Source organism: Oceaniglobus indicus (assembly GCF_002751875.1).
Lineage (GTDB): Bacteria > Pseudomonadota > Alphaproteobacteria > Rhodobacterales > Rhodobacteraceae > Oceaniglobus > Oceaniglobus indicus.
The window spans coordinates 1-223,868 of sequence record NZ_NMZM01000005.1 but is presented as its reverse complement, the minus strand read 5'-3'; the positions used below and the strand labels follow the sequence as shown (position 1 = coordinate 223,868).

Sequence of the window (223,868 nt, the reverse complement as noted above, 5' to 3'; positions counted from 1 at the left end):
AAAGGGTCGAACAAATCGGTTTCCTTCGTGTAACCCTCACGCAACGTCGCGGGGCGCCGCCGGTTCCGTTCAGTCGGGGGCCGGCGCGGCGCCGACGGGTTTGCGCACGCGGCGCTCCTTTTGCGATTCTGACTTCAGCTGGCCGCAGGCGGCCATGATGTCTTCGCCGCGCGGGGTGCGGATCGGCGAGGCATATCCGGCCTTGTAGATGATATCGGCAAAGGCACGGATCCGGTTGTTGCTGGACCGCTCATAGGGGGCACCGGGCCATTCGTTGAACGGGATCAGGTTGATCTTGGCCGGAATGCCGCGGATCAGCTCGATCAGGCGATGGGCGTCGGCATCGCTGTCGTTGACGTCCTTCAGCATGACGTATTCGAACGTGATACGCTCGGAATTGGACGCCTTGGGATAGCTGCGCAGCGCCTCCAGCAGCGCGGCGATGTTCCAGCGCTTGTTGATCGGCACCAGCTTGTCGCGCACCTCGTCGGTGGTGGCATGGAACGACACCGCCAGAAGGCATCCGATCTCTTCTGCGGTGCGGGCGATTTCCGGCACCACGCCCGATGTCGACAACGTGATCCGGCGGCGCGACAGGGAAATCCCTTCGGGGTCCATGGCGATCTTCATGCCATCCCGCACCGATTCGAAGTTGTAGAGCGGTTCGCCCATGCCCATCAGCACGACGTTCGACAGCAGCCGCTGTTCGTCCTTGGGGTTGCGCCCCGGTTCGGGCCATTCGCCCAGATCATCGCGCGCCAGCATGATCTGGCCGACGATTTCACCCGCCGTCAGGTTGCGCACCAGGCGCTGGGTGCCGGTGTGGCAGAACGAACAGGTCAGCGTGCAGCCCACCTGGGACGAAATGCACAGCGTGCCGCGGCTCTCCTCGGGGATATAGACGGTTTCGACCTCGTGACCGCCGGCGATACGCACCAGGTATTTCCGCGTGCCATCGGTGGAAACATGGCGCGACACCACCTCGGGCAGGTCGATCGCGAAATTCTCGGCCAGAAGCGCGCGATAGGGTTTCGCCAGATTGGTCATTGCGTCGAAATCGCGCACGCCCTTCTGATAGATCCATTGCCACACCTGACCCGTGCGCATCTTGGCCTGGCGTTCCGGCGTGCCTGCCTCGATCAGGGCCGTGCGCATGGCCTCGCGCGTCAGTCCGACCAGGTTGGTCGGACCGTCGGGCAGTTTGCGGGGCAGGGTCAGCACGTCCTGCGTGATCGGTGTGGTGGCGGTCATGGCGGTTCTCCGGATCTGGATACTGCGCCTATATGGGATTGCCGCGCATAATACAAAGACGACCGTCGCGTCCGATCCCGCAACGGGCGGGCCGCCGGCCCCCCGCGCGCATCACACGTCAGCGATCATTCGTTGCAGCGTTTGGCCGCTTCGTCCATCGCCGCCGTGAACCCGAACAGCGAGAACGTGTCCTGGGTCTGGGTGCCGCGCGACGAACGTGCGGTCAGCACGGCCTCGGATCCGCGCTTGAGCGCCGCGACGATCTTCGCGTCATCCTCGTCCGAGGCGGGCCAGGCCCAGTCGCCATCGGTGAACAGATCGAACTTGGTGCCGCCGATATCCATGCTGACGGTCGAGCCGTCGGCGAAGGGATAGCCGCCGGTGAACGATACCTCGCCGGTGGTGCCGCTGCCGGGCCGGAAGCTGACGAACAGAAGGATGTCACCACGCCGCACGGCCACGACGCGGCCGTCACGGGTGTTAACCGTCTGCTTGGGGCTGGATACGCCCCAGCATTCGGTCGGATCCTTCTCGACGAAAACCGCCCATGCTGTCTCAACCGCGACGCGGTTGGTGGATTCCGACTGTGCCGATGCGCCACCGGCCGCCAGTGCCAAAGCACATGCGGCGAAGATACCCTTGATGTTAGGTGTCATGTCTATCCCAGTCTCCAGCTGCCACTGCCCCGTGAAACCCTGCGCATGTCCCGTCTGGTGCGGGTCTTGCAACGATCAGGTTTCCTTTTCCTCGCTACGGTGCAACTTTAACTGCAAACGGGACGATAACGAAAGCCCCCCGTGGCGGAAAATCGCCGAACCGTGAAAGGAACGTTACCGATGATTGCACCCGTCCCGATGGTCGATGTCTGGCGCGCCGACCTTGTGGAATCCACCCATGCCGGGCACGCGGTGGTCTGCGATCGCCAAGGCGCGGTCGTGGCAGCCTGGGGCGATCCAGACGCGGTGATCTTTCCGCGCTCGTCGTGCAAGATGATGCAGGCGCTGCCGCTGGTCGAAAGCGGCGCCGCCGCGGCCGCGGGTCTAGGCGCGCGCCACCTGGCATTGGCCTGTGCATCGCATGAGGGCGCGCCGGTCCATGTGCGTGAGGTCGCGGCCTGGCTGGAGCGGCTGGGTCTCGGCGACGGCGATCTGCTGTGCGGCACCGAAACCTCGCGCGATCGCGACCTGCGCGAGGCCATGATCCGCGCAGATGAAACGCCGTGCCAGGTCCATAACCAGTGTTCGGGCAAGCACGCGGGGTTCCTGACCCTGGCGCGGCACCTGAGGGCGGGGCCCGACTATGTCGATCCGTCCCATCCGGTTCAGATCGCCGCCCGCGCCGCTCACGAAGAGGTGACCGGGCTGGATTCCCCCACCTTCGGGATCGACGGCTGTTCGGCACCCAATTTCGCGACCACCGTCACCGGGCTGGCCCGCGCCATGGCCGCCTTTGCCGCGGCCCGCGACGGGCAGGGGGTGCGCCCCTCGGCCATGGCGGCCTTGCGCCACGCGATGGTCGCGCATCCCGATCTGGTGGCGGGCGAGGGGCGGGCCTGTACCCGCCTGATGCGCGCGATGGACGGTGTTGCGGTGAAGGCCGGCGCCGAAGCCGTCTTTGTCGCGATGCTGCCCGAACAGGGGTTGGGCGTCGCGGTCAAGATCGTGGACGGTGCGACGCGGGCATCGGAATGCGCCATCACCGCGCTGCTCTGTGCGCTGGGCGTGCTGGATCGCAACGACCCGGCCGCGCGCCGCTATCTCGGTGCGCCCCTGACCAACCGCGCGGGGCGCGAGGTGGGAATGATCCGCGCCGCCCCCGGTTTCGCCGACGCGCCCATCGCCGTCAGGTGACGCGGCGTCTTGACAGAACGACCGACCCGGACCACTCCGGACACATGAAAACGAAGGAGCGGAAGATGTCGCGCACGGTCTATGTCAACGGAGAGTATCTGCCCGAGGAAGACGCGAAAGTGTCGGTGTTCGACCGCGGCTTCCTGTTTGCCGATGGCGTCTATGAGGTGACGTCGGTGCTGGGCGGCAAGCTGCTCGACTTCGATGGCCACGCGACACGCCTGGCCCGGTCGCTGGGCGAGCTGGAGATGAGCAACCCGATCACGAAGGAGGATCTGCTCGAGGTGCACCGTGAACTTCTGCGCCGCAACGCCATCGACGATGGTCTGGTTTATCTGCAGATCACGCGCGGTGCCGCCGATCGCGACTTTGCCTATCCGGTCGATGCAACGCCGACCATCGTGTTGTTCACCCAGGCCAAGCCGGGACTGGCCGACAACCCGATGGCGAAAACCGGCATGAAGGTCATCACCATCGAGGATCGCCGCTGGGGGCGCCGCGACATCAAGACGGTGCAGCTTCTGTATCCGTCCATGGGCAAGATGATGGCCAAGGCCGCCGGCGCCGATGACGCCTGGATGACCGAGGACGGCCACGTGACCGAAGGCACGTCGAACAACGCCTATATCGTGAAGGACGGCAAGATCATCACCCGCCACCTCGGCGAGGAGATCCTGCACGGCATCACCCGCAAGGCCGTGTTGCGGTTTGCCCGCGAAGCCCAGATGCAGGTCGAGGAGCGCCCCTTCACCGTCGAGGAAGCCCGCGCCGCGGACGAAGCCTTCGTCACCTCGGCCTCGTCCTTCGTCATGCCCGTGGTGGAAATCGACGGTGCCGCAATCGGCAACGCCACACCCGGTCCCGTCGCAAAGCGGCTGCGCGAAATCTATATCGAAGAAAGCCGGAAGACCGCCATCTGAACATCGAGGCGGTGGCGTGAGACGCGCTGTGGGATTGAGTATTTAAGGCAAGAAAAAGCTGGGCGTTCGTTGATCCGACAGAAGGCGCCAACGGGTTCACCGCTTTTTCTTGCTGAAAATACTCTCGCCGAAGGCGCGCCGCGCAGCGGCGAACGATCAGCCGTGCGAGATGTCGAACGCTGCCTTCTGTTCTTTCGTGGCTTCCGTCTGGTGACGTGATTTCCAGTCGTCGTAGGGCATGCCGTAAAAGATCTCGCGCGCCTCGTCCTTGGACATCTCGATGCCGCGGTCGTTGGCGGCCTCCTGGTACCAGCGGCTGAGGCAGTTGCGGCAGAAGCCACCGAGGTTCATCAGGTCGATGTTCTGGACGTCGGTCCGCGTCGCCAGGTGGTCACGCAGGCGGCGGAATGCGGCGGCTTCCAGTTCGGTCTGTGTCATGTTGTCCATTGGGATCCTCCTGGATCAGGATTTGGGCGTCGGCCCCACGCGGGTCAAGGGCGACGTCGTGACCCGGACACCGTTTGCCCGGTAATTGGGCATTCGGACGCGCCGGCACCCGGATGTTACCGCAAACGTCGTCGATTCCGGTCCGGTTTTAACGCGGTATTGCTCCGATATGGGAATACCGGCATAACGCCGCTGACTTGTACAAGCGCCAGACCAAGACAGGATACTTCGCATGAGACGTCTCAGAAACGTTAAGATCGTGGCCACGCTCGGGCCGGCGTCGAGTGATTATGACACCATTCGTGCCCTGTTCGAGGCCGGAGCCGACGTGTTCCGACTGAACATGAGCCATGGTGAACACGGCGATATCGCCAAGCGCCACGAGATCATTCGCCGGATCGAAGACGATCTGGGACGACCCATCGGCATCCTGGCCGACCTTCAGGGCCCGAAGCTGCGGGTCGGAACCTTTGCCAATGGTGAGGAGGAGTTGACCGAGGGCCAATCCTTCAGGCTGGACCTGGACAAGGCCGAGGGTGATTCGAACCGGGTTATGCTGCCGCACCGCGAGATTTTCGAGGCATTGGAACCGGGCGCCAGCCTGCTGGTCAATGATGGCAAGATCCGTCTGAAGGTGGATGAGTGCGGCAAGGATTTCGCCAATTGCACCGTGGTTGTCGGCGGCGTCATTTCCAACCGCAAGGGTGTGAACGTGCCCGACGTGGTGCTGCCCCTGGCGGCGCTGTCCGAAAAGGACCGGCGCGATCTGGAGTTCGTCTGCGAGTTGGGCGTCGACTGGCTTGCCCTGTCATTCGTCCAGCGCCCCGAGGACGTGAGCGAGGCGCGCGATCTTGCCAAGGGACGCGCCGCGATCCTGAGCAAGATCGAGAAGCCGGCGGCGGTAAAGAACTTCGACGCGATTCTCGAAGTTTCCGACGGCATCATGGTGGCGCGCGGCGATCTGGGGGTCGAACTGCCGGTTCAGAACGTTCCGCCGATCCAGAAACGCCTGGTGAAGAAATGCCGCAACGCGGCCAAGCCGGTGATCGTCGCCACGCAGATGCTGGAATCGATGATCGATTCGCCGGTGCCGACCCGGGCCGAGGTGTCAGATGTCGCCACGGCGATCTATGAAGGCGCCGACGCGGTCATGCTGTCGGCGGAATCAGCGGCCGGCAGTTATCCGATCGAGGCGGTCCAGACCATGGACAACGTGGCCCGCGAGGTCGAAAGCGATCCGACCTATCGCGAGGTGATCGAGTCCAACCGGGGTGGGTTGAGGGAAACCGTGGCCGATGCCATCGTGTCGGCAGCCCGCGAAATCGCCGAGACGACGGACATCAAGGCGATCTGCTGTTTCTCGCAGTCCGGCACGACCGCGCTTCTGGTGGGGCGGGAACGTCCGCGCGTGCCGATCCTCGTGCTGACGCCGCTGGTGGGCACCGCGCGGCGGCTGTCGCTGAGTTGGGGATTGCATTGCGTCATCTCGCGCGGGGTCGATCGGTTCAAGCAGGCCGTGATCAATGCCGTCCGTGCGGCCCGGGCCGAGGAATTCGCGCTGGAAACCGATCAGATCGTGGTGACGGCCGGCGTGCCGTTCAACATGCCCGGCACCACCAACATCCTGCGCGTCGCGCCCTGTGAAGAAAGATTGATCTACAGCAGCGATCCCGAATAGGCTGATCCAGGGGCCGGAAAAGGGAGACGCCATGCAGCCGGATATTGCGCTCGTTCTCGGAGTGATTTTCGCGGCGCTGGCGTTTCCCGCACTTCTGTCGTCCTTTTCCGAAGGCCGTGCGCCAAGGTCGGCCGCGGTGTTGATCGTTCTGGCCGCCGGCCTGATCTATTGGGCGACGACGTCGCATCCGGGGGGCTATGCGCTTGACGATATTCCGGGGGCGTTCGTGCGGGTCATCGGCCGCATCGTGAACTGACCGATACACCTTATTGCCCCTTGCCAGTCTGAACGCCCGCTCTTATAGAGCGACTTTCCGATGGTGCGTCCGGCCGAAGTGGCATGCCGAGTCGCGCCTTAACCGTATCAAAGACGAGGAGACGGAAATGCCCAAGATGAAGACGAAATCCAGCGCGAAGAAGCGCTTCAAGGTGACGGCGACCGGATTGGTCGTTGGCGGAATGGCCGGCAAGCGGCACGGCATGATCAAGCGAAGCAAGAAGTTCATCCGCGACGCGCGCGGAACCCGGGTTCTGTCCGAGCCCGATCAGAAGCTGATCAAGTCCTACATGCCCTACGCCCGCTAAGGAGGCCCAGAAATGTCCCGAGTCAAAGGTGGAACCGTCGCCCACGCCCGTCACAAGAAGGTTCTGAAGGCTGCGAAAGGCTATTACGGCGCGCGCTCGACGAACTTCCGCACCGCAACCCAGGCCGTCGACAAGGCCAACCAGTACGCCACGCGCGACCGCAAGAACCGCAAGCGCAACTTCCGCGCGCTGTGGATCCAGCGGATCAACGCCGCCGTCCGCGCCCATGACGAAGCACTGACCTATTCGCGCTTCATCAACGGTCTTTCGCTGGCCGGGATCGAGGTTGACCGCAAGGTTCTGGCCGATCTCGCCGTGAACGAACCCGACGCGTTCGCGACCATCGTGAACCAGGCCAAGGGCGCACTGCCTGCCTGATTTGACGGTGTTGAACCGAATGGCTGGTTGAACAGCCGGTCATCTGCATTCTGCGACACAGCCACCGGATTTCCGGTGGCTGTTTTCGTTGGCGCCCCGCTCCCCGATCCAGGATCGGCGGTGGCGCGTGGTCTTGCGACTGTGTTGCCACATGGCCTCGCACTGGCCTATGCACGAAGGATGAATGTTCTTCAGACGGCATCGCGAAGGAACGGCCGATCCCTGCCGGCCGCCCGGCCGAGCGTGGATTGATGGCGATGGCGTTGCCGCTCCAGGCCGCCCTGTGGGGGCTGGTGGCCGGGGGCGCCCTGCTGGTCGGGGCGGCGGTCGGATATTTCGCGCCGCTGTCCAGGACAATCAGCGCCTCGGTCATGGCCTTTGGCATCGGGGTGCTGATTTCGGCGCTGTCGTTCAACCTGATGGAGGAGGCGACAGCCACCGGGGGTGTCCTTGCCGCCCTTGTCGGCTTTGCGCTGGGTGGCGGCATTTATGCCGTGGCCAATGCGGCATTGGCACGGGCCGGCGCGCGCGAGCGCAAGGTGTCGACCCGGGCGGTCGGCGCGTCCCTTGCCATCGCCGTCGGCTCGTTGCTGGACGGCATTCCGGAATCCGCGGCCATCGGGATCTCGCTGCTGGATGGGGAAGGGGTTGCCGTGGTGACCGTCCTCGCCATCGTGCTGTCGAATATCCCCGAGGGATTGTCGAGCGCGATCAGCATGAAGACCGCGGGCAAATCCGCCGCCTACGTGTTCGGCCTGTGGTCTGCCATCGCGTTGGCCTGTTCCCTTTCCGCCTTGCTTGGCTATGTCGTCATTGGCGGGTTGCCGCGCATCTATATCGCGGCCGCGATCGCCTGTGCCGCCGGAGCCATTTTCGTGATGCTGATCGATACGATGATCCCCGAGGCTTTCGACGAGATGCAGGCCATGTCGGGCCCGATTGCCGCGCTCGGCTTTCTGTTCGCTTTCGGTATGGGGCATCTTCTGACCCCTTGAGACACCCAAGACCCCAGCAAAGGATGCGCCATGACCGACCAGACCCCTTCCGACGATACGCCGCGCAATCCGGCCAGGGCCATCGCGCTGGTCGTCGTCGCTGTCCTGCTGGTGCTGACGGTGCTTTACGCCCTCAGCGATCGGATCGCGCCTTCGTCTTCGCGCGGGATCGTGTCGGCCCATGTGGTCCAGATCGCGCCGCGCGTGTCGGGCGAGGTGACGCAGGTCATGGTCAAGGATGACGCCGTCGTGCAGGCGGGCGATCCGCTGTTCTCGATCGATACGCGCCCCTTCGATCTGGCGGTGGCGCAGGCCGAGGCCAACCTGACGTCGACGGTGCAGGGGATCGATGCCTCGGCCGCCTCGCTGGTTGCGGCCCAGGCGGCGGTCACGCAGGCGCGCACCGCCCTTGACACGACCCGCAACGAAACCGACCGCATCCTGCGTCTCGAAGAACGCGGCGTGGCGTCCGCGGCCCAGGGTGACGCGGCGCGAGGCCAGTTGGCGGATGCCGAGGCGCGGCTGGCAACGGCCAAGGCCCAGTTGGAAAGCGCGCGCAGACAGCTTGGGCCGCAAAATGCCGAGAATCCGGCAATCCTGGCGGCGCAGGCGGGGCTTGAGCGGGCGCAATACGACCTGGCCTCGACCATGGTGCGCGCACCACATTACGGGGTGGTCACCAACGTGAGCCTGTCCAGCGGGCAATTCGTGGGCGCCGGCAACCCCGCGCTGACGTTCATCGATGCGGATACGGCATGGGTCACGGTCGATCTGCGGGAAAACCAGCTGCAGGCGGTCAAGGCCGGCGATCCCGCCAACCTGTTGTTTGACGCCGTGCCTGGCAAGATCTTCAAGGGCCGCGTGCAGAGCATCGCGTGGGGCATCAATCCGGGCCGCAACGTCCAGGGCGGTCTGGTCGTGAACCAGCCGACCAATCGCTGGTTCGAGCCGGCGCGCCGCATTCCCGTGCGCATAGAGGTCGAGGGCGGCATGGACGCCTGGCCGCGCCCCGCGCGCGTCGGCGGCAAGGTCCACGCGGTCGTGTTTGCCGGGGGCGAGGGCCATCCGCTGGCCTGGATCGCCGCGACGCTACAGCGGATCCGTTCCGTCACCAGTTATCTGCACTGAGGGCGGCCGGATGTATGTCACACCGCGCCCGACCGTCGCCGATGATCCGCTTTACGCGGTGCGCCTTGGGCTGACGGGGGCCTTGGCCTATGCGGCGATCCCGATCATCGATCCGGCCCTGCCCCCGATCATCGCGGCGCTTCCCGTGGGCCTGATCGCGGCACAGCGCAAGGCGTTCAATCCCGTCAGGATGCTTGCCGCGCCCGTCGTCATGATCGTGCTCGTCTATGCGATGACGTGGCTGGTCGAGGCATTGCGCCCCATGCCGCTGGTCTATGTCGGTGCGATGTGGCTGACCTATTTCCTCGCGTTCCGGATGATCCTTCAATCCGGGGCGCAGGCGGGGATGTTGATCATCATCGTGGCCGTGCTGATGTCGGTGATGGGCATGAATGGCAGCGCCACGGTGGAAACGATGCGCGACGGCTTCATCCAGGCCGCGCTTGTTGCCGCCATTGTCGGACCCGTCGTCTATCTGGTGCTGCCCGCGCGCACGCGCGAGGTTCACGTGGACGACCCCGTGCCGAGCCCCGGAAACATCGAAACCGGCGCGATCATCCGCGCGACCGTGCTGCTGGGATTGTCGTTCTGGCTCTACGCGGTCATGCAACCGTCCGACATGATGATGGCCATGGTCGCCGCGATGGTCATCGTGTTCCCGACGCGCAGCGCCGTCTGGTCCGAGGCCGGCCAGCGGGTGCGCGCCACGGTTTACGGCGGCGGCATGGCGATCGTCGTTCTCGGGCTGTTCGTGCTGTCACAGCATCTGACGATCCTGCTGGGCCTGATCTTCCTGTCGGGCCTCTTTCTGGGCAGCCGGATGTTGACCGGTCCCCAGCCCAGCATGGTCTATCAATACGCGTTCTCGGTCATGCTGTCGCTGGTCGCGGGGGCGCTGTCGACCCAGGATCCGGCCTATGCCACCTTCACCCGAATCGTGCTGACCATGGCAGGCGCGTTCACGGCGGCCTATCTTGTCGCGCTGCTGGATCTGATGACCGGCTGGCACGGCAGCGATGCACCGCATCCGGCAACACCTGAAAGGGGTGCGTTGTGAAAACCGTCGTCAAGACGCTGGTCGCGCTGGTCGCGATTGTGGCCGTTGCCATCGTGGTCGCGCGGATCGTCTTTGCCTTGCCCGAGGTCACCGACCGCACCGATAGCACGGCCCTTCCCCCGGTCGGGACATCGCCCCTGGCCGCGTTGGTGCAACAGCGGTGGGCCGATCATCCCGGCAAGACGGGGGTTGCGCCGCTGGGTGAAGGGGCGGCCGCCTTTGCCGCGCGCATGCTGCTGGTCAACGCGGCGACATCCTCGATCGATGCGCAATATTATATCTGGCACGGTGATCTGACCGGAACGCTTCTGCTGGATGCGCTGATGCGCGCGGCCGAACGCGGCGTGCGGGTGCGTCTGCTTGTCGATGACAACGGCACCGCGGGGCTGGACCCCGAACTGGCCGCACTCAACGCCCACGAGAACGCCGAGGTGCGGATCTACAACCCGTTCAATTTGCGCCGGTTCAAGGTGCTGTCCTATGGCTTTGACTTCTTTCGCCTGAACCGGCGGATGCACAACAAGTCGCTGACCGTGGACGGGGCCGCGACGATCCTTGGCGGACGCAACATCGGGGACGAGTATTTCGATACCGGGCCGACCGCGCTCTATGTCGATCTCGACGTGCTGGCGGTGGGCGACATTGTCGGCGAGGTTGCCGATGATTTCGATCGCTACTGGGCTGCCCGGGCCGTGCATCCTGCGGGGCCGATCGTGGGGCGCGCACCGGACGACAATCCGATCACGGCGCGGGTCGAACGATTGGCGGATGATCCGCAACTCGCCGACTATCGCCGGATCGTCGCCGAGTCGGACCTGATCCGCGATCTCGGCACCGGCCGGCTTGGTCTGGAATGGACCGATGTCGTGCTGGTCAGCGATGATCCCGTCAAGGGGCAGGGCGCGGTCGCGCGCGAGGATCTGCTGGCGTCGCGACTGGCCCATGCGGTGGGTCGGATCGAAACGCGGTTCGACGGGATAACGCCTTATTTCGTGCCGGGCGTGGCCGGGGTCAGGGCGTTCGAGACGCTTGAAGACCGCGGTGTGCAGGTGCGGATGCTGACCAATTCGCTGGTCGCGACCGATGTGCTGCCGGTCCACGCCGGGTATGCCAAGCGCCGGCGCGACCTGCTGGCCGCCGGAGTCGAGCTGTTCGAGCTGAAGCGGCAGGCATCGGTTTCGACCCCGCGCGACAAGATCGGCCCCTTCGGATCATCGGGGGCAAGCCTGCACGCCAAGACGTTCGCGGTGGATGGCGAACGGATCTTCATCGGCTCGTTCAACTTCGATCCGCGCTCGACCACCCTGAACACCGAAATGGGCCTGTTGATCGATAGCGCCGACATGGCGACCCGCATGCATGCAGCGTTCGACCGCAAGTTCGAAGGTGTGGCATGGGAGGTGGCATTGACCGAGGGCGATCTGTCGTGGCGAAGCCGCGACGCCGTGCAGGCCGCAGAACCGGGCGCCACCCTGCTCAAGACCGTGGCGCTGACCGTCATCGGTTGGCTGCCCGTTGAATGGCTGCTGTGACGGAGCATTGGTGTTCTGGCGGTGTCCACCCGCCACGCGACCCATGAAATTGCATTTTTCGACCGGTTCGTGTTCAAGGGGCAGATCCGCCCCTCCTTCTTGTCGGCGCGGCGCGCGTCGGCGATGGCGTTCCGCCCAGCCGTTTCACCTGTCCTGACGGACGCCGCCAATCCCGAAAGCACCCGATGGACCTCGTTCTTATCTTCCACGTGGCCGTTGTCACCGCCTTCACCTTCCGCATCCTGCTGCGTACCGACATGTCGCCGCCGGCGCGGCTGGCGTGGTTCGTGGTGCTGATGGCGTTGCCGGTCGGCGGAACGGTGGTGTATTTCCTGTTCGGGGAAAGCAACATCGGCAAGACGGGCCGGGCGGCACGGACGGTCATTTTCGATCGCATCCGGGCCGATGCGGCCCCGTTGATGGGCAATGCGCGGGATGTCGATACGCTGATCTCTCCGGCGCATCGCCCCACGGCGCATTTTTGCGCCTCGATCAACGGGTTCTATCCCGTGCCCGGCAACACGGCCGAGCTGATGGCGGATGCAGCCGAGACAAGCCGGCGGATGATCGAAGACATCGACGCGGCCAAGGACCAGGTTCACGTGCTTTACTATATCTGGCTCGAGGACGAGACGGGGACCGCTCTGGCCCGGGCGCTGATGCGGGCGGCCGAACGGGGTGTGACATGCCGGGCAATGGCTGACGGCATGGGATCGCGCTCCTTGATCCGGTCAGACCTGTGGCGGCAGATGAAGCGTGCCGGTGTCCAGATGGCCGTGGCCCTGCCGCTCAACCGGCCGGTGCGCACCATGTTGTTCAGCCGCATCGACCTGCGCAACCACCGCAAGATCACGGTGATCGACGGCAGGATCACCTATTGCGGCAGCCGCAACTCGGCCGACCCCGAGTTTCGGGTCAAGGCACGATATGCGCCCTGGGTCGATATCATGGTGCGGTTCCAGGGGCCCGTCGTGGCGCAGAACCAGCTGCTTTTCGTCAGCGACTGGGTGCGTGCGACGGGCGACAACCTCGATCCGCTTGCCCTTCCGGTGCCACCGATCGACGGCGGGTTCCCGGCGCAGGTCATGGGGGACGGCCCGACCGAGCGCAAGGGCGCCATGCCACAGCTTTTCGCCACGGCCCTGGCCTCGGCGCGCGAGCGGGTGACGATCTCGACCCCGTATTTCGTGCCGGATGCAACCGTGATGGACACGCTGTGTGCGACCGCCTATCGCGGGGTCAGGGTGACGCTGATCTTCCCGCGCAAGAATGACAGCTGGATCGTCGCCGCCGCCAGCCACGGATATTACCGCCGATTGCTCGACGCGGGCTGCATCATCCACGAGTTCAACGAGGGTCTGCTGCATGCCAAGACCTTGACGATCGACGATGAGATGAGCCTGATCGGATCGTCGAACCTTGATCTTCGCAGCTTCGATCTGAATTACGAGAACAACATCCTGATCCATGACACGGCGCTGACCCGGGCCATCGGCGCGCGTCAGGCCGCGTATATCGAACGCTCGGTTCCCGTCGATCTTGACGATGTCGCGGCCTGGCCGGTGTATCGGACGATCTGGAACAACGTCGTCGCGACGGTGGGGCCCGTCCTCTAGCCCACCCACGCCGCATTGCCGGGCCGGCGGCCGTTATCTTCTGCGCGCGATGATCGTCGTCCCGGTTTCGGTGTCCAGGACAAGCGCGCCGGTGTCATCGATGGCAAAGCCCGAAACCCGCGACAGGGTGTCAAGCAGACGCGCTTCCTGCTCCATCAACGCGGGCGGGCACATCATCGCGGTCGTGCCGGCGTCGCCGATGCTCAGACCGGCGCCATCCTGGCTGAACGACGCCAGCAGGCGATTGCAGGACGCGTTGCCGGCCAGACGCCCGCCGGGCATGAACAACAGGCTGGCGGGGCTGTTGTCGATCACGCCCCTGCCTTCGATGTATTCGATGATCCATTCGCGGCCCACCAGTTGCGGATCGCTGTCCTGCATCATCAGGTAATCGGCCACGGCACGATAGGCAGGCAGCGACGTGGGATCGCTGGCGGCGTTCGCGGCCACGGGGGTGGAGGCGAACCGCACGATGACCATCTCGGCGGTCGGGTCGATCCAGACGGTCTGGCCGTGGACGCCGCGCGCGGCGAAGGCACCGTGATCGTCATGGCTGACCCACCACATGCCGCGATAGCTCCAGCCCGCCAGCAGGTCATAGCCCGCCTTGGCGAAGGCTTCCTTGCTGCCGCCTTGGCGGATCCGGGCGATGGCGGCGGCCGGGATGACCTGTTCGCCGTTCCATTCGCCGTCCTGCAAGATCAGCTGACCCAGCCGCGCCATGTCACGCAAGGTCGCGTTGAACCCGCCCCCGGCAAAGGGCGTGCCGATCGAATCGACGGTAAGGAACGCCTCGCGCTCGGCGCCGATGCGCGACCATATGCGGTCTGACAGGTAATCGGCGACCGAAGCACCGGCGGTGCGTGCAACAAGCCAGCCGGCGGCATCCGCGTTGATAGTCTTGTAGCCGAAGGCATCGCCGTGCTGGGCATCGTTCTTCTGCACGGTTTGCAGGTATTCGAAATAGCTGCGCGGACCGTCATGGCCTTCGGGCTTGGGCAAGGGGCTGCCCGCTTCGGCATAGGTCCAGACTTCGGCATCGGGGTCGGAATAATCTTCCGAGTACGCCAGCGCCGTGGTCATCTCCAGCACCTCGGCCACGGTGGCATCGCCAAAGGCGCTGTCTGCCAGTTCGGGGATGATGGCGGCCACGGGGGCGGTTTCGTCCAACCGACCCTCGGCCACCAGAACCTCGGCCAACAGCCCGGTCAGGCTCTTGGTGACGGACATCGCCCCGTGCAGCGTGTCTGCATCAAGACAGCCGTCGTAACGTTCGTAAACGATCCGGCCCCGGTGCATCACCAGGATGCCGTCGGTATAATTCGCATCGAACGCGGCCTCCCACGTCATCGGATCGCCGCCACCGATCGGCGTGAATTCGACCGCATCGAGGCCCGCGTCATGGTCGCTGGCCAGGATGCTGGCGCGGTCGCTGCCATTGCGCACGGCAACGGTCGGCATCAACTCGCGGAAGTGGCAGACGGTCCAGCGCAGCTTGGGGAAGGTGAAGTAATCGGGATCGGTGAAGCGGATCGTCTTGTCCGCGGCGGGCGGAAACCCCTGCATCCATCCCATGGTCGCCGGGTTCGAGGCCGCGGCATCCAACGGTGCCGCGTCCTGTGCCGTCGCGGCCCCGGCCAAGGCCAGGGATGCGACCATGGCCGCGCGTGTCGTGTTTTTCATGTCGGGGTCCTGTCCTTTTCGGCCGCTGCCTGCATCGTATGCCACATCGTCGCGGCACCATGCGACCCTGTGACGTGAGCCACGGCAATTCCGGCATGCCGCCGCCTGAGGGCGTCAGGATCGGACCGCCCGCCAAGGCCGGGCCGGGGCAGGGGGCGCGAAGGCCGCGCCCCTTACAGGTCTGTCCGTTGTGCGATGATCGAACGCCAAACTGAAGGGCGGCGCCCCCCAAGGCATCCGGCGCGGCCCCATATCCTCGCCACCCTGCAAAAGAGGTGGCGAAAATTGCCTCGCACAGGTTTTCGAGGTCTCAGGAGACTTTGCAGTAGGGCTGGGCGCGGGTCCACGCCTGCATTTCGGCCCGCTTGCCGGCGGAATGGAACGGACCCCAATCCAGCATGCCACGGCTGACCGTGCCCCGCTTGGTGACCTGTGCCGTGGCGATTCGCACCGCGCAGGACAGGTTTGCCGCGCCGTCCTTCAAGGCCGATCCGGTGCGCGCGGCGCAGCCGTATCCCTTGGCCGTGCGCGGATCGATCTGGACCAGGCCATACCACAATCCGCCACCGCCCACGGCAGCCGGATTCCAGGTGCTTTCGTGTTTCGCCAGCGCGCTGAGAAGGCCCGCCCAGAACGCCGCCCGTTCTTCTTCGGTGGCCCCGGCATAATCGGGGCAATAGGCGGCGATGTCGGAGGGCACGAACGACGGCAGACCCGCGTCGCTGCTTTGCAGCGCGTTCAGGGTCGCTTCGGTCCAGATCGGGGCTTCGGGGCGATGATCCCAGCGCATGACGGGCAGGACATCGGAAGGTTCTTCGCTGACGGGGGTGAGTGTGGCGCAAGCGCTCAGCGAAAATGACAGCGCAAGTGCGGCGGCAATGGAACGTTTCATCATATCTCGTGTTGGCAGCACCGGACCCTTGTCCCGGCCCGGGCGTTATACGCCGAGTCGTTGTGCTGACAACCGGACGGATTCCGCATCGGCGGGAATCCACCCGCTCTTGCCCCGATGCGACGCGTGAAATAGAACGCAGGCGTCAGCCGAAGGGACGTTTCACGATGCTCGATCTTACCTACACCACGCCCGCGCCCAAGGTCATCCAGGGGGCAAAGCACGACTGGGAACTGGTCATCGGGCTTGAGGTGCATGCGCAGGTGGCCAGCAAGGCCAAGCTGTTTTCGGGCGCATCGACCCAGTTCGGCGCCGAACCGAATTCGAACGTCGCCTTCGTGGATGCGGGCATGCCGGGGATGTTGCCGGTCATCAACGAGGGTTGCGTCGCGCTGGCGGTCAAGACGGGGCTGGGCCTGAAGGCGCAGATCAACCTTGTCTCGGCGTTCGATCGCAAGAATTATTTCTATCCCGACCTGCCGCAGGGCTATCAGATCTCGCAGCTTTACCATCCCATCGTCGGCGAAGGCGAAGTGCTGGTGGACATGGGTCCCGGCGTTGCGCGGCTGGTGCGGATCGAACGGATCCACCTGGAACAGGACGCGGGCAAGTCGATTCACGACATGGATCCGAACATGTCGTTCGTCGATCTGAACCGCACCGGCGTGGCCCTGATGGAGATCGTGTCGCGTCCCGACATCCGCGGCCCCGAAGAGGCGGCGGCCTACGTCGGCAAGTTGCGCCAGATCCTGCGCTATCTTGGCACCTGCGACGGCAACATGCAGAACGGCAATCTGCGCGCCGATGTCAACGTATCGGTCTGCCGTCCGGGTCAATACGAGAAGTATCAGGAAACCCAGGATTTCTCGCACCTCGGCACGCGCTGCGAGATCAAGAACATGAACTCGATGCGGTTCATCCAGCAGGCGATCGAGGTCGAGGCCCGCCGCCAGATCGCGATCATCGAGGACGGCGGCGCCGTGGTGCAGGAAACGCGCCTGTATGATCCCGACAAGGGCGAAACCCGGTCGATGCGCAGCAAGGAAGAAGCCCACGACTATCGCTACTTCCCCTGTCCCGATCTTCTGCCGCTGGAAATCGAACAGGCGTTCGTCGACGACATCGCCGCGACCCTGCCCGAATTGCCCGACGCCAAGAAGGCGCGGTTCGTCACCGAGTATGGCATGACGGAATACGATGCCGGCGTTCTGACGGCCGATGTCGAGAACGCGGTTTATTTCGAAGAGGTCGCCCGCGGCGGCGACGGCAAGCTGGCCGCCAACTGGGTCATCAACGAATTGTTCGGCCGCCTGAAGAAGGACGAGAAGGGAATCGCGGAATCGCCGGTGTCGCCCGCGCAACTGGGCGGGATCGTCGCGCTGATCGCCAAGGGCGACATTTCGGGCAAGATCGCCAAGGACCTGTTCGAGATCGTCTATACCGAAGGCGGCGATCCCGCCGAAATCGTCGAGTCGCGCGGCATGAAACAGGTCACCGACACCGGCGCCATCGAGGCCGAAGTCGACCGGATCATCGCCGAAAACCCGGCGCAGGTCGAAAAGGCCAAGGTGAACCCCAAGCTGGCCGGCTGGTTCGTCGGGCAGGTGATGAAGGCCACCGGCGGCAAGGCGAACCCGGCCGCCGTGAACGAGATCGTCGCGCGCAAGCTGGGGGGGTGAAGCGCCGTCGTCTTGCCGCGCGTTCACGCGATGTTCATCCCCGCCCGGTATCGGCGGGCGGCCGATGAAACCCGTGCGGGACGACGTCACCATCCTGAATGAACGGATCAAGCTGTTCGCGGGGTTCCTGAATGCCCTCGGGCTGGGCCTGATCGGTTTCGCGGTTCTGCGACGGGTTGTCGAGGATGTGAACACCCTGGATCTGCGGGCGGCGCTGTGGTGCGGTGTGGGATTTGCATTGCACGGCCTGGCGCACTATATTCTAGGCAGGCTGAGGAAAGGAACGGACTAATGACCGCTTTTGACATCGCCGTCCCGCTGGTTGCGCTTGGCTTTGCCGGCATCGGAATCCTGCTTTTGCGCCGCGAGGAACACAAGCTGGACCGCGCGCACAAGAACCGGCACCCTGCCGAATAACCAAAGATGCGCTGCTGAACCACCCGTGCCCGCGGCCATGTCGCGGGTTCTGCGCCGGCTTGATTCGTTCGGGAAAAACCGGGCGTCGCGTCCGCGCCGCGCGCGCATGTTGTTGCCGATCCGCCGTCGTATCGCTTGGACAATGGTGTGGCGCTTTGCTAGTGTCACGCGGCACAAATCGGGGAGACAGCGATGAATTACGAATATGTGGTCGTGCCGGCCCCGAGGAAGGCGCCCAAGGTCAAGGGCGCCAAGACAGCCGATGCGCGATTTGCCCATGCGCTGACGGAAGTAATGAACAGCTATGGTGCCGAGGGGTGGGAGTATCTGCGGTCAGACACCCTGCCTTGCGAAGAGCGGGCCGGTCTGACCGGAACAAAGACATCATTCCAGAACGTGATGGTGTTTCGTCGCGAGATCGAAGCCGATCCATACGATTATCCCCAGCCTGACAACGTGGAAACGCCCGAACAGCTGGCCATCGGCCTGCAATCGGACGCCGACCGTCGGACGGCCGACCCCGTCACCCGGCCCGAGCCTGAAGCCGAGCCCGATCGCCCGGTTCCGACCCCTCAGTTCGGCGCCCACCGCGAGGAGGGGCGCGCACCGCGTCTTGGCCCCGCTGCGGGCGACGATCGTGTCGCGCGCTTTCCAGTCCCCGGCGCCGAGCGGCGCGACTGACGCTCAGGTCTTGACGTCGATGGCCAGGGCATGGATCCGTTCCATGATATCCGGGCCGATGGCGGCATGTATGGCGCGGTGGCGTTGCAGGCGTGACATGGTGGCAAAGGCAGGCGCGGCGATGGCGACGATGAAATGGCTTTCGCCGCCTTCCTGGAAACCGGCATGTCCCCGATGGGATTCACTGTCGTCCACCACGTTCAGGACGGTTGGCGCAAACGCGGCCTGAAGGCGGGCGTGTATTTCTTCCGCAACGGGCATTTTTATCCAATCTCCTCTTCACTCCACAACCTACATCTCTAAACTCCGAGGCCCGAGTCGGAAAGGCGTTTCAATGGCTAAGAACGATCCCTTCGGTTTTGACATCCGTGTCAGCGCCGCAAAGAAAAAGAACCCTCGGGGACGGCGCGGCATGTCCGGCGCTTTCGAGACGTCCAAGCGCGTCTGCGAACACCCCGGTTGTGAAGAGGCCGGCCAGTATCGCGCGCCAAAGTCCCCCGATCACCTGGACGAATACCTCTGGTTTTGCCGCGACCATGTGCGCGAGTACAACCTGAAGTGGAATTTCTTCAATGGAACCACGGAAGAGGAATTCGAGGCGCAGATCGACAAGGATCGCGTCTGGGGCCGCGAGACGAAACCGTTCAAGAAGTCCGAGGAACAGCGCGCGTGGTCGCGCCTGGGCGTTGACGACCCGCACCAGGTGCTGGGTGTGAACGCGACGCGAAATCCCGGCAAGTCGATCACCGGCACCCGCCGGCTGCCGCCGACCGAGCGGCGGGCGATCGACATCCTGGACGCCAAGGATCACTGGACCAAACCCGAGATCCGCAAGGCGTACAAATCGTTGATCAAGGTCCTGCATCCCGACATGAACGGCGGCGACCGCGGCCACGAGGAACAGCTGCAGGAGGTCGTCTGGGCCTGGGATCAGATCAAGGACAGCCGCAACTTCACCGGCTGATTGCGGGCATCGGCAGGTGGCATAGGACGGATCCGGCCCTGCGCGAAATCAGCATTTTCGCCCAGGCGCGCCCAGGACGGCATCGCGAGGGCCGTGCGGGCATCATCTCGCATGGCCCGAGGGGCGGATCGCCCCCCGCCAACCGTGCGTGGCGGCTCGCCTGCCGAACACCCGACGCATCCGTGTCCTGATCCCGGGTGCAATCTCCATCCGCCTCGATCGGGTTGTCCGCGCAAGCCTCGCCGCGCACCAAGGCTTCGGACGCCAACGACCCGGCCGCAAATCCGGCAAAATCCGCGTCCGGGCTTTTTCTTGCCCTCAATACTCCGGGGTGTGGGGCTGGCCCCACTTCCTTCATTTCAACCGGCGCAGCGGCCGCGGCTCACGCGGCGCTGCCGCCCACGGTCAGCCCGCCGATCAGCACCGTCGGCTGTCCGACACCGACCGGCACCCACTGGCCCGCCTTGCCGCAGTTTCCGATTCCGGGGTCCATCGCGAAATCGTTGCCGATGGCGCGGATCTTCTGCAACGCCGTCGCGCCGTCGCCGATCAGGGTCGCGCCCTTGATCGCGGCGCCGATCTTGCCATTGCGGACGCGATAGGCCTCGGTGCAGGAAAACACGAACTTGCCGTTGGTGATGTCGACCTGGCCGCCGCCGAAGCCGACGGCATAGATGCCGTCCTTCACGTCGGCCACGATGTCACCGGGGCTGACCGATCCGCCGGTCATGTAAGTGTTGGTCATCCGCGGCATCGGGGTGTGGCCGTAACTTTCGCGCCGGCCGTTGCCGGTGGGCGCCACCCCCATCAGACGGGCGTTCTGGCGGTCCTGCATGTATCCAACCAGGATCCCGTCCTCGATCAGCATGTTCTTCGCGCCGGGGGTGCCTTCGTCATCCACGGTGATCGATCCCCGCCGGTCGGGGATCGTGCCATCATCCAGCACGTTGACCCCAGGCGCGGCCACGCGCTGGCCCATCAGGCCGGCGAAGGCCGACGTCTTCTTGCGGTTGAAATCCCCTTCCAGCCCGTGACCCACCGCTTCATGCAGCAGGATACCGGGCCATCCGGCGCCCAGGGCCACATCCATCACCCCGGCGGGCGCGGCTTCGGCCGACAGGTTGACCAGCGCGATGCGCAGCGCTTCGCGGGTGACGCCTTCCCAGTGGTCGCGGGCGATCAGGCCGGTCAATCCGAACCGCCCGCCGCCGCCCATGCCGCCCGATTCGCGGCGTCCGCCCTCCTCGACGATCACCGACACGTTGAGCCGGGCCATGGGGCGCACGTCGCGCACCGAATGACCCTCGGGGCGCAGGATTTCGACCTCCTGGATCGACGCGGCCAGCGTTGCTGTCACCTGGACCACGCGGGGATCCAGCGCCCGGGCGAAGGCGTCGATTTCGCGCAGGGTGTCCAGCTTGACGGCGAAAACCGCGTCCGCCATCGGGTCGGCGTCGGTATAGAGGCGCAGGTTGGTGGCCCGTGGCGCATCGGCCAGCGTGCCGCCACCGTCACCGACGGCCAGGCGCGCCGTTTCGCAGGCGCGCTTCAGCGCCGCCTCGGAAATCTCTGTCGAATGGCCATATCCCGTTGTTTCGCCACAGACGGCACGCAGGCCAAAGCCTTCCGCGGCGTCATAGCTGGCCTGTCGCACGCGCCCGTCGTCGAACGACATCACTTCCGAGCGGCGGCGTTCCAGAAACAGCTCGCCATCGTCGGCGCCGGTGACCGCCTCGCGCAACATCCCCAGGGCAGAGTCACGGTCGATCAGGGTCTCGAACGGGCGAAATGAGGTGTCGGGCATGGGGGTTCCTTCGGGCTGATGGCGCACGATACGGTGTCTGGCGGCTGATTGCCGCAATGGTTTGGCTTGTCCAATCGTGTCTGATATGGTTTCAGAACGCCAGAACACAACGGATGCCGGTGCAAGTCGGTGATCCGTCAGCGGGTGGCCGGACCGCCCACAGCCGAACGGGAACGATACATGCGCTTACAGACCAGACTTGCGGGCCTTTTGGCCGGTTCTTACGCCCTTGCCGGTGGCACCGCCGCCCTGGCACAGGAGAACATCGAGGCTTTCGGTGATCTTGAAATCGTCGGAACGCCCAAGCCGGGGGGGCTGAACCTTCAGACGGCGGCCACCGAACTGGCCCGCGACCTGCACTGGCTGGACGGAATGGTCCTGATCATCATCTCGGCCATCACCCTGTTCGTCGTCCTGCTGCTGGCGGTCGTGGCAATACGCCACAATCGCCGCTCGAACCCGACACCGGCCAAGTTCACCCACAACACGCCGATCGAAATCGCCTGGACGATGATCCCGATCGTGATTCTGGTGTTCATCGGTGCCTTCTCGCTTCCCGTGCTGTTCAAGCAGCAGGAAATTCCCGAAGCCGACGTCACCATCAAGGTGACCGGATACCAGTGGTACTGGGGATACGAATATGTCGACGAGGGTTTCGGTTTCGACAGCTACATGATCGGCGCGCCGGCCACCGGCGGCGACAACCGGATGAGCCCCGAGGTTCTGGCGCAGTTGCAGGAGGCGGGATATTCCGAGGATGAATTCCTGCTGGCCACGGACACTTCGGTGGTCGTGCCTGTCGGCAAGACCATCGTGATGCAGGTGACCGGCGGCGACGTGATCCATTCCTGGACGATCCCGGCCTTCGGCGTGAAGCAGGACGGTGTGCCGGGTCGCCTGGCCGAACTGTGGTTCGCCGCCGAAAAGGAGGGCATCTATTTCGGCCAGTGTTCCGAACTCTGCGGCATCAACCACGCCTACATGCCGATCACCGTCAAGGTCGTCAGCGAAGAGGCCTATGCCGCGTGGCTGGACCGTGCGAAGAACGAATATGCCTCGGGTGCGCCCGTGAGCACCGACATCAAGGTCGCATCGGCGAACTGATGTCACGACAGGGCAGGGTCGCCGGCCGACCTTGCCCCGTTTTCAAGCAGAACTGATCGGACGAAACCATGAGCGACGCCACCGCATCTTCCATCGACTATTCCGATGAAGCCAGCTTCAGCGATTACTTTGCATTGCTGAAACCGCGGGTGATGTCGCTGGTCGTGTTCACTGCGCTTGCAGGTCTGGTCGTGGCCCCCGTCGGTGTGCATCCGATGGTGGGATTCTGCGCCATCCTGTTCATCGCGGTCGGTGGCGGCGCGTCCGGCGCGCTGAACATGTGGTGGGATTCGGATATCGACGCCGTGATGCGCCGCACGGCAAAACGCCCCATTCCGGCCGGCCGCATCGACCGTGACGAGGCGCTGGCCATAGGCCTGGGCCTGTCGGGCTTCGCGGTCGTGATGCTGGGGCTGGCGACCAATGTCCTGGCCGCCGCGCTTCTGGCCTTTACCATCTTCTTTTACGCCGTGGTCTATTCCATCTGGCTGAAACGCTCGACTCCGCAGAACATCGTCATCGGTGGCGCGGCGGGCGCGTTTCCGCCCCTGATCGGCTGGGTCGCCGCCACCGGGTCGGTATCGCTGGAAGCGGTGCTGATGTTCGGGCTGATCTTCATGTGGACGCCGCCCCACTTCTGGGCATTGGCGCTGTTCCTGAAGAAGGATTACGACACTGCCGGTGTGCCGATGCTGACCGTGACCCATGGCCGCCGCGTGACGCGGGCGCATATCATCGTCTACACGCTGTTGCTGGCGCCCGTTGCGCTGTGGCTGGGGTTCACCCAGATCGGCGGGCCGATCTATCTGACGGTCGCGGTCCTGGCGAACGCCTGGTTCGTCAAGGGGGCCATCGATATCTATCAGCGCGACGAAACCATGGCCGAGGCCGACAGCTATGCAACCGAAAAGAGCTTTTTCAAGTTTTCGCTGCTCTACCTGTTTGTCCATTTCCTGGCGTTGATGGGGGATGCGGGCCTGCGTGGGTTGGGAGTTTACTGAGATGGCGCTGAACGCGGAACATGAAATCCACAAGCGGCGCTTTTCGCGCAATCTGGGGGTCGGCCTGACGCTGGCCGCGCTCATTCTCATTGTGTTCGGCCTGACGGTGGTCAAGGTCCGTCAGATCGGTGCGGTTCAGGGGTTCGACCATGTCGTGCGCCCCGAACTGCTCCCCGGTGAGGAGCTTGAAAAATGACACTGGATGCAAACGGACGCACGGCCATGAAGATGCTGGGCGTGGTGGTGGTGATGGGATCGCTCGCCTGGGCGGCGATTCCGGCCTATAACCTGTTTTGCAAGGTCACGGGGTTCGGTGGTGTCACAGCCGTCGGCGCCGGCTCGGACGTGGTTCTGGATCGCACGATCGGCATCCGGTTCGATGCCTCGACCGAACGCGGCATGGCCTGGGAATTCAAGCCCGTCGAACGCACGACGGAACTGCGGATCGGCGAAACCGGCCTTGCGTTCTATGAAGCGTATAACCCGACCGACCGGCCGATCGCCGGGCAGGCATCCTATAATGTCTATCCCTACGAGGCAGGCGGGTTCTTTACCAAGATCGACTGTTTCTGTTTCACCGAACAGGTCTTGCAGCCTGGTGAACGGGTGATGATGCCCGTGACCTATTACGTCGATCCCGAGATCGTCGATGACCGCGACGCGAAGTTTGTCAAACACATCACGTTGTCCTACACCTTCTACGAGATCCCACTGCCCGAACAGCAGGCCGCCCTGAGCGTTCAGCCCTGAGCATCCAAATCATAAGCCCGACCCACGGGCCAGACGCGAGAGACACTGAAATGGCGCACGAAAAGAACCACGATTATCACATTCTCCAGCCCTCCATCTGGCCGCTTCTTGGGTCCGTCGGCGGATTCATCATGCTGTTCGGCGCCGTGTTGTGGATGAAGGGCATCACGCCCTACATGTTCTTCATCGGCCTCGCGCTGGTGCTTTACGTGATGTATGCGTGGTGGTCCGAGGTCGTGACCGAAAGCAACCAGGGCGACCATACGCCAGTGGTGATGATCGGTCTGCGTTACGGTTTCATCCTGTTCATCACGTCCGAGGTGATGTTCTTCGCCGCCTGGTTCTGGAGCTTCTTCAAGCACGCCATGTATCCCGGTGGCCCGGAACAGCCCGCCGCGTTCCAGGAATATCCGCCCGTCGGTCTCGAAGTGTTCGATCCTTGGCATCTGCCGCTGATCAACACGCTGATCCTGCTGTGTTCCGGATGTGCCGTGACCTGGGCGCACCATGCGCTGGTGCATGAAAACAACCGCAAGGACCTGAAGAACGGTCTCCTGCTGGCGGTCATTCTGGGTGTTCTGTTCACCATCTTCCAGGCTTACGAATACAGCCACGCCGCCTTCGGCTTTGCCGGCAACATCTATGCCGCGAACTTCTACATGGCGACGGGCTTCCACGGGTTCCACGTCATCATCGGCACGATCTTCCTGTTCGTGTGCTACATGCGCGCAAGGGCCGGGCATTTCACCCCGCAACAACACGTCGGCTTCGAAGCGGCCGCCTGGTATTGGCACTTCGTCGATGTCGTCTGGCTGTTCCTGTTCGCCGCAATCTATGTCTGGGGCAGCTGAGCAGGGGTCGCCGACCGCCGTTCATATCGTTGGGGGGAGCGCCGGGGTAAATTCCGGCGTTCCCTGCGTTTGAGGATCCGATCATGCGTTTCGTCATTCCCTTGATATTCGGGATCGTGGGATGTGCCGTGCTGATCGCCTTGGGCGTCTGGCAGGTGCAGCGGCTGACCTGGAAACAGGAGGTGCTGTCGCAGATCGAATCGCGCATCGCCGCCGACCCCGTGCCGCTGCCCGCGGCACCGCAGGCGGGCGATGATCGGTATCTTCCGGTGCAGATCGCGGGCCAGACGACCGGCGACGAACTTCATGTCTTGGCGTCGGTCAAGGAGATGGGCGCCGTTTACCGTGTGATCTCCGCCGTCGACACGGTCGAAGGGCGGCGGGTTCTGGTCGATCTCGGCGTCATCGCCACCCCGGCAAAGGATGCCCCTCGACCACCCCAAGAGGTTGCCATCATCGGCAACCTGCACTGGCCGGAAGAAACCGATGGCTTCACCCCCGATCCCGACCGGGATGCCAACATCTGGTTCGCCCGCGACGTCGCGGCAATGTCGGCTGCGCTGAGGGCCGAGCCTTTCATGATCGTCGCCCGCGCCATCACGCCGGACGTGCCCGGCATCACACCGCTGCCGGTGGGGACCGAAGGCATTCCGAACGATCATCTGCAATACGCGATGACCTGGTTTTCCCTGGCTCTGATCTGGGCGGGGATGACAGCGTTCCTGCTGTCGCGTATGAGGCGGGTCGGACCCCACGCCCGAACTTCCGAGGAACACCGATGAATTACATCTCGACACGCGGCAAGGCCCCGGTTCTGGGGTTCGAGGACACGATGCTGGCCGGTCTGGCCCGGGACGGCGGGCTGTATGTGCCGGAATCGGTGCCGCAAATGACGCACGACGAGATCGCAGCCCTGGCCGGTCTGCCCTATGAAGAGGTGGCCTATCGCATCGTTGCGCAATTCACCGACCTGCCCGAGGATGTGCTGCGCGGTCTGATCGCGAACGCCTATGCCGGGTTCGGCCACGACGCCCGTGCACCGCTGAAACAGCTCGATTCGGGACTGTTCCTGCTGGAATTGTTCCACGGCCCCACGCTGGCGTTCAAGGATTTCGCCATGCAACTGATCGGCCAGATGTTCACCGAGGCGATGGGCCGGCGCGGCGACCGCATCACCATCGTCGGCGCGACATCCGGCGACACCGGCAGCGCGGCGATCGAGGCGTTTCGCGGATTGGACAACGTCGACGTGTTCATCCTCTATCCTCACGGTCGCGTATCCGAGGTGCAGCGCCGCCAGATGACCACCCCGGCCGAAGCCAACGTCCATGCCATCGCCATCGACGGCGATTTCGACGACTGTCAGGCGGCCGTGAAGGCAATGTTCAACGATTTCGATTTCCGCGATTCGGTCGGTCTGACGGCGGTCAATTCGATCAACTGGGCGCGGGTGCTGGCGCAGGTGGTGTATTTCTTCACCTCGGCCGTCGCGGTGGGCGCGCCCCATCGCGAGGTCAGCTTTACCGTGCCCACCGGCAATTTCGGTGACATCTTCGCAGGCTACATCGCCAAATGCATGGGACTGCCCATCGACCGGCTGGTGGTGGCGACCAACCGCAACGACATCCTGCACCGCACGCTGGCCGACGGCGCGCATCGCAAGGACGGGGTCGAGCCCACGATCAGCCCGTCGATGGACATCCAGGTGTCGTCGAATTTCGAGCGCGCGTTGTTCGATGCCTACGGGCGCGACGGCGGCGCGGTGCGCCAGTTGATGGCGGAACTGTCCGATAACGGCGGGTTCACGGTGTCGCAGGGCGCGTTGGAAACCCTGCGCGAGCATTTCGATTCGGGCCGCGCGTCCGAGGAAGAAACCACCGCGACGATCCGCGACACCCATGCGCGCACCGGCGAAATACTGTGTCCGCATTCGGCCGTCGGCGTGAAGGTGGCGCGCGAACATCTGGATCCGGCCGTGCCGATGATCGCACTGGCCACGGCCCATCCGGCCAAGTTTCCCGATGCGGTCGAGGCCGCCATGGGCGACCGTCCGGCCCTTCCGAACCGCATGGCCGATCTGTATGACCGGCCCGAACGCGTCAACCGGATCGCCAACGATCTGTCCGACATTCAATCCTTCATCCGAAAGAACATCGCGTCTTGACCGTCCAGACACATACATTGGCCAACGGCCTTCGCATCGTCACCGAAAACATGCCGGGGCTGAAATCCGCATCCGTGGGGATCTGGGTGAACGCCGGGGGGCGGCACGAACGCCCCGAACAGAACGGCATCGCCCATTTTCTCGAACACATGGCGTTCAAGGGCACCAAGCGGCGCACGTCGTTGCAGATCGCCGAGGCGATCGAGGACGTGGGCGGCTATATCAACGCCTATACCTCGCGCGAGACCACGGCCTATTACGCGCGCGTTCTCGAAGCCGACGTGCCGCTGGCGCTCGACGTGATTTCCGACATCGTGCTGAACCCGATCTTCGATCCGTCCGAGATCGAGGTCGAGCGTGGCGTGATCCTGTCGGAGATCGGCCAGGTTCTGGACACACCGGACGATATCGTCTTCGACTGGCTGCAAGAGGTCGCCTATCCCGATCAGCCCATGGGCCGCTCGATCCTCGGGCCGTCCGAACGGGTGTCGGCGTTTTCCAAGGACGATCTGGCGACCTTCGTGCGCGAACGCTATGCGCCGGGCCAGATGATCGTCGCGGCCGCGGGCGCGGTCGATCACGACACGATTTGCATGGCGGCCGAGAAGATTTTCGCCGATCTGCCTGCCCGCCCGTTCGAGGTGGCATCGCCCGCCCGCTTCATCGGTGGCCAGCGCCGGGAAATGCGGCCGCTGGAACAGGTGCATTTCACCCTCGGGATGGAAGCGCCCGGATACCGCGATCCGGCGATGTACACCGCCCAGATCTATGCCAGCGCGCTGGGGGGCGGCATGTCATCGCGGCTGTTCCAGGAAATGCGCGAAAAGCGCGGCCTGTGCTATACCATCTTTGCCCAAGCCGGATCCTATGCCGACACCGGGATGCTGACGCTTTACGCAGGCACCAGCGCGGCGCAGATCGCTGATCTGGCAGAACTGACGATGGACGAGATGAAGCGCGCCGCCAGCGACATCGCCCCCGAAGAGGTCGCGCGCGCCCGCGCCCAGATGAAGGCCGGATTGCTGATGGGGCTGGAAAGCCCGTCGTCGCGGGCCGAGCGTCTGGCCCGCCTGCTGGCAATCTGGGACCGGATCCCGGATCTGGACGAAACCATCGCCCGGATCGATTCGGTCACCACCGGCGACGTGCGTGACTTTGCCGGCAAGGTGATCGGCGGCGGTCCGGCGGCCATGGCCCTCTACGGCCCTGCCGACAATGCCCCGGATCTGGAGGCCCTCACCGCAAGGCTGTCGGCCTGATGCTATTGAAACGGCGTCGGGTCAGGATCGAAACCGAGCGCCTGACCCTGCGCGCGCCCCACCATGGCGATTTCCGCGCCTGGACCTCCCTGCGCGAGGACAGCGCCGATTTCCTCACCCCGTGGGAGCCGACATGGTCGCCCGACCACCTGTCGCGCAAGAGCTTTACCAACCGGGTATACTGGGCGCAGCGCACCATCGACAACGCCACCGCCCTTCCGCTGTTCCTGATCCGGCGCAGCGATCAGATGCTGCTGGGGGCGGTGACGCTGGACAATATCCGGCGCGGCCCGGCCCAGGCAGGCACCGTCGGATACTGGATCGGCGAACCCTTCGGGCGCCAGGGATACATGCGCGAGGCGGTGACCGCGCTGATCCATCATGCCTTCACGACGCTGGACCTGTCGCGGATCGAGAGCGCCTGCCTGCCCGAAAACACCGCGTCACGCGGATTGCTGGAAAATTGCGGCTATAAATACGAAGGCGTCGCGCAGAGCTATCTCCAGATCGCCGGGCGCTGGCGCAACCACGTGCTTTATGCCAACCTGCGCGGTGATCGGCGCGGCAAGACGACCGTCGGCTAAGCATCGTCAACTTGCGGCTTGCCGCGTATCGCTCGGCGGGGGGCGAGCCCACTGTCACGCACGGATACAGCGGCCGGGCCAGGCTCTGGGCGGCATCGTCGCCGGGGCCACATCGGCGACCTTGCGGGCGCCGCGCGCTTGGGGTTTCATGCCCTCATGCTGAATCCCATGACCGACGCCCTGATCACCGACCTGACCGAAAGCATCGGCGCCGACCCCCTGCGCCCGCTGACCGAGGAATACCTGCGCGAGCCGCGCGGACGCTGGCAAGGGCAGGCCGCCTGCCTCGTCGCACCGCGTGACGCGGAAACCGTTGCGCGAACGGTGCGGTTCGCCGCCCGCCATCGGATCGGCATCGTGCCGTGGAGCGGGGGCACCGGCCTTGTGGGTGGGCAGATCCAGCCGGACGGCCCCCTGCCGATCCTGCTGAGCCTGGAGCGGATGAACGCCATCCGCGCGGTCTATCCGGAAGAAAACGTGATGATCGCGGAAGCGGGGGCGATCCTTGCCGATGTGCAGGATGCCGCGCAAGAGGCCGATCGGCTTTTTCCGCTGTCCCTGGCGTCCGAGGGATCATGCCGCATCGGCGGCAACCTCGCGACGAACGCGGGCGGGGTGAACGTGCTGCGCTATGGCAACGCCCGCGAATTGTGCCTGGGCTTGGAAGCGGTGATGCCCGACGGCACCATCTGGCACGGGGCGCGCCGGTTGCGAAAGGACAATACCGGATACGATCTGCGTCACCTGCTGATCGGCGCCGAAGGCACCCTTGGGATCATCACGGCGGCCAGCCTGCGGTTGTTCCCACGCCCTGCACGCCAAGGGGCCGCGTTGATCGTGGTGCAAAGCCCCGCCGCCGCCTTGTCGCTGTTGTCCATCGCCCACAGCTGCGCGCCCGGCGCCGTCTCGGCGTTCGAGCTGATCTCGGGCGTCGGTTTGCGTTTCCTGCGCGATACCGGTTTGCCGCCGCGACAGCCGTTCGCGGACATCCCCGCGTGGATGGTGCTGATCGATGTCGGCCTGGGTGCGGATCAGGATCCGACCGACATCCTGTCGTCGATCTTCGAAGCGGGGATGGACGCCGGGCTGGCCAGCGATGGGGTCATCGCCAGTTCGCTGTCCCAGCGCGCGGAGTTCTGGGCGATCCGCGAAACGATCCCCGAGGCCAACAGGCGGACGGGCGCCATCCTGTCCAACGACATCTCGCTGCCGCTCGGCGCCGTGGCCGGTTTCATCGAAGAAGCCCCGGGCCACGTCGCCGCGCACGGCGATTTCCGCATCAACTGCTTTGGTCATCTTGGCGACGGCAACCTGCACTACAACATCTTCGCGCCAGAGGGCGAACGCGTCGCCGATCACAAACACAAGGAAGACGGGTTGCGCCGGGTGATCGATGACCTGGTCGCCGCGCACGGTGGATCCTTCAGTGCGGAACATGGAATTGGCCGACTGAAGGTCGGCGCGTTGGACCGCTATGGCGATCCCGCGAAACTCGCGGCGATGCGGGCGATCAAGACCGCGTTGGACCCGCTTGGCATCATGAACCCGGGCGCCGTGCTGTAGGCACCGGATGCCTGCGGCGCGAGTATTTGGATCAATGAGAAGCCGGGCGACCCGCCGTGGCCAACCCGGTTTTTTCTTGCCTTAAATACTCAAGATCCGATGGCCCGCGCCATTGCGGAACGGCAGCGGTCGGGTCAACGACCTGCCGGCTCAGGCCCCCTCGAAAGCGCAGAGCGCGTGCACGTCCATGTTCAGGTCTTCCAGCAACTTGCGCCCGCCAAGTTCCGGCAGGTCGACAATGAAGGCGCAGCCGACGATTTCGGCGCCCAACCGCTGGATCAGTGAAATACCGGCGGCCGCGGTGCCGCCCGTCGCCAGAAGATCGTCGACCAACAGGACCTTTTCGCCCTGTCGCAGGGCATCGTCATGAATTTCGACGATCGCCTCGCCGTATTCCAGCTTGTAGTCCTGGCTGATGGTCGTGCCGGGCAGCTTGCCCTTCTTGCGGACGGGAACGAAGCCGGTGCCAAGCTGATGCGCGATGGCACCGCCGAGGATGAAGCCGCGGGCCTCAAGCCCCACGACCTTGTCGATGTCGAGCCCCGCATAGGGATGCAGCATCTGGTCGACACACATCCGGAAGCCGCGCGGATCGGCGAACAGCGTTGTGACGTCGCGAAACAGGATTCCCTCGTGGGGGAAATCGACAATGGTGCGGATATAGTCGCGAACGGCTTTCGACATGGTGTTTTCCTGGATAGTCGGGGCGGCGTGCCCCAAGGGCGGGTGCGGCAGATCAGGTCAGAACCCGGCCGGCCACGGCGTCGAGTCTGGCGACAAGGTCGGGATCGCGGTGATCCGGGCCCGTAAGGATCGCGTATTCAAGCGCCCGGTCACAGCCGTGGTCGCAGGGCGCGCGGCCCCCGCTCAGCAGGGCGGGCAGGCGGGCGATCATGTTGCGGGCCTTGGTGGCATTGCCGGTCAGGGTCCTGATGATGTCGGTGACGTCGACTTCGCCGTGCGCGGGGTGCCAACTGTCGTAGTCGGTGATCATGGCCACAGAGGCATAGCAAAGTTCGGCCTCGCGGGCCAGTTTCGCCTCGGGCATGTTGGTCATGCCGATCACGTCGCAGCCCCAGACCTCGCGGTACATCCGGCTTTCGGCCAGGGACGAGAACTGCGGCCCTTCCATGGCCAGATAGGTGCCACCGTCATGGACGGTGATTCCCTCGGCCCGGGCCGCCGTCAGCGCGGCCTCGCCCAGGCGCGGGCAGGTGGGGTGCGCGACCGACACATGGGCAACGCACCCCTGGCCGAAGAACGATTTCTCGCGGGCGAAGGTGCGGTCGATGAACTGATCCACGATCACGAAATCGCCCGGCGCCATGTCTTCGCGGAATGACCCGCAGGCCGAGACCGAGACGACATCGGTGACACCCAGACGCTTCAACGCGTCGATGTTGGCGCGATAGGGCACGGTGGATGGCGTGTGGATGTGGCCCCGGCCGTGGCGTGGCAGAAACGCCATCCGTGTGCCGTTCAGCGTTCCGGTCAGAATGGCGTCCGACGGCGCGCCCCATGGCGTTTCCACCGTCTGCCACGTGGCGTCCTTCAGCCCGTCGATCTCGTAAAGTCCCGAGCCGCCGATGACGCCGATAAAGGGTTCCATGTCCCGCCTCCTGCATTCGTCTGAGCGTCGTTCTAGGGGGTGGGCCAAGCCAAGAAAACCCCGCAGCGACGGATAAAGGGGTCGTTCAGCCGCCCGATAGGGCCGCGACCGCGGATCGGCGGGTCAATCGTCCGGCCGGGCCAGGCTGAACACCGTCTCGACCCTTGCGTAATCGCGATACCCCAGCCGGGTGAGCGGCTGAAATGTCGTCACGTCGAACTGTCCGTCGATCAGGCAATCGTCGCGCAGGTGGATGCCCGTCACCTCACCGAACACCGCGAAATTTGCGGCGCCGGGAAGCTGGACGATCTGCGTGAGGCGACATTCAAGGTTGGCGGGCGCGCGGGCCACGCGGGCGCAGGCAATGGTGTCGCAGTCCGATTTCTCGATGCCGGCATGGATGAATTCGTCGACATCCCGATCATGGGCCGCCGACGTCGCGTTCATCGCATCACGCATGGCATATTCCACGATGTTCACGCAGAAGACGCCGGTTTCGCGGATGTGGGCCACGCTGTCCTTGGTGTCGCCGCGGTCGCTTTTTGCGCTGGTCGAGGCGAACATGACTTGGGGCGGGACATAGGCGACGGCGTTGAAGAACGAATAGGGGGCCAGGTTGTCGTGGCCGTCTCTGCCCCGGGTCGAGATCCAGCCGATGGGCCGGGGGGTGACGATGGCGTTGAACGGATTGTGGGGCAGGCCATGGCCGTTTTCGGGACGATAGAACATGCGCTGTCCTTTGTGCGGGGCTGTTTGATCGTCACCTAGCGTCGTGATAGACGCCCGGCCAGCGGTTTCGTGCGCGCAGTGCAGGGGAAGTTCACGGATGATCCGGCTTCGGGAAGAGATCCCCGACGACAGTTGGGAGGTCGAGGCGCTTTACGACCTGTGTTTCGCGCCGGGGCGCGAGGCGCTGTCGTCCTATCGGTTGCGTGACGGCGTCGCGCCGGTGCGCGATCTGTGCCTTGCGGCGCGGGACGGCGATGGAACGCTGGCGGCCGCGATCCGGTATTGGCCGGTGCGGGTGGCCGACGCGCCGGTGCTGTTACTGGGGCCGATCGCGGTGCACCCGACCCGGCAGGGCGAGGGGTTGGGCGCGCTGGTGATGCTGGAAAGCCTTGCGCTGGCGCCCGGGTTGGGGTGGAAGCGTGTTCTTCTGGTGGGGGATGAGCCCTATTACGGGCGGTTCGGGTTTCGCAGGCTGGACCATGTGGTGATGCCGCCGCCGACGAACCCGGCGCGCGTTCTCGGGCTGAACCTGGTGCCGGGAGGGTGGACCGGGATTGCCGGCCCGGTCGAGCGTTGGCATGATTCGAACGCCTGAACGGGTCTTGTTCTGCCCGCGGACTGCGCCCATCTTACGACCATGACAATCGATGACCCCTTGGATCACCCCCGCCAGGCCGGCCCGGACATGACCGTGCTTGACGATGAAACGCGCCGCGCGCTCGAGGTGCTGGCAAAGCGGTTTCGTGCCGCCGACGGCCTGGGCATGCGGGCGCTGGCGATCGTCGGCGGCCAAGCCGAAAACCTGCTTGAGCGGTTGCCGGTATCGGTGCGCACCCATCTGGACGGCGCGACCCGTTCGGCGCTGGAACTGGCCTTCGATGCCGCCCATCGGTCGCGCAAATCCGTCAAGGACCGGCCCGACTGGATGAATACCGCCGTGACCAGCGTCATGGGCGCGGCGGGGGGCGCCGGTGGATTGCCCACGGCGCTGGCCGAATTGCCGGTGACCACCACCATGCTGCTGCGGGCAATCCAGGGAATTGCCGCCGCCGAAGGGTTCGATCCCGATGATCCGAAGGTTCGGCTTCAGTGTTTGCAGGTGTTCTCGGCCGCCGGCCCGTTGTCGCGTGACGACGGAACCGACGTGGCGTTCCTGACGACGCGCATCACCTTGACGGGCGCGACGGTGCACAGCCTGATCGGGCGGATCGCGCCACGACTGGCCACGGTTCTGGGTCAGAAGCTGGCGGCACAGACGATTCCGGTGCTGGGCGCTGCCGCGGGTGCGGCCACGAATTACGCCTTCACCACTTATTATCAGGAAATGGCCCGGGTATATTTCGGCCTGCGCGCCATATCGCGTGACGGGCCGATGGACACCGAAACCCTGCTGCGCGAGTTCCGCCTGATGATCGCACCGCCCAAGTCGCTGAAATGAAACGTGCCGGTGCGCACACGGCTTGACTTTCCGCACCGGGGCGACGATACGTGCCCCGAACGTCCGCCCCTGCCGCGTGAGCAGACGGCCCCGAACATGGGCCACTCCGGCGACGATCCTATCCCGTTTCCCACATCACGCAGGGGGGCAGCGTCATGACGGCTTCGTGGGCAATACGGCCCGCCGGTCAGATCGCGGCGCAACCCTGACGTAACGCACCCCGCCCTCGTGCCGTGGTGCCCGCTTATTCGCGGTCGTTGTTGCGACCGCTTCCAAAGGATATCCCATGGATTTCGACATGCTGGGCCTTTCGCCCAAACTCACCGCCTCGCTTGCTGCGCAGGGCATCACCGAACCGACCCCGATCCAGAAACAGGCCATTCCCCACGCCATGAACGGGCGCGACGTCATGGGGTTGGCCCAGACCGGCACCGGCAAGACCGCCGCGTTCGGTCTGCCGTTGATCCACGCGCTGACCAAGATCGGCGTGAAGCCGAAGCCGAAATCGGTGAACGGCCTGATTCTGGCGCCGACCCGCGAGCTGGCCAACCAGATCGCCGAAAACCTGCGCGCCTATACCGGCGGGTCGCACCTGTCGGTGGCGATCGTCGTGGGCGGGGTTTCGATCAACCGCCAGATCAACCGGCTTGAGCGCGGTGTCGACCTGTTGGTCGCCACGCCCGGCCGCCTGATGGACCTGTTGGATCGGCGCGCCGTGTCCCTGTCGGATGCGAAATTCCTGGTGCTGGACGAGGCCGACCAGATGCTGGACCTCGGCTTCATCCATGCGCTGCGCAAGATCGCGCCGCTGCTGGCGAAGGACCGCCAGACCATGCTGTTTTCGGCGACCATGCCCAAGCAGATGAACGAGATCGCGTCGGCCTACCTGGTCGATCCGGTCCGTGTCGAGGTTTCGCGCCCCGGCCAGACCGCCGACAACATCACGCAATCGGTGCATTTCATCGCCCAGTCCGAAAAGCAGGGGCTTCTGATGGAGCTGCTGAAAAAGCACCCGGACGAACGTGCCCTTGTCTTCGGGCGCACCAAGCATGGGTCGGAAAAGCTGATGAAGAACCTGGATCGTGCGGGATTTTCGACCGCGTCGATTCACGGTAACAAGAGCCAGGGACAGCGCGACCGCGCCATCGCCGCCTTCAAGGCCGGCACGGTCAAGGTGCTGGTCGCGACCGACGTCGCCGCGCGGGGGATCGACATCCCCGAGGTCATGTTCGTCTACAACTATGACCTGCCCAATGTCGCCGAAAACTATATTCACCGGATCGGACGCACCGCCCGTGCCGGTGCCTCGGGCGCTGCGATCGCCTTTTGCGCACCGGACGAGATGCCATATCTCAAGGATATCGAGAAGGTTGCGAAGCAGTCGATCACGGTCGCCTCGGGACGTCCGTGGGAAGTGACAGGTGCCACCAAACCCGCAGGCAGCCGGCGGCGTGGCGGCGGCGGCGGTGGTCCGCGTCAGAACTTCGGCGGCGGAAAACCCGCCCAGGGCAAGCCGGCCAGCGCGGCACCCAAGCGCCGCCGTCGCCGCGTGGCCTGATCTGGCCGCCATGTGAACAATTCAACGGGCGCCCCGCAATGGGGCGCCCGTTTTCGTGACGGCGCGCTCGATCGCGCCCGGTTCGCGTCGCCAGCTCGACCTGTCGGTTCTGGTTCGCGCCGATGAAAGACGGCTCGCACGGCCCCCGCAGACCGAGACGCCGCGGTGCCTTTCCTGCCTCCAGCGCGCCGCCCTTCCGCCCGGCCCACTTGTGAAACGCACGGCTGTGCCTGGCCCCTGTCGTCAGGGCGCCGTCGGCGCGTCCTGTTCAAAGTCGGCCGGCGGTGCCGTCATCAAGGGTGACTTGCGCTTGTATTCGAACACGGCCTCACCATGCTGGATGCCGCAGGCCACCACGAGGCAGTTGAACATATGGCGCTGCCCGTCATAGAGATCGACGAAACCGCGCAGGCCGGGGGCGTCTTCGGCCGCCAGCACAAAGCCGCGCCCGGTCAGGCGCAGGATCGGGAAGCTGGCCTTGCCCATCTGCACCCGCCACTGGCCATGGCGCGCTTTTGACAGTGCCTGGTGAATCTCGTCCGACAGTTCTTCCAACATCGTCATCCCCCCGGGATCATCACACGCGATGGCGGCGGCACCGGTCAAGCGATGAATGGCCGCATATCCTGACAGACCATGGAAACATGAAACTATTGTGAAGGGGCGCTGGCCGCGCGCCGCGCCTTCGGACGCAGGACATGGGGTATCGCCGGATCATAGAGCGCCGATTCGCGGAAATCCTGCACCTCGCCCAGGACCGGTCCGACCAGGATCAACGCGGTGCGGGTGATCTTTTCGGCCCGCACCTTCGCATGGACGTCGGCCAACGTGGCGCGCAGGAACATCTGGTCGGGCCAGCCGACACGATAGGCCACGATCACCGGGCAATCGGCCCCGTAATGCGGGGTCAGCACCCGTTCGATCTCGCGCAGCGCACGAATCCCCAGGTGGATCGCCAGCGTCGCCCCCGTGCGGGCGAAATTCTCAAGCGTTTCGTTCGGGGGCATCGACGTGGATTTCATCGACACCCGCGTCAGCACGATGGACTGTGCGATTTCCGGCACGGTCAGCTCCTGCCCCAACGCGGCGGCCGCAGCGGCATAGGCCGGCACGCCCGGGATGATCTCATAGGGGATATCATCGGCGCGCAGTCGGCGGATCTGTTCGGCGATCGCACCATAAAGCGACGGATCGCCGGAATGGACACGGGCCACGTCATGCCCCGCGGCATGGGCTTCGAAAATGGCGGCGTGGGTGTCGTCCAGTGTCATGGACGCGGTGTCGCGCACGATGGCACCCACGGGCGCGCCCGCCACCACCTCGGGCGGGACAAGCGATCCGGCATAAAGGCACACGGGACATGCGGCGATCACGCGCTGGGCCTTCAGGGTCAGCAGTTCCGGATCGCCGGGTCCGGCGCCGATGAAAAAGACGGTCATGGAACTGTAAATCCCTGTAATCTGGTAATGCGGCGCGCGGGCCGGGCGGGCGCCTCAGACCTCTTCGATGGTCACCTTGCCCGCGGCGTGGAATGCCAGGTGACCGGCAATCGCCTCCGCTTCGGGTTTCGGCGTCTCATAGCTCCAGGCGGCGTCGCGGATCAGTTCGGACTTGGTCTGAACCGAATAATAGGTGGCATCGCCCTTCAGCGGACAATGGGTGGACGACGATGACGGTTCCAGGAACGCCATGGCGATATCGGCACGCGGAAAATAGACGACGGGCGCGCGGTCCCCCTCGGTCAGTTCCAAAGCGCGCTTGCTTTCGCCGATGACCGCGCCACCGGCCCGCACGACCCATGTTCCGTTCATTGCACGTATCGTGATCGTCGCCATCCGCTTCTCCCGTCATGTTGGTTGATCCCCGACACTAACAGCCCGGGCGCGCCAGAACCATCTTAGATCGCAGCGGTCGCATGCAAGACCCAATCGCGGACGGCACCGTCCAGATGCGGGGTCAGCTTTGCTGCCACCTCGGCGTGATAGGCGTTGAGCCACGCGCGCTCATCCCGCGAAAGCATGGCGGTGTCGACCAGCCGCCGGTCGATGGGCACCCATGTCAGCGTCTCGAACGACAGCATGTCGCGCGCGTCGGCGCCGGGCAGGGGCGGCGCCTGCTGAACGACGATCAGGTTCTCGATCCGGATGCCAAAGGCGCCTTCGCGGTAGTATCCCGGTTCGTTCGACAGGATCATGCCGGGTGCCAGGGCGGTGTCCGAGGCCCGGCTGATCCGCTGTGGCCCCTCGTGCACCGACAGGAAGACACCGACGCCATGGCCCGTGCCGTGATCGTAATCCAGCCCTGCGGTCCACAGCGGAAACCGCGCCAGCGCATCCAGATCCCGCCCCGCCAATCCGCGGGGCCAGCGCGCGCGGCTGATCGCGATCATGCCCTGAAGCACACGGGTGAAACAGGCGCGCTGTTCGTCGTCGGGGGTGCCGATGGCAATGGTGCGGGTGATGTCGGTCGTGCCGTCCAGATACTGGCCGCCCGAATCGACCAGCATCAATTCGCCCGGTGCCAGCGCGCGGTCGCTGTCCTCGGTGACCCGGTAATGCACGATGGCGCCGTTCGGCCCGGACCCCGCGATGGTGTCAAAGCTGATGTCGCGCAAAGCGCCGGTGGCGCGACGAAACCCTTCCAGGGCGCGCACCACGTCGATCTCGGTCACCCGCTTGCCCCGGGTGACGGCCTCGGCCTCGACGTCCAGCCAATGCAGGAAGCCGCACATGGCGATGGCATCGCGCACGTGCGCGGCGCGACTGGCCGTGATTTCGGCGTCGGTCTTGCGCGCCTTGGGCAGAATGCAGGGGTCGTTACCCCATGCGATGTCGACGCCCGCGTCCTCGAGGATCCGCGAGACGGCGCGCGGTGCCGTCGCGCGATCCACCCGGACCGGCCCGCCAAGGGCCGCCAGCGCCGCCTCGAACGAGGCCGGCGGAAAACAGCGCACGGATCCGTCCAGATGCTCGGCGAGCCCGGCGCATTTGGCGGCGTCGGCGAACAGCGACACCGTGGCGTCGTCGTGCAGGATTGCAAACGCCTGCATGATCGGCACCCGCGGCAGATCGGTGCCGCGGATGTTCAGCAACCAACAGATCGAATCGGGCAGCGTCAGGATCGCGGCGGCCTGGCCCGCCTCGCGCAAGGTTGCCGCGATGGCGGAACGCTTGTCGTGGTGGGATCGCCCGGCCAACCGTTCGGGATAGACCTCTGCAACACCCTGCGGCGGGGCAGGGCGGTCTGCCCAGATGCGATCGACCAGGTTGCGAGTGGCGACCATCTCGATGCCGCTCTGCTCCAGGTCGCGGCGCAGGGTGTCGATCTCGTCTGCGGTGTGCAACCACGGATCAAAACCGACCCGCCCGCCCATCGGAAGGTTCTGCACCAACCACGGCGCCGGCTTGGTCTCGGGCCAATGCACCACGCTGAACGCGTCGGCCACCTGGTTGCGCACCTGCACGCGATAGCGGCCATCGACGAATACCCCGGCCACGGCGGGCAGAACGATGCAAAACCCCGCCGAGCCGGTGAATCCGGTTAGCCAGGCCAGTCGATCGTCACAGGGCGCGACGTATTCTCCCTGATGGGCGTCGGCGCGCGGCACCAAGAATCCCTCGAGCCCCGCGTCGGCGATGGCGTGACGCAGATCGGCCAGACGCGGCGGACCCTGCTCGGGACGGCTGGGGGTGTCGAAACTCTGGAACATGCCGCTCCCCTGACTTCTTACCGATCCAAATACTCAGGCAACGCCGGCCAAGACCGCTCAGCTTGCGCGTTTCATGCCGATGACCCGTGCCCGCTTGCGCGGATCCGTGTCGAATAGCGACGCAAGTTGTTCGGTCATGGCACCGGCCAGTTGTTCGACATCGGTAATCGTGACCGCACGGTCGTAATAGCGGGTGACGTCGTGACCGATGCCGATGGCCAACAGTTCCACCTGCTTCTTGCGTTCCACCATGGCGATGACGTCGCGCAGGTGCTTTTCCAGATAGTTGGCGGGGTTCACCGACAGGGTGGAATCGTCCACCGGCGCGCCGTCGGAAATCACCATCAGGATGCGGCGCGATTCCACCCGGTTCGACAGCCGGCGATGGGCCCATTCCAGGGCCTCGCCGTCGATGTTCTCCTTCAACAGGCCCTCTTTCATCATCAGCCCCAGGTTGGGCCGCGCGCGGCGCCAGGGGGCGTCGGCGGATTTGTAGATGATATGGCGCAGATCGTTCAGCCGGCCCGGCGATTGCGGCCGTCCGGCGTTCAGCCAGGCTTCGCGCGCCTGGCCGCCTTTCCAGGCGCGGGTGGTAAAGCCCAGGATCTCGACCTTGACGTGGCACCGCTCCAGCGTGCGGGCCAGGACGTCGGCGCAGATCGCGGCGATGGAAATGGGACGCCCGCGCATCGACCCCGAGTTGTCCAGCAGCAGCGTCACCACGGTATCGCGGAATTCGGTGTCGCGCTCCATCTTGAACGACAGCGGTGTCGTGGGGTTGGCGACGACGCGCGCCAGCCGGCCGGCGTCCAGCGTGCCTTCCTCAAGGTCGAACTCCCAGCTGCGCGACTGCTGGGCCTGAAGCCGGCGCTGAAGCTTGTTGGCCAGCCGCGACACCGCGCCTTTCAGCGGTTCCAGTTGTTGGTCGAGATAGGCGCGCAGGCGTTCCAGTTCGACCGGTTCGGCCAGATCCTCGGCGCGGATCTCCTCGTCATGGGTGTTGTCATACACCTGGTAATTCGGATCGGCCGCCGAGGCGGGCGGCGGTGGCGGCTCCATCGGCGCGTCGCCCTCGGGCATCTCGGCTTCGTCGCCCATCTCGGCGTCGGCCATGTCGTCCATGGTGACGCTGGCCTGCGACGGATCCTGCGTCTGTTCCTGCGAGCTGTCGGGCGCGGCTTCGCTGTCGTCGCTGTCTTCGTCATCGCCGTCGCTGTCGGCGCTGTCGGTATCGTCCGATTCCTCTTCGGCCCCCTGATCGTCGTCGGGGTCTTCCATATCGGGATCGTCGCCCAGTTGATCGCCATATCCCAGGTCTTCGATCACCTTGCGCGCGAAACGGGCGAAATCCGCCTGATCGCCCAGCTTGTCGGACAGGTCTTCCAGGGTGGTGCCGGCCTTGTCCTCGAAATACCCGCGCCACAGGTCCATCACGTTCGCGGCGCCTTCGGGCAGGGCGCGCCCGGTGGCCAGGTGGCGGATCATGTAGCCGGCGGCGACGGACAACGGCACCTCGGACGGCTTGGTGATCTGGGCATATCCCTTGCGCATCGCCTCGTGCGCGATCTTGGCGTCGATGTTGCCCGCAGTGCCGGGCATGGCGCGCGCGCCGACGGCTTCGCAGCGCGCTTCCTCCATCGCCTCATACAGATCGCGGGCCATCTGCCCCTGGGGGGCGTACTTGTTGAACGTGCCGGCATCGTGATGACGGCGGCGCAGGGCATAGGCGTCGGCGGTGCCGCGCGCCAGCATCACCTCGTCGCGGGTCAGGCGGCGTGACACCTGCGGCAGGCGCACCGAATCGTTGGTCATCCCGGGCGGATCGACGGAATAGGTGATCATCATGTCCGGATCGTCAGCCAGCACCTTGGTCGCCTCGGCGAGGGCTTTCTTGAAAGGATCGGCGGGATTTTCAGTGGGCTTGCTCATGCCCGAGATAAAGCACCGCACGGTCGCGGGGGCAAGGGGGCCGCAATATGCGACAAGGGGCGCGGCCCATCGGACCGCGCCCCCCGTACCGTCAGATCGGGCGTGTCGCGCCCGGCTGTCGTCAGTTCGCCGTGGCCGGTGCCGCGGGATCGGCCGCCGGTGCGACCGTGCCGTTCGCGGGCGCGACGGCGCCGGGTGCGGTGGGATCGGCCGGTGTCTGCATCACGTCGCGCGCGGCATCCTGTTCGGCCTTCGAGACGAAGCTCTCGGCTGCTTCCAGATCCTCGCGCGTGGCCGAGGTGATCAGGCGCACATCGCCGTCATCGTCGGTAGTGACCGAAAGCGTCGCCATCTCGACCGCGACATCCTTTTCACCGATGCCGAGGAAGCCGCCGACACCGATCACCGCACCTTCGACGGTTCCGTCGAGCATCACGATCAGGTCGTTGATCTCGCCGATATCGTCGTCGGCGGTCGAATAGACCCGGCTGCCGATCAGGTCGCTGGCCAGAATGGTGTTTTCATCCTGCATCACGATCTGGCCTTCCACGGGCTTGGCCGCCGGCTCGGTGGTGGCGGTCATTGCCGGATCGTTTGCCGCCGCGGTGCCGTCCACGACGGTCTTGCCGTCGGCCGGGTCCATCGGCGCGTTGGTGTCCGCGTCGGGGGTGACGGCCGGCGCGCTGTCCGTCTCTTCGACGGTGGCCGCGGGTGCATCGCTGGCGGTCTGTGCAAAAGCGGCCATCGGCGTCGCCGCAAGGGCTGCGGCCAAGGTAAGGCTGCTGGCGGATTTCATGAACGAAGACATAATGTTACTCCTCATACAGAGCGATCGACGGATGTTCTCGACAATCCATCTGTTCGCGGTTGGAGGAGTAACCGGGCATCTGGCATTTTGGTTGCACGCCACGGCGGAAATCGGCGGAAACGCGCCAACGGCATCGGGCCGATGCCGCCGGCGGGGGGCGCGCCGGGGCGCGGCGCCTCAACCCAGGCTGAGGCTGACCGCGCTTTCGGGCAGTTCTTCGTCGAAACACCGCTGATAGAACTCTGCGACCGTCTCGCGCTCAAGCTCGTCGCACTTGTTCAGGAAGGTCAGGCGGAAGGCATAGCCGACGTCGCGGAAGATGTTGGTGTTCTGCGCCCATGCGATCACGGTGCGCGGCGACATGACGGTCGACAGGTCACCGTTCATGAAGGCGGTGCGGGTCAGGTCGGCAACCGTCACCATCTGGCTGACCGTCTTGCGCCCGGCGGCGGTGTTGAACGATGGCACCTTGCTGATCACGATGGCGGCTTCGGCGTCGTGCGACAGATAGTTCAGCGTCGCCACCAGCGACCAGCGGTCCATCTGGCCCTGGTTGATCTGCTGGGTGCCGTGATACAGGCCGGTCGTGTCGCCCAGGCCCACGGTGTTGGCGGTGGCAAACAGGCGGAAATAGGGGTGCGGCGTGATCACCTTGTTCTGGTCCAGCAGGGTCAGCTTGCCGTCGACTTCCAGCACGCGCTGAATGACGAACATCACATCTGCGCGACCGGCGTCGTATTCGTCGAATACGATGGCGGTCGGGTTGCGCAGGGCCCAGGGCAGGATGCCTTCCTGGAATTCGGTCACCTGCTTGCCGTCGCGCAGCTTGATCGCATCCTTGCCGATCAGGTCGATCCGGCTGATGTGCGAATCCAGGTTCACCCGCACGCAGGGCCAGTTCAGGCGCGCGGCAACCTGTTCGATATGCGTCGATTTGCCCGTGCCGTGATAGCCCTGGATCATGACGCGACGGTTGTGGGCAAAGCCTGCAAGGATCGCCAGCGTGGTATCGGGATCGAACTTGTAGGTCGGATCGAACTCCGGCACGCGGTCGGTCCGTTCGGCAAATCCCCGGACGTGCATGTCGCTGTCCAGCCCGAAAACCTCGCGCAGGTCGATGTCTTCGGTGGGTTTCGCGTGAATGTCGATCGTTCCGTCGGCCATGTGTGTCATCCCTTTCCGGCGCCGTATGACAAGACGCCATCCATCGGCGATTGTGGTGCAACATATCGTGCTGAACCGCAAGGGCGGCGCGGCGGTTTGACGGCGGAAACCCCGCTGTCGAACTCTGTTCTGGCCACAGGCGGGGCGATTTGCTTTACTCCCCCAATTCGGGGAGGCGAAATGAATACACCGCAAGAGATCGAACGCCTGATACTGCGCGCCGCCGATGGCGACCGGCAGGCGTTCATGTCGCTCTACGATCTGACCAGTGCGAAACTCTTCGGCGTCTGCCTGCGTGTGTTGCGGGACAGGGCCGAGGCCGAAGACGTCCTGCAGGATGTCTTCGTCAAGGTCTGGCGCAACGCCGGACGCTATACCGCGAACGGCTTCAGCCCGATGACCTGGCTGATAACCATTGCCCGCAATGGCGCCATCGACCGGCTGCGCGCGAGAAAGGCCAAGGCCGAAAACCTCGACGCGGTCGCGGAACTGCCGGATCACGGCCCCACCCCCGAAGCGGCGGCGGTCGCGGCGTCGGATGCCGCACAGGTGCACAGGTGCCTCGACGAACTGGCCGCCGACAGGGCCGGGGCGGTCAAGGGCGCCTATCTGGACGGCATGACCTATCAGGAGTTGGCGGACACCTATGCCGTGCCGCTGAATACCATGCGAACATGGCTGCGTCGCAGCCTACAGAAACTGAAAGATTGCCTGAGCCAATGATGGACGACGTGGAACCGGAACGTGACGACGCAGTGCTTGCGGGCGAATACGTCCTGCACCTGCTTGATCCGGCCGAGCGCGCGACATTCGAGGCGCGCCTGGACGTCGACGGTGCGTTGCGCGCCGAGGTGGCGCTGTGGGCCGATGCTCTGGCCGACCTCGCCGCTGACGTGCGCCCCGTCGATCCGCCCGCCCGCGTGCGCGCCGCGCTTGAGCGCATGGCCGCGCCGGCCACCGACACCGTGGCGCCGACACGGCGGGGCCGGTCGATCTGGGCGCGCCTCGGGATGCTCGGCGCCGCGGCGGCCATTGCCCTTGCCGTCTTCGTCGGGGTCAACCGCGATGACATCTTCGGTCTGTCGCCGGCCATCTACATCGCCCAGATGCAATCGGAAGACACCGCGTTCCAGGTTCTGGCCGGATACCACCCGGACGAGGCCGCGCTGGTGGTCAACCGTTCGGCCGGCGATATCCCGCCGGGTCGCGTCCTCGAACTCTGGCTGATCGCGCCGGGCGCCGATGCGCCGGTATCGCTGGGCGTGCTGCCCGACGATCCCAAGGTCACCGTCACCATCCCCGAAGACCTGCGCGACGTGCTGCGCGGATCGACCCTCGCGCTCAGCGACGAACCGCCCGGAGGTTCGCCCACCGGTGCGCCCACGGGCAGCGTACTGGCGGCCGGAGCCCTGGCCGACGTCTGATTGTCTTGCGACGGCCGGCTGAAACAATCCGAAAGAAAATCGCGCGGCGCCGAAACTTCCGTGCCGCGCGCTTCGTGGTTCAGGGCAATCCGGTGAACATGCCGGGACACCCAGATGAGGAACTTCAAATGCTTCGCAAGACAATGATCGCCACCACCCTTTCCCTGCTGGCCACCGGTGCCATGGCTGAAAATCCCATGGTGGGCGGCGCCGAAATGCTCGAGTCCAAGACCATCGTCGACAACGCGATGAACTCGCCCATCCACACGACGCTGGTTGCCGCGGTGGTGCAGGCCGGGCTGGTCGACACGCTGAAATCAGAAGGGCCGTTCACCGTGTTCGCACCGACCGACGACGCCTTCGCCATGATCAAGAAGGATTCGCTCAATTCGTTGATGATGGATGAAAACAAGGATCAGCTTGCCAAGATCCTGACGTGCCACGTGGTGTCGGCCAACGCGATGTCCGACGCGATCGCGGGAATGATCGCCGATGACGATGGCAACCACCCGGTGCCGACCGTGGGCGGCTGCACGCTGGCCGCCAAGATGGACGGCGACAAGATCACCCTGACCGACGAAAACGGACGCACCGCCACCGTGACCACGGCGGACGTCAAGCAGTCGAACGGCGTGATCCACGTGATCGACCGGGTCATGCTGCCCAAGCAATAAGCGAAGAACGCCCGCCTGCGTATCGGTGCAGGCGGGCGGCTCAGGCGTCCGGCAGGGCCGTCGGCGCCAGCCGGCCATCCCTTGCCACCGGATACACCCGCTGGCGTTCACCGCTGCCACAGCGGACCACCAGCCAGACGCGGCCCTGGCCCGGCACGGCGATGCAATCGGTCAGCGGTCGCCCGGTTTCGGCGGCATAGCGCTTCGCGTAAACCGAAATCACCTGCGTCTCGGTCATCTCCGCCGCGTCGCGCCCCAGTGAAAACCCCAGCACCGCCGCGCCCAGCGTCAGCATCGCGATGCCCCACAGCAAGGCCCGCGGCAGCACGACGCGGCGCCTCACCGCGACGCCTCGCGCCGCTGCCCTTCGGCAACCCTATGATGTTTTCCCGACACCTTCTGATCGCACCCTTTCGTGACCGGCCGACAGCCGGTGCGCCGCCCCGATGCTGACACAGCGTCCGATCCCCTGTCGAGATCCACCAAAGTGGCGGCTGGCCGGGCCCCAGGTTTTTTCTTGCCATAAATACTCATCAGCCGTCGCACCATACACCGGCCCTCGATCGCTGTGCACTGGTGTTTGCCCTTTTCGGATGGCGGTCCTAGGCTGCGCCGGACCGCAGCGCAAAACACGAGGCCGGACATGCTCAGAAACGACGCACTTGATCAATGGGACCGCGCGTCCCTCCTTCACCCCGCGACCCACTGGGCGCAGCACAGTCGCGGCGAAAGCCCGACGCGGATCATGACCGGCGCCAAGGATTCCCACGTCACCGATCGCGACGGCAACCGGATGCTCGACGGGTTCGCCGGTCTTTACTGCGTCAACATCGGCTATGGTCGCCCCGAGGTGGCCGAGGCGATCGCCAAGCAGGCGCACGAGCTGGCCTATTACCACTCCTACGTGGGTCACAGCACCGAGGCAGCAATCACCTTGGCCCACATGGTGGCCGAACGTACGCCGGCCCACCTGAACAAGGTCTATTTCGGGCTCGGCGGCTCGGACGCGAACGAAACCAACGTGAAACTGGTCTGGGCGATGAACAACATCCTCGGGCGGCCCGAAAAGCGAAAGATCATCTCGCGCTGGCGCGGCTATCACGGATCGGGCCTGGTCACCGGATCGCTGACGGGGCTTCATCTGTTTCACAAGACGTTCAATCTGCCGTTGCCAGGCTTCCTGCATGCCGACGCGCCGTATTTCTATCGCCGCGAGGACCGGTCGATGGACGAGGCGGCGTTCACCGCCCACCTGGTCGCCAACCTGGAATCGATCATCGAAGCCGAGGGCGCCGATACGATCGCGGCCTTCTGGGCCGAACCTTTGCTGGGCACCGGCGGCATCGTCGCACCGCCCGAGGGGTATTGGGACGCGGTGCAGGCCGTGTTGAAAAAGCACGACATCCTGCTGGTCGCGGACGAGGTGGTGACAGGTTTCGGGCGGATGGGCACGATGTTCGGCTCCGAATACTACGGCATGAAGCCCGACATCATGACCATCGCCAAGGGGCTGACCTCGGCCTATGCACCGCTGTCGGGTTCGGTGATCTCCGACGAGGTGGCGGCGGTTCTGGAACGCGGAACCGACGAGAACGGCACCATGGGCCATGGCTGGACCTATTCGGCCCATCCCATCGGTGCCGCGGCCGGAATCGCCAACCTCAAGGTGCTGGACGACCTGAAGCTGATCGACAACGTCAACGACGTCGGCCCCTACCTGATCCGCCAGATGCAGGCGGCCGTGGGGGATCATCCGAACGTCGGCGAAGTGCGTGGCGACGGCATGTTGTGCGCCGTCGAACTGGTCGAGGATCGTGATGACCGGGTGTTCTTCGATCCCAACCGCAAGATCAGCGCCCAGGTGGTCGCCGCCATGGCCGAACGCAACGTCATCGCGCGGGCCATGCCCCAAGGCGACATCCTGGGATATTCGCCGCCGCTGTGCCTGACCCGGGACGAGGCCGACACGTTGGTCACCGTGACGAAGGACGCCATCGACCAGGTGTTCGCCACGATCTGACCCACGGTCGTGCACCGGCCCGGCTTTGATTGCGACCGCGCAGCGGGGCGGCCTGATGGCCCGCCTCACCCCTGTCGTGTCGCGGGAGCGAGGGGCGGTTCAGACGATCCGCCCCGCGCCCACCGGTGGCCGGAAAATTGCCGTGCATCCGAAAACCACGCTCTCGGGCTGCACGGTGGTCTTGACCTCGGGGTGCGATTCCTCTAGCGACGAGATGTCCGAGCGGGCGTTGTGTAATGGTAAGACCTCAGCCTTCCAAGCTGATGACGCGGGTTCGATTCCCGCCGCCCGCTCCAGACATTCCCCCTGACGTGACAATCGAACGGTGAGGGCCGCCCGCCCTTTTTTCGTGCGAGGGTGTCGAAAAACACCTGATCCTTCGGCTTGCCCTGTGCGCCGTGCACCGTATAGCCTGCGTCGAAACGATAAAGACCGATCAGGGAGACGGGAATGATGTTACGGACAGGTGCGCTTTGCGCGACTTTGGCTGCCGGACTGGTTGGCGGCGCGCTGGCCGAACCGGTCAAGGTGGGGATGATCACCACCCTGTCAGGCGGCGGCGCCGGCCTTGGCATCGACGTGCGTGACGGTTTCATGCTGGCCGTGAAACAGGCCGACAACCCGGACCTGAGCGTCGTGATCGAGGATGATCAGCGCAAGCCCGACGTCGCCGTGCAACTGGCCGACCGGATGATCCAGTCGGAAAAGGTCGACGTGCTGACCGGTATCGTCTGGTCCAACCTGGCGATGGCCGTGGTGCCGTCGGCAGTGGCGCAGGGCAAATTCTATCTTTCGCCCAATGCGGGGCCGTCGCAACTGGCCGGGCGGGGCTGCAACAAGAACTATTTCAACGTCGCATGGCAGAACGACAACCTGCACGAGGCGGCGGGCGCCTATGCCAATGACGCGGGCCTTGCCAACAGCTTCCTGCTGGCGCCGAACTATCCGGCCGGCAAGGACGCGCTGACCGGCTATCGGCGGGAATACGAGGGCGCGGTCGCGGGCGAAATCTATACCCAGCTGGGACAGACCGATTACGCCGCGGAAATCGCCCAGATCCGGGCCAGCGGCGCCGATTCCGTGTTCTTCTTCCTGCCCGGCGGCATGGGCATCTCGTTCCTCAAGCAATACGCCGACAGCGGCGTCGATCTGCCCGTGGTCGGCCCGGCGTTCAGCTTCGATCAGGGGATCCTGCAGGCGGTCGGCGATGCGGCGCTGGGCGTGAAGAACACCTCGCAATGGTCCAGGGATCTGGACAACGCGGCGAACGTCGCCTTCGTCGACGCCTTCGTCGCGGAATATGACCGTTTGCCATCGCTCTATGCATCGCAGGGTTTCGACACCGCCAACCTTCTGCTCAGCGCCATGGACAAGGCCGACGTCAGCGACGCCGATGCCTTCCGCGCGGCCCTGAAAGAGGCGGATTTCGACAGCACCCGCGGCGCATTCCGGTTCAACACCAACCACCACCCGATTCAGGACATCTATGTGCGCGAGGTGATCCGGGACGGCGATGTGTTCACCAACAAGATCGTCGGAACGGCCCTGACCGATCACGGCGACGCCTATGCCGCCGATTGCAAGATGTGATCAGGGGATAAGCCGTTTGACGATCCGATCCACGCGCGTGCCGTCGGCCAGCGGCACGCCGATGAACCTGTCATGATCCACGAACCCCATCTTGCCGTAATAGGCCAGCCCGCCGGTGTTGTCCGCCCGGATCCTTGCCATGATGGCGGCCAGGCCCGCGTCGCGGGCGGCCTGCCGCGTCGCGGCGAACAGGGCGCGTCCGACGCCCGGCACCTTGGGCTCTGCGCGCGCGAAGGTGGCGATGTCGCCGTGATCGTTTGGAAATCCGTCGATATGCGACAGCCATTGAACGCCGGCGACGATACCGCTGTCGTCCAGCGCGACGTGGCACGCGATCAGGCGGGCGGGATCGAACACCATGTCGGCCACGCCGGCCGCGTCCAGTTCACGCTCCAGCGCGGTGGTCCCGCCGGCGCGGATCAGCGGATTGAGAATGTCGGCGATGGCGGCGGCGTCATCAGGGGTGGCAGGACGGATCGTCGGAGTCATCTGGCGGCTTCCTTTCGCATGGGCCGCAGCCATACATCGACGCGGCGAAAACGGCCATGAGCGCGGTCCTGCTGGCCGAACAGATCCTGAACGGTTTGCAGTTCGGGGTGATGCTGTTCCTCATGTCCGCCGGGCTGACCCTGGTGTTCGGGGTCATGGGGCTGATCAACCTTGCCCACGGATCGCTCTACATGATCGGGGCCTTCGCGGCGGCGGCCGTCGCCGGGGCAACCGGATCGTTCCTGCTGGCCCTGGTCGCCGCGCTGGCGGCGGCGGCGGCGGCGGGGGCGCTGGTGGAGATGCTGGTGATCCGGCGTCTGTATGATCGCGACCACCTGGACCAGGTGCTGGCGACCTTTGCGCTGATCCTGATCTTTTCCGAAGGCACGCGCTGGGTGTTCGGATCGTTTCCGCTGTTCCTCGACATTCCGCCATGGTTGTCGGGGCCGGTGACATTGCCCGGCGGCATCCAGTATCCGACCTATCGGCTGGTGCTGATCGGTGTCGGGCTGGCGGTGGCCGGTGCGCTGGGCCTGCTGATCACGCGCACCCGTCTTGGCATCCGTATTCGCGCCGGTGAGTCCGACCGCGAGATGATCGCCGCCCTCGGCGTGGACATTCGCCGCCTCTATACCATCGTGTTCGCGCTGGGTGCCGCGCTGGCCGGCCTGGCCGGGGCGCTGGTCGGCGCGATCCAGTCAGTGCAGGTCGGCATGGGCGAGCCGGTGCTGATCCTGGCCTTCGTGGTGATCGTGATCGGCGGTATCGGGTCGATCCGGGGCGCGCTGGTCGGCGCGCTGTTGGTGGGGCTGACGGATACGCTGGGCGGTCTGTTCCTGCCGCGACTGTTCGCCCTGGTGATGGAGCCGTCCGCCGCCGCCTCGGTCGGCTCGGCGCTGGCGTCGATGGCGATCTATATCCTGATGGCGGGTGTCCTGATCTGGCGACCCACGGGTCTTTACGGGGCGCGGGCATGAGGCGTGAAACCCTGTTCAACACCGCGCTTTGCCTCGGGCTGGTGGCGTTTCCGCTGTGGGCGCAGGCCACCGATCAGCCGTTTCTGATCACGCTGGCGACGCGCGCCGTGATCCTTGCATTGGCCGGTGTCGGGCTGAACATCGCGCTGGGCCTTGGCGGTCTGGTCAGCCTGGGGCACGCGGCGTTCTTCGGGATCGGCGGCTATGCCATGGGCATCCTGGCCAGCCACGCGCAGAATTACGATCCGCTGATCGAATGGCCGCTGTCGATCGAAGGCACCACGTCGATGCCGGTGATCTGGCTGATCGCGCTGGCGGCCTCGGCCCTTGCGGCGCTGGCGATCGGCGCGCTCAGCCTGCGGACCTCGGGCGTGTATTTCATCATGATCACGCTCGCCTTCGGGCAGATGTTCTATTACTTCGCGATCTCCTGGCCGGCCTATGGCGGGGAGGACGGCCTGTCGATCTATGTCCGAAACGGATTTCCGGGCCTGAATACGCTGGACCCCCTGACATTCTATGGCCTGTCCCTGGCGATGCTGGCGCTGGGCCTGGTGGTGGCGTGGCAACTGGCGCGCAGCCCGTTCGGCCTGGCCCTGAACGCGGCGCGGCAATCGGCGATGCGGGCACGGACGGTCGGCCTGTCCCCCTATGGCTTGCGGCTGACCGCCTTTGTCATCTCGGGCACGCTGACCGGATTGGCGGGCGCGCTGTTCGCCGATCTTAACCGTTTCGTAAGTCCGACCATGTTCAGTTGGCAAACCAGTGGCGAAATCGTGGTGTTCGTCATCCTCGGCGGTGTGGCACGGCTGTTCGGCCCGGTGGCGGGGGCGGTTCTGTTCGTGACGCTGGAACATGTGTTGGGCGGTGTGTCCGACTATTGGCACATCTATCTGGGCGCGCTGCTTCTGGGTGTCGTGCTGTTCGCGCGCGGCGGGCTGATCGGGTCGATCTGCGGGCCGGCGGTGCGCCATGACTGATCCGGTGCTGGCGGTGCGCGGCCTGTGCAAGCGCTTTGGCGCGCTCGCGGCAAGCCGGGACATATCGTTCGACCTGCGGCAGGGTGAAATCCACGCGCTGATCGGGCCGAACGGGGCGGGCAAGTCGACGCTGATCGCGCAACTGGCGGGGGGGCTGAAGCCCGACGCCGGACAGGTGATACTGAACGGCGATGACGTCACCGCGCTGGACACGGCGGCACGGGCACGGCGCGGATTGGCGCGGACCTTCCAGGTGTCGGACCTGGCGGGCGAGGATACCGTGCTGCAAAACGCCGTGCTGGGCGCGTTGGGCGCCACCGGTCGTCGCCCCCGGCTGTTCGGCAATGCCCTGGGGCCAGGCGCGCTGCGTGGGCGGGCGCACGCGGCGCTGGAGCGGACCGGGCTGGGCGATGTCGCCGCGCAGCGCGTCGCGGACCTGTCGCACGGGCAGCGGCGGTTGTTGGAAATCGCCGTCGCGCTGACCCTGTCACCCCGGGTCTTCGTGATGGACGAACCCATGGCCGGGCTGGACGGCGCGGGCGCATTGCGGTTGCGCGCGATGCTGGCGGGACTGAAGGCCGAGGCGCCGATCCTTCTGGTCGAACACGACATGGACGCGGTGTTCGCGCTGGCCGACCGGATCAGCGTTCTGGTCGAGGGGCGGATCATCGCCACCGGCACGGTGGACGAGGTGCGCGTCGATGTCGATGTGCGCCGTGCCTATCTGGGGGATGCGCCATGACCCTTTTGCGCATGGAGGGCATCGCCGCGTCCTATGGTGCGGCCCGCGCCCTGTTCGACGTGCGGCTTGATCTGGACACGGGTCAGGTCGTCGCACTGATGGGACGCAACGGCATGGGCAAGACCACGACGATCCGCGCGCTGTTCGGCCTGATCCCGATCACAGGCGGTCAGATCCTGTTCGACGGCCGCAACCTGCGCGGAATGCCCGCCCATGCCCGCGCGCAGGCCGGTCTGGGCTTGGTCCCCGAGGGGCGGCGCTGTTTCGCGCCGCTGACGGTGCGCGAGAACCTGATCGCCGCGGCCCGCCCCGGACCATGGGACATGGCGCGCGTGACCGGCCTTTTTCCGCGCCTCGGCGAACGCTCCGGACAGCGGGCGGCATCGCTGTCGGGGGGCGAGCAGCAGATGCTGGCCATCGGTCGCGCCTTGATGACCAACCCCCGTATCCTGGTGCTGGACGAGGCGACCGAGGGGCTGGCCCCGCTTGTCCGCCAGGAAATCTGGGACGCGATAACGACGTTGAAGGCGGCGGGCCTGTCGATCCTGGTGGTGGACAAATCGCTCGCCGATCTGCACCGGGTTGCGGATGCGGGGGTGATCCTTGAACGCGGTGCCACGGTCTGGGCCGGGGCGATGGAGGCTTTGCCGCCGGATGTCGCGACGCGGTATCTCGGGGTTTGATCCGCCCCGGCCGTCGACGTCGGTGCGCTGCGGTGTCACGAACAGATGCCGCCCACCCGGGCCGTCGGGTCGGGCAGGGTGACATGGGTGGCAGGCACGGCGCTGTGGCGCTGAATGTCGGGGAAATACGGCGCCAGCAGGTCATACAGCCGCTTCGTCCGCGCGCCCTCGGGGTCCAGCGTGCGGCAACAGACGAATTCCTCGACGATGCCGCCCTGTTGTTCATAGCCGAAGTCCAGAAAACCGACGCTGTCCGACAGATCGAACAGATACGGATCGGCGTCGGAATGTTCCGCGGCGGCCTTCAGCGGATGATAGCCGGTGATCGCGCGGTTCTGCCATTGCCAGACATGGGTCAGTTCGTGCGCGACGAGCATCGCGGCGGCCAATGACATCTGTTCGGGGTACCGGGGCAGGTAATCGTCACGATACAGCCGTTCGGCCACGAACAGGCGATTGAACAGCACGAACGCCGCCGTCGATGTGCGGATTTCGCCGGTCTCGGGGCGGCGAATCCTTTCGCGACAGGTGACGGCCGGGCGCGGCGGACGGGTGTGCACCACGTTGCCGATCAGCGCGCCCCGGGTGACCTGAACGCGCGTCGTGTCCAGCGTATCACCCTGAATTGTCCGTGCGAAATCCCGCTCGGCGTCCGTCAGGGGACGGGCGCAGGCCGACAGCAACAACAGCACAAGGATCAGACGCATGGCCAGACGTTAGCGCCCGGTGGCGCGCTTGGCGAGAGATGTCGCACCGGGCGTCGCCCATGCGTTCGCAGGCCTCGTGGCGCGGACCCGAGCGCACCCGATTGGAGCGAGACCGCCGATACATGATCTGCATCATTGCACCCGGGCGCGGGACGTGGTGGGTTCACGGGGATGTTAACCCGACGAACAGGACACGCCATGCGCCGCTATGCCCTTCTTCTTCCCTTCGTGGCCGCCGCGGTCGTCGCCGCCTGCACCCCGCCGCCAGTCGAGGTGGGGCGCGGCCTTTACAACGATGTCTGCGCGGCCTGCCACGGCGCCACCGGCAAGGGAGACGGTCGCCTTGCGGGCGACCTCGGCCAGCGCCCGCCCGATTTGACCATGCTGACCGCCCGCAATGGCGGCGTATTCCCGCAAGCCGCGGTCATGGGCGTGATCGACGGCTATCACCGCCGCGACGATCCGCACGGCGAAATGCCGGTGTTCGGCGACCTGTTGGCCGAGGGCAACCTGGTGGGCGTCGACACCGGCGACGGCCGCCTGACCCCGACCCCCGAACGCCTGGTGGCGCTGGCCGCCTATGTCGAGCGGTTGCAGAAGTAACGCGGCCAAGGTGCGCGGCCAGCGCCCCGTCGTAGGCCGTGCGGCGTTGGCTGCCGCGAAGGGTACGCCGGGCGGCAACGCTTGATCGGATCCCGGATCGGCCGCATCCTGAAGCCGGAACGCGCCCGCTCCGGGGGCGTCGGCAACAGGAGAACGATGCGATGACCCGATATGTATTGGCCATGTTTCTCGTCCTTTGCACGGGCGCGGCCAGCGCCCAGACCTGCACGACGATCCGCTTCGCGCCGGGCACCTCATCGGGTGAGGTTTCCGGTCAGGTGATCGAAAACAAGCCCATGTGCTTCACCTTCGAATCCGGCGCCGGACAAACCGCCCGCCTGCAACTCTCCGGCAGCGACAACGCCTGTTTCACGATCCGCGACGTCGTGGATTGTCAGGACGACTACAGCTTCCGGACGCAAAGCCGCGCCTACGAAGTCGGCGTGTTCCAGTTGTTTGCGGCGGCGGCCTACGAACAGTTTACGTTGAGGTTATCGATTCGGTAGAGGTGGATTTGATTTCGGCTAGAGACTTGCCAAAGGAGAAGGGAAGGGACAACATAGGGTTTAGCGTTGTTATTGTTTCGCGTTAGGCCTTTGAATAGTTTGAATCGCGACGCTATGGTTGCTTCGGGAATACTCCATGAGGCGTTGCCGGGAGATTTTCGGGCATCTGGCGCAATTGCATGAAGCCTTTTAGAAAATGTTCTACATCCCGTTCTTTCGTATCGCTGTTGTCAATGATCCATTCCAACGCATCGAGAAAGTTCCTGTCGTTAACGTTTGAAAAAAGGAATGCTGAATGTGTCCAGCCAGTCACCTGCAAGGAGTAATCTGTAGGTGGATCACTTCTTATTTCATAGTTTGCTTCGAAAAGTGGATTAAATAAAAGTGGCAGCTGCCGCGCATGTTGTTCATAAAAAGAAAACCTAGACTGAATCTTTGAGTTATCAGATAGATGCTGGCGCCAAGTCTTTCCATCGGATATTTCCTCAAGAGGAACGCAGAGACGCCGGAGAATAAAACACAAAGCATCGAACTTTTGAAGGTCGTATGGTGTTTTGAACCCTCCGCGCTCACGGTACCTCTCCTGAGGAGCCCCCAACTTTTCAAATCTGGAAATAACGCTTAAAGCCGTTTCAGGGTAATAGTTCTCTGGATGCGCCGATTGATCCAAGCCTTCGGGTTGAGTAATTCTCTCGGGGATCAGATCGCTTGCATAGCCTCGCATTGTTTTAAATCCGTTTTCAAGCTTATGACCAAATTGGGCAGATCTTCGATTGAGTAGATTCGCGCATTTAATGTATTTTTCAATTGCCTGACCCGCATGCCATCCAAACTGACTATGAAATCCAAAGAACCACATAATTCGTGCGGTTATGTAATCCTCTTCGGCAGGGCGGAAATAAAGCCGTTCGCAAATTTTTGCCCGAAAATTGAAGTGTCGTTCAGCATCGGGAAAACCTGTTGCGACTATTGACTCAAACGTCCAACTCCTCCACGAACTGCGCGTTCTCCGAGATATACTGGAACCGCAACTCCGGCTTTTTGCCCATCAACCGCTCCACCAGGTCGCCGGTTTCGCCCGTCACGTCCTCGTCTATCGTGACGCGGATCAGCTTGCGGGTGTCCGGGTCCATGGTGGTTTCCTTCAGGTCCTTGGCATCCATTTCGCCGAGGCCCTTGAAGCGTGAGACGTCGATCTTGCCCTTGCCGCCAAGGCCCTTGGCCAGCCACATGTCCTTTTCCGTCTCGTCGATGCAATAGACCCGTTTCGCCCCCTGGGTCAGGCGGAACAGCGGCGGGCAGGCCAGGTACAGGTGGCCGTTGTCGATCAGCGGGCGCATCTGGGCGAAGAAGAACGTCATCAGCAGCGACGCGATATGGGCGCCGTCGACGTCGGCATCGGTCATGATGATGATCTTGTCATAGCGCAGGTCGGACAGGTTGAACTTGGTCCCCATGCCGACGCCCAGCGCCTCGCAGAGGTCGGAAATCTCAGCGTTGCTGCCCAGTTTCGACGATGCGGCGCCCAGCACGTTCAGGATCTTGCCCTTCAGCGGCAACAGGGCCTGGGTTTCGCGGCGCCGTGCGCCCTTGGCCGATCCGCCGGCCGAATCGCCCTCGACGATGAACAATTCGGTGCCCGTGCGGTCCTTGGAGGTGCAGTCGGTCAGCTTGCCGGGCAGGCGCAGTTTCTTGGTCGCGGTTTTCCTCTGCGTCTCTTTCTCCTGGCGGCGGCGCATCCGCTCCTCGGCGCGCAGCACGAGGAAGTCGAGGATCGCGCCTGCCGCCTTGGTGTCGGCCGCCAGCCAGTTGTCGAAGTGGTCGCGCACCGCGCCTTCCACCAGACGGCCCGCCTCGGTGGTGGCCAGCCGGTCCTTGGTCTGGCCGACGAATTCGGGTTCCGCGATGAAACACGACACCAGGGCGCAGCCGCCGCCGGTCAGGTCGTCGCGGGTGATGTCCTTGGCCTTCTTGTTGTTGATCAGATCGCCATAGGCCCGGATGCCTTTCAGGATCGCGGCCCAGAAGCCGGCTTCGTGGGTGCCGCCCTCGGGTGTGGGCACCGTGTTGCAATAGGATTGCGTGAAGCCGTCGCGCACCGGGGTCCAGTTGATCGCCCATTCGACCGAACCGGGCTGGTTGAACTTCTCGGCAAAGCTGACCTTGCCCGCGAACGGCTTGTCGGAATAGGTGACCGCCCCGTTCAGCGTTTCGTTCAGGTAATCGGCCAGCCCGCCGGGGAAGTGGAAGGTGGCTTCCACAGGGGTTTCGCCGTCGTCGATGGCGGATTTCCAGCGGATCTCGACACCCGAGAACAGGTAGGCCTTGGAGCGGATGGATTTGAACAGGCGCGCGGGCTTGAAGCGATGGTTGCCGAAGATCTGTTCGTCGGCGTGGAAGGTCACGGTCGTGCCGCGCCGGTTGGGGGCGGCGCCTATCTTCTGCACAGGGCCCTGGGGGATGCCGCGCGAAAAGCTCTGCTCGTAGAGTTCGCGGTTGCGCGCGACCTGCACGACCATGGAATCGGACAGCGCATTGACGACCGAGGCGCCGACGCCGTGCAGACCGCCCGACGTCTGATAGGCCTTGCCGGAAAACTTGCCGCCCGCGTGCAGGGTGCACAGGATGACTTCGAGCGCGGACTTGTCGGGAAACTTCGGGTGCGGGTCGATGGGGATGCCGCGCCCGTTGTCCTTGATGGTGACCGAGTAATCGGCGTGGAGTTCAACCTCGATCCGGTTGGCGTGGCCCGCCACCGCCTCGTCCATCGAATTGTCCAGCACTTCGGCCACAAGGTGGTGCAGCGCGCGCTCGTCCGTGCCGCCGATATACATGCCCGGCCGCTTGCGCACCGGCTCGAGCCCTTCCAGCACCTCGATCGACGAGGCGTCATAGACGGGTTCGGGGGTGCCGGAAAGAAGATCGTCGGCCATGGGCTGGCTCCTGTTCTTGACTGCTTTGGCGCAGTCTAGGGCAGGGCGCAGTGGGGGGAAAGGTGCAGTGGTGCGCGCAATGCCACGCTGACGCTGCGGCGACGCCATGATTTCGCCGCCGGCGTCGGCCAATCTGGGCGCGCAATCGTGAAAGGGGCAACGGCCCGATGACCCACGGAGTGTTCTATGAACTCGCGCGGCGGCGCCGCCAGCTGGCGCTGGCCCGGCTTCGCCGCGGCGCGACCGTCTGGCAGGCGATCCCGGCCCGTGCGCGGGCGCCAAGGGTGACGCGGGCGGCGATGCTGCGGCTGATGGCGCGCTGATCCGCCCATGACGCCGTCACGTTCTTGCCCCGCGGCGCAGTCTGCGGCAAGACAAGCGCATGATGCGCACCGGTATTGCCCTGGCCCTGCTTGTTGCCCTGTCGCTGCCCCACAGCGCACAGGCGCACCCCCATCTGTTCGTCGATACCGGCCTGTCGCCCGTCTATGATGGCGAGGGACGGCTGGCGGGGGTCCGGGTCGTCTGGATCTATGATGAGTTCTATTCCCTGCTGATGGTCGAGGATCGCGGCATGGACCCCGATGGCGACGGCCGCCTGACCCCGGCCGAGGCGACCGCGCTGGCGGGGTTCGACCAACGGCCCGAGGACGGGTTCACCGGCACCACGCGCGCCTATCAGGACGGTCGCGCCCTGGCGTTGGGCCCGCCGCTGGATCCGGTGGTGGTGATGGCGGAGGGGCGCCTTGCGTCAAGCCATCTGCGCCTGTTGCACGAGCCTCCGGGCCCGGGGCCGGTCGATCTGCGCACCTTCGATCCGACCTATTACGCGGCGTTCGATCTGACGCTGAGCGTGCGCCCGGAAGGACAGTCGCCCTGTCGCGCCGAAAAGGTCGAGGCCGATACCGATGCCGCGAACAAGGTGCTGCAAGCGATCCGGTCGAAGCTGCCGGATCGCGAGTCCAGCGACGATGATTTCCCCGAAGTCGGGGAAGATTATGCCGATACCTTGCGGGTGACATGCGCCGCACCGTCCTGATTCCGGCGTTCGGCGCCATCGTCCTGGCCATCGCGGCGTTTTGGGCGGCGGGCGGGATCGACACGCTTGCCGCCATGGCCGAATCGGGTCAGCGGCATTTTCAGAACGCCATGGCCGGCGCGCTGCGCGCGTTGCGGGCCGGCGATCCCGGTGCGTTCATGGCGCTGCTCGGCGTCTGCTTTGGCTATGGCGTGCTGCATGCCGCGGGGCCGGGCCACGGCAAGGCGGTGATCGGCGGCTATGGCGTGGCGCGCCGGGTCGCGGCCCGCCGTCTGGCGATCATCGCCGTCGCCGCGAGCCTTGCGCAATCGCTGACGGCGGTTGTGCTGGTCGGCACCGGTGTGCTGGTCCTCGGATGGTCGCGCGAACGGATGGTCGATGTCGCGGAAACCCTGTTCGCCCCGCTCAGTTACGGGGCCATCGGCCTTCTGGGGCTCTGGCTGATGTGGCGGGGCGGGCGGCGGCTGTGGGCCTTGCAACAGGCCGCGGGTCATCACCACGCCGGTGATGGCGGCCCGTGCCCCTCGTGCGGCCATCGCCATGGCCCCGATCCGGGTCAGGTCGGCGAGATCCGGTCGCTGCGGGACGCCGCGCTTCTGATTGCCGGGATCGCCATGCGCCCCTGCACCGGTGCGCTGTTCCTGTTGATCGTGACCTGGCGGATGGACGTGTTCGCCGCCGGCATCGCCGGAACGTTTGCCATGGGTCTGGGCACCGCATCGGTGACTGTCGCTGTGGCCCTGTCCGCGGTCGGGTTCCGGGCCGGCGCGCTGGCGTCCCTAGGCGGCGGACGGGCCGCGCGCGTCGCCATGCCGTTGCTTGAATGTCTGGCCGGAAGCGCCGTGGCCCTTGCGGCTTTCGTCTTGGTCTCGCGCAGCCTGGCCGGCTGACACGGGGTCCGACCCGGCCGATCCCGCGCGCCGCCCCTTGCCGGGTTGCGGCGGCTCGGCTAACGCAGGTCCATGACGACGATTGTTCCCTCCGACACCGCCACGCCCCGCCCGATGACCCGGCCCGCGCATGTGCGCGCGATCCTTGTTCTGGGCCTGCCGCTGGTGGGCAGCCACCTGGCACAGGTGTCGATCGGGCTGGTCGATGCCATCATGCTGGGCTGGTACGGGATCGAGGAACTGGCGGCCGAGGTTCTGGGCCACACCATGTTCTTCGTGCTGCTGATCTTCGGATCGGGGTTCGCCTTTGCCGTGATGCCCATGGTCGCCCAGGCCGCCGCGCGCGACGACGTGGTGCAGGTGCGGCGCGTCACGCGCATGGGCCTGTGGGTGTCGGCGATGTTCGCCGCACTGGCCATTCCGGTGCTGTTGTCGGCCGAACCCATCCTGAACGCGCTGGGCCAGGCGCCGAACATCGCCGCGCTGACCGGCGAATACCTTGGCATCTATGGTTGGGGGCTGGCGCCCGCGTTGGGGGTGATGGTGCTGAAAAGCTTCCTGTCGGCGCTGGAGTGGACGCGCATCGTGCTCTGGGCGACGCTGGCGGGGCTGGGGCTGAACGTCGTGCTGAACTGGCTGCTGATCTTCGGCAACTGGGGGTTTCCCGAAATGGGCATTGCCGGGTCGGCGGTGGCCTCGCTGATCGTGACGCTTTTGTCGTTCGCCATCATGGTGGTCTACGTGGTCGCGAAGCTGCCCGATTACACGCTGTTCGCCCGGCTTTGGCGTCCGGACTGGGAGGCGTTCGGTCAGGTGTTTCGCCTGGGCTGGCCCATCGGGTTCACCAACCTGGCCGAGGTCGGATTGTTCGCCGCGTCGTCGTTCATGATGGGCTGGCTGGGGCCGGTCCCGCTGGCGGCCCATGGCATCGCGCTGCAGATTTCATCGGTGACGTTCATGATCCACCTGGGGCTGTCCAACGCCGCCACCGTGCGGGCCGGCAATGCGGTGGGCCGCGACGATGCCGCGCATCTGAAACGCGGTGCGGCGATGGTGGCGATCCTGTCGCTGTCGGCGGCACTGTTGACCGTGGCCGTTTTCCTTGGCGTGCCCGAGCTTTTGCTGGGCGCGTTCCTGTCGCCCGACGATCCCGCCCGGGCCGAGGTTCTGGCCATCGGCGTGCTGCTTCTGGCAGCGGCGGGGCTGTTCCAGCTTGTCGATGCTGCGCAGGTGATCGCGCTGGGCGTGCTGCGCGGGATGCAGGACACGCAGGTGCCCATGGTGATCGCGCTGATCAGTTACTGGGGCATCGGCATTCCGGTGTCCTATGTCCTTGGGTTTCCCATGGGGTTCGGCGGCGTCGGCGTCTGGCTGGGGCTGGCCGTGGGGCTGGGTGTTGCCGGTGTCTGTCTCAGCCTGCGGTTCGTAATGAAGGCGCGCGCGCTGGCCTAGGTTTTCGGGCCACACCGCGGGGGAATTTGCCCGCGCGGGCCGTTCGCGCCCAGAAATCGCCCCGATCGCGGTCTAGGAAGCGGCGATACCGGGATCAGGGAGTGGCGATGTGCCGGAAAATGGGGCGCCCGTGGTGCTTGCGGTCGATCTGGATGGCACGTTGTTGCGCTCGGACATGCTGTTCGAGAGTTTCTGCGCGGCCTTCGCCGCCGATTGGCGCACACCTTTCCATGCCGCCGGCGCCCTGCGTGGCGGGCGAGCCGCGCTGAAACGGCGGCTGGCCGATGCCGCCGAGATCGACGTGACCCTGTTGCCCTATGATCCGAAGATCATCGCCTATGTCGAACGCTGGCGCGCGGCGGGCGGGCGCACCGCGCTGGTCACCGCGTCGGACGGGGCGTTGGCGCGGCGGATCGCCGATCACCTGGGCATCTTCGACGAGGCGCACGGTTCCGACGGCACCCGCAACCTGAAGGGCCGCGAGAAGGCGGCGTTCATGGATGAAACCTTCGGTGCGGGCGGCTATGCCTACATGGGCGACGCGGCGGCCGACCTGCCGATCTGGCGCGGCGCGGCGCGGGCGATCACGGTGAACGCGGGCGCGGGCCTGCGCGCGCGCGCCGATGCGCTGGGCGGGGCGGCCGAACACCTGACGACCGTCATGCCGTCGCCGCGCCCCTATCTGCGCGCGTTGCGTCCCCATCAATGGCTGAAGAACGCGCTGGTCTTCGTGCCGATGTTGGCGGCACACCGGCTGGACGGGGCGACATTCGCGCAAAGCCTGCTGGCCTTTGTCGCCTTCTCGATGATCGCGTCGGCCGTGTATCTGCTGAACGATCTGCTGGACCTGTCCGCCGACCGCGCCCATCCGCGCAAGCGGTTCCGCCCGCTGGCCGCGGGCACCCTGCAGATCATGCACGGCTGTGCCATGGCGGGGGCGCTGTTCGCCGGCGGCGCGCTGCTGAGCGTGCTGGCCGGTTGGGTCTTTGCCGGGGTCATGGCAATCTATGTGGTGCTGACGACGGCCTATTCGCTGGCCTTGAAACGTCGGGCGATCATCGACGTCGCGGTGCTGGCGGGGCTTTACACGCTGCGCATCGTCGCCGGCGGGGCGGCGACCGGCATTCCGCTGTCGATCTGGCTGCTGGCCTTCTCGATCTTCTTCTTTTTCGCGCTGGCGGCGGTCAAGCGGCAGGCCGAACTTGTGGACAGTGCCGCGCGCGGCAAGCTGGGCGCGGGTGGCCGCGGCTATGTGGTCGAGGATCTGCCGGTGATCTCGATGATGGCGATCTCGGCGGGCTATGTCTCGGTCCTGGTCATGGCGCTTTATGTCAGCTCGCCCGATGTCGCCGCGCTGTATTCTCAGCCCATGGCGCTGGGCGGGATCTGCTGCGTGCTGCTGTACTGGATCAGCCGGGTGGTGATGCTGACCCACCGGGGGCGGATGCACGACGATCCGGTGGTGTTCGCGGCGCGCGACCGGGTCAGCCAGGTGTCGCTGGGCCTGATCGTCATCTTCGCGGTGATCGGATCTGTGGCATGAGGCCGGTCGATCCCCTGGCCGTGCCGGAGCGCGGGGCCTGGGCGGCAGCGATCCGCCGGGGCGCCATGGGGTTGGCGGCCCTGTGCGGCGCGCTGGTGGCGTGGTCGCTGTGGCGCGATCTGGCGCGCGGCGGCGATCCGTGGCGGCAGGGCGATTGGCTGATCAACGGCGGGGCGGGGGCGATCCGGCGGGGGCCCTTCGGCTCGGCGATGATCGCGCTGTCGGATCTGGTCGGGGCGTCGCCGGTCGGCGTTGTCGTGGCGGTGCAATTCGTGCTGTTTGCCGCTGCGCTGGCGATCTTGCTGGCGGTGTTCGCCCGTTTGCTGGCGCGGCCGGTCTGGGCGCTGTTGCTGACCTCGCCCGCATTCTTCGTGCTGTTCTGGGCCGCCCGGCCCGAGGCGGGGATGCGCAAGGAACTGCTGGCCTTCGCGGCCATGGCGCTGATGTTCGCGGTACCTGCGCGGCCGGGTGGCGGGCGGTTATTGCTGTGCCTGACCTCGGCCGTGCTGTTCGTGGTGGCCTGTGTGGCGCACGAGGCCATGGCGTTCCTCGCGCCGGCCTACGGTGTGCTGTTCATCGTTCTGGTGCGTCCGGACCGTCGCGCGGCCGCGTTCCGTGTCGGCGCGCTGGTGTTCGTCGGGGCAATCGCCGCGGCGTTCTGGTTCGCGTGGACCCATTCGGGCACCGCCGATGCCGGTGCCATCTGTGCGCCGTTGCTGGCGCGCGGCGCCGATGGCGGGCTGTGCATCGGTGCCATCGAATGGATGGCCTATGACCTGGGGTTCGGGCGCGACCTTCTGGGCGATCTGCTGAACAAACGGTCGGGCGCGGCGTTCCTGCTGGCCTATGGGCTGGCCGGGGTGCCCTTGCTGTACCTGATCGCGCTGCATGACCGTTGGGCGGTGATGCTGGGGCTGACGGTTGTGCTTCTGGTGCCGCTGCTGCCGCTTTACGCGGTGGCGGTGGACTGGGGGCGATGGATGTCGCTGCATGTCACGGCGGTGGGGATGATCCTGATGGCGCTGGCCTTGCGCGGCGACGTGGTGCAGGTGCGCGCGCCCCGGATGTGGCTGGTGGCGGCGATCTGCCTCGCCAACCTGTTCTGGGTGCCCGACCATGTGATCGGGCTGGTCCCCGGCGGCCTGATGCGCGAACTGGCGATTCAGGTGGGCGTGGTCGCACCGCCCGCGCCGGTCGTTCCCGGCGCGGCGGCCTGAAGCGCACCGCCGTCGCGCACCATCGTCACCTCGAGCGCGCGACCGGTGGCATCGTCGGTGCGCACGAACAGGCCCGACAGGGTGGCGGGACCGTTGGCGGGGGTGAAGCGGGCCTTGGGCATGCCGGTGATGAAGCGGTTCATCGGTTCCGCCTTGTCCATGCCGATGACCGAGTTGTAATCGCCGCACATGCCTGCATCGGTCAGATAGGCGGTGCCGCGGGGCAGGATCATCGCGTCCGCCGTGGGCACATGGGTGTGGGTGCCGACGACAACGCTGGCGCGCCCGTCGCACCAGTGGCCCATGGCCATCTTTTCGCTTGTCGCCTCGCAATGCATGTCGACCAGCGCGGCGTTGACCTGAACGCCCAGGGGCGCGGCCTTCAGCACCGGCTCGATCGCCGAGAAGGGGTCGTCGAAGGGACGTTTCATGAAGACCTGGCCCAGCACCTGGGCCACCAGCACCTTGCGTCCGCCCGGCGCGTTGAACACCCGCGCGCCGCGCCCCGGTGCGGTTTTCGAGAAGTTCAGCGGCCGGATGATGCGCGGTTCGGCTTCGGCGAATTGCAGCATGTCCTTCTGATCGAAGGCATGATCGCCCAGAGTCAGCACGTCCGCCCCCGCATCGAGAAGGGTTTTCGCGTGATCCGCCGAAAGGCCCGCGCCGTTGGTGGCGTTTTCGCCGTTGACCACGACGAAATCCAGCCGCCAGTCGGTGCGGAGTTTCGCCAGCCGTTCGGTGATCGCGGCGCGTCCCGCGCGGCCCATCACATCGCCCAGAAAGAGGAGTCTCATGGGGTCGTGGTTAGGGCCGGGAGGCGGCGAGGGCAAGTGGTGTCGCGCGTTCCCCCGGCGCCGGCGTGATCCGGCGGCGCGCCTGCGGCGCATTCGATTGTTCGGGCTGCGGGTGGCGCGGCGTCGGCGTGCCGGTTCGGATGACGGGAGTGGACGCGGCGGCGAAAGCGCTCCGCGCGGGAGTATTTCGGGCAAGAAAAAGCCTAGGGACGGATCAGGCCCTGTTCCGTCACGATGGCGTCGAGCGGTTGGTCGGTGGGTTCGAGGGGCAGGCCGTCGTCCTGTTGCGCGGCGAAGGCGAATCCGATGGCGATTGTCGGGCGGGCGGCGCGCAGGGCCTGAAGGGTGCGGTCGTAGAAGCCGCCGCCGTATCCGAGGCGCCCGCCATGCGCCGTGAAGGCGATCAGCGGGACGATGAGGACTTCGGGATCGATAAACACGGGATCCTTCGGGACCATGGCGCCGAAGGTGCCGGGCCTCATCGCGGTGGCGGGGGTCCAGAGCGCAAAGCGCAGCGGCTGGCCCTTGGCCACGATCATGGGCACGCAGACGGGGCCGTGGCGGGCGGCCTGTGTCATGGCGGGGCGCGGATCGATTTCAGTGCGGATCGGCATGTAGCCCGACACCGGTCTGCCCTGGTGAGGGGCGAGGGCGGCCAGCAGATGACGGCTGGCCGCCGCCTGCGCGTCGGCAGTGCGGGCGGCGGCGCGGCGGGCGTAGCCGGCGGTGCGGGCCGCCTTCTTGGCGTCCGCGACGCTCACAGCAGCATGACCGCGGCGAGGCCGAGAAAGGCGAAGAAGCCGACCACGTCGGTGACCGTGGTGACGAAGGCGCCCGAGGCCAGGGCCGGATCGACGCCGACCTTTTCCAGCGTCAGCGGCACCAGCACCCCGGCCAGACCCGCGACGATCAGGTTGATGATCATCGCCGCGCCCAGCACCACGCCGAGCATCGGCGCGCCGAACCAGGCCATGCCGATCACCCCCATCAGCACCGCGAAGACGCAGCCGTTCAGGAAGCCCGCCGTCAGCTCGCGCCGGATCACCCGCAGCGCGTTCGAGCGGGTGAGGTCGCGCGTTGCCAGCGCGCGCACCGCCACCGTCATCGTCTGGGTGGCCGCGTTGCCGCCCATGGAGGCGACGATGGGCATCAGGACCGCCAGCGCCACCACCGCCGCCAGCGTCGATTCGAACTGGGCGATGACGATGGAGGCGAGGATCGCGGTGGCGAGGTTGACGGCCAGCCACGGAAACCGCTGCCGCACGATGGTCAGGGTGCTGTCGGACAGGCTTTCGTCGCCGACCCCGGCGAGGCGCAGGATGTCTTCCTCGTGTTCCTCGTCCAGCACGATCATCGCGTCGTCGATGGTGATCACGCCGACCAGCCGGCCGTCGTCGTCGACCACGGGGGCGGAGATCAGGTGATACTGGTTGAAGGCATAGGCGACGTCGCCTTCTTCCTCGTCCACGTCGAAGGTGCGGAAACTGGGTTCGAGCAGGGTGTCCAGCCGGACGGTGCGCCGGGCCGCCATCAGTTTGCCCAGCGCGACATAGCCGGTGGGGCGCAGGCGCGGGTCGACCAGGATCAGGTGATAGAACTGGTCGGGCAGGTCGTCCTTGTCGCGCATGTAATCGATGGCCTCGCCCACCGTCCAGTGTTCGGGAGCCATTACCACCTCGCGCTGCATCAGGCGCCCGGCCGAGTATTCCGGGAACGACAGCGCGCGTTCGACGGCCAGGCGGTCGGCCGCCTCCAGCACTTCGAGGATCGCGTCCTGCTGTGGTTTTTCCAGGTCTTCGAGCAGGTCCACGACATCGTCGCTTTCCATCTCGCGCACGGCATCGGACAGGACCTGGGGCGACAGGGCCGCGATCACGTCCTCGCGGATCGATTCGTCGAGTTCGGACAGGATCTCGCCGTCGAATTCCTTGCCGTAGAGAACGATCAGATCGCGCCGGTCGGTGCCGTCGATCTGTTCCAGAAGGTCGGCGATGTCGGCGGGGTGCAGCGGCTCCATCAGGGCCGTCAGGCTGGCGGCGTCGCCGGCTTCGACCGCGTCGAGGATGGCCGTCACGGTGCGTGGATCCAACCCGTAGCTGGCCTCTTCCTCGTCCTCGGGGGTGTGGGGGGCGAGGTCAGGGTGGCTCATGCGGGTCTCCGAAGGTGATGTCATGCGGACCATAGGGCAATGGTGGTTGCGTCACCAGTGTTCATGGCGGATTTACCTTGCCGACGGCGCGGCCTAGGAAGACACATGTCCAGTGTTTCCCAGTGTTTGATTCTCGGCCAGCTTCTGACCTTCCGGGCCGATCCCTTCACCGCCACCGCGCCCGAAAGCGCGGTGCACGAGCGGCGCGGCGCGGTGTTGATCGAGGGCGGGCTGATCCGCGATGTCGGCCCGGCCGACCGGTTGCGCGCCGACCACCCCCGCGTCGCGGTGCGCGACATGGGGGATGCGTTGCTGTTGCCGGGGTTCGTCGATGCCCATGTGCATTTTCCCCAGACGGCGATGATCGCGAGCTGGGGCAAGCGGCTGATCGACTGGCTGAACACCTATACATTCCCCGAGGAAATGCGGCTGTCGGATCCGGCCTATGCCGCGCTGATCGCCGGGCGGTTCTTCGATCTGACGCTGGCCCATGGCACGACGACGGTCTGTTCCTTCGCCACCTCGGATCCGGTCAGTGTCGAGGCGTTCTTTGGCGAGGCGCGGGCGCGGGGGGTGCGGGCCGTGGCCGGCAAGACCTGCATGGACCGCAACGCGCCCGATGGGCTGCGGGACAGCGCGCAATCGGCCTATGACGACAGCAAGGCGTTGCTGGAGAAGTGGCACGGGGTCGACCGGCTGGAATATGCGATCACGCCCCGGTTCACCCCGACATCGAGCCGCGCGCAGTTGCATGCGCTGGGGGCGCTGTGGTCGGAGCATCCCGAATGTCTGATGCAGACCCACCTGTCCGAGCAGGTCGAGGAGATCGCCTGGGTGCACGACCTGCATCCGCAAGCGCGCGATTACCTGGACACCTACGAGGCGGCGGATCTGCTGGGCGCCCGGGGGCTTTACGGTCACTCGATCCACCTGGAGGAACGCGAGATCGCACGGCTGGCCGAGGTCGGTGCGGCCGTGGTGCATTGCCCGACATCGAACCAGTTCATCGGCTCGGGCCTGTTTCGCGCGGCGGCGTTGCGGGCGCGGGGGGTGTCGGTCGGTCTGGCCTCGGACATCGGCGGCGGGTCGTCGTTTTCGATGCTGCGCACGATGGCCGCGGCCTATGAGATCGGCCAGTTGGGCGGCACGGCGTTGCATCCGGCCCAGCTTTTGTGGCTGGCGACCGAGGGATCGGCGCGGGCGATGCACATGGCCGACCGGATCGGCACCGTGGCACCGGGAAGCGAGGCGGATATCGTCGCGCTGGACCTGGCATCGACCCCCGCCATCGCCCAGCGCGCCGCCACAGCCGATGACATCTGGGAGGCGGTGTTCCCGACGATCATGATGGGCGATGACCGGGCCATCGCCCAGGTCTGGGTTGGGGGCGCGCCCGTGACATGCTGAGTTTCGCGGCGGCCGTGTTTTTCCTGATCGCGACGCCGGGGCCCGGGGTCTTGTCGACCGCGGGAGTCGGATCAGCCTTTGGCGCGCGGGCCGGGATGCGGTATCTGCTGGGCCTGTTCATCGGTCATTACGCGGTGGCGCTGGCGGTGATCAGTGGTCTGGCGGCGCTGGTGCTGGCCGATCCGGCAATCCGGACCGTGCTGTTCGTCGCCTCCACGGCATATCTGCTGTATCTGGCGCTGAAGATCGCGCTGGCCGGATCCACCGTGGCCATTGTTGCGGCACGCCGGGCGCCTGGGATTGGCGGCGGGCTGATCCTGCAGGCGCTGAATCCCAAGGCTTACGCGGTAAACACGGCATTGTTCTCGGGATTCGCGTTCATGCCCGACCGGCCGGGGGTGGAAATCGCGGTGAAGCTGGCGATTGTCGCCGCGATCTGGGTGCCGCTGCACCTGGCGTGGCTGTGGGCCGGGATAGCGCTGCATCGGCTGGACCTGTCCGCGCGCACCCAGCGGATCGTCAACCTGGCGATGGCCGGATCGATGCTGGCGGTTGTCGGGCTGGCCGTGATCGCGCAACTTCGCGTGCCGGACGGCGGCTGATCCGAAGGCGCGCCGTTCCGGCGCATTCCATTGTTTGCGGGCGCCCGTTTCCGGCCGTGGACCGGGGGTCCGGCAGGCGTTGGTCGGCGATGAAGCCCTTGTGCCGCCCGCCATGGCCGATATTCTGCGCGTCGGCCGTGACGGTCGCTGAGAGTGATTGCCGATGGTGATGTTGCAGTTCGATCCGATGACGCAGGCGATCCTGTGCTTTATCGTGGTTGCCGTGATGTTCGTGATGTTCGCGATGGAGGTGTATCCGACCGAGGTCGTGGCGATTGCCGGCGCTTCGGCAATGTTCGTGCTGGGACTGCTGCCCTATGAACGGCTGGACGAGGTGTTCTCGAACTCGGCGCCCTGGACCATCGCGGCAATGTTCCTTGTCATGGGGGGGCTGGTCAGGACCGGGGCCTTGCAATGGCTGACGGAACAGGCCGACCGGCGCGCGGCGCGCCATCCGATCCTGATCGTGGTGCTGAGCCTGGTGATCGTGGCGTTCGGGTCGGCCTTCATGAACAACACGCCGGTCGTGGTCGTGATGATTCCGGTGTTCGTGCAACTGGCCAAGCGGCTGGGGGTTTCGCCCTCGAAGCTGTTGATCCCGCTGAGTTATGCCGCGATCCTGGGCGGCACGATCACGCTGATCGGCACCTCGACCAACCTGTTGGTGGACGGGGTGGCGCGGCAGGCCGGGATGGACGGCTTCTCGATCTTCGAGATCGCGCCGCTGGGGATTTTGCAGGTTGTCCTGGGGGGCGCCTACATGGCGCTGATCGGGCGGTTCCTGCTGCCCGACCGGCCGTCGCTGAGCGGGATGCTGAGCGACAAGCGCAAGATGAAGTATTTCACCGAGGTTGCATTGCCCGAAGGGTCGTCGTTGATCGGGCAGCCGGTGACCGAGGTGGACCTGTTCAAGCGCGAGGGCGTGCGCGTGGTCGACGTGCTGCGGGGCGATGCGTCGCTGCGCCGTGACATGGGGGCGGTCGTGCTGGAGGCCGGCGACCGGGTGGTTCTGCGCACCGAGATGTCCGAGCTTCTGGGATTGCAGAGCAATTCGGACGTGCGGGCGGTGGACCGGCTGTCGTCGGTGGCGACCGAAACAGTCGAGGTGCTGATCACGCCGGGGGCGCGGATGGTCGGCCGGTCGCTGGGCTCCATGCGGTTGCGGCGGCGCTATGGCGTTTATCCGCTGGCGGTGCATCGACGTAACCAGAACACCGGCCGTCAGCTGGACGACGTGGTGGTTCGGATCGGCGACACGCTGTTGCTGGAAGGGGCGCCGGCGGACATCCAGCGGCTGGCGGTGGACATGGACCTGGTGGATATCGCCAAGCCGTCGGACCTGGCCTATCGGCGGGGCAAGGCGCCCATCGCCATTGGCGCGCTGACGGCGGTCGTGATCCTTGCGGCGCTGGGTGTCGCGCCGATCTTCGCGCTGGCGATGCTGGCGGTGACGGTGATCCTGCTGGCGCGTTGCATCGACGCCGACGAGGCGTTCACCTTTGTCGAGGGCCGGCTTCTGGCGTTGATCTTCTCCATGCTGGCCGTCGGTGTGGCGATGCAGGAATCCGGCGCGGTGGCGTTGCTGGTCACGACGCTGGAGCCGCTTCTGGTGCAGCTTCCGCCGGTGGCGGTGATCCTGTGCATCTACCTGATCGCCTCGACCCTGACCGAGATGGTCAGCAACAACGCCATCGGCGTGATCCTGACGCCCATCGCCATCGAGTTGGGCCATGCGCTGGGCCTGGATCCGCGGGGGTTGGTGGTGGCGGTGATGTTCGCGGCCTCGGCGGCGTTTTCCACACCCATCGGGTATCAGACGAACACGCTGGTCTACGGTCCGGGGGGGTACAAGTTCACCGATTACCTGCGGGTGGGGATCCCGCTGAACCTGATGCTGGGGGTGTCCGCATGTCTTGTCATTCCGTTGATCTGGCCGCTGTGAAGCGGGCGTTGGCGATCCTGGCCTGCGGGGCCGTCCTGTCCGGCTGCGTGTCCGCGACCCGGCCGGGTGCGCCGGCGTTGCGGGAGGCCGAGCCGCGCACGGCGATCCTGTATCGCGATACGGTGACGGTGGGCTTCAGCGACGGCGCGCTGTGCGTGGCGTTGCGCCCCGGTCGTGCGCGCGCCTGGAGTGGCGTGTTGCAGGGCTGTCCGCACGGGCGCGATTACCGGGTCGAGATGCCGGCGGGCGGCGATGCGCCGCGCCGGGTGCTGGTGCGCACCGAAAGCGGTGCAACGGCGGTAATCGCCATCGGCGAGACTGCGTTCGGCCTGCGTCCGGGCGTCTGACGCCGGCGTGATCCAGCGGCGGCGCGTGCCGCGCCACACCTTGTCCCCCATTCCCGCGTGCGCGGGAACGGGGCCCCGCCGCACCTGCGCTGGGCGGCGGGATGCCCCGGCGCCGTCAGCCGAGGCTGGCCAGCAGGGCAGGAGATGGAACGCCGGTCGCGGCCTGCCCGATCGAGGCCTGGTAGGCGGCGATGGCGGATGTGCTCTTCGGCCCGATGACGCCGTCATCGCCGCCGGTGTCGAAGCCGCGCGCTGTCAGCCGGCGTTGCAGTCGCTGGCGGTCGTCCTTGGTCAGACCGTTGGCGTCCGGCCCGAAGGATGCGCGCAGCGGTCCGCCCCCGGCGATCCGATCGGCCAGGTGGCCCACGCCGATGGCATAGGCGTCGGAGTTGTTGTAGCGCTTGATGACGTTGAAGTTGTGCCCGACTCGGAACACCGGCCCCCCGGGATCGGGTTGCAGGCTGCGGGTTCCGGCGTTGGCGCCCGCGCTGCCGATTTCGCCGCCCCAGGGCTGACCGCGCCGCCAGCCGGATTTCGCGAGATAGTTGGCGGTCGAGGCGAGGCCGTCGGTGGGATCGTCGCTCCAGATGTCGCGCCGCCCGTCGCCGCGGAAGTCGACGGCATACCCCTGATAGGACGTCGGGATGAACTGGGTGTGACCCATCGCCCCGGCCCAGGATCCGGTCATGTTCGCGGCCGAGACATCGCCGTTCTGCAGGATCTTCAGCGCCGCGATCAGCTGTTTTTCAAAGAACGCGCCGCGCCGGCCATCATAGGCCAGCGTCGAGACCGCCGACACCACCGGGATGTCGCCGCGCCGTTCGCCGTAGAAGCTTTCGAGCCCCCAGACGGCCGTGACCACGTTGGCGTCGACGCCATAGCGGTTTTCCACCTCGGCCAGAACGCTGCGGTAGCGGGCGAAGTTGGCGCGGCCCTTGGCCACCCGTTCATCGCTGGCGGCGATCGACAGGTAATCTTCGAGCGAGCGTTTGAATTCGGTCTGGTTGCGGTCCCGGTCGATCACGCCGGGCAGGAAGCCGGCGCCGCGGAACGCCCGATCCAGCGTCGCGGGCGAAATGCCCTGGGCGGTGGCGCGGCCCCGGAACCCGGTGACCCAGGCGTCCCAACCGGGATTCGGCTGGGGCAGGAATGCCGGATCGCGGGTGGCCTGGCCGGCAGGCAGGGTGGCGGCGCCACCACAGCCCGAAAGCGTGACGGCGGCAAGGCCGAAGGTAAAGATGCGTCGGGTGGTGAACATTGTGCCTGTCCTCGGGGTCTGACTGCTGCGATGCGTTTGTGCGACGGTATTTTTGCCCGAGGATAGGCGGTTCGCCCCGGCCGCGCAAAGGCAAAGGCGGGCAACCGGCGGTGCCCCGCCCGGGCGGGGGCTGCGTGCCGCTGCGCCGGATGCGACTGCCGCCCTTGATGCGCCCCCCATCCGCGCTGTAAAGACTCGCGCAGCATCGCACACATCGAAATACGGGAGAGCACGATCCATGGCAGGTCATTCCAAATGGGCCAACATCCAGCACCGCAAGGGGCGCCAGGATGCGGCCCGCGCCAAGGTGTTTTCCAAGCTGTCCAAGGAAATCACCGTCGCCGCCAAGATGGGCGACCCCGATCCCGACAAGAACCCCCGCCTGCGCCTTGCGGTGAAGGAGGCCAAGTCGAACTCGGTCCCCAAGGACGTGATCGACCGGGCGATCAAGAAGGCCGTGGGCGGTGACGCCGAAAGCTATGACGAGATCCGGTATGAGGGGTACGGTCCCAACGGTGTCGCGCTGATCGTCGAGGCGATGACCGATAACCGCAACCGCACCGCGTCGAACGTGCGGTCGACATTTACCAAGAACGGCGGCAACCTGGGCGAAACCGGCAGCGTTTCGTTCATGTTCGACCGCAAGGGCGAGGTGATGTATCCGGCCGCGGTGGGATCCGCCGACGAGGTGATGATGGCCGCCATCGAAGCGGGCGCCGAAGACGTGGAAAGCGACGACGAGGGCCACTGGATCTATTGCGCCGATACCGATCTGAACGAGGTGTCGAACGCGCTTGAAGAGCAGTTGGGCGAATCCGAGACCACCAAGCTGGTGTGGAAGCCGCAGACCCGCACCGAGCTTGACCTGGAGGACGCGCAAAAGCTGATGAAGCTGATCGAGGCGCTGGAGGATGACGACGACGTGCAGACCGTCACCGCCAATTTCGACATCTCCGACGAGGTGGCGGCAGCATTGTGAGCGAGGGTCCGCGCACCTTCCAGAGCGGCGGTTTGCTGCGGTTCTGCGCCCTGGCCGGTTGGCTTGGGGCGCTTGCGCTGGTCCTGTCGGTGATCGTCGCGCCCTGGTTCGTTCCCGACTATGACTGGATATCGGACACGATTTCCGACCTCGGCGCGGGCCGGAACGAGTGGATCGTCGACGTCGGGCTCTATGCCTATGCGGGTGGGCTGATGGTGCTGGCCGTGGGGGCGGCGCACATGCACCCTGGTGGCGATGTGGGCTGGACCGCGGGTTTGCTGGCGCTGCTGGTGCTGGGCCTGCTGGTCACGGTGATCGGGGCGCGCAACGAATACGGTGACGGCGACAGCGACGGCGTCGTGGTTCACACCAAGTTGGTCTATGGCCTGGGCCTCGGATACACCGTCGCCACCTTCGGCATGGCGTCGCAGGCGGGCGGCCGGATGACCACCGTGTTCCGTGTGTTCGGGGCGTTGTGGGTGCTCTGCGCGCCGGTGTTCTTCTTCCTGCCCACGGGCATCGACGGGTTGTTCGAACGGTGGCTGGGCGTCATCGCGCTGGGCTGGTCGTCGTGCGTGGCGATCGTCCTGTGGCGGCAGGCACAGCGCTGTGACTGATCCGGTGTCGACAACGCCCGAGGGGGTCGCGGCCCTGTTCACCCGCGCCGACGGCACCTTCGCCTTTGCGCGCTGGGGCAGGCCGCTGGTGCCGGTGGTGTTCGGGGTCGAGGATGAAACCCTGTCTGTGGTCAAGGGCGCGATCGAGGCCGTGGTGACGCTGGCCAACCACAAGATGGCGGAAACCGACCCCGAACTGGGCGCCAACCTGATGGTGTTCTTCCTGCGCGACTGGGACGAATTGTCGGGCGTGCCCGACCTTGACCGCCTGATTCCGGACCTTGCGCCCCTGCTCGGGCGGCTGAAGGCGGCGGACGCCAACCAATACCGTATCTTCCGGTTTGACGAGACGGGCGCGATCAAGGCGGCGTTTGTCTTCCTGCGGATGGATGCCCATCTGTCGGCGGTTTCCGCCGATACCCTGGCGCTGAGCCAGGCCGTGCAGACCATCCTGCTGTGGTCCGACCGCGCGTTCACCGACCGCTCGCCGCTAGCAGTGGCGGACGGACACACCATCCTGCGCCCCGAAATCGGCGCCCTGATCCGCGCCGCCTATGACCCCCTGCTGCCCGTGGCGGCCGCCGACCCCAGCCACGCCCTGCGCCTGTTCGCGCGGATGAGCGTGCAGTGAAACGCACGCTGGTGGCGAACGCCGGCAGAAGAACGGTTGCGCGACGCGGTGGGGACGGGGGCATGGATCGCCTTCGACGAAAACGGGCCGGTGCCGGATGCGAAAGCGCCGATCGTTACGGCTGGATTCTTGCGTCATCTGCCGCCGGGCGGTCGTAAGGCCTGGCCGTGTCCTGTGCCGGAAAACGGCACGTTCTGCTGACGATTGCCGGGTTCGGGGCTTGGTTCGGATCGACAACATCTGCGCCGCCCTTGCACCCGCGCGGCACCTGTTCCAGACCGGGAGCGGTCGCAACGAAGGACATGCCATGACTGCCACGCACCGTTTTGCCCTGCGGGTCTATTACGAAGACACCGATCTGGCCGGGCTGGTCTATCATGCGAATTATCTGAAATTCATCGAACGCGCACGCAGCGAATGGGTGCGTGGCCTCGGTGTCGATCAGCGGGCGATGAAGGATCGCGACGGCCATGTGTTCGTCGTGCGGCGCCTCGACGCCGAATATCTCAAGCCCGCCCGTTATGACGACGAACTGACCGTGGACACCACCATCGCCGAGGTCGGCGGCGCACGGATCGTGCTGGATCAGGTCGTGCGGCGCGACGGCGAGGATCTGTTCACCGCCCGCGTCACCCTTGTCGTGGTCAACGATGACGGGCGCGCGACGCGGTTGCCGGCGGAACTCCGCCGGGAGTTGCACTGAAAACCACCGAACCGGCGAAAATCACGCCACGCTCGCGGAAACGTTGGATTTCGCCGCGCGTTCGCCTATTGTGCGGTGCAGACAAGGCTGACACAGATCGGCCCGCATAACATGAGCAGGTAAGATGGAAACGCAAACGCTTGCGCTGGCGCAAGAGCTGGACTTCTCCATGTGGGGGTTGTTCGCGCAATCGACGCTGACGGTCAAGTTCGTGATGCTGGTGTTGCTGCTGGCGTCGTTCTGGTCGTGGGCGATCATCATCCAGAAGCACATCGTCTTCGCCCGCGCGCGGCGCGAGGCGGCGAAATTCGACGCGGCGTTCTGGTCGGGCGAGCCGCTGGACGAATTGTTCGACAAGATCGGCCCCGAGGCGGATGGACGCGCCCAGGCGGTCTTTGTATCCGGAATGACCGAATGGCGCCGCTCGCATCGCACCGATGGCGGCCTGATTCCCGGCGCGCAATCGCGCATCGACCGGTCAATGGATGTCGCCATCGCGAAAGAGGGCGAATCGCTGGAAAAGGGTCTGCCGTTCCTGGCAACCGTCGGGTCGACCGCGCCCTTTGTCGGGCTGTTCGGCACGGTCTGGGGCATCATGCACGCCTTCATCGGCATCGCGCAATCGCAGAACACCAACCTGGCGGTCGTGGCGCCGGGCATCGCCGAGGCGTTGCTGGCCACCGGTCTGGGCCTGCTGGCCGCGATCCCGGCGGTCGTGTTCTATAACAAGCTGAGCGCGGATTCCGACCGCATCCTGCGCGGCTACGAATCCTTTGCCGACGAATTCGCCACCATCCTGTCGCGCCAGCTGGATTCCTGACATGGCCGCAGGAACGATCGCACGCGATGGGGGCGGGCGCCGGCGGCGCCGGTCCAGCCGCAAGCAGATGTCGGAAATCAACGTCACGCCCTTTGTCGACGTGATGCTGGTGCTGCTGATCGTGTTCATGGTCGCGGCACCGCTGCTGACGGTGGGCGTGCCCATCGAATTGCCGCGCACCGCCGCCGAACCCTTGCCGGTCGAGCGTGAGGAACCGCTGACCATCACGCTGACGGCCGAGGGCACGATCCTGCTGATGAACAACGAAACCGAAAGCGGCGACCTGATTGCGCAGTTGCGCGCCATCGCCGCCGAACGGGCGTCGGACAAGGTGTTTTTGCGGGCCGACGGCTCGATCGCCTATGAACGGGTGGTGCAGCTGATGGGATCGCTGAACGCGGCGGGCTTTTCCAACATCGGTCTCGTGACCGATTCGGGCGGTCCGCGGCTTGACGATACGACGGGTCAGGAAAACTAGCGCATGGCGCGTCCTGTCGCAGTCTTGCGATGCGCCGGGTGCAAATGCGGCCGGCCGTCGGCACGGACACACGGTCGAATGTTCGATTTTGAATGGGCAGATCCTGCTCCGGGGGGCAACTCTTGAAGACCGGCAGTTACATCTCGGGCGCGGCGCATGTGGCGCTGGTGGGGTTTGCCCTGTTCGGTGGGCTGTTCAAGGACACGCCGCTGCCGCCGCCCGATGTGGCCAACGTCAGCGTCATCAGCGAAGAGGATTTCGCGGCCCTGACCCGGCCCGTCGAAGCCCCCGAAGTGACGCAACCGACAGCCGTGAGCCCCGGCACGGTCGAGCCGACGCCAGAACCAACACCCGAGCCGGAACCCGAGGTCGCGCCCGATCCGCCGGCGCCGGTCGTCGAACCCACACCGGATCCCGTGCCCGAACCGCCGGCCCCCGAACCCGAGCCGGTCGCACCCACGCCGGAACCCGCACCGGAGCCTGAACCGGAACCGGAACCGGCCACGCCCGCGCCGGCGCCCGAGCCCGAACCGACACCCCAGCCCGAACCCGAGCCTGCACCGCAGGCGCCGGCGGCTGCCGCGCCCGTGGAAACCGACGTGACCGATGTGGCGCCCGATCCGGCGCCGCCAGCGGTCGAACCGCGGCCCGTCGCGCCCACATCGACGCCGCGCCCCGCGCGCCGGGTGGCCAGCGAAACCGCACCGCCCCCGCCGCCCGAAGCGGTGGAGGCGCCGGTCGTGACCGAAACCGTGACGCCCGATCCCACACCCGAGCCCCCCGAGGAGGAAGTGGTCGAGCAGACGCCGACGGCCCCGGCCGAGGCGGCGCCCGAAATCGTGACCGAGGCGGAAACGCCCGACGATACGCCGACGCCGCCCCCCGCCGCGCCAACACCGCCCGTGACCGAACCGGACGCCGAAGCCGAACCGGCAACCGAAACGGCCCAGGCCCCCGGCACCGCGCCGGCATCATCGAACCGGCCCCGCCGCGCGCCCGACCGGCCGACCCGCACCGCCGCCGCAACACCGGCCGCGCCCGCCGCGCCTGCAACGCCCGCGCCGACGACGCCGGGCAGCAACAGCGAAGCGCGCTCGGACAGTGTGGACGCCGCGCTGGCCGAAGCCATGGGCGATCCGGCCCCGGCCAACACGCCCGCCGCCGCCCCCGCCCAGGGCGAACCGTCGGGCCCTCCGCTGACCCTGGGGGAAAAGGACGCACTGCGCGTCGCGGTCCAGAAATGCTGGAACGTCGGCGCGTTGTCGTCCGACGCCTTGCGCACCACGGTTGTTGTCGGCGTGGCAATGACCCGCGATGGCAAGCCCGATGCCGGATCGATCCGCATCATCTCGTCGTCGGGCGGCACCGACGACGGCGCGCGCCAGGCGTTCGAGGCGGCCCGCCGCGCGATCATCCGGTGCGGCGCTTCGGGTTTTCCGCTGCCGGCCGAGAAATACGGCCAATGGCAGAACATCGAGATGACGTTCAACCCCGACGGGATGAGGTTGCGCTGATGCGACACACGGCTGCCATCGGGGTTCGGTCGCACAATCGTGTGATCTTTTCGGCGCGCAACGCGTTACATGCGGACACACACCACTGGCCGTTCGGCTGAATGAGGAATGTTATGACACCGATCCGTGCCCTTCTTGCTGCTCTGACGCTGCTCGGCCTGCCGTTCACCGTCGCGCCTTCGTTGGCGCAGGACGGACCGCTGAGGATCGACATCACCGAAGGCGTGATCGAGCCGCTGCCCTTTGCAGTCCCCGATTTCGTGGCCGAGGATCCGGCAGGGGGCGAATACGCCGCGCGCCTGTCCCAGGTGATCGCCGACGACCTGGCGGGCACCGGGCTGTTCCGCCAGATCGGATCGGACGCCTTCATCACGCAGATCACCAGCTTTTCACCCTCGGTGGACTATGCAAGCTGGAAGGCCATCAACGCGCAGGCCCTGATCACGGGTGCCGTCAGCGCGACGGCCGATGGACGCCTGACCGTCAAGTTCCGCGTCTTCGACGTGTTTTCCGAAGCGCAACTGGGCGAGGGGCTGCAATTCGGCGGCACCACCACCGCGTGGCGCCGGATGGCGCACAAGGTTGCCGATGCCGTCTATTCGCGAATCACCGGCGAGGGTGCCTATTTCGACAGTCGCGTGGTGTTCGTGTCGGAAACCGGCCCCAAGGACGACCGCCGCAAGCGTCTGGCGATCATGGATTACGATGGCGCGAACGTGCAGTTCCTGACCGGTGACGGTTCCATCGTGCTGGCGCCGCGGTTTTCGCCGACCGGCGATCGGATTCTTTATACCAGCTATGAAACCGGGTTTCCCCAGATCTATCAGCTGGATGTCGGATCGGTGCAGCGTGTGCCGCTGCCGGTGCCGGGCGATTCGATGACCTTCGCGCCGCGCTATGCCCCCGATGGACAGACGGTGGTGTTTTCGGCGGCGTCCGGTGGCAACACCGACATCTATCGCCTGCGGCCCGGTGGCACGCCCGAACGGCTGACGACCTCGCCCAGCATTGAAACCGCGCCCAGCTATTCGCCCGATGGCGCACAGCTGGTGTTTGAAAGCGACCGCTCGGGCACGCCGCAACTGTATATCATGCCCGCCAACGGCGGCGAGCCGCGCCGGATCTCGTTTGGCGACGGGCGCTATGGCACGCCGGTCTGGTCGCCGCGCGGTGATCTGATCGCGTTCACCAAGCAGAACGCGGGCCGCTTTCACATCGGCGTGATGCGCACCGACGGATCCGAAGAACGGCTGTTGACGGCGTCGTTCCTGGACGAGGGTCCGACATGGGCGCCGAACGGCCGCGTGCTGATGTTCATGCGCGAAAGTTCCGGCGCAGGGGGGCAATCGTCGCTCTATACGGTGGATATTTCGGGGCGCAACCTCAAGAAGGTGCCGCTGGACGGGGCGGCATCGGATCCGGCGTGGTCACCGCTTCTGAAATGACATACCGTCGGCGGCACCTTGCCGAATCAAGGTGCGGCTGGCGTTTCCAAAATCGAAACCGGCTGCTAGTATCGTGCGAACGGGCAGTGCTCTGAACAGGAATATCACATGAAATATACCGGCAAGGTCATTGTGCTGGGTCTGGTTCTGGCCCTTGGTGCCTGCACCAACGCAAACCGCTTCGGCGGACCGGGGGCCGGTGGAACCGACCCGAACGCCGGCTTCGGCGCCGGCGATCCGCTGAACAGCACGGGTATCGATCAATCGTCGCTGGGTGCGGGATCGCCCGAGTACTTCCGCCAGACCATCGGCGACCGGGTGTTGTTCGCCGTCGATCAATCGACGCTCAGCGACAGCGCGCGCACCACCATCGCGGCCCAGGCGCAGTGGCTGATCCAGAACCCGTCCTATACCGCGATCATCGAAGGCCATGCCGACGAACAGGGCACGCGCGAATACAACCTCGCGCTGGGTGAACGGCGCGCGTCGTCGGCCCGTCAGTACATGGTGGCACAAGGCGTCGACGCCGGGCGCCTGCGCACCGTGACCTATGGCAAGGAACGCCCGATCGAGGTGTGTTCGACCGAGGCGTGCTATGCCAAGAACCGCCGTGCGGTCACCGTGATCGCCGCCGGGCTGGGCAGCTGACCATGTGGCGCGCTGCCCTGCTGAGTGCGACATTGATCCTGCCGGGCGCCGCCTGGGCGCAGGACAGCACGCTGGCCGATATCCGGCAGGAACTGGCCGTGCTGCTGACCGAGGTGCAGGCGCTGAAGCGCGAGTTGTCGACCACCGGATCACCCGAGCTGAACCTGGCGGGCACCGGTGCGCTGGCGCGGATCGACGCGATGGAGGCCGAGTTGCGTCGCCTGACCGGCGACACCGAAGAGGTGACGAACCGGGTCAACCGGATCGTCGCGGACGGCACCAACCGCATCGGTGATCTGCAATTCCGTGTGTGCGAACTGGAACCCGGCTGCGATATCGGCGCGCTGGGCGAGACGACGCCGATCGGCGGCGAGGCGGGGTTGGCCCCCGCCGCGGCACCGGCCCCCCCCGCCAATACCGGCGGACCCGAATTGGCCATCGGCGAACAGGCTGGATTTGATCGGGCGAAGGAGGCCCTCGACTCCGGTAGCTTTCGCAGTGCCGCTGACCTCTTTGCGGCCTTTGCCGAGACCTACACCGCCGGCCCGCTGACCGGCCGCGCGCATTTCTACCGGGGCGAGGCGCTGGCGCAGCTGGGCGAGAACGAAAGCGCAGCGCGCGCCTATCTCGAATCGTTCTCGGGGTCGCCCGAGGGCGACATGGCGCCCCGGGCCCTTCTGAAACTGGGCCTGATGCTGAACACCCTGGGCCAGACCGCAGACGCCTGCGCGATCCTCGACGAAGTGCCGGTGCGCTTTCCCCAAAGCGACGCCAGCCTCGAGGCGCAGACCGCCCGGGCCGGTCTGACCTGTCAATGATCCCAGGCGCCGTGACTGCGGCGCTGGACGACATCTTTCAACACGAACCGCCGCGCCGGATGGGGCTTGCCGTGTCCGGCGGCGGCGACAGCATCGCATTGATGCATGCGGCGGTGCCATGGGCCACGGCCGCCGGCGTGAGCCTGCATGTCGTGACGGTCGATCACGGATTGCGCCCCGAATCGGCCCATGAGGCCGTCATGGTCGCGGCGCAGGCCCGGGCGCTGCACCTTTCCCATGACACCCTGCGCTGGCACGATTGGGACGGCAGCGGAAATCTTCAGGCCGCCGCACGCGATGCGCGCCGCCGCCTGATCGCCGAATGGGCCGTGCCCCGCCGCATTCACCATGTCGCCACCGGCCACACGCTGGATGATCAGGCGGAAACCGTGCTTTTGCGGCTGGCGCGCGGCTCGGGGGTCGACGGTCTGGCCGGGATCGCCGCCACGACCGCCGGTGCGCCCAACTGGTTGCGCCCGCTGCTGGGTTTGCGGCGTGACGCGCTGCGCGATTGGCTGCACGGACAGGGGATCGGCTGGGCCGATGACCCGTCGAACGACGATCCGCGTTTTGACCGGGTGCGCGCCCGCGCGATGCTGGGCGGGCTTTCCGATCTTGGCCTGACGCCCGAACGGCTGGCGCGGCTGGCGGCGCACATGGGGGATGCGCGCGCCGTCCTGCGGGCGCAGGCGCAGATGCTGGCAACCCGTATCGTAACGCGGGACGGTCCCGATCTGGTGATCGACGACGATGGTTTCGACGCCGCCCCGCCGGACACGAGGAACCGGCTTCTGGCGGCGGCGGTGATGTGGATCTCGTCGGCCGACTATCGCCCCCGTTACGACGCACTCAGCCGCTATATGCGGCGATCCGTCGCCGATACCCTGTCGGGGTGTCTCATGCGGCAGGAACGCGGGTGTTTTCGCCTGACCCGTGAATATAATGCGGTTAAGGATCTGCGCGGCGCGACCGATGCGCCTTGGGATCGGCGCTGGCACCTCGACGGCCCCCACGATCCGGCGCTGCATGTTGCCGCGCTGGGGCCCCATGGCCTGCAGCAATGCGGCGATTGGCGCGATACGGGTTTGCCCCGGGCGTCCCTGCTGGCCACCCCCGCCATCTGGCGGGGTGAGGCGCTGATCGCCGCGCCACTTGCCGGGATGACCAACGGTTGGGCCGCAAAACTGGCAAAAGGGCGCGACGATTTCGCCGCATTCCTGTTATCGCATTGAACACGGCGCTCGTATCTCTATCTTAGAGACAACGGTCATAGGACCATTCCGCCGACGAAATTGGAGATTTCCTTGGGCAACGCGCGCAACCTCGCCTTCTGGGCCGTCCTGATCCTTCTGGTGGTCGCCCTGTTCAACCTGTTCTCGGGTGGGCAATCATCGATGAATTCCCGTTCGATCAGCTATTCGGAATTCGTCACCGCCATCGAGGACGGCAACGTCAACTCGGTGACCCTGGATGGGGAAAAGGTGCTGTTCCGCAGCACCGACGGCAATGATTACTCGACGATCCGGCCCGATCAGGGGGATGCCCTGACGCAGCGGCTGATCGACAACAACGTGACGGTAAACGCCAAGCCGCAGGAACAGTCGGGCTTCACGGCCATACTTATGACGTTCCTGCCGTTCCTGCTGTTGATCGGGGTCTGGATCTATTTCATGAACCGGATGCAGGGGGGCGGCAAAGGTGGCGCCATGGGCTTTGGCAAATCCAAGGCCAAGCTGCTGACGGAAAAGCACGGGCGCGTCACCTTCGACGACGTGGCCGGTATCGACGAGGCCAAGGACGAGCTGGAAGAGATCGTCGAATTCCTGCGCAACCCGCAGAAATTCTCGCGTCTTGGCGGCAAGATCCCCAAAGGTGCGCTGCTGGTCGGCCCTCCGGGCACCGGTAAGACCCTGCTGGCCCGTGCCGTGGCCGGCGAGGCGGGTGTGCCGTTCTTCACCATCTCGGGCTCCGATTTCGTTGAAATGTTCGTTGGTGTCGGTGCATCCCGGGTGCGCGACATGTTCGAGCAGGCCAAGAAGAACGCGCCCTGCATCGTGTTCATCGACGAGATCGACGCCGTGGGCCGGTCGCGTGGCGTCGGTTACGGCGGCGGCAATGACGAGCGCGAGCAGACCTTGAACCAGCTTCTGGTCGAAATGGACGGGTTCGAGGCGAACGAGGGCATCATCATCGTCGCGGCGACAAACCGCCCCGATGTTCTGGACCCGGCGCTGCTGCGTCCCGGCCGGTTCGACCGGCAGGTGCAGGTGCCCAACCCCGATATCAAGGGCCGCGAGAAGATCCTCGGCGTCCATGCCCGCAAGGTGCCGCTTGGACCCGATGTCGACCTGCGCATCATCGCGCGCGGCTGTCCCGGTTTCTCGGGTGCCGATCTGGCGAACCTCGTCAACGAGGCGGCGTTGATGGCGGCCCGCGTCGGTCGGCGCTTTGTCGTGATGGAGGATTTCGAGAACGCCAAGGACAAGGTCATGATGGGCGCCGAGCGCCGGTCGATGGTCATGAGCGAGGACGAGAAGAAGCTGACGGCCTACCACGAGGCGGGCCACGCCATCGTCGGTCTGAACGTGCCGCAGCACGATCCGATCCACAAGGCGACGATCATCCCGCGCGGTCGCGCGCTGGGCCTGGTGCTGTCGTTGCCCGAGCGTGACCAACTTTCGGTCAGCTGGACCAAGTACACCTCGAAGATCGCCATGGCGATGGGCGGCCGCGTCGCCGAGGAACTGATCTTCGGCAAGGAAAACGTGACCTCTGGGGCGGCCTCTGACATCCAGCAGGTATCGAAGATCGCCCGCGCCATGGTCACGCAGTTCGGCTATTCCGAAGAACTGGGTTTTGTCGATTACGCCAACGAACAGCAAAGCCACCTTGGCGCCTATGGCGGCGGCACCACCCACTCGGCCGACACCCAGAAGATCATCGACGACAAGGTGAAAGAGATCATCGACACCGGTTACCAGACCGCCAAGCGGATCCTGACCGAGAAGGCCGACGATCTTGAACGCCTTGCGCAGGGTCTGCTGGAATACGAAACGCTGACCGGGCCCGAGATCATGAAGGTCGTGCGCGGCGAACCTTTGAACCGGGGTGACGACAACGACGACCGCCCCGACCAAGGCAACACACCCTCGGTCACGGCGATCCCGAAGACGAAGAAGCCGAAGTCCGACGAAGCCGGGCTGGAGCCGGAACCGTCTTCGTGATGAAGCGCTGAAACCCACAAACCGTGATCCCGGAACCTCACTCAGGTTCCGGGATTTTTTGTTTGCGGCATCTGGCGTCCTTGGGCGTTGCCGCCCTCCGCCGGATCTGCCTTGCGGCAAACCCTGTTCCGAAGATACCTTTCGCCCCTGACAAGGCGCTGTGCGGCCTGTCCTCGATTCAACGCCCGCCCGCGACGCGGCCCAGACCAAAGGATGCCCATGCCCGCCCTGATCAAGACCCGGCACAGTGCCACCATCACCTGGCTTGGATACGTTCCGCATCGCGATGATCCCGAATTGGTGACCCGTCCGCTGGAGCGTATGCCGCTGACCTGGGGCGGGTACGAGGGCGATTGCCACGCCGGGGTGACACGGCCGTCCTGTTCGCGGGTCACCTCGCAACATCCCCGCAACACCGAGATCCGCAACGCCCGCCAGCTTTCGATCGTCAGTGCCGAGGATCTGCGCGCGATTGCGGCCGAATTGGGGTTGGAGGCGATCGATCCGGCATGGCTGGGCGCGTCGATCGTGCTGGAGGGGATCGCCGACCTGACGTATCTGCCGCCGTCATCGCGGCTTCAGGCACCCGACGGCGCGACCTTGACGGTCGATATGGAAAACCTGCCTTGCCAGTTTCCTGCCCTGACCATCGAAAAAGCCCGGCCGGGGCGGGGGAAGGCGTTCAGGTCCGCGGCGAAGGGGCGGCGGGGCATCACGGCGTGGGTCGAGCGATGCGGTGCCTTGCACCTTGGTGAGACGATGACCCTGCATGTGCCTGCGCAACGGGCATGGCGCGGGGCGGCGGCGTGAGAGAAACAAACGAAAATGGCCGGGCGGGTGCCCGGCCATGAGTACTCGTTAACCAACTGGTTCAGATGAGCGTGGCCGTTGCAAGGACCAGACCCAACAGCATTCCGCCATGAATGAAGAGTGTCGCTTTCAGCATCGGGATAACTCCTGTGTTGCAGTTAGAATGCCCCGGCGCGACTTTGGTTCCATGTGGTTGTGGGCAAAGATGATTTTTGCGTTTATCGCTGTCGAAGCGGCCGGTTGGCGATTTCGATGGTGATCGTGTCGCAATCTCCGCACGCGGGGGAATGTGCCTGCGCTAAACCGGGCAAGCGACAGCCGCGCAGACGGCGGGCCAGACCAGCAGAGGGATCAGACCATGACCGTGAAGTCCGACATCGAAATCGCCCGCGAGGCCAGGAAACGCCCGATCCAGGAGATCGGCGCCAAGCTGGGCATCGGTGCCGAGGATCTTCTGCCCTATGGCCACGACAAGGCGAAGGTGTCGCAACAGTTCATCGACAGCCTGAAGGACCGCGCGGACGGCAAGCTGATCCTCGTTACCGCAATCAATCCGACCCCGGCCGGCGAAGGCAAGACCACGACCACGGTGGGGCTGGGTGACGGGCTCAACGCCATCGGCAAGAATGCGGCCGTCTGCATCCGCGAGGCATCGCTTGGTCCGAACTTCGGGATGAAGGGCGGCGCGGCGGGCGGCGGATACGCGCAGATCGTCCCGATGGAGGAAATGAACCTGCATTTCACCGGCGATTTCCACGCCATCACTTCGGCGCACAACCTGCTGGCCGCGATGATCGACAATTCGATCTATTGGGGCAATCCGCTGGACATCGACACGCGCCGGGTAATGTGGCGACGCGCGCTGGACATGAACGACCGCGCGCTGCGCCAGATCACCACGTCGCTGGGCGGTGTCGCCAACGGTTTCCCGCGCGAGGCCGGGTTCGACATCACCGTCGCGTCCGAGGTCATGGCGATCCTCTGCCTGGCCAACGACCTCAAGGATCTGGAAAAGCGGCTGGGTGACATGATCGTCGCCTATACCCGCGACAAGACCCCGATCTATTGCCGTGACATCAAGGCCGACGGCGCCATGACGGTGCTGTTGAAGGACGCGATGCAGCCGAACCTTGTGCAGACGCTGGAAAACAATCCGGCCTTCGTGCATGGCGGACCGTTCGCCAACATCGCCCATGGGTGCAATTCGGTGATCGCGACGAAGACCGCGCTGAAACTGGCGGATTACGTCGTGACCGAGGCCGGGTTCGGTGCCGATCTGGGCGCGGAAAAGTTCATGGACATCAAATGCCGCAAGGCGGGCCTGGCACCGGCTGCGGTTGTTCTGGTCGCGACGATCCGCGCGATGAAGATGAACGGCGGCGTCGCCAAGGCCGATCTTGCGCCCGAAAACGTCGCGGCGGTGCGGGATGGCTGTGCCAACCTCGGTCGTCATGTCGAGAACGTGAAATCCTTCGGCGTGCCCGTGGTTGTGGCCATCAACCACTTCGTGTCCGACACCGACGCCGAAGTGCAGGCGGTCAAGGATTTTGTCGCCGAGCTGGGTATCGATGCCGTTCTCTGCAAGCACTGGGCGCACGGATCGGACGGCACGCGCGACCTGGCGGCCAAAGTGGTGGAACTGGCCGACACCGAATCGGATTTCGCCCCGATCTATCCCGACGACATGGGGCTGGCCGACAAGATCGAAGCGGTCGCCACGAAAATCTATCGCGCCGACGGCGTGGTGATCGACGGCAAGACCCGCAAGCAACTGGCCGAGTGGGAAGAGCAGGGGTATGGCCACCTGCCGGTCTGCATGGCCAAGACGCAATACAGCTTTACCACCGACCCCGAAGCCCGGGGCGCCCCCACCGGGTTCACCATCCCGGTGCGCGAGGTTCGCCTGTCGGCCGGGGCCGGTTTCGTCGTCGTCATATGCGGCGAGATCATGACGATGCCGGGCTTGCCGCGGGTGCCTTCGGCCGAGAATATCCACCTGAACGACGCAGGCCAGATCGAAGGGCTGTTCTGACGTTCAGAGCCCGGTCCGCGGCGTCGAAATGGGCCGCCGCCGATACGAACGTGAACCATGAAGAAAGAAGATGACGATGACCGCAACGATCCTCGACGGCAAGGCCTTCGCCGCCACCATCCGCGCCAAGGTTGCCGACGGCGTCGCCACCCTGAAGTCCGAGCATGGCATCACCCCCGGCCTGGCCGTGGTGCTGGTTGGCGACGACCCTGCGTCACAGGTTTATGTCCGCTCGAAGAACAAGATGACGGCCGAGGCGGGAATGGCATCATTCGAACATCGGCTGGATGCGGATACTTCCGAAGATGCGCTGTTGGCGATCATCAGGAAACTGAACGACGATCCGCAGGTGCATGGAATCCTTGTGCAACTGCCGCTGCCCGACCACCTGGATTCCGATTTGGTGATCAACGCGATCGATCCGGCCAAGGATGTGGACGGCTTTCACATTTCCAATGTCGGGCGGTTGGGGACGGGCCAGAAAAGCATGGTGCCCTGCACCCCGCTGGGATGCCTGATGATGCTGCGTGACCACCACGGCAGCCTCTCCGGGATGGAGGTCGCGGTGATCGGTCGCTCGAATATCGTCGGCAAGCCGATGGCGCAACTGCTGCTGAACGACAGCTGCACCGTCACGATCTGTCACAGCAAGACGCGCTATCTGCCCGGTGTCGTGCGCCGCGCTGATATCGTGGTTGCCGCCGTGGGGCGGGCCGAAATGGTGACGGGCGACTGGCTGAAGCCCGGAGCGACGCTGATCGACGTGGGGATCAACCGCATCCCCGATGGCGACAAGACCCGGCTGGTGGGGGACGCCGATTTCGCAAGTTGTGTCGAGGTGGCGGGCGCCATCACGCCGGTGCCCGGCGGCGTCGGTCCCATGACCATCGCCTGTCTGTTGGCCAACACGCTGACCGCCTGTTGCCGCGCCAACAATCTACCCGAACCCGAGGGCCTGACACCCTGACACCGGATCTCAGGCTGACCGCGTCCGGGGCACCGGAATGGCGTGCGCCATGGGGCCGGTCAGCACCGCCGTCGCCTCGGCGCGCATGAGGGTGCGGAACACCGGGTCGGCCCAGCTCAGCCCGCCGGTAAAGGTGCCGAACGCGGGCAGGATCACGCGGTTGGAATCGTGCAGGAAACACGGCCGCGAGACGTGTTTGCCCCGCAGCGACAGCACCGCCTTGGGGTGGTAGTGTCCCGAAACCTCGCCCGCCTCGCCGGGCACCGCGATGTGGCGAAAGGTCAGGGGCGGCAAGGGCAGGCTGTGCAGGTGGACGCCCCCGATCCCGGTGAGGTCGGGATCGTGGTTGCCTTCGATCCAAACCCATCGGCGCCCCCGCTGAAGCCGCGCGATCCACGCCCGGTCGTCGGCACCCAACCCATGGGCGGCGGCGCCATCGTCGAAACTGTCGCCCAGGCTGACGACGCAGGCCGGATCCAGTGTCGCGATCTCGGCCTCAAGCCGGGTCAGGGTGTCGCGGGTTTCATAGGGGGGCAACATGGTGCCGCCGCGCCGCGCGATCCGCTCGCTCTTGCCCAGGTGCAGGTCGGACACGCACAGCAGCCGTTTCGCAGGCCACCAAAGAGCGCCGGTGGCACGGGCGAACAATGTCTCGCCGGACAGGGAAATCGTGCAGTGCTGCATCCGCGCTAGGTGTCGGTTTCCCCTGCGAACTTCAAGCCTTGGCGCGGCCTGTCGCCGTGGCACGGCGCGATCACGCCGTGTCTTCCATCATCTGCGACAATCCCGCGTCCTGCATCAGGCGCTGTGCCTCCTCGGCCAGCATCCGTTCGGTCGCCATCCCCTTGATCGGCACGCGCCCCGCTTCCAGAAACAATGGCGCGGACAGGGGCGAGACACCGTTCAGCGTGACATGGTCGATGCGCCCGGCGGTGCGCGCCAACATCTCTTCGATCCGGCCGAAATCCACCAGGCCCTTCAGCGCCTCTTCGCGGGTGATCTGCATCAGAACGTGGTCGGGGTCGTATTTGTGCAAGGTGTCATACAGGATATCCGAGGAAAAAGTCGCCTGACGTCCGGTTTTGCGCTGGCCCGGGCTGACCCGGTCGATCAGGCCGGCGATTACGGCGCTGGCGCGGAAGGTGCGTTTCATCACCGCGTTGCCGGCCAGCCACGTCTCGAACCCGTCGCGCAGGTCGTCACCCTGAAACAGGGGGGCGGGATCGGTGACGGGGGTCAGGCCCCAGATCAGCACGGCGTAATCGGTGGCAACGAAGCCCATGGGGTTCAGGCCCGCAGCCTCCATCCGTTGGGTGACCAACAGGCCCAGCGTCTGCATCGCGTTGCGCCCGGCAAAGCCGTAGACGCACAGGTGATGGCGGCCGCGCCATGGAAACGTTTCGACCAGCAACCGATCCGGTTCCGGCAGTCTTGATCGTTCGCGTTGCAGGTGCAGCCAGGCGCGCGTGTGGTCGGGCAGTTCGGGCCAATCGTCCTGGCCGAACATCCGCAGGATGCGTTGCGACAACTGCGTCGAGGTGGCGAACTTGGTGCCGCCGAAGGTCGCGATCTTGGGGCGCTTGTCGGCGCGGCGGGTGACCTCGACCGTCATCTCGCGCAGGTTTTCATAGCGCACGATTTCGCCGCCGATCAGGAAGGTGTCGCCGGGCGTCAGGGTGGCGGCAAAGCCTTCCTCGACCTCGCCCAAGGGGGCGCCGCCACGCCGGTTCTTCAGCCGCACCTTCAGCTTGTCGGTGTCCTGGATCGTGCCGATGTTCATGCGGATCTGGCGCGCGGCGCGCGGGTCGCGCAGGTGCCACAGCCCGTCGGTCTGCTTCAGCCTTTGCCAGCGGTCATATCCCGTCAGGGCATAGCCGCCGGTCGCCACGAAATCGAGGCAGGCGTCGAAATCGGGGCGTGACAGCGCGGCATAGGCGCCCGCGGTCGTGACCTCGGCGAACAGGGCGTCGGCCTCGAACGGCCCGGCGCAGGCCGTGATCAGGATCTGTTGGCACAGCACGTCGCGCGGGCCGGGGCCGCGCGGATCGCCGTCCAGATCCCGGGCGCGCACGGCATCAAGGGCGGCGACGCATTCGACGATCTCGAAACGGTTCGCCGGCACCAACAGCGCCTTGGACGGCGCGTTATAGCGGTGATTGGCCCGCCCGATCCGCTGAACCAGCCGTTTGACGTTCTTCGGCGCGCCCACCTGGATCACCAGATCGACATTGCCCCAGTCGATCCCCAGGTCCAGCGATCCGGTGCAGACGATGGCCTTCAGATCGCCCGCGACCATGGCCGCCTCGACCCGGGTGCGTTGTTCGCGCGACAGGGATCCGTGGTGGATGCCGATGGGCAGGGCGTCATCATTGGCCAGCCACAGGTTGTGAAAGAAGATCTCGGCCTGGGCGCGCGTGTTGTGAAAGATCAGCGTGGTATCGTGGCGCCTGACCTGTTCCAGAACCGCCGGAATCGCATAGGCCGCGCCGCCGCCCGACCATGGCGGCGGCGCGTCCGTGCGCAGCATGGCGATGTCGGGGTCCGGGCCGGGATCGGCGTGGATGATGGCGCAGGGGTCGGGGTGGCGCGCGAGGAACCGCGCGATGGCGGCGGGGTCTTCGACGGTCGCCGACAGACCGACCCGGCGCAACCCGGGCACCAGCGTCTGCAACCGCGCCAACGCCAGCATCAATTGATCGCCGCGCTTGGATTCGGCCAGCGCGTGGATCTCATCGACCACCACCCGTTGCAGCCCGGCAAAGATCCGCGGCGCGTCTTCATAGCTGAGCAGCAGGGCAAGACTTTCGGGTGTCGTCAGCAGGATATGCGGCGGATCGGCGCGTTGGCGTTTGCGTTGCGTGGCGGTGGTGTCGCCGGTGCGGTCCTCGATCCGGATCGGCAGGTTCATCTCGGCCACCGGTGTCGACAGGTTGCGCCGGATGTCGGCGGCAAGCGCCTTGAGCGGCGAGATATAGAGCGTGTGCAATCCCTTGTGCGCCCCGTCAGCCAGTTCCGCCAGCGTCGGCAGGAACCCGGCCAGCGTCTTGCCGCCCCCCGTCGGCGCGATCAGCAACAGTGCGGGGGCGTCGGCCTGTTCGACCATCTGCCGCTGATGCGGATGCACCGACCAGCCGCGCGCGGCGAACCAGTCGGTAAAAAGGGGGGGAAGCGTGGCCATGCCGAGGATCTAGGGCCGCGGGGTGGCCCGGGAAAGACCCCGCGCCATGAAACGGCGCGTCCGATCATCGCTCAGCGGACGATGTCTTCCTCCTTGACAAACATGTTGGCCCAGGCGCGGTCCAGCAATTCGGGGCTCATCTGATAGGGGATGCCTTCGAAGTCGCAGATCGAGATCATCTGATCGATCAGGAACACCGGCTGATAGTTGGCATAGATGTTGTCGATGGTCGGATACTTGTTCTTCAGCAGGTGGATCAGCGTCGGTTCGTTCAGCGGCATCTTCTTTTTCTTCGCCACCATGGCAAAGATCTTGAGGAAATCCGACTGGTTCGGGCCGTCGATCTTGATCTTGTAGAAGATCCGCCGCAACGCCGCCTGATCGAAGATCTTGTTGGGGTGGAAGTTGGTGGAAAAGATCACCAGCGTATCAAACGGCACGGTGAACTTCTCGCCCGATTGCAGGGCCAGGATGTCCTTGGATTCCTCCAGCGGCACGATCCAGCGGTTGATCAGCGCCTGGGGCGGATCGGCCTGACGGCCCAGGTCGTCGACGATGAAGATGCCGCCGGTGGATTTCAGTTGCAGCGGCGCCTGATAGGTCCGCGAGGTCGCGTTATAGACCAGATCCAGCATCCCGAGGTTCAATTCGCCCCCCGTGACCACCGTCGGCCGCTGGCAATGGACATAGCGGGTGTCGAACCGGGTGATGCGGCGCAGGGCGGTGGGATCTTCGGCCTCGGCCTCGACCGCCGTGTGCACGATGGGGTCATAGACCGTGATCACCTGGCCCGAATACTCGATGGCGCGCGGCACATAGATCGTGTCGCCGATGGCGTCGCGCACCCCGTTCGAGATCGAGGATTTACCGTTGCCCGGCGGGCCATACATCAGGATCGACCGGCCCGACCCCACGGCGGGGCCGAGATTGTCCAGCAGGTCATCGGGCAGGATCAGATGGCCCATGGCGCGGATCAGCTGGCTGCGCGTGATGCGGATGTTGCGGATCGACTGGCGTTTCACCTGATCCGCATAGACGGCCAGGGGCACCGGCATGGCGCCGTAATACTCCGACTGGCTCAGCGCATCCAGCGCCCGCGCCTTGCCCGCATCCGAAAGCTGATAGCCCATTTCGGAGGATGAGGTGGCGTGCAGCGTGCCTGTCGCCTCGATCAGTTTCTGCATCCGCGCCGCATCGACTAATTCCTGGGTCACGTTCACCGGCAGGCAGATCACCTTGGCAATCTCGCTGACGTGTTCCAGGTTCATGCGGAAGATCGTTTTCAACAGGATGTCGCGCATCATCACCGGCGGCAGGCACATCGCTTCCAGCGTGCGGGGGGGCGGGGGCGCCATGACGGAACTGATCGGTGCATTCATCGTGGGGGCCTCTGGTCTGTTGTTCGTTTTTCCAACCATTCCATCGGGACGCCTGAATTTGGCCACCCTTCGGAGACAATGATCGTCACGATCCGATATGACAGGCCAATATGGCCAAATGATGGACGAGGTGAGTGATGAAGCGGACACGACCGATCGGCCTTGCCGTGACGATCCTTGTGGCGATTGCCGTGCTGGGAGGGCTGAGCGCGGCGCGCGGCGGGCTTTATGCCGACCGCTATGAAGGCGACATGATGCACCTTGTCGAAATGGTGCTGCGCATGGCCGACGGGCAATGGCCGCACCTTGATTTCATGACGCCGATCGGGTTGTTCGGCACCTGGCCGATCGCGATCTTCGTCAAGGCCGGATACGGGTTCGGCATGGCGGTGCATCTGGCGCAGATCGCGGTCGCGCTGGTGCTGGCGCCCTGCGTCTTCTGGGCCGCGTTCAGCCGGTTTCAGGGCGTGTTCGCCCATGCCTTCGCGGTTGTCGTGATGATCCTGACGCTGGCGCTGGTCCATGGCGAGGCGGACCCGAACATTTCGCTTTCCATGCATTACAACCGCTGGGCCTGGGCGTTCACCTTCGTGGCGCTGACGCTGGCGTTTTTGCCGAACCGGGGCGTGGCGCGTCCGACGCTGGACGGCATCCTGATCGGTCTGGCGCTGGCGGTGGTGGTGCTGATCAAGGTGACGTATCTTGTGGCGCTGGCGCCTGGCATTGTCGTGGCCCTGGCCGCGCGGGGCGCGTGGCGGCCCCTGGTGACGGCGCTGGTGGCCGGAATCGTCGCGCTGGGGGCTGTGACGGTGTGGCAGGGCGTGGCGTTCTGGCCGGCGTATATCGATGATCTGCTGACGGTCGCGACCTCTGACGCGCGCTCGAATCCAGGTCGGCCGCTGAACAAGGTGCTGACGGCGCCGATGTTCCTGGGCGCGCATATCCTGACCCTTCTGGCGGTGGTCCTGCTGCGCCAGGGCGGGCGCGGGCCTTCGGGACTGGCGCTTCTGGTGCTGTTTCCGGGGCTGGTCTATGTGACGTTCCAGAACTTCGGCAACGATCCGCAATGGCTGCTCTGGGCCGGTCTGTTCGTGTTGGCGGTGCGCCCCGCGACGGGTGTGAAAAACACCTGGGGCTGGGAGGTGCGCCCGGCGCTTGGCCTGGTCGCGGCGGCGATGCTGGCGCTGATCTCGCCGTCGTTGCTGAACATGGCATACAGCCCTTTCCGCCACTACGCGACCGATGTGACGAAATTCGTGCCGGTGTTTCGCGACGAGGACCAGCACGGCGATTTCTTTACCTTTTCTGAACGGGCCTATCAGGTGAACATGCTGATCGCCGGGGAACGGCCGGGCGGCGGGCTCGAGACCTATCGCGCCCTGGCCGAGCGGGAAAAGCGCGGCGGATCCGAAGCGGTGCTGAACGGCGAGACGTTCGAAGTCTGCACGATCCAGAACGGCCTTGTGGCGTGGTTCCAGACGGTCGCCGACAACCTGGAAAAGGCGGGCTTCGCCGATGGCACGCAGATCATGACGGCGGACCTGCTGTCGGCGTTGCCGCTGTTCAAGGACGGTATTGATTTCGTCGAAGGTGGCGCGCCGTGGCGCTATGTCGGCGTGCCCGGGATCCAGAATGCCGATTATGTCATGGTGCCGCTGTGTGCCGTGAATGGGCGCAGCCGGCGCTGGATCCTCGAAGAGATCGAAGCGCGCGGCATCGCGCTGACCGAAGTCTATCGCGATGCGCTGATCATCCTGCTGAAGACCGACAACGCGGATCAGACCCCGGCGGCGGCCAGCACGAGATAGAACAGAAGCATCGCCCCCAAAGGCAGGCCCATGGGAAATTTCGCGTGGGTCCAGCTGACCCAATCGGGAAAGCGGCGCCGGATCGCGGGGACCGCACGGGCGGCGCGGTGTGTCACGAACGCGGCCAAGGTGATGGCGGCGAACAGCAACAGCAGGTTGGGCAGATCGTCCAGCATGACGAAGGGCGCGGCGGCGGCGGCGAATTTCGCATCGCCCGCCCCAAGACCCCCGGCCATGTTCAGAAAGAACCCGACAGCCAGAACGACGATCAGATGCAGCCAGTTCCACAGCCACAGATCGAAGGGCAGGGCAAAGGGGCCGACCACCAGATAGACCAGGAACAGCGCCATCACGGCCTTGTTCGGAATCTTCATGTGCGCCATGTCGTTCCACGCGACCCAGATGCAGATCGGCGTGACGAAGGGCAGAAACGCCAGCGCGGCGCCGGCAGGCAGGGTCAGCACGGTCAGTTCTGCACGTTGGCGTCAAGCGCTTCCAGCGACCGGGCCGCGGCATCGAAATACTGCGGGTGCGTCTCGACGGCCTGTTTCAACAACCCCTTGCCGATGGCCACATCGCCCTGCTTGATCGCGGTCAGCGCCATGGTGTGCATCAGCTGCGCCTGTTCCACCTGGGTCATCTCCACAACCGGCAGGTCGTATTTGCGTTGCGCACCGCGGGCCAGCACCAGGTTGTTCTTGGCGGTGAACATGGCGGGATCGTGGGTGATCGCCTGGCCGAACAGGCGTTCGGCATCGGCGTATTCGCCGCGTGTCAGCTTGGAATATCCCCAGTTGTTCATCACGGACGCGGGTTTCGTCGTCAGGCCCGCCGCGATTTCATAGAAACTGTCGGCCTTCTTCCACTGCTTGTTGCCATCGGCGATCATCGCTTCCAGCTGATACCGCTTGTAGCTTTCATAGGTCGGCGGCACCCGGTGCAATTCGGTTTCGGCGCGTTTCCAGTCGTCGGACCGGATCAGGGCGTCGGCCAGATTCACGCGGTCCTCGGGGGTTGCGTCCTTGTGGGCGACCGCCTCGTTCCAGACGGTGACGGCTTCGGCGTTGCGCTTGGCGCGCACCAGCGATGTGCCAAGACCACGCTTCAGATCGACCCGGTCGGGGTTGTCCTTGACCGCGCGTTGAAAGTAGGTGACCGCCTCGTTCGGGTCGGCCACGGTCAGCATGATGTCGTTCAGATTGCTTTCGTCGATCACGTTGACGTTTTTCAGCGCGCGTTCGACTTCTGCATCCCCTGACCTGTCGCAACCCGCAAGAGCGATCGCACTGCCAATGCAGAGCGTCAGAATCAATTGGTGGCGCATATGCCTGCGTCCTTATCCTGCTCGATGACGTCTTCGCTTCAGGATTTCGACAGGATCAGGTATTCCCCGGTTCCGCGCCGCACCAGTGCGAAGTTGCTGTTATCGTCGGGAGTGTAGGTCGGATTTCCGATTTTGGCGAGGGCCAGCGCAAGATTTGCCCGAATGTCGTCACTTTCGCCACTATCCAGCGCAAAGGCGGTGCGAAAGACACGCTCGGCCTCGGGGAACTTGCGCCGCTCCATCAGGACGACGCCAAGGTTGTTCCAGGCCGGCACGAAGGTTTCATCGACCTCGACCGCCCGGCGCAGAATGCGTTCGGCCTGGCCCAGGCGCCCCAGTTTCAGGTTGGCCGACCCGATGGCCGACAGCACATCGACGGTGGTGCCCTGTTGCGCGGCGGCGCGGTAATACGCTTTCAACGCCAGTTCGTATTCCCTGGCCGCCATCAGGCGGTGACCCACCAACAGGCCATCGACGCTTTCCGCCCCGCGCGGCACATCGTCGGGCGCGAACGGGCTTGGATCCCTTTCGGCCAGAAGGCCGCCAATGTTTCCACAGGCGGCCAGCAGCAGGACCATCGACAGGATGGCAAAGGCGGTTCGGGCCATGGCCTCACATTTTGAATTTGCCGAGCGTTTCGACGATATTGTAGATTGATGGCCCCAGCAGGATGATCAGCAGCGGCGGCACCGTCAGCATCATTGTGGCAAGGGTCATCTTGGTGGGCAAGGTGTTTGCCTTTTCTTCGGCCCGCATCACGCGTTTGTCACGCATTTCGGCGGAAAAGACGCGCAATGCTTCGGCCACCGAGGTGCCGAAGGTCGCCGACTGAATCAGCACGGTGACGAAGCTGGCCACATCGGTCACGCCGGCCCGTTCGGCCATGTCGCGCAGGACCGACACCTTGTCCTTGCCGGCCTTGATCTCGTGGCTGACGATTTCGAATTCGTCGGCCAGGGCGGGGTATCCCGACCGGATCTCCTTGGACACACGCACGATGGCCTGGTCCAGCGATTGCCCGGCTTCGACGCAGACCAGCATCATGTCCAGGCTGTCGGGGAAACCGTTGGTGATTTCTTCGCGGCGCTGTTGCTGGCGCTTCGTGACCCAGTATTTCGGCGCCATGTATCCGATCGCGCCGGGAATCAGGATCGACAGGATCAGGGATTGCGTCGTCGGCTCGCCCGTCGCGCTGGACAGGATGGCATAGAGCACGCCGATCACCAGAAGCAGGATTCCCAGCGCGAACTGGGCGAAATGGAACGTGCGCACCGCGGTTTTCGAGCGGTATCCGGCCTGCATGAGTTTCAGGCGAACCGACGAATATTCCTCGTCGTTCTGCGGTTCGAGGAAGTTGGAGTATTTCTCGAGCTTGTCGGTCTTGCTGCTGTTGCGCAGCGACACGCCCTTGCCCTGTTTTTCGCTTTCGGCGCGGCGGGCCTTGGCCAGCTTGTCCAGCGGATCGGCACGGCGTTTCATCAGCACCGGCAGGGTCAGCGCCACCAGCAGCAGACCCAGACCGCCCACCGCGTAAAGCGGGCCGGCCGGGCCCAGCTTGTCGGTCAGCATGTCGAATATCATTTCCATGGCGGACCCTCAGACCTTGATGTTCACAAGGGCCTTCATCACGATGATGTTGACCACGAGAAAGGCGGCGACGACCAGGCACGCCGGGATGAAATACGCGGTTTCCTTGACCGCGTCGTAATAATCGGGCGACAGCAGGTTGATCATTACCAGCGCGCCCAGCGGGAACACCGACAGGAACATGCCCGACCATTTCGCCTCGGCCGTGATCGCCTTGACCCGGCGGAACAGCTTGAACCGCGAGCGGATGACCTTGGCCAGACCGTCGAGGATTTCGGCAAGGTTGCCGCCCGATGTCTGCTGGATCGTGACCGCGACGGCCAGGAATCGCAGATCCTGCATGTCCATCCGTTCGGCCATGGATTTCAGCGCATCGCCCACGTTGCGCCCATAGGCGGCTTCGTCCGCGATCACGCCCATTTCGGTGCCCAGCGGATCGGGCACCTCTTTCGCCACGATGTTCACGGCCGCGCCGAACGGGTGGCCGACCCGCAGCGAGCGGACCATCAGTTCGACCGCATCGGGCAGTTGTTCTTCCATCAGGGCCAGGCGCTTCTTGGCCTTGCCGTTGACCCAGACATAGACGCCGCCGATGCCCATCGCCACGGCCACCGCGATGCGGATCGGCGTGCTGGCCGAGGTCTGAAGGGTCAGGCCGACATAGGCGATGCCGCCCAGCACGACCATCACCACCATCATCTGAACCGGGGTAAACGCGATGTTGGCCAGTTGCGCCTTTTTCGCCAGCAGCGAATACAGCGGGATTTTCTGGCTTTTCATGTGCTGGCCCATCTCCTTGCGGAGCTGTTCCAGAACCTGTTCGCGTCCCTTGCCCTTTTCCAGCATGTCCAGCCGGCGGTTGACGCGGCTGTTCAGGCTGATGCTCTTGCCGAAGACGGTCAGGTAGATGCCTTCGACCAGCACCAGGACGGCGACGAAGATCAGCCCGTAGATAAGCGGTTCTGCACTGATGACCATGGTTCAGCGTCCCGGATTGAAGGGTTCGAACATTTCCGCAGGCAGATCCATGCCCCACATCTTGAAACGCTCTGAAAAATGCGACCGCACGCCCGTCGCGGTGAAGTGGCCCAGGATCTTGTTTTCCGGCGTCAGGCCCACCCGTTGAAAGCGGAACACCTCCTGCATCGAGATCACGTCGCCCTCCATGCCGGTGATTTCGGTGATGGATGTCATGCGGCGGCTGCCGTCCTGCAGGCGCGAAGCCTGAACGATCAGGTTCACGGCCGACGCAATCTGCGACCGGACGGCCTTCAGCGGCATTTCGATCCCGGCCATGGCGATCATGTTTTCCAGACGCGAAACCCCGTCACGGGCGCTGTTGGCGTGGATCGTCGTCATCGACCCGTCGTGGCCGGTGTTCATCGCCTGCAGCATGTCGATGACTTCCTCGCCCCGGGTTTCGCCGACGATGATCCGGTCCGGGCGCATCCGCAGGGCGTTCTTCAGGCAATCGCGCTGGGATACGGCGCCCTTGCCCTCGACGTTGGCGGGGCGGCTTTCCATCCGGCCCACGTGGGTCTGTTGCAGTTGCAGTTCGGCCGTATCCTCGATCGTCAGGATGCGTTCGTCGTTGTCGATGAACGATGACAGCGCGTTCAGCGTCGTCGTCTTGCCCGAGCCGGTGCCGCCCGACACGATGATGTTCAGGCGGGTCGAAACGGCGGCTTCCAGATACAGCGCCATTTCGTCCGAGAAAGCGCCGAACCTGACCAGATCGTCGATGCCCAGCTTTTCCTTCTTGAATTTCCGGATCGACACCAGCGATCCGTCGACCGCGATGGGCGGAACCATGGCGTTGAAGCGTGAGCCGTCGGCCAGGCGGGCGTCGACATAGGGGTTCGATTCGTCCACCCGCCGGCCGACCGCCGACACAATCTTGTCGATGATCCGCAGCAGGTGCCGTTCGTCCTTGAACGTGATGTCGGTCAGCGTCAGCTTGCCGTCGCGTTCCACGAAGATCTGTTGCGGGCCGTTCACCAGGATATCGTTGACGCCGTCGTCCTTCAGCAACGCTTCGAGCGGGCCCAGGCCCTTGACCTCGTCATACAATTCCTGGTTCAGCGTCAGGCGTTCTTCGCGGTTCAGAACGATGCCGATCTCGTTCAGTGCCTCGCTGGTGATGTCCATGATCTCGGTCTTGAGATCGGATTCGCTGGCCGCTTCGAGGGCCGAGAGGTTGAGGTTGTCCAGAAGGCGGCTGTGCATCTCGACCTTGATTTCGCCCAGTCGTTCGCGCCGCTTCTTTTCCTTGTTCTCGGGGGCGACGACCGCGGCGACCTTCTGGGGTTTCGCGCGCACCGACGCCGGCAGTTGTTTGGTTTGCGGTGCCGTGGCCGGCATCTTGACCGCCGCGGCCTGGGCCACCGCTTGCAGCGGCTTGGGCGCCTGGGCTGCGGCGGCCTGTGCCTGGGCCTGCTTCTTGTATCTGGCGAACATGTAGACCTCTACTTTCCGGCTGCGACGGCGCGGTTCAACTCATGGGCCGACTTTGCAAGTTTCTGGATTTCGCGGCGCAGCGGGTTCTTCTTGGCGACCTCGGCCAGGGGCAGGCCGTGGTCGCATGCCTGCACCACCTGTGCGCCGCCATCGGGCAGCTGCACCTCGATCGTGATCTCCAGGTTCTCGGCCAGTCGCTTGACCCGGCTCTTGCCCGCCAGGTCGGTGAATTTCGGCGCCCGGTTCAGGATATAGCGCAGCTTTTCCACCGGCAGGTCCTCGGCCTTCAGCGCCCGGATCAGCCGCAGGGCGTTCTGCGCCGACCGCATGTCCATCTCGAGCAGCAGGAAATAGATGTGCGCGGCGTTCAGAACGGTTTCAGTCCAGTGCACGACCGTCGAAGGCATGTCGATGATGACGTAATCGAAGTTATGCCGGGCCAGTTCGATGATCCGTTCGACATCCGTCGGCGTGATCAGGTCCAGCGGCAGCATGTCGGCCGGTGCGGTCAGGACATGCAGCTTGTCGTTGAACGTCAGCAGCGCGTGCATGAAGCTTTCGCTGTCCATCGTTTCGGTGTTTGTCAGCATCTCGAACACCGCCTCGCGGCGGTTCAGGTCCAGATAGGTGGCCACCGCGCCGAACTGAAGGTCGAGATCCAGGATACAGACGCGCGGTGCGTCGTCTTTCGACATCGTCGCCAGTTCCCACCCCAGATTGACCGCGAAGGTCGTGGCGCCGACACCGCCCGACAGGCCGTGAACGGGTATGACCACGCCGTCGCGCCCGTCGTCGGGTTTCACGGCGCGCGGTGTCACTTCGGCCGGGGCGGCGGGTTCAGGCACCGGTTCGGGGGTGCGGATGCGGGCGATGGCGTCGTGAAGCGCACCTTCCGGAAGCGGGTAGGGGACAAACTCCTTCGCGCCCAGCTTGAGAAGCTGATGCAGCACCATCGGGCTGATTTCCTCGGCGATCACCAGGACCTTGATGTCGCGCTTGACGGCTGCGGTGATCAGATCGGCAATGGTGCCGACGTTCGCCTCGTCCTCTTCGTCGATGGCGATCGCAATGAACTCCATCGACGACGCTTCGGGCTGGGCCAGGAAAACCGTGGCGTCGGCAAAGGACAGATCGCCCCACCGTTCGCCCAACTCGGCTTCCATGTCCTCGATCAGAAGGTCGAAATCCTGAACGTCGCGACAGATCGTGCAGGCCAGGATCGGCTCGGCCTCGTGGTCGGCGTCGGTTTCGGCTGCTGCGGTGCTGTTCATCGCCTCGGTCCCTTCCATTCCGGAAAGGGGCGGTGGCCGTCGGCATGTGGCCGTGACACCCTGGTCCCCAAATCCGGGCGCGCTCATTCGGTGGTGCGCCGGTTTCTTCTGGGATTCTTTATGCTGGGAAATGTTGGCGACATTGAGGCCGATTGTGCGGCATTATCCGCCATTCCGGGACATTTTCATGGTCAAACGCCCCGGAGCCTGCGCTGTGTCAGCCGCCGGTCAGGGAGATTCCGCCGTCGCCGCCAATGCCGGGTTCCATGGTCGCGCTGTCGACGTATTCGTCGAAGATGACCTTGGCATATTTGCCGTTCAGGTTGCCGGAACACTGGATGCGCCCCTGGCGATAACCCGCGGCCAGGCCCGGTTGCGGGCTCTTGGGGCTGTAGGACGCGTTCGGGTCCAGGACGACGATCGGGTCCGGCACGATATAGCCCTTGGGCTGATTGCTGCACTTTTGCGCGAGGGTATTGTTCATCGTCGCGTTGCCGAATTGCCCTTCGTCCAGAAAGGCACCGGCGGGCTGGGTAAAGTTCAGCGCGGTTTCCTCGGAGCAGCCTGCGAGGGTCAGCGCGGTCGCGGCGATCACCATGGATGCAATACGAATGTTCATGCCGCTCACTCCATCACATAGCCATAGGAGCCGCCGAAGTCCTGTTTGGCGACTTCACCGGCCGCGCCGCGCGTCGGCCGGTTCGAGGTGCCACCGGCGGTCTTGCCGAACAGGAACAACTCGGATTCGGTGGGCGGCCGGATGCGATCGGTGGGCAGGGCCAGCGCCTCGCCCCGGGTCGGGGTGACAAGGTGCGGCGTGATGATGATGACCAGCTCGCTCTGGTTGCGCGAATATTCGGCGCTGCGGAACAGCGAACCGAGCACGGGAATATCCCCAAGCCACGGCACCTGGCCGTTCAGATCCTGGAAATCGTCCTGCAACAGCCCGGCGATGGCAAAGCTTTCTCCGTCGCGCATCTCGACCGTTGTGGATGTTTCCCGGCGCCGGAAGGCGTTGACCGAAAAGCCGCTGTTGTTGAAGGTCACGGTGTTGTCGAGACCCGAAACCGCGGCGCGCAGTTCGATGTTGATCAGATCGCGGTCCACGACCCGGGGGGTGAACACCAGTTCCACACCGAAGGGCTTGTAGTCGATGGTGACGCCGCCGTCGCCGTCGCTGACGGGAACCGGATATTCGCCACCCGCCAGGAACGATGCTTCCTGCCCCGACAGGGCGGTCAGGTTCGGTTCGGAGAGGGTGCGCACGACGCCCTTGCTTTCCAGCGCTTCGAGAAGCACCGCAAAACGCAGCGAATCGGTGCCGAAGCCAAGGGCCAGAACGCCTTCGGCTTCGCTGGTCGAGGTGTAACCATTTCCGGTCAAGATGTTCGAGGTGTTGTTGTTGTTGCTCAGCTGTCCGGTGCCCGACGAGATGCCGACGCCATCGGTCAGCGTGCCGCCCAGGGCCATCGAAGAGGACAGGCTCTTGCGGACGGACCGCGCCATTTCGGCAAAACGCACCTTCAGCATGACCTGCTGTGTGCCACCCACGCTCATCAGATTGGACACCCGTTCCGGGGCGTAGCGTTCGGCCAGGTCCAGCGCGCGGTCCAGTCGCGAGGCGCTGGACACCACACCCGACAGCACGATGCCGTCATTGGCGGTGCGCACCTCGATCGGCTCGCCCGGCAGGATCTGGCGCAGACGTTCCTTGAACTCGGCGACATCCGGCGCGACCTGCACATCGACGTTGGTGATCAGCCGGCCTTCGGCGTTCAACAGCGTCAGGGTGGTGCGTCCCGGCGACTTGCCCAGCACATAGATGGTGCGGTCGGACAGGGTCGAGATGTCGGCGATACCGGGGTTGGCGATGCTGAGTTCGGCGAAGGGTTGATCGGATTCCACCACCACGGCACGGTTCATCGGCACGTTGAGGCTGCTGGAGGCAGACCCGTTCATCACCCTGAGGGTTTCTGCATGGGACGCGGGGATTGTGGCGAAAGAGAGTGAAACGCCGACAAGCGCGGCTTTCAAAATCCTGTCGATCTGCATGTGATCTGCCTCTCTGATCACTGGGGGAACCGGATCTTGCGCCCGGCTTTAGCGCCACAATGCCCGCGATGTGGATAATTTTCAACAATTTTGCCACCAGCGAGCGTCGGCGATGTGGGTTGGCGGCAACACCGGTCACGGGTGGTGGCAACGCGCCAGCGCAAACACCATATCCGGTGTTGGCGCTGGGCCGCTGAGCATTCGATCAGTTGGTGCAGGGGATCGGGATCTCGACCACCTCGGCGCCCTTGCGGGTGCGAATGGTGCAGACCTGCTGTTTCTCGACCTCGATGACCTGTTCGTCCTCGATGCCCAACAGGTCTTTCTGGTTGACCTCGATGGCCTGCGCCACCGATTCATCCTGGGATCCGACCAGGGCCAGCGACAGCCGGCCGGTGGATTGCGCCTGGGCCAGCGCCGCCACCTGGAGCGATGTCGCCTCGACGGTGACGGTGCGGGCGACGGTGGCGCCCGAGCGGTCCTCGTCCACCGATTGGTCGATGCCGATCAGGCGCACGCCCGTCTCGATCAGCTTGGTGACTTCCTGACGGCCGTTGCTCTTGGGCAGGTTGCCGCTCCAATAGACATCGACCCGGTCGCCGGGGCGCAGGAAACCCGAAACGCCCGAGGACACGTCAACGCGCACCGCAAAAGCGCGCATCCCCTTGGACAGGCGCGACGAGACGCCGGCATCTTCCCCCGGTTCCGTCACCTTCGAGGCCATCACCGCCTCGTTCTTTTCCATCGTCCGCAGGATCGCGCGGGCCTCGCGGTTGTTATCGGGAAACAGCGCGTCCTTGTCGGTGAAAACGCCTTCGGGGATCGCATCGACCGGCCAGGCCACGGGGCGCACATCCTCGGGCGACAGCTTCTCGCCATAGCGGGCGGTGCGCGTCATGACGAACACCTGTTGGGTCGGGACAGCGGGCATCTGTTGCGCCCGTGCGGCGTCCAGCGCGGCCTGTTTGCCATCCATGTAATCGCGGGCCAGGTAGACGGCGAAGCCGGCAAGTCCCAGCCCCAGTATCAGCACAAGTCCAAAGACCATTCGCATCGTGTTTCCTTTCCACTCTCAGTCCTGCAGGGTTCGGACGGGACGAACGCAACCTGTTCATTGTTTCCAGACTGGCCGATAATTACGGCGAAACCATGCCGAATCCGCGTGCATTGCATGATTTTCACCGTCGTGCCGGCGGCAATGGACCGATCATCGGAATGGCCAAACGGGGCGCGGCCAATGGCGCACCCGTCAAGATCGTGCCGTATCCCCGCTACCAGGAGATTGTCGTGGGCCTGGACGCCACGGCCGTGCTGACCGTATGTGTGATGTCTTCGGTGCCGGCCGAGATTGACGCGAAAACCGCCAGGGCCAGAGACATCGTTCCCGCGGTCAGCAAGACCCAGTCGACGGTGGTGGCTCCGTCTTCCTCGCGACGAAAACGATCGAAAAGTCGTAGCATTTGCGCCCCTGACTTACGTTGTGGTCGACGGTCTCGGTGCGCGCGTCCCAGTCGGTCGGATCATCGCGCGATGCTGATGTGCCCCGGCGCCCGTATCGAAGAACCGGGCACCGGGGCGCGCGGATCAGAACGTGGTGGTGACGGTCGTTCCGTCGAGGTGGCTCGAGACGGCTTCGGTCACGGTCTTGGTGCCCGAGGTGACCGAGGACAGGACGGCAATGCCGAGGCCGACGATGGCAGCGGTCAGCACGACCCAGTCGACGGTGACAGCGCCGTCTTCATCGTTGCGGAAGGTCTTTGCGAGCTTGAAGAGTTTCATAGGTCAGGTTCCTTTGATCGGTTGGGGACACAACGAAAGTTCGCAAATGCCCGGTGGTATGAGTTTGTCGGCGGTGCGTGTGTTCAGAAGAAGGCGCAAAATGTGAATTGCTGTGGCGTTTTTTAGATGCTGACAGCGTCACGGCCTGGGCATGGTCCGCGATCCGGTCGGAACGACGGAGCGCGGACCATTCACGATCAGAACGTGGTGGTGACGGTCGTTCCGTCGAGGTGGCTCGAGACGGCTTCGGTCACGGTCTTGGTGCCCGAGGTGACCGAGGACAGGACGGCGATGCCGAGGCCCACGATGGCGGCGGTCAGCACGACCCAGTCGACGGTGACAGCGCCGTCTTCGTCGTTGCGGAAGGTCTTTGCGAGCTTGAAGAGTTTCATGTTGTAATCCCTTTGAGTTGCTTTTTCAGGCCAACGCTCTGGGTTGCTTGCCTCGGGATCGTTCCGACCCGTCCGCTCCGTTGCGTTGAGAACTTTTTGACGGTTCAATGGGGCGGAAATTGGACGCATCCCGCATATTTTTAAGAAGTTGGCATGAAACATCCGTGTCGAACGGCCTTCGCAACCCCGTGTGTCGGGCGCATCACGGGGTCGTCCGCGCGGCAGGAAAATCCACCCGGGGCACGGACATGGGGCAGGCCGGAAGGGGGCAGTCCGGCAATTGCGGCAGAAATGGGGCGGGATATCGCGGTCCGGAAAATTGTTTCCGATACTGAGGCGGCTTGGTCCAAAGCGTTGTTATATAACTTGAAAAACGGTTCAGCCGGCGCCTTCGGCCGCCAGGGCGTTTCCGAAAATCCTCATCCCCTTCGTAAAATGCCATAAATCCAACGCAATGCTGTCCGGACGCGCGCCGGCTTGCGACACTTCCGGCAACCCGAAAACGGGAAACAATACGGGGCCGAGCAGTCTTGTGATACGCTTCAGTAACATACCGGTGATCCGGCTGGCCTGTCTTGCCCTGGCGCTTGCCGCGCCATCGCACGGGGCCGCCGAAGGGCCTGCGCCCTTTCCCGAATTCACCTTCAAGCGGATGAAACCACCGTCGGCGGGCACGAAAAAGCGCATCACTGTCCAGATCGCACCCGAACCGGTCGCCCTGGTCAAACCGAAAAGCACCAAGCGCGCCGAACCAGGCACCGCCGACGCACCCTCGGACCATCTGGCATGGTTCTGGTCCTCGGTCAGCGGCAATTCAGCGGCCTTGCGGGTGAACAGTGCGCTCAGCGCCCTTCAGAAAGGTCCGGCAGGCCGCGGCTTTCCGGCCCCCCGCCTTCAGACCCTGCGGGAAATCGCCGATCGGCACGGTGTCGACATCCTGAAACACACGATGGGCACCCGGATTTCGCCGGCCTTCGCGCTTGCCGTGATCGCGGTCGAATCGGGCGGGCGCAGCGATGCTCTCAGCCGGGCAGGGGCGCAGGGATTGATGCAGTTGATGCCGGCGACCGCCGATCGCTTCGGCGTGCGCGACCGCACCGTCGCCGATGACAATATCCGCGCCGGCGTGACCTATCTGAATTGGCTGATGAACGAATTCGACGGCGATCCCCTGCTGGCGCTGGCAGGCTATAACGCCGGTGAGAACAATGTGAAGAAATACAACGGCGTGCCGCCCTTCGCCGAAACGCGCGGCTATGTGCCCAAGGTGCTGGCGGCCTGGTCCGTGGCCAAGGGATTGTGCCTGACGCCGCCCCAGCTGATCACCGACGGCTGTGTCTTCGTGCGTGCACAAAGGGCAAGCGATGGATGAACCACGGCCGTTGATCCTGCGGGCCGAGGGCGCATTGCTGCGCACGCGGCCCGCGCTTGAAATCTTCTGGGCCGGCCTGGGGCAGGCGCCGCTGGCCACCCTTGGCTTGCTGGCGCGCCACCCGATGAACCCCGCGGCGATCCAGGCCGGGTTGGGCGATCGCATCACGCTTCGCGCCGACCTCATCCCGCTCAACAGCCAGGTGGCGGCGCTCGTCGATGGGGCGCACAGCCGCGGACAGCCGACGATCCTGGTGTCCGATGCACCGACGGCAATCGTGACGCAGGTCGCGAAAGCCCATGGCATCACCGACACGATGTCCACCGCCGACCCCGCCGCCCTGGCCTATGCGCTTGCGGCGGACTACGGCGCCGGAAACTATGACCTGGTCAGCGCCAACCGCGCGGATCTTCCCGCCTTGCGCATGGCCCATACCGCCTATTTCATCGGACGGACGGGCGATTCCCTGCGCGCCGACGATCCGCGGCAGACGATTCGAACCCTGCCTGCGGACCATGACCGCGCCGCCATCATCAAGGCCCTGCGCCCGCACCAGTGGGTCAAGAACGTGCTGTTGTTCCTGCCGATGATCGCGGCCCATGATTTCACGCTGTCGACCCTGCTGACGGTGCTGGTCGGCATCGCCGCATTCTCGGCCGCCGCCTCGTCGATCTATGTCGTGAACGACCTGCTGGACCTCGACGCCGACCGCCTGCATGCGACCAAATGCAACCGCCCCTTTGCCGCCGGCCGGGTGCCGCTGGGCACGGGCATGGGAGCGGGGCTGGCCATGGCCGCGATCGCGATCGGCCTTGGCGCGGCGCTGGGCGCCGCGTTCCTGGCGGTCATCGTGGTCTATATGGTGCTGTCCCTCGCGTATTCACTGCGTCTCAAGCGGATGCGCTGGGTCGATATTTTCTGCCTTGCGGCGCTCTATACCTTGCGCGTCGTGGCCGGGGCGGCCGCGGGCCGGGTCGATGTGTCGATCTACATGCTGGTGTTCATCTTCCCGATCTTCGTCACGCTGGGATGCGTCAAGCGGATGACCGAACTTGCCCTTGCGAAAGATGATAACCGCCTGCCGGGCCGTGGATACGGGCGCTCCGACCTTCCCGATCTGCTGAACATGGCGGGCGTTGGCATGGTGGGCGCGCTGACGATCTTCACGCTCTACGCACTCAGCGATCAGGGGCGCACCCTTTATCCGACCACGTGGATCCTGCTGCTCGCCCTCGTTCCTTTGGCGGCCTGGCTGATCCGCATGATCGCGCTCGGATATTCGGGCAGGCAGGACTATGACCCCATCGTCTTCGCCCTGCGCGACCGGCTTGGCGTCGGTCTGCTGCTGATCACGCTGTCGCTGATGTTCTGGGCCGCGGGCCTTTGGTCCGAATGGTTCGGTTGATCCCGGAACCCTGCTTCTTACCGACAAAAATACTCGAATCCGCCGGTCGCAACCGGATCAGACCGACATTTTCTTGAACATCCGCTCGGGGATCGACCGGATGATCGCCATGATATAGCGCCAGAAAAACGGCGTATAGATCACGTCGCGGCGCTTTTCCGCCGCCTTCAGAAGATCGCGCGCGACCGCTTCGGGCGGCGCGACCAGGAACATGCCCTCGATCCCCCAGGTCATCGCACTGTCCACGAAACCGGGTTTCACCGTGACGACGTGCCCGCCCGAGCGGGTCAGGCGGTTGCGCAGTCCGGACAGGTAGGTGTGGAAGCCTGCCTTGGCCGCACCATAGACATAGTTGCCGATGCGCCCGCGGTCGCCGGCAACCGACCCCACGCCGATCACGCAGCCCGCGCCGTTCGCCTCGATCACCGGTGCCAGCATTTGCAGGAACCGGGCAGGGCCGGTGAAGCTGTCGGTGACGGTGCCGTCGATCAGCGACGGATCGGCGTCGATGGCCGATTGATCCGGCATCGAGCCGACGAAGACCGCCGCGTTCACCACGCCGTCGCCCGCGGCGTCCAGAACGCCCTGGAAGGTGCCGGGGTCGCGGGCGTCGAAGCGTGCCACAACAGCTGACGGGGCACCGGTCAGTCGGGCATGGGCGGCCGTTGCCTCCATATCAGCGATGTCACGCCCGGCCAGGACGATGGCGTCGCCCCGTTCGGCCAGCGCGCGGGCCATGGCGCGCGCCATGGACGAGGACGCGCCCAGCAGGATCCAGGTTTCGGGCATCACAGGCTCCTCAAATCAAGGCGGCGCACCAGATCGGTGGTCATGGCGCCGTCGGGATCGACGGCGTTCACCGCTTCCGCCCAGGCGGCGCGTTCGGGATACATGGCGCGGATCGTCGCGCCCTTGGACAGCGCGTCCTTGGCCAGATAGATCCGCCCGTCCGCCGCCAGCGCGTCGGCCTCAAGCTCGCCGATCAGGCGGGTTGCGCGGGCGCGATTGGCGAAATCCACGGCCAGCGTATATCCCTCCATCGGGAACGACATCATTCCCGCGCGCCCCGGCCCCATGCGTTTCAGCACGGCCAGGGGCGACGCCAAACCCGATTGCGCGATCCGTTCAAGCATCGCGCGCAACGCGGGAGCGTTTTCGATGGGCACGACGCATTGGAACTGGTGAAAGCCCTCGCGGCCATAGAGACGGTTCCAGTCGCGGATCTTGTCCAGCGGAAAGAAGAAATCCTCGATCGGCTTGACCACGGTGCGGCCGCGTTCCGGCACGCGCTTGTAATAGGCGGTGTTGAACACCTTGACCACGGCAGGGGCCAGCGCGAAGCCGGGGGCGTCGAACGGCACCGCCCGCGCCTTGCCGCGCCGCGTGATCAGGCCCGAACCGGTTTCGCCCTCCTCGAGGATACCGCGGCCCAGGTCACCGCCCTTGGCCGTCGCGTCGATCCAGCCGACGGTATAGGTCGCGTCGGACCGGTCCAGCCGGTCGAGGAATTCGTCCCATCCCCCGATCCGGCGTTCGGTCACGATCATCACGTCGCCCTTGCATTTCAGCAGGCGCAGCGCGGCGGATGCGATCACGCCGGTCTGACCCAATCCGCCGACGGTGGCGGCGAACAGCGGGTCGTCGGGGGTGATGTGCCGCGTCTCGCCACCGGGCAGAATCAGCGTGATTGCCTGGACATGCTGGCCGAAGGATCCGGCGCCATGGTGGTTCTTGCCGTGCACATCGTGGGCAATGGCGCCCCCGACCGTGGCAAAGCCTGTGCCGGGCATCACGGCGGGCAGCCATCCCATGGGCGCAAAGATCGTCGCCAGATCGCCCAGCGTCGCGCCCGCCTCGACCTCGGCGACGCCGGTGTCGGGATCGAACGACAGGATCCGGTCAAGGCGCACGGTCGCGACCGCCTTGCCGCCGGTGTTCAGGCAGGCATCGCCATACGAGCGGCGGTTGCCGATGGCCGGCGCCGGTTCCTCGCGCATCAGCGCCGTCAGCGACGACAGGCGCTCGGGGCGGGCCAGGTTGCCGGTGGCCCGCAGGGCACGGCCCCATCCGGCGTATTCAGTCGTTTTCCAGCGCATGGGCGCCCTTTCTGGATTTCCGTTCGGCGTCGGCAAATGCGCCAAGGCCCAAGGCAATGGCGAACCACAGGGTGGTCAGCCGGATGATGGCGGTCACCGGGATGGCAACGCTCAGCGGCACGCCCTGGAGCGCGAGCAGCGCGACCATCGCCGCCTCGGCGCCGCCGACGCCGCCCGGCGCACCGGTCAGCCCCCCGGCGAGGGTCGAGAAGATGAAGATCGCCATGGCCATGGCAAACCCGACCGGCGCACCCATCCAGTCAAGCAGCAGCCAGAAGGCGACGACCTCGGCCAGCCAGCCGAACACGCCCAGCACCATGGCGGCGCTGATGACGGTGGGGTGCGAAAACCGCGCCAGCGCCCGTGCCGCCCGCCGCACCCGCACGAACGCGCGCGCCCAGCGGCCGGTGGTGCGATACCCGACGCCGGCCAGGGCCGACAGAAGCGCCGGGCGCGTGACGACAAAGGCGGCGATCAGTGCCAGCAGCGTCACCGGCAAACCGCCCGCGATTCCGGTCGCGGACAGCGACAGCGCAATCGCCAACAGCACCGCCATCGCGGCAAGATCGCTGGCGCGGTCGATCAGGACCAGGGGCGCCGTGCGCTCGAAACTCCAGCCGGTTTCGCGCCGGATCCAGCGCATCCGCACCAGTTCGCCCACCCGTCCCGGTGTGACCGACATGGCAAACCCGCCGATGAAGTGGCGCATGTTCTGGGAAAGGCCGGTGTTCAAGCCCAGGCGCCGCGCGAACAGGTGCCAGCGCAGGCCGCGCAAGCCGTAGTTTGCAAGGCTCAACACCAAGAGGGCGGCGATCTGGCCGGGCGTGATCTGGCCGATCTGTCGCAGGACATCTTCCCAACCGGTCGTCATCACCAGCCCGCCAAATCCCAGCGCCATCAGTGCCAGAAGGGCCAGCCAGACAAGCCGATCCCGCCGCAACAAGCGCGGCCAACGGCGTGCGAGGAGAGAGGAAGCAACTGTCATCGGCCCGTGATTAGTCGAGGAATGGGGCAATACTATGAAACTGTTTCCGTAATCGGAACAGCCTTGGCAAGCCTGTAGCGTCAGCCAGGTTGTAGCCGATCGAAAACCTGACAGACAGACCCGACGCGGGGTGCAAAGGACGGCCCAAAACGGCGGTGGTGCGGGGCACGCATCCGTGGCGTGGGCAGTGAACGCGGCCAAGCCGATAAGGTCAAACGTCCTCAGGTTGAGAAGACGTTCGACCATTCAGGATGGCGGCGGCGCTGGGCCTCGATGAAACGGCAGCGCGGCACGATCACGAAACCGTCCTTGCGGGCGTCCGCCACCAACCGCGCGACCAATGCCGGACCGACGCCTTCGCCACGAAAGGCGTCCGGCACACCCGTATGATCCGCGATGACGCGCCCGGGTGCCACCACGGTATAGGTCAGTTCGGCTTCGGCCCCGTGACGGTTCACGACCAGCCGATGCCGTGTGCCGCTGGCCTCGTGCCGGATGGCGAGGTCAGACAAGCGTGGCTTCGGTGGCGGCGCGAATCTCGTCCTCGGTCACGCCCTCGGCGGTCTCGACAATGCGCAAACCACCCTCGACCACATCCAGCACGCCAAGGTTCGTGATGATCCGGTCGACGACACCGGTTCCGGTCAGCGGCAGCGTGCAGGCCTTCAGCACCTTCGATTCACCATGCTTGTTGACATGGTCCATCACCACGACCACGCGGCCGACCCCGGCCACCAGGTCCATCGCGCCGCCCATTCCCTTGACCAGCTTGCCGGGGATCATCCAGTTCGCCAGATCGCCGCCCTCGGACACTTCCATGGCGCCCAGGATCGCCATGGCGATCTTGCCGCCGCGGATCATCCCGAACGATGTCGCGCTGTCGAAATAGGCGGTCTTGGGGATCTCGGTGATCGTCTGCTTGCCGGCGTTGATCAGATCGGCGTCGACCTCATCCTCGGTGGGGAAGGGACCCATGCCCAGCATCCCGTTTTCCGATTGCAGCGTCACTTCGACGCCCTCGGGGATATAGTTCGACACCAGCGTCGGAATACCGATGCCGAGGTTCACATACATCCCGTCTTCGAGTTCCTGTGCCGCGCGTGCGGCCATCTGGTTGCGGTCCCAGGGCATGGGCGATCCTTATCCTTGAATGATTTCAGTCTAGCCCCTGTCGACAGACGGGGGCAAGGCGCGAGCTTGGTATCAGGCGTCGGACGGTGCGGGGACGTCCAGCGTCACGACGGTGCCCGACGCGCCCTTCGTGACATCGAACGTCGCGTTCAGCCCGTCCACCAGGCCCAGAACGATGCGCCCGCCCAGCGAATTGGTTTCGGGCCATTTCACGCCGTGCGGGATGCCGACGCCATCGTCGCTGACGCTGACCCGGGCGCCGCCATCGCTGAGGGCCGACAGCCGCACCTCGACCAGCCCCTTGTCGCGCCCTTCAAACGCATGCTGCATCGCGTTGGTCAGCACTTCGGACAGGATCAGACCCACGCGTGTCGCCGAATCGACAGGCATGGTGATGGCGTCGGCGATGATGTTCATGCGGACCCCGGCCCGCCCGTCGATGTGGCCGATGGCATTGGCCACGCGCGACAGGTAGGATCCCAACTGGATCTCCTGCGCATCGTCGCCCGTCCCGATCTGGGTCAGTTCCTCGTAAAGCAATTGCAGGCTTTCGACCCGGCGCGACAGGTCGCGGTATTCGTCGGCGGCGGTGCTTTCGCGGGCCTGAAGGCGGATCATGCCGACGATCATCGACAGGTGGTTCTTCACGCGATGCTGGATCTCGCGCATGATCTTGTCCGCGCCCGGCGGCAGGTGGACCGAGGTCTGATCGCCGGCGTTGATCTGTATGCCCAGGAAATACTCCACCTTGTCGCGGGCGTTGACGATCGGCGTGATGAACAGGTGATTGATGAACGTGGCGCCGTCAGCACGATAGTTCAAGACGTCGACCGCGCCTTCGCGGTGTTCGCTGACGATGCGCCGCACCTTCGCGATATCGTCGGGATCGGTGCCCTCGCCCTGGAGAAACCGGCAGTTGCGCCCGATCGCCATCTCGCGGGAATAGCCGGTCAGCCTGACAAAGGCGTCGTTGACATAGACGATGGGATTATCGTCCAGCTTGGGATTGGTCAGCACCATCGCCACGTTCGACCGCGAGAACGTCTGGAATGCTTCGCCGGCGCTCAGACCATGGATATCGCCAGTAACCGGTTTGTCCACCGCTCATCCCCTCCGGTGTCAGGCCGCCCGCGTCGTGCGCTGCTCGATCCGCTTTTCGTGTTCGCCCTGAACGATGCGATGCACATAGATGCCGGGCAGGTGGATCGCGTCGGGATCCAGCGATCCGCGCGGCACGATTTCTTCGACCTCTGCGATACAGATCTTGCCACACATCGCGGCCGGCGGGTTGAAGTTGCGCGCCGTCTTGCGGAACACCAGATTGCCGGTGTCATCCGCCTTCCAGGCCTTGACGATGGCCAGATCGGCCACGATTCCGCGTTCCAGGATATAGGTTTCCGGCTGGCCATCGGGGCCGGTGGGGAAATCCTTGTGCTCCTTGCCTTCGGCGATCACCGTGCCGACGCCGGTCTTGGTATAAAAGCCGGGAATGCCGCAACCGCCCGCGCGCATCCGTTCGGCCAGCGTCCCCTGGGGGTTGAACTCCAGCTCAAGCTCATCGCCCAGGTACTGGCGCATGAATTCCTTGTTCTCGCCGACGTAGGACGAGATCATCTTCTTCACCTGCCGGGTCTGCAACAGGATGCCGATGCCGAAATCGTCGACCCCGGCGTTGTTTGACGCAAAAGTCAGATCTTTGGTGCCGGCGTCCCGGATCGCGTTCAGCAGCAATTCGGGAATGCCGCACAGCCCGAACCCGCCGGCGGCAATGAACATTCCGTCAAACAGCGTGCCCTCAAGGGCTTCCGCCGCCGAACCATAGACCTTTTTCATCCCGTTTTCTCCGCAGATTATTCGGATCGGATTTTGGCGGTCTGCCGCCGTGAAGTCAACGTGCGCCCCGTAATCGCTCGACGACATCACCGTTGTCGTCATTGCTGGCGTCACCCTTGGCGGCCGGCTTGGGCTTGGCGGTCTTTTTCGCGGCGGGTTTCTTCGCCGGTGCCTTCTTGGTTGCCGTCTTTGTCGTCGCCTTCTTCGCCGCGGCGGGTTTCTTGGCAGCCGCCTTTTTCGGCGCCGCCTTCTTGCGCGTGCCCTTCTTGGCGGCTTTTTCGGCGATCAGTTCGACCGCCTGCTCCATCGTCACCGCGGCCGGATCTGTATCCTTCGGCAAGGTCGCGTTGACCTTTTCCCATTTCACGTAGGGGCCGTAACGCCCTTCCATGATGTGCACGGCACCGCCTTCGCTGGGATGTTCGCCCATCTCGCGCAGCGGCGGGGTCGCGGCGCCGCGGCCGCCCCGGCTGGCCTTTTTCTGCGCCAGCAATTCGACCGCGCGGTTCATGCCGATGGTGAACACGTCGTCCAACTCGGGCAGGGGGGCCGTCGCGCCGCCCCGGCCGGTGTCTTCGTTGTGCTTCAGATACGGACCATAACGCCCGATGGTCGCCCAGACGTTGACGCCGTCTTCGGGGTGGGTGCCCACCAGACGCGGCAGTGCCAACAGCTTCAGCGCCTGTTCCAGGTCACATTCTTCGGGCGGCCATTCGCGCGGGATCGACTGGCGCGGCGGCTTCTTGTTGTCCTCGGTCACATCGCCGCGCTGGACATAGGGGCCGAACCGCCCCTTGAACGCCCAGATCCTATCGCCTGCATCCTCGCCCAGCAGCTTGCCCTCGGGGGGAATCCCTCCTTCGAGCTGTTCTTCGTCCGATGGCGGACCGAAGGGGCGGGTATAGCGGCATTCGGGATAGTTCGAACAGCCGATAAAGGCGCCGCCCGACCGTGCGGTGCGCATCGACAGCGTGCCCTTGCCGCAATGCGGGCACAGGCGCGGATCGCTGCCATCGCCCTTGTCCGGAAACAGGTGGGGGGCCAGAACCTCGTTGATCTTTTCCAGCACCTCGCCGATCCGCAGATCCGCCGTTTCGGCGATGGCGGCCGAGAAGTCGCGCCAGAACTGGCCCAGCACTTCCTTGTAGTCACGCTCGCCCGCCGACACGTCGTCAAGTTGCGCCTCGAGCGCGGCGGTGAAGTCGTATTCCACATAGCGGTGGAAATAATTCGACAGGAAGGCCGTCACCAGCCGCCCCTTGTCCTCGGGGAACAGGCGGTTGCCGTCCTTGCGGACATATTCGCGGTCCTGGATCGTCGTCACGATCGAGGCATAGGTCGAGGGGCGGCCGATGCCCAATTCCTCCATCCGCTTGACCAGCGTCGCCTCGGTATAGCGCGGCGGGGGTTGCGTGAAATGCTGCTCGGGCGTGACGCCCTGCTTCTTCATCGCTTCACCCTGTGCGATCTGCGGCAGGCGCTTGTCGTCGTCGTCCACGACGGTGTCGTCGCGGCCTTCCTCGTAGACGCGGATGAAACCGTCGAACAGCATCACCTGACCCGTGGCGCGCAGCACGATCTGGCCGTCATCGCTGGCGATGTCGACCGTGGTGCGTTCCAGACGGGCCGCCTCCATCTGGCTGGCCAGCGTCCGCTTCCAGATCAGGTCGTACAGCTTGCGCTGGTCGTTGTCGGTGATCCGAAGGCTTTCGGCATCGCGCGACATCTCGGTCGGGCGGATGCATTCGTGCGCCTCCTGGGCGTTCTTGGCCTTGTTCTTGTAGATACGCGGAGATTTCGGGACGTAGTCGGCGCCATAGCGATCCTTGATCGCGTCGCGCGCTGCGCTGACGGCTTCGGGGGCCATGTCGATACCGTCGGTCCGCATATAGGTGATATGCCCCGCCTCATACAGCCGCTGCGCCGTGCTCATGGTCTGGCGGGCGCCCATGCCGAACTTGCGGCTGGCCTCCTGCTGCAGGGTCGATGTCATGAACGGCGCCGAGGGGTTGCGCGAGGTCGGCTTCGCCTCGACGGACGCGACCTTCAGATCGCGCGATTCGATCGCCTGCACGGCCATTTCGGCGGCGGTGCGGTTTTCGATGCTGAACCGGTCCAGCTTGTCACCGGCCAGAACGGTCAGCCGTGCCTCGAACGTCTGGCCGCGCGGCGTTTCCAGAAGCGCCTTGACCGACCAGTATTCGCGCGGGCGGAACGCCTCGATCTCCATCTCGCGCTCGACAATCAGGCGCAGCGTCACGGATTGCACCCGTCCGGCCGACTTCGCCCCGGGCAGCTTGCGCCACAACACCGGCGACAGGTTGAACCCGACAAGATAATCCAGCGCGCGCCGGGCAAGGTAGGCATGGACCAGCGGTGCGTCGACCTGACGGGGATTCTTCATCGCCTCGGTGACGGCGGTCTTGGTGATGGCGTTGAACACGACGCGGCTGACCGGCGTGTCCTTCTTGATCGACTTTCGCTTGCGCAGGGTTTCTTCAAGATGCCAGCTGATTGCCTCGCCTTCGCGGTCGGGGTCGGTGGCGAGGATCAGGTTGTTGTCCTCGGCCAGGGCATCGGCGATCGCCTTGACGTGCTTCTTGCTGTCGCTGGCGACCTCCCACTTCATTTCGAAGTCCTGTTCGGTATCGACCGATCCGTCCTTGGGCGGCAGGTCGCGGACGTGCCCATAGGACGCCAGAACCGTATAGCCGGGCCCGAGATACTTGTTGATGGTCTTCGCCTTTGCAGGGGATTCGACGACAACGACGGGCATGGACTTCCTTCCGACTCGGGTTCCGACAGGCAACGGCGCTAGATGTGGTGTCTGGTGCGGTGATGTCAATCGCGTGCGGCGCGGCCCGGTCATGGCGACGGTTGCGAAATGACTGTTTTCACCGGCAGTTCCACCAGGGCGTCGGTGGTATCGTCGTGCCTGCCCGGCTCGGAGGTTGGGGAACGGTTATGTCGATGCGCAGCGCGCGAAGGGTCAGCGGCGGCTCAGCAACCCGCCGGGCTGACGGTTGACCTGACCATCGAGTTCGAGCGTTACCAGTTGCGAGGTGATTTCGCCGGCCGGGCGTTGCAGATCGCGGATCAACTGGTCTTCGGTCACCGGGCTGGGGCCCAGCCGGTCGAGGATCATCTGGTGCAGGTGGTTCGTTTCGCGCAGCGTGCGGGGCTTTCGGGCGGCGGGCGGCGGCAGGTTCACGACGGTATCGTCGGTCACCTGCGGCGTGATGTCGGGCAGGGCCGCCAGAACATCAGCGCCGCTGCGCACCAGGGTCGCGCCATCGCGGATCAGCATGTTGCACCCCGCGGCGCGGCCATCAAACGGATGCCCGGGCACGGCCATCACCTCGCGCCCCTGGTCCAGCGCGTCCCGCGCGGTGATCAGGCTGCCCGACTTTGCCGCGGCTTCCACCACCACGACAGCCCGCGACAGGCCCGAAATGATCCGGTTGCGGCGCGGAAAATGCCGCGCCGTGGGGGTCAGGCCCATGGGCTGTTCGGACAGGCGCAGGCCGGTGTCCGCGATCTCGTGTGCCAGAACGGCGTTTTCCGCCGGATAGACGACATCGACGCCGCCGGCCAGAACGGCCACCGTCCCGGTTTCCAGCGAAGCCATGTGCGCTGCGGTGTCGATGCCGCGCGCCAGGCCTGACGCCACGACATGGCCCGCCGCGCCGAGGTCGCCGGCCAGGCGACGCGCCATGCGGGTGCCGAGCGATGACGCATTGCGCGCGCCCACCAGGGCCACGGTCGGAGTCTTGAGAAGGTCAAGGTTGCCCATCGCCCACAAAAGCGGTGGCGGGTCCGTGAGATCCATCAGGGCCGCGGGATAATCGTCATCGCCGAAACAGATCAGGCGCGCCCCGGCAAACCGCCCGGCGCGCAGTTCGGCCATGGCCACACCTTCGGGGCAGACCGTGTAATCGTTGACGCCCGCATCGGCGGCGATCCGGGGCAGCGCGTCCAGCGCAGTGGCGGCTTCGCCATATTCGCCCATCAGGCGAAAGAAGGTGGCCACGCCAACCCGACGAGAGCGCAAGAGACGAAGCCAAACCAGCCGTTCTTCCTCGGAGTGGGGTGGGGTGAGGGGGGTGAGGGAAGGGATAATATCCACCGGCCAACCTGTCTTCGTCTGCTTGCAGGATCAGAGTGCCGTGAAAATGGTTAAAGACCTGTAAACCATGGCAAGCCCTGTCGCAGATCGACGTAACACACGGATTCCCGGGGCTTTATTTTTGTGCGCTTTGCCGGCCCGGGTGGGTTCGTCAACCCGAAGTGACAGAATCGCCCCCCGCCGAAAGGTCGCCGTCGATGCGCCGCGCATAGCCGCGAGGGGTATAGAGCCGCGGCCCTTCGCCAAGTCGGGCCAGCCGCGATTGCGACGATCCGATCAGGACCACGGTCAACATGTCCACTTCATCCACCTCCAGCGTCGCGAGCGTGCGATAGACCAGGCGTTCACCCGCGCGCCCAAGGTTGGTCGCCAACAGGACGGGCGTGTCGGCGGGGCGGTGCCGCAACAATATCTTGCGGGCCTCTTCCAACAGGATGCGCCGCTTCATCGATACCGGATTGTAGAAGGCGATCACGAAATCGCCCGTGCCCGCCGCCTCGATCCGACGCAGGATATCGGCGCGCGGTGTCAGAAGATCCGACAGCGAAATGGCGCAGAAATCGTGGCCCAGCGGTGCGCCCGCCCGTGCCGCGGCCGCCTGCAGGGCCGATACCCCAGGGGCACAGATGACCTCGGCCCGGCGCGCGGCGTCGCTGACGCCCATTTCGTCGGGTGCCCGGTCCAGCAATTCGAATACCAGCGCGCCCATTGCATAGATCCCGGCATCGCCTGAACACACCAGAGCCACGTTGACACCCGCGCCCGCCCGCTCCAGCGCATGACGACACCGCGCTTCCTCGCCGCCCAACGGAAAATCGGTGCGGACCTTGCCGGCAGCCAGCGGCCCCAGCAGGTCGATGTACAACCCGTAGCCGACCAATTCGTCGGCCTCGGCGATCAGGCGCGACACCTCGGGCGTGCGCCACGCGGCCTGTCCGGGGCCGATCCCGACAACCGACAGACGCCCCCGCCTGCGACCCGCAGGCGCAAGGATGGAATCGGGCGCCTCGGCCAGGGCGGCGGTGGCATGGGCCGTCTTGCGCTTGGTGATCGCCAGTCGCGATTGTGCGCCGCCCCCCGCCAGGGCCGCCGCCTCGCTGACGCCGTGGCAGCCGACCTCGGCAAAGACGACATCGCTGGGTGCGCTCAACCGGGCGGTCATCGCCTCAAGCTGCGCCGCATCGAACAGGCGCAACGGCAGGTCCAGATCGTGCGCCAGCCGCACCACTGCCGGCTCATCGGCCTTCAGGTCCAGGGTATGCACCGCGATCAGGGCGCCGGGGGCAACCCCCGCATCTTCAAGAACACGGCGCACGAGATCGGACAATTCGTCCGGCGGGCAATCGCGCGAACACCCGACCCCCAGCGCGAACCGGCGCGGATGGAACGTCAGAACACCGGGGGCGGGCGGTGCGACAGAGGCACAGATCGTCACCACGTCGGTGTCGCCGGTAGCGGCCATCGGCAACGCGGCCAGCCATGTCGCATCGTCGCACGCGTCGCCGGTCAGCCGGACCCTGGCGCCGGCCAGAAGACGCACCATCACGTCCTTGGCCAGGTCGGGTGTGCCCAGACTCCAGCCGCCGGGTGGCGCATCCAGCGCCACGCCCAATGCGACATCGCCGGCGGTGGTCACCGCAGCGACGGCGCCCAGATGGGCGGCGATCCGGGACGCCAGGCGGTTGCCCCCCCGGTGCCCCCCCAGCAAGGGCACGACAACGCCGCCATCGTCCGAGACCGAGACGACGGGCGGCTCGCTCCGCTTGTCCGACAACAGCGGCGCAACCGCCCGGATCAGGATGCCGCTGGCGCAAACGCCGACGATCGGAATGCCTGCTGCAAACAAATCGCGGGCATGGATCAGCGCATCGGCAAAGACAACGTCAACGCCATCGACCCGGTCCTGCCGCCCGTGCAGCGCGCACCCAAGGCCATCGGCGATGCGGCGGGCGACGGGCAGGCCCGATCGGGACAGACACAGAACGACAGGTGTTACAGCCATGGATCGGCCCCCTTGGTCAGCAGGATCATGGAAAAATAAGGCGCGGGTTCGGGTGCGTCGGCCAAGGGGCACACCATCTGGTCGGGCAGGGTGGCACGGGCGACAAAGATCGCGCGGTCGGTCAACCCGAGACCCTCGATCACACGCCGGATCCGGGGCAGGTGGCGGCCCACCTTCATGATCGCCACACTGTCCGCCGCGCGGATGCGCCGGGTCAGCACCTCATCGCCAAGCGGGCCGGGCAGCACGGTCACGGCTTCGTTGCGCGCCGCCAAGGGCCGCGCCGCGGCTGCGGCGCAGGCCGAAACCGAACTGACGCCCGGGACGATCTCGACCGTGAACCGGGGCGCAAGCCGCGCGTGCAGATACATGAACGAGCCGTAAAAGAACGGATCACCCTCGCAAAGACAGGCAACATCCCGGCCGCTGTCCAGAACCCGGGCAATCCGCGCCGCCGCCGCATCATAGGCGGCCTGGGCCGGTCCGCGGGCCACCGTCATCGGGATCTCGAACACGATTTCGTCACATCCCGGCTCGATCAGGTCCGCCGCGATGGCGCGCGCGAAGCTCGGGATGCCGGCCAGCGCCGGATAGGCCACCACCGGGCAGACGGCAATCAGCCGCGCCGCCTTCAGCGTGATCAGGTCGCGATCCCCCGGTCCGACGCCGATGCCAAAAAGCGTGCCGGTCAACTGACACCCGCCCCGGTTTTTTCTTGCCGGAAATACTCAAATCCCGAACGCCCGCCGCGCGCGCGTCGGGTCCAGGCCTGTCGGGCCGGTGAACATGTCATCTTTTGATCAGGCTCCATTGTGTCACCGGCATCGCAGGCTGCCAGCCCCGGAAGCGGCCGACCGGCCGGGCCCGTGCGCTGGACAGGCGGACCAGGTCGCCGCCGTGGACCTGTTGCAAGGCGACCAGGGCGGCTTCGCTTTCCAGCGTGACCGCATTGGCCACCAGGCGGCCAAGGGGCTTCAACCCGGACCATGCGGTGTCAAATACGGCATCCGACAGCCCGCCACCGATGAAGATGGCGTCCGGCGCGGCCAGATCGCCAAGCGATTCGGGGGCGGTGCCGTCGACCAGGGCCAGGCGCGGTACCCCGAGCGCCAGCGCATTGGCGGCGGCCATGGCACGCCGGTCAGCCCGCGGTTCGATGCCGATCGCCCGGGCATAGCGGGCGGCGCGCATCCATTCGATCGCAACCGACCCGCAACCACAACCGATATCCCAGAGCAGCGCGCCGCGCATCGGCATCAGCTTGGCCACCGTGATCGCGCGGATTTCGCGCTTGGTCATCGTGCCGTCGTGGCGGAACATGTCGTCGTCCAGCCCCGGCACTCGTGGCAGCAGCGCCGCGTCGGGCGCCGCGATGCATTCGACCGCAAGCGTGTTGAACGCCGGCACCACGTGATCCCAGGTTTTCGCGATCCCGTCGAAACGTGCCTCGTTCGCGCCACCCATGGCGGCCAGAACGCTCATCCGGCTCTGTCCGAAACCGCGCTCGGCCAGAAAGGCGGCGATCCGCGCCGGCGTTTCGGCGCCAGTGGTCAGGACCAGCAACCGCTGGTCGGGCTGGATGAAGGCGATCATCTGTTCGACCGGGCGGCCATGCACGGTCAGTGTCTCGACATCGGCCATGGACCAGCCCATGCGCGCCGCCGCCAGCTGGAACGCCGACAGCTGCGGGTGATAGACGATCTCGGAGGCGGGAATGGCGCGCCCGATGCGCGCGCCGACGGAAAACCACAGGGGATCGCCGGTGGCCAGAACGACGACGCGCCGCCCCTTCATGCCCTTCAGCAGATCGATCAGCGCATCGAAGGGCGAGGGCCAGGCGATCCGCTCGGCTTCGGACGCGGCGGCCAGCATGTGATGCCGATCACCGCCGACGATGACTTCGGCGGCCTCGAGGATTGCGCGGGTCGCGGGCGAAAGGCCCGTGACGCCGTCCTCGCCGATGCCGACGATATGCAGCCAGGGATCAGCCATGGGCGCGCTCCGTGGTCGGGGAAGGGTGATGGCGGATCGGTGCTGCGGGCGTCACGGCGCTCATGCGTCCGGTCCCTCGGTGCTCAGGCCCGCGGCGATGGCGTTGACCGCGGCGCTGGCCATGGCCGATCCGCCGCGCCGCCCGCGCAGGGTCAGGAACGCGCAGCCCCGCGGGTTCGCGGCCAGTTCCGCCTTGCTTTCGGCGGCGCCGACGAAACCCACGGGAAAGCCCAGGATCAGGGCGGGTTTCGGCGCCCCGGCGTCCAGGAGTTCGAGCAGATGGAACAGTGCGGTCGGCGCGTTGCCGATGGCGATCACAGCCCCGTCCATCCGGTCGCGCCACAATTCGACGGCGGCGGCCGAACGGGTATTGCCGATGGCCCGGGCACGGTCCGGCACGGCGGGATCGTTCAACGTGCAGATCACGTCGTTGCCCGCGGGAAGGTGGCGGCGGATGATCCCGGCTGCGACCATTTCACAGTCGCACAGGATCGGCGCGCCACCCGCCAGCGCCGCCCGCCCGGTTTCGATTGCGCCTGCGGACAGCGCCAGCCGGTCGGCGATCTCGACCATGCCGCAGGCATGGATCAGGCGCACCGCGACGTCCTGCATGGCCGGGGTGAACCGCTCCAGCCGCGCCTCGGCCCGCACGGTGGCGAAACTGGCGGCATAGATTGCGCCGGGATCTTTCTCGTAGGGGCGCATGGTATCTTTCCTGTTGGTGGTCGCGGTGGCCGCGGATGCCTCCGGCGGGAGTATTTCGGTCAGTAAGAAGCCCGGGGTCAGGTGCCTGCCTTGCGGACGCTTTCGGGGCCGTGGGGGTGTTTGGCGTGGGGGTAGGGCGCGTGGTGGTGGTGATGGTCGTGGTCATGACCGTGATGGTGGGCGTGTGCATGGTGATGATCGTGTTCATCCTGTGCCGTCAGCCGGCACAACCCGGTGCAGAAGGTATCGCAGAGCGCGCAGTCGGCGACGTTCGAGCCGGGGGCGGAGGCGCCCTGGCCTTCGACGTGGTGGTGGTGGCTTTCCTGCACCGCGCCGACCTCGGATTCGAAACCCAGGACCTGGGTGCGGTACTTACACAGAACGCAGGTGGGCGGCGGAATGTCGGCGAAGGCGGGGTGAGTGCGCCGCGCTTCGGCGGGGATGGTGACGGCGGGTCCGCCCTCGGTCGCCAGGATCTGGGCGCGATAGGCGCAGGTGCCGCAGTTGGGCGGGGGCGTTGTTCCGGTCTGTTCCATCACCCGTTCGGCGAAGGTTTCCAGGACCGACGGGTGGTCGTTCAGATAGCCGGCCTTGACGATCTGGATGTCGGGATTGGCGGCGGCCACGCGATCGGTGAAGCCGTAGATCCGGTCGATCAGGATGCCCGAGAACAGGAAATACGGGAACACGACGATGCGTTTGTATCCGAGTTTCACCGCATGGGTCAGGCAGGGTTCGACCAGCGGGAAGGTGACGCCGGAGAACCCGACCTCGACCCAGCCGAAGCCCAGCCCCTCGTGCAGCATCCGCGCGATCTTGGCGACATTGCCGTTGGCGTCCGGGTCCGATGCGCCGCGCCCGATCACGACAAGGCAGGTGTCATGGGCGCTGACCGGGCCGTGTTCGGCGTCGGCCTGCGCCATCGCCTCGGTGATCCGCGCCCCGGCGGCGGTGATCATCTTGGGGTCCACCCCCAATTCGCGGCCGTAAAGCACGTCGATGCCGTGTTTCGCGCCGTAGGTGTTCAGCACGGTGGGGATGTCGTTCTTGGCGTGCATCGCGGCGAACAGCATGCCGGGCACGGCCAGGATCCGGTCACATCCCGCCTCGCGCAGCCGATCCAGCCCGTCGCGGATCACCGGGTTGGCGAATTCGAGATAGCCGTAGTCGACCAGCCAGTCGTCGGGCAGGTAGGCGGGCAGGCGTTCGGCCAGCACGGCGAATTCGCGCACCGCGGATTCGCTGCGCGAGCCGTGGCCGCAGATCATCACGCCGGTTTTCATGTCGTTCTCTTTCCCGCTTTGCCGCGCACCGGGCGTTCGGCTTTCGCGTGACGTCGATCGCGGACCAGGGCGCCCACGCCCAGCAGGATGGCCAGGCCCAGAGCGGCGGCCGCGATCCAGTGATCATGACCGGCAGCATCCGCCAGATGACCGGGATGGGCCATGGCGCGTCCCGGCATCGCGACAATGCAGAAAGTGGCGAGGGCGTTGAGCGGTTTCATGGGCGTCCTTTCAAAATGGCATGGCGTGGCCGGCAAGGTGCCCGGACCGGCGCGCGGTCCCTGACGATGCCATCCCCGGCCCCCTGCATGGGTCGGCCCGGTCTGGCCCTCTTTCCGGCCCCGCGGGGCGTCGTCGGGATCGGGTATAGAAGGGGGGCGGGCCTGGTGCAATGGGCGAACCCGGTCAACGCCCTCTGTGCATTTCTGCTGGGGTCGCCGTGCCCTGTGCGGGATGGAACCGGGACGGTGCGGGTTTAGGTTGGTAGGGTAACAGACAGAAAGGATGCGTCATGGGATTGCTTGTCGACGGTGAATGGCAGGACAAATGGTACGACACGGACAAGAGCGGCGGCGCGTTTCAGCGCCAGGAGGCCAGCTTTCGCAACTGGATCACCGCTGACGGCAGTGCCGGACCGACCGGCAAGGGCGGATACAAGGCCGAGGCGGGGCGATACCACCTGTATGTCTGCTATGCCTGCCCCTGGGCCAATCGCGCGCTGTTCTTTCGCGCGCTGAAGGGGTTGACCGACCTGATCGACATTTCGGCGGTGCATCCCCACATGCTGGGCGAGGGCTGGACCTTTGACACCGATTTCCCGGGCGCGACCGGCGACAAGCTGTTCGGATTGCCTTATGCGCGCGACATCTATCTGAAAGACACGCCCGACATGACCGGTCGCGTGACCGTGCCGATCCTGTGGGACAAGGAAACCGGCACGATCGTCAGCAACGAAAGCAGTGAAATCATCCGGATGTTCAACTCGGCCTTCGACGGCATCACCGGCAACACCGATGATTACTGGCCCGAAGACCTGCGCGCGGCGATCGCGCCGATAAACGACCGGATCTATGACACGGTGAACAACGGGGTGTACAAGGCCGGGTTCGCCACCAGTCAGAAAGCCTATGACGCGGCGGTGCATCCGCTGTTCGACAGCCTTGACTGGCTGGAAGGGATCCTGGCCGACAATCGATACCTGATGGGCGACCGGATCACCGAGGCCGATTGGCGGTTGTTTTCAACCCTCGTGCGGTTCGATCCGGTGTATCACCTGCACTTCAAGTGCAACCGCAAGCGGATCGTGGATTATCCGAACCTTTGGGCCTATACGCGCGAATTGTATCAATGGCCGGGGATCGCGGACACGGTGCATTTCGACCACATCGTCGAACATTACCACTATAGCCACCCGACGATAAATCCGCACCGGATCATCCCGATCAATCCCGTGATCGACTGGATGGAGCCTCACGGGCGGGGATAGACGATGCTTGGTGCCGGACTGAAGGGCGCAGTTCCGCGGTGCTGCGCTCGGGCGTCGTCCCGTCCATGGTGAAACAGGGGCGTGCGCTTGGCTTTCGACGGGCGCCAAGCGGGCATCCCTCTTTTTCCGGCGCCGGATATGATATGCCCGGCGCCGCGCCGTAAATTACTGCAAATCCGCGAAGGCGTCGCACATCCGTTCGGCCGCTTCCTGCACACGGGCGCGGGGGGTTGCGATGTTGAAGCGCAGGAAACCGTCGCCCCCGGCACCGAAGGTCGGCCCCGCGTTGGCGGCGATCCGGGCGCGGCCGGCCACACGGGCGTCGATTTCGTCCGCCGTCATGCCGGTGCCGTTGAAATCCACCCACGACAGATAGGTGCCTTCCAGCGGCATCGAGCGCACGCCCGGAATCGCATTCAGCGCGGCGTCGAAAATCCGCCGGTTGCCGTCGACATAGGCGCACATCTCGTCCACCCATCTGGCGCCGTCGGGCGAATAGGCCGCCTCGACCATGTGCAGCCCGAACGAATTGGGCGACAGGCCCAGTGCCGCCATCCGCGCCGCGAACGCCGCGCGCAGTTTCGGGTCGGCGATGATGACGTTGCCGATGTGCGAGCCGGCAATGTTGAACGTCTTGGTCGTGGCCGTCATCATCACCAGCCGGTCGGCGATTCCGGCGTCGACCTTCGCCATCGGGATGTGGGTGTTACCGGGCATCACGATGTCGTGGTGGATCTCGTCACTGACCAGGATCAGGTCGTGTCGCTTGCAGAATGCCGCGACGCCTTCCAGTTCCGCCTTCGACCACACGCGGCCGCCGGGATTGTGCGGCGAACAGAACACGAGCATCTTCTCGGTGCCGGTCATCTGCGCGTCATAGGCGTCGAAATCCAGGGTATAGCGGCCGTTGTCCAGCACCATGGGACATTCGACCACCTGGCGCCCGGCCGATCTTATGACGCGATAGAAGGCGTGATAGATCGGCGTGAACATCACCACCCCGTCGCCGGGTTGCGTGAAGGCATCGACGCACATGCCGGTGCCGTTCACCAGCCCGTGGGTCGAAAACACCGACGCCGGATCGACGTCCCAGCCGTGGCGCGTGTCCATCCACCAGCGGATCGCTTCGAGATAGGGCGTCTCGTCGCCGTAATAGCCGAAGACGCCGTGATCCGTCAGCTCGCGCAGCCGGTCCAGAACCACCTGCGGCGGGCGGAAATCCATGTCAGCCACCCACATCGCCAACCCGTCGCTTTCGGGCACGCCGTACAGCGCCTCCATCCGGTCCCACTTGGCGCAATTGCTGCCGCGCCGGTCGATCATCTCGTCAAAGCTCATCTCGCGTCTCCCCTGCTCGGCGCGAACGCTACCCGGATCACGCCTGAACGCAAGGCGATTGCAGAGTGCGGTTTGATCGCCTAAATGCCCGTCATGGCCATTCTCGACATCATAATCCACCCGGATCCCCGCCTGAAGAAACCCTGCGACCCCGTCGATACGGTGACCGACGATCTGCGCGCACTGGCGGCGGACATGCTGCAGACCATGTATGACGCGCCGGGCATCGGTCTGGCCGCGCCGCAGGTCGGTGTGCTGCAACGGCTGATCGTGCTGGATTGCGTCAAGGACGAAGACGCCCCCGCCCGCCCGCTGGTGATGGTGAATCCGCGGGTGACCTGGGCATCGGACGAAATGTCGACTTATGACGAGGGCTGCCTGTCGATCCCCGACCAATACGGCGAGGTCGAGCGCCCCGCCGAGGTCGAGGTGACCTGGCACGATCTGGACATGGCAGAACATTCCGAACATTTCACCGGGCTCTGGGCGACCTGCGTGCAGCACGAGATCGACCATATCAACGGCAAGCTGTTCATCGACTACCTCAAACCCCTGCGCCGCCAGATGATCACCCGCAAGATGGTGAAGCTGAAACGCGAACGGGCGCGGGCCTAGGCCGTGGCGTTGGACATCCTGACTTGGCCCGCGCCGATGCTGTCCGAGGTTTGCCCGCCGGTCGAAACGTTCGACGACGATCTGGCGAAACTGGCCGATGACATGCTGGAAACGATGTATGCGGCCCCCGGTCGCGGGCTGGCCGCGCCGCAGGTGGCCCGGACCGAGCGGATGTTCGTGATGGACGTGGCTTGGAAGGACGGCGCTGCCGATCCCTTCATCTGCGTGAACCCCGAAATCCTGTCGGCCTCGCACGAGACGGCGCTGGGTGAGGAAGGCTGCCTGTCAATTCCCGGCGTGACGATGCAGGTGGACCGCCCGGTGGCGATCCGCCTTGCGTGGCAAACCCCCGACGGCAAACGGCTTGAGCGTGACCTGACCGGCGCCGCCGCGCGCTGTGCGCAACACGAGCTGGATCACCTGAACGGGATCTTGATCTTTCGGCGGGTGCCGGACGACATGCGCGCGCGCTATGAGGCGCAATACCGCGACACCTTGGCATGACGCGCGCTTTCGTGATGTGGCCCGACCGCCGCCTGCGCACCCCCGCCGATCCCGTCGCGGCGATCACCGACGAGATCCGCGCGCTGTGGAACGAAATGATCGCGGCGATGGACGCAATGCCCGGAGTCGGCCTTGCCGCGCCGCAAATCGGCGTCATGCTGCGCCTGGCCGTGGTCGATGCCTCCGACACCCGCGGCCGTGCGATCCGCATGGCCAACCCCGAAGTGCTGCACGTCTCAGCCAAACCCCGCTGGCACGAAGAAGCCTCGCCCAACCTGCCCGGCGTATCGGCCGCAATCGAACGCCCCCGCGCCGTGACGGTGCGGTTCGTGAACGAAAACGGAGAGGTGGAAGACCGCGATTTCGTCGACCTCTGGGCCACCTCGGTACAACACCAGATCGACCACCTGAACGGCAGGATGTATTTCGACAGGCTGTCACGGTTGAAGCGCGAGCGGTTGCTGAAGAAGGCGGGGAAGCTGCGGTAAGAGAAAGCGGCAGGTGCAATACCGTACGAAGGGCGGCTGAGCGGAAAAAGCGTGGGTTCGCTTCGGGGCATCAATGTCGATCTTGATGAAGCCGTTCAACATGCGGTGGTTTCTGCCAGTGGTATAAACACCGTGCCAAAACTAATTTTGAGTAGGCGGCATAAAATTGAACCTTCTATAGTTCAGCCGAGCTGCAAACCTCTCTGAAAAAGCAGGACCACTTCATATCGAATAAGCTTGGAGCTTTAAAAAATGATTACGCAACATTCAAATTATAAAGATGCGAATGGCGACGCCCTTGTAGCCCACTACTATCAATTGATTGATGAGCTGGCGAAGAAAAGTCCTAGGTCCATAGTCGAAGCGGATCAGCTTGCAGGTGAAGTCCTGCATATCGAAGAAGCGCAGGCCATCGAGCTGTGGCAAGTCATTTGGAACAAACCGATTTTCGCAAACTCGACTGTAAAAGGCGCGGAAGGTACTATCGCCAAACTTAAAGGCGCTGGTTTCATGGATGACGCCTTGCTAGAATGGGGCACGTCACGCAAAGTCTTCTTGATAGACAAAGTAGGAAACGGATCAGCGCGTGCATCGTTCGTTTGCCATGGCAAATGGTTCGATAAACAATCACTGCTCGGTCAAATCCCCCGCCACCGGCTTTACGCTATCCAAAATGCCGCAATAGCTCTTCGACGCCGTACTGAGGTCCGAGCCTACCCTTTCTCTGATCTTTCGGCCAACACTACCGCGCAAAACGTAGTGCTGCTCCGGTCGGAGTTCGGAGCGTTCTGGGGAGACATCACCGTCTTGCATCTACTCACTGATCTTGGTCTTGCCATTAAACCCGACCTCCACCTCGTTAAGACGGTCGCAGCGCTTAGAGGACCAACTTGCAAGGGTAAGGTACCGAACACGAGTGAAAGTCTCGCGATCAACAATTTCGTGCACGACCTATTAATGCGCGTAGAAGGCAAGTTTGCACCTGGCAAGCTGCGTCGGATGGACAAGCTTCTAATGGAAGCGTCACGCCAAAAAGTTGTGTAAAGACGACGTCGAGATTGCCGATCTAAGTGGTTGGTGGGTTGATAGATCATTATCGCTTCCACTAACCACTCGTTTGTGGAACGTCCACTACACGCGGAGTATCGTGCTACCAAAAACCTCGTTACAAACCCAAGCGGTTGTTGAGGGTTTCTGGTTGCTTTGCGGGAGCCGCCATTCGTGAGCGGCGCAGCATACGTCAGAGAAAGCCGGAAGCCGGTCGCCCCGTCAAAGGCGATCCGTCGTTGACTTTCCTACCTACCGCCCCGCCGTCACGATCAACTCAACCAGATAGCCAGGTGTCGCCAGCTTCGCTTCGCCGCAGGCGCGGGCGGGGGCTTGGCCTTCGGGGGCCCAGGCGTCCCAGACTTCGTTCATCGCGGCGAAATCCTTCATGTCGGCCATCCAGATCACGCATTGCAGGATTTTGGTCTTGTCCGACCCGGCCTCGGCCAACAGCTTGTCGACCTTTTCCAGGCACTGGCGGGTCTGGTCTGCGACGGGGTCGCCTTCGGTGCCGACCTGTCCGGCCAGATAGATCGTGTCGCCATGGGTGACGATCTGGCTCATGCGGGCGGTGGTGTGGTGACGGGTGATCTGGGCCATGGGCACGTTCCTTGTGAAGAATCCAGATCAGCTTGGCACGGGCGCCGCAAGACGGCAAGCCATGGACGCCCGGAGGCCCCGGCGTTATCCCCGGGTCATCCGAATCGGAAGGAAACCGCCATGCGAATCGTCTTCATGGGAACACCCGATTTCTCGGTCACGGTGCTGGATGCGCTGGTGCGCGACGGACATGATATCGTCTGCGTCTATTGCCAGCCGCCGCGCCCGGCGGGACGCGGCAAGAAGGATCGCCCGACGCCGGTGCACGCCCGCGCGGCGGTGCTGGGTCTGCCCGTGCGACATCCGAAGTCGCTGAGGACGCCCGAGGCCCAGGCCGATTTCGCGGCGCTGAACGCGGATGTGGCCGTGGTGGTCGCCTATGGCCTGATCCTGCCGCAAGCGGTGCTGGACGCGCCGGTGCATGGCTGTCTGAACATTCACGCCTCGTTGCTGCCGCGGTGGCGGGGGGCGGCACCGATCCACCGCGCGATCCTGGCGGGGGATACGGAAACCGGCGTCTGCATCATGCAGATGGATGCCGGCCTGGATACCGGGGCCGTCCTGCTGCGCGAGGCGATCCCGATCGGCGCCGGCGACACGACCGGCACGCTGCACGAGCGGCTGGCGCGGCTGGGGGCACGGCTGATCGTGCAGGCGCTTGACCGCATCACGGCGCTGACGCCGACGGTGCAGCCGGATGACGGCGTGACCTATGCGGCGAAGATCGACAAGGCCGAGGCGCGCATCGACTGGACCCGCCCGGCGGTCGAGATCGATCGCCAGATCCGCGGGCTGTCGCCGTTTCCGGGGGCCTGGTGCGAAGTGGCGGGCGAACGGGTCAAGCTGTTGGCGTCGGAGCTGGCGGCGGGGCAGGGGGCGCCGGGTGCGGTGCTGGACGGTTTCACGATCGCCTGCGGCGGCGGTGCGGTGCGGATCCTGCGCGCCCAGCGGGCCGGGCGCGGCGCCATGGATGCCGACGAGGTCTTGCGCGGGCTGACGCTGCCGCCAGTTCTGGATTGAGCGTCGGGCGGACCCGGGCACGGTGCGGCGGGTCGCGCCGTCGTGGCCGTCCTGGGTGATTTGATGGAAGACGTCCCTGACCGTGGCAACGATCAGTTCCGCGGCGGTCGCGCCCGATAGACCGGCAATCGCCAGCCGAACCACAGCGAACCCGCCCTGAGGGTGAAGGTCACTGCCGCAATCAGCGGCAGGGCCGTCACCGGTGCCGCCCCAAATGCCAGCGCCAGCAGGCCCGCCGCCGCACCCGCGAGGGCGGCCGTGGCATAGAGTTCGCCCTGTTTCAGCAACAGCGGCACCTCGGTGGCCACAACATCGCGCAGCAACCCGCCAACCGTCCCGGTCACCACCCCCATCACCGCAACGATCACCCAGGGCTGACCGGCGGCCAGCGCCACGCCGACCCCGGCCGCCACGGCGACGGACAGCGCGGCGGCGTTCAGCCACTCAAGCCAGCGATAGCGGCTTTCGACGAGATGCGCCGTGAAATAGATGACGGCCGCGGCAAGTGCGATGACAGCCAGGTATTCCGGCCGCCCGATCCAGAAGACCGGATCCCGGTTCAGCAACAAGTCACGCAGGGTGCCGCCCCCGACCGCCGTCAGACCCGACAGCACGAAGAACCCGACGATGTCCAGCTGTGCGCGGCTGGCCGACAGCGCACCGGTCAGCGCGAACACGAAGACGGCGGCAAAGTCCAACGCCACCACGGCCTGTGGCAACAGGTCGGGCACCGCGCGCAGGGTTTCGATCATTCGGGGTCGCCGGCCTTGGGTGCCGGGCGGCGCGCAACGCGGGCCACGGCGGCCGGGCCGGCGGTTTTGGCCGGCGGCGTCTTGCGCGGGGTGCGCGCGGCGGGCGCGCGCGCCGCGCCGGGATCTTTCGTGCCGCCCTTGAACGGCTCCATTCCGGCGCGGGCCAGTTCATCGGCGCGTTCGTTTTCGGGGTGCCCGGCATGGCCCTTGACCCATTCCCAGGTCACGTCATGGCGTGCGTTGGCGGCGTCGATCCGCTTCCACAGATCCTCGTTCTTCACCGGCTTCTTCTGGCTGGTCTTCCAGCCGTTGCGCTTCCAGCCGTGGATCCAGCCGGTGACGCCGTTCTTCACATAGGCGCTGTCGGTCACGATGGTGATGGCGGACGGGCGCGTCAGGGATTCCAGCGCGTTGATCGCGGCCAGCAACTCCATCCGGTTGTTGGTGGTGTCGGCCTCGCCGCCCTTCAGTTCACGTTCCTTGATCACGGTGTCGCCATCGCGCGCGATCAACAGCGCACCCCAGCCTCCGGGGCCGGGATTGCCCGAGCAGGCGCCGTCGGTATAGGCGGTCAGTGTCGGCATCTGGTGCCCCTTTCAGAGGATGGAAATCGACAGGCAGGCGACGACGACGACGCTCAGCAGCACCCGCAGGTGCATCCACCACGCAGGCGCCAGACCTTGGCGCCAGAAGCTCCAGTCCAGGGCCAGCAAGCCGATGAACCCGAAGATCAGATAGATCGCGGCCGAGGTTGGCCCGTCGCCGATGAAGAAGAACGCCCAGAGCGCGGGCAGCACCGACAGCGCGTATCCCACCGCCGCCTCGCGGCCCGTGGCGCGGGTGGCGAACCCCCACAGCACGCCCGACATGAACGACAGGATCACCGTGCCATAGGCCAGTTGCACATATGGCCCGATGAACCGTGCCCCCAAGACGCGAAGCCCCCAATCGGCGAGGGACGGAAAGACCAGCGTCAGCGCCCCCCAGACAAAGGGAATCAGCCCGGCAAGACCGAGACAGAGAGCAGAGAGGGGGATGCGCGTCATGGCACCGCTTCTAATGCTCTGCAGGACCGGTGACCAGAGCTTGCAGGCGCGTTTCGGCACGGGATGTCTGCGCGTCGGCGGGTTCACGGTGTTGGCAATGTCGGCGCTAGAAAGGTCGCGGCGGGGGGGGCGAGCGCAATCGTCCGGTGTAGGCGGGCGACCGGGGGCTAGGCGGGTTGGCGCAGAACACGCGGGACCTTGAATTCGATGTTTTCCTCGGCCGTCACGACCATTTCGACCGTCAGGTCATATCGGTTGCGGAAGGCGTCGACCACTTCGTTCACCAGCACTTCGGGGGCGCTGGCCCCGGCGGTGATGCCGATCGATCTGATGCCCTCCAGCGCGCGCCAGTCGATGTCGTCGGCCCGCTGGACCAGTTGCGCATAGGCGCATCCGGCGGTGCGCCCCACCTCGACCAGCCGGCGCGAGTTCGACGAGTTCGGTGCGCCGATCACCAGCATCGCGTCGGCCTTGGGCGCCATCGCCTTGACCGCTTCCTGCCGGTTGGTGGTGGCATAGCAGATGTCTTCCTTGTGCGGCCCGACGATGGCCGGAAACCGCGCCTTCAGTGCCGCAACAATGCCGGCGGTGTCATCCACCGACAGGGTCGTCTGCGTGATGAAGGCCAGTTGCTCGGGGTCGCGCACCGACAACCCCGCCACGTCGTCGGCCGTTTCCACCAGCAACACCTCGCCATCGGGCAACTGGCCCATGGTGCCCAGGGTTTCGGGATGGCCCGCGTGACCTATCATTACCATCTGCAAGCCGTTTTCATGGTGGCGCGCGGCCTCGTTATGGACCTTGCTGACCAAGGGGCAGGTAGCATCGACATAGATCATCTCGCGGCGCTGGGCTTCGGCGGGCACGGCGCGGGGCACGCCATGGGCGGAAAAGATCACAGGCCGGTCGGTCGGGCATTCGTCCAACTCCTCGACGAACACGGCGCCCTTTTCGCGCAGCGCGTCGACCACGAAACGGTTGTGCACGATTTCGTGCCGCACATAGACGGGGGCACCCCATTTCTCCAACGCCATCTCGACGATCTTGATCGCGCGATCGACGCCGGCGCAGAATCCGCGCGGCGCGGCAAGGTAGAGGGTGAGGGGCGGTCTGGTCATGGTCAGTCTCCGGCGTGGTCCGCCCCACAGCTAATGGCGCAGGCGGCAGGCGTCCAGACCCGGCCCCGCGTCACAGCGACAGCACGCCGGCAGTCAGCGCCGCGAAGGCAATATAACGCACGGTCTTGGCAAAGCCGACCATCACCATGAACAGCCACAGCGGCGTGCGCATGACCCCCGCCATCAGCGTGATCGCATCGCCCAGCGGCGCCCAGGACAGCAGCAGGCTCCAGACGCCCCATTTCAGATACCACGCCTTGGCGCGGGCCATCTGATCGTCGTTCACCGGAAACCAGCGCCGCCCGCGAAACCGTTCGACCCAGAGGCCCATGGCATAATTGACGCAGGACCCCAGCGTGTTGCCGATGCTGGCCACGACAACCAGCCAGAACACCGATATATCGGCGCGCAACTGAAGGGCGGCAAAGACGATTTCGGACTGGAAAGGCAGGATCGTCGCAGCACCGAAGGCGGTGACGAACAACCCCGCCAGCGAAAGGGCCACCGCCATCATGCGGCGCTGGCCTTTGCATGTCTGCAAGCGGACCCTATTGGCCCGCGACCTCGCGCGCCGTGCGCTCTTCGGTGTTTTGCGACCTGTCGTCCTCGCGCGGCTCGCGGGGCGGGCGGCCGATCACATCCTTCAACTCTTCCAGTTCGATGAAGTTATCGGCCTGGCGGCGCAGTTCGTCCGAGATCATCGGCGGATGGCTGCGGATCGTCGACACGACCGACACGCGCACGCCCGCCCGCTGAAGGCTTTCCACCAACGGGCGGAAATCGCCATCGCCCGAAAACAGCACGATGTGATCGACCCGCGGCGCCAGTTCCATGGCATCGACGCAAAGTTCGATATCCATGTTGCCCTTCACCTTCCGCCGTCCCTGGCTGTCGGTGTATTCTTTGGCAGGCTTGGTCACCATGGAATAGCCGTTGTAATGCAGCCAGTCCACCAGCGGCCGGATCGGCGAATATTCGTCGTTTTCCAACAGCGCAGTATAATAGAAGGCACGCAGCATCTTGCCCCGCCTCATGAATTCCTGGCGCAGCAATTTGTAATCGATGTCGAACCCCAGGGCCTTGGCAGCCGCATACAGATTCGAGCCATCGATGAACAGCGCGAGCCGTTCGTCTCGGTAGAACATTAAATAAACCCTTCCAAAAACCGCGCGGACAAGCTTCCGTGAGTGTGTGAGTGGTGGTAGCCCGCATAATTCCGACCTGCTTTATCTAGGGAAAATACGTGTCGAGACAACCGCCATTCACTTCATTGGACGCGACGACAACTTTGGTCGCCCTTGGCGCGAACGCAACCGTGCCCGGCCATGACCTGTCGGATCGGCTGAATGACGCCTTGAATGCCATCGGTGCGGCAGGGTGCGATATCGTGGCCACCAGCCGTTTTTTCCGCACGCCGTGCTTTCCCGCCGGGGCCGGACCCGATTACCTGAACGCGGCCATCGGGTTGCGGACCGATCTGCCGGCCAAGGCGCTGCTGGCGCTGTTGCACCGGATCGAAACCGCGATGGGTCGGGTGCGGCGCGTGCGGTGGGGCGCGCGGACGCTGGATCTGGACCTGCTGGCCATGGGTGATCTTGTCTTGCCCGATGCCGCCACATTCGCCCACTGGCGCGATCTACCCCCGGTCCGGCAGCGGGTCGAGACGCCCGAAACGCTGATCCTGCCCCACCCGCGGTTGCAGGATCGCGCCTTCGTGCTGATTCCCTTGCTGGACATCGCGCCCGACTGGCGCCACCCGGTTTCGGGCCTGACGGTGCGTCAAATGGTCGATGTCCTGCCGTCGGACGAAAAAAACGCGGTTCGTCCCCTCTGATGGCCCGGAAAACAGGGCGTTTCGGGTTGTCAAGAAAATTCACGGGGCATATGAAGGCCGCTTAGGCTTTTCTTTCCGAACAGGAGTGTCCCATGGCCCGCGTGACGGTTGAAGACTGCGTTGACAAGGTTCCGAACCGATTCGAACTGGTGATGCTGGCCGCACACCGGGCGCGCGAAATCGCCGCGGGCTCTGCCCTGACGGTGGATCGCGACAACGACAAGAACCCGGTGGTGTCGCTGCGTGAGATCGCGGAAGAGACACAGCGGGCCGATGATCTGCGCGAGCGGATGATCGAATCGCACCAGACCCAGATCGAGGTCGACGAACCCGAAGAGGATTCGATGGCCCTGCTCATGGGCGGGCAGCCCGACAAGCCCGCCGAAGACGACATGAGCGAGGAAAAGCTCCTCCGCGCCCTGATGGAAGCGCAGGGGCAGCAATAAGGCATAGAAGCGCAGAGCATGGCATGCGCGCAAGGCGGCGGACCGGATGACGACAGCCAATGACCTGATCAATTTGGTCCGCGCCTACAACCCACGCACCAACGCAAAGATGCTGACCGAGGCGTATGCCTATGGCGAAAAGATGCACGAAGGGCAAAAGCGCCATTCGGGCGAGCCGTATTTCACGCACCCCGTTGCCGTCGCCGTGATCCTGGCCGACATGCAACTGGACGACGCCACCATCGTCACCGCGTTGCTGCACGATACCATCGAAGACACCAATTCCACCTATTCCGAAGTCACCAGAATCTTCGGCAAGGAAATCGCCGAACTGGTGGACGGTGTCACCAAGCTGACCAACCTTCAGTTGAACTCGACCGAGACCAAGCAGGCCGAGAATTTCCGCAAGCTGTTCATGGCGATGTCCAAGGATCTGCGGGTGATCCTGGTCAAGCTGGCCGACCGGCTGCACAACATGCGCACCCTGCGCTCCATGCGCCCGAACAAGCAGGTCCAGAAGGCGCGCGAGACGATGGACATCTTCGCGCCGCTTGCGGGCCGCATGGGCATGCAATGGATGCGCGACGAGCTTGAGGATCTGGCGTTCCAGGTCCTGAACTCGGAAGGGCGGTCGTCGATCATCCGCCGCTTCATCAAGTTGCAGCGCGACACCGGCGACGTGATCCACAAGATCAACAGCGATATCCGGCTGGAACTGGACCGCGCGAACATCGAGGCCGAGGTGTTCGGCCGCGCCAAGAAACCCTATTCGATCTGGCGCAAGATGGAGGAGAAGAAACAGTCGTTCTCGCGGCTGTCCGACATCTATGGCTTCCGCGTGATCTGCACGAGCGAGGCCGAATGTTACGCGATCCTGGGCGTGATCCACCAACGCTGGCGGGCGGTGCCGGGGCGGTTCAAGGATTACATCAGCCAGCCCAAGACCAACGGTTACCGGTCGATCCATACGACGGTTTCGGGCCGTGACGGCAAGCGTGTCGAGGTTCAGATCCGGACCCGCCAGATGAACGAGGTGGCCGAGGCGGGCGTCGCCGCGCACTGGGCCTACAAGGACGGTGTGCGCACCAACAACCCGTTCGCGGTGGACCCGGTCAAGTGGATTTCCACCCTGACCGAGCGTTTGGACAGCGCCGAGGATCACGAGGATTTCCTCGAGGCAGTCAAGCTTGAGATGTATTCCGATCAGGTGTTCTGCTTCACGCCGAAAGGCGATGTGGTGAAACTGCCGCGCGGTGCGACGCCGCTGGATTTCGCCTATGCGATCCACACCCGCATCGGCGATTCCTGCGTCGGCGCACGGATCGACGGGCTGCGCGTGCCGCTGTGGACGCGGCTGAAGAACGGCCAGTCGGTCGAGATCATGACCGCCGAGGGCCAGCGCCCGCAGGCGACATGGATCGACGTTGTCGCCACCGGCCGCGCCAAGACGGCCATCCGCCGGTCCCTGCGTGACGAGGACCGCGAGCGGTTCATCAAGCTGGGTCTGGAACTGGCCCGCGTCGCATTCGACCATGTCGGCAAGCGGATGACCGACCGCGCGCTGACCGCCGCCGCACGCCGGATGCATCTGCCGGATTCCGACGAACTGCTGGCGCGGCTGGGATCGGCCGAATTCAGCGCCCGCTCGGTGGTGGAACGGATCTATCCCGAACTGACGGCGCGCCCCGGCGAAACCATCGACGTCGAAAGTGCCATCGTCGGTCTGTCTCCGCACCAGACGTTCCAGCGCGCCCGCTGTTGTCAGCCGGTGCCGGGCGAACGCATCGTCGGCATCACCTATCGCGGCGAAGGCGTGCGGATCCACGCCATCGAATGCCCCGTGCTCGAGGAATTGCAGAACCAGACCGACCGCTGGGTCGATCTGCGCTGGCATTCGGGCAACCACCCCGCCGCCTATACCGTGTCCTTCGACATGACGATTTCCAACGACGCCGGCGTTCTGGGGCGGATCTGTTCGCTGATCGGCGAGCAGAAGGCGAATATCTCGGATCTGCACTTCATGGACAGAAAACAGGACTTCTTCCGCCTCATTATCGACGTGGACGTGCGCGATGTGGAACATCTGCATGCCGTGCGTCTTTCGCTTGAAGCCGACAGCGATGTGGCCACAATCAGCAGGCACCGCGACCTGACGCGCAAACCCTGATCGGGGGGGGCGGGGGCGCGACTTGAAAAACCGACGCGCCGGGCGCACGTCGGGACAAGGTTGACGGCATTGGCCGCCGTCGAAAGGAAACGGAACCAACGTGGTCTTCAAGCGGCGCACACCACGGTCTTACCTTCAGGCGATGGGCGAATTCTTCTATCCCCGTGGCGGCTGGACCCGTGCCGTGCGTTATGTCGGCTATCGTTTGCGCCGGCTGCCCGATCCCGCGCACAAGATCGCGCGCGGCATCGCCGCCGGTGTCTTCGTCAGCTTCACGCCGCTGTTCGGGCTGCATTTCCTTGCCGCGGCCGTTCTGGCCTGGATCATGCGCGGCAACGTCCTGGCCGCCCTGCTGGGCACCTTCTTTGGCAATCCGCTGACCTTCCCGGTGATCGCGACCGTGTCGGTCGAGCTGGGCTCGCGGATGCTGGGGTATCATCACGGTGTGCCGCTGCCCTCGGTGATCACGGCGTTTTCCTATGCGTCGCTTGAACTCTGGAGCAACCTGAAGGCAATCTTCACGTCGGACGTGGTGCAATGGACCCGCCTGAACGGATTTTTCGCACATGTCTTCCTGCCCTATCTGGTGGGAGGCATCATTCCGGGTATCGTGTCGGCGTGCGCGTGCTACCTGATCAGCCGACCGTTGATCACGGCCTATCAGAAGGCCCGGATCAAGCGCATGAAGAACAGCTTTGCCAAGCGGCGTGCCATCGCCGAGGCGGCAAAAACCAAGGTCGACGCCGTGTCGGGCCGGAAAGAGGGGCAGGTATGAACGAACATGCAAGGGGACGTCTGCGGCTTGGGGTCAACATCGACCACGTCGCCACCGTCAGGAACGCGCGCGGCGGCGACACGCCCGATCCCCTGCGGGCCGCGAAGATCGCCGAAGAGGCGGGCGCCGACGGCATTACCGCGCATCTGCGCGAAGATCGCCGCCACATCGGCGACGCCGACATCGAAGCCCTGATGGCCACCCTGAGCGTTCCGCTGAACTTCGAGATGGCAGCGACCGACGAGATGCAGAAGATCGCCCTGCGCCACAACCCCCACGCGGTCTGCATCGTGCCCGAAAAGCGCGAGGAACGCACGACCGAAGGCGGATTGGAAGTCGCGCGCGAGGAAAACAAGCTGGCCCATTTCATCGCCCCCCTGCGCGAGGCGGGCTGCCGCGTGTCGATCTTCATCGCCGCCGATGCCCGCCAGATCGAGGCGGCCAACCGGATCGGCGCCGAAGTGATCGAACTGCACACTGGCGCCTATTGTGACGCCCACGCCGAAGGGCGGTTTGCCGAACGCGATGCCGAATGTGCGCGGCTGGGCGAAATGGCGGCTTACGCCGACAGTCTGGGTCTTGAGGTCCACGCCGGTCACGGGTTGACCTATGAGACCGTCACGCCGATTGCCGCGTTCCCCCAGGTGATGGAACTGAACATCGGCCATTTCCTGATCGGCGAGGCGATCTTTCGCGGACTTGGGCCCGCGATCCACGAAATGCGCCGCCTGATGGACGCAGCGCGCGCCTGATCCGTCCGCGTGTGCACACTCGGGCGCTTGGGCAGGTCATACGGAAAGCACATGAAAACATGATCCTCGGAATCGGCTCCGATCTGGCGAACATCGAACGGATCGCGCGGGTGCTGGACCGTCACGGCGACCGGTTCCGCAACCGCGTGTTCACAAAAACCGAACAGCGCAAGGCGGAACGGCGCATGGACGTCGCCGGCACCTATGCGAAACGCTGGGCGGCGAAAGAGGCGTGTTCAAAGGCGTTGGGCACCGGCCTTCGGATGGGGATCGCATGGAAGGACATGGCGGTGTCCAATCTGCCCACCGGCCAGCCCGTGATGGCGGTGACCGGCTGGGCCGCCGATCGGCTGGCTTCGATGACGCCGCCGGGTTACGATTCGGTGATCCACGTCACGCTGACCGACGATCATCCATGGGCCCAGGCCTTTGTCGTGATCGAGGCGCGGCCGCTGGGTGTGCCCGGCGGGACGCTCGCAACTTGACTCTGGGCCTTCCGGCGCTCATCTAGCGGCGACAATTGCGCACAAAGGTGGAAACGGCATGGCGGAGAAAAAAGAGGGTATCATGGAGACCGTGAAAACGGTGGTCTATGCCCTTGTCATTGCAGGTATTTTCCGCACAATCTTCTTTCAGCCGTTCTGGATCCCGTCGGGATCAATGAAGGACACCCTGCTGGTTGGCGATTTCCTGTTCGTCAACAAGATGGCCTATGGCTATTCCGAACTTTCCTGCCCGTTTTCGATGTGCAAGTTCATCGACGGCCGCTGGTTCGGAAGCGAACCCGAACGTGGCGATGTCGTGGTCTTCCGCCATCCCGTCCAGGGCACCGATTTCATCAAGCGCCTGATCGGCCTGCCGGGCGATCAGGTCCAGGTCAAGCAGGGTGTTGTCTATATCAACGGCGAAGAGGCGCCGCAGGAACCGGCGGGCCAATTCATTGAAACCTATGAAAAACAGGGCCCGGTCGGCAATCTGCCCCGCTGCAAGGAAAACGTCGGCATCGGCGCGGATTGCGTCAAGGATCGGTATCGCGAAACCCTGCCCGGTGGCGTGACGCACGATGTTCTGAACATCGAAGACCGCACCGGCCTGCCCGATGACACGCCGGTCTTCACCGTTCCCGTGGGCCAGTATTTCTTCATGGGCGACAACCGCGACAATTCGACCGACAGCCGCTTTTCCCAGAACTCGGGCGGGGTCGGGTTCGTGCCGTTCGAAAACCTCATCGGTCGGGCCGATCGCGTGATCTTCTCGTCCGCCGGCAAATCGATGCTGTTCTTCTGGACATGGCGCGGCGATCGTTTCTTTGAAAAGATCGAATGAAGCTGTCGGCCGATCTCTCTGCCTTCTCGCGCCGTCTGGGGCATGATTTCGCCACCCCCGACCATCTTGTGCGCGCGCTGACCCATGCGTCGATTTCGTCGTCGTCGCGGCCCGACAACCAGCGCCTGGAGTTTCTCGGCGACCGGGTGCTGGGCCTTGTCATCGCCGAAGCCTTGCTGGAGGCCGACCCGGCCGCGTCCGAAGGAAAATTGGCGCCACGGTTCAATGCCTTGGTGCGCAAGGAAACCTGCGCCGAAATGGCCCGCGCCATGGATCTGGGGGCGGTCCTGAAACTGGGCCGGTCCGAAATGCTGTCGGGCGGGCGGCGCAAAGAGGCGCTGTTGGGCGACGCGATGGAATCCGTGATCGCCGCCGTTTACCTCGATGGTGGCCTCGGCGCCGCGCGCGACGTGATCCTGCGCCATTGGCAGGACCGGATCGCCACGGTCGACGCGGATTCGCGCGACCCGAAAACCGCGCTTCAGGAATGGGCGCAGGCGCGCAAGCAGCCGCCGCCGAAATACACCGAAACCGCCCGCAGCGGCCCCGACCACGCGCCGGTGTTCACCATCGACGTGCGCCTGGTGTCGGGCGAGGTGGCGCAGGCCAAGGCCACCAGCAAACGCGCCGCCGAACAGGCCGCCGCCCTTGCCCTTTTGACCCGACTGGAACAACAGCCATGACTGAAACGCGCGCCGGATTCGTCGCCCTGATCGGCGAACCGAACGCCGGAAAATCGACGCTTCTCAACCGGATGGTGGGGGCCAAGGTGTCGATCGTCACCCACAAGGTGCAGACCACCCGTGCCCGGATCCGCGGCATTGCCATGGAAGGGCAGGCGCAGATCGTGTTTGTCGACACCCCCGGCTTGTTTCGCCCGCGCCGCCGACTGGACCGCGCCATGGTGGCCGCCGCCTGGGGTGGCGCGTCGGACGCCGATGTGGTGGTCATGATGATCGAGGCGCATCGTGGCATCACCGAGGGGGTCGAGGCCATTCTGGACAACCTCAAGGAACACGTCGGCGACCGGCCGGTCGTGCTGGCCATCAACAAGATCGACCGCGTCGAGGCGCCGGTGCTTCTGGCGTTGACGAAGGAGATGAACGACCGCTTCGCCTTTAGCGAAACCTTCATGATTTCGGCGGAAAAGGGTCATGGGGTGGATGCCCTGCGCAAATGGCTGGCGACGGCGATCCCCGAAGGGCCGTGGCTGTATCCCGAAGACCAGATCGCCGATCTGCCCCTTCGGATGATCGCGGCCGAGATGACGCGCGAGAAACTGACGCTGCGCCTGCATCAGGAGCTGCCCTATGAATTGACAGTGGAAACCGAAAGCTGGGAGGAGAAGAAGGACGGATCGGCCCGGATCGAACAGTTCATCTATGTCCAGCGGGATGGTCACAAGGGCATCATCCTCGGCAAGAAGGGCGAAACGATCAAGACCGTGTCGCAACTGGCGCGCGCCGAACTGGAAGAATTCCTGGGCCGCAAGGTGCACCTGTTCCTGCAGGTCAAGGTGCGTCCCGGCTGGCTGGACGAGGCGGCGCGCTATACCGAGATCGGGCTGGACTTCAAGGACGGGAATTGACGCGGCTAGTCCTTTCTGCGGACCTGTAGACGCCCCTCTATCGTTAGTCTCATGCGTTACTAGCTTTTTACCGGCAGGTCGTCCCAGTCTCGGTCAGCATGATGATCGGCGCATTTTTGGCATAGCGCTCTCATTGGATAGCCGCGCTCTACGACGATTATTCCGGACAAAAACCGGTATCCACACAGCTGACATACGCGCTCATCTTGTGGTATCAGCGGCTTCTTCGCGATGGACTTCCGATTCCAGTAGGGCATGCTGACCAACTTTTGATTGTTTTCTCGTGGGCTTTTACAATTCTGACTATCTTCAGCAGAATGCTCAAGGCGATCTTGAGGCCTGCATTCGATGGTAGGTGAAGCTGCGATGACGAAACTCACGGCAGATTTCTGGGTATCCGCCTATCTGCGGCGGCTTGCGCTGAACGCTATTCCGGCGTTCGTCGTGGCGCACGGCGATGACACCGGCGGCGCGGTCCTGATCAAGCTGAACACGCTGGATGGTCACGCAAAGGTGTTTCAGCGCTCGTTCGACCTGATGTCCGGCGAGCGGCAGTGGATCGTCCTGACCGAAGGGCCGGAACCCGACACCGACGCCGCCATCGCGCGACAGCGCGGGTTCGATCCCGATCTGTGGGTAATCGAAGTCGAAGACCGGCAGGGGCGGCACCTGCTGGACGAAGACGGGCTGGCATAGGCCATGGAGTGGCGCGATCAGGGTGTCGTCCTGACCGTGCGCCGCCACGGCGAAACCTCGGCCATCGTCGAGGTGTTCACACCGACCCGCGGCCGCCATGCGGGCATCGTGCGCGGCGGCGCAGGCCGTCGCCTGGCGCCGGTGCTGCAACCCGGCGCGCAGCTTGACCTGACGTGGCGGGCGCGGCTGGAAGACCACTTGGGCACCTTCACGGTCGAACCGGTGCAAAGCCGTGCGGCGGTGCTGGAGGATCGGCTGGCCCTGGCCGGACTCAACGCCACTCTGGGCCTGCTGGCCTTCCTGTTGCCCGAACGCGAGGCGCATCCGGTGCTTTATGCCCGGTCCCTCGCGCTGCTGGACATGCTGGGGCCGAACGATGACTGGCCACTGGCTTATCTGCGCTGGGAGCAGGCGCTGCTGGATGACATGGGGTTCGGGCTGGACCTGACGTCATGCGCGGTCACCGGCACGCGCGACGATCTGGCCTATGTGTCGCCACGCACGGGCCGCGCGGTCAGCCGGGACGGCGCTGGTGAATGGGCCGACCGCCTGCTGCCGCTGCCGCTGGCGATGCTGGGGCAGGGGACGGCATCCGCGCGCGAACTTCTGGACGGGCTGACCACGACGGGGCATTTCCTGTCCAACCATCTGGCGCCCGACCTGGGCGACCGTCCGCTGCCGGCCTCACGCGCCCGCCTGATCGCCCTGTTCGAGCGGCATTTCTAGGCGTCATTCCGCCCGGAACACCATCTCGCGACCTGCATCGTTGGAAAAGATCACGACACGGCCCACCGCTTCGATCCGACCCATCTGGCGCAGGGCATCGAAGAACGCGTCTTCGGACGGCTGGTCCGGGCAGGTGGCCTTGGTCGACAGGATGCCGGTGATTTCGACCCACGGATAGGGCGCGGTCTGTCGGGCCGACCAGCGGTTGCAGGGCGCCTGGCCCAACACCTTGCCCTCGCCGGGAAAGGCGATGGTGGCGCGGGCCGGAAACGCGGTGCCGTCGAGCGTGCTCAGCGCGAACGTCAGGTCGGGATCGACCTGGCCGGACACGGTTTCATCGCCGCCGCAAGCCGCCAGAAGAAGGGGGATCAGAAGATATCTCATGCCGTGTTCCATGCCGAAAGGCCGCCCGCGATGCAAGGGCTGGCGTTCGGCGGCGTGGCGTGGTTCGGTGTGCGCGCAACAACCGGAAGGGACGGAAAATGGCGAAGACTGTGCATGTGATGGCGGTGCTGACGGCGAAACCGGGCCAGCGGCAGGCCCTGATCGAGGCGTTCCGCCAGATCGTGCTCGATGTTCTGGCCGAAGACGGCTGCATCACGTATGTCCCCAGCATCGATGCCGCGGACGCCGGTGAAAAACAGGCGCCGCTGGGCGAGAACACCGTCGTCGTGGTTGAAGAATGGGAGAGCCTTGCGCATCTCGATGCCCACGGCAAGACCGCGCACATGCAGGCCTTCGGCGGCGTCGCCGGCCCGTTGATCGCAGACCGCAAGATCCACATCCTGTCGGGTGTCTGAATGTCGGCGAAACGCCCCCGGGACTGTACGACCATGGCCGAACTGCGGGTCGGGATCGACGCACTGGACCGCGCGCTGATCGACCTTCTGGTGGCGCGGGCCGATCACATCGACCGCGCGATCGAGCTGAAGCCGGCCGAAGGCCTGCCCGCCCGCATCGACGACCGCGTGGCCGAGGTGATCGGCAACGTCCGCACCCTGGCCGAGGCACGCGGGCTTGATCCCGCGCTGGCCGAAACCCTGTGGCGCGAGATCATCGAATGGTCGATCCGCCGCGAGGCGGCGCACCTGGGCGGCTGACCGGTCAGCCCAGCAGGCGCCGCGCGATGACCTGCGCCTGGATTTCGGCGGCCCCTTCAAAGATGTTCAGGATCCGCGCGTCGCACAGGATGCGCGAGATGGCGTACTCCAGTGCGAAACCGTTGCCGCCATGGATTTGCAGCCCGTTGTCGGCGGCGGCCCAGGCGACGCGGGCAGCCAACAGCTTGGCCATTCCCGCCTCAAGATCGCACCGCTTGCCGTGATCCTTTTGCCAGGCGCTGAAATAGGTCAGCTGCCGCGCCACCATGATTTCGACCGCCATCATGGCCAGCTTGCCCGACACCCGCGGGAATTCGATCAGAGGCCTGCCGAACTGCTTGCGGTCCTCGGCGTATTTCATCGACACATCCAGCGCGGATTGCGCCACGCCGATGGCGCGGGCGGCGGTCTGGATGCGGGCGGATTCGAAGGTTTCCATCAACTGCTTGAAGCCACGGCCTTCTTCACCGCCCAACAGGTTCTCGCCCTTGACGACAAAGCCGTCGAACGCGATCTCGTATTCCTTCATGCCGCGATAGCCCAAGACTTCGATCTCGCCACCTGACATGCCCTCGGTGGGGAAGGGGGCGTCATCGGTGCCGGGCGTCTTTTCGGCCAGGAACATCGACAGGCCCCGGTAATCCGTGGTGGCGGCATCGGTGCGGGCCAGCAGGGTCATCACCTGCGTGCGGGCGGCGTGGGTGATCCAGGTCTTGTTGCCGGTCACGCGGTAATCGTCGCCATCCCTGACCGCGCGTGTGCGCAGCGCCCCCAGATCCGACCCGGTGTTGGGTTCGGTGAAGACGGCGGTGGGCAGGATTTCTCCGCTGGCCAGACCGGGAAGCCAATGCGCCTTCTGGGCGTCGGTGCCGCCGCACAGGATCAGTTCGGCGGCGATTTCCGATCGGGTGGCCAGCGACCCGACCCCGATATAGCCGCGCGACAACTCCTCGCTGACCACGACCATCGCTGCCTTCGACATGCCCAGCCCGCCGAAGTCCTCGGGGATGGTCAGCCCGAACACTCCCATTTCGGCCAACTCGCCGATCACCTCCATCGGGATCAACTCGTCGCGCATGTGCCAGCCGTGGGCGTGCGGTTCGATCCGGTCGGCCGAAAAGCGGCGGAACTGTTCGCGGATCATGTCCAGTTCGTCGTCCAGGCCCGTATGGCCCACGGTGATGTTGCCGGACCCGTCGCGCATCAGCGCGACCAGGCGGCTGCGCGCTGCCTGCGTGTTGCCATGCTGGGTCAGGGTCATCACCTCGGGCACCATCAGCGCGCGCTGGTCATCCTGCGACAGGCCCACATCCTGCGGACGCAGCATTTCGCCCTGGGACATCGGCAAACCGCCGTAGAGCTGCCAGAGGTATTCGCCAAAAGCGATCTGATGGATCAGCTGTTCCGTCTCGCCGAACCGGTCCTCGGCGCTCAGTTTCTCGGCCCATTCCTGCATCCGGCCCAGGGCTTCGGCATAGGTCGCGATCCAGGCCAGACCATGGGCCGCGGTCTGGTGCGTCTCGATCAGGGCGCCCGAGGTCCGGCCACCCTCGGTAACCCTGGGGCGCAGCACATCCGTCGCCTGCTGTGCCAGATCGGCCGCGGCGGCCTCAGCGGCACGGGTCAACGTCAGCAGATCGTCGAGAACGATACCGGTCGTCAGGGCAGGTTGCTGTCCGTCATGGGCCATCGGGAAATCCTTGTTGTGCAGCTGCAGCATGGCAGGGGCATTCGTCGGTGTCACGCAAGAAAATTACATTCTGTCGGGCCTTATTGGTTCAATATGATTTCGGCCCGTGCCGCTGGCGTGGCGCGGCGATCCCGCTATAACGCCTCTACCATCGAAGAGGGACGGGATGTTCGACGCGTTCACAACACCGACCATGGTTCTGATTTTCGCGGTCGGGTTGCTGGCAGGATTCGTCAAGGGCACCGTGGGCTTCGCGATGCCGATGATCATGATCTCGCTGTTCAGTTCGCTGATGCCACCGTCCACCGCCCTGGCGGCGCTGATCGTGCCGACGCTTTGCGCAAACCTGTGGCAGGCATTGCGCGGTGGCACGGGGGCCGCCGTTGCATCCGCACGGCTCCGTTGGCGATTCGTGGCCACGGTGATGGTCTGCATCCTTTTCAGCGCGCAACTGGTGACCATTCTACCGGCGCGCGCGCTCTATCTGATCCTTGGCATTCCCGTCATCGTGTTCTGTCTTGTCCAACTGGCCGGTTGGCAATTGCATATCGCCCCGGGCGCACGGCGCCGCACCGAACTCGGGCTGGGCGCATTCGCGGGCCTGATCGGTGGCGTATCGGGCGTCTGGGGGCCGCCAACCGTGATGTATCTGACCGCGCTGGATACGCCGAAGAGCGAACACATGCGCGTGCAGGGGGTCGTTTATGGCATGGGCGCCGTGATGCTGACGCTGGCCCATCTGAAATCCGGCGTGCTGGACGGCGACACCGCCCCGTTGTCATTCTTGATGCTGATCCCCTGTGGCATCGGGCTGGCACTGGGGGCTGCCATGCAGGATCGTCTTGATCAGGCGCGTTTCAAACGATGGACCCTGATCGTGTTGGTGGTGGTCGGCGCAAACCTGCTGCGGCGCGGCTTCACCGGCTAGGTCGGGTTCACGAGTATTTACAGCAAGAAAAAGCGAAGGTTCGAAAACCCTCGCGGCTTCTCATTGATCGAAATACTCCCGCCGGAGGCCAGCGCCGCAAGGCGCTGACCTGCCCGTGCCGCACGCCTAGCCGATGGCCGCGGCGCGGACGTCTTCGTCTATATGATCGGCGTATTGCGCGAAGTTCTCGGAGAACATCTTGACCAGCTTCGCCGCCTGTCGATCGTAACTTTCTGGATTGTCCCAGGTGCGGCGCGGATCCAGAAGGATATCGGGGACGCCCTCCACCTCGGTCGGCACTTCGAAGCCGAAGTTCTTGTCCTTGCGGAACGGCGCTTTCTCCAGCGAGCCGTCCAGCGCCGCCGACAGCAGCGCACGTGTCGCCTTGATCGGCATCCGCGATCCGGTGCCATAGGCCCCGCCGGTCCAGCCGGTATTGACCAGCCAGCATGTCGCACCGTGTGTCGCGATCTTCTGTTTCAGCAATTCGCCATAGACTTCGGGGCGGCGTGGCATGAAGGGCGCGCCGAAGCAGGTGGAGAACGTCGGCTGCGGTTCGGTCACGCCGCGTTCGGTGCCGGCCACCTTGGCGGTAAAACCCGACAGGAAATGATACATCGCCTGGGCGGGGGTCAGGCGCGCGATGGGGGGCAGCACGCCGAAGGCATCGCAGGTCAGCATGATGATGTTCTTGGGGTGCCCCCCCATGGCGGTGTCCGACGCGTTCGAGATATAGTGCAACGGATAGGCGCAGCGCATGTTTGCGGTCAGGCTGTCGTCCTCGAAGTCCAGCTCCTTGGTTTCGGGGTCGAACACCATGTTTTCGATGATCGTGGCGAACTTCGTCGTCGTGGCGAAGATCTCGGGTTCGGCATCGGCGGACAGGTTGATCGTCTTGGCATAGCAGCCGCCTTCGAAGTTGAAGGTGCCGCGATCGGACCAGCCGTGTTCGTCGTCGCCGATCAGGATCCGCGAGGGATCGGCCGACAGGGTCGTCTTGCCGGTGCCCGACAGTCCGAAGAACACGGCGGTATCCACCGGGTTGCCCGGTGCATGGTTCGCCGAACAATGCATCGGCATGATGTTCTTTTCGGGCAGAAGGTAATTCAGCAGGGTGAACACCGACTTCTTGTTTTCGCCGGCGTATTCCGTGCCGCCGATCAGGATCAGCCTGGCATCGAAGTTCAGCGCGATGACGGTGCCCGAACGACAGCCGTGACGTTCGGGATCGGCGGTGAAGGTGGGGCAGTTGATGACCGTGAAATCCGGGGTGAAGTCGTCAAGCTCGCTGCGTTCGGGACGGCGCAGCAACGTGCGGCAGAACAGGCCGTGCCATGCCAGTTCCGTGATGCAGCGCACGTCCAGCCGATGGGCGGGGTCGGCGCCGCCGAACAGGTCCTGTACGAAATAGTCGCGCCCCTTCATGTGCTCCAGCATGTCCTTGTGCAGGACATCGAACGCCTCGGGCGTCATCGCGGCGTTGTTTTCCCACCAGATGGTGTCTTCGGTCGTGGCCGAGCGCACGACGTGCTTGTCCTTGGGCGAGCGGCCGGTGAACTTGCCCGTCGTGACCAGCAGCGCGCCACCATTGCCCAGCGTGCCTTCGTCGCGCGCCAGTGCGGCGGTGACCAGATCGGGCTCTGACAGATTGTAATAAACCGCGCCGAGCCCCGTGATGCCCTGCGTTTCCAGTGTCTGTTCCGGGTTGACCCGTCCCTGTGTCATCTGCTGCTCCTTCGCCGCCGTCGCGCGATATCCCGATCATGCCATGGGGCCGTCGGGTTGTTGGTAGGGTTCGACGACGATAGCAGACTGAATCCAAAGCGAAACCTTCGGGGCGGCGTCGTTAGCGCAACCAATCCGGGGTTAGCGCAACCAAATTGCCGGAAAACCGGCAGACGCGCCGGTGGATCGCCGAAAGTGAGACAATTTAGTCATTCCTAAGGAAGATGTGGCCAGATTGTGGCACTCCCATGGGGGTGATTCGCAGTTAATTCTTGATTCCTCATCATACGCAACGGAAGATGGCGAAAAACAACAAGAGCAACCGAGCAGCACAAGGAAGACCCATGTCGAGAATCGCATTGGTGGACGACGACAGGAATATCCTGACGTCGGTTTCGATGACTCTTGAGGCCGAAGGGTTCGAGGTCGAGACATACAACGACGGACAGGCGGCGCTTGACGCCTTCAACAAGCGGCTGCCGGACATGGCGGTGTTCGATATCAAGATGCCGCGCATGGACGGAATGGACCTGTTGCAGCGGGTGCGCCAGAAAACGGCGATGCCGGTGATATTCCTGACCTCGAAAGACGACGAGATCGACGAGGTGCTGGGCCTTCGCATGGGCGCCGACGATTACGTCAAGAAGCCGTTCAGCCAGCGCCTGCTGGTCGAACGTATCCGCGCCCTTCTGCGCCGCCAGGAGGTCCTGTCGGGCGAGGAAATGACCGAGAGCGAGACGTCGCAGGTCATGCAGCGGGGCGAATTGTCGATGGATCCGGCCCGCCATGCCGTGGTCTGGAAGGGGATGGACGTGTCCCTGACCGTTACCGAATTCCTGCTGCTTCAGGCATTGGCGCAGCGTCCGGGGTTCGTGAAATCGCGCGATCAGCTGATGGATGTCGCCTATGACGATCAGGTCTATGTCGACGATCGCACCATCGACAGCCATATCAAGCGGTTGCGCAAGAAGATGCGCGGTGTGGACAAGGAATTCTCGGCAATCGAAACCCTTTACGGTATCGGCTACCGCTATAACGAAGAGTAAGTCGTGAGCATGGCGTCAGGCATCGAGGCGGGAAGATCCGGATCCGGGAAACAGCGCGGTGTCGTGCTGGGCGAGGATTGGACCGGTCCCGACGCGTCGGTCGAACAGGAATTGCGCGACCGCCGCGAACGGCGTGGCGTCCTGTTCCTCAACCGTTCGCCATTGGCGCGGAAGATCATCATCTTCAACCTTCTGGCGATCCTCGTTCTGGTGGCGGGGGTTCTGTATCTGAACCCGTTCCGCGACAGCCTGGTGTCACAGCGTGAACGTGCGCTGGTGATCGAGGCGGGCTTGATCGCCGACACCGTTGCGGTCCGCCTGACACCGGGCGGCGATGGCGCGCTGGATGCCGAAACGCTGGCGGCGACGTCAGCACTGGACAGCCTGCGCCTGTCGTCGGCCAATCAGGTCTTCGTCTTTGCCCCCGACGGCACGTTCCTTGCGCAATCCGATGGTGCCGGGCCGACGAAGCTGAACGGGTTGGGCGAGACGGGCGAAACCAGCAACATCATCACCGGGTTGCTGAACACGCTGTGGGACGGCCTTTCATCGGTGCTGGCCGTCGGCGACGATCCCGCCCAATCGATCGCGCCCCAGGACCAGGCGCGCGCCCTGGTCACCCGTGCGGCGGAACGTGGTCTACAGGTCGATACCGCGCTGGATGTGTCCGGCCGCACGATCTTTGCGGTCGCCGCGCCGGTGATGGTGGGCGAAAACCCCGTTGCCGTCGTCGCGCTGACCAGTGCGTCGGGCGAGATCGACCAACTTGTGCGCAACGAACGCGAACAGGTGTTGCAGATGTTCGTCATCGCGATCCTGGTGTCGATCGGCCTGTCCATGGTCCTGGCCTCGACCATCGCCAATCCGCTGTCCGACCTGGCGGCGGCGGCGGAAATCGGCCGCGCCAAGAATTCCCGCACGGTCAAGCCCAGCCGCGTCCGCATTCCCGATCTGACCGCCCGGCCTGACGAAATCGGCCGTCTGTCGGGGGCGCTGCGCGGCATGGTTGCGGCGCTCTATGACCGGATCGACGCCAACGAACAATTCGCCGCCGACGTGGCCCATGAGATCAAGAACCCGCTGGCGTCGCTGCGCTCGGCGGTCGGGTCGCTCAGGTTCGTCAAGAAGGACGAACAGCGTGAACGCCTGCTGGACGTCATCGACCACGACGTGCGGCGGCTGGACCGGCTGGTGTCCGATATCTCGAACGCGTCGCGCCTGGACAGCGAACTGGTCAAGGAAGAGGAAGAGCCGTTCGACCTTTTGAACATGCTGGGCAATCTGACCGAGTACTTGGGCGAAGAAGCCAAGTCGAAAGGCATCGAATTCATCTCGGACCTGCCCGGCGGCTCGATTGTGATCGACGGTCTGGAAAGCCGTCTTGCGCAGGTTTTCGTCAACCTGATCACCAATGCCGTGTCCTTCTGCGAAGATGGCGATGCAATCCGGGTCTGGGCGCGCAAGCGTGAAAACCGGGTGTTGATCGTGGTCGAGGATACCGGACCGGGCATCCCCGAACAGGCGTTGTCGAAGGTGTTCAACCGGTTCTATTCCGAACGTCCCGAAGGCCAGTTCGGCAACAACTCGGGCCTCGGGTTGGCGATTTCCAAGCAGATCGTCGAAGCGCACGGCGGTGTCATCTGGGCCGAGAACATCCGCCCCACGGATGCCGATATCACGTCCGATCCGCTGGGCGCGCGCTTTGTGGTGGGCCTGCCGGTGTGAACGCCGGCGTCATTCGCCATGCCAGCTGCGTTGCGCTGAACGCGCGGGCCCTTCTGATCGTGGGGGCGTCCGGGCGGGGCAAATCGGCACTGGCGCTTGAGCTGATGGCATTCGGGGCGGGATTGGTCGCCGATGACCGCACCCGTCTGTATCGCGATGGCGGCGTCCTCATCGCGGCCGCGCCGCCCACGCTGCCGGCGATGATCGAAGCGCGCGGTCTCGGATTGTTGCTGGCCGATCTGCATCCGCCCTGTGACGTGGCCGCAATCGTGGATCTGGACCGTTCCCCCACCGACCGTCTGCCGCCGCCGGCCCATTGCGACATCCTGGGGTGTGCCATCCCCTTGCTTTCCGGTGGGATCGGGCGGCATCTTGCACCGGCGCTCGTGCAGTTCCTCAAGTGTGGATTGGCCCCTGTTCCATGACCCCGACCAATGACACCACCGACCCCATTCCGCCCGATCACGGCGCGCGCCTGGTGCTGGTCACCGGACCCTCAGGCGCCGGACGCTCGACCGCCATCAACGTGCTCGAGGATCTGGGATACGAGGCGATCGACAACCTGCCGCTGTCGTTGTTGCCGCGTCTGCTGGACGGCACACCTCTGCCCAAACCCATGGCGCTGGGCCTCGACGCGCGCAACCGCGACTTTTCGGCCTTCGCGCTGATCGAAACCATCGACGCGCTGGGCAGCATCCCCGGCCTGAAGGCCGAGGTGCTGTATCTGGATGCTGCGCCCGAGGTGTTGCAGCGGCGGTATTCCGAAACCCGCCGACGCCATCCCATCGCCCCCGCAGAAACGCCCGAACAGGGAATCGCGCGCGAAAACGATCTTCTGACCGGCATCCGCGCGCGCGCCGACATCCTGATCGATACGTCCGAGATGACGCCGCACGACCTGCGGGCCGATCTGGAGCGTTGGTTCGCGGACAAGGGCGGCGTCGGACTGGCCGTGTCGGTGCAATCTTTCAGTTATAAACGCGGGCTGCCGCGGGGGGTCGACATGGTGTTCGACGTGCGGTTCCTGCGCAATCCCTATTGGGTGCCCGAACTTCGGGCGCTCAACGGCACCGATGACACGGTCGCGGCCTATGTCGCCGGCGATTCCCGGTTCGACGATATCATCGGCCGCATGTCTGACCTGTCGCTTGCCTTGCTTCCGGCCTATGCTGCCGAGGGCAAGACGCATCTTGCCATCGCGTTCGGCTGCACCGGCGGCCAACACAGGTCGGTGGCGGTGACGGAACATGTGGCCAGATCCCTTGCGGCGGCGGGATGGCAGGTGTCGACGCGGCACCGCGAAATGGAACGGCGCGCGGCCCTCGCGCCAGTTTTGAGGACGGAGTAGGTTCACGTGATCGGGATCGTGATCGTCGCACATGGCGGTTTGGCGCACGAGTTTCTCGCGGCCGTCGAGCATGTCGTCGGGCGTCAGCCGGGGCTGATGGCGATCTCGATCGCACCCGAGGACGATCGCGCCACGAAAGAGGCCGAGATCTATCGCGCCGCCGATGCGGTCGACCGCGGCGACGGCGTGATCGTCGTGACCGACATGTTCGGGGGGTCGCCGTCGAACCTGTCGCTTCTGGCCTGCACCCGGGACGACCGACGGATCGTCTTCGGGGCGAACCTGCCGCTTCTGATCAAACTGGCGAAATCCCGCCATCTGCCCGTCCCCGAGGCCGTTCGTCTGGCGGTGGCCGCGGGCCGCAAATATATCGACGCATTCGAGATCCAAGGGAAGGACACCGGCCCATGACAGCCACGGTCAGCCGCAAGTTGAAGATCGTCAACGAAAAGGGGCTGCACGCCCGTGCCTCGGCCCGCCTGGTCGAGGTGGTCGAACAGCATGACGCCCGCGCCGCCGTGTCCAGGGACGGGCTGAGTGCCGCAGGCGACAGCATCATGGGGCTGTTGATGCTGGCCGCCTCGAAGGGCACGTTCATCGAGGTCCAGACCAACGGGCCCGAAGCGGAAAAACTGGCCGATGCGCTGGAAGCCCTTGTGGCCGACCGGTTCGGCGAAGACATGTGATCGATGACCAGACCGAAATCGGGCCCGCCCGGCAACCGCCGCTCCAGCGCCCAAAGCGCGGGGCCGGAATCTCCGGCCACCGTCGGGCAGGGTGACGGCAGCAACCTGGCCGATCAGCCCTATGACCGTCGCCGCCTGTCCTATGCCGGGACGTTCACGAATCCGGTCCAGGCGCGCACGATCCAGGCGATGGAGATGGCCACCGGCAAGCTTCGCCTGCTGTCGTTGATCCGCCAGTTCGAGGCGATGGGCGTGCCGCACGGCCAGGGTTTCTGGAAACAGGCGCTGGAGGTGATGGGGATCGATCTGTTGACGCCGGCGGATGAAATCGCCCGGATTCCGGCCACCGGTCCGCTGGTCGTCACGGCGAACCATCCGCACGGATTGGTCGATGGCATGGTCCTGGCCGAACTGATCGGCCGGGTGCGCACGGATTACAAGATCCTCACCCGGTCGCTTCTGACCGGCGTGGGCGAGATCGAGGAGTTCATGATCCCCGTGCCCTTCGCCCACGAGGCGGACGCCCTGGCGCGCAATCTGGACATGCGCAAACGGGCCATGGCGCATCTGGCGGGCGGTGGCGTGATCGTGCTGTTCCCGTCAGGGGTGGTCGCGTCGTCGGCCACCCTGACCGGCCCCGCGATCGAGGCGGAATGGAACCCGTTCACCGCCAAGATGATCGCCCGCTCGGGCGCATCCGTGGTCCCGATCTATTTTCCGGGTCAAAACTCACGCTGGTATCAGATGGCCAACCGCGTTTCCGCGACGTTGCGTCAGGGGTTGCTGCTGCATGAGGTGGTCCATGCCCTGAAGAGGCCGCAAACGCCGCGGGTGGGGCATGTCATAACGCCCGAGGAGATGGCGCCGCACATCGGCACGCCGCGGGCCTTCATGGCCTGGTTGCGGGCGCGCACCCTTGCGTTGCGCGCCGCCGACTGATCCGGGTCCGGTTCAGCGCCGCCGGTCGCGCCGCGAGCTCATCGGCTGGAACGCCACGCCGACGTGGGCCTCGCAATAGGGTTTGCCGGCCTGCACGCCCAGCCCGCAAAACCAGAAATCGTCGGTCGCGGGGTCGCCCACCGGCCATTTGCAGGTCCGTTCGGTCAATTCCATCAGCGAGATCTTCTTGGCCGTCTTTTCGACCTCGCGCACGCTGGCCAGCGCCTCGGGCGAAATCTCGTTGGCCGAAGGCTGCGGCGGAAGCGGCTGGCCGGCGGGAATGATCGCACGGCGGGCCGGCGACGTGGCCACGACGGGTTCCGGTTCTTCCGTCTCGGCGGCGGGTTCGGCCGCCGGTTCGGGGGGCGGTGCGACGGGCGCGACAGGCTCGGGTGTCGGTTCGGCGGCAGGCGCGGCCGTGGCCCGGTTCGACAGACCCAGCCGGTGCACCTTGCCGATCACGGCGTTGCGGGTGACGCCGCCCAGTTCCTTGGCGATCTGGCTTGCCGACTGGCCTTCGCCCCACATCTTCTTTAGCACTTCGACACGTTCATCGTTCCACGACATCTGCGGTCCTCGCGTATTGGGGGCTTGAACAGCTGCACCGTGGAATTCACACCGCGCGGCCTTGAGGTTCGGATCAGGGCTCTATTCTAGTCACCCGTGCGCCGGATACAAGATCCGGTGGCGCAACGGCGGGTATTGTTCAGGAGATCCGGCATGGAAAAAAGCATCGAAATGGGCACGCGGCGGTTCGGCCGCGTCAACTGGATGGGTCTGCAGACACTGGCCGAGCGCGAGGTGCGCCGGTTCCTGAGCGTGTGGACCCAGACGTTGCTGGCGCCGCTGATCACCGCCGGGCTGTTCCTGACGGTGTTCGCGCTGGCGATCGGGCCGTCGCGGGGCGATGTGATGGGCGTGCCCTTTGTCGTTTTCCTCGCGCCGGGGATCCTGATGATGACGGTGATCCAGAACGCCTTTGCCAACACCTCCAGCTCGATCATGGTGGCCAAGGTGCAGGGCAATATCGTCGACACGCTGATGCCGCCGCTGTCGCCGCTGGAACTGGTGATCGGATTCCTGGCCGGGGCCGTCGGGCGCGGCCTGTTCGTTGCTGTGGCGATCTGGCTGGCGATGTTCCTGTTCCTCGGGATTGGCCTGGCGCATCCGATCTGGACGCTGACCTTCGTGGTGCTGGGGGCGGCGTTTCTGGGCGGCCTTGGCATGATCGCGGGGATTTTCGCGTCGAAGTTCGACCAGATGGCGGCGATCACTAACTTCATCATCACGCCGCTCAGCTTCCTGTCGGGGACGTTCTATTCCATCGACACGCTGCCGCCGGCGATGATCTGGCTGACCCAGGCCAATCCGGTGTTCTATCTGATCGACGGTGTGCGCTTCGGCATCATCGGCCGATCCGACAGCTCGCCCTGGCTGGGTCTTCTGGTGTGCATCGTGTCGACCGCCCTGGTCCTGACCCTGTGCTGGGTGTGGTTCCGCAAGGGGTATCGTCTGAAATCCTGATGGCTAGAGACGTGCGGCGGTCACGGGTTTTGCCCGTTTCCGCCCGTCCCGCACCGCCAGGATGATGCCGCCGCACACGATGATTCCGGCACCCAGCCATGACACGGCGTCGGGCACCACGGAAAACACGCCAAAGTCATAGAGCGTGGCGAACAACAGGGTGGCATAGCTGAACGGCGCCACGAAACTGGCGTCGCCGCGCGCCATCGCCTGGATGAACATCGTCTGCGCACAGGCCATCAGGCCCCCCAGCGCCGCCATCGCGGCCCATTGAGCAGGCGTCGGCGGGCCCCAGACCCAGACCACCGCGCAGGTCGCGATGGCGAGACCCATGGCGTTGTTGATCAGCAGGATCTGGAACGCCGGCTCGCGCCCGCTCAGCCGTTTGATGCAGACGACTTCGGTGCCCATCAGCACGGCGGCGCCCAGCGCCAGCACCGCTCCCGGCTGGATCGTGCCCGAACCGGGGCGCAGAAGAACCATCGCGCCGATGAACGCGATGGCCGCGGCACCAAAGCGCACCGGACCCACACGTTCGCGCAATAGCGGAATCGCCAGAAGCATCGCCACGACGGGGTTGAGAAAGCTGATGGCGGTGGCATCGCCCAGCGGGATGAAGGCGACGGCGGCGAACATCAGGGTCACGCCGCTCCAGCCGAAGAACGACCGCGCGGCATGCAGCCGCAGGCCAGGCGCGGTGATCTTCGGGCGGAGGATCGCCGCCAGCGTCACGAAGGCGGAAAACGCGAACAGGAACCGCCCGTGGCTGATCTGAAGCGGATGCAGCGGTGGGCCCAGAACATCGGTGCCCAGCATCTTGGCAAGAACGGTCGTCGCCGCGACAAAGGCGGTGGCCGTCAGCATGAAGGCCACGGCGACGGGCGGGTTCGGGGCATGGGGTGTCATGGCCCATCCTTGGGCCGCACGTGCGGGGTGTTCAAGGTCATTCGCGCCGGGATGCGGGAGGGCAAAACGCCCTTTCCTTGTGCCATCGACGGGGTTAGAAGGGGACATGGACCTTGCGCTGAACATCATTTCACGACGCCGACGCTGAACGTCGCCACGGGCGGTTTCGCCCGACCGTCCATCTGCCGGCGTGCCTCCGGCTTTCCCCGAACATTGACAGCCACGGCCCGACACGCCACTCATTTGGCTTGCCACCTTCCAAGGACCGACCCCATGATCCCATCCATCCTGCCGACCTATAACCGCGCGCCGCTGTCCTTCATCAAGGGCGAGGGAAGCTGGCTGACCGAGGCGGACGGCACCCGATACCTGGATTTCGGCGCCGGAATCGCGGTCAATTCCCTGGGACATACGAACCCCGATCTGGTGGCGGCGCTGAGCGGACAGGCGAACGCGCTGTGGCATGTGTCGAACCTGTATCACATCCCGGCGCAGGAAAAGCTGGCCGATCTGCTGGTCGAACACACCTTTGCCGACACCTGCTTCTTCACCAACTCCGGCACCGAGGCTTGCGAGTTGGCGGTGAAGATGGCGCGCAAGTATCATTTCGACAAAGGCCACCCCGAACGCACGGATATCGTGACCTTTTCAGGTGCGTTCCATGGCCGCTCGGCCGCCGGGATCGCGGCGGCGGGATCGGAAAAGATGACCCACGGCTTCGGCCCGCTGCTGCCCGGTTTCACCCATGTCCCCTGGGGCGATCACGAGGCGCTGGGCCTGGCGATCACCGACAGCACGGCGGCGATCATGATCGAGCCGGTCCAGGGCGAAGGCGGCATCCGCCCGCTGCCCGATCAATGCCTGAAGGGGCTGCGCGAGCGGTGCAACTACCACGGTATCCTTCTGATCCTGGACGAGGTGCAATGCGGCATCGGGCGCACCGGCAAACTGTTCGCCCATGAATACGCCGGCATCACGCCCGACATCATGATGGTGGCCAAGGGCATCGGCGGCGGCTTTCCCCTGGGCGCCGTTCTGGCGACCGAGGACGCGGCGTCGGGCATGACGGCGGGCACGCACGGATCGACCTATGGCGGCAATCCGCTGGCCTGTGCGGTGGGCGCGCGGGTGATGGAGATCGTCACCGATCCCGAATTCCTGCACGAGGTGAACCGCAAGGCGGGCCTGTTGCGCCAGTCGCTGGAAGGGCTGGTCGCCGCCCACCCTGGTGTCTTTGCCGAGGTGCGCGGCACCGGCCTGATGCTGGGGCTGAAATGCATCCTTCCCAATACCGACGTGGTCCGCGAAGGGTATGGCGAATGCATCCTCACCGTGCCCGCAGCCGACAACGTGGTGCGATTGCTGCCGGCCCTGACGCTGAGCGACAGCGACATCGCCGAAGGCGTCGCGCGCCTGGATCGCGCCGCGGCCCGGGCGCAGGCCCATCACCACGCCTGACGGTATCGCACGCTTTCATATCAGTGATGTCAGACCCACCCTTTCACACCTGAACTGCCCCCCAACGCGAGACTGCGCATGAACCATTTCCTCGATATCCATACGACCGATCCCGCCGATCTGCGGCAGATGATCGACCACGCCCGCACCATGAAGGTGGCGCGCCAGGGCCGCCCCAAGGGCACCCCGGACGATGATCAGCCGCTGAGTGGCCGCATGGTCGCGTTGATCTTCGAGAAACCGTCGACCCGGACGCGCGTCAGTTTCGATGTCGGCGTGCGCCAGATGGGCGGCGAGACGATGGTTCTGTCGGGCACCGACATGCAGTTGGGCCACGGCGAGACGATCGCCGACACCGCCCGCGTCCTGAGCCGTTATGTCGACCTGATCATGATCCGCACGTTCGAGGAACAGACCCTGCTGGACATGGCCGAGCACGCCAGCGTGCCGGTGATCAACGGGCTGACGAACCGCACGCATCCCTGCCAGATCATGGCCGACATCATGACGTTCGAGGAACACAACGGACCGATCAAGGGGCGCAAGGTGGTGTGGTCGGGGGATGGCAACAACGTCTTCGCCAGCTTCGCCCATGCGGCACCGCAGTTCGGCTTCGACCTGACCTTCACCGGCCCCGCCCCCCTGGATCCGGAACCGGCGCTGCACGGGGGCATCACGATCGAGCGCGATCCGTTCAAGGCGGTCGAGGGGGCCGACCTGGTGGTGACCGACACGTGGGTGTCGATGCACGATCCGCAAAGTGCGCGCGAACGGCGCCACAACCAGTTGCGCGGCTACCAGGTCAACGAGGCGCTGATGGCACGGGCCAAGCCCGATGCGCTGTTCATGCATTGCCTGCCGGCCCACCGCGACGACGAGGTGACCAGCGCGGTGATGGACGGCCCCCATTCCGTGGTCTTCGACGAGGCGGAAAACCGTCTGCATGCGCAAAAATCGATCATGCGCTGGTGCCTGGGGGTCTGATCCAACGGACGCGCCTGCGGCGCGATTCGATGTCTGGCGGGCGCGCTGCCGCGACGGCGTGCCCGGGGTGGGCGGCGGATTCGAGTATTTTTGGCAAGAAAAAGCCGTGACCGGTCACCTGGTTGTCTTGAACGGTGCCAGAAGGGCGCGGGCGCGGGTTTCGGCGCGCCGCACCCGAACCGCGGTCAGATATGCCTCCTGCAGGGTTTGGGACGAGGCGCCGAGCACTTCGCCCACCTGGTCGACGATCTGGTCATCGCCGCTGGCTTCGGCGGCGGCGAGGGCTTCGAGGGCGAGTTCGTCGGCGAGGTCTTCGATCAGTTGCATGGGGTGTCCTTTCGCGGATCAGGTGCCTTTGGGTTTGGCGCGCAGGGTCGGGTCGGCCCGTGACGGGTCTTCGGGCCAGGGGTGGCGGGGATAGCGGGCGCGCATGTCCTTGCGCACATCGGCGTAGGATGTGGCCCAGAAGCCCGGCAGGTCCATCGTGGTCTGCACCGGGCGCCGGGCGGGGGACAGCAGCGTGATGCGCAGGGCGCGCCCGGCCACCGTCGGGTGGCGTGTGGTGCCGAACATTTCCTGCAAGCGCACCTCGACCTCGGGGGCGTCACCGGAATAATCGATGGCCACCTTGCGGCCCAGCGGTGTGGTCAGGTGGGCGGGCGCGGCGCGGTTCACGATCTGCGTCGCGTCCCAGTCCAGCATGGCGGTCAGGGCCGGTGTCGGGTCGAAGGTTTTCCAGGCGGCGGCCGTGCGGATATCGCCGAGGTGCGGCAGCAGCCAGCGTTCGAGGTTGTCCATCAGTGCGGCATCGGACATGTCGGGCAGGTCCGGATTGTCCGCCCGGCACAGCATCACGCGGGCGCGCAGACGTTCGGCGGCGGGCGGCAGCGACAGCCCGAGGTCGCGCACGCCGTCGAGCATCGCATGGGCCACCTGTTCGGACGGTGGATCGCGCCAGATGCGATCGTCCAACACCAGCGCACCGAACCGTTCCTGTTGGCGGGTCTGCACGCGGGCGTCGCGCCTGTCCCAGGTGCAGACGTCGTGCCAAGCGATGGCGTCGCCGTGCACCTCGCGCAGGTCGGGCAGGGAGATGGGGATCGCCTGCCGGATCCTTGCCTCGCGCGGGTTGCCGTCGGTGTCGGTGACCACGAGCAGGGGGGCGGCGGCCAGCGGGTCGGCCGCGTCCAGAACCGCGCCCTTGCCCCCCGACAGCACGAAGCGGGGTGCGTCACCGCGACGGCGTTGGGCGATCCGGTCGGGAAAGGCCAGTGCGGCCTGTTGCGCGGTGTTCAGCGCAGTGGCCGAGCGGGACAGACGCGCCAGGCGCCTGGCTTCCTGGCGCACCCTCTGAAGGGTGTTGCGGTCGGCCGGAAACGGCATGGCGCGGGGGTTTGCGAGGGCTTGCAAGCGCAAGGACAGATCGACCGGTGCACCCCGCAGGATATCGCGATCCGACAGCAATGCCGCCAGTTCGGCGCCGGATTGCCCGCCCATTTGCAGCATATGTGCAAGCCGTGGATGCAGGGGCATCGCCGCCAGCGCGCGGCCATGATCGGTGATCCGCCCGTCCGACAACGCGCCGAGACCGGTCAGAAGGGTCTGCGCCTCGCCGTAGGCGGCCGCGGGCGGTTGGGTCAGAAACGGTAGGGTGGCGGGATCGCTCACCCCCCAGAGCGCCAGCTCGAGGACCAGCGGCGCGAGGTCGGCGGCTTCGATTTCGGCCGGGGGGAAGGCCGCCAGCGCGCCCTCTTCGCCCCGGGTCCAGAGCCGATAGCAGGTGCCGGCAGCCACCCGTCCGGCCCGGCCCCGGCGTTGTTCGGCCTCGGCCCGCGTCACCTTTTCCGTCACCAGCCGCGACATCCCGGATCCGGGATCGAACCGCGCGCGGCGGGCCTTGCCGCCGTCCACGACCACGCGCACGTCCTGCAACGTCAGCGAAGTTTCGGCGATCGCCGTGGCAAGCACCAGCTTGCGGCCGGTTCCGGCCGGGGCGATCGCCGCGCGTTGTTCCGACAGGGGCAGGGCGCCATAGAGCGGGCGGATCGTCACGTCCGGGGGCAGGTGGCCGTCGAGCAGGGCCGCGCACCGGCGAATCTCGCCCTCGCCGGGCAGAAAGGCGAGGATGCCGCCGGTTGTCTCGTGGGCGGCGTCCCGGATCAGCGCCGCCATTGATGTGACGAATCGTTCTTCCTTGGGCAGGGGCCGTTCCAGCCAGCGGGTTTCGACCGCAAAGGCGCGCCCCTGCGACGTGACCAGCGGCGCGTCGCCCATCAGGGCGGCGACCGGTGCCGCGTCCAGCGTGGCCGACATCACCAGCAGCATCAGGTCCGGGCGCAGGGCCGCGCGGACCTCCAGCGACAGTGCAAGGCCCAGATCGGCGTTGAGCGAGCGTTCGTGAAATTCATCGAAGATCACAACCGCGACGCCGGGCAGATCGGGATCGGATTGCAGCATCCGTGTCAGGATGCCTTCGGTGACCACCTCGATCCGGGTTGCTTTGGAAACCTTGGATTCGCCACGGATGCGAAAGCCGACCGTCTGGCCGACGGGTTCGCCCAGCGTTTCGGCCATCCGTTCGGCGGCGGCGCGGGCGGCGATGCGGCGCGGTTCCAGCATGACGATCTTCCCGGCGGGATCGAACCTGCTCAGGATGGCCAGTGGCACCCGTGTCGTCTTGCCCGCGCCCGGCGGTGCCTGGAGGACGGCCTGACCGCTGGCGTGCAGGGCCGACAGCAGATCGGGCAGGGCAGAGTCGATGGGCAGGTCCATGGCGCGGTTATTGCCCATGGCGCCCCCGGTTGCCAGACAGGCTGGACAAGGGCGCGCGGGAAAGGCACAGGAAGGACACCGGAGAGGCACATATGCAGCACCGACACACCCGGCCCGCCCGATGAGCGCGCCTGACATTCCCACGCTGGCCGAGCGTCTGACATCGGGTGACCGGCGGGCGCTGGCCCGTGCGATCACGCTGGCCGAAAGCCAGCGTGCCGATCATCGTGCGGTTGCCTCGGAGTTGCTGGACCGGTTGGCGCCCGATGCGCCCGATGCCCTTCGAATCGGCTTGTCGGGCACGCCGGGGGTTGGCAAATCGACGTTCATCGAAGCCTTCGGGATGCAGCTGTGCGAGGCGGGACACCGGGTGGCGGTTCTGGCGGTGGATCCGTCGTCGGCGCGCTCGGGCGGCTCGATCCTGGGAGACAAGACCCGGATGGAGCGTCTGTCGCGCCACCCGAACGCCTATATTCGGCCGTCCCCCAGCCAGAGCGAGCTGGGCGGTGTGGCCCGTCGCACGCGCGATGCCATGGCCCTGTGCGAAGCGGCGGGATACGATATCGTCCTGATCGAAACGGTCGGGGTCGGGCAGTCGGAAACCATGGTCGCCGACATGACCGACCTGTTCGTGCTGTTGCTGGCGCCTGGTGGTGGCGATGAATTGCAGGGCGTCAAGCGCGGCATCATGGAGATGGCCGACATCATCCTGATCAACAAGGCCGATGGCGACCTGAAGGCCGCGGCCGAGCGGACCCGGGCGGATTACGCGGGCGCATTGCGGCTGTTGCGCAAACGGGCGCAGGATCCTGACGGATATCCGAAGGCGATGAGTGTCTCGGCCGAAACCGGCCTGCGTCTGGACGCGGCATGGCAGGCCATGCAGACCTTGGCCGAGTGGCGCCGCGACACCGGTCACCTGGCGGCGCGGCGGGCGGCACAAAACCGGTTCTGGTTCGAGGAGGAGGTGCGCCACGGCATGCTGGCCCATCTGCGGGCCGATCCGGCGACCCGTGCGGCGTTGGACAACCTGGGCGCGGCGGTGGCGGCCGGCGACAGGCCCGCCGGCGCGGCGGCGGCCGAGGTGATCGCGGTGCTGACGCGGCGCGACTGAACGATGGGGCGGATGCAGATTCCCTGCTTGACGCCTCGGGATGTGCGGCATAGAACCCGCGAACGGAATTCATGGCGTCGTTTGCGATGCCGACAAGCAGTGCCGGTGGGCGATCAGCGGATCTCCCGTGACCCCGGCGACAGATCGAGGATGAACCCATGTCGCGTCGTTGCGAATTGACCGGAAAAGGCCCGATGTCTGGCAACAATGTCAGCCATGCGAAAAACAGGACCCGTCGGCGGTTTCTGCCCAACCTGAATGACGTCTCGCTGATGTCCGAAACGCTTGGCCGCACGTTCAAGCTGCGGATTTCCGCCGCCGCATTGCGGACGGTCGATCATCGCGGCGGTCTGGATGGCTTCATGGCGCGGGCCAAGGATGCGGATCTGTCGGCCGAAGCGCTGAAGATCAAGAAGGACATTGCCAAGGCCCAGGCCACCGCCTGAGCCGTTGCGCACGTCAGTTTACGGGCCCTGCCGGATCGGCGGGGCCTTTGGCGTTTCTGCGGCAGGTGTCGGAGTGATCAGCGGGCGAATCGCAGCATCGCCGCACCCACGAGGGTGGTCAGGGTCGAGAACAGCTTGATCAGGTCCAGCCGTTCCTTCAGGAAAAACACCCCTATCAGCAGCGCGAAGACGATGCTGGTCTCGCGCAGGGCCGTCACCAACGCGATCGGCGACTGGGTAAACGCCCACGTCACGATGGCATAGGCGACGAACGAGGCGCTGCCGCCCACGGCAAAGACCATCAACCCCTTGCCACGAGTCATCGCCCGCAGGGAATCGGGCGCCCTGAGCGCCAGATAGGCCGTCGTGATGACCCCGTTGGCCACGGCCAGCCAGCCGTAATATCCCAGCGATGTTCCGGCGGCGCGGGCCCCCAATCCGTCGACCAGGGAATAACTGGCGATGAACAGGCCGGTGGTCAGCGCCAGCATCGCCGCGTTGCCGTTGCGCTGGCCGTCGGCGCGGCGCACCAGCGCAAGGCTGATGATGCCACAACCGATGATGGCGACGGCCATCAGTTCCAGTGGTGCCAGCCGGGTGCCAAGCACCAGAACGGAAAACAGCGCGACCAGCAACGGGGCCGAGCCGCGCGCGATGGGATAGACTTGGGTCAGGTCGCCCGTCTGATAGGATTTCAGCAGGAACAACTGGTATCCGACATGCAGCACCAGCGCTGCCGCGATGTAGGGATAGCTTTCGGGCGCCGGGAACGGCACGAAGGGCAGCACCAGCAAGGCCAGCGGCACGTGGCCGATCACCACCGCGCCCATGCTCGTCGTCTTGTTCGCGCCGTTCTTGACCAGCGCGTTCCAGGTGGCGTGCAGCAGCGCGGCACCGATGACGGCGAAAAATACCGTGGTTGTCATTCAGGATCGTCCCGGATTGCGATGGCCGCACCCTGACCGTGGGGCGCCCGGGTCGCAATACCGGGATTGACCTTCGAGGGTTTAATTCCGGCGTTTCGCGCCGGCAACGGACAAGCGCCGATCAGCTGCAATAGGCTTCGGCGGTCGATCCGAACTGCTTGTAGCGGCGCCAGAACTGTTCGTCGTTGCTCCGGCTGGATTGCCGGACCTCCTGGGCGCGGTGCGGATCGCGGAAGAACCGGGCCGCCATGCGCTGATCGCGCCGATCCAGCGTCAGGTCGGCGACCTGCTGGATGCAGCCACAGGTCGAACGGGTCGCGGCCCGGCGGTCGGACTTGAGGCACGCGCGTTCGATGGTGCCGGCGCTGACGGTGGTCGGCGCAAAGGAAGCCGCGCACAAGGCCACGGCCGCAATCGTCAGAAGATTTTTCATACGTTTACCTGCCAATTTATGCCGGATCCCGCATTTTTACGGTGAGTCCGGCGAGTCTGCCATCCTTGAACGATGTCAGATTTTGGCCGTTGGGGCAATTCTGAATCCGCTGTGGCCCGGACGGCGCCGCGCCGTTGCGCTTTCAGCGATCGGGTGCGGCGAACGGATCGTCGGAGTAATCGACGCCGTCCAGATACAATCCCTGGGGCGGGCTGACGGGGCCGCAGGCGGTGCGATCGCGCGCCAGCAGGGCGCGGCGCACGTCGTCGTCGGCCCAATTGCCTGCGCCGACCCGTTCCAGCGTGCCCACGAAGCTGCGCACCTGGTTGTGCAGGAAGCTGCGGGCATGCAGGCGGAACGTGAAAAGCGTGCCGCCCGGAACGGACGATTCGGTGATGTCGAGCCGGTCGAGGGTTTTGACCGGTGACGCCGCCTGGCACATGGTCGACCGGAAGGTCGTGAAATCGTGGGTGCCGATCAGTTGCGCGGCGCCGGCCTGCATCCGGGCCAGGGACAGCGGGTGGCGCACGTGCCAAGCCAACCCGGCCTCATGCACCAGCGGTGCGCGCCGCGCGATCAGCCGGAAGGTATAATGACGCCCGGTGGCCGAGAACCGGGCGTGCCAATCGTCGGCCACGCGCGCAACGGCGGTGATCGCGACCGGCGCCGGCTTGAGGTGATAGTTCAGCGCCTCGCCCAGGCGAAACGGCGCCCACGCGCGGGCAAGATCGCAGTGGGCGACCTGGGCCGTGGCATGGACCCCGGCATCGGTGCGGCCGGCGGCCATGATGCCGGGATGATCGGCATCGAGCTTGCGAATCGCATCTTCGACGGCGCCCTGCACGCTGGGTTGGTCGCGCTGACGCTGCCACCCCGAAAAGGGCGCGCCGTTGTATTCGATCCTGAGGGCATAACGGGGCATGGCGTCGATCTAGGCAATCGTGCGCGTCAAGGCAATCGTGTCGCGCGGCCGTGGGACAGGGAGCCTCCGGCGGGAGTATTTGGATCAGTGAGAAGCCGGGGTGATGCGGGCGTATGCGGTGTGCGCACTGGAAGCCCGATGGGCAGGTGCCTATGTTGGGCCACAGCAAGGGAGCGGCATTTTGATCATTGGTGATATCGCGGACGGGCTGGGGCGCAGCATCGGGGGGCTTGGTGCCACGGTGACCGGCGCGTTTTCGGATCCGGTGATCCGGCTGGGCGTGACCGGCCTGTCGCGGGCGGGCAAGACGGTGTTCATCACGTCACTGGTGGCGAACCTGATGAACCGGGCGCGAATGCCTCAGCTTGTCGCGGCGGCCAATGGCGCGATCCGCACGGTGTATCTGCAGCCGCAACCGAACGACACCTTGCCCCGGTTCGACTACGAGCGGCACCTGGCGGACCTGACCGGCCCGGCGCCGCACTGGCCCGACAGCACGCGGGCGATTTCCGAGTTGCGCCTGTCGCTGAAGGTGCAGCCGACCGGCCTGATGGCGGGATTGCGCGGCGAGCGGACGGTGCATCTGGATATCGTCGACTACCCCGGCGAATGGTTGCTGGATCTGTCGTTGCTGGACAAGGGATACCGCGAATGGTCACGCGAGACCCTGGCGCGGATCGCGTCGCGTCCCCTGGCGGCCGATTACCTGGCCGAGGCGGCCGCGACCGACCCCGCATCGCCGCTGGACGAGCCCGTGGCGCAGCGCCTGGCGCAGCGTTTCACCAGTTATCTGAATGCAGCGCGCGAGGCGGGGTTTTCGGACTGCACGCCGGGGCGGTTCCTGTTGCCCGGTGACCTGGCCGGATCGCCGGTTCTGACCTTCGCGCCGCTGGAGACCGCGGACGGGGCCGCCCGCGGGTCACTGGCGCGCGAGATGGAGCGGCGTTACGAGGCCTACAAGCGGCAGGTGGTCCGGCCGTTCTTTCGCGATCATTTCGCACGGATCGACCGGCAGGTCGTGCTAGTGGATGCGCTGGGCGCGATTCATGCAGGACCGCAGGCGGTCGAGGACATGCGCCTTGCCATGGCCGATATCCTGGGGGCGTTCCGGCCCGGTCGCAACGCGTTCCTGAGCCAGCTTCTGCGCGGCAGGCGGGTCGAGAAGATCCTGTTTGCCGCCACCAAGGCGGATCATCTGCACCACACCCAGCACGGCAGGCTTGCCGCGATCATGCAGGCGCTGGTGTCGGAGGCGAAGCGGCGCGCGGATTATTCGGGGGCCGAGACGGCGGCCATGGCCATCGCATCGCTGCGCGCCACCACCGAGGACACGATCGAACACCAGGGCGCGACGCTGGACGTGGTGCGCGGCCAGTTGCTGGGCTCGGGCAAGCGGGCGGCGTTTCATCCAGGTGATCTGCCCGAGGATCCGATGCATCTGCTGGTGCCGGCGCGCGACGGGGCCGAAACATGGCTGGACGGCGATTACTCGGTGATGACCTTCGCGCCCCAGCCCCTGACCCTGAAGCCGGGCGAGGGGCCGCCGCATATCCGGCTGGACCGCGCCGCGCAGTTCCTGATCGGCGATCGGCTGTGAGTAGCGCGCGCACCCCGGGGGTCGGGGCCGGTTGCCCGCGTCGGAGCCTCCGGCGGGAGTATTATCCGCAAGAAAAAACGGGAATGCCGAAAGGATCGTGTGATGGCTAAGCCGCGAAGCGGACCTGTCCTGATCGAAGAGGACGCCGGAGCGCATCCGACGCCGGCCGAGGTCGCGCCGGTGCCCGATGCCGAGGAGGCGTCGCCCACGGGCCAGGCGATGCGGACCATGGCGGCGCTGGCGGCGCGCAAGCCCTCGGCGCTGCGCCGGTGGTTCTGGCGCACGCTGGGGGCCCTGGCGGTGTTCTTCCTGTCGCTCGGGGCGTGGTCGGCGGTCACCGGGCTTTTGGCGGCGAATCCGGTTCTGGGGTACATCGCGGCAGTTCTGATCGGAGCGTTCGTCCTGGTTCTGTTGCTGATCGCCGGCAAGGAATGGACGGCGCTGATGCGGCTGCAGCGGCTGGACGGGGTGCACAAGGCGGCGATCGAGGCCCGGGCAGCGCAGGACCTGGCGGCCGCGCGCGTCGTTGTGGACCGGTTGCTGACGCTGTACGCGGGGCGGGCTGAACTGGAGTGGGGGCGGCGGCGGCTCGGCGAACGGCGTGACGACAGTTTCGATGCCGATGGTCTGTTCGATCTGGCAGAGGCCGAACTGTTGGTGCCGCTGGACGACATGGCCCGGCTCGAGGTCGAGGCGGCGACGCGGCAGGTGGCGCTGGTCACCGCGCTGGTGCCGCTGGCGCTGGCCGATGTGATCGCGGCGCTGAGTGCGAACCTGCGGATGATTCGGCGGATCGCCGAGATCTATGGCGGTCGGTCGGGGACGTTGGGCAGTTGGCGGCTGACGCGCGTGGTGCTGACGCATCTGGTGGCGACGGGGGCCGTGGCCGTGGGGGATGACCTGATCGGGTCGTTCGCGGGGGGTGGATTGCTGTCGAAGGTGTCGCGCCGCTTCGGCGAGGGCGTTGTCAACGGCGCGCTGACCGCCCGGGTCGGGGTTGCGGCGATCGAGGTGTGCCGCCCGCTGCCCTTCCACGGCGCGCGTCGCCCGTCGGTGTCGCGCCTTGTCGGGCGCGCACTGGGCGGTGTGTTTCCGGGCATGGCCGACTGACGGGACCGGCGGCATCGCGGCTTTACCTGCCTTGCGCGCCGCCCTATAACGCGGCCCATGTCACCGACCCCGATCCCGCATCGTTCCGCGATTGGCCGAATTACCGGCCCGGCGCTCTGATTCACGGGGCGTCCGGGACAAGGCGCATGGGTTTGCCGCGCCGTTTCCTCATTCCAATGCCGATATCCCCTCCCGAGGACCGATCACATGTGCGCCGACACAGCTTCCGACTATAAAGACACCCTGCGCCTGCCGCAGACCGATTTCCCGATGCGCGCGGGCCTGCCTGCGCGTGAGCCCGAATGGCTGGCCCGCTGGGAAAGGATCGGCATCTATGACCGCCTGCGGTCGAGCGCGGCCGGGCGCACGCCCTTTGTGCTGCACGATGGCCCGCCCTATGCCAACGGCAATTTGCATATCGGCCACGCCCTGAACAAGACGATCAAGGACATGATCGTGCGCTCGCACCAGATGCTCGGCTTTGATGCGCGCTATGTTCCGGGGTGGGATTGTCACGGTCTGCCCATCGAATGGAAGATCGAGGAGAAATACCGCGCCAAGGGCCAGGACAAGGATGCGGTCGACATCGTCGAGTTCCGCAAGGAATGTCGCGAGTTCGCGGCCGGCTGGGTCGACATCCAGCGCGATGAGTTCAAGCGGCTGGGCGTGACCGGCAACTGGGCCGATCCCTATCTGACAATGGACTTCCACGCCGAGGCGGTGATCGCCGAGGAGTTCCAGAAGTTCCTGATGAACGGGACGCTGTATCAGGGCAGCAAGCCGGTGATGTGGTCGCCGATCGAGAAGACCGCGCTGGCCGAGGCCGAGGTGGAATACCACGACAAGGAGAGCTTTACCGTCTGGGTCAAGTTCCGCGTCACCGCGTTCGATCTGCCGGACGTCGAGTTGTCGGACGAGGAGGCGACCGATGGCGACCGCGAGGCGGTGTTCGCGGCGGTTGCGGAAACCGGGCAGGATCTGGTCGGTGCGTCGGTCGTGATCTGGACGACGACGCCATGGACGATCCCGTCGAACAAGGCGCTGGTGTATGGTTCGGCGTTTTCCTACGGGCTTTACGAGGTCACCGGAACGCCGGCCGAGTCGTGGGCCGAGGTCGGCGAGCGGTTCATCCTTGCGGACAACCTGGCGGCGCAGACCTTGACCAAGGCGCGGCTGGAAGAAGGCCAGTGGCGCCGCGTGCGCGATGTCACCCAGGCGCAGCTTGCGGGCATGACGCTGCACCATCCCTTGGCCGGGGCCGAGGGCGGCAATGGCGAATGGGACGCGCCCCGCGATTTCCGGCCCGCCGATTTCGTGACCGATGAAGAGGGCACCGGGTTCGTTCACTGTGCGCCGTCCCACGGGATGGAGGAGTTCGAGCTGTATCGCGACCTCGGGATGCTGGAGCAGGTCATCACCTATAACGTGATGGAAGACGGACGCTTCCGCGACGACCTGCCGTTTTTCGGCGGCACGTCGATCCTGCGCGACGCGCCGAACAAGAAGAACAAGGCAAACCCCTGGGAAGGGGACGCCAACACCGCCGTGATCAACAAGCTGGTCGAGGTCGGCGGGTTGCTGGCACGCGGCACGATCAAGCACAGCTATCCCCATTCGTGGCGGTCCAAGGCGCCGGTGATCTATCGCAACACGCCGCAATGGTTCGCCGCCATCGACCGGGCGGTGGGTGATGGGCAGGATACCTATGGCACGACGATCCGCGAACGTGCCCTGCGTTCGATCGATGAACTGGTCACCTGGACGCCGCGGCGCGGGCGCAACCGGCTGCACGCGATGATCGAACAGCGCCCCGACTGGGTGTTGTCGCGCCAGCGCGCCTGGGGCGTCCCGCTGACCTGTTTCGTGCGCAAGGGAAAGGTGCCGACCGATCCCGAGTTCCTGCTGCGCGATGCGGCTGTCAACGCCCGTATCGTCGAAGCGTTCGAGACCGAAGGCGCGGATGCCTGGTATGTCGATGGCGCCAAGGCGCGGTTCATCGGCGACGCGGCCAACCCCGATGATTACGATCAGGTCTTCGATATCCTTGACGTGTGGTTCGATTCCGGCTCGACCCACGCCTTCGTGCTGCGCGACCGGGCCGACGGGGCGCCGGACGGCATCGCCGACGTGTACATGGAAGGCACCGATCAGCATCGCGGCTGGTTCCATTCCTCGCTGTTGCAGGCCTGCGGCACCAAGGGGCGCGCGCCTTACAAGGCGGTCGTGACCCACGGCTTCACGCTGGATGAAAAGGGCATGAAGATGTCCAAATCCATCGGCAACACGGTGGTGCCCGAGACTGTGGTCAAGCAATACGGCGCCGATATCCTGCGGTTGTGGGTCGCCCAGTCGGATTACACGGCCGACCAGCGGATCGGACCCGAGATCCTGAAAGGCGTCGCCGACGGCTATCGCCGCCTGCGCAATACCATGCGCTTCATGCTGGGGGCGATGCCCGAGGTCGTGCCCGACATGCCGGCCGAGATTCCCGAGCTGGAACAGCTGATCCTGCATCGCCTGGCCGAGATCGACGGACAGGTTCGCGCCGCCTATGCCGCCTATGATTTCCAGAGGGTCTGGCGCACGGTGTTCGATTTCGCGACACTGGATCTGTCCAGTTTCTATTTCGACGTGCGCAAGGACGCGCTGTATTGCGACGCGGCCGATTCAACCCGCCGCCTCGCGACCGAGGCGGTGATCGGGGCCATCTTCGAACGGCTGACCGCATGGCTTGCGCCGATCCTTGTCTTCACGATGGAAGAGGCCTGGCTGGAGCGTAACCCGGGCGAGGACGGGTCGATCCATCTGACGGATTTCCCCGATACGCCGGCCGAATGGCGCAACGATGCGCTGGCCGCGCGCCTGCAATCCGTGCGTGCCGTGCGCCGCGTTGTCACCGGCGCGCTCGAGGAACAGCGGCGGGCCAAGACCATCGGATCGTCGCTCGAGGCGGCGCCGATCGTGCATCTGTCGGCCGAGCTGGCGGCGGCCGTCACCGACCCCGACCGGTTCGCGGATCTTTGCATCACGTCGGGCGTCGTGCTGACCACCGATCCGGCCCCCGAGGGCGCGTTCACCCTGGCCGAGGTGCCGGGCGTGGCGGTCGTGTTCGCCAAGGCCGAGGGCGAGAAGTGCGAACGTTGCTGGAAGATCCTGCCCGACGTCGGAACCCACGCCCATCCCGGGGTCTGCGGCCGGTGCGACGCGGCGCTGACATGAGGGAAAGGGCGGCGAGAAAAACGCCGCCCTTTCATCTTGCCGATAATTTCCAGGGTTTGATGACGGGAAGAGAGGCTGAAACTTGCCTGTTTCCGACAATGGTATCCGGGCTGCGCTGATGGACATCGCGCGGCAACGTGGTGCGCGCAAGACGCTCTGTCCGTCCGAAGTCGCGCGGGCCCTGGCCGACGATTGGCGACCCCTCATGGCCGACGTACGACGGGTGGCGGCCGATGAGCCGATGATCGAGGCGCTTCAAGGTGGCAAGGTCGTCGATCCGCAAACGGCCAAGGGGCCGATCCGGTTGCGGTTGGCTCAGCCGCGCTGAGGGATCACTTGCTGCGCGATCCCCGCGAAGACGAGGTAGAGCGAGGTCACGATCAGGCCCCAGTGCGCCCAGCTGGCCGGGTCGAAATCGACCCAGGCCGCCCAGCCCGCGCAATAGGTCCAGACCAGCGCCATGGGCAACGTCACCGCCCGCCAGCGTTCGGTGCGCACCGGATGCACGAACTTCAGCGGCAGGAACATCGCGATGGCCAATGCGACGACGATGGCCAGGATGATCCAGAAATTCGGTTCCAGCGCGAACATCACGATCACCAGCATGTTCCAGCACCCCGGAAAGCCGGAAAACGAATTATCCTTCGTTTTCATGCGCGTGTCGGCGAAATACACGACACTGCCGAAGGTGATGACGATGATCGCGATCCAGCCGGTCCATCCCGGCAGAAGATCGGATTCGAACAGGGCAAAGGCCGGGATGAAGACATAGGTGATGTAATCGATGATCAGATCCATCAGCACGCCGTCGTATTGGGGTGAATGGGTCTTTACGTCGTATTTGCGCGCCAGCGGCCCGTCGATCCCGTCGACGCCGAAGGCCACGACCAGCCACAGGAACATCATCGACCAGTTTTCGTCGGCCGCCGCCAGCATGGCCAACATGGCAAAAACCGCGCCGGTGGCGGTCAAAAGATGAACGAGAAGGGCGCGGGTGGAAGCGGTCATGAAATCCTGATGGCTTAAAACTCGGGTGGGCGCAAACAATCAGCCGCGCGGATGGGCACTGGCGTAGACGTCGAGAAGGCGGGCGGTGTCGACCGCGGTATAGGCCTGAGTGGTAGAAAGCGACGCATGGCCCAGAAGTTCCTGGATCGCCCGCAGATCGCCGCCGGCGTTCAGCAGGTGGGTGGCGAAGGAATGGCGCATGGCGTGCGGCGTCGCGGTGGCCGGCAGGCCCAGTTGCATCCGCGATTGCTCCATCGCTTTCTGGATGGTGCGTGGCACCAGTTTGCCGCCGCGAATGGCACGAAACAACGGTGCGTCGCGTTCCACCGGATAGGGACACAACGTCACATAGGCCGAAACGGCCGTGCGGGCCGCCGGCAGCACCGGCACCATGCGTTCCTTGCCACCCTTGCCGCGAATGCGCAGCGTTTCGCCCAGCGGATGATCGGCACCGGTCAGGGACAAGGCCTCGGAAATGCGCAAGCCGCAGCCATAGAGCAGCGTCACGACGGCGACATCCCGGGCCGCGACCCAGCCGCGCAGATCCTGCAACTCGACCGTGGCGATCATGTCACGCGCGCCCTCTTCGGACAGGGGACGGGGCAGCTTGCGGCGGAACTTGGGCGATCTGGCGGACAGGATGGCGGTGGGATCGAAGCCTTCGCGTTCGGCCAGAAACCGCGTGAAGCTCTTGACCGCCGACAGCGACCGCGCAAGCGATCGGGCCTGCACACCGCGCCCCCGTTCGTGGGACATCCAGGCGCGCATGTCGGAAATCCCGACCCCGGCGATGGTGTCGATCCCGGTGCCCTGTCCGAAATGCATCTGGAGAAATTCGAGCCAGCCCAGAACGTCGGTGCGATAGGCCGCAAGGGTATTGTCGGCCGCACCGCCCATGGCGCCCATCCCGTCCAACCAGGTCGCAAGCGCGTCGCGGGCGGCTGGAGAGATCATCGGATCACGCCAGCCAGCGGCGCATGGACCGTTCAAAGGCACCTGCGAAAAACCCAAGCAGATCGGTGCCTTGCGCGGGCGTGAACAGGTGCGGATCTTCGCTGGCCAGCACCAGCAGACCCGGCAGGCGACCGCTGCCGAAATCAAGTTTCAGGCAAGCTTCCGAGTGCAGATCGCCACCGCGCGAACCATAGACGCTGGCGTCGCCGCCGTCGCACTGGCGCAGGGTGACGCGCCGTTCGGGGGTGTTGCGCCCATGGGTCAGATAGCCCGAGATGAAGCCGGGCCGGGCCAGCGACAGGACGTCGGACAGCGACCGAAGGTCCGAGTCGGAGTCGCCCGCCTCGGTCTCGAGCACCAGGCGCAGGGCATCGACGCGCAGGATGTCGGCGACATTGGTGGCCAGGTTGTGCAGGAACGCCTCGAAATCCGTGGGGTCCAGCATTGCCAGAACCGCGCGATGGATCTGGTTGGTGCCCGACAGGTTTTCATAGGCGGCGGCGATGACGTTGCGGTGGGTATCCTCAAGCCGGTCCAGCCGCGCTTCGAGGCGTTCCATGGCAATCGACCGCAGATCCACGACATTGCCGCCGATGGTCTTGTCGTTGCCCGCGATCAGGGCGCGCATCAGGTCCAGGTCTTCCAGGATGACATCCGGTTCGGACATAATCCTGTGGCGCAGATCATCAGCGATCAAGGCGCGTTCTCCCATGCCGTTCCCATCCGATTGTTCGATTTTTAGTATCCTAGGGCAGATCGAAATCGTAAATCACGCCAAAATTGCATGATTTTCCAAGCCAGCGGGCAGCGATGCCTTTTTGCATCGCCGCCCGCGTCAGGAATATCGACAGCTCAGGCGATGGTCTGGCCGGTCTTTTTCCAGTCGGCCATGAACGCGTCCAGCCCCTTGTCGGTCAGCACGTGGTTGGCCAGCGACTTGATCACGGCCGGCGGTGCGGTGATCACATCGGCGCCGATCAGCGCGGCGTCCTTGACGTGGTTCACGTTGCGGATCGACGCGGCCAGGATCTGGGTCTCGAACCCGTAGTTGTCATAGATCGTGCGGATATCCTGGATCAGGTCCATGCCATCGAGCGACAGATCGTCCAGCCGTCCCAGGAACGGCGAGATGAACGTGGCCCCGGCCTTGGCCGCCAGCAGTGCCTGGTTGGCCGAAAAGCACAGCGTCACGTTGACCATGTGGCCCTCGCCGGTCAGGGTCTTGCACGCCTTCAGGCCGGCCCAGGTCAGCGGCAGCTTGATGGCGATGTTGTCGGCGATCTTGGCCAGGGTGCGCCCTTCCGAGATCATGCCGTCATAATCCAGCGCGACACATTCGGCGCTGACCGGACCTTCGACCATGTCGCAGATCTCTTTCGTGACTTCCTTGATGTCGCGGCCCGATTTCAGGATCAGCGACGGATTGGTCGTGACGCCGTCCACCATCCCCAGATCGTTCAGTTCGCGGATCGCGTCCACATCGGCGGTATCGACAAAGAATTTCATCTCGGGTGCCTCGTTGTCTGGATGTTGAATTCACCGTGATGATACCCCAATGTCGCGGGGGGCCGAAAGGGTCCATTTCCCTTTCCCGTCTGGAGTTGCCCATGGAAGTTTCTGTCTGGCTGGCCCTTGTTGCCGCGTCTGGCGCGCTTCTGGTGGTGTTCGAGGCGATGCCGGCCGCCGTCAGCGCCATGGGCTTCGCCCGTATCGCAACCCCGCACCCTCAGGCGGGCTGAACCCGCGTGCAGGGTTTCTTCGACGAAGGCGATTTGATCGCGGTCATGACGACCCAGCCGCTGGACCGCGCGCTGGATTACCGCGCGCCCGAAGGCGGGTGCATGACCGGCGCGTTCGTCGAGGTGCCCCTGGGCCCTCGCAAGGTGCTGGGCGTCGTCTGGGGCCGGGGTGAGGGGGGATATGACCTGGCCAAGGTGCGGCGCGTGATCCGCGTGCTGGACGCGGTGTCGATGCGCGACGAGATGCAGCAGTTCTTGCGTCGCGCCGCCGATTACACGCTGACGCCGATGCCCGCGATGCTGCGCCTTGCCACCCGGTCGCCGGGCCTGGGCGATCCGCCGTCCATGCGCGTGGTCTATCGTCTGGGTGACGCCGCGCCCGACCGGATGACCGATGCGCGTGCCAAGGTGCTGGAGGTGCTGCGCGACTATGGCGGGCTGGCGTTTACCTTGAAGGAACTGGCCGACAGTGCCGGCGTGACGTCCAGCGTGATCAAGGGGCTGGTGAAACAGGGTGCCGTGGTGGAACAGGAAAGCCCGCGCGATACGCCTTATCCCCGGCTGGATCCCGACCGCCCGGGCCACGATCTGACCGACGATCAGGCGGCTGCGGCGGCGCAGCTTGCGCAGGCGGTGACGGCCGCGACATACGGCACAACGATGCTGCGCGGCGTCACCGGATCGGGCAAGACCGAGGTCTATCTCGAGGCGGTCGCGGCCTGCCTGCGCGCGGGACGGCAAGCACTGGTGCTGTTGCCGGAAATCGCGCTGACCTCGGAATTCCTGACCCGCGTGCAGGAGCGGTTCGGCGTTCTGCCCGCCGAATGGCATTCCGGTGTCACCATGACCGAACGGCGCCGCTGCTGGCGCATGGTGGGCGAGGGCGGCGCTCAGATGGTCGTCGGCGCGCGCTCGGCCCTGTTCCTGCCGTTCCGCGATCTGGGGCTGATCGTCGTCGATGAGGAACACGACACCTCCTATAAACAGGAGGACGGCGTGCTGTATAACGCGCGCGACATGGCGGTGCTGCGCGCATCGCTTTGCAGCGCCCATGTGGTTCTGGCATCGGCGACTCCGTCCTTGGAGACGTGGGCGAACGTCGAGGCCGGTAAATACGCGCGGCTGGATCTGACGTCGCGTTTCGGCGCCGCGATCATGCCCGAGATGCGCGCGGTCGACATGCGCGCCGAGGATCTGCCGGGCGGCAAGTGGATATCACCGACCCTGGCGCAAGGGGTGATGAAGCGGCTGGAAACGGGCGAGCAATCGCTGCTGTTCCTGAACCGGCGCGGCTATGCGCCGATCACGCTGTGCCGCGCCTGTGGGCATCAGATCGGATGCGACCATTGCGATGCGCGGATGGTGGAACACCGGTTCCTGAAACGGCTGGTCTGCCATCAATGCGGCGAGACGAAACCGATGCCCGAGAAATGCCCGAACTGCGAGGCCGAGGACCGCATGTCGCCGGTCGGCCCGGGGGTGGAGCGGCTGGCCGAGGAAGCAACCGCGCTGTTTCCCGACGCGCGAATTGCGGTGCTGTCAAGCGACCTGTTCGGATCAGCCCGCGCCATGAAACAGCAGATCGAACAGATCGCGGCGGGCGGCGCCGACATCATCATCGGCACGCAACTGGTGGCCAAGGGGCACAACTTTCCATTGCTGACGCTGGTGGGGGTGATCGACGCCGACCTTGGCTTGCAGGGGTCCGATCTGCGGGCCGCCGAACGCACGTTTCAGCTGATGCGCCAGGTGGCGGGGCGGGCCGGGCGGGCCGACAAGCCGGGCACCGCGCTGTTGCAGACCTATCAGCCGGAACATCCCGTGATCCGTGCGATCCTTGCGGGCGACGAGGAACGGTTCTGGTCCGCCGAAGCCGCCGAGCGGCGCCATGCGGGCGTGCCGCCCTATGGCCGGATGGCCGGGATCATCCTGTCGTCGCCCAACGTGCAACAGGTATTCGACGTTGCCGCCGACATGGCCCGGCGCGACCAGCCCCTGCGCCGCATCGGCGCGCAACTGTTCGGGCCGGCCCCGGCCCCCATCGCCCGCATACGGGGGCGGCATCGTGTGCGCCTGTTGATCAAGGCCGACAAGGCGGCACCGTTGCAGGCCGCGCTGGCCGAATGGGTGGCGCAGTTTCGCCTGCCGTCGTCCCTGCGCCTGTCCATCGACATCGATCCCCAGAGTTTTTATTGATCTTCCATGGAAAGGCCGCGCCCCCGGCCACGGGGCGCGGCCCGGCGCGCCGACGCGGCCGCGCGGTGCGGGTTACGGTTTGACGCTGACGTCGCGGGGTTTGCCGTCGGGACCGTAGAAGACGATATCGACCGTCTGTTCCAGTTCGCGGCGCAACGCGGCGAGTTCCTGCTGGCGCAACTGCTGTTCGATCTGAAGGCGCACGTCTTTCAGCGGCGGCAGTTCCGCCTCGCTTTTCTCGGCGGCGGCGTCATAGGCGGCCTGGACCTTTTCGTCGGTCACGACGCCTTCCATACGCTCGTCCATGAAGGATTTGACGGCTGCGTTGTCGGCCTGCATCCGCTGCGCCTTGTCCGTCTGCGACATGCCGCCGGTGCCGGCCCCGTCCGACGCGGGTTCCGACCCTTCGGTCGATGGCATGTCCTCGGATGCGGTCTGGTTCGCCTCATCGGAATCGGCGGCGATGCTCTCCAGAACAAGCGCGCGGAACACCAGTTGATCGACAACGAACGGGATCAGCTGTTCGGCCGGCCGTTGTTGCAGGTTCTGGGGCAGGGATCCAATCGCCCCGGTCACATCCGATGCCGTGATCTCGGTTTCGCCCACGGTCACGATCAGCGGATCGGCGCGGGTCTCGCCCGCCGCGTCGGATGCGGTTTCGGGCGGGCTCTGGTCCATGGTGTTGCCCGGGCTGGCCGTGCCGGTGTCCTGCGCCAAGGCCGGCGGGGCGGTGGCAAGAGGCAGGGCCAGTATGGCTGCGACGGCGGTTGTGGTCATCGTGTTCATCATATCATTTCCCTAGGTGTCAGGCTGAGGGGTCAACGACCGCGGGCGGGGAATTCGTTCCATCATGAATCCGGCTCTTTCTTTTGCGCGGCGGCGGGCGTAACGCTTTGGCATGAGAACCGTCCGCCTTGCCGACGCGCAATCCTTGCCGCGCTGGCGCCGTCCCACGTCGCTTTTGTTGCTGATCGCCTTCGCGATGCCGATCGCGTTTGCGACATGGTCTGCCCTGCTCAACAACTTCGTGATCGAGGCGGCGGGGTTTACCGGCGTCGAAATCGGCTGGCTGCACACGGTGCGCGAGATTCCGGGGTTTCTGGCCGTCGGGGTGATCGCGCTAATCATCTTTGTGCGTGAACAGGTGCTGGGCCTTGTGGCGCTTTTGATGCTGGGCTGTGCCACCGCGGTCACGGCGTTCTTTCCGTCGCTGGCGGGAATCCTGACGATCACGATGATCTCGTCCATTGGATTTCACTACTTCGAGACTGTGAACCAATCGCTGCAATTGCAATGGATCGCCAAGGACCGGGCGCCGCAGACCCTGGGCTGGATCGTCGCCGCCGGATCGGGCGCTTCCCTGCTGGCCTATGGATTGCTGGTTGTGACCTGGCGGGCGTTCGATCTGTCCTATGCCGTGGTTTACCTGACATCGGGGGGCATCACGGCGGCCATCGCGGTGTTCTGCCTGCTGGCCTATCCACAGTTCGAGGCGCCCGATCCGCAACTGAAGACCTTCGTGCTGCGCCGTCGATACTGGCTGTATTACGCGTTGCAGTTCATGTCGGGCGCGCGGCGGCAGATCTTCGTGGTGTTCGCCGCCTTCATGATGGTCGAACGCTTCGGGTTCGATGTCCATCAGGTCACGGCGCTGTTTCTGGTGAACTTCCTGGCCAACATGCTGTGCGCGCCTTTCATGGGGCGGGCGGTGGCGCATTTCGGGGAACGCCGGGCCCTGGCGTTCGAGTATGCCGGTCTGGTCGTGGTGTTCCTGTTGTATGGCGGCATCTATTATTTCGGCTGGGGCGTCCTTCTGGCGGCGACGCTGTATGTGATCGACCATCTGTTCTTTGCGCTGGCCTTTGCGTTGAAAACCTATTTCCAGAAGATCGCCGATCCGCAGGATATCGCGCCCACCGCCGCCGTGGCGTTCACCATCAACCACATCGCCGCCGTATTCCTGCCCGCGTTGCTGGGCTATCTCTGGATCACGTCGCCGGGGGCGGTGTTCATTCTGGCGGCGATGATGGCGGCCACGTCGCTGGCGCTGGCGCTGATGATCCCGCGCCACCCCGTCAAGGGGCGCGAGACGGTGTTCGCGCCGCTTCTGCCAACCCCGGCCGAATAGCGCGCGCCACTGGCAGGGTGGGGCCGGCCGCCCTATATCTGACGCAACCCAGATAGGAGAGTCAGATGTTCCTGTTCGACACGAAGAAGACGCAGATGATCGCCCGGGACGAAGCCCTGCCGGGGCGAGACCTGCCGATCGCGACGGCTGAAACCCACGCCGTGTTCGACCGTCCGCTGAAGGCACCGGTGCCCGAGGGGATGGAGGAAGCGGTGTTCGGAATGGGATGTTTCTGGGGGGTCGAGCGGATCTTCTGGAAGCTGCCGGGTGTCTACAACACCGCCGCCGGCTATAGCGGCGGCTATACCCACAATCCGACCTATGAAGAGGTGTGTTCCGGGCGGACCGGCCATAACGAGGTTGTGCGCGTGGTCTATGATCCGGCGGTCATTTCCTATGACGCGTTGCTGAAAGCGTTCTGGGAAGGCCACGATCCGACCCAGGGTATGCGCCAGGGCAACGATGCCGGCACCCAGTATCGCTCGGGCATCTATACCTTTTCGGACGCGCAGAAGAGAGCCGCGGAAGACAGCAAGGCCGCCTTTGGGGCCGAACTGTCGAAGGCCGGATTGGGCGCGATCACGACCGAGATCCGCGACGCCCCGGTCTTCTATTTCGCTGAAGCCTATCATCAGCAGTATCTGGAAAAGAACCCGCGCGGCTATTGCGGGATCGGCGGCACTGGCGTGACCTGTCCGATCGGAACCGGCGCCACACTCTGACCGGACGGGTTGGCGCGGGGGCCGCCCCGCGCCGACGCCCGCGGCCGCCCCTTGTCCGTGACCGCCCGCCATGGCATGGCGCCGGGAACGCCGCCCGCGAAAGGACCTGCCGTGACCACCTTCACCGCCCTGACAACCCTGCCCGGACCCGCGCCGGCCGAAGCCCTTGCCGCCGCGATCGAGGATTTGACCCCCGAGCCCACCGGCGTGGGTGTCTTCGAGATCGAGGACGGATCGGGCCTTTGGGAGGTCGGCGCATACTTCGAAGCGGCGCCCGACGAAACCGCATTGGCCGTGCTGGCCGCTGCCTATGGCGCGCGCCCCTTCGCAATCAGCGAACTGCCCGAGGTCGACTGGGTCGCCAAGGTGCGGCGCGAATTGGTCCCGGTCGAGGCGGGGCGATTCTTCGTCTATGGCTCGCACGATGCCGATAAGGTGCCCGATGGTCGCGTCGCCCTGTTGATCGAGGCGGCAATGGCGTTCGGCACCGGCCACCACGGCACGACCCTGGGATGCCTGCGCGCGCTGGATCGGCTGATGAACGACGGCTTCGAGGCGGAAAAGGTCGCCGACATCGGCTGTGGCACGGCGGTTCTGGCCATGGCGGCGGCCAAGGTCTGGGGCCGGCGGGTCCACGCCAGCGATATCGACCCGGTCGCGGTCGAGGTCGCGGCGGCCAACGCGGCGCTGAACGGCGTCGGCGATCTGGTCGAAACCATCGAGGCGGCGGGGTTCGACCATCCGGCCCTGCAAGCCGCCGCGCCCTTCGACCTGGTGTTCGCCAATATCCTCAAGGGTCCGCTGATCGACCTGGCACCGGCAATCGCCGCCGCGACCCGGCCGGGGGGATTCGTGATCCTTTCGGGTCTTCTGATCGAACAGGCCGATGAGGTGATCGGCGTTTATCTCGAAAACGGCTTCAATCTTGTCAATCGTGAAGACATTGTTGATTGGTCTTCGCTGACATTGCAGCGTTGAAGCCGGAAAACAGCCAATTTTGTCCAAATTTGGACCAAATCCGTCTTTTCCTCTCCGGTTCGGCCACAAAGAAGTCTATAAACAGTCCTGTCGGTGGGGGCCGATATCCAAGGGTCGGACGCTGTCATGTCTAACGCCATCATCTCGCCAAGCTTTGCCGCGCGCAGCAAGTTGATCCGTCGCAACAACCGGATCGTCGCGCGCAATTCAGACCTTCATATCGCTTCGGATGGCCTGATCACCCGGCGCCGCCGCCGCCACTTCCCGGCGATGGCCCTGGTGCGCAGCGCAGTGATCTTCGCGATCGTCCTCATCGCCGCCAAGGCGGTGATGCTGGCCTCGGTCGGACCGGCGCAATACGAGATCGGCCTGTCCGCCTTGGACAGCGGTTCGATCTTCGAGCGTTTCGGCGCCTTCGTCATGCAATCCGACGGCGTGACCCGGTTCCTTGCAGCCAACCTGATGCCGCTTCTTGGCTGACCCAAGCGATATGCGATCTCGAAAGTGAAAAAGCCGCTGCGCATTTCCTGCGCGGCGGCTTTTTGCGATAACGAGCAAAGGTGCGATCAGAACGAAGCGATGTCGCTGCGCACCAGGCCGATATCGTCCAGCTCGTGATCGGTCAGGTTCGACAAGGCCTTGCGCGTCACACGGCTTTGGTTCCAGTCGCGCACGGTGGCGACGATCCGGTGCAACGCGTTGCCAAGGGTCAGTCCCGTGGTGGTGCCGAGGGTGGGGGTGGTTTGGTAATGGGCCATGATCCTGTCCTTCACATAAGCCAAGTTGGACATGCCTCTAGCCGTCCCGCGCGGCCGTGGCCAGCCGTCCGGACGCATGGCACCCATGCGTTTTCTGCAAGGTGTCGATCGCCCGACGCGACCGACGACAGAACGTCACGATCCTCGCCGGATATTTCCCCTTCGCCGCATTGCGGCTGGTGAATGTTCGCGTTTCGTGCTAGTTGCTGGCGAAAAGGGCAAAGGCAGGGGCGTGATGCGTGTATTGGGAATCGACCCTGGGCTTCGGACCCTCGGATGGGGCATCATCGATGTGGACGGTGCGCGGTTGCGCCATGTCGGAAACGGTCATTGCACCACCAGCGCGGCGGCGACCCTGGCTGAACGCCTGTTGGCCTTGCATGATCAACTGAGCGAGGTTCTCGAAAGGTTCGCGCCCACGACCGCCGCAGTCGAGAAAACCTTCGTGAACAAGGACGGGGTCGGGACGCTGAAACTGGGACAGGCGCGGGGGATTGCCCTGCTTGTTCCCGCGCGGGCCGGGCTGGCGGTGGGCGAATATGCCCCCAACTCGGTCAAGAAAACGGTCGTCGGCGTCGGACACGCCGACAAGAGGCAGGTGGAACATATGGTTCGGATGCAGCTTCCCGGTGTCGAAATCGTCGGTGCGGACGCGGCCGATGCCCTTGCCATCGCAATCTGCCATGCGTTTCATTGTCAGACGGCGGGCCGCCTGGACGCGGCGATCCTGGCGGGATCCGCGCGATGATCGGTCGTCTGTCGGGGCGCATCGGATACCGCGGCGCCGATCACATCCTGCTGGATGTCGGCGGGGTCGGATATATCGTGCATGTGTCAGAGCGCACGTTGATGTGGTTGCCGGCCACCGGTCAGCCGGCCGCGCTTTACACCGAACTTCTGGTGCGCGAGGATCTGCTGCAACTGTTCGGCTTTCCGACGATGGTCGAAAAGGAATGGCATCGCCTGCTGATGAGCGTTCAGGGCATCGGGGCCAAGGCTTCGATGGCCATTCTGGGTGTTCTCGGCCCCGAGGGGATCGGCCGCGCCATTGCGCTGGGTGACTGGAATTCGGTCAGGGCGGCGCCGGGGGTGGGCCCGAAAATCGCCCAGCGGGTGGTGAATGAACTGAAGGACAAGGCGCCAAGCGTCATGGCCATGGGTGCCAGCGATCCGGGGGAAGCGCCTTCGTCCGCGTCCGATGGGGCCCAGGTTGTCGAACTCGCTGATGGCGGTCCGGACCGCAGCGCGCGAAAGCCGGCGAAACCGAATGCCGGAATGGCACAGGCCGAAGCGCTGTCGGCGCTGTCCAATCTGGGCTACGCCCCGGGCGAAGCGGCAGGCGCCGTGGCGCAGGCCGCCGGCAGCGACCCTGAGGCGGACACGTCGGGCCTGATCCGTGCTGCGCTGAAATTGCTGGCCCCGAAGGAATGATCTTGTGAGCGACGGCCCCGATCCGACCTTGCGCCCGGAAAAATTGCCCGGTGATGCCGATCGCGCGCTCCGGCCCCAGGCGCTGTCCGAGTTCATCGGCCAGGCCGAGGCGCGCGCGAACCTGCGGGTGTTCATCGAAAGCGCCCGGATGCGCGAGCAGGCGATGGATCACGCGTTGTTCCATGGCCCTCCTGGTTTGGGCAAGACCACGCTGGCGCAGATCATGGCGCGCGAGTTGGGCGTGAACTTTCGCATGACCTCGGGGCCGGTTCTTGCGCGCCCCGGTGATCTTGCGGCGATCCTGACCAACCTGGAAAAGCGCGACGTTCTGTTCATCGACGAAATCCATCGCTTGAACCCGGTTGTCGAAGAAGTGTTGTATCCCGCGCTTGAAGATTTCGAGCTGGATCTGGTGATCGGTGAAGGCCCGGCCGCGCGCACGGTGCGCATCGAACTGCAACCTTTCACCCTGGTGGGGGCGACGACGCGCCTGGGCCTGCTGACGACGCCGCTGCGCGATCGCTTCGGCATCCCCATCCGGTTGCAGTTCTATACCGTGGACGAATTGCACGAAATCGTCACGCGCGGCGCGCGGATGCTGGGAATCAAGGCCGCCCCGGACGGCGCGCGGGAAATCGCGCGGCGCGCACGAGGAACGCCCCGGATCGCGGGGCGCCTGCTGCGCCGTGTTGTCGATTTCGCGCTGGTCGAAGGCGACGGCACCTTGACCCGCGAGATCGCGGATTCCGCGCTGTCACGGCTGGGTGTCGACCACCTGGGGCTCGATTCCGCCGACCGGCGATATCTGAACCTGGTGGCCGACAGTTATCAGGGGGGGCCGGTGGGGATCGAAACCATGTCGGCGGCCCTGTCGGAATCCCGCGATGCCCTGGAAGAGGTGATCGAACCCTTTCTGTTGCAGCAGGGTCTGATCCAGCGAACCCCTCGCGGCCGCATGCTGGCCCAGAAGGCATGGACGCATCTGGGTCTGGCACCGCCACAAAAGCCGGGCCAGAGCGATCTGTTCGAGAGGTAAGGTTTTTCCCAATTTCCGCCAGATTTAGGTCACCGTTAAAGGGTCTTCGGTATCCTGTGATTAAATGTGATAGCGTAGGAAAACCAATGCCCAAAACCACCCTTACCCTGCTCGCAGGTCTTATTCTCTTGGCTGCTTGCGCGCAGACCACCGTTCAGCAGATGTCACGGGACACGTTCAAGGTGGACACCAGCGCCGCACCGGCATGCGGACCCTCCGGCGCCCGCAACGTTGCGTTCAAGGCTGCCGCGATCGAGGTGATCCGCAAAGGGGGAGACAAGTTCATTTTGGCCGACGATCGGACCAACATGGACGGCTGGTCAGGGACACACGCGCAGGGCATGATCGTCAAGATGATCCCTGAAGGATCGCGCGAAGCGTCGAATGCGCTGTCCGCGCGCCAGACACTGGGCGCGGATTGGCGTAAGGTGGTGGAAAAAGGCGTGCCCATGACGTGTAGCTGAGCGGGACTGCGCCGCCGCGCGCGGAACCAACACAGATCGTGCCGCTCGTCGTTACATCGGCAGCACGAACTGAGGCTGCTGCGAATTGCCGTCTTCGTTAAAGAAAGCGAGATGTGAGAGCACCAGCCTGTATTGCGGTCGTACACGAAGATGTCTTTACCAGCCCGCTTCGATAGTGGCGCGGGCTGGTTTGGATTGGTTAATCAACGAACTTCGTCTGGTCGCTTTTCAGAAGGCTGGGGATATGCGGAAACTCGATACGGCCTTCGGCCACTTCCGCGTCGAGTTTCCTTTCGATCGTGCGGATGTGTTTCAAGGTCTCGATCACGTCGTCGATCTGATCGAACGGCACCACGACCACACCGTCGGCGTCGGCCACGATGATGTCGCCGGTTTCGATCCGCTGGCCACCGCATTGCACGGGCAAACCGACGCGGGCCGGGCCCTTGGCATAGGGTGATGCCGGCGTCAGGCCGGTGCACCAGACCGGAAGGCCGACCCCGGCCATGCCGGTCAGGTCGCGCATCGGACCATCGGTGATCATTGCCACGGCGCCCGCGTTTTGCGCCATGCCCGCGATCCGGTCCCCCGCAGCCGCACACCCCTGGTGTCCACCGGTCGCCACAATCAACACGTCGCCCGGTTGCAGGAACGACAACGCCGCCATGGTGGCCAGAACGTCGCCGGGCCGGTTGTCGGCGGTCAGGGCGGGTCCGGCCACCGAGGACGCACCGCCGCCGAAGTCCAGCGGGCAGATACCCGCATCCAGCGACTGGCCACCGCCAAGCGCATCGGCGACAAAACCGGTCTGCGTGTCGCGAAAGGCGGCGATCTGCGCTTCGGTCGGGCGACGCCCGGGACGGCGCACGGTCAACAGGGGGGGCTCTTCAATCATCGTGGTCTCTCCTTCACGGGCGATCGGGCCATGGATAGGCGATCGCGCACATCCTGACAAACCGATGCGTGCGTATAAGTTGATCAGAAATCCGATAGCTGTGATGCGCCGCTGGCTTTCGCCGATACGTGGTCGTAATCCTGTGCCATGTTTCAATCCACGGCTGCCGGCTTCGGCCTTGGCCTTTCCTTGATCCTCGCCATCGGTGCGCAGAACGCCTTCGTCCTGCGCCAGGGATTGCGTCGGTCCCATGTGTTCGCCGTCTGCCTGACCTGCGCGCTCAGCGATGCGGTGCTGATCGCCAGCGGCGTGGCGGGCTTTGGCGTGCTGGTGGAAGCCGCCCCCTGGATCGAGCCGGTGATGCGCTGGGCCGGGGCCGCCTTCCTGACGGTCTATGGTGCGCTGGCGTTCCGGGCGGCATGGCGTGGCGCCAGTGCGCTGCAGGCCGCCGAGGCCAGTGCCGGATCGCTGCGCGCAGCGCTGGCGACTTGCCTCGCGCTGACGTGGCTGAACCCCCATGTCTATCTCGATACGGTGGTCCTGCTGGGGGCCGTGGCGGCGCGATGGGACCGGCTGTGGTTCGGCGTCGGGGCCGTCACGGCGTCCTTCGTGTTTTTCTTCGCCCTGGGCTATGGGGCGCGGCTGTTCGCGCCGGTCTTCGCGCGCCCAACGGCCTGGCGCGTCCTGGATGCCGTGGTGGGAGTCGTGATGTGGACCCTTGCGTTCGGCCTGGTGGCGACGTGAGCAGGCCCGCGCAACCGATGGTCGGCGTCGCCTGGATGCTGTTGACGGGCGCCCTGTTCGTGGGAGTCACCGCAGGGGTCAAGATGGTCGGCGGACGGATCCCCGCGGCCGAGTCGGCCTTCCTGCGATATGTGCTGGGGCTGGTGTTCCTGATCCCGATGCTCAAGTCGTTGATGGCCGCCAACCTCGGGCGTGCCGACCTGACGCTGTCGGCGGCACGGGGGCTTGTGCATGGTTTCGGGGTGATCCTGTGGTTCTTCGCGATGACCCGGATCCCCTTGGCGGAAGTCACGGCGATGAATTATCTCGTGCCGATCTATGTCACCCTCGGCGCGGCGCTGTTCCTGAGCGAAAAGCTGGCGGCGCGGCGGATTGCGGCTGTGATCTGCGGCCTGCTCGGGGCGCTGATCATCCTGCGGCCAGGTCTGCGCGAGGTGACGCCGGGCCATATCGCCATGCTGGGCACGACGCTGATGTTCGCGGCGTCCTATCTCTTGGCCAAAAGGCTTGCCGATCGACTGCCGCCGCTTGCGGTGGTTGCGCTGCTGTCGATCACCGTGACGATTGTCCTGGCGCCCTTCGCGCTGGCCGACTGGGTGACCCCCAACGCCCGCGAACTGGGGCTTCTTTTCGTCATCGCGACCCTGGCGACCGGAGGCCATTTCACGATGACCCTGGCCTTTCGGGCCGCCCCGATCGCGGTGACGCAGCCGGTCACGTTTCTGCAACTGGTCTGGGCGACGCTGCTGGGCGCGCTTGCGTTCGGCGAAAAGGTGGACATCTGGGTCATCGTGGGGGGTGTGCTCATCCTCGGGTCGGTCAGCTTCATCACATGGCGCGAGGCCGTTCTCAAGCGCCGGGCGCGCCGCATTCCGACCGACCACCATTAGACCGGCCCGGCCATGTTTGCGGCCACCAGCGCGCAAACGCGCTGTCGAATGCCTCCGGCGGGAGTATTTCGGTCAATGAGAAGCGGCTTTCTGCCGTGGCCCTCATTGATTTCAAGACGCGTTCCATCGGCTCAGCGCGCGACCCGGTCACCTTGTGGCACATCCTGTGATGCGGCGGAATCGTCGGGGGTCAGGCGGGTGAAGACGGAGGCCGGCGTGATCTTGCCCACGGGCGCATCGTTTTCCGTGACCGTGATCGGCGTGGGGTCGTTTTCGAACATCGGCAGGATATCGGCGATGGCGGTTTCCGCATCGGTGCTGCGCGTCAAGTCCGCCTGGCCCGGCTCCATCACGTCCCGGGCCGTCAGCACCCCGAGCGGGTTCATGTGGGCGACGAATTCGGCGACGTAATCGTTGGCGGGATTCTGGAAAATGTCCCGCGGGGTGCCGTATTGCACGATCCGCCCGCCTTCCATGATGGCGATGCGGTTGCCGATCTTGAACGCCTCGTCCAGATCGTGGGAGACGAAAACGATGGTTCGGCTGAGTTTTTTCTGAAGGTCGAGGAGTTCATCCTGCAGCCGGTTGCGGATCAGCGGGTCAAGGGCCGAGAACGGCTCGTCCATCAGCAGGATCGGGGCATCGGTGGCGAAGGCACGGGCCAGACCGACCCGCTGCTGCATTCCGCCTGACAGGTCCGAAACCTTGCGGTCGGCCCAATCCGAAAGCCCCACCAGGGCCAGTTGCTCGGTCGCTTTCTGCAGGCGATCCTCCTTCGACATGCCGCCGAATTCCAGCCCCAGCGCGACATTGTCGCGGACCGATCGCCATGGCAGCAGGCCGAATTGCTGAAAGACCATCGATACGGATTGCAGCCGCACACGCCGCAGGTCGGCGCGGCTGGCATGGGTGACGTCGCAGCGCCATTCGCCGTCGTCGATCGTGACCGATCCGCGACAGACGGGGTTCAGCCCGTTGACCGCGCGCAGCAGCGTGGACTTGCCCGAGCCGGACAGGCCCATCAGAACGAGGATTTCGCCGGCCTCGACGGTCAGTGAGCAATCGTGCACTCCCAGAACCTGACCGGTTTCGGCCTGGATTTCCGAGCGTTGCTTGCCGGCATCCATCAGGGGCAGGGCGGCTTCGGGGTGGTCGCCGAAGACGATGCTGACCTTGTCGAAGATGACCGCGGGGTGCTTTCGGGGTGACTTGTTCATTTCCGGTTCACCCTTAGCATTCGATCCAGCATGATTGCGACGACGACGATGACGAAGCCCGATTCAAACCCGAGGGCGGCGTTGACGGTGTTCAGGGCCCGCACGACGGGAATGCCCAAGCCGTCGGCACCGACCAGCCCCGCGATCACGACCATCGACAGCGACAGCATGATCGTCTGGTTCAGCCCCGCCATGATCTGCGGAAAGGCCGAGGGAAGTTCGACCTTCCACAGGATCTGGCGTCGCGTCGCGCCGAACGCCTGGGCCGCCTCGAGCAGCGCCGTCGGCGTTTGCGCCACGCCGAGCTGGGTCAGGCGGATCGGGGCGGGCAGGACGAAGACGATGGTTGCCACCAGTCCGGCGAAGGTGCCGATGCCGAAGAAGATCACCGTCGGGATCAGGTAGACGAACGTGGGCAGGGTCTGCATCAGGTCCAGGATCGGCTGGACGAAGGAATACAGTTTCGGGCGATGCGCGCAGGCGATGCCGATGGGCACGCCCACCCCCATGCAGACGATGCAGGCCGACAAGACCAGGGTCAGCGATTCCATCGTCGCCTCCCAGTACCCCTGGTTCAGGATGAACAGGAAGCCGGCCACGATCAGCAGGCAGATCCGCCAGTTGCGTTGCAGCGCCCAGGTTATGGCGACGAAAATCGCCACGATGATCAGGGGGTGCGGGGTCAGGAACGCCCAGAGGATGGCGTCGATCACCGTGTCCATGGCATCGGCCAGGCCGTCGAAGAACCACGCCCCGTTGATTTGTAGCCAGTCGAACACGGCACGCGCGCCCTGTCCGATGGGGATCTTGGTTTGCGTCAGCCAGTCCATGGGTGGTGTCGTCTCCTGTCGCGGTTGTGGCACCATGGCGGGTGGTGGGGCCAATGAAAAGGTTTGTATCCAGCGCAACCGCCCATGGCCGAGAGATCACCGCGCCTGTCGGGTTCATTCCATCCAGTGAACATGACCCACCTGACCCTGATCGCCGAGCGGGCCGGCGGGGCCGTATCGCTCCAGCGCTTCATAGATCGGGCCGCCTTCCGACAGGTGCGAACGATAAAGCGTCAGCGAGGGCGGCGCAAAAGGCGGCATGGTCCAGTCGCCGTGGGCAGACAGGAAGCGGCCGACCTTGGCCATCTGGTCCTCGGGCATGGTGTTGGAGAACCGCGCCAAAGTCACATGGGGCACGAAGCGGCGGCGGGGCAGGTCGATGCCGGCGGCGCGGGCAAAGGTCTCGATCCGTTTTTGCAAAGCTGAAAGCGGCGCACCGCCGTCGATCCGCGCATAAAGGGCCCGGGGATTGGCGGTGCCGAAGATGTCGATACCCGTGACGGCCAGCGACAGCACCGGCCATGTCATCATGTCGAGCCGGTGATGCAGCTCCTCGAGCGTATCGGGCGTGGTGTCGCCCAGAAACGCCAACGTCAGGTGGAAGTCGTCGGCCGGAACGTGCCGGCCGACGGTCAGTTTGTCCTGCAGGCGATCCAGCGCATCGGCCATGTCGTCCGGCAGATCCAGCGCCACGAACGCCCGCATGCGCTTAGAGGCCCAGTTCGGCGCGCACGGCGGCTTCGCCCGGCTTGCCGTCCTTCGTGTTCACACCCGCAAGCCAGCCGCCCAGCACGCCGGGATGCGCCTTGAGCCAGGCGGTCGCGGCCTCGCGCGGGGCGGTGCCGTCGTTCAGGATCGCGCCCATGATCTCGTTCTCCATCTCAAGGCTGAAGGCAAGGTTCTTCAGCAGGGTGCCGACGTTCGGACACTCCTTGGTGTAACCCGCGCGCACGTTGGTATGCACGGTCGCGCCGCCAAGGTTGGGGCCGAAGAAATCGTCACCGCCGGTCAGGTATTGCATGTCGAAGGCGGCGTTCATCGGGTGCGGCTCCCAGCCCAGGAAGACGACCGGTTCGTCGCGCCGGTCAGCACGCGCGACCTGCGCCAGCATCCCCTGTTCCGAGCTTTCGACGACCTCGAAATCCTTCAGGCCGAAGGCGTCCTGTTCGATCATCGACAGGATCAGGCGATTGCCGTCGTTGCCCGGCTCGATGCCATAGATCTTGGACTCGAGCGCCTCGGCATTGGCGGCGATGTCGTCAAAGCCGTCGATGCCCATCTTTGCGGCGGCGGCATTCACCGCCAGGGTGTATTTCGCCCCCTCCAGGTTGGTGCGCACGGTATCGACCGTGCCTGCCTCGCGATAGGGGGCCAGGTCGGCTTCCATCGTGGGCATCCAGTTGCCCAGGAACACGTCGATGTCGCCATTGGCCATCGAGGTATAGGTGACAGGCACCGACAGCACCTTGATATCGGTTTCATATCCCAGCGCGTCCAGCACGACGGTCGTGGCGGCGGTCGTGGCCGTGATGTCGGTCCAGCCGACGTCGGCAAAGGTGATCTCGTCGCAATCGGCCATGGCGATTGTCGCCGAAACGGCAAGGGCAAGGGTCGAAACGGTGGCTTTCATCAGCATGAGGGTGCGTCCTTTTGTTGATTGACCGGTCAATTAAAGGCCGGTTAAAGGTGGTCTGGCAAGCATAGAGAGTAAAAATGCCGAAACTCGGAATGGAGCCTATCAGGCGTGCGGCGCTGGTCCAAGCGACGATCCACGAGATCGGGCGCAGCGGGTCGCTGGACGTGACGGTGGCCCAGATCGCGCGGCGCGCCGGTATGTCGACCGCGCTGGCGCACCATTATTTCGGCGGCAAGGACCAGATCTTCCTGGCGGCGATGCGCCATCTGCTGACGGTCTATGGCGCCGCGGTGCGCGGTGCGCTGTCCGGCGTCACCGACCCGCGCGATCGGCTGAACCGGATCGTCCACGCCAGTTTCGAGGCCGGCAACTTCCGCGACGAGGTGGTGAACGCCTGGCTGAACTTCTACGTCCAGGCCCGCGTCGTGCCCGAAGCCGAACGCCTGCTGCGGGTGTATCGGCGGCGTCTGCGCTCGAACCTGGTCGATGCCCTGCGCCCGCTGGTGGCCGATCCCGTGGCGGTGGCCGCTGTGATCGGGGCGCTGATCGACGGACTGTATATCCGGGCGGCATCGGGCGATGGCCCCGACGGCGCTCAGGCGGCGGCGCAGGTCCTGAACGTGGCGGCGCAATTCATGGAGGCGACGTCGTGAGCCGACCCAATATCCTGATCATCATGGTGGACCAGCTGAACGGCACGCTGTTTCCCGACGGCCCCGCCGACTGGCTGCACGCGCCCAACCTGAAACGGCTGGCGGCGCGCTCGGTGCGGTTTGCCAACACCTATACCGCGTCGCCGCTGTGCGCGCCGGGGCGGGCCGGGTTCATGTCGGGCCAACTGCCCTCGCGCAGCGGCGTCTATGACAACGCGGCGGAATTTCGCAGCGATATCCCGACCTTCGCCCACCACCTGCGCCGGGCGGGATACCAGACCTGCCTTGCGGGCAAGATGCATTTCGTCGGCCCGGACCAGCTGCACGGGTTCGAGCAGCGCCTGACCACCGATATCTATCCCGCCGATTTCGGCTGGACACCCGATTACCGCAAGCCGGGCGAGCGGATCGACTGGTGGTATCACAACATGGGCTCGGTCACCGGCGCCGGTGTGGCCGATACCTCCAACCAGATGGAATACGACGACGAGGTCGCCCATTTCGGGGTGCAGAAGCTGTACGATCTCGGCCGGAACAAGGACACGCGCCCCTGGTGCCTGACTGTCAGTTTCACCCACCCCCACGATCCTTACGTCGCGCGCCGCAGGTATTGGGATCTCTACGCCGATTGCGACCACCTGCTGCCCGAGGTGCCGGCTTTCGCCTACGAAGGCCACGATCCCCACGCGCAGCGGATCTTCGACGCCAACGACTGGCGCAGCTACGATATCACCGATGATCACATCCGCGCCGCCCGCCGCGCCTATTTCGCCAACATCTCGTATCTCGATGACAAGATCGGGGAGTTGATGAGGGCGCTCGACGGCACGGGGCAGGCGGCGCATGTCGTCTTCGTCTCGGATCACGGCGACATGCTGGGCGAACGGGGTCTGTGGTTCAAGATGTCGTTCCTCGAAGGTTCGGCGCGCGTGCCGCTGATGGTCTCTGCGCCCGACCTGACGCCCCGGCGGATCGATACGCCGGTGTCGACGCTGGATGTGAACCCGACGCTGTGCGACCTGGCGGGGATCGACATCGCCGAGATCATGCCATGGACCGACGGCCAAAGCCTGGTACCGACGGCAAAGGGCGCGCCGCGCACGGCGCCGGTGGCGATGGAATACGCCGCCGAGGCGTCGTATTCCCCGCTGATCGCGCTGCGGGTGGGGCAGTACAAATACACCAACTGCGCGCTGGATCCCGAACAATTGTTCGACCTCGACGCCGATCCCCACGAGCTGACCAACCTCGCCGACGATCCCACCCAGGCCGACGCGCTGGAACGGTTCCGCGTCATGGCGGCAGCCCGTTGGGATCTGGAAGCCTTCGATGCCGACGTGCGCGCGTCGCAGGCGCGGCGCCGGGTCGTCTATGACGCGCTGCGCCAGGGCGGCTATTACCCGTGGGATTTCCAACCGCTGCAAAAGGCGTCCGAACGGTTCATGCGCAATCACATGGACCTGAACACCGTCGAAGCCGTCGCCCGCGTGCCGCGTGGCGACTGACCCCTGACTTCTTACTGAGAAAAATACTCGAAATGCACAACGCCCAACCCACAGCCAGCCATTTCATCCATGGCGCCTATGTCGAAGACAGCGCCGGCGATGTCATCGATTGCATCTATGCCGCCAGTGGCGAGAAAATCGCACAGGTCCACGCCGCGACGCCGGCGGTGATCGAGCGTGCCCTGGCCTCGGCCGACTCTGCCAAGGCCGAGTGGGCGGCCTTGACGGGAACCGAGCGGGGGCGGATCCTGCGCCGCGCCGCCGACATCCTGCGCGCCCGCAACCATGATCTGTCGGTGCTCGAGACGCTGGACACCGGCAAACCATACTCCGAAACCTCGGTGGCGGATGCGACCAGCGGCGCCGACGCGTTGGAGTATTTCGGCGGCCTGGCCGGCAGCCTGACGGGCGAGCACATCCAGCTGGGTGATGATTTCGTCTATACCATGCGCGAACCGCTGGGCCTGTGCGTCGGCATCGGCGCCTGGAACTATCCGACGCAGATCGCCTGCTGGAAGGCCGCGCCGGCCTTGGCCTGCGGCAATACGATGGTGTTCAAGCCGTCCGAAACCACGCCGCTCTGCGCACTGAAGGTGGCCGAGATCCTGGTTGAGGCGGGCGCGCCGCCGGGCGTGTTCAACGTGGTGCAGGGCGCGGGGACGGTGGGCGCCGCGCTGGTGGGCGATCCCCGCGTCGCCAAGGTTTCGCTGACCGGATCGGTGCCGACAGGGCGCAAGATCTATGCCGCCGCCGCCGCCGACATGAAGCATGTGACCATGGAACTGGGGGGCAAATCCCCCTTGGTGGTGTTCGAGGACGCGGATATCGAGGACGCCGTGTCGGGTGCGATCCTCGGCAACTTCTATTCCACGGGGCAGGTCTGTTCCAACGGCACGCGGGTCTTCGTGCAACGGTCGATCCGGGCGACCTTTGTCGCGCGTCTGATCGAACGGCTGAAGACGGTGACGATGGGCGATCCCCTGGATGCGGCCACGACATACGGGCCGATGGTCAGCGAGCGGCAGATGAAGATCGTTCAGGGATTCATCGCCAAAGGGATTGAAGGCGGCGCCACGCTGGCCCATGGCGGCAGCCGGGTCGAGCGGCCGGGCTTCTGGCTGGAGCCGACGGTGTTCACCGATGTCACCGACGACATGACGATTGCGAAGGACGAGATCTTCGGCCCGGTCCTGTCGGTGCTGGACTTCGACACCGAGGCCGAGGTTCTGGCGCGGGCCAATGCCACGGACTACGGGCTGGCCGCGGGCGTGTTCACCAACGATCTGACCCGCGCGCACCGCATGGTGAAGGGGTTTCAGGCGGGCACCTGTTACATCAACACCTACAACCTGGCCCCGGTCGAGGCGCCGTTCGGCGGCGTCAAGCAATCGGGCGTGGGGCGCGAGAACTCGAAAGAGGCGATCCACCATTATTCGCAGGTCCGGTCGGTCTATGTCGGCATGGGCCCGGTCGAGGCGCCGTTTTGAGCGTGTTTTTCCGAGGCAAGGCTGATCCAAAGGTGCGCTACCGCGCATTCCTGCTTCCCAGGCGGCACGGCGACGCGATGCTGCCGCCCCATGGCGCGGGGTGGCGATGATGGAGGCAGATTTCGTCATCGTCGGCGCAGGGTCGGCCGGGTGTGCCATGGCCTATCGCCTGTCGGAATCAGGTGCGTCGGTCATCGTCATCGAACATGGCGGGTCGGACGCGGGGCCGTTCATCCAGATGCCCGGCGCGTTGTCGTTTCCGATGAACATGCCGCGCTATGACTGGGGCTATCGCACCGAACCCGAACCGCATCTGAACAACCGCACGCTGGCGACGCCGCGCGGCAAGGTGATCGGCGGATCGAGTTCGATCAACGGCATGGTCTATGTCCGCGGCCATCCCCGCGATTACGACACCTGGGCCGGGATGGGGGCAACCGGCTGGGGCTTTGCCGATGTTCTGCCGTATTTCAAGCGGATGGAACATTGGCACGACGGCGGCCACGGCGGCGATCCGACGTGGCGGGGCACCGACGGGCCGCTGCATGTCTCGCGCGGGATGCGGGACAATGTGCTGACCCGCGCCTTTGTCGAGGCCGGCGCACAGGCGGGATACGAGACGACCGACGACTATAACGGTCGTCAGCAGGAAGGGTTCGGCCCGATGGAGGCGACGATCTGGCGCGGGCGGCGCTGGTCGGCGGCCAATGCCTATCTGCGTCCGGCGCTGAAGCGGGCGAATTGCACGCTGGTCAACGGACTGGTCGAACGGATCGAGATCGTCGAGGGCCGCGCCACCGGCGTCAGCGTTCGCCGCAAGGGACGCGTCGAGACGGTCCGGGCGCGCCGCGAGGTGATATTGGCGGCTTCGTCGGTCAATTCCCCCAAGCTGTTGATGCTGTCGGGGATCGGGCCGGCGGCGCACCTGCGCGATCACGGGATCGACGTTGTGGCGGACCGTCCCGGTGTCGGCGGCAACCTGCAGGATCATCTGGAGGTCTATGTGCAGATGAAGGCCAAGCTGCCGGTGTCGCTGTTTCGATACTGGAACCTGATGGGCAAGGCCTATGTCGGGGCGCGCTGGATGTTCACGGGCAGCGGGCCGGGCGCAAGCAACCAATTCGAAAGTGCCGCCTTCATCCGCAGCCGCGCCGGGATCGAATACCCCGACATCCAGTATCACTTCCTGCCCATAGCGGTACGTTACGACGGTCAGGCGGCGGCGGAAGGGCACGGGTTCCAGGCCCACGTCGGCCCCATGCGCAGCCTGTCGCGCGGCCGCATCACCCTGCGCAGCGCCGATCCGGCGGCCGCGCCGGTGATCCGGTTCAACTATATGTCCCATGAACGGGATTGGGACGAGTTCCGCACCTGCATCCGCCTGACGCGCGAGATCTTCGGCCAGCCGGCCTTTGCCCGCTTTGCCGACGGCGAGATCCAGCCGGGGCCGGGCGTGCAGAGCGACGCCGAGATCGACGCCTTCATCGCCGACCACGCCGAGAGCGCCTATCACCCCTGTGGCACCGCCCGGATGGGGGCGGCGGACGATCCCGACGCGGTGGTGGACCCGATGTGCAGGGTGATCGGCGTGGATGGCCTGCGCCTGGCCGACAGTTCGGTGTTTCCGCAGATCACCAATGGCAACCTGAACGCGCCATCGATCATGGTGGGCGAGAAGGCGAGCGATCACATCCTGGGACGTGCGCCCCTTGCGGCCGAAAATGCCGAACCCTGGGTGCATCCCGCATGGGCGACGGCACAGAGATGAGGGGTGGTTCGATGCCGCGACAGTTCCCATATGCAGCGGTATGACAGATGAAACGACCCTGAACACCCGCACCGGTCTGCCTGATGCGCTGCGCGAGTTGGCCGATGCCATGCCGCGTGCGACGTGGCAGGCGCATCCGAACTTTGACGGGCTGACGCGTTTCTGGCTGGAACGCCACCTGATGTTCCGCGATCTGCTGGAGCGGTTGCAGGCCGGCAACCGCGCCATGCTGGACGACAACGTCGACCCTCAGACCTATGTTCGCCAGACCGGGCGCTTTGCCGGTTTTCTGGTGAACGGATTGCACGATCATCACCATATCGAGGACGATCATTATTTCCCGCAGATGAAGCGGCTGGATCCGCGGCTGGAGCACGGTTTCGACATCCTGGATCGCGATCATCACGCCCTGGACGGTGCGCTGGACGATCTGGCGCGTGGCGCGAACGGGCTGTTGCGCCGCGATGCGCCGGCCCGGGATTCGGTCGGCGCGTTCGAGACGCAGCTTGCCGGATTCCAGACGTTTCTGGACCGGCATCTGGTCGATGAGGAAGACCTGATCGTGCCCGTGATCCTGCGTCACGGGCTGGGGTGATCAGCCCGCTTCGACGTGATCCTTGAAGCGATCGAAGAACTGGTCGGACATGTTGCGTGCCGCCCCCGCGACCAGTCGGTTGCCCAGTTGCGCCAGCTTGCCGCCCACGGCGACGTCGGCGACATAGGCCAGCTCGGTGCCGTCCTCGACCTCGGTCAGCGTGACGTTGGCGCCGCCCTTGGCGAACCCGGCAACGCCGCCCTTGCCTTCGCCCGCGATGCGATAGCTTTCGGGCGGGTTGACGTCCGACAGCGTCACGGCGCCCTTGAAGGTCGCGCGCACGGGGCCGATCTTCTGTTTCACCACCGCCTCGAACCCGTCTTCGGGCGATCCGGTCAGCTCTTCGCAGCCGGGGATGCAGACCTTGAGGGTTTCCGGGTCGTTCAGATGCTTCCAGACCGTTTCGCGGTCGGCCTTGATCGTTCGATTGCCTGTCAGTTCCATGGTGATCCTCCCTGTGCGCGATCAGGATTAGCGTCGATGGGCGGTCCGGTAAAGCCGCGAGCGTGTCACGGCACCACCCGATAGGGCAGATCCTCGCGGCTGTTCGGATCGATGACCAGCCGCTGTTCCAGCGGCGGCACCGCGCGTTGGGGGCAGGCCGGGCGCGGGCAGATGCGGCAGGCGACGCCGATGGGTTCGAAGGCGGTCGCGGCGGTCATGTCCAGGCCGTCGGCATAGACCAGGTGGGCCGCGTGTTTCACCTCGCACCCCAGGGCGATGGCAAAGCGGCGGGTCGGGGCATGATAGGCGCCGCCCGATTTCGACACGTCGCGCGCCAAATTGAGATAGCGCAGACCGTCGGGCGTTTCGGCCAGCTGGCGCAGGAACCGGGCCGGCGTCTCGAAGGCGCGATGCACGTTCCACAGCGGACAGGCGCCGCCGAATCGGGCGAATTGCAGGTGGGTCGCCGAATGGCGCTTGGTGATCGTGCCGGCCTGATCGACGCGCACGAAAAAGAACGGAATGCCCTTGGCGCCCTGACGTTGCAGCGTCGACAGGCGGTGGGCGACCTGTTCGATGCTGGCGCCAAAACGGGCGGCGAGCCGTTCCAGATCGTGGCGCGTTTCACCGGCCGCATCCTGGAACCTGCCATAGGGCATCAGAGCCGCGCCGGCGAAGTAATTCGCCAGGCCCACCTTGGCGATGGCGCGGGCCTCGGGCGTGTGGAACCGGGCCTTGTCCAGCGTTTCCTCGAACAGGTGGTTGTGGGTCAGCAGGCCAAGCTGATGCAGCATCTGGAACCGGCGGGTGGCGGCGGGGCTGCGCCGGGACAGGATCAGCCGCCGCGCGGAGGGATCGTAGTGGCGCAGAAGATCGGTGTCTTCGACCGCGACGGTAATGCCGCGTTCGGCCAGCAGGCCTTCGGCGACTTCACCGGAATCCCCGGATTTGCCGATTTCCTCGGCGTCGCGGTCGACATCATCGATATAATTGTCGGAATAGTGAAAGAAGTCGCGCACCTCTTCCCAGGGGCTCGGCTGGGGCGATCCGCCGTCGCGCCCCAATGCCTCGTCCAGCGAGGCAAGGCGTTCGTGGCTTTGGCGATAACTGCGGTGCAGGGCCAGGAATGCCTTGGCAAAGGCGGGGGCGTTGGATGCGGCAAGGCGCAGATCGGCGATGGGGGGCGGGTCGGCGCCGAACACCGGATCGGCCAGCGCCTCGCGCATGTCGGTGACCATGCGTTCGGCATCACCGGTCGACAATTCTGTGACGTCGAAACCGAACTCCCGTGCCAGGGCCAGCACGACCCCGGTCGAGACTGGCCGGTGGTTGTTTTCCATCTGGTTGAGATAGGGCAGGGACACGCCCAGCTTTTCGGCGAAGGCCTTCTGCGTCAACGACAGCTGCGTGCGGATCTCGCGCAGTTTCTGCCCGGCATAGAGTTTCTGCTGCGCCATGCCGCCCCCTGTCTTTGCAAAGCCAAGTTAGCCTTTGCAAAGGTCGCGCTGCAAGGGGTCAGGCCGTGGTGACGACGCGATCCCGACGCACGGTGTAAAGCGCCGTGACCAGCGAACAGGCGGCCGTTAGCCCCATCAGCCACAACAGCGGCGTGGCCCCTTCGCCCGCCGCCAGCAGGACTCCGGCCAGCACCGAAAGCGCCGCCCCGCCGCCGATCATGATCGCCCCGCCCAGGCCCGATGCCGACCCCGCCAGATGCGGGCGCACCGACAGCATGCCGGACGTGGCGTTGGGCAGGACCAGACCGTTGCCCAGACCGACGAAAATCATGAAGCCGAAGAAGACCAGCTCGTTCCCGTATCCCGCCAGGAAGATCGCCAGCGAGGTCAGCAATCCGCCCGCCGACAGGAACGCGCCGGTCACGATCATCGCGTTGATGCCGAAGCGCACCGAGTAGCGGCCGGTGATGAAATTGCCGACCATGTATCCGATGGCCGGTGCGCCGAACCAATAACCCAGGGTCGCGGGTGACATGCCGAACACCTCGGTTCCGACGTAAGGCGCGCCGCCGAGATAGGCGAAGAACGCGCCCGAGGTGAAGGCGGCCGACAGGCAATACCCCCAGAACCGGCGCGACATCAGCAGTTCGGGATATTCGCGGATCTGTGCCGACAGGGACGCGGGCCGCGTCACGGCGGTTTCGCCCAGGTCGAACCAGACGAGGATCTGCACCAGCACGCCAAGACCCGCCAGCACCCAGAACGTCGCCTTCCAGCCGAACAGATCGTCCAGCGCGCCGCCCAGCGCGGGCGCCAGCATCGGCGCCACCGCCATGCCCATGGTGACATAACCGATCATCGACGCCGCCTGATCCTGGGGCACCATGTCGCGCACCACCGCGCGTGACAGCACGAGGCCGGTGATAACGATGGCCTGCACCACGCGCAGCGCCAGGAAGATCTCGACGCTCGGCGCATAGATACAGGCGACGGACGCCAGGATGAAGACCGCGCCACCGAACAGGATCACCGGCCTTCGCCCCATCCGGTCGGAAACCGGCCCGATCACCAGTTGCAGCACCGCGTTGCCCGCCAGATACAGCGCGACGGACAGCTGCATCGTGGCATAGTCGGTGACGAAATAATCCGTCATCCCCGGCAGCGACGGCAGGAACATGTTCATCGCCAGCGCGGAAATGGCCGCCAGCAGGATCAGGGTCGCGATATGCGGTGGGGTCGTGCGGTCGAGAAACCGCACACGAACGGGATTTTCCATGACAGCCTAGCTAGGCCGCGCAACAGCCGCCGTCCAGAGCGTGCACAGCGTGCGGGGCAGGCGCCGCCCGCCGCACTTCGGCGTGGCGCAAAGCCGCACCGGTCGACCTGTCCCGGCCTGGGCGATCGCAACATTCTTGCCAGCCATCGGGGCATTGCAAAATAATGACACTGCCGGACTCTTCCGTAGCGTCATTAAAGCCATTTAAATCCAGAACGTCTAAGCACCCTCTCAGGATGTCGTCGCGTCAGGTGAGGGCATGCAACTCCAGAGGACTGTTGTTTTTTTTAGTTTGATCAGAGATGTTTACACATGTTCAACCGCAAGGATTTTGATCTCGAGCTCAAGAAGCTCGATGTGTTCGCGCAGGCCGGGTATCATCTGGCAATCCACATACGTTTCAGCTCGCCGCTGATGCACCTCCAGACCTACAATCCGGCGTGGGTCAAACGCTACACCGAAAACGGCTATGTTCTGCGTGATCCCATCGTTGCTTGGGCCTTCGCATCGAAGGGCGCGACACGGTGGTCGAACACGCCGATTCCCGATCCGTTCGGGATCCTCAAGGAATCGCAGCGGTTCGGGTTGAAATACGGGGTCACCGTTTCGACCGGTCCGCTCAGCTCGCGGACCGTTGCCAATGTCGCCCGTTCGGATCGCGAACACACCGACGACGAGATCCTCGAGATCGAGCGAATCGTCCAGACCATGCACGAGATGGTCGAACCGACGACCGAGCTGACGAAGGCGCAGATCGCGGCCCTGAAACTGTTGGCGGACGGTGATCGCCAAGCGGCTGCGGCGGCCAAACTGGGCATTTCGGAAAGTGCGCTGAAACTGCGCCTGTCTTCGGCGCGCGAACGCCTGATGGCGCGCACGACGGCCGAGGCCATCCAGCGCGCCAAGGAATATAAACTTATTTAGAGATAAGTGGTTTTCGCGTCACGGCAAGACTCGCCTCCCCCTCTGCTTAGGGTAGAAATGACTTGGGGACATACCCTTGTTACAGGAGACGAAAATGCACGGAACCACTCTTTCCATCGCGAACATGCACCAGCACGGCGAATTGTTCGCAAACATGCTTCGGGCCCGCCACGAGCTGTTCATTCAGCACAATCATTGGGATCTGCCCGAAGATTCCGGCATGGAATACGACCAGTATGACACGCCGGCCAGCCGATGGGTCGTGATTCACGATGCCGATGGCCAGGTTCTGGCGGGGAATCGCCTGACGCCGACCACGACGCGCTGTGGCATCTATACCTACATGATTCGGGATGCGCAGCGCGGTTTGCTGGATACGATCCCCGCGAACCTGCTGTACGAGGAAGCGCCGGTCGCGGCCGACGTCTGGGAAAGCTCGCGCGTGTTCGTCTCGCACCGGGTGTCGGCCGCCAAGCGGGGCCGCGTTCACGCTCAGCTTTATCTCGAGGTTGCAAAAGCGGCCCAGGAGTTGGGGATTTCGGCGATGATCGGTATCCTCAACGCCAACTGGCCGCGCTGGGCGCCGCGAATCGGCATGGATATTTCCGGCATCGGTCCGATCATGGAAATCGACGGTGAGCGGACCCAGGCGATTTCGATCAACTTCGCATCGCGCATGAACTAGGGTTGAATACCTTGTCCGCCGCTGCGGCGACAAGATAATCAATCGGGGCGCGGCCCGGCCACTCCGGCCGCGCTTCCCGTTACGCCCATACCTGCCTACATAGGGGGTATGACCGATTTGTTCGACGCATCCCCCGCCCCCGAAAGGTCGTCGCAAGGCGACGCACCGCGCCCGCTGGCCGATCGGCTGCGGCCGCGCAAACTGTCCGACGTGATCGGGCAGGCGCAGGTTCTCGGGCCGGACGCACCGCTTGGCGTCATGCTGGCCTCGGGGTCGCTGTCGTCGCTGGTGTTCTGGGGCCCGCCCGGTGTGGGCAAGACCACCATCGCGCGCCTTCTGGCAGATGAAACCGACCTTCATTTCGTCCAGATCAGCGCGATCTTCACCGGCGTGCCCGATCTGCGCAAGGTGTTCGAGGCGGCGAAACTGCGGCGCACGACGGGGCGCGGCACACTGTTGTTCGTCGATGAAATCCACCGTTTCAACAAGGCGCAACAGGACAGTTTCCTGCCGCACATGGAGGACGGCACGATCCTTCTGGTCGGGGCCACCACCGAAAATCCGTCGTTCGAGTTGAACGCCGCGCTGCTGTCGCGCGCGCAGGTGCTGGTGCTGGAACGGCTGTCGCTGGACGATCTGGACCTCATGGCGCAGCGGGCCGAACGCGAGTTGGGGCGCGACCTGCCGCTGGAGCCGCGGGCGCGTGCGGCCCTGTTCGAGATGGCCGATGGCGACGGGCGCGCGCTTTTGAACCTGATCGAACAGATCGCCGCGTGGAAGGCCACGGCGCCGCTGGACGTCGATGCGTTGACCAAGCGCCTGATGAAGCGGGCGGCGAAATACGACAAGTCGGGCGATGAGCATTACAACCTGATCTCGGCGCTGCACAAATCGGTGCGCGGGTCCGACCCGGATGCGGCGCTGTACTGGTTTGCGCGGATGCTGGAGGGTGGGGAAGATCCGCGATACCTGGCCCGCCGCATCCTGCGCATGGCGATCGAGGATATCGGTTTGGCCGATCCGCAGGCGCAGACGATCTGTCTGCACGCCTGGGAGAGCTTCGAGCGGCTGGGCAGCCCCGAGGGCGAGTTGGCGCTGGGGCAGGCGGTCACCTATCTGGCGTTGGCACCGAAATCCAACGCGGGCTATGCCGCCTACAAAGCCGCGCGCGTCACCGCCAAGAAAACTGGCAGCGAACCGCCGCCGAAACACATTCTGAACGCGCCCACCGGGTTGATGAAGGATCAGGGCTATGGCGTGGGATACGCCTATGACCACGACGCCGAGGACGGGTTTTCCGGCCAGAACTATTTCCCCGACGGCATGAAGCGCGGCGTCTTCTATTTCCCGGTCGCACGGGGGTTCGAACGGGATCTGAAAAAGCGGCTGGACTGGTTCGTCGCCCAGCGGGCCAAGCGGGGCAACGGTTGACATCCCGCCCCGGCAAGCCGAAAGCACGCCCATGACCGGAACCTTGATACAGATTGCAATCGGCGGCGGGCTTGGCGCAATGGCGCGATACCTGACCGGGATCGGTGTGCACCGGATCGCCGGGCCCGGGATGCCGCTGGGCATGATGACGGCGAACGTGGTCGGGTCGTTCCTGATGGGCGCTTTCGTCGTTTTCGCCGCGCAGAAATCGATGACCCACCTGTCGCCGTTCGTGATGACGGGCCTGTTGGGCGGGTTCACCACGTTTTCGGCGTTTTCCCTGGAAACGATCGATCTGATCGAACGGGGCCAACCGGGTACTGCCACGCTTTATGTCCTGCTGTCGGTGGGCGGATCGCTGGGGGCGCTTTATATGGGAATGCTGGCGGCACGGGGAATATTCGCATGAGCGGTGTGCAGAAGATCACAATCGGCCCGGACGAGGGCGATCAGCGGCTGGACCGCTGGTTCCGCCGCCGCTTTCCCCACATCAGTCAGGTGCAGGTCGAAAAGATGTGCCGCAAGGGCGACATCCGGATCGACGGCAGCCGCGCCAAGGGCAGCACCCGGATCGAGGTGGGGCAGGAGGTGCGCGTGCCGCCTTTGCCCTCCGAACGCGGCCCGGCGGTGAACCGGTCGCAAACCTATGTCAGCAAGGAAGACGCGCGGATGATGCGCGACGCCGTGATCTGGCAGGACGAGCACATCATCGCGCTGAACAAGCCCCCCGGCCTGCCGACCCAGGGCGGCAGCAAGCAGTTGCGCCATGTCGATGGCCTGGCCGAGGCCCTGCGCGGCGACTTCGAGGATAAACCGCGCCTGGTGCACCGGCTGGACAAGGACACGTCGGGCGTTCTGCTGCTGGCGCGCACCCGCATGGCGGCCAAGGGTCTGACCGACGCGCTGCGCCACCGTGGCACGCGCAAGATATACTGGGCCGCCGTCGCCGGCGTGCCTTTCCCGCGCATGGGCACCGTGAAGTTCGGACTGCTGAAGGCGCCGGGACACGGCGCCAAGGGCGAGGGGGAAAAGATGATCTGCATCCACCCCGCCGAGGTGGACAAGACCGAGGGCGCCAAGCGCGCCACCACCGATTACGCCACCCTGTCGGCGCTGGGCGGGCGCACCGCCTGGCTGGCGCTGGTGCCGGTGACGGGGCGCACCCACCAGTTGCGCGCGCATATGGCCGAGATGGGGCATCCGATTGTCGGCGACGGCAAATACGGTGGGTCGGGGCAGGAGAACCTGGGCGACGGATGGGGCGCGCAACTGGGCGGTGACATTTCGCGCAAGCTGCACCTTCATGCCCGTTCGTTGAGTTTTCGCCATCCTGTGACCGGTGCCATGATGACGATCACGGCGCCTCTGCCGGATCACATGGCGCGCACCTGGCAGCAGCTGGAGTGGATTCCTGCCGATGTTCCCGCCGACCCCTTCGTGGCGGAAGACTGATGGCCGATTGGGCGACAAAGCGGTTCTGGTCCGAGGTTTCGATCGAAGAAACCGCGGGCGGTTTCGGGTTGCGTCTGGATGGGCGCGGCGTGAAGACCCCGGCGCGGGCGGATGTCGTGGTGCCGACGCGCGCCCTGGCCGACATGATGGCCGATGAATGGCGCGCCCAGTCCGATACCGTCGACCCCGCGACCATGCCCGTCACCCGCAGTGTCAATGCCGCGCTGGACAAGGTGGCGCCGCAACGCGGGGCGGTCGAGGAGATGATCATCGCCTATGCCGAAACCGATCTTCTGTGCTACCGCGCGACATCGCCTGCGGAACTGATCGCGCGGCAGAACGACCTGTGGGATCCGCTGCTTGCCTGGGCGGCCGATGGGCTGGGCGCGCCGCTGAAGACCACGCCCGGCGTCATGCCCGTGGAACAGCCCCCTGCCAGCGTCGCCATTCTGCGCCGTGCCATGGCGCCGATGTCGGTGTTCGAAATCGCCGCCTTCCACGATCTGGTCGGCCTGTCGGGCAGTTTCATCCTGGGCCTCGCGGTTTCCGAAGGCCGGATCGCGGGCAAGGAAGCATGGGATCTGTCGCGCCTTGACGAGGAATGGCAGGTGTCGCTCTGGGGGCGCGATGACGAGGCGGACGCCACCAGCGCGCTGAAACGCGCCGGTTTCCTGCATGCCGAACGCGTCCTGTTCGCGGCCCGCCCGCCGGGGTGATGCGTCTGCCGCCCGCTTTTCGGGCGTGAACCCCACGTCAACCGCCTTGTTTTTCATCGACTTCGGTGATCCTTTCCTTGACCTGCCGTGATGATTGACGCCACACTTGCGTCTGCACGGGGGGAACTCCAGACTGCGAATGAACACGGTCCATCCAGGGCCGGAGAGCACTGCCAGATCAATGGCGGTCCAATCAGGAAGAGGTAATGATGAAAAAAACCGTATTTCTCGGCGCGATGGCCGTAAGTGGCATGGTGGCGGGTGCCGCTGCCGCCGCGACCCTGGACGACGTGAAAGCGCGTGGCAACGTCAACTGTGGCGTCAGCACCGGACTTGCCGGTTTCTCGACGCCCGACGCAAACGGCAAGTGGCAGGGATTCGACGTGGATGTCTGCCGGGCGGTCGCCGCGGCGATCTTCGGCGATCCCGACGCGACGGAATTCGTTCCGACCACGGGACAGACACGCTTTACCGCGCTGGCCTCGGGCGAAATCGACGTGCTGACGCGGAACACCACCTGGACCTTCAGCCGTGACGTCGATCTGAAGTTCGATTTCACCGGCGTGAACTATTACGACGGTCAGGGCTTCATGATCCCCAAGGCGCTGGGCGTGACCTCGGCCAAGGATCTGGACGGCGCGACCGTCTGCATCCAGACCGGCACCACGACCGAGCTGAACCTGGCCGACTTCTTCCGCGCCAACAACATCAGCTATGAGCCGGTGCCGATCGAAACCAACGCCGAGGCGCAGCAGCAGTATCTGGCCGGCGCATGCGACGTCTATACCACCGACGCGTCGGGCCTGGCCGCCACGCGCGCGACCTTCGAAAACCCGAGCGAGCATGTCGTGCTGCCCGAGATCATCTCGAAAGAGCCGCTGGGCCCGCTGGTTCGTCACGGCGACAGCGACTGGGCCGACCTGAACCGCTGGGTGCTGAACGCGCTGATCGCGGCCGAAGAATACGGCGTGACCTCGGCCAACGTCAGCGACATGGCGTCGGCGGCCGGCAGCAACCCGGAGATCAACCGTCTTCTGGGCACCGAGGGCAACCTGGGTGAAATGCTGGGTCTCGACGCCGATTTCGCGGCCAAGGCGATCGGTGCTGTCGGCAACTATGGCGAGATCTTCGAGCGTCACATCGGTGAATCCACCCCGGTTGGCCTGGCCCGCGGGCTGAACGCCCAGTGGACCGAGGGCGGGCTGCTCTACGCGCCGCCGTTCCGCTAAAATCCGTAGAAAAGGGCGCGAGCGATCGCGCCCTTTTCGTCTCGAAGACCAAGACCAAAAGAGTTTTCCGACCGATCGGCAGCGGGACAAAAGATCCCGCGCCACCGGACCAACGGAAAACCAGGGGAGCGTTACATGTCTGCAATGACCGATCCGCCTCGGCCATCCTTTCGTCTCAGCCAACTGATCTATGACACGCGCTATCGTTCGATCACCATCCAGGTGGTTGCGCTGGTCCTGCTGTGTGCCGCGTTCTGGTGGCTGATCGACAACACCGTCGAAAACCTCGCCGTTCTGGGAAAGGATTTCGATTTCGGCTTTCTGGGGGACCGGGCCGGATACGACATCAACCAGATGTTGATTCCCTATGACAACTCGATGTCCCACGGGCGCGCCGCGCTGGTCGGAATCCTGAACACGATGCTGGTCGCCTTTCTGGGCTGTGTCACGGCAACGGTGATCGGGGTCTTCGCGGGGGTTCTGCGGCTGTCGAAGAACTGGGTCGTGTCGCGGCTGATGGCGGTCTATGTCGAAGGCTTCCGCAACGTGCCCCTGCTGTTGTGGATCGTGCTGATCTTCGCGCTGATGACCGAAGCCACCCCGCAGCCGCGCGACTTCCGCGAGGGCGGCTCGGCGTCGATGATCCTGGGCGACAGCGTCGCCATCACCAACCGCGGTGTGTTCTTGCCGATGCCGACATGGGGCGACGGCGCGGCGGTGCTGGGTCTGGTCGTGGTGCTGTCGTTGATCGGGGCCTATCTGTATCGCCGCCACGCGCGGAAAGTCCTTTATGACAGCGGTCGGTTGCTGCCGATGGTCTGGCCCGCGCTTGCGATCGCCATCGTGCCCGCCGTCGTGGTCTATTTCGCCTTCGCCATGAGCACCGGCAGCGCGCAGGTGCGGCTGATGGCGGCCGATGCAACCGAGGGCCAGAGCGTCGCCGCCTATGGCGAGGCGCAGGGATCGCTGTCGGTCTGCGTGCCGGAAGGCACCATCGGGCTGAACGTCCAGCGTCTGCTGCGCGGTCAGGACCTGCGTTACAGCGAATCCGTCTTCGCCACCGAAGCCATGGCCATCGATGCCTTCCGCAACGGCGACTGCAACATGGTGGCCGTTCCCGCCGGGATGGAACAGCCGCTTCTGGGCAATCCCGACATCGCGGTATCAGCCCTGTCCGAATCCACCACGCGCGGTGCTCCGGTGCAGTTCGAAAAGCCGGTTCTGGGCGGTTTCAACTTCGAGGGTGGCGTCCAGGTGCGCAACTCGCTTTTGGCGCTGTGGCTGGCGCTGGCGCTCTATACCGGTGCGTTCATCGCCGAGATCGTGCGCGCCGGTATCCTGGCCGTGTCCAAGGGCCAGTCCGAGGCTGCATTCGCCCTGGGGATGCGCCCCAACCGCACCATGAACCTGGTGATCCTGCCACAGGCGATGCGCGTCATCGTTCCGCCGCTGATCTCGCAATTCCTGAACCTGACCAAGAACTCGTCGCTGGCGATCGCGGTCGGCTACATGGACGTGCGCGCAACACTGGGCGGAATCTCGATCAACCAGACCGGCCGCGAGCTGGAAGGCATGCTTTTGCTGGGGATGTTCTATCTGGCGCTCAGTCTCGTCATTTCGGGGGCGATGAACATCTACAACAACCGCAGCCGCCTGAAGGAGCGCTGAGCCATGAGCGACACGCACGCGCAAACCGTCGGCTATGTCCGCGATACCATGATCGACGAACAGCCTGCGCCGGTGGGCCAGACCGGCGCGGTCAAGTGGATCCGCGAGAACCTGTTCTCGGGCGTGATCAACACACTGCTCACGGTGATCTCGCTTTACGTGATCTGGGTCGTGGTGAGCCATCTTTACCCCTGGCTGGCCAATTCGATCTGGGATGCCGGATCGCTGACCGAATGTCGCGAGATCCGCGATGCCACCGTCGGCCCGGATGCGCCCGCCGCCTGTTTCGCGGTCATCACCGATCGCTGGCAACAGCTTGTCTTCGGATTCTACCCGCCCGAACATTACTGGCGACCGGTCGTGGCGCTTCTGGTGTTTCTCGCGGCCATCGCGCCGGTACTGTTCCAGGGGATACCGCGGCGCGCGCTGTGGCTCAGTGCCGCCGCGCCGTTCGTGTTGTTCGCCCTGCTGTGGGGCGGGTCGATCTGGGGTCCGGTGGCGGTCGCGCTGGGGTTCGTCATCGGTTTTGTCGTCTATCGCGTCCTGCTGCCGCTGGCCGGAAATCTGGCCGCCGTTCTGGGCGCGATCATCGTACCGCTGCTGTATTGGCTGTTCCTGGCCGGGCCTCTGGCGGGGGCCCTGACGTCGGTTGCGCCCATCGGCCTGGAATACGTGCAGTCGAAGGATTTCGGCGGCTTCACCCTGTCGGTCGTGATCGGGGTGTCGGCGATCATCCTGTCGCTGCCGCTGGGCATCCTTCTGGCGCTGGGACGGCAAAGCAACCTGTTCATCATCAACAAGATCTCGGTCGCCTTCATCGAGGTGATCCGCGGCGTTCCGCTGATCGTCTGGCTGTTCACGGCGTCGCTCCTGCTGAACTATTTCCTGCCGCCGGGCACCAATTTCGACCTGATGTTGCGGGTCATCATCATGGTGACCCTGTTTTCGGCGGCCTATATCGCCGAGGTCGTGCGCGGCGGCCTGGCCGCGCTGCCCAAGGGCCAATACGAAGGCGCCAGCAGCCTGGGACTGGATTACTGGCAATCCATGCGGCTGATCATCCTGCCGCAGGCGCTGAAGATCTCGATCCCCGGCATCGTCAACACCTTCATCGGCCTGTTCAAGGACACGACCCTGGTTGTGTTCATCGGCCTGCTCGACCCCATCGGCCTGTCCAACGCGATTCGCGCCAGCACGGATTGGAACGGCGTCTATTGGGAGCTGTTCGTCTTTATCGGCCTGATGTTCTTCATCGCCTGCTTCAGCATGGGCCGCTATTCCCTTTACCTCGAAAAGAAGCTCCAGCGTGAGCACCGTTAAGGAGACCGCCATGGCAGATCCCGCCATCGACGCCAACGTGACCCCCCCGCGCATGGAGGTTTCCGAGGAAATCGCCGTTCAGATCACGGACATGAACAAGTGGTATGGCAGTTTTCACGTCCTGCGTGACATCAACCTGACGGTCCATCGCGGCGAACGAATCGTGATCTGCGGGCCGTCCGGGTCGGGGAAATCGACGCTGATCCGCTGTATCAACGCGCTGGAGGAACACCAGAAGGGCCGGATCGAGGTCGACGGCACGCTGCTATCGTCGGACCTGAAGAACATCGACAAGATCCGGTCCGAGGTCGGGATGTGCTTTCAGCACTTCAACCTGTTTCCGCATCTGACGATCCTGGAAAACTGCACCTTGGCGCCGATCTGGGTGCGCAAGACCCCGAAAAAGGAAGCCGAGCAGGCGGCGATGCACTTCCTGGAAAAGGTCAAGATCCCGGATCAGGCCAACAAGTATCCCGGCCAGCTTTCGGGTGGTCAGCAACAGCGGGTGGCCATCGCCCGGTCGCTGTGCATGAAGCCGCGGATCATGCTGTTCGACGAACCGACGTCGGCGCTGGACCCCGAGATGATCAAGGAAGTGCTGGACACCATGATCGAGCTTGCCGAAGAGGGCATGACGATGCTGTGCGTGACCCACGAAATGGGCTTTGCCCAGGCGGTGGCGAACCGGGTGATCTTCATGGACCAGGGGCAGATCGTCGAACAGAACGAACCGAAGGAATTCTTCAACAACCCCAAGTCCGACCGCACCAAGCTGTTCCTCAGCCAGATCCTCGGACACTGACATCGCGGCGCGCCGTGCCGCGACATCCGGGTGCGACGCCTTGTTCCGGGTTCGTCCGTAAGCGCTTGGATTTGACCCGGTCGGTTGCTTGCGGCATGAACGCGCTGTCGTCCGGGGCGTTCGCGGCAGTGCCGCACGGGACCGTTCCGGCGGCGGCAAACCAGGCGCAAGGGATGGGTTCGATGCCGCAGTATTCAGCCTTCGGTCACATCGCGGGGGTGGCGCACGAATCGCGGTTCGGCGCCCCGATGCCGGACGGTTCCCCCTTCCGCGCGCTTGCGGGAGCCCTCTGATGGCGCTGGTCCTGGTGTTGGCGGCGGCGATATGGGGCGTGGGGCATGTCCTGAAAACCCCGGTCCAGGCGCGCTGGACGATGATCGGCCTGCTGTTCGTTGCCGTCCTGGCCATTCAGATCACCCTGCCAGAAGGTGCTGCCCTGCGCGAAGCGACCGGCGGTTCGGCCGGTGAATGGCTGGTTCTGGCCGGTCTCGTGGCATTGATCCGGGTTTATTCCAGCGTGCTGGCACGGTTGCGTCAGCGGGTGCGCCCGGAAAACCGGGCCCCCGTCGCCGCCGCCGAACGGATGCAGGACAGCGAACTGGAACGGTACGCGCGCCATATCATGCTGCGCGAGATCGGAGGACCGGGCCAGAAGGCGTTGAAAGAGGCGAAGATCCTCGTGATCGGGGCCGGCGGTCTGGGTTCGCCGGCGTTGCTGTATCTCGCGGCAGCGGGGGTGGGAACGATCGGCGTGATCGATGACGACACGGTCGAGGCGACGAACCTGCAACGCCAGATCATCCACACCGACGAACGCATCGGCATGCCCAAGGTGTTCTCGGCCCAGATGGCGATTGCGGCCCTGAACCCCTTTGTCACCGTGCGCCCGTATCACCGTCGCCTGACGCCTGAAATCGCGACGGAACTGTTTGCGGAATATGATCTGGTTCTGGATGGCTGCGACAATTCCGACACGCGGTACCTGGTGAACCGTGCGGCGGTGGCGGCAGGAATCCCGCTGATTTCCGGCGCCCTGTCACAATGGGAGGCACAGGTGTCGGTGTTCGATCCTGCCCGGGGTGCGCCGTGCTATCAGTGCATCTTCGCAACCCCGGTGGCACCCCACCTCGCGCCGTCCTGCGCCGAGGCCGGCGTGCTGGGTCCGCTGCCGGGAATCGCCGGGGCGCTGATGGCGGCCGAAGCCGTCAAGACCGTCACCGGCGCCGGCGTGACCCTGCGCGGTCGGATGATGATCTTTGACGCGCTCGACGCCGAAACGCGGGTGATCCGGATCAAACCGCGTGCCGATTGCCCGGTCTGCGGTGCCAGCGCAGCCTAGGCGGGGCGGCGGCCGTAATACAGGCCGACCACATGTTCCGCCTCGGCAAAGAACAGCCAGCGCACGCATAGAACACCCGCCAGATGCGACAGAACGGCGACCGCCGCGCCGAGATGGTGAAACGCCGGCAGCAACAGCAATCCGACCGGCAGCACAACCGCCAGAAGCAGCGCGATCGAGCGCAGTTTGCGCGCATGTTTGCGTGCCACCACGAAAACCATCTCGCGGGTCAGGTAACTGTCGCCGGTGTGGGGCGGCTCGAACAGGCGCACGCGACCGAGGTGCCCCAGGCCCGTTGCGCTCCCGACCGTGCTGCCACAGGCGGCATAGCGTGCGTCGCCGGCCCGCCACGCCAGGAATTGACCGACGCCGGTGACAACCAACACAGCGACCGCCGGCCAGCGTTGCCCGGCCAGCAATGCGCCGCCGCTGGCCGAATAGGCGAGGAACAGCGCGCTGGTGGACCAATGATGCCAGCGCGGAACGCTGCGCAGCGAGGCATAGATCATCGAGGTGACATAGACCGTCGCGATGCACCCCGCGGCACCCAGCCACCCCAGGGGCGCGATCCGCACCCCGAACACCACCAGTGCCGCCGCGAACACTCCGACCACCCCAAGCGTCGCCACAGATGCCCAGGCCTCGCGCGACAGCCAACTGGTGCGCCATTGGGTAAACGCCTTCAGCGCGCGTTCGGGATGGCCAAGGTGCAGGGATGAAAACAGCAATCCGCCCCCCGCCAATGCAAACCCGATGGCAAAGAAGACGGCGGCAACCCAACCCTCAACCCGCGGGATGCCGACGCCGAGAAAGGCCAGCAGGCCGAACCCCATGCCGGACAGCGTCGTGAACAGGATGATCGATACGGCAGGATGCATGGCTCAGATCCGCTCGAGCGCACGGTCGAGCCAGCCGAGGAAGCCCTTGGGCTGCGCGTCGACCGGCTCAAGATAGGGGGCAAGCACATCGATGTCGGCGTCCCGCGGCCGTGGTGGCAGATACTTGTTCACGGGCTTCGTGCCCTGTTCGGGCATCAGGTCGACGCCGCCACGCGCCTCGACCAACTGCGAAACGGCGCTGTCGGGATCGCCCAGATCGCCGAAATGCCGCGCGCCCGCTGGGCAGGTGCGCACACAGGCCGGCTCGCGGTCTTCCTCGGGCAGGTTCTCGTTATAGATGCGATCGACGCAGAGGGTGCATTTCTTCATCACCTTCTCGACCGGATCCATCTCGCGCGCGCCGTAAGGGCAGGCCCAGGCGCACAGCCCGCATCCGATGCAATCGCTTTCGTTGACGAGGACGATGCCGTCCTCGACCCGCTTGAAGGACGCACCGGTGGGGCAGACGGTGACACAGGGCGCGTCCTCGCAATGGAGGCATGACTTCGGCATGTGGAACAGCTGTGCCGGGCCGCTGTCGGGCTCGACCTCGAAACTGTGCACGCGGTTCAGGAAAGCGCCCACCGGATCGGCACCGTAGGCATCGGCGTCGGCCAGCGGCGCGCCGTAATTCTCGGTGTTCCACCCCTTGCAGGCGATGACGCAGGCGTGACAGCCGACGCAGGTGTCCAGGTCGATCACCAGCCCCAGCTTGCGCTCGGTCGTCTCGGGCAGCGCGGTCATGCTGTCCCTCCCTTCTTACTGACGCAAATACTCCCGCCGGAGGCGTCCGACGATTCGCCGTTCGATGCCGGTGCGATCATGATCCCACCTTCAACGTCACATTTTGGGGTGGATCGGGAACGATGCGGTCCTGGCCGCCGGGATCGGGATAGCTGCGCCGCGGCGGCGCCACCTTTTCGATCCGCACCCGCAGGTCGAACCAGGCGGCCTGACCGGTGACGGGGTCCGAGTTCGCCCACCGCAGACCGTCGCCCTTGGGTGGCAGCAGCTCGTGGATGATGTGGTTCAAAAGGAACCCCATGGTCGCTTCGGGCGCGTCGGTGTCCAGCGCCCAGGCGCCCTTGCGTTTGCCGATGGCGTTCCAGGTCCAGACCGTGTGCTCGTTCAGGGCGGCCATGTGGGCGACAGGCACAGTGATTTCGCCATGCACCGAGGTGACGCGCGCCCAATCGCCATCTGAAAATCCGTTCGCCGTCCAGAGCGCGGTGGGCACGAACAGCGGGTTCATGCCGTGGATCTGGCGCAGCCACGCGTTCTGCGATCCCCAGGAATGATACATCGCCATCGGGCGTTGGGTCAGCGCATGGACAGGATATTCCACCGGGTCGGCATGGCCATCCTCGAGCGGCGCATACCAGATCGGCAGGGGATCCAGCGTTGCCTTGATGCGCTCGCGCAGATGGTCGGGTGGCTGGCGGGTGCCGTGCCCTTCGGCGGCCAGTTGGAACCGGCGCAGCGGCTCGCACCAGAGCGAGAAGACATAGGGCTGAGGGCTGTCGTAGAATCCCATTTCAACCGCCCAGTCCTGATAGGCGGTATTCCAGGGTTTGTAGAAGGCGGCGCCATCGGGAACATGGGCGCTCCAGAAGCCGCCGTTCTTGATGTAGGCGTCGATCTGCGCGCCGTTCGGACCGCCGCGCCCGTGGGTCAGGCCGGTCTGTCGGTTGGACTCGGCTGCGCCATCGCCCACCCGCCAACCCGCCAGGGGCCCGATGCCGGGGCGGCGTTCGTGGTTGGCGATGTAGTCGGCGTAATCGGCGTATTTCGGCGCGCCGTCGTCGTCCACGAAGCCGGGCAGGTTCAGCCGTGCGCCGAGATCCAGCAGCACCGACTGGAAGCCGCGCACGTTGCGGTCGGGTTCCACCACGGGCCAGCGGATCGCGTCGGCCACGGCACCCGGTTCGCTGATCGGCCGGTCCAGCAGCGAGATGCAGTCGTGGCGTTCCAGATAGGTGGTGTCGGGCAGGACCAGGTCGGCATAGCCGACCATTTCCGATGAATAGGCGTCGGCGACGATGATGTTGGGGATGACGTAATTGCCGTTGTCGTCTGTGTCGGTGAGCATATTCATCACGCCCGACGTGTTCATCGACGAGTTCCACGCCATGTTCGCCATGTAGAAGAACAGCGTGTCAATCTTGTATGGATCGCCGGCATGGGCGTTCGAGATGACCATGTGCATCATCCCGTGGGCCGACATCGGGTTTTCCCAGGAAAACGCCTTGTCGATCCGCGCCGGTTGCCCGTCATCGGTCAGGCACAGGTCGTCGGGGCCGTGGGTGAACCCCAGGTGCGGGCCGTCCAGCGGTTTGCCGGGCGTCACGCGGCAATGGGGTTTCGGATGCGCGGTGGCCGGTTTGGGGTAGGGCGGCTTGAACCGCATCCCGCCGGGCGTTTCGACGGCTCCCAGCAGGATCTGCAGAAGGTGCAGCGCGCGGCAGGTCTGGAACCCGTTGGAATGGGCCGAGATCCCGCGCATGGCGTGAAAGCTGACGGGACGGCCGATCATCTTCTCGTGCCGTTCGCCGCGGAAATCGGTCCAGGGGCGATCCAGCTCGATCGCCTCGTCAAAGGCGACGCGGGCCAGGTCGGCGGCGATGCGGCGGATGCGGTTGGCGTCGATGCCGACGGTGCGCGCGACCTTCTCGGGGGCGTAGTCGTCGGACAGGTAGCGTTCGGCGATATGCTGGAACACCGAGCGATGGCTGGTGCCCGCGCGACGCAGCGATCCGGCAAGGTCGGGCAGCACGCCCGCGCCATCGAAGGGGGCAGGCTTTCCGGTATGGCGGTCGATGACCATGTGCTTGCCGTCGGGCGTGGTCAGCAACAGGCCGTGATCGGGCGATTTCGTATCCTCGTTCACCAGCACAGGGGCGTTGGTGCAGCGCGACAGATAGGACAGGTCGATCCTGCCGGCCTTCAGCAGACAGTGGATCAGCGACAGGATGAACAATCCGTCGGTGCCCGGCGTGATGCCGACCCATTCATCCGCGATGGCGTTGTAGCCGCTGCGCACCGGATTGACGCCGATCACCTTGGCGCCGCGTGCCTTCAGCTTGCCCAGACCGATCTTGATCGGGTTGCTGTCGTGATCCTCGGCGACCCCGAACAGCATGAACATCTTCGTCCGGTCCCAATCTGGCGATCCGAATTCCCAGAACGCGCCTCCCATGGTGTAGATGCCCGCAGTCGCCATGTTGACGGAACAAAACCCGCCGTGGGCGGCATAGTTGGGCGTGCCATAGGCCTGGGCGAACCACGAGGTGAAACTTTGCGACTGATCACGACCGGTGAAGAAGGCCAGCTTTTCGGGGGCCGTTTCGCGCAGCGTGGCAAGCCGGGCGCGCACGGTCTCCAGCGCCTCATCCCAGGAGATTTCCTCGAACTTGCCCGATCCGCGTGGCCCGACCCGTTTCAGGGGGGCACGCAGGCGGGCGGGCGACAGGTGCTGCATGATTCCGGCCGACCCCTTGGCGCACAGCACACCGCGGTTCACCGGATGATCGCGGTTGCCTTCGATATAGGCCACCTTGCCATCCTTCATATGCACGTCGATGCCGCACCGGCAGGCGCACATGTAGCACGTCGTCTTGCGCACCTCGTCCGACACGGGCGGCGAGGTTTCGACATGGGGCTGGGGGGAGGTCATGGTGTTCCCGATCGTATCACTTCGCCGCCAATACACAGGTTTGCTGCCGCACAGGCAACCCCCGCGCGCCGCGTCCACGGAAATGCGGGGCGATCCGCCCCGCAAAGTGTCGGGCGGCGCGGCGGCCCGGATGCCTCAGGCGGCGGGGCGTGCGCGTGTTAGATCGAGGAACACATCCTCGAGGTCGGCCTGTTCGGTCGCCACGTCCTCGATCCGGATGTTGGCGTCGCGCAGGGCCTTGAGGATATCGTCGGGCGATGTCCTGGCGCGCGAATACCCGATGGCCAAGGCGCCGTCGGGCCGCCGGTCCAACCTGGCCCCTTCGGGCAGGGGCAGGACATCGGGCACCTGCGAATCGGTCTGGATCAGCAGGGTCTTGGCGTCGATCGTCGACAACAGGTTTTCGGTGCGGTCGCGCACCACCATTTCGCCGTGGTTGATGATGGCGATCTCGTCGCACATCTGTTCGGCTTCTTCCAGGTAATGGGTCGTCAGGATGATGGTCATGCCCTGCTGGTTCAGCTTGCGCACGTTGTCCCACAGCATCTGGCGCAACTCGATATCGACGCCCGCGGTCGGTTCGTCCAGCACCAGGATATGGGGATGGTGCACCAGCGCCTTGGCCAGCAGCAGACGCCGGCGCATGCCGCCCGAAAGGGTGCGCGCATAGGCCTCGGCCTTGTCCTCGAGACCGACCATGGCCAGGATCTCGTCGCTGCGGCGCTGTGATCTCGGCACGCCGTAAAGTCCGGCCTGCACGTCCAGCGCGCCACGCGGGGTGAAATAGGGATCAAGGTTCAGCTCCTGCGGCATCACCCCGATCGAGGCGCGCGACTGGCGCGGGTTCACGTCCTGATCGAAGCCCCAGATGGTCACCGATCCGGCGGTCTTGGTCACGAGGCCGGCCATGATGTTGATCAGCGTGGACTTGCCCGCGCCGTTCGGGCCGAGCAGGCCGAAGATCGATCCCTGCGGGATCGACAGGTCGATCCCCTTCAACGCTTCCTTGGGGGTTTCGCCGCGCCGGCCCGCATAGGTCTTGCGCACGCCGCGCAGTTCGATCGCATTCGAGGTCATTCGTGCCTGCCTTTCGGAAACAGCCGCCTTTGTGGCCTTGCCGGTGTCGGGGGCTTTGTTATCATGGGGCCAGACCTAGGGCCTGAAGACGCGCCCGGCAAGCCGAAGGAAAACCCGATGTCCGAAAAGCCCGTCGATCTCGATGGCGACCTGCCGCCCACCGGCGCCTATGACACTCCGGAAACCGTGGTCGTTCAGACCACGCGGGTCAGCTGTGACGGGGGTGGTCCGGGTCTGGGGCATCCGCGCGTCTGGTTGCAGATTCCGCTGGACAGGGGGTGGGTCGAATGCGGCTATTGCGACAAGCGTTTCGTTCTGGACGAAAACGCCGACGTGCACTGATCGCACTGTTGGTTCTGGCGCTGGCGTCGCCCGCCCTGGCCGTTGATCGGCCACGCGCCGGTTTGATGTGGAACCGGTCGGGCCTGCCGTTGGTCTTTCCGTTGATCCTGAGAACCGCCCCGGGCGAGGATGTCTTTGTCACGCTGACGGCCGTGGGGGCCGACGCCCCCGCCATGGCGGCCTATGCGCGGGGTGGCGAGTTCTTTCGGGTTCTTGTGCCGCCGGGCACCTATGAGTTGCTTTTTGCCGCCGGAACAGGCTGGCAGGGTGAGGATGCCCTGTTCGGTCCGGGTGACGCCACACGCCGGTTCGGGCTGGACGACCCCCTGACCTTCCGGGTGCGGGGGCTGGGAAGCAAGGTCGGCCATATCGTCGATCTGACCGATGCCGCACGGGGTGTCCTGGCGGGAAAAGATATCGATGTGCGGCCGACCGCCCTGTGCCGCACCGTGCGGCTGGTGCCGCCGGATGACAGGGCAGGGGCGGGCCCGGACGAAAGCGGCCGACGCTATGCCCGCGGCGATGGGCCGATCAGCGAGAACCGCCAGCAGGGCGCGATCCGTGATCTGCGCGACGACGACGGCCCGATCGGGGCCGATCCGTTCTTCGGATGGGAAGATCGCCCGCGGCCACCGCGCCATGAAGTGCGCACAGTGCTGTGCGATAGTGAACCGACCTGACATGTACGCGCCCGAAGTGCGGTGGCGATGCAGATCGGGCGCCGGCCGGGCGGCATTGATGATCCGCGTCCTATGACGATGACTTGTCGACAAACGGGCCGCGCCGCCCGGTCCCATCGTCAGCGACGCGCCCGCCTTTACCCGAATGGGATCGCGGGCTAGGTCAGAGCGACACATAAAGGGGGACGCGAGACATGGCATTCGGCAAGGGGCATCACCTGTCGCTGGTGGACGGATCGGCTTTCATCTTTCGCGCCTATCATGCGCTGCCGCCGCTGACGCGCAAGTCCGATGGATTGCCGGTGGGGGCGGTCAGCGGTTTCGTCAACATGTTGTGGAAGATGATCGAGGACAACAAGGGCGACGATGCCCCGACCCATGCGGCGGTCGTGTTCGACAAGGGCTCGCACACCTTTCGCAACGACATGTACGATCAGTACAAGGCCAACCGCGAGGCGATGCCCGAAGACTTGCGCCCGCAGATTCCGCTGACCCGCGACGCCACCCGCGCCTTCAACATCGCCTGTCTGGAACAGGAGGGGTTCGAGGCCGACGACATCATCGCCACGCTGGCCTGCCGCGCCCGCGATGCCGGGGGCCGGGTGACGATCATCAGTTCCGACAAGGATCTGATGCAACTGGTGGGCGACGGCGTCGTCATGTTCGATGCGATGAAGAACACCACCATCGACCGTGAAGGCGTGCACGCCAAGTTCGGCGTCTATCCCGAACGGGTGGTGGATGTTCAGGCGCTGGCCGGCGATTCGGTCGACAATGTGCCCGGCGCGCCCGGCATCGGGATCAAGACGGCCGCGTTGCTGATCAATGAATACGGTGATCTGGATGCGCTGCTGGAACGGGCGGAAGAGATCAAGCAGCCCAAGCGCCGCCAGACCCTGATCGAACACGCCGAGCAGATCCGCCTCTCGAAGAAGCTGGTGCAGCTTGATACCGACATGGCGCTGGATTACGCGCTGGAATCGCTCGAGGTCAAACCGCCGGTGGCCGACGATCTTCTGGGATTCCTGACCGATATGGAATTCCGCACCATCGTCAAGCGGGTGTCCGATGCGCTGGGCACCGCGGCGCCGGCGATTCCCGACAGCCCCGATCCGACCGCGGCCGAGGTCGAACAGCCGCCCCTTGATCCCGACGCCTATGAATGGGTCAGGGACGCGGCGGCGTTGCAGGTCTGGATCGACCGCGCCCATGCCCGGGGCCACGTCGCGGTGGATACCGAAACCACCGGGCTGAACGACATGACCGCCGATCTGGTCGGCATTTCGCTGGCAATCGATGCGGGGCAGGCGTGCTATATCCCCCTGACCCACCGGGCGGCGGACAGCAGCGACCTGTTCGGATCGGATGATCTGGCCGAAGGCCAGATGCCGCTGGATCAGGCGCTGGAGATGTTGAAGCCGCTGCTTGAGGATCCGTCGGTCCTGAAGATCGGGCAGAACATGAAATACGACGCCAAGATCCTGAGCCGCGTCGGCATCGATATCGCGCCGTTCGATGACACGATGCTGATGTCCTATGCGATGCATGCCGGTCTGCATGGCCATGGCATGGACACGCTGTCGGATCGGTATCTCGGCCACACGCCGATTCCGATCAAGACGCTGCTGGGCTCGGGCAAGTCGATGATCACCTTTGACCGGGTGCCGGTGGCCGATGCCGTGAAATACGCCGGCGAGGATGCGGATATCACCCTGCGCCTGTGGCAGACGTTCAAGCCGCAACTGCATGTCTCGAAGGTGACGACGGTTTACGAGACGCTGGAACGTCCGCTGGTGCCGGTGCTGGCGCAGATGGAGCGTGAAGGCGTCAAGGTCGACCGCAACGTGTTGTCGCGCATGTCGTCCAAGTTCGCCCAGAAGATGGCGGCGCTGGAGGCCGAGATCCACGAGATGGCGGGTCGGTCCTTCAACGTCGGATCGCCCAAGCAGCTGGGCGAGATCCTGTTCGATGAAATGGCGCTGCCCGGCGGCAAGAAGGGCAAGACCGGCGCCTATGCGACCGGCGCCGATGTGCTTGAGGATCTGGCGACCGAACACGATCTGCCTGGCCGGGTGCTGGACTGGCGGCAGCTGTCCAAGTTGAAGTCGACCTATACCGACGCGCTGCAGGACCATATCAACGGCGAAACAGGACGTGTTCACACCTGCTATTCCATCGCCGGGGCCAGCACCGGGCGGCTGGCGTCGACCGATCCGAACCTGCAGAACATCCCGATCCGCAGCGAGGAAGGCCGCCGCATCCGCGAAGCCTTTGTCGCCGAGGACGGCAATGTCCTGGTGGCGCTGGACTATTCCCAGATCGAGTTGCGCATTCTGGCCCATATCGCCGGAATCGACGCGCTGAAGCAGGCGTTCCGCGACGGTCTGGACATTCACGCGATGACGGCATCCGAAATGTTCGACGTTCCGCTGGATCAGATGACGCCGGATGTGCGCCGTCAGGCCAAGGCGATCAACTTCGGTGTCATCTATGGCATTTCGGGGTTCGGCCTGGCGCGCAACCTGCGAATTCCCCGTGATCAGGCCCAGGGCTTCATCGACCGCTATTTCGAGCGTTTCCCCGGCATCCGCACCTATATGGATGACACCGTCGCCTTCGCGAAGGATCATGGGTTCGTGCAGACGCTGTTCGGCCGCCGCATCAACACGCCCGAGATCAACGCCAGGGGCCCCCATGCGGGATTCGCCAAGCGGGCGGCAATCAATGCGCCGATCCAGGGCACGGCGGCCGATGTCATCCGGCGCGCGATGATCCGGATGCCCCGGGCGATTGCCGGGATACCCGCGAAGATGCTGCTGCAGGTGCACGACGAACTGTTGTTCGAAGTCCGCGCCGATGCTGCCGACGACCTGATCGCGGCCGCGCGCCATGTCATGGAAGGCGCAGCCGACCCTGTGGTCCGTCTCGATGTCGCTCTGACCGTCGACGCGGGGCAGGGGGCCAGCTGGGCCGAGGCGCACTGAACCCGACCCGACCGGCGCGAACCGCCCCAAGACCCATGCCGACTCGCCACCGGGCCGAGTCGGCATCAAACAGCCCCCCAAAAACCGAATCTTGCCCCGCCGGACACCGGATTCGCCCTGACGGCGAGGATGGAACGATGCCGATTCCCCAAACCCGTCGTGGCCACCGGAAATCGCCGGCAACAACCTGCCGTCAGATGGCCGCTTTCGGGATCGAAAATTGCGTGGCCGGCGGCTTTCGGGACCGAAAGATGCATATGCAGAAACCTGGCACATTTCTTTCAGAATCTGCTTGCGGGTATTGGGTGATAACCTTAGAACCCTCTTCACCGGCGGCGCTGACGAGGC

General features: G+C 65.2%; 229 protein-coding genes, 1 tRNA gene and 1 pseudogene (1 of these 231 running past the window's edge). 137 read left to right on the top strand and 94 right to left on the bottom strand.

Annotated elements, in window-relative coordinates; genetic code table 11:
• From CFP68_RS10005 to CFP68_RS09995, 3 genes are all read right to left on the bottom strand, one after another.
• Nucleotides 1-14: the 5' portion of an amidoligase family protein gene (locus tag CFP68_RS10005; protein WP_099826771.1), read on the bottom strand. It extends 940 nt beyond the left edge of the window; the window shows 14 of its 954 coding nt (coding positions 1-14); its start codon is at nt 12-14; its stop codon lies off the left edge, out of view.
• A 55-nt stretch (nt 15-69) separates the two neighbouring features.
• Nucleotides 70-1,251: a dual-specificity RNA methyltransferase RlmN gene (gene rlmN, locus CFP68_RS10000; RefSeq protein ID WP_099826770.1), complete on the bottom strand. Its 1,182-nt coding sequence runs from the start codon at nt 1,249-1,251 to the stop codon at nt 70-72.
• Nucleotides 1,252-1,376: 125 nt separating this feature from the next.
• On the bottom strand, nt 1,377-1,907 hold the full coding sequence (locus CFP68_RS09995; protein WP_099826769.1) for an invasion associated locus B family protein: 531 nt from the start codon (nt 1,905-1,907) through the stop codon (nt 1,377-1,379).
• A 180-nt stretch (nt 1,908-2,087) separates the two neighbouring features.
• Here CFP68_RS09995 and CFP68_RS09990 point away from each other — a divergent pair, with 180 nt between their 5' ends.
• The gene (locus CFP68_RS09990) at nt 2,088-3,101 is read left to right on the top strand and encodes an asparaginase (RefSeq protein WP_099826768.1); all 1,014 of its coding nucleotides are present in this window, start codon (nt 2,088-2,090) and stop codon (nt 3,099-3,101) included.
• Nucleotides 3,102-3,166: 65 nt separating this feature from the next.
• Nucleotides 3,167-4,021, top strand: a complete 855-nt coding sequence (locus CFP68_RS09985) for a D-amino-acid transaminase (protein ID WP_099826879.1) — start codon at nt 3,167-3,169, stop codon at nt 4,019-4,021.
• 156 nt (nt 4,022-4,177) lie between these two features.
• On the opposite strand, the gene CFP68_RS09980 is transcribed toward CFP68_RS09985, so the two are convergent.
• Nucleotides 4,178-4,468, bottom strand: coding sequence for a DUF1244 domain-containing protein (locus CFP68_RS09980; protein ID WP_099826767.1), 291 nt, complete (start codon nt 4,466-4,468; stop codon nt 4,178-4,180).
• 232 nt (nt 4,469-4,700) lie between these two features.
• Here CFP68_RS09980 and pyk point away from each other — a divergent pair, with 232 nt between their 5' ends.
• From pyk to cls, 9 genes are all read left to right on the top strand, one after another.
• Nucleotides 4,701-6,146 carry a pyruvate kinase gene (gene pyk / locus CFP68_RS09975; RefSeq protein WP_099826766.1) on the top strand — a complete coding sequence of 482 codons (1,446 nt, stop codon included), beginning with the start codon at nt 4,701-4,703 and terminating at the stop codon, nt 6,144-6,146.
• A 31-nt stretch (nt 6,147-6,177) separates the two neighbouring features.
• Nucleotides 6,178-6,402 (top strand): hypothetical protein, encoded by a 225-nt coding sequence (locus CFP68_RS09970; protein WP_099826765.1) that lies wholly within the window; start codon nt 6,178-6,180, stop codon nt 6,400-6,402.
• Between the two features lie 127 nt (nt 6,403-6,529).
• Entirely contained in the window at nt 6,530-6,730 is a 201-nt protein-coding gene (rpmI, locus tag CFP68_RS09965) for a 50S ribosomal protein L35 (protein ID WP_099826764.1), read from the top strand.
• A 12-nt stretch (nt 6,731-6,742) separates the two neighbouring features.
• The gene (rplT, locus tag CFP68_RS09960) at nt 6,743-7,108 is read left to right on the top strand and encodes a 50S ribosomal protein L20 (RefSeq protein ID WP_099826763.1); all 366 of its coding nucleotides are present in this window, start codon (nt 6,743-6,745) and stop codon (nt 7,106-7,108) included.
• Nucleotides 7,109-7,365: 257 nt separating this feature from the next.
• Nucleotides 7,366-8,103: a ZIP family metal transporter gene (locus tag CFP68_RS09955; RefSeq protein ID WP_099826878.1), complete on the top strand. Its 738-nt coding sequence runs from the start codon at nt 7,366-7,368 to the stop codon at nt 8,101-8,103.
• A 30-nt stretch (nt 8,104-8,133) separates the two neighbouring features.
• On the top strand, nt 8,134-9,231 hold the full coding sequence (locus CFP68_RS09950) for an HlyD family secretion protein (protein ID WP_099826762.1): 1,098 nt from the start codon (nt 8,134-8,136) through the stop codon (nt 9,229-9,231).
• 10 nt (nt 9,232-9,241) lie between these two features.
• Entirely contained in the window at nt 9,242-10,288 is a 1,047-nt protein-coding gene (locus CFP68_RS09945; protein ID WP_099826761.1) for an FUSC family protein, read from the top strand.
• On the top strand, nt 10,285-11,820 hold the full coding sequence (locus CFP68_RS09940; protein WP_099826760.1) for a phospholipase D family protein: 1,536 nt from the start codon (nt 10,285-10,287) through the stop codon (nt 11,818-11,820). The genes CFP68_RS09945 and CFP68_RS09940 overlap by 4 nt, the downstream gene beginning before the upstream one ends.
• A gap of 185 nt (nt 11,821-12,005) precedes the next feature.
• Entirely contained in the window at nt 12,006-13,436 is a 1,431-nt protein-coding gene (gene cls, locus CFP68_RS09935) for a cardiolipin synthase (protein ID WP_099826759.1), read from the top strand.
• Between the two features lie 33 nt (nt 13,437-13,469).
• On the opposite strand, the gene CFP68_RS09930 is transcribed toward cls, so the two are convergent.
• Together CFP68_RS09930 and CFP68_RS09925 are read right to left on the bottom strand one after the other, a co-directional pair.
• Nucleotides 13,470-15,119, bottom strand: a complete 1,650-nt coding sequence (locus tag CFP68_RS09930; RefSeq protein ID WP_169961466.1) for a serine hydrolase — start codon at nt 15,117-15,119, stop codon at nt 13,470-13,472.
• Between the two features lie 310 nt (nt 15,120-15,429).
• Nucleotides 15,430-16,014: a lytic transglycosylase domain-containing protein gene (locus tag CFP68_RS09925; RefSeq protein ID WP_420915822.1), complete on the bottom strand. Its 585-nt coding sequence runs from the start codon at nt 16,012-16,014 to the stop codon at nt 15,430-15,432.
• Nucleotides 16,015-16,178: 164 nt separating this feature from the next.
• On the opposite strand from CFP68_RS09925, the gene gatB reads away from it, so the two are divergent.
• From gatB to CFP68_RS09910, 4 genes are all read left to right on the top strand, one after another.
• On the top strand, nt 16,179-17,690 hold the full coding sequence (gene gatB, locus CFP68_RS09920; protein ID WP_099826758.1) for an Asp-tRNA(Asn)/Glu-tRNA(Gln) amidotransferase subunit GatB: 1,512 nt from the start codon (nt 16,179-16,181) through the stop codon (nt 17,688-17,690).
• Between the two features lie 64 nt (nt 17,691-17,754).
• Nucleotides 17,755-17,982 carry a hypothetical protein gene (locus CFP68_RS09915; RefSeq protein ID WP_099826757.1) on the top strand — a complete coding sequence of 76 codons (228 nt, stop codon included), beginning with the start codon at nt 17,755-17,757 and terminating at the stop codon, nt 17,980-17,982.
• Nucleotides 17,982-18,107: a hypothetical protein gene (locus CFP68_RS18580; protein WP_277621460.1), complete on the top strand. Its 126-nt coding sequence runs from the start codon at nt 17,982-17,984 to the stop codon at nt 18,105-18,107. The genes CFP68_RS09915 and CFP68_RS18580 overlap by 1 nt, the downstream gene beginning before the upstream one ends.
• 192 nt (nt 18,108-18,299) lie before the next feature.
• Nucleotides 18,300-18,788, top strand: coding sequence for a DUF4177 domain-containing protein (locus CFP68_RS09910; protein WP_099826756.1), 489 nt, complete (start codon nt 18,300-18,302; stop codon nt 18,786-18,788).
• Between the two features lie 3 nt (nt 18,789-18,791).
• Here the strand turns inward: CFP68_RS09910 and CFP68_RS09905 are convergent, their stop codons facing one another.
• On the bottom strand, nt 18,792-19,049 hold the full coding sequence (locus CFP68_RS09905; RefSeq protein ID WP_099826755.1) for a BolA family protein: 258 nt from the start codon (nt 19,047-19,049) through the stop codon (nt 18,792-18,794).
• A 73-nt stretch (nt 19,050-19,122) separates the two neighbouring features.
• On the opposite strand from CFP68_RS09905, the gene CFP68_RS09900 reads away from it, so the two are divergent.
• Nucleotides 19,123-19,752, top strand: coding sequence for a DnaJ domain-containing protein (locus CFP68_RS09900; protein WP_099826754.1), 630 nt, complete (start codon nt 19,123-19,125; stop codon nt 19,750-19,752).
• Nucleotides 19,753-20,134: 382 nt separating this feature from the next.
• On the opposite strand, the gene tldD is transcribed toward CFP68_RS09900, so the two are convergent.
• Nucleotides 20,135-21,556: a metalloprotease TldD gene (gene tldD / locus CFP68_RS09895; RefSeq protein ID WP_099826753.1), complete on the bottom strand. Its 1,422-nt coding sequence runs from the start codon at nt 21,554-21,556 to the stop codon at nt 20,135-20,137.
• Nucleotides 21,557-21,736: 180 nt separating this feature from the next.
• Between tldD and coxB the strand changes: the two genes are divergently transcribed.
• The 10 genes from coxB to CFP68_RS09845 all read left to right on the top strand — a co-directional run bounded on the left by coxB (nt 21,737) and on the right by CFP68_RS09845 (nt 30,832).
• Nucleotides 21,737-22,660, top strand: coding sequence for a cytochrome c oxidase subunit II (gene coxB / locus CFP68_RS09890; protein ID WP_099826875.1), 924 nt, complete (start codon nt 21,737-21,739; stop codon nt 22,658-22,660).
• Nucleotides 22,661-22,728: 68 nt separating this feature from the next.
• Nucleotides 22,729-23,661: a heme o synthase gene (cyoE, locus tag CFP68_RS09885; RefSeq protein ID WP_099826752.1), complete on the top strand. Its 933-nt coding sequence runs from the start codon at nt 22,729-22,731 to the stop codon at nt 23,659-23,661.
• 1 nt (nt 23,662) lies between these two features.
• Nucleotides 23,663-23,857, top strand: coding sequence for a hypothetical protein (locus tag CFP68_RS09880; RefSeq protein WP_099826751.1), 195 nt, complete (start codon nt 23,663-23,665; stop codon nt 23,855-23,857).
• Nucleotides 23,854-24,411 carry a cytochrome c oxidase assembly protein gene (locus tag CFP68_RS09875; protein ID WP_099826750.1) on the top strand — a complete coding sequence of 186 codons (558 nt, stop codon included), beginning with the start codon at nt 23,854-23,856 and terminating at the stop codon, nt 24,409-24,411. Before CFP68_RS09880 ends, CFP68_RS09875 begins: the two co-directional genes overlap by 4 nt.
• Before the next feature lie 50 nt (nt 24,412-24,461).
• The gene (locus tag CFP68_RS09870; protein WP_099826749.1) at nt 24,462-25,262 is read left to right on the top strand and encodes a cytochrome c oxidase subunit 3; all 801 of its coding nucleotides are present in this window, start codon (nt 24,462-24,464) and stop codon (nt 25,260-25,262) included.
• Between the two features lie 83 nt (nt 25,263-25,345).
• Nucleotides 25,346-26,044: an SURF1 family protein gene (locus CFP68_RS09865; protein WP_099826748.1), complete on the top strand. Its 699-nt coding sequence runs from the start codon at nt 25,346-25,348 to the stop codon at nt 26,042-26,044.
• Nucleotides 26,041-27,426, top strand: coding sequence for a threonine synthase (gene thrC, locus CFP68_RS09860; RefSeq protein ID WP_099826747.1), 1,386 nt, complete (start codon nt 26,041-26,043; stop codon nt 27,424-27,426). The genes CFP68_RS09865 and thrC overlap by 4 nt, the downstream gene beginning before the upstream one ends.
• Nucleotides 27,423-28,685: a M16 family metallopeptidase gene (locus CFP68_RS09855; protein WP_099826746.1), complete on the top strand. Its 1,263-nt coding sequence runs from the start codon at nt 27,423-27,425 to the stop codon at nt 28,683-28,685. The genes thrC and CFP68_RS09855 overlap by 4 nt, the downstream gene beginning before the upstream one ends.
• Nucleotides 28,685-29,269 carry a GNAT family N-acetyltransferase gene (locus tag CFP68_RS09850; protein ID WP_099826745.1) on the top strand — a complete coding sequence of 195 codons (585 nt, stop codon included), beginning with the start codon at nt 28,685-28,687 and terminating at the stop codon, nt 29,267-29,269. Before CFP68_RS09855 ends, CFP68_RS09850 begins: the two co-directional genes overlap by 1 nt.
• A 168-nt stretch (nt 29,270-29,437) precedes the next feature.
• The gene (locus CFP68_RS09845; RefSeq protein ID WP_241524031.1) at nt 29,438-30,832 is read left to right on the top strand and encodes an FAD-binding oxidoreductase; all 1,395 of its coding nucleotides are present in this window, start codon (nt 29,438-29,440) and stop codon (nt 30,830-30,832) included.
• A 150-nt stretch (nt 30,833-30,982) separates the two neighbouring features.
• On the opposite strand, the gene CFP68_RS09840 is transcribed toward CFP68_RS09845, so the two are convergent.
• The 3 genes from CFP68_RS09840 to CFP68_RS09830 form a co-directional block, all read right to left on the bottom strand.
• Nucleotides 30,983-31,516: an adenine phosphoribosyltransferase gene (locus CFP68_RS09840; protein ID WP_099826743.1), complete on the bottom strand. Its 534-nt coding sequence runs from the start codon at nt 31,514-31,516 to the stop codon at nt 30,983-30,985.
• Between the two features lie 52 nt (nt 31,517-31,568).
• Nucleotides 31,569-32,441 (bottom strand): S-methyl-5'-thioadenosine phosphorylase, encoded by an 873-nt coding sequence (locus CFP68_RS09835; protein WP_099826742.1) that lies wholly within the window; start codon nt 32,439-32,441, stop codon nt 31,569-31,571.
• Between the two features lie 123 nt (nt 32,442-32,564).
• On the bottom strand, nt 32,565-33,170 hold the full coding sequence (locus CFP68_RS09830) for a flavin reductase family protein (RefSeq protein ID WP_099826741.1): 606 nt from the start codon (nt 33,168-33,170) through the stop codon (nt 32,565-32,567).
• A gap of 97 nt (nt 33,171-33,267) precedes the next feature.
• Here CFP68_RS09830 and CFP68_RS09825 point away from each other — a divergent pair, with 97 nt between their 5' ends.
• From CFP68_RS09825 to CFP68_RS09815, 3 genes are all read left to right on the top strand, one after another.
• The gene (locus CFP68_RS09825; RefSeq protein ID WP_099826740.1) at nt 33,268-33,765 is read left to right on the top strand and encodes a GNAT family N-acetyltransferase; all 498 of its coding nucleotides are present in this window, start codon (nt 33,268-33,270) and stop codon (nt 33,763-33,765) included.
• Between the two features lie 90 nt (nt 33,766-33,855).
• The gene (locus CFP68_RS09820; protein ID WP_193825219.1) at nt 33,856-34,608 is read left to right on the top strand and encodes an EcsC family protein; all 753 of its coding nucleotides are present in this window, start codon (nt 33,856-33,858) and stop codon (nt 34,606-34,608) included.
• Between the two features lie 286 nt (nt 34,609-34,894).
• On the top strand, nt 34,895-36,166 hold the full coding sequence (locus tag CFP68_RS09815; RefSeq protein ID WP_099826738.1) for a DEAD/DEAH box helicase: 1,272 nt from the start codon (nt 34,895-34,897) through the stop codon (nt 36,164-36,166).
• Between the two features lie 243 nt (nt 36,167-36,409).
• Here the strand turns inward: CFP68_RS09815 and CFP68_RS09810 are convergent, their stop codons facing one another.
• The 7 genes from CFP68_RS09810 to cobS form a co-directional block, all read right to left on the bottom strand.
• Nucleotides 36,410-36,730: a hypothetical protein gene (locus tag CFP68_RS09810; RefSeq protein ID WP_145953429.1), complete on the bottom strand. Its 321-nt coding sequence runs from the start codon at nt 36,728-36,730 to the stop codon at nt 36,410-36,412.
• Nucleotides 36,731-36,816: 86 nt separating this feature from the next.
• Nucleotides 36,817-37,605, bottom strand: a complete 789-nt coding sequence (gene cobM / locus CFP68_RS09805; RefSeq protein WP_099826736.1) for a precorrin-4 C(11)-methyltransferase — start codon at nt 37,603-37,605, stop codon at nt 36,817-36,819.
• Between the two features lie 54 nt (nt 37,606-37,659).
• Nucleotides 37,660-38,001 carry a DUF427 domain-containing protein gene (locus CFP68_RS09800; protein WP_099826735.1) on the bottom strand — a complete coding sequence of 114 codons (342 nt, stop codon included), beginning with the start codon at nt 37,999-38,001 and terminating at the stop codon, nt 37,660-37,662.
• Nucleotides 38,002-38,063: 62 nt separating this feature from the next.
• Nucleotides 38,064-39,875 (bottom strand): aminopeptidase P family protein, encoded by a 1,812-nt coding sequence (locus CFP68_RS09795; RefSeq protein ID WP_099826734.1) that lies wholly within the window; start codon nt 39,873-39,875, stop codon nt 38,064-38,066.
• 57 nt (nt 39,876-39,932) lie between these two features.
• Nucleotides 39,933-41,804, bottom strand: a complete 1,872-nt coding sequence (gene cobT / locus CFP68_RS09790; protein WP_099826733.1) for a cobaltochelatase subunit CobT — start codon at nt 41,802-41,804, stop codon at nt 39,933-39,935.
• A 121-nt stretch (nt 41,805-41,925) separates the two neighbouring features.
• Nucleotides 41,926-42,612: a PRC-barrel domain-containing protein gene (locus tag CFP68_RS09785; protein WP_099826732.1), complete on the bottom strand. Its 687-nt coding sequence runs from the start codon at nt 42,610-42,612 to the stop codon at nt 41,926-41,928.
• A 177-nt stretch (nt 42,613-42,789) separates the two neighbouring features.
• The gene (gene cobS / locus CFP68_RS09780; protein WP_099826874.1) at nt 42,790-43,776 is read right to left on the bottom strand and encodes a cobaltochelatase subunit CobS; all 987 of its coding nucleotides are present in this window, start codon (nt 43,774-43,776) and stop codon (nt 42,790-42,792) included.
• A 180-nt stretch (nt 43,777-43,956) separates the two neighbouring features.
• Between cobS and CFP68_RS09775 the strand changes: the two genes are divergently transcribed.
• The 3 genes from CFP68_RS09775 to CFP68_RS09765 all read left to right on the top strand — a co-directional run bounded on the left by CFP68_RS09775 (nt 43,957) and on the right by CFP68_RS09765 (nt 45,874).
• Nucleotides 43,957-44,499: a sigma-70 family RNA polymerase sigma factor gene (locus CFP68_RS09775; protein WP_099826731.1), complete on the top strand. Its 543-nt coding sequence runs from the start codon at nt 43,957-43,959 to the stop codon at nt 44,497-44,499.
• Nucleotides 44,496-45,200 (top strand): anti-sigma factor, encoded by a 705-nt coding sequence (locus tag CFP68_RS09770; RefSeq protein ID WP_158234153.1) that lies wholly within the window; start codon nt 44,496-44,498, stop codon nt 45,198-45,200. Before CFP68_RS09775 ends, CFP68_RS09770 begins: the two co-directional genes overlap by 4 nt.
• 128 nt (nt 45,201-45,328) lie before the next feature.
• The gene (locus tag CFP68_RS09765; RefSeq protein WP_206601903.1) at nt 45,329-45,874 is read left to right on the top strand and encodes a fasciclin domain-containing protein; all 546 of its coding nucleotides are present in this window, start codon (nt 45,329-45,331) and stop codon (nt 45,872-45,874) included.
• A gap of 40 nt (nt 45,875-45,914) precedes the next feature.
• Here CFP68_RS09765 and CFP68_RS09760 read toward each other — a convergent pair whose 3' ends face one another.
• Nucleotides 45,915-46,217 (bottom strand): hypothetical protein, encoded by a 303-nt coding sequence (locus CFP68_RS09760; protein WP_099826729.1) that lies wholly within the window; start codon nt 46,215-46,217, stop codon nt 45,915-45,917.
• Between the two features lie 300 nt (nt 46,218-46,517).
• Here CFP68_RS09760 and CFP68_RS09755 point away from each other — a divergent pair, with 300 nt between their 5' ends.
• From CFP68_RS09755 to CFP68_RS09745, 3 genes are all read left to right on the top strand, one after another.
• A complete protein-coding gene (locus CFP68_RS09755) occupies nt 46,518-47,894 on the top strand; it encodes an aminotransferase class III-fold pyridoxal phosphate-dependent enzyme (protein ID WP_099826728.1) in 1,377 nt (458 codons plus the stop codon).
• Nucleotides 47,895-48,116: 222 nt separating this feature from the next.
• Nucleotides 48,117-48,190: transfer RNA gene (locus CFP68_RS09750), tRNA-Gly, on the top strand.
• 154 nt (nt 48,191-48,344) lie between these two features.
• Nucleotides 48,345-49,484, top strand: coding sequence for an ABC transporter substrate-binding protein (locus tag CFP68_RS09745; RefSeq protein ID WP_099826727.1), 1,140 nt, complete (start codon nt 48,345-48,347; stop codon nt 49,482-49,484).
• Here CFP68_RS09745 and CFP68_RS09740 read toward each other — a convergent pair whose 3' ends face one another.
• A complete protein-coding gene (locus CFP68_RS09740; RefSeq protein WP_099826872.1) occupies nt 49,485-49,973 on the bottom strand; it encodes a GNAT family N-acetyltransferase in 489 nt (162 codons plus the stop codon). It abuts the gene before it with no gap.
• 56 nt (nt 49,974-50,029) lie between these two features.
• Between CFP68_RS09740 and CFP68_RS09735 the strand changes: the two genes are divergently transcribed.
• From CFP68_RS09735 to CFP68_RS09720, 4 genes are read left to right on the top strand one after another with little or no spacing between them, the layout of a single operon-like run.
• Nucleotides 50,030-50,950, top strand: a complete 921-nt coding sequence (locus tag CFP68_RS09735) for a branched-chain amino acid ABC transporter permease (RefSeq protein ID WP_099826726.1) — start codon at nt 50,030-50,032, stop codon at nt 50,948-50,950.
• Nucleotides 50,947-51,930, top strand: coding sequence for a branched-chain amino acid ABC transporter permease (locus CFP68_RS09730; protein WP_099826725.1), 984 nt, complete (start codon nt 50,947-50,949; stop codon nt 51,928-51,930). Before CFP68_RS09735 ends, CFP68_RS09730 begins: the two co-directional genes overlap by 4 nt.
• On the top strand, nt 51,923-52,672 hold the full coding sequence (locus CFP68_RS09725; protein WP_099826724.1) for an ABC transporter ATP-binding protein: 750 nt from the start codon (nt 51,923-51,925) through the stop codon (nt 52,670-52,672). Before CFP68_RS09730 ends, CFP68_RS09725 begins: the two co-directional genes overlap by 8 nt.
• Nucleotides 52,669-53,355, top strand: coding sequence for an ABC transporter ATP-binding protein (locus tag CFP68_RS09720; protein ID WP_099826723.1), 687 nt, complete (start codon nt 52,669-52,671; stop codon nt 53,353-53,355). Before CFP68_RS09725 ends, CFP68_RS09720 begins: the two co-directional genes overlap by 4 nt.
• A 35-nt stretch (nt 53,356-53,390) precedes the next feature.
• Here the strand turns inward: CFP68_RS09720 and CFP68_RS09715 are convergent, their stop codons facing one another.
• Nucleotides 53,391-54,062: a hypothetical protein gene (locus CFP68_RS09715; RefSeq protein ID WP_099826722.1), complete on the bottom strand. Its 672-nt coding sequence runs from the start codon at nt 54,060-54,062 to the stop codon at nt 53,391-53,393.
• Nucleotides 54,063-54,260: 198 nt separating this feature from the next.
• Here CFP68_RS09715 and CFP68_RS09710 point away from each other — a divergent pair, with 198 nt between their 5' ends.
• Together CFP68_RS09710 and CFP68_RS09705 are read left to right on the top strand one after the other, a co-directional pair.
• Nucleotides 54,261-54,665, top strand: a complete 405-nt coding sequence (locus CFP68_RS09710) for a c-type cytochrome (protein WP_099826721.1) — start codon at nt 54,261-54,263, stop codon at nt 54,663-54,665.
• A gap of 182 nt (nt 54,666-54,847) precedes the next feature.
• Nucleotides 54,848-55,171, top strand: coding sequence for a hypothetical protein (locus tag CFP68_RS09705; protein WP_241524041.1), 324 nt, complete (start codon nt 54,848-54,850; stop codon nt 55,169-55,171).
• Between the two features lie 112 nt (nt 55,172-55,283).
• On the opposite strand, the gene CFP68_RS17890 is transcribed toward CFP68_RS09705, so the two are convergent.
• Nucleotides 55,284-55,895, bottom strand: a complete 612-nt coding sequence (locus CFP68_RS17890) for a hypothetical protein (protein WP_145953428.1) — start codon at nt 55,893-55,895, stop codon at nt 55,284-55,286.
• Nucleotides 55,896-56,145: 250 nt separating this feature from the next.
• On the bottom strand, nt 56,146-58,104 hold the full coding sequence (parE, locus tag CFP68_RS09700; protein ID WP_099826719.1) for a DNA topoisomerase IV subunit B: 1,959 nt from the start codon (nt 58,102-58,104) through the stop codon (nt 56,146-56,148).
• Between the two features lie 167 nt (nt 58,105-58,271).
• Between parE and CFP68_RS18095 the strand changes: the two genes are divergently transcribed.
• The 6 genes from CFP68_RS18095 to CFP68_RS09675 all read left to right on the top strand — a co-directional run bounded on the left by CFP68_RS18095 (nt 58,272) and on the right by CFP68_RS09675 (nt 64,245).
• Nucleotides 58,272-58,427 (top strand): hypothetical protein, encoded by a 156-nt coding sequence (locus tag CFP68_RS18095; protein WP_158234151.1) that lies wholly within the window; start codon nt 58,272-58,274, stop codon nt 58,425-58,427.
• Nucleotides 58,428-58,486: 59 nt separating this feature from the next.
• Nucleotides 58,487-59,143: a DUF1007 family protein gene (locus tag CFP68_RS09695; RefSeq protein ID WP_099826718.1), complete on the top strand. Its 657-nt coding sequence runs from the start codon at nt 58,487-58,489 to the stop codon at nt 59,141-59,143.
• Nucleotides 59,125-60,033 (top strand): nickel/cobalt transporter, encoded by a 909-nt coding sequence (locus CFP68_RS09690; protein WP_099826717.1) that lies wholly within the window; start codon nt 59,125-59,127, stop codon nt 60,031-60,033. The genes CFP68_RS09695 and CFP68_RS09690 overlap by 19 nt, the downstream gene beginning before the upstream one ends.
• Nucleotides 60,034-60,105: 72 nt before the next feature.
• Entirely contained in the window at nt 60,106-61,485 is a 1,380-nt protein-coding gene (locus CFP68_RS09685) for an MATE family efflux transporter (RefSeq protein ID WP_241524030.1), read from the top strand.
• A gap of 109 nt (nt 61,486-61,594) precedes the next feature.
• On the top strand, nt 61,595-63,028 hold the full coding sequence (locus tag CFP68_RS09680; protein WP_241524029.1) for a UbiA family prenyltransferase: 1,434 nt from the start codon (nt 61,595-61,597) through the stop codon (nt 63,026-63,028).
• The gene (locus tag CFP68_RS09675; protein WP_099826716.1) at nt 63,025-64,245 is read left to right on the top strand and encodes a hypothetical protein; all 1,221 of its coding nucleotides are present in this window, start codon (nt 63,025-63,027) and stop codon (nt 64,243-64,245) included. The genes CFP68_RS09680 and CFP68_RS09675 overlap by 4 nt, the downstream gene beginning before the upstream one ends.
• Here the strand turns inward: CFP68_RS09675 and CFP68_RS09670 are convergent.
• The 3 genes from CFP68_RS09670 to mgtE form a co-directional block, all read right to left on the bottom strand.
• Entirely contained in the window at nt 64,191-65,039 is an 849-nt protein-coding gene (locus CFP68_RS09670) for a TIGR00282 family metallophosphoesterase (protein WP_099826715.1), read from the bottom strand. The two genes, CFP68_RS09675 and CFP68_RS09670, sit on opposite strands and share 55 nt — an antisense overlap.
• A 203-nt stretch (nt 65,040-65,242) precedes the next feature.
• Nucleotides 65,243-65,800, bottom strand: coding sequence for a 5-formyltetrahydrofolate cyclo-ligase (locus tag CFP68_RS09665; protein ID WP_099826714.1), 558 nt, complete (start codon nt 65,798-65,800; stop codon nt 65,243-65,245).
• Nucleotides 65,797-67,188 (bottom strand): magnesium transporter, encoded by a 1,392-nt coding sequence (mgtE, locus tag CFP68_RS09660; RefSeq protein WP_099826713.1) that lies wholly within the window; start codon nt 67,186-67,188, stop codon nt 65,797-65,799. Before mgtE ends, CFP68_RS09665 begins: the two co-directional genes overlap by 4 nt.
• 105 nt (nt 67,189-67,293) lie before the next feature.
• Here mgtE and guaD point away from each other — a divergent pair, with 105 nt between their 5' ends.
• The 4 genes from guaD to CFP68_RS09640 all read left to right on the top strand — a co-directional run bounded on the left by guaD (nt 67,294) and on the right by CFP68_RS09640 (nt 71,486).
• Nucleotides 67,294-68,595: a guanine deaminase gene (gene guaD / locus CFP68_RS09655; RefSeq protein WP_099826712.1), complete on the top strand. Its 1,302-nt coding sequence runs from the start codon at nt 67,294-67,296 to the stop codon at nt 68,593-68,595.
• Nucleotides 68,589-69,197 (top strand): LysE family translocator, encoded by a 609-nt coding sequence (locus CFP68_RS09650; RefSeq protein ID WP_099826711.1) that lies wholly within the window; start codon nt 68,589-68,591, stop codon nt 69,195-69,197. The genes guaD and CFP68_RS09650 overlap by 7 nt, the downstream gene beginning before the upstream one ends.
• A gap of 163 nt (nt 69,198-69,360) precedes the next feature.
• Entirely contained in the window at nt 69,361-71,139 is a 1,779-nt protein-coding gene (locus CFP68_RS09645; protein WP_099826710.1) for an SLC13 family permease, read from the top strand.
• A complete protein-coding gene (locus CFP68_RS09640) occupies nt 71,106-71,486 on the top strand; it encodes a hypothetical protein (RefSeq protein ID WP_145953427.1) in 381 nt (126 codons plus the stop codon). Before CFP68_RS09645 ends, CFP68_RS09640 begins: the two co-directional genes overlap by 34 nt.
• 115 nt (nt 71,487-71,601) lie before the next feature.
• Here CFP68_RS09640 and CFP68_RS09635 read toward each other — a convergent pair whose 3' ends face one another.
• The gene (locus CFP68_RS09635; protein WP_099826708.1) at nt 71,602-72,744 is read right to left on the bottom strand and encodes a lytic murein transglycosylase; all 1,143 of its coding nucleotides are present in this window, start codon (nt 72,742-72,744) and stop codon (nt 71,602-71,604) included.
• Nucleotides 72,745-72,982: 238 nt separating this feature from the next.
• On the opposite strand from CFP68_RS09635, the gene CFP68_RS09630 reads away from it, so the two are divergent.
• The 15 genes from CFP68_RS09630 (at nt 72,983) to folD (ending at nt 88,430) form a co-directional block, all read left to right on the top strand.
• Complete coding sequence (locus tag CFP68_RS09630) at nt 72,983-73,723, top strand: YebC/PmpR family DNA-binding transcriptional regulator (RefSeq protein ID WP_099826707.1); 741 nt, start codon at nt 72,983-72,985, stop codon at nt 73,721-73,723.
• Nucleotides 73,720-74,340: a DUF998 domain-containing protein gene (locus tag CFP68_RS09625; protein WP_158234150.1), complete on the top strand. Its 621-nt coding sequence runs from the start codon at nt 73,720-73,722 to the stop codon at nt 74,338-74,340. The genes CFP68_RS09630 and CFP68_RS09625 overlap by 4 nt, the downstream gene beginning before the upstream one ends.
• On the top strand, nt 74,333-74,971 hold the full coding sequence (locus CFP68_RS09620; RefSeq protein WP_241524028.1) for a hypothetical protein: 639 nt from the start codon (nt 74,333-74,335) through the stop codon (nt 74,969-74,971). Before CFP68_RS09625 ends, CFP68_RS09620 begins: the two co-directional genes overlap by 8 nt.
• Nucleotides 74,972-75,278: 307 nt before the next feature.
• Complete coding sequence (ybgC, locus tag CFP68_RS09615; protein ID WP_099826868.1) at nt 75,279-75,674, top strand: tol-pal system-associated acyl-CoA thioesterase; 396 nt, start codon at nt 75,279-75,281, stop codon at nt 75,672-75,674.
• Between the two features lie 124 nt (nt 75,675-75,798).
• Nucleotides 75,799-76,494: a protein TolQ gene (gene tolQ, locus CFP68_RS09610; protein ID WP_099826705.1), complete on the top strand. Its 696-nt coding sequence runs from the start codon at nt 75,799-75,801 to the stop codon at nt 76,492-76,494.
• Nucleotide 76,495: 1 nt separating this feature from the next.
• A complete protein-coding gene (gene tolR, locus CFP68_RS09605; RefSeq protein WP_099826704.1) occupies nt 76,496-76,972 on the top strand; it encodes a protein TolR in 477 nt (158 codons plus the stop codon).
• 122 nt (nt 76,973-77,094) lie between these two features.
• The gene (locus tag CFP68_RS09600; RefSeq protein ID WP_145953426.1) at nt 77,095-78,486 is read left to right on the top strand and encodes a hypothetical protein; all 1,392 of its coding nucleotides are present in this window, start codon (nt 77,095-77,097) and stop codon (nt 78,484-78,486) included.
• Nucleotides 78,487-78,599: 113 nt separating this feature from the next.
• Nucleotides 78,600-79,931: a Tol-Pal system beta propeller repeat protein TolB gene (gene tolB / locus CFP68_RS09595; RefSeq protein WP_099826702.1), complete on the top strand. Its 1,332-nt coding sequence runs from the start codon at nt 78,600-78,602 to the stop codon at nt 79,929-79,931.
• Between the two features lie 108 nt (nt 79,932-80,039).
• Nucleotides 80,040-80,579, top strand: coding sequence for a peptidoglycan-associated lipoprotein Pal (gene pal, locus CFP68_RS09590; RefSeq protein WP_099826701.1), 540 nt, complete (start codon nt 80,040-80,042; stop codon nt 80,577-80,579).
• Between the two features lie 2 nt (nt 80,580-80,581).
• On the top strand, nt 80,582-81,397 hold the full coding sequence (gene ybgF / locus CFP68_RS09585; protein WP_099826700.1) for a tol-pal system protein YbgF: 816 nt from the start codon (nt 80,582-80,584) through the stop codon (nt 81,395-81,397).
• On the top strand, nt 81,394-82,629 hold the full coding sequence (gene tilS, locus CFP68_RS09580) for a tRNA lysidine(34) synthetase TilS (RefSeq protein ID WP_099826699.1): 1,236 nt from the start codon (nt 81,394-81,396) through the stop codon (nt 82,627-82,629). Before ybgF ends, tilS begins: the two co-directional genes overlap by 4 nt.
• A 72-nt stretch (nt 82,630-82,701) precedes the next feature.
• On the top strand, nt 82,702-84,621 hold the full coding sequence (gene ftsH, locus CFP68_RS09575; RefSeq protein WP_099826698.1) for an ATP-dependent zinc metalloprotease FtsH: 1,920 nt from the start codon (nt 82,702-82,704) through the stop codon (nt 84,619-84,621).
• A 219-nt stretch (nt 84,622-84,840) separates the two neighbouring features.
• Entirely contained in the window at nt 84,841-85,431 is a 591-nt protein-coding gene (locus tag CFP68_RS09570; protein WP_099826867.1) for an MOSC domain-containing protein, read from the top strand.
• Between the two features lie 358 nt (nt 85,432-85,789).
• Complete coding sequence (locus CFP68_RS09565; RefSeq protein WP_099826697.1) at nt 85,790-87,463, top strand: formate--tetrahydrofolate ligase; 1,674 nt, start codon at nt 85,790-85,792, stop codon at nt 87,461-87,463.
• 76 nt (nt 87,464-87,539) lie between these two features.
• Nucleotides 87,540-88,430 (top strand): bifunctional methylenetetrahydrofolate dehydrogenase/methenyltetrahydrofolate cyclohydrolase FolD, encoded by an 891-nt coding sequence (folD, locus tag CFP68_RS09560; RefSeq protein ID WP_099826866.1) that lies wholly within the window; start codon nt 87,540-87,542, stop codon nt 88,428-88,430.
• Nucleotides 88,431-88,439: 9 nt separating this feature from the next.
• Here folD and pdeM read toward each other — a convergent pair whose 3' ends face one another.
• The 3 genes from pdeM to CFP68_RS09545 all read right to left on the bottom strand — a co-directional run bounded on the left by pdeM (nt 88,440) and on the right by CFP68_RS09545 (nt 92,987).
• The gene (gene pdeM / locus CFP68_RS09555) at nt 88,440-89,114 is read right to left on the bottom strand and encodes a ligase-associated DNA damage response endonuclease PdeM (RefSeq protein ID WP_099826696.1); all 675 of its coding nucleotides are present in this window, start codon (nt 89,112-89,114) and stop codon (nt 88,440-88,442) included.
• A gap of 70 nt (nt 89,115-89,184) precedes the next feature.
• A complete protein-coding gene (locus CFP68_RS09550; RefSeq protein WP_099826695.1) occupies nt 89,185-91,608 on the bottom strand; it encodes a ligase-associated DNA damage response DEXH box helicase in 2,424 nt (807 codons plus the stop codon).
• A gap of 71 nt (nt 91,609-91,679) precedes the next feature.
• Nucleotides 91,680-92,987, bottom strand: coding sequence for an ATPase (locus tag CFP68_RS09545; RefSeq protein WP_099826694.1), 1,308 nt, complete (start codon nt 92,985-92,987; stop codon nt 91,680-91,682).
• 137 nt (nt 92,988-93,124) lie between these two features.
• Here CFP68_RS09545 and CFP68_RS09540 point away from each other — a divergent pair, with 137 nt between their 5' ends.
• A complete protein-coding gene (locus tag CFP68_RS09540) occupies nt 93,125-94,795 on the top strand; it encodes a hypothetical protein (RefSeq protein WP_099826693.1) in 1,671 nt (556 codons plus the stop codon).
• On the opposite strand, the gene CFP68_RS09535 is transcribed toward CFP68_RS09540, so the two are convergent.
• The 13 genes from CFP68_RS09535 to CFP68_RS18440 all read right to left on the bottom strand — a co-directional run bounded on the left by CFP68_RS09535 (nt 94,765) and on the right by CFP68_RS18440 (nt 106,209).
• A complete protein-coding gene (locus tag CFP68_RS09535) occupies nt 94,765-95,259 on the bottom strand; it encodes a prepilin peptidase (protein WP_169961465.1) in 495 nt (164 codons plus the stop codon). The two genes, CFP68_RS09540 and CFP68_RS09535, sit on opposite strands and share 31 nt — an antisense overlap.
• Nucleotides 95,260-95,261: 2 nt before the next feature.
• Nucleotides 95,262-96,119: a tetratricopeptide repeat protein gene (locus tag CFP68_RS09530; protein WP_099826692.1), complete on the bottom strand. Its 858-nt coding sequence runs from the start codon at nt 96,117-96,119 to the stop codon at nt 95,262-95,264.
• Nucleotides 96,120-96,157: 38 nt separating this feature from the next.
• The gene (locus CFP68_RS09525; RefSeq protein ID WP_099826691.1) at nt 96,158-96,727 is read right to left on the bottom strand and encodes a tetratricopeptide repeat protein; all 570 of its coding nucleotides are present in this window, start codon (nt 96,725-96,727) and stop codon (nt 96,158-96,160) included.
• 4 nt (nt 96,728-96,731) lie between these two features.
• On the bottom strand, nt 96,732-97,706 hold the full coding sequence (locus tag CFP68_RS09520) for a type II secretion system F family protein (protein ID WP_099826690.1): 975 nt from the start codon (nt 97,704-97,706) through the stop codon (nt 96,732-96,734).
• Between the two features lie 9 nt (nt 97,707-97,715).
• Nucleotides 97,716-98,684 (bottom strand): type II secretion system F family protein, encoded by a 969-nt coding sequence (locus CFP68_RS09515; RefSeq protein ID WP_099826689.1) that lies wholly within the window; start codon nt 98,682-98,684, stop codon nt 97,716-97,718.
• Nucleotides 98,685-98,687: 3 nt separating this feature from the next.
• A complete protein-coding gene (locus CFP68_RS09510; RefSeq protein WP_099826688.1) occupies nt 98,688-100,163 on the bottom strand; it encodes a TadA family conjugal transfer-associated ATPase in 1,476 nt (491 codons plus the stop codon).
• Nucleotides 100,164-100,171: 8 nt separating this feature from the next.
• Nucleotides 100,172-101,434 carry a CpaE/TadZ family protein gene (locus tag CFP68_RS09505; protein WP_099826864.1) on the bottom strand — a complete coding sequence of 421 codons (1,263 nt, stop codon included), beginning with the start codon at nt 101,432-101,434 and terminating at the stop codon, nt 100,172-100,174.
• Nucleotides 101,435-101,651: 217 nt separating this feature from the next.
• Nucleotides 101,652-102,053, bottom strand: coding sequence for a hypothetical protein (locus tag CFP68_RS09500; protein WP_145953425.1), 402 nt, complete (start codon nt 102,051-102,053; stop codon nt 101,652-101,654).
• A 5-nt stretch (nt 102,054-102,058) separates the two neighbouring features.
• Nucleotides 102,059-103,486 (bottom strand): type II and III secretion system protein family protein, encoded by a 1,428-nt coding sequence (locus CFP68_RS09495; RefSeq protein ID WP_099826686.1) that lies wholly within the window; start codon nt 103,484-103,486, stop codon nt 102,059-102,061.
• 205 nt (nt 103,487-103,691) lie between these two features.
• Nucleotides 103,692-104,540 carry a Flp pilus assembly protein CpaB gene (gene cpaB, locus CFP68_RS09490; RefSeq protein ID WP_099826685.1) on the bottom strand — a complete coding sequence of 283 codons (849 nt, stop codon included), beginning with the start codon at nt 104,538-104,540 and terminating at the stop codon, nt 103,692-103,694.
• A 530-nt stretch (nt 104,541-105,070) separates the two neighbouring features.
• Entirely contained in the window at nt 105,071-105,265 is a 195-nt protein-coding gene (locus CFP68_RS09480) for a Flp family type IVb pilin (RefSeq protein ID WP_099826683.1), read from the bottom strand.
• Nucleotides 105,266-105,462: 197 nt separating this feature from the next.
• Nucleotides 105,463-105,657 carry a Flp family type IVb pilin gene (locus CFP68_RS09475; protein ID WP_099826683.1) on the bottom strand — a complete coding sequence of 65 codons (195 nt, stop codon included), beginning with the start codon at nt 105,655-105,657 and terminating at the stop codon, nt 105,463-105,465.
• 378 nt (nt 105,658-106,035) lie between these two features.
• Nucleotides 106,036-106,209, bottom strand: a complete 174-nt coding sequence (locus CFP68_RS18440; RefSeq protein WP_241524027.1) for a hypothetical protein — start codon at nt 106,207-106,209, stop codon at nt 106,036-106,038.
• A 4-nt stretch (nt 106,210-106,213) separates the two neighbouring features.
• On the opposite strand from CFP68_RS18440, the gene CFP68_RS09470 reads away from it, so the two are divergent.
• Both CFP68_RS09470 and CFP68_RS09465 read left to right on the top strand, forming a co-directional pair.
• On the top strand, nt 106,214-107,029 hold the full coding sequence (locus CFP68_RS09470) for a lytic transglycosylase domain-containing protein (protein ID WP_338152804.1): 816 nt from the start codon (nt 106,214-106,216) through the stop codon (nt 107,027-107,029).
• A complete protein-coding gene (locus CFP68_RS09465; RefSeq protein ID WP_099826681.1) occupies nt 107,022-108,434 on the top strand; it encodes a UbiA family prenyltransferase in 1,413 nt (470 codons plus the stop codon). The genes CFP68_RS09470 and CFP68_RS09465 overlap by 8 nt, the downstream gene beginning before the upstream one ends.
• Before the next feature lie 57 nt (nt 108,435-108,491).
• On the opposite strand, the gene CFP68_RS09460 is transcribed toward CFP68_RS09465, so the two are convergent.
• The 15 genes from CFP68_RS09460 to CFP68_RS09390 form a co-directional block, all read right to left on the bottom strand.
• Nucleotides 108,492-109,223 carry an SDR family NAD(P)-dependent oxidoreductase gene (locus CFP68_RS09460; RefSeq protein ID WP_099826680.1) on the bottom strand — a complete coding sequence of 244 codons (732 nt, stop codon included), beginning with the start codon at nt 109,221-109,223 and terminating at the stop codon, nt 108,492-108,494.
• Entirely contained in the window at nt 109,223-110,530 is a 1,308-nt protein-coding gene (locus tag CFP68_RS09455) for an FAD-binding oxidoreductase (RefSeq protein WP_099826679.1), read from the bottom strand. Before CFP68_RS09455 ends, CFP68_RS09460 begins: the two co-directional genes overlap by 1 nt.
• The gene (locus tag CFP68_RS09450; RefSeq protein WP_099826678.1) at nt 110,511-111,515 is read right to left on the bottom strand and encodes a lysylphosphatidylglycerol synthase transmembrane domain-containing protein; all 1,005 of its coding nucleotides are present in this window, start codon (nt 111,513-111,515) and stop codon (nt 110,511-110,513) included. Before CFP68_RS09450 ends, CFP68_RS09455 begins: the two co-directional genes overlap by 20 nt.
• Before the next feature lie 221 nt (nt 111,516-111,736).
• Nucleotides 111,737-112,027 (bottom strand): GNAT family N-acetyltransferase, encoded by a 291-nt coding sequence (locus CFP68_RS09445; RefSeq protein WP_099826677.1) that lies wholly within the window; start codon nt 112,025-112,027, stop codon nt 111,737-111,739.
• A complete protein-coding gene (locus CFP68_RS09440; protein ID WP_099826676.1) occupies nt 112,020-112,646 on the bottom strand; it encodes a 3-oxoacid CoA-transferase subunit B in 627 nt (208 codons plus the stop codon). The genes CFP68_RS09445 and CFP68_RS09440 overlap by 8 nt, the downstream gene beginning before the upstream one ends.
• A gap of 72 nt (nt 112,647-112,718) precedes the next feature.
• The gene (locus tag CFP68_RS09435) at nt 112,719-113,747 is read right to left on the bottom strand and encodes a PAS domain-containing protein (protein WP_241524026.1); all 1,029 of its coding nucleotides are present in this window, start codon (nt 113,745-113,747) and stop codon (nt 112,719-112,721) included.
• A gap of 18 nt (nt 113,748-113,765) precedes the next feature.
• Nucleotides 113,766-114,479, bottom strand: coding sequence for a CoA transferase subunit A (locus CFP68_RS09430; RefSeq protein WP_099826675.1), 714 nt, complete (start codon nt 114,477-114,479; stop codon nt 113,766-113,768).
• A 55-nt stretch (nt 114,480-114,534) separates the two neighbouring features.
• A complete protein-coding gene (gene topA / locus CFP68_RS09425) occupies nt 114,535-117,255 on the bottom strand; it encodes a type I DNA topoisomerase (RefSeq protein WP_099826674.1) in 2,721 nt (906 codons plus the stop codon).
• A 213-nt stretch (nt 117,256-117,468) separates the two neighbouring features.
• Nucleotides 117,469-118,548 carry a DNA-processing protein DprA gene (dprA, locus tag CFP68_RS09420; RefSeq protein ID WP_338152806.1) on the bottom strand — a complete coding sequence of 360 codons (1,080 nt, stop codon included), beginning with the start codon at nt 118,546-118,548 and terminating at the stop codon, nt 117,469-117,471.
• Nucleotides 118,549-118,756: 208 nt separating this feature from the next.
• Nucleotides 118,757-120,607: a precorrin-3B C(17)-methyltransferase gene (gene cobJ / locus CFP68_RS09415; RefSeq protein WP_099826673.1), complete on the bottom strand. Its 1,851-nt coding sequence runs from the start codon at nt 120,605-120,607 to the stop codon at nt 118,757-118,759.
• The gene (cobI, locus tag CFP68_RS09410) at nt 120,598-121,299 is read right to left on the bottom strand and encodes a precorrin-2 C(20)-methyltransferase (RefSeq protein WP_099826672.1); all 702 of its coding nucleotides are present in this window, start codon (nt 121,297-121,299) and stop codon (nt 120,598-120,600) included. The genes cobJ and cobI overlap by 10 nt, the downstream gene beginning before the upstream one ends.
• A 97-nt stretch (nt 121,300-121,396) precedes the next feature.
• Entirely contained in the window at nt 121,397-122,599 is a 1,203-nt protein-coding gene (gene cbiE / locus CFP68_RS09405) for a precorrin-6y C5,15-methyltransferase (decarboxylating) subunit CbiE (RefSeq protein ID WP_099826671.1), read from the bottom strand.
• 60 nt (nt 122,600-122,659) lie between these two features.
• Nucleotides 122,660-123,304 (bottom strand): precorrin-8X methylmutase, encoded by a 645-nt coding sequence (locus CFP68_RS09400; protein ID WP_099826670.1) that lies wholly within the window; start codon nt 123,302-123,304, stop codon nt 122,660-122,662.
• Nucleotides 123,305-123,381: 77 nt separating this feature from the next.
• Entirely contained in the window at nt 123,382-124,587 is a 1,206-nt protein-coding gene (locus CFP68_RS09395) for a sirohydrochlorin chelatase (RefSeq protein ID WP_099826669.1), read from the bottom strand.
• Nucleotides 124,584-124,808, bottom strand: coding sequence for a DUF6732 family protein (locus CFP68_RS09390; RefSeq protein ID WP_099826668.1), 225 nt, complete (start codon nt 124,806-124,808; stop codon nt 124,584-124,586). The genes CFP68_RS09395 and CFP68_RS09390 overlap by 4 nt, the downstream gene beginning before the upstream one ends.
• Nucleotides 124,809-125,098: 290 nt before the next feature.
• Here CFP68_RS09390 and CFP68_RS09385 point away from each other — a divergent pair, with 290 nt between their 5' ends.
• The gene (locus tag CFP68_RS09385) at nt 125,099-126,073 is read left to right on the top strand and encodes a glutathione S-transferase family protein (RefSeq protein ID WP_099826667.1); all 975 of its coding nucleotides are present in this window, start codon (nt 125,099-125,101) and stop codon (nt 126,071-126,073) included.
• 165 nt (nt 126,074-126,238) lie between these two features.
• Here CFP68_RS09385 and CFP68_RS09380 read toward each other — a convergent pair whose 3' ends face one another.
• On the bottom strand, nt 126,239-127,411 hold the full coding sequence (locus tag CFP68_RS09380) for a MalY/PatB family protein (protein WP_099826666.1): 1,173 nt from the start codon (nt 127,409-127,411) through the stop codon (nt 126,239-126,241).
• A gap of 93 nt (nt 127,412-127,504) precedes the next feature.
• Between CFP68_RS09380 and def (CFP68_RS09375) the strand changes: the two genes are divergently transcribed.
• The 4 genes from def (CFP68_RS09375) to CFP68_RS17885 all read left to right on the top strand — a co-directional run bounded on the left by def (CFP68_RS09375) (nt 127,505) and on the right by CFP68_RS17885 (nt 130,062).
• Nucleotides 127,505-128,026, top strand: coding sequence for a peptide deformylase (gene def / locus CFP68_RS09375; RefSeq protein ID WP_099826861.1), 522 nt, complete (start codon nt 127,505-127,507; stop codon nt 128,024-128,026).
• Nucleotides 128,027-128,029: 3 nt separating this feature from the next.
• On the top strand, nt 128,030-128,530 hold the full coding sequence (def, locus tag CFP68_RS09370; protein WP_241524025.1) for a peptide deformylase: 501 nt from the start codon (nt 128,030-128,032) through the stop codon (nt 128,528-128,530).
• Nucleotides 128,527-129,018, top strand: coding sequence for a peptide deformylase (gene def / locus CFP68_RS09365; RefSeq protein ID WP_099826664.1), 492 nt, complete (start codon nt 128,527-128,529; stop codon nt 129,016-129,018). Before def (CFP68_RS09370) ends, def (CFP68_RS09365) begins: the two co-directional genes overlap by 4 nt.
• A 252-nt stretch (nt 129,019-129,270) precedes the next feature.
• Nucleotides 129,271-130,062, top strand: a complete 792-nt coding sequence (locus CFP68_RS17885; protein ID WP_145953424.1) for a hypothetical protein — start codon at nt 129,271-129,273, stop codon at nt 130,060-130,062.
• 255 nt (nt 130,063-130,317) lie between these two features.
• Here CFP68_RS17885 and CFP68_RS09360 read toward each other — a convergent pair whose 3' ends face one another.
• Complete coding sequence (locus CFP68_RS09360) at nt 130,318-130,665, bottom strand: RidA family protein (protein WP_099826663.1); 348 nt, start codon at nt 130,663-130,665, stop codon at nt 130,318-130,320.
• Between the two features lie 120 nt (nt 130,666-130,785).
• On the opposite strand from CFP68_RS09360, the gene fmt reads away from it, so the two are divergent.
• On the top strand, nt 130,786-131,685 hold the full coding sequence (fmt, locus tag CFP68_RS09355; protein ID WP_099826662.1) for a methionyl-tRNA formyltransferase: 900 nt from the start codon (nt 130,786-130,788) through the stop codon (nt 131,683-131,685).
• Between the two features lie 92 nt (nt 131,686-131,777).
• Here fmt and CFP68_RS09350 read toward each other — a convergent pair whose 3' ends face one another.
• The 6 genes and pseudogenes from CFP68_RS09350 to CFP68_RS09325 all read right to left on the bottom strand — a co-directional run bounded on the left by CFP68_RS09350 (nt 131,778) and on the right by CFP68_RS09325 (nt 135,746).
• A complete protein-coding gene (locus CFP68_RS09350; RefSeq protein ID WP_099826661.1) occupies nt 131,778-132,437 on the bottom strand; it encodes a trimeric intracellular cation channel family protein in 660 nt (219 codons plus the stop codon).
• Between the two features lie 125 nt (nt 132,438-132,562).
• Nucleotides 132,563-133,021 (bottom strand): annotated as a pseudogene (gene rnhA / locus CFP68_RS09345) (ribonuclease HI); the annotation flags it as partial.
• Between the two features lie 12 nt (nt 133,022-133,033).
• Entirely contained in the window at nt 133,034-133,483 is a 450-nt protein-coding gene (locus CFP68_RS09340; protein ID WP_099826659.1) for a DUF3429 domain-containing protein, read from the bottom strand.
• A gap of 167 nt (nt 133,484-133,650) precedes the next feature.
• Nucleotides 133,651-134,601: a 4-hydroxy-3-methylbut-2-enyl diphosphate reductase gene (ispH, locus tag CFP68_RS09335; RefSeq protein ID WP_099826658.1), complete on the bottom strand. Its 951-nt coding sequence runs from the start codon at nt 134,599-134,601 to the stop codon at nt 133,651-133,653.
• Between the two features lie 70 nt (nt 134,602-134,671).
• Entirely contained in the window at nt 134,672-135,115 is a 444-nt protein-coding gene (locus tag CFP68_RS09330) for a YqaA family protein (RefSeq protein ID WP_099826657.1), read from the bottom strand.
• Nucleotides 135,116-135,149: 34 nt separating this feature from the next.
• Nucleotides 135,150-135,746: a LabA-like NYN domain-containing protein gene (locus tag CFP68_RS09325; RefSeq protein WP_099826656.1), complete on the bottom strand. Its 597-nt coding sequence runs from the start codon at nt 135,744-135,746 to the stop codon at nt 135,150-135,152.
• Nucleotides 135,747-135,844: 98 nt separating this feature from the next.
• On the opposite strand from CFP68_RS09325, the gene folK reads away from it, so the two are divergent.
• The 11 genes from folK (at nt 135,845) to recO (ending at nt 144,911) form a co-directional block, all read left to right on the top strand.
• Nucleotides 135,845-136,435 (top strand): 2-amino-4-hydroxy-6-hydroxymethyldihydropteridine diphosphokinase, encoded by a 591-nt coding sequence (gene folK, locus CFP68_RS09320; protein WP_241524024.1) that lies wholly within the window; start codon nt 135,845-135,847, stop codon nt 136,433-136,435.
• Between the two features lie 92 nt (nt 136,436-136,527).
• On the top strand, nt 136,528-136,881 hold the full coding sequence (gene rpoZ / locus CFP68_RS09315) for a DNA-directed RNA polymerase subunit omega (RefSeq protein WP_099826654.1): 354 nt from the start codon (nt 136,528-136,530) through the stop codon (nt 136,879-136,881).
• Between the two features lie 46 nt (nt 136,882-136,927).
• The gene (locus tag CFP68_RS09310) at nt 136,928-139,048 is read left to right on the top strand and encodes a RelA/SpoT family protein (RefSeq protein WP_099826653.1); all 2,121 of its coding nucleotides are present in this window, start codon (nt 136,928-136,930) and stop codon (nt 139,046-139,048) included.
• 100 nt (nt 139,049-139,148) lie between these two features.
• A complete protein-coding gene (locus CFP68_RS09305) occupies nt 139,149-139,823 on the top strand; it encodes a DUF2062 domain-containing protein (RefSeq protein WP_169961464.1) in 675 nt (224 codons plus the stop codon).
• Entirely contained in the window at nt 139,820-140,575 is a 756-nt protein-coding gene (locus tag CFP68_RS09300; RefSeq protein ID WP_099826651.1) for a pyridoxine 5'-phosphate synthase, read from the top strand. Before CFP68_RS09305 ends, CFP68_RS09300 begins: the two co-directional genes overlap by 4 nt.
• A 59-nt stretch (nt 140,576-140,634) precedes the next feature.
• The gene (gene acpS / locus CFP68_RS09295; RefSeq protein WP_099826650.1) at nt 140,635-141,060 is read left to right on the top strand and encodes a holo-ACP synthase; all 426 of its coding nucleotides are present in this window, start codon (nt 140,635-140,637) and stop codon (nt 141,058-141,060) included.
• A gap of 82 nt (nt 141,061-141,142) precedes the next feature.
• Nucleotides 141,143-141,901 (top strand): signal peptidase I, encoded by a 759-nt coding sequence (gene lepB, locus CFP68_RS09290; protein ID WP_420915821.1) that lies wholly within the window; start codon nt 141,143-141,145, stop codon nt 141,899-141,901.
• Nucleotides 141,898-142,584: a ribonuclease III gene (gene rnc / locus CFP68_RS09285; RefSeq protein ID WP_099826648.1), complete on the top strand. Its 687-nt coding sequence runs from the start codon at nt 141,898-141,900 to the stop codon at nt 142,582-142,584. Before lepB ends, rnc begins: the two co-directional genes overlap by 4 nt.
• Nucleotides 142,581-143,489: a GTPase Era gene (era, locus tag CFP68_RS09280; protein ID WP_099826647.1), complete on the top strand. Its 909-nt coding sequence runs from the start codon at nt 142,581-142,583 to the stop codon at nt 143,487-143,489. Before rnc ends, era begins: the two co-directional genes overlap by 4 nt.
• 366 nt (nt 143,490-143,855) lie before the next feature.
• Nucleotides 143,856-144,185, top strand: a complete 330-nt coding sequence (locus tag CFP68_RS09275; RefSeq protein ID WP_099826646.1) for a DUF1491 family protein — start codon at nt 143,856-143,858, stop codon at nt 144,183-144,185.
• 3 nt (nt 144,186-144,188) lie between these two features.
• On the top strand, nt 144,189-144,911 hold the full coding sequence (gene recO, locus CFP68_RS09270; RefSeq protein ID WP_099826645.1) for a DNA repair protein RecO: 723 nt from the start codon (nt 144,189-144,191) through the stop codon (nt 144,909-144,911).
• 3 nt (nt 144,912-144,914) lie between these two features.
• Here the strand turns inward: recO and CFP68_RS09265 are convergent, their stop codons facing one another.
• Nucleotides 144,915-145,295 carry an META domain-containing protein gene (locus tag CFP68_RS09265; protein ID WP_099826860.1) on the bottom strand — a complete coding sequence of 127 codons (381 nt, stop codon included), beginning with the start codon at nt 145,293-145,295 and terminating at the stop codon, nt 144,915-144,917.
• Nucleotides 145,296-145,393: 98 nt separating this feature from the next.
• Here CFP68_RS09265 and CFP68_RS09260 point away from each other — a divergent pair, with 98 nt between their 5' ends.
• A complete protein-coding gene (locus CFP68_RS09260; protein WP_099826644.1) occupies nt 145,394-145,711 on the top strand; it encodes a putative quinol monooxygenase in 318 nt (105 codons plus the stop codon).
• Between the two features lie 33 nt (nt 145,712-145,744).
• Entirely contained in the window at nt 145,745-146,011 is a 267-nt protein-coding gene (locus tag CFP68_RS09255; RefSeq protein WP_241524023.1) for a chorismate mutase, read from the top strand.
• Nucleotides 146,012-146,015: 4 nt separating this feature from the next.
• Here the strand turns inward: CFP68_RS09255 and CFP68_RS09250 are convergent, their stop codons facing one another.
• A complete protein-coding gene (locus CFP68_RS09250; RefSeq protein ID WP_099826859.1) occupies nt 146,016-147,701 on the bottom strand; it encodes an acyl-CoA dehydrogenase family protein in 1,686 nt (561 codons plus the stop codon).
• Nucleotides 147,702-147,867: 166 nt separating this feature from the next.
• On the opposite strand from CFP68_RS09250, the gene CFP68_RS09245 reads away from it, so the two are divergent.
• The gene (locus CFP68_RS09245; RefSeq protein ID WP_099826642.1) at nt 147,868-148,629 is read left to right on the top strand and encodes a sulfite exporter TauE/SafE family protein; all 762 of its coding nucleotides are present in this window, start codon (nt 147,868-147,870) and stop codon (nt 148,627-148,629) included.
• A 126-nt stretch (nt 148,630-148,755) separates the two neighbouring features.
• Here CFP68_RS09245 and CFP68_RS09240 read toward each other — a convergent pair whose 3' ends face one another.
• On the bottom strand, nt 148,756-150,354 hold the full coding sequence (locus CFP68_RS09240; protein WP_099826641.1) for a phosphoenolpyruvate carboxykinase: 1,599 nt from the start codon (nt 150,352-150,354) through the stop codon (nt 148,756-148,758).
• A gap of 344 nt (nt 150,355-150,698) precedes the next feature.
• Between CFP68_RS09240 and CFP68_RS09235 the strand changes: the two genes are divergently transcribed.
• The 7 genes from CFP68_RS09235 to CFP68_RS09205 are packed head-to-tail and all read left to right on the top strand — an operon-like array spanning nt 150,699 to nt 156,098.
• A complete protein-coding gene (locus tag CFP68_RS09235; RefSeq protein WP_099826858.1) occupies nt 150,699-151,400 on the top strand; it encodes a response regulator transcription factor in 702 nt (233 codons plus the stop codon).
• A gap of 9 nt (nt 151,401-151,409) precedes the next feature.
• The gene (locus CFP68_RS09230; protein ID WP_099826640.1) at nt 151,410-153,125 is read left to right on the top strand and encodes a sensor histidine kinase; all 1,716 of its coding nucleotides are present in this window, start codon (nt 151,410-151,412) and stop codon (nt 153,123-153,125) included.
• Nucleotides 153,122-153,550, top strand: a complete 429-nt coding sequence (locus CFP68_RS09225; RefSeq protein ID WP_099826639.1) for an HPr kinase/phosphorylase — start codon at nt 153,122-153,124, stop codon at nt 153,548-153,550. The genes CFP68_RS09230 and CFP68_RS09225 overlap by 4 nt, the downstream gene beginning before the upstream one ends.
• Nucleotides 153,547-154,473: an RNase adapter RapZ gene (gene rapZ, locus CFP68_RS09220; protein WP_099826638.1), complete on the top strand. Its 927-nt coding sequence runs from the start codon at nt 153,547-153,549 to the stop codon at nt 154,471-154,473. Before CFP68_RS09225 ends, rapZ begins: the two co-directional genes overlap by 4 nt.
• A gap of 6 nt (nt 154,474-154,479) precedes the next feature.
• Nucleotides 154,480-154,884 (top strand): PTS sugar transporter subunit IIA, encoded by a 405-nt coding sequence (locus CFP68_RS09215; RefSeq protein WP_099826637.1) that lies wholly within the window; start codon nt 154,480-154,482, stop codon nt 154,882-154,884.
• Complete coding sequence (locus tag CFP68_RS09210; RefSeq protein ID WP_099826636.1) at nt 154,881-155,159, top strand: HPr family phosphocarrier protein; 279 nt, start codon at nt 154,881-154,883, stop codon at nt 155,157-155,159. Before CFP68_RS09215 ends, CFP68_RS09210 begins: the two co-directional genes overlap by 4 nt.
• Nucleotides 155,160-155,162: 3 nt before the next feature.
• On the top strand, nt 155,163-156,098 hold the full coding sequence (locus tag CFP68_RS09205) for a lysophospholipid acyltransferase family protein (protein ID WP_241524022.1): 936 nt from the start codon (nt 155,163-155,165) through the stop codon (nt 156,096-156,098).
• Nucleotides 156,099-156,110: 12 nt separating this feature from the next.
• Here CFP68_RS09205 and CFP68_RS09200 read toward each other — a convergent pair whose 3' ends face one another.
• Nucleotides 156,111-156,665, bottom strand: coding sequence for a GcrA family cell cycle regulator (locus tag CFP68_RS09200; protein WP_099826635.1), 555 nt, complete (start codon nt 156,663-156,665; stop codon nt 156,111-156,113).
• A gap of 153 nt (nt 156,666-156,818) precedes the next feature.
• Between CFP68_RS09200 and CFP68_RS09195 the strand changes: the two genes are divergently transcribed.
• The gene (locus CFP68_RS09195; protein ID WP_241524021.1) at nt 156,819-157,622 is read left to right on the top strand and encodes an ABC transporter permease; all 804 of its coding nucleotides are present in this window, start codon (nt 156,819-156,821) and stop codon (nt 157,620-157,622) included.
• Nucleotides 157,623-157,625: 3 nt separating this feature from the next.
• Here CFP68_RS09195 and CFP68_RS09190 read toward each other — a convergent pair whose 3' ends face one another.
• Entirely contained in the window at nt 157,626-158,528 is a 903-nt protein-coding gene (locus CFP68_RS09190; protein ID WP_099826634.1) for a DMT family transporter, read from the bottom strand.
• 273 nt (nt 158,529-158,801) lie between these two features.
• Here CFP68_RS09190 and CFP68_RS09185 point away from each other — a divergent pair, with 273 nt between their 5' ends.
• Together CFP68_RS09185 and argF are read left to right on the top strand one after the other, a co-directional pair.
• Nucleotides 158,802-159,986, top strand: coding sequence for an aspartate aminotransferase family protein (locus CFP68_RS09185; RefSeq protein WP_099826633.1), 1,185 nt, complete (start codon nt 158,802-158,804; stop codon nt 159,984-159,986).
• A gap of 78 nt (nt 159,987-160,064) precedes the next feature.
• Nucleotides 160,065-160,970 carry an ornithine carbamoyltransferase gene (gene argF, locus CFP68_RS09180; protein ID WP_099826632.1) on the top strand — a complete coding sequence of 302 codons (906 nt, stop codon included), beginning with the start codon at nt 160,065-160,067 and terminating at the stop codon, nt 160,968-160,970.
• Between the two features lie 114 nt (nt 160,971-161,084).
• On the opposite strand, the gene CFP68_RS09175 is transcribed toward argF, so the two are convergent.
• Both CFP68_RS09175 and hrpB read right to left on the bottom strand, forming a co-directional pair.
• On the bottom strand, nt 161,085-161,297 hold the full coding sequence (locus CFP68_RS09175; protein ID WP_099826631.1) for a hypothetical protein: 213 nt from the start codon (nt 161,295-161,297) through the stop codon (nt 161,085-161,087).
• A gap of 18 nt (nt 161,298-161,315) precedes the next feature.
• Nucleotides 161,316-163,760, bottom strand: a complete 2,445-nt coding sequence (hrpB, locus tag CFP68_RS09170; RefSeq protein ID WP_241524020.1) for an ATP-dependent helicase HrpB — start codon at nt 163,758-163,760, stop codon at nt 161,316-161,318.
• Between the two features lie 103 nt (nt 163,761-163,863).
• On the opposite strand from hrpB, the gene meaB reads away from it, so the two are divergent.
• The gene (gene meaB, locus CFP68_RS09165; RefSeq protein ID WP_099826630.1) at nt 163,864-164,856 is read left to right on the top strand and encodes a methylmalonyl Co-A mutase-associated GTPase MeaB; all 993 of its coding nucleotides are present in this window, start codon (nt 163,864-163,866) and stop codon (nt 164,854-164,856) included.
• Nucleotides 164,857-165,014: 158 nt separating this feature from the next.
• Nucleotides 165,015-165,302: a 50S ribosomal protein L28 gene (gene rpmB / locus CFP68_RS09160; RefSeq protein ID WP_099826629.1), complete on the top strand. Its 288-nt coding sequence runs from the start codon at nt 165,015-165,017 to the stop codon at nt 165,300-165,302.
• Between the two features lie 77 nt (nt 165,303-165,379).
• Here the strand turns inward: rpmB and CFP68_RS09155 are convergent, their stop codons facing one another.
• From CFP68_RS09155 to truA, 3 genes are all read right to left on the bottom strand, one after another.
• On the bottom strand, nt 165,380-166,228 hold the full coding sequence (locus CFP68_RS09155) for a DMT family transporter (protein WP_099826628.1): 849 nt from the start codon (nt 166,226-166,228) through the stop codon (nt 165,380-165,382).
• Nucleotides 166,229-166,349: 121 nt separating this feature from the next.
• Nucleotides 166,350-166,661, bottom strand: coding sequence for a hypothetical protein (locus CFP68_RS09150; protein WP_241524019.1), 312 nt, complete (start codon nt 166,659-166,661; stop codon nt 166,350-166,352).
• 142 nt (nt 166,662-166,803) lie between these two features.
• Nucleotides 166,804-167,583 (bottom strand): tRNA pseudouridine(38-40) synthase TruA, encoded by a 780-nt coding sequence (gene truA / locus CFP68_RS09145; RefSeq protein WP_099826627.1) that lies wholly within the window; start codon nt 167,581-167,583, stop codon nt 166,804-166,806.
• Between the two features lie 181 nt (nt 167,584-167,764).
• Between truA and CFP68_RS09140 the strand changes: the two genes are divergently transcribed.
• From CFP68_RS09140 to CFP68_RS09125, 4 genes are all read left to right on the top strand, one after another.
• Nucleotides 167,765-169,180: a YcjX family GTP-binding protein gene (locus tag CFP68_RS09140; RefSeq protein ID WP_099826626.1), complete on the top strand. Its 1,416-nt coding sequence runs from the start codon at nt 167,765-167,767 to the stop codon at nt 169,178-169,180.
• A 102-nt stretch (nt 169,181-169,282) separates the two neighbouring features.
• Nucleotides 169,283-170,290 (top strand): YcjF family protein, encoded by a 1,008-nt coding sequence (locus CFP68_RS09135; RefSeq protein ID WP_099826625.1) that lies wholly within the window; start codon nt 169,283-169,285, stop codon nt 170,288-170,290.
• Nucleotides 170,291-170,497: 207 nt separating this feature from the next.
• Complete coding sequence (gene ileS, locus CFP68_RS09130) at nt 170,498-173,509, top strand: isoleucine--tRNA ligase (protein ID WP_099826624.1); 3,012 nt, start codon at nt 170,498-170,500, stop codon at nt 173,507-173,509.
• Between the two features lie 82 nt (nt 173,510-173,591).
• Nucleotides 173,592-173,837 (top strand): DUF3253 domain-containing protein, encoded by a 246-nt coding sequence (locus CFP68_RS09125; RefSeq protein WP_099826623.1) that lies wholly within the window; start codon nt 173,592-173,594, stop codon nt 173,835-173,837.
• Here the strand turns inward: CFP68_RS09125 and CFP68_RS09120 are convergent.
• The 4 genes from CFP68_RS09120 to fsa all read right to left on the bottom strand — a co-directional run bounded on the left by CFP68_RS09120 (nt 173,825) and on the right by fsa (nt 176,977).
• On the bottom strand, nt 173,825-174,517 hold the full coding sequence (locus tag CFP68_RS09120; protein ID WP_099826622.1) for a CDP-alcohol phosphatidyltransferase family protein: 693 nt from the start codon (nt 174,515-174,517) through the stop codon (nt 173,825-173,827). The genes CFP68_RS09125 and CFP68_RS09120 overlap by 13 nt on opposite strands.
• A gap of 39 nt (nt 174,518-174,556) precedes the next feature.
• Nucleotides 174,557-175,471 (bottom strand): tyrosine recombinase XerC, encoded by a 915-nt coding sequence (locus CFP68_RS09115; protein WP_099826621.1) that lies wholly within the window; start codon nt 175,469-175,471, stop codon nt 174,557-174,559.
• A gap of 4 nt (nt 175,472-175,475) precedes the next feature.
• The gene (locus tag CFP68_RS09110; protein WP_099826620.1) at nt 175,476-176,183 is read right to left on the bottom strand and encodes a DUF484 family protein; all 708 of its coding nucleotides are present in this window, start codon (nt 176,181-176,183) and stop codon (nt 175,476-175,478) included.
• 140 nt (nt 176,184-176,323) lie between these two features.
• On the bottom strand, nt 176,324-176,977 hold the full coding sequence (gene fsa / locus CFP68_RS09105; protein WP_099826619.1) for a fructose-6-phosphate aldolase: 654 nt from the start codon (nt 176,975-176,977) through the stop codon (nt 176,324-176,326).
• A 101-nt stretch (nt 176,978-177,078) separates the two neighbouring features.
• Between fsa and CFP68_RS18575 the strand changes: the two genes are divergently transcribed.
• Entirely contained in the window at nt 177,079-177,210 is a 132-nt protein-coding gene (locus CFP68_RS18575) for a hypothetical protein (RefSeq protein ID WP_277621459.1), read from the top strand.
• Nucleotides 177,211-177,216: 6 nt separating this feature from the next.
• Nucleotides 177,217-179,406, top strand: coding sequence for a primosomal protein N' (locus CFP68_RS09100; protein WP_277621458.1), 2,190 nt, complete (start codon nt 177,217-177,219; stop codon nt 179,404-179,406).
• A gap of 72 nt (nt 179,407-179,478) precedes the next feature.
• On the opposite strand, the gene CFP68_RS09095 is transcribed toward CFP68_RS09100, so the two are convergent.
• On the bottom strand, nt 179,479-180,183 hold the full coding sequence (locus CFP68_RS09095; protein WP_145953423.1) for a hypothetical protein: 705 nt from the start codon (nt 180,181-180,183) through the stop codon (nt 179,479-179,481).
• 121 nt (nt 180,184-180,304) lie between these two features.
• On the opposite strand from CFP68_RS09095, the gene CFP68_RS09090 reads away from it, so the two are divergent.
• The 4 genes from CFP68_RS09090 (at nt 180,305) to CFP68_RS09075 (ending at nt 183,714) form a co-directional block, all read left to right on the top strand.
• Nucleotides 180,305-181,534 carry an MFS transporter gene (locus CFP68_RS09090; protein WP_099826617.1) on the top strand — a complete coding sequence of 410 codons (1,230 nt, stop codon included), beginning with the start codon at nt 180,305-180,307 and terminating at the stop codon, nt 181,532-181,534.
• A gap of 65 nt (nt 181,535-181,599) precedes the next feature.
• Entirely contained in the window at nt 181,600-182,256 is a 657-nt protein-coding gene (msrA, locus tag CFP68_RS09085; RefSeq protein WP_099826616.1) for a peptide-methionine (S)-S-oxide reductase MsrA, read from the top strand.
• A gap of 111 nt (nt 182,257-182,367) precedes the next feature.
• A complete protein-coding gene (locus tag CFP68_RS09080; RefSeq protein ID WP_099826852.1) occupies nt 182,368-183,234 on the top strand; it encodes a 50S ribosomal protein L11 methyltransferase in 867 nt (288 codons plus the stop codon).
• Nucleotides 183,235-183,360: 126 nt separating this feature from the next.
• Nucleotides 183,361-183,714: a hypothetical protein gene (locus CFP68_RS09075; RefSeq protein WP_099826615.1), complete on the top strand. Its 354-nt coding sequence runs from the start codon at nt 183,361-183,363 to the stop codon at nt 183,712-183,714.
• Between the two features lie 86 nt (nt 183,715-183,800).
• Here the strand turns inward: CFP68_RS09075 and CFP68_RS09070 are convergent, their stop codons facing one another.
• Nucleotides 183,801-183,992, bottom strand: a complete 192-nt coding sequence (locus tag CFP68_RS09070; protein ID WP_099826614.1) for a DUF1127 domain-containing protein — start codon at nt 183,990-183,992, stop codon at nt 183,801-183,803.
• Nucleotides 183,993-184,227: 235 nt separating this feature from the next.
• On the opposite strand from CFP68_RS09070, the gene ruvC reads away from it, so the two are divergent.
• The 4 genes from ruvC (at nt 184,228) to CFP68_RS09050 (ending at nt 186,923) form a co-directional block, all read left to right on the top strand.
• Nucleotides 184,228-184,740, top strand: a complete 513-nt coding sequence (gene ruvC, locus CFP68_RS09065) for a crossover junction endodeoxyribonuclease RuvC (protein ID WP_099826613.1) — start codon at nt 184,228-184,230, stop codon at nt 184,738-184,740.
• The gene (gene ruvA, locus CFP68_RS09060; protein WP_099826612.1) at nt 184,737-185,423 is read left to right on the top strand and encodes a Holliday junction branch migration protein RuvA; all 687 of its coding nucleotides are present in this window, start codon (nt 184,737-184,739) and stop codon (nt 185,421-185,423) included. The genes ruvC and ruvA overlap by 4 nt, the downstream gene beginning before the upstream one ends.
• Nucleotides 185,424-185,427: 4 nt before the next feature.
• Nucleotides 185,428-186,459, top strand: a complete 1,032-nt coding sequence (ruvB, locus tag CFP68_RS09055) for a Holliday junction branch migration DNA helicase RuvB (RefSeq protein ID WP_099826611.1) — start codon at nt 185,428-185,430, stop codon at nt 186,457-186,459.
• 86 nt (nt 186,460-186,545) lie between these two features.
• Complete coding sequence (locus tag CFP68_RS09050; RefSeq protein ID WP_099826610.1) at nt 186,546-186,923, top strand: hypothetical protein; 378 nt, start codon at nt 186,546-186,548, stop codon at nt 186,921-186,923.
• Nucleotides 186,924-187,122: 199 nt separating this feature from the next.
• Here the strand turns inward: CFP68_RS09050 and CFP68_RS09045 are convergent, their stop codons facing one another.
• On the bottom strand, nt 187,123-187,818 hold the full coding sequence (locus CFP68_RS09045; RefSeq protein ID WP_099826609.1) for an RraA family protein: 696 nt from the start codon (nt 187,816-187,818) through the stop codon (nt 187,123-187,125).
• Between the two features lie 147 nt (nt 187,819-187,965).
• Between CFP68_RS09045 and CFP68_RS09040 the strand changes: the two genes are divergently transcribed.
• Nucleotides 187,966-188,562: a LysE/ArgO family amino acid transporter gene (locus CFP68_RS09040; RefSeq protein WP_099826608.1), complete on the top strand. Its 597-nt coding sequence runs from the start codon at nt 187,966-187,968 to the stop codon at nt 188,560-188,562.
• A 17-nt stretch (nt 188,563-188,579) separates the two neighbouring features.
• Nucleotides 188,580-189,452 (top strand): DMT family transporter, encoded by an 873-nt coding sequence (locus CFP68_RS09035; RefSeq protein ID WP_099826607.1) that lies wholly within the window; start codon nt 188,580-188,582, stop codon nt 189,450-189,452.
• A gap of 131 nt (nt 189,453-189,583) precedes the next feature.
• Here the strand turns inward: CFP68_RS09035 and choV are convergent, their stop codons facing one another.
• The 4 genes from choV to CFP68_RS09015 form a co-directional block, all read right to left on the bottom strand.
• Nucleotides 189,584-190,669 (bottom strand): choline ABC transporter ATP-binding protein, encoded by a 1,086-nt coding sequence (choV, locus tag CFP68_RS09030; protein WP_099826606.1) that lies wholly within the window; start codon nt 190,667-190,669, stop codon nt 189,584-189,586.
• Nucleotides 190,666-191,499 carry a choline ABC transporter permease subunit gene (gene choW / locus CFP68_RS09025; RefSeq protein ID WP_099826605.1) on the bottom strand — a complete coding sequence of 278 codons (834 nt, stop codon included), beginning with the start codon at nt 191,497-191,499 and terminating at the stop codon, nt 190,666-190,668. Before choW ends, choV begins: the two co-directional genes overlap by 4 nt.
• 114 nt (nt 191,500-191,613) lie before the next feature.
• The gene (thpR, locus tag CFP68_RS09020) at nt 191,614-192,204 is read right to left on the bottom strand and encodes an RNA 2',3'-cyclic phosphodiesterase (RefSeq protein ID WP_099826604.1); all 591 of its coding nucleotides are present in this window, start codon (nt 192,202-192,204) and stop codon (nt 191,614-191,616) included.
• Nucleotides 192,205-192,208: 4 nt separating this feature from the next.
• A complete protein-coding gene (locus CFP68_RS09015) occupies nt 192,209-193,135 on the bottom strand; it encodes a choline ABC transporter substrate-binding protein (protein ID WP_099826603.1) in 927 nt (308 codons plus the stop codon).
• A gap of 77 nt (nt 193,136-193,212) precedes the next feature.
• On the opposite strand from CFP68_RS09015, the gene betI reads away from it, so the two are divergent.
• The 5 genes from betI (at nt 193,213) to CFP68_RS08990 (ending at nt 199,143) form a co-directional block, all read left to right on the top strand.
• Nucleotides 193,213-193,788: a choline-binding transcriptional repressor BetI gene (gene betI, locus CFP68_RS09010; RefSeq protein WP_099826602.1), complete on the top strand. Its 576-nt coding sequence runs from the start codon at nt 193,213-193,215 to the stop codon at nt 193,786-193,788.
• Nucleotides 193,785-195,293 carry a choline-sulfatase gene (gene betC / locus CFP68_RS09005; protein WP_099826601.1) on the top strand — a complete coding sequence of 503 codons (1,509 nt, stop codon included), beginning with the start codon at nt 193,785-193,787 and terminating at the stop codon, nt 195,291-195,293. Before betI ends, betC begins: the two co-directional genes overlap by 4 nt.
• A gap of 32 nt (nt 195,294-195,325) precedes the next feature.
• Nucleotides 195,326-196,780, top strand: a complete 1,455-nt coding sequence (gene betB / locus CFP68_RS09000) for a betaine-aldehyde dehydrogenase (protein WP_099826600.1) — start codon at nt 195,326-195,328, stop codon at nt 196,778-196,780.
• A 109-nt stretch (nt 196,781-196,889) separates the two neighbouring features.
• Nucleotides 196,890-198,548: a choline dehydrogenase gene (betA, locus tag CFP68_RS08995; RefSeq protein WP_099826851.1), complete on the top strand. Its 1,659-nt coding sequence runs from the start codon at nt 196,890-196,892 to the stop codon at nt 198,546-198,548.
• A 40-nt stretch (nt 198,549-198,588) separates the two neighbouring features.
• A complete protein-coding gene (locus CFP68_RS08990; protein ID WP_099826599.1) occupies nt 198,589-199,143 on the top strand; it encodes a hemerythrin domain-containing protein in 555 nt (184 codons plus the stop codon).
• On the opposite strand, the gene CFP68_RS08985 is transcribed toward CFP68_RS08990, so the two are convergent.
• From CFP68_RS08985 to CFP68_RS08975, 3 genes are all read right to left on the bottom strand, one after another.
• A complete protein-coding gene (locus CFP68_RS08985) occupies nt 199,144-199,587 on the bottom strand; it encodes an SRPBCC family protein (RefSeq protein ID WP_099826598.1) in 444 nt (147 codons plus the stop codon).
• 65 nt (nt 199,588-199,652) lie between these two features.
• Nucleotides 199,653-201,044, bottom strand: coding sequence for a helix-turn-helix domain-containing protein (locus tag CFP68_RS08980; RefSeq protein ID WP_099826597.1), 1,392 nt, complete (start codon nt 201,042-201,044; stop codon nt 199,653-199,655).
• Nucleotides 201,045-201,102: 58 nt separating this feature from the next.
• On the bottom strand, nt 201,103-202,320 hold the full coding sequence (locus CFP68_RS08975) for a multidrug effflux MFS transporter (protein WP_099826596.1): 1,218 nt from the start codon (nt 202,318-202,320) through the stop codon (nt 201,103-201,105).
• Between the two features lie 312 nt (nt 202,321-202,632).
• On the opposite strand from CFP68_RS08975, the gene CFP68_RS08970 reads away from it, so the two are divergent.
• From CFP68_RS08970 to CFP68_RS08915, 11 genes are all read left to right on the top strand, one after another.
• Nucleotides 202,633-203,244: an autoinducer binding domain-containing protein gene (locus CFP68_RS08970; RefSeq protein ID WP_099826595.1), complete on the top strand. Its 612-nt coding sequence runs from the start codon at nt 202,633-202,635 to the stop codon at nt 203,242-203,244.
• Between the two features lie 94 nt (nt 203,245-203,338).
• Complete coding sequence (locus CFP68_RS08965; protein WP_099826594.1) at nt 203,339-203,929, top strand: acyl-homoserine-lactone synthase; 591 nt, start codon at nt 203,339-203,341, stop codon at nt 203,927-203,929.
• A gap of 108 nt (nt 203,930-204,037) precedes the next feature.
• A complete protein-coding gene (locus tag CFP68_RS08960; protein ID WP_099826593.1) occupies nt 204,038-205,360 on the top strand; it encodes a replication-associated recombination protein A in 1,323 nt (440 codons plus the stop codon).
• Nucleotides 205,361-205,391: 31 nt separating this feature from the next.
• The gene (gene crcB / locus CFP68_RS08955; RefSeq protein WP_099826592.1) at nt 205,392-205,769 is read left to right on the top strand and encodes a fluoride efflux transporter CrcB; all 378 of its coding nucleotides are present in this window, start codon (nt 205,392-205,394) and stop codon (nt 205,767-205,769) included.
• Nucleotides 205,766-206,812: an RluA family pseudouridine synthase gene (locus CFP68_RS08950; protein ID WP_099826591.1), complete on the top strand. Its 1,047-nt coding sequence runs from the start codon at nt 205,766-205,768 to the stop codon at nt 206,810-206,812. The genes crcB and CFP68_RS08950 overlap by 4 nt, the downstream gene beginning before the upstream one ends.
• Nucleotides 206,812-207,528, top strand: a complete 717-nt coding sequence (locus CFP68_RS08945; RefSeq protein ID WP_099826590.1) for an ATP12 family chaperone protein — start codon at nt 206,812-206,814, stop codon at nt 207,526-207,528. Before CFP68_RS08950 ends, CFP68_RS08945 begins: the two co-directional genes overlap by 1 nt.
• Nucleotides 207,529-207,737: 209 nt before the next feature.
• On the top strand, nt 207,738-208,757 hold the full coding sequence (locus tag CFP68_RS08940) for an amino acid ABC transporter substrate-binding protein (protein WP_099826850.1): 1,020 nt from the start codon (nt 207,738-207,740) through the stop codon (nt 208,755-208,757).
• Nucleotides 208,758-208,892: 135 nt separating this feature from the next.
• Entirely contained in the window at nt 208,893-210,425 is a 1,533-nt protein-coding gene (locus tag CFP68_RS08935; RefSeq protein WP_099826589.1) for an amino acid ABC transporter permease, read from the top strand.
• A 3-nt stretch (nt 210,426-210,428) separates the two neighbouring features.
• Complete coding sequence (locus CFP68_RS08930; RefSeq protein ID WP_099826588.1) at nt 210,429-211,745, top strand: amino acid ABC transporter permease; 1,317 nt, start codon at nt 210,429-210,431, stop codon at nt 211,743-211,745.
• A gap of 10 nt (nt 211,746-211,755) precedes the next feature.
• On the top strand, nt 211,756-212,547 hold the full coding sequence (locus tag CFP68_RS08925; protein WP_099826849.1) for an amino acid ABC transporter ATP-binding protein: 792 nt from the start codon (nt 211,756-211,758) through the stop codon (nt 212,545-212,547).
• Nucleotides 212,548-212,839: 292 nt separating this feature from the next.
• Nucleotides 212,840-213,886, top strand: coding sequence for a HesA/MoeB/ThiF family protein (locus CFP68_RS08915; RefSeq protein ID WP_099826586.1), 1,047 nt, complete (start codon nt 212,840-212,842; stop codon nt 213,884-213,886).
• Here CFP68_RS08915 and CFP68_RS08910 read toward each other — a convergent pair.
• The 4 genes from CFP68_RS08910 to CFP68_RS08895 form a co-directional block, all read right to left on the bottom strand.
• Nucleotides 213,883-214,764 (bottom strand): dimethyl sulfoxide reductase anchor subunit family protein, encoded by an 882-nt coding sequence (locus CFP68_RS08910; protein WP_099826585.1) that lies wholly within the window; start codon nt 214,762-214,764, stop codon nt 213,883-213,885. The genes CFP68_RS08915 and CFP68_RS08910 overlap by 4 nt on opposite strands.
• A 3-nt stretch (nt 214,765-214,767) precedes the next feature.
• Nucleotides 214,768-215,508, bottom strand: a complete 741-nt coding sequence (locus tag CFP68_RS08905) for a 4Fe-4S dicluster domain-containing protein (RefSeq protein WP_099826584.1) — start codon at nt 215,506-215,508, stop codon at nt 214,768-214,770.
• Between the two features lie 76 nt (nt 215,509-215,584).
• Nucleotides 215,585-218,437 (bottom strand): molybdopterin oxidoreductase family protein, encoded by a 2,853-nt coding sequence (locus tag CFP68_RS08900; RefSeq protein WP_099826583.1) that lies wholly within the window; start codon nt 218,435-218,437, stop codon nt 215,585-215,587.
• Between the two features lie 135 nt (nt 218,438-218,572).
• Nucleotides 218,573-219,514 (bottom strand): ABC transporter ATP-binding protein, encoded by a 942-nt coding sequence (locus CFP68_RS08895; RefSeq protein ID WP_099826582.1) that lies wholly within the window; start codon nt 219,512-219,514, stop codon nt 218,573-218,575.
• Nucleotides 219,515-219,631: 117 nt separating this feature from the next.
• Here CFP68_RS08895 and CFP68_RS08890 point away from each other — a divergent pair, with 117 nt between their 5' ends.
• The 4 genes from CFP68_RS08890 to CFP68_RS18315 all read left to right on the top strand — a co-directional run.
• Nucleotides 219,632-219,856: a zinc-finger domain-containing protein gene (locus CFP68_RS08890; protein WP_099826848.1), complete on the top strand. Its 225-nt coding sequence runs from the start codon at nt 219,632-219,634 to the stop codon at nt 219,854-219,856.
• An 8-nt stretch (nt 219,857-219,864) separates the two neighbouring features.
• On the top strand, nt 219,865-220,536 hold the full coding sequence (locus tag CFP68_RS08885) for a hypothetical protein (RefSeq protein WP_099826581.1): 672 nt from the start codon (nt 219,865-219,867) through the stop codon (nt 220,534-220,536).
• A 194-nt stretch (nt 220,537-220,730) separates the two neighbouring features.
• Nucleotides 220,731-223,520 (top strand): DNA polymerase I, encoded by a 2,790-nt coding sequence (gene polA, locus CFP68_RS08880; RefSeq protein WP_099826580.1) that lies wholly within the window; start codon nt 220,731-220,733, stop codon nt 223,518-223,520.
• Nucleotides 223,521-223,657: 137 nt separating this feature from the next.
• The coding region (locus CFP68_RS18315) for a hypothetical protein (RefSeq protein ID WP_206601902.1) at nt 223,658-223,868 on the top strand (211 nt) is incomplete at its 3' end.

Coding starts and splice junctions, on each gene's coding strand:
- CFP68_RS09915 (WP_099826757.1), top strand. CDS start 17,755: ATGAAACCCGTGCGGGACGACGTCACCATCCTGAATGAACGGATCAAG.
- CFP68_RS09570 (WP_099826867.1), top strand. CDS start 84,841: ATGCCCGCCCTGATCAAGACCCGGCACAGTGCCACCATCACCTGGCTT.
- CFP68_RS09440 (WP_099826676.1), bottom strand. CDS start 112,646: ATGCCCTGGGACCGCAACCAGATGGCCGCACGCGCGGCACAGGAACTC.
- CFP68_RS09340 (WP_099826659.1), bottom strand. CDS start 133,483: ATGACGCGCATCCCCCTCTCTGCTCTCTGTCTCGGTCTTGCCGGGCTG.
- CFP68_RS09735 (WP_099826726.1), top strand. CDS start 50,030: ATGAGCGCGGTCCTGCTGGCCGAACAGATCCTGAACGGTTTGCAGTTC.
- CFP68_RS09635 (WP_099826708.1), bottom strand. CDS start 72,744: ATGTTCACCACCCGACGCATCTTTACCTTCGGCCTTGCCGCCGTCACG.
- CFP68_RS09530 (WP_099826692.1), bottom strand. CDS start 96,119: ATGCGCCACCAATTGATTCTGACGCTCTGCATTGGCAGTGCGATCGCT.
- CFP68_RS09985 (WP_099826879.1), top strand. CDS start 3,167: ATGTCGCGCACGGTCTATGTCAACGGAGAGTATCTGCCCGAGGAAGAC.
- CFP68_RS08960 (WP_099826593.1), top strand. CDS start 204,038: ATGACCGATTTGTTCGACGCATCCCCCGCCCCCGAAAGGTCGTCGCAA.
- CFP68_RS08950 (WP_099826591.1), top strand. CDS start 205,766: ATGAGCGGTGTGCAGAAGATCACAATCGGCCCGGACGAGGGCGATCAG.
- tldD (WP_099826753.1), bottom strand. CDS start 21,556: ATGCCCGACACCTCATTTCGCCCGTTCGAGACCCTGATCGACCGTGAC.
- pdeM (WP_099826696.1), bottom strand. CDS start 89,114: ATGCAGCACTGCACGATTTCCCTGTCCGGCGAGACATTGTTCGCCCGT.
- CFP68_RS09825 (WP_099826740.1), top strand. CDS start 33,268: ATGATCCGGCTTCGGGAAGAGATCCCCGACGACAGTTGGGAGGTCGAG.
- thpR (WP_099826604.1), bottom strand. CDS start 192,204: ATGCGGGCGTTCGTGGCGCTGGATCTGCCGGACGACATGGCCGATGCG.
- CFP68_RS09175 (WP_099826631.1), bottom strand. CDS start 161,297: ATGCAACTGATCGAAGACCTCGCCGACGAACTCGCCCTCGAAGCCCTC.
- CFP68_RS09565 (WP_099826697.1), top strand. CDS start 85,790: ATGACCGTGAAGTCCGACATCGAAATCGCCCGCGAGGCCAGGAAACGC.
- CFP68_RS09715 (WP_099826722.1), bottom strand. CDS start 54,062: ATGCGTCTGATCCTTGTGCTGTTGTTGCTGTCGGCCTGCGCCCGTCCC.
- cpaB (WP_099826685.1), bottom strand. CDS start 104,540: ATGCGAATGGTCTTTGGACTTGTGCTGATACTGGGGCTGGGACTTGCC.
- CFP68_RS09070 (WP_099826614.1), bottom strand. CDS start 183,992: ATGGCCCATTACCAAACCACCCCCACCCTCGGCACCACCACGGGACTG.
- CFP68_RS09155 (WP_099826628.1), bottom strand. CDS start 166,228: ATGACAACCACGGTATTTTTCGCCGTCATCGGTGCCGCGCTGCTGCAC.
- CFP68_RS09725 (WP_099826724.1), top strand. CDS start 51,923: ATGACTGATCCGGTGCTGGCGGTGCGCGGCCTGTGCAAGCGCTTTGGC.
- CFP68_RS09330 (WP_099826657.1), bottom strand. CDS start 135,115: ATGATGGCGGTGGCCCTTTCGCTGGCGGGGTTGTTCGTCACCGCCTTC.
- recO (WP_099826645.1), top strand. CDS start 144,189: ATGGAGTGGCGCGATCAGGGTGTCGTCCTGACCGTGCGCCGCCACGGC.
- def (WP_099826664.1), top strand. CDS start 128,527: ATGACGCGCGCTTTCGTGATGTGGCCCGACCGCCGCCTGCGCACCCCC.
- CFP68_RS09235 (WP_099826858.1), top strand. CDS start 150,699: ATGTCGAGAATCGCATTGGTGGACGACGACAGGAATATCCTGACGTCG.
- CFP68_RS09185 (WP_099826633.1), top strand. CDS start 158,802: ATGATCCCATCCATCCTGCCGACCTATAACCGCGCGCCGCTGTCCTTC.
- CFP68_RS09265 (WP_099826860.1), bottom strand. CDS start 145,295: ATGAGATATCTTCTGATCCCCCTTCTTCTGGCGGCTTGCGGCGGCGAT.
- tolR (WP_099826704.1), top strand. CDS start 76,496: ATGGCCGCAGGAACGATCGCACGCGATGGGGGCGGGCGCCGGCGGCGC.
- CFP68_RS09690 (WP_099826717.1), top strand. CDS start 59,125: ATGCGCCGCACCGTCCTGATTCCGGCGTTCGGCGCCATCGTCCTGGCC.
- CFP68_RS09720 (WP_099826723.1), top strand. CDS start 52,669: ATGACCCTTTTGCGCATGGAGGGCATCGCCGCGTCCTATGGTGCGGCC.
- CFP68_RS18580 (WP_277621460.1), top strand. CDS start 17,982: ATGACCGCTTTTGACATCGCCGTCCCGCTGGTTGCGCTTGGCTTTGCC.
- CFP68_RS09510 (WP_099826688.1), bottom strand. CDS start 100,163: ATGTTCGCCAGATACAAGAAGCAGGCCCAGGCACAGGCCGCCGCAGCC.
- CFP68_RS09545 (WP_099826694.1), bottom strand. CDS start 92,987: ATGAATGCACCGATCAGTTCCGTCATGGCGCCCCCGCCCCCCCGCACG.
- CFP68_RS09875 (WP_099826750.1), top strand. CDS start 23,854: ATGACACTGGATGCAAACGGACGCACGGCCATGAAGATGCTGGGCGTG.
- CFP68_RS09550 (WP_099826695.1), bottom strand. CDS start 91,608: ATGGCCACGCTTCCCCCCCTTTTTACCGACTGGTTCGCCGCGCGCGGC.
- rpmI (WP_099826764.1), top strand. CDS start 6,530: ATGCCCAAGATGAAGACGAAATCCAGCGCGAAGAAGCGCTTCAAGGTG.
- CFP68_RS09460 (WP_099826680.1), bottom strand. CDS start 109,223: ATGCCCGAAACCTGGATCCTGCTGGGCGCGTCCTCGTCCATGGCGCGC.
- choV (WP_099826606.1), bottom strand. CDS start 190,669: ATGAACAAGTCACCCCGAAAGCACCCCGCGGTCATCTTCGACAAGGTC.
- CFP68_RS17890 (WP_145953428.1), bottom strand. CDS start 55,895: ATGCGAGGCTATGCAAGCGATCTGATCCCCGAGAGAATTACTCAACCC.
- CFP68_RS09675 (WP_099826716.1), top strand. CDS start 63,025: ATGAGGCCGGTCGATCCCCTGGCCGTGCCGGAGCGCGGGGCCTGGGCG.
- CFP68_RS09745 (WP_099826727.1), top strand. CDS start 48,345: ATGATGTTACGGACAGGTGCGCTTTGCGCGACTTTGGCTGCCGGACTG.
- CFP68_RS09450 (WP_099826678.1), bottom strand. CDS start 111,515: ATGACAGTTGCTTCCTCTCTCCTCGCACGCCGTTGGCCGCGCTTGTTG.
- CFP68_RS09840 (WP_099826743.1), bottom strand. CDS start 31,516: ATGTCGAAAGCCGTTCGCGACTATATCCGCACCATTGTCGATTTCCCC.
- CFP68_RS09740 (WP_099826872.1), bottom strand. CDS start 49,973: ATGACTCCGACGATCCGTCCTGCCACCCCTGATGACGCCGCCGCCATC.
- hrpB (WP_241524020.1), bottom strand. CDS start 163,760: ATGGGCAATAACCGCGCCATGGACCTGCCCATCGACTCTGCCCTGCCC.
- acpS (WP_099826650.1), top strand. CDS start 140,635: ATGATCCTCGGAATCGGCTCCGATCTGGCGAACATCGAACGGATCGCG.
- CFP68_RS08970 (WP_099826595.1), top strand. CDS start 202,633: ATGTTCAACCGCAAGGATTTTGATCTCGAGCTCAAGAAGCTCGATGTG.
- CFP68_RS08895 (WP_099826582.1), bottom strand. CDS start 219,514: ATGACCTCGAATGCGATCGAACTGCGCGGCGTGCGCAAGACCTATGCG.
- CFP68_RS09540 (WP_099826693.1), top strand. CDS start 93,125: ATGAAGCGGACACGACCGATCGGCCTTGCCGTGACGATCCTTGTGGCG.
- pal (WP_099826701.1), top strand. CDS start 80,040: ATGAAATATACCGGCAAGGTCATTGTGCTGGGTCTGGTTCTGGCCCTT.
- CFP68_RS09755 (WP_099826728.1), top strand. CDS start 46,518: ATGCTCAGAAACGACGCACTTGATCAATGGGACCGCGCGTCCCTCCTT.
- CFP68_RS09770 (WP_158234153.1), top strand. CDS start 44,496: ATGATGGACGACGTGGAACCGGAACGTGACGACGCAGTGCTTGCGGGC.
- guaD (WP_099826712.1), top strand. CDS start 67,294: ATGTCCAGTGTTTCCCAGTGTTTGATTCTCGGCCAGCTTCTGACCTTC.
- CFP68_RS09135 (WP_099826625.1), top strand. CDS start 169,283: ATGGCTAAGCCGCGAAGCGGACCTGTCCTGATCGAAGAGGACGCCGGA.
- CFP68_RS09200 (WP_099826635.1), bottom strand. CDS start 156,665: ATGTCGTGGAACGATGAACGTGTCGAAGTGCTAAAGAAGATGTGGGGC.
- CFP68_RS09230 (WP_099826640.1), top strand. CDS start 151,410: ATGGCGTCAGGCATCGAGGCGGGAAGATCCGGATCCGGGAAACAGCGC.
- CFP68_RS09360 (WP_099826663.1), bottom strand. CDS start 130,665: ATGGCCCAGATCACCCGTCACCACACCACCGCCCGCATGAGCCAGATC.
- CFP68_RS09400 (WP_099826670.1), bottom strand. CDS start 123,304: ATGCGCCCCTACGAGAAAGATCCCGGCGCAATCTATGCCGCCAGTTTC.
- CFP68_RS09900 (WP_099826754.1), top strand. CDS start 19,123: ATGGCTAAGAACGATCCCTTCGGTTTTGACATCCGTGTCAGCGCCGCA.
- CFP68_RS09475 (WP_099826683.1), bottom strand. CDS start 105,657: ATGAAACTCTTCAAGCTCGCAAAGACCTTCCGCAACGACGAAGACGGC.
- CFP68_RS09115 (WP_099826621.1), bottom strand. CDS start 175,471: ATGATCTCTCCAGCCGCCCGCGACGCGCTTGCGACCTGGTTGGACGGG.
- CFP68_RS09865 (WP_099826748.1), top strand. CDS start 25,346: ATGCGTTTCGTCATTCCCTTGATATTCGGGATCGTGGGATGTGCCGTG.
- CFP68_RS09785 (WP_099826732.1), bottom strand. CDS start 42,612: ATGTCTTCGTTCATGAAATCCGCCAGCAGCCTTACCTTGGCCGCAGCC.
- CFP68_RS09275 (WP_099826646.1), top strand. CDS start 143,856: ATGACGAAACTCACGGCAGATTTCTGGGTATCCGCCTATCTGCGGCGG.
- CFP68_RS09795 (WP_099826734.1), bottom strand. CDS start 39,875: ATGTTCCAGAGTTTCGACACCCCCAGCCGTCCCGAGCAGGGTCCGCCG.
- ruvA (WP_099826612.1), top strand. CDS start 184,737: ATGATCGGTCGTCTGTCGGGGCGCATCGGATACCGCGGCGCCGATCAC.
- CFP68_RS09260 (WP_099826644.1), top strand. CDS start 145,394: ATGGCGAAGACTGTGCATGTGATGGCGGTGCTGACGGCGAAACCGGGC.
- CFP68_RS09150 (WP_241524019.1), bottom strand. CDS start 166,661: ATGAAAAATCTTCTGACGATTGCGGCCGTGGCCTTGTGCGCGGCTTCC.
- CFP68_RS09385 (WP_099826667.1), top strand. CDS start 125,099: ATGGGATTGCTTGTCGACGGTGAATGGCAGGACAAATGGTACGACACG.
- cls (WP_099826759.1), top strand. CDS start 12,006: ATGGACCTCGTTCTTATCTTCCACGTGGCCGTTGTCACCGCCTTCACC.
- CFP68_RS09955 (WP_099826878.1), top strand. CDS start 7,366: ATGGCGTTGCCGCTCCAGGCCGCCCTGTGGGGGCTGGTGGCCGGGGGC.
- parE (WP_099826719.1), bottom strand. CDS start 58,104: ATGGCCGACGATCTTCTTTCCGGCACCCCCGAACCCGTCTATGACGCC.
- cyoE (WP_099826752.1), top strand. CDS start 22,729: ATGAGCGACGCCACCGCATCTTCCATCGACTATTCCGATGAAGCCAGC.
- folD (WP_099826866.1), top strand. CDS start 87,540: ATGACCGCAACGATCCTCGACGGCAAGGCCTTCGCCGCCACCATCCGC.
- CFP68_RS09245 (WP_099826642.1), top strand. CDS start 147,868: ATGTTCGACGCGTTCACAACACCGACCATGGTTCTGATTTTCGCGGTC.
- CFP68_RS09925 (WP_420915822.1), bottom strand. CDS start 16,014: ATGATGAAACGTTCCATTGCCGCCGCACTTGCGCTGTCATTTTCGCTG.
- CFP68_RS09880 (WP_099826751.1), top strand. CDS start 23,663: ATGGCGCTGAACGCGGAACATGAAATCCACAAGCGGCGCTTTTCGCGC.
- CFP68_RS09350 (WP_099826661.1), bottom strand. CDS start 132,437: ATGATCGAAACCCTGCGCGCGGTGCCCGACCTGTTGCCACAGGCCGTG.
- era (WP_099826647.1), top strand. CDS start 142,581: ATGACTGAAACGCGCGCCGGATTCGTCGCCCTGATCGGCGAACCGAAC.
- CFP68_RS09465 (WP_099826681.1), top strand. CDS start 107,022: ATGGATGAACCACGGCCGTTGATCCTGCGGGCCGAGGGCGCATTGCTG.
- argF (WP_099826632.1), top strand. CDS start 160,065: ATGAACCATTTCCTCGATATCCATACGACCGATCCCGCCGATCTGCGG.
- CFP68_RS09515 (WP_099826689.1), bottom strand. CDS start 98,684: ATGGTCATCAGTGCAGAACCGCTTATCTACGGGCTGATCTTCGTCGCC.
- tilS (WP_099826699.1), top strand. CDS start 81,394: ATGATCCCAGGCGCCGTGACTGCGGCGCTGGACGACATCTTTCAACAC.
- CFP68_RS08930 (WP_099826588.1), top strand. CDS start 210,429: ATGAGCGACACGCACGCGCAAACCGTCGGCTATGTCCGCGATACCATG.
- cbiE (WP_099826671.1), bottom strand. CDS start 122,599: ATGGCTGATCCCTGGCTGCATATCGTCGGCATCGGCGAGGACGGCGTC.
- ispH (WP_099826658.1), bottom strand. CDS start 134,601: ATGACCAGACCGCCCCTCACCCTCTACCTTGCCGCGCCGCGCGGATTC.
- CFP68_RS09035 (WP_099826607.1), top strand. CDS start 188,580: ATGGTCGGCGTCGCCTGGATGCTGTTGACGGGCGCCCTGTTCGTGGGA.
- meaB (WP_099826630.1), top strand. CDS start 163,864: ATGAGCGCGCCTGACATTCCCACGCTGGCCGAGCGTCTGACATCGGGT.
- rpoZ (WP_099826654.1), top strand. CDS start 136,528: ATGGCCCGCGTGACGGTTGAAGACTGCGTTGACAAGGTTCCGAACCGA.
- rpmB (WP_099826629.1), top strand. CDS start 165,015: ATGTCGCGTCGTTGCGAATTGACCGGAAAAGGCCCGATGTCTGGCAAC.
- CFP68_RS08980 (WP_099826597.1), bottom strand. CDS start 201,044: ATGGCGCAGCAGAAACTCTATGCCGGGCAGAAACTGCGCGAGATCCGC.
- ybgF (WP_099826700.1), top strand. CDS start 80,582: ATGTGGCGCGCTGCCCTGCTGAGTGCGACATTGATCCTGCCGGGCGCC.
- ybgC (WP_099826868.1), top strand. CDS start 75,279: ATGACTGCCACGCACCGTTTTGCCCTGCGGGTCTATTACGAAGACACC.
- CFP68_RS08945 (WP_099826590.1), top strand. CDS start 206,812: ATGGCCGATTGGGCGACAAAGCGGTTCTGGTCCGAGGTTTCGATCGAA.
- CFP68_RS09045 (WP_099826609.1), bottom strand. CDS start 187,818: ATGATTGAAGAGCCCCCCCTGTTGACCGTGCGCCGTCCCGGGCGTCGC.
- def (WP_099826861.1), top strand. CDS start 127,505: ATGGCCATTCTCGACATCATAATCCACCCGGATCCCCGCCTGAAGAAA.
- CFP68_RS09205 (WP_241524022.1), top strand. CDS start 155,163: ATGACCAGACCGAAATCGGGCCCGCCCGGCAACCGCCGCTCCAGCGCC.
- CFP68_RS09250 (WP_099826859.1), bottom strand. CDS start 147,701: ATGGCCCATGACGGACAGCAACCTGCCCTGACGACCGGTATCGTTCTC.
- CFP68_RS09500 (WP_145953425.1), bottom strand. CDS start 102,053: ATGAACATTCGTATTGCATCCATGGTGATCGCCGCGACCGCGCTGACC.
- CFP68_RS08975 (WP_099826596.1), bottom strand. CDS start 202,320: ATGGAAAATCCCGTTCGTGTGCGGTTTCTCGACCGCACGACCCCACCG.
- CFP68_RS09395 (WP_099826669.1), bottom strand. CDS start 124,587: ATGAAAACCGGCGTGATGATCTGCGGCCACGGCTCGCGCAGCGAATCC.
- CFP68_RS09695 (WP_099826718.1), top strand. CDS start 58,487: ATGATGCGCACCGGTATTGCCCTGGCCCTGCTTGTTGCCCTGTCGCTG.
- CFP68_RS09120 (WP_099826622.1), bottom strand. CDS start 174,517: ATGACCGCTTCCACCCGCGCCCTTCTCGTTCATCTTTTGACCGCCACC.
- CFP68_RS09390 (WP_099826668.1), bottom strand. CDS start 124,808: ATGAAACCGCTCAACGCCCTCGCCACTTTCTGCATTGTCGCGATGCCG.
- CFP68_RS09970 (WP_099826765.1), top strand. CDS start 6,178: ATGCAGCCGGATATTGCGCTCGTTCTCGGAGTGATTTTCGCGGCGCTG.
- thrC (WP_099826747.1), top strand. CDS start 26,041: ATGAATTACATCTCGACACGCGGCAAGGCCCCGGTTCTGGGGTTCGAG.
- CFP68_RS09990 (WP_099826768.1), top strand. CDS start 2,088: ATGATTGCACCCGTCCCGATGGTCGATGTCTGGCGCGCCGACCTTGTG.
- CFP68_RS09765 (WP_206601903.1), top strand. CDS start 45,329: ATGCTTCGCAAGACAATGATCGCCACCACCCTTTCCCTGCTGGCCACC.
- CFP68_RS09870 (WP_099826749.1), top strand. CDS start 24,462: ATGGCGCACGAAAAGAACCACGATTATCACATTCTCCAGCCCTCCATC.
- CFP68_RS09210 (WP_099826636.1), top strand. CDS start 154,881: ATGACAGCCACGGTCAGCCGCAAGTTGAAGATCGTCAACGAAAAGGGG.
- CFP68_RS09075 (WP_099826615.1), top strand. CDS start 183,361: ATGTCTAACGCCATCATCTCGCCAAGCTTTGCCGCGCGCAGCAAGTTG.
- CFP68_RS09430 (WP_099826675.1), bottom strand. CDS start 114,479: ATGAAAAAGGTCTATGGTTCGGCGGCGGAAGCCCTTGAGGGCACGCTG.
- polA (WP_099826580.1), top strand. CDS start 220,731: ATGGCATTCGGCAAGGGGCATCACCTGTCGCTGGTGGACGGATCGGCT.
- betA (WP_099826851.1), top strand. CDS start 196,890: ATGGAGGCAGATTTCGTCATCGTCGGCGCAGGGTCGGCCGGGTGTGCC.
- CFP68_RS09800 (WP_099826735.1), bottom strand. CDS start 38,001: ATGGCGACGATCACGATACGTGCAATGAACGGAACATGGGTCGTGCGG.
- CFP68_RS09980 (WP_099826767.1), bottom strand. CDS start 4,468: ATGGACAACATGACACAGACCGAACTGGAAGCCGCCGCATTCCGCCGC.
- mgtE (WP_099826713.1), bottom strand. CDS start 67,188: ATGAGCCACCCTGACCTCGCCCCCCACACCCCCGAGGACGAGGAAGAG.
- CFP68_RS08905 (WP_099826584.1), bottom strand. CDS start 215,508: ATGACCGCGCTGCCCGAGACGACCGAGCGCAAGCTGGGGCTGGTGATC.
- pyk (WP_099826766.1), top strand. CDS start 4,701: ATGAGACGTCTCAGAAACGTTAAGATCGTGGCCACGCTCGGGCCGGCG.
- CFP68_RS09705 (WP_241524041.1), top strand. CDS start 54,848: ATGTTTCTCGTCCTTTGCACGGGCGCGGCCAGCGCCCAGACCTGCACG.
- CFP68_RS08925 (WP_099826849.1), top strand. CDS start 211,756: ATGGCAGATCCCGCCATCGACGCCAACGTGACCCCCCCGCGCATGGAG.
- CFP68_RS08940 (WP_099826850.1), top strand. CDS start 207,738: ATGAAAAAAACCGTATTTCTCGGCGCGATGGCCGTAAGTGGCATGGTG.
- CFP68_RS09310 (WP_099826653.1), top strand. CDS start 136,928: ATGACGACAGCCAATGACCTGATCAATTTGGTCCGCGCCTACAACCCA.
- CFP68_RS08900 (WP_099826583.1), bottom strand. CDS start 218,437: ATGACCTCCCCCCAGCCCCATGTCGAAACCTCGCCGCCCGTGTCGGAC.
- CFP68_RS09645 (WP_099826710.1), top strand. CDS start 69,361: ATGGTGATGTTGCAGTTCGATCCGATGACGCAGGCGATCCTGTGCTTT.
- fmt (WP_099826662.1), top strand. CDS start 130,786: ATGCGAATCGTCTTCATGGGAACACCCGATTTCTCGGTCACGGTGCTG.
- CFP68_RS09630 (WP_099826707.1), top strand. CDS start 72,983: ATGGCAGGTCATTCCAAATGGGCCAACATCCAGCACCGCAAGGGGCGC.
- CFP68_RS09830 (WP_099826741.1), bottom strand. CDS start 33,170: ATGTTCTATCGTCCCGAAAACGGCCATGGCCTGCCCCACAATCCGTTC.
- truA (WP_099826627.1), bottom strand. CDS start 167,583: ATGCCCCGTTATGCCCTCAGGATCGAATACAACGGCGCGCCCTTTTCG.
- coxB (WP_099826875.1), top strand. CDS start 21,737: ATGCGCTTACAGACCAGACTTGCGGGCCTTTTGGCCGGTTCTTACGCC.
- CFP68_RS09380 (WP_099826666.1), bottom strand. CDS start 127,411: ATGAGCTTTGACGAGATGATCGACCGGCGCGGCAGCAATTGCGCCAAG.
- CFP68_RS09905 (WP_099826755.1), bottom strand. CDS start 19,049: ATGCCCGTTGCGGAAGAAATACACGCCCGCCTTCAGGCCGCGTTTGCG.
- cobT (WP_099826733.1), bottom strand. CDS start 41,804: ATGAGCAAGCCCACTGAAAATCCCGCCGATCCTTTCAAGAAAGCCCTC.
- ruvC (WP_099826613.1), top strand. CDS start 184,228: ATGCGTGTATTGGGAATCGACCCTGGGCTTCGGACCCTCGGATGGGGC.
- betB (WP_099826600.1), top strand. CDS start 195,326: ATGCACAACGCCCAACCCACAGCCAGCCATTTCATCCATGGCGCCTAT.
- gatB (WP_099826758.1), top strand. CDS start 16,179: ATGCTCGATCTTACCTACACCACGCCCGCGCCCAAGGTCATCCAGGGG.
- CFP68_RS09815 (WP_099826738.1), top strand. CDS start 34,895: ATGGATTTCGACATGCTGGGCCTTTCGCCCAAACTCACCGCCTCGCTT.
- CFP68_RS09325 (WP_099826656.1), bottom strand. CDS start 135,746: ATGTTCTACCGAGACGAACGGCTCGCGCTGTTCATCGATGGCTCGAAT.
- fsa (WP_099826619.1), bottom strand. CDS start 176,977: ATGAAATTCTTTGTCGATACCGCCGATGTGGACGCGATCCGCGAACTG.
- CFP68_RS09090 (WP_099826617.1), top strand. CDS start 180,305: ATGAGAACCGTCCGCCTTGCCGACGCGCAATCCTTGCCGCGCTGGCGC.
- CFP68_RS09685 (WP_241524030.1), top strand. CDS start 60,106: ATGACGACGATTGTTCCCTCCGACACCGCCACGCCCCGCCCGATGACC.
- CFP68_RS08985 (WP_099826598.1), bottom strand. CDS start 199,587: ATGGAACTGACAGGCAATCGAACGATCAAGGCCGACCGCGAAACGGTC.
- CFP68_RS09775 (WP_099826731.1), top strand. CDS start 43,957: ATGAATACACCGCAAGAGATCGAACGCCTGATACTGCGCGCCGCCGAT.
- betI (WP_099826602.1), top strand. CDS start 193,213: ATGCCGAAACTCGGAATGGAGCCTATCAGGCGTGCGGCGCTGGTCCAA.
- CFP68_RS09505 (WP_099826864.1), bottom strand. CDS start 101,434: ATGAACAGCACCGCAGCAGCCGAAACCGACGCCGACCACGAGGCCGAG.
- CFP68_RS09110 (WP_099826620.1), bottom strand. CDS start 176,183: ATGGGAGAACGCGCCTTGATCGCTGATGATCTGCGCCACAGGATTATG.
- CFP68_RS09240 (WP_099826641.1), bottom strand. CDS start 150,354: ATGACACAGGGACGGGTCAACCCGGAACAGACACTGGAAACGCAGGGC.
- CFP68_RS17885 (WP_145953424.1), top strand. CDS start 129,271: ATGATTACGCAACATTCAAATTATAAAGATGCGAATGGCGACGCCCTT.
- CFP68_RS09950 (WP_099826762.1), top strand. CDS start 8,134: ATGACCGACCAGACCCCTTCCGACGATACGCCGCGCAATCCGGCCAGG.
- CFP68_RS09820 (WP_193825219.1), top strand. CDS start 33,856: ATGACCGTGCTTGACGATGAAACGCGCCGCGCGCTCGAGGTGCTGGCA.
- CFP68_RS09910 (WP_099826756.1), top strand. CDS start 18,300: ATGAATTACGAATATGTGGTCGTGCCGGCCCCGAGGAAGGCGCCCAAG.
- CFP68_RS09480 (WP_099826683.1), bottom strand. CDS start 105,265: ATGAAACTCTTCAAGCTCGCAAAGACCTTCCGCAACGATGAAGACGGC.
- CFP68_RS09015 (WP_099826603.1), bottom strand. CDS start 193,135: ATGCTGATGAAAGCCACCGTTTCGACCCTTGCCCTTGCCGTTTCGGCG.
- CFP68_RS09050 (WP_099826610.1), top strand. CDS start 186,546: ATGCCCAAAACCACCCTTACCCTGCTCGCAGGTCTTATTCTCTTGGCT.
- CFP68_RS09810 (WP_145953429.1), bottom strand. CDS start 36,730: ATGACGATGTTGGAAGAACTGTCGGACGAGATTCACCAGGCACTGTCA.
- rlmN (WP_099826770.1), bottom strand. CDS start 1,251: ATGACCGCCACCACACCGATCACGCAGGACGTGCTGACCCTGCCCCGC.
- CFP68_RS09195 (WP_241524021.1), top strand. CDS start 156,819: ATGGAAAAAAGCATCGAAATGGGCACGCGGCGGTTCGGCCGCGTCAAC.
- CFP68_RS09710 (WP_099826721.1), top strand. CDS start 54,261: ATGCGCCGCTATGCCCTTCTTCTTCCCTTCGTGGCCGCCGCGGTCGTC.
- cobJ (WP_099826673.1), bottom strand. CDS start 120,607: ATGGCTGTAACACCTGTCGTTCTGTGTCTGTCCCGATCGGGCCTGCCC.
- CFP68_RS09650 (WP_099826711.1), top strand. CDS start 68,589: ATGCTGAGTTTCGCGGCGGCCGTGTTTTTCCTGATCGCGACGCCGGGG.
- rapZ (WP_099826638.1), top strand. CDS start 153,547: ATGACCCCGACCAATGACACCACCGACCCCATTCCGCCCGATCACGGC.
- CFP68_RS09520 (WP_099826690.1), bottom strand. CDS start 97,706: ATGGAAATGATATTCGACATGCTGACCGACAAGCTGGGCCCGGCCGGC.
- cobS (WP_099826874.1), bottom strand. CDS start 43,776: ATGGCCGACGGAACGATCGACATTCACGCGAAACCCACCGAAGACATC.
- choW (WP_099826605.1), bottom strand. CDS start 191,499: ATGGACTGGCTGACGCAAACCAAGATCCCCATCGGACAGGGCGCGCGT.
- topA (WP_099826674.1), bottom strand. CDS start 117,255: ATGCCCGTCGTTGTCGTCGAATCCCCTGCAAAGGCGAAGACCATCAAC.
- CFP68_RS09835 (WP_099826742.1), bottom strand. CDS start 32,441: ATGGAACCCTTTATCGGCGTCATCGGCGGCTCGGGACTTTACGAGATC.
- crcB (WP_099826592.1), top strand. CDS start 205,392: ATGACCGGAACCTTGATACAGATTGCAATCGGCGGCGGGCTTGGCGCA.
- rplT (WP_099826763.1), top strand. CDS start 6,743: ATGTCCCGAGTCAAAGGTGGAACCGTCGCCCACGCCCGTCACAAGAAG.
- CFP68_RS18095 (WP_158234151.1), top strand. CDS start 58,272: ATGACCCACGGAGTGTTCTATGAACTCGCGCGGCGGCGCCGCCAGCTG.
- CFP68_RS09255 (WP_241524023.1), top strand. CDS start 145,745: ATGGCCGAACTGCGGGTCGGGATCGACGCACTGGACCGCGCGCTGATC.
- CFP68_RS09455 (WP_099826679.1), bottom strand. CDS start 110,530: ATGCGCTGGAAAACGACTGAATACGCCGGATGGGGCCGTGCCCTGCGG.
- cobM (WP_099826736.1), bottom strand. CDS start 37,605: ATGACCGTCTTTTTCATCGGCGCCGGACCCGGCGATCCGGAACTGCTG.
- CFP68_RS09640 (WP_145953427.1), top strand. CDS start 71,106: ATGTCTTGTCATTCCGTTGATCTGGCCGCTGTGAAGCGGGCGTTGGCG.
- tolQ (WP_099826705.1), top strand. CDS start 75,799: ATGGAAACGCAAACGCTTGCGCTGGCGCAAGAGCTGGACTTCTCCATG.
- CFP68_RS08990 (WP_099826599.1), top strand. CDS start 198,589: ATGACAGATGAAACGACCCTGAACACCCGCACCGGTCTGCCTGATGCG.
- CFP68_RS09995 (WP_099826769.1), bottom strand. CDS start 1,907: ATGACACCTAACATCAAGGGTATCTTCGCCGCATGTGCTTTGGCACTG.
- CFP68_RS08935 (WP_099826589.1), top strand. CDS start 208,893: ATGTCTGCAATGACCGATCCGCCTCGGCCATCCTTTCGTCTCAGCCAA.
- lepB (WP_420915821.1), top strand. CDS start 141,143: ATGGAGACCGTGAAAACGGTGGTCTATGCCCTTGTCATTGCAGGTATT.
- CFP68_RS09730 (WP_099826725.1), top strand. CDS start 50,947: ATGAGGCGTGAAACCCTGTTCAACACCGCGCTTTGCCTCGGGCTGGTG.
- CFP68_RS09040 (WP_099826608.1), top strand. CDS start 187,966: ATGTTTCAATCCACGGCTGCCGGCTTCGGCCTTGGCCTTTCCTTGATC.
- CFP68_RS09525 (WP_099826691.1), bottom strand. CDS start 96,727: ATGGCCCGAACCGCCTTTGCCATCCTGTCGATGGTCCTGCTGCTGGCC.
- CFP68_RS09095 (WP_145953423.1), bottom strand. CDS start 180,183: ATGACCACAACCGCCGTCGCAGCCATACTGGCCCTGCCTCTTGCCACC.
- tolB (WP_099826702.1), top strand. CDS start 78,600: ATGACACCGATCCGTGCCCTTCTTGCTGCTCTGACGCTGCTCGGCCTG.
- CFP68_RS18575 (WP_277621459.1), top strand. CDS start 177,079: ATGGAAGTTTCTGTCTGGCTGGCCCTTGTTGCCGCGTCTGGCGCGCTT.
- CFP68_RS09945 (WP_099826761.1), top strand. CDS start 9,242: ATGTATGTCACACCGCGCCCGACCGTCGCCGATGATCCGCTTTACGCG.
- CFP68_RS09930 (WP_169961466.1), bottom strand. CDS start 15,119: ATGAAAAACACGACACGCGCGGCCATGGTCGCATCCCTGGCCTTGGCC.
- CFP68_RS09495 (WP_099826686.1), bottom strand. CDS start 103,486: ATGCAGATCGACAGGATTTTGAAAGCCGCGCTTGTCGGCGTTTCACTC.
- CFP68_RS18440 (WP_241524027.1), bottom strand. CDS start 106,209: ATGTTACTGAAGCGTATCACAAGACTGCTCGGCCCCGTATTGTTTCCC.
- CFP68_RS09190 (WP_099826634.1), bottom strand. CDS start 158,528: ATGACACCCCATGCCCCGAACCCGCCCGTCGCCGTGGCCTTCATGCTG.
- CFP68_RS08965 (WP_099826594.1), top strand. CDS start 203,339: ATGCACGGAACCACTCTTTCCATCGCGAACATGCACCAGCACGGCGAA.
- CFP68_RS08890 (WP_099826848.1), top strand. CDS start 219,632: ATGTCCGAAAAGCCCGTCGATCTCGATGGCGACCTGCCGCCCACCGGC.
- CFP68_RS09300 (WP_099826651.1), top strand. CDS start 139,820: ATGAACGAACATGCAAGGGGACGTCTGCGGCTTGGGGTCAACATCGAC.
- CFP68_RS09850 (WP_099826745.1), top strand. CDS start 28,685: ATGCTATTGAAACGGCGTCGGGTCAGGATCGAAACCGAGCGCCTGACC.
- ileS (WP_099826624.1), top strand. CDS start 170,498: ATGTGCGCCGACACAGCTTCCGACTATAAAGACACCCTGCGCCTGCCG.
- rnc (WP_099826648.1), top strand. CDS start 141,898: ATGAAGCTGTCGGCCGATCTCTCTGCCTTCTCGCGCCGTCTGGGGCAT.
- CFP68_RS09845 (WP_241524031.1), top strand. CDS start 29,438: ATGACCGACGCCCTGATCACCGACCTGACCGAAAGCATCGGCGCCGAC.
- CFP68_RS08910 (WP_099826585.1), bottom strand. CDS start 214,764: ATGCATCCTGCCGTATCGATCATCCTGTTCACGACGCTGTCCGGCATG.
- CFP68_RS08915 (WP_099826586.1), top strand. CDS start 212,840: ATGGCGCTGGTCCTGGTGTTGGCGGCGGCGATATGGGGCGTGGGGCAT.
- CFP68_RS09670 (WP_099826715.1), bottom strand. CDS start 65,039: ATGAGACTCCTCTTTCTGGGCGATGTGATGGGCCGCGCGGGACGCGCC.
- msrA (WP_099826616.1), top strand. CDS start 181,600: ATGTTCCTGTTCGACACGAAGAAGACGCAGATGATCGCCCGGGACGAA.